Annotated in this window: 176 protein-coding genes, 3 tRNA genes and 4 pseudogenes (1 of these 183 running past the window's edge); 87 read left to right on the top strand and 96 right to left on the bottom strand. The window is 60.2% G+C overall.

Features of this window, described 5'->3' with window-relative positions:
* Both J5M57_RS19835 and J5M57_RS19830 read right to left on the bottom strand, forming a co-directional pair.
* Positions 1 to 471, bottom strand: a pseudogene (locus J5M57_RS19835) (DUF2339 domain-containing protein); the annotation flags it as partial.
* 168 nt (positions 472 to 639) lie between these two features.
* Positions 640 to 3090 (bottom strand): glycogen/starch/alpha-glucan phosphorylase, encoded by a 2451-nt coding sequence (locus J5M57_RS19830; RefSeq protein WP_064585550.1) that lies wholly within the window; start codon positions 3088 to 3090, stop codon positions 640 to 642.
* 257 nt (positions 3091 to 3347) lie between these two features.
* Here J5M57_RS19830 and J5M57_RS19825 point away from each other — a divergent pair, with 257 nt between their 5' ends.
* Entirely contained in the window at positions 3348 to 3785 is a 438-nt protein-coding gene (locus tag J5M57_RS19825; protein ID WP_007961740.1) for a YkgJ family cysteine cluster protein, read from the top strand.
* Between the two features lie 155 nt (positions 3786 to 3940).
* Here J5M57_RS19825 and typA read toward each other — a convergent pair whose 3' ends face one another.
* Both typA and thiI read right to left on the bottom strand, forming a co-directional pair.
* Entirely contained in the window at positions 3941 to 5761 is a 1821-nt protein-coding gene (gene typA, locus J5M57_RS19820) for a translational GTPase TypA (protein WP_064585549.1), read from the bottom strand.
* 139 nt (positions 5762 to 5900) lie between these two features.
* Positions 5901 to 7355 (bottom strand): tRNA uracil 4-sulfurtransferase ThiI, encoded by a 1455-nt coding sequence (thiI, locus tag J5M57_RS19815; RefSeq protein WP_064585548.1) that lies wholly within the window; start codon positions 7353 to 7355, stop codon positions 5901 to 5903.
* A 328-nt stretch (positions 7356 to 7683) separates the two neighbouring features.
* Between thiI and glnA the strand changes: the two genes are divergently transcribed.
* The 5 genes from glnA to ntrC all read left to right on the top strand — a co-directional run bounded on the left by glnA (position 7684) and on the right by ntrC (position 13197).
* Positions 7684 to 9090 carry a glutamate--ammonia ligase gene (glnA, locus tag J5M57_RS19810; RefSeq protein ID WP_003220788.1) on the top strand — a complete coding sequence of 469 codons (1407 nt, stop codon included), beginning with the start codon at positions 7684 to 7686 and terminating at the stop codon, positions 9088 to 9090.
* A 231-nt stretch (positions 9091 to 9321) separates the two neighbouring features.
* Positions 9322 to 9834 carry a DUF4124 domain-containing protein gene (locus J5M57_RS19805; protein WP_169842628.1) on the top strand — a complete coding sequence of 171 codons (513 nt, stop codon included), beginning with the start codon at positions 9322 to 9324 and terminating at the stop codon, positions 9832 to 9834.
* Complete coding sequence (locus J5M57_RS19800) at positions 9831 to 10448, top strand: DUF4124 domain-containing protein (protein WP_207849424.1); 618 nt, start codon at positions 9831 to 9833, stop codon at positions 10446 to 10448. The genes J5M57_RS19805 and J5M57_RS19800 overlap by 4 nt, the downstream gene beginning before the upstream one ends.
* A gap of 230 nt (positions 10449 to 10678) precedes the next feature.
* On the top strand, positions 10679 to 11764 hold the full coding sequence (gene glnL, locus J5M57_RS19795) for a nitrogen regulation protein NR(II) (RefSeq protein WP_007961730.1): 1086 nt from the start codon (positions 10679 to 10681) through the stop codon (positions 11762 to 11764).
* Entirely contained in the window at positions 11761 to 13197 is a 1437-nt protein-coding gene (gene ntrC, locus J5M57_RS19790; protein WP_007961729.1) for a nitrogen regulation protein NR(I), read from the top strand. Before glnL ends, ntrC begins: the two co-directional genes overlap by 4 nt.
* Positions 13198 to 13785: 588 nt before the next feature.
* Here the strand turns inward: ntrC and J5M57_RS19785 are convergent.
* Positions 13786 to 14226: a hypothetical protein gene (locus J5M57_RS19785; RefSeq protein ID WP_207849423.1), complete on the bottom strand. Its 441-nt coding sequence runs from the start codon at positions 14224 to 14226 to the stop codon at positions 13786 to 13788.
* Here J5M57_RS19785 and trmL point away from each other — a divergent pair.
* Positions 14225 to 14680: a tRNA (uridine(34)/cytosine(34)/5-carboxymethylaminomethyluridine(34)-2'-O)-methyltransferase TrmL gene (gene trmL / locus J5M57_RS19780; protein ID WP_207849422.1), complete on the top strand. Its 456-nt coding sequence runs from the start codon at positions 14225 to 14227 to the stop codon at positions 14678 to 14680. The two genes, J5M57_RS19785 and trmL, sit on opposite strands and share 2 nt — an antisense overlap.
* A gap of 120 nt (positions 14681 to 14800) precedes the next feature.
* On the opposite strand, the gene secB is transcribed toward trmL, so the two are convergent.
* Genes secB through J5M57_RS19765 form a run of 3 tightly spaced genes read right to left on the bottom strand, consistent with a single transcriptional unit; the run spans position 14801 to position 16013 of the window.
* A complete protein-coding gene (gene secB / locus J5M57_RS19775; protein ID WP_027611264.1) occupies positions 14801 to 15286 on the bottom strand; it encodes a protein-export chaperone SecB in 486 nt (161 codons plus the stop codon).
* 57 nt (positions 15287 to 15343) lie between these two features.
* Positions 15344 to 15598: a glutaredoxin 3 gene (gene grxC / locus J5M57_RS19770; protein ID WP_207849421.1), complete on the bottom strand. Its 255-nt coding sequence runs from the start codon at positions 15596 to 15598 to the stop codon at positions 15344 to 15346.
* A 1-nt stretch (position 15599) separates the two neighbouring features.
* Positions 15600 to 16013: a rhodanese-like domain-containing protein gene (locus J5M57_RS19765; protein ID WP_064585542.1), complete on the bottom strand. Its 414-nt coding sequence runs from the start codon at positions 16011 to 16013 to the stop codon at positions 15600 to 15602.
* 153 nt (positions 16014 to 16166) lie between these two features.
* On the opposite strand from J5M57_RS19765, the gene gpmI reads away from it, so the two are divergent.
* From gpmI to J5M57_RS19745, 4 genes are all read left to right on the top strand, one after another.
* Positions 16167 to 17696 (top strand): 2,3-bisphosphoglycerate-independent phosphoglycerate mutase, encoded by a 1530-nt coding sequence (gpmI, locus tag J5M57_RS19760; RefSeq protein WP_064585541.1) that lies wholly within the window; start codon positions 16167 to 16169, stop codon positions 17694 to 17696.
* Between the two features lie 253 nt (positions 17697 to 17949).
* On the top strand, positions 17950 to 19236 hold the full coding sequence (locus tag J5M57_RS19755; RefSeq protein WP_064585540.1) for a murein hydrolase activator EnvC: 1287 nt from the start codon (positions 17950 to 17952) through the stop codon (positions 19234 to 19236).
* A 31-nt stretch (positions 19237 to 19267) separates the two neighbouring features.
* Positions 19268 to 20587 (top strand): S41 family peptidase, encoded by a 1320-nt coding sequence (locus J5M57_RS19750; RefSeq protein WP_064585539.1) that lies wholly within the window; start codon positions 19268 to 19270, stop codon positions 20585 to 20587.
* Between the two features lie 2 nt (positions 20588 to 20589).
* Complete coding sequence (locus J5M57_RS19745; RefSeq protein WP_064585538.1) at positions 20590 to 21366, top strand: divergent polysaccharide deacetylase family protein; 777 nt, start codon at positions 20590 to 20592, stop codon at positions 21364 to 21366.
* A gap of 46 nt (positions 21367 to 21412) precedes the next feature.
* Here J5M57_RS19745 and J5M57_RS19740 read toward each other — a convergent pair whose 3' ends face one another.
* The 7 genes from J5M57_RS19740 to J5M57_RS19710 form a co-directional block, all read right to left on the bottom strand.
* Positions 21413 to 22168, bottom strand: coding sequence for an ABC transporter substrate-binding protein (locus J5M57_RS19740; RefSeq protein ID WP_207849420.1), 756 nt, complete (start codon positions 22166 to 22168; stop codon positions 21413 to 21415).
* 73 nt (positions 22169 to 22241) lie between these two features.
* The gene (gene hisF / locus J5M57_RS19735) at positions 22242 to 23012 is read right to left on the bottom strand and encodes an imidazole glycerol phosphate synthase subunit HisF (RefSeq protein ID WP_007909211.1); all 771 of its coding nucleotides are present in this window, start codon (positions 23010 to 23012) and stop codon (positions 22242 to 22244) included.
* Positions 23013 to 23021: 9 nt separating this feature from the next.
* The gene (gene hisA, locus J5M57_RS19730) at positions 23022 to 23759 is read right to left on the bottom strand and encodes a 1-(5-phosphoribosyl)-5-[(5-phosphoribosylamino)methylideneamino]imidazole-4-carboxamide isomerase (RefSeq protein WP_207849419.1); all 738 of its coding nucleotides are present in this window, start codon (positions 23757 to 23759) and stop codon (positions 23022 to 23024) included.
* A gap of 42 nt (positions 23760 to 23801) precedes the next feature.
* On the bottom strand, positions 23802 to 24062 hold the full coding sequence (locus tag J5M57_RS19725) for a DUF2164 domain-containing protein (RefSeq protein WP_003220751.1): 261 nt from the start codon (positions 24060 to 24062) through the stop codon (positions 23802 to 23804).
* Positions 24063 to 24701 carry an imidazole glycerol phosphate synthase subunit HisH gene (gene hisH, locus J5M57_RS19720; RefSeq protein ID WP_083367285.1) on the bottom strand — a complete coding sequence of 213 codons (639 nt, stop codon included), beginning with the start codon at positions 24699 to 24701 and terminating at the stop codon, positions 24063 to 24065.
* A complete protein-coding gene (gene hisB / locus J5M57_RS19715; RefSeq protein WP_007909204.1) occupies positions 24701 to 25294 on the bottom strand; it encodes an imidazoleglycerol-phosphate dehydratase HisB in 594 nt (197 codons plus the stop codon). Before hisB ends, hisH begins: the two co-directional genes overlap by 1 nt.
* A gap of 269 nt (positions 25295 to 25563) precedes the next feature.
* Positions 25564 to 27228: an OFA family MFS transporter gene (locus tag J5M57_RS19710; protein WP_064585533.1), complete on the bottom strand. Its 1665-nt coding sequence runs from the start codon at positions 27226 to 27228 to the stop codon at positions 25564 to 25566.
* Positions 27229 to 27545: 317 nt separating this feature from the next.
* Between J5M57_RS19710 and J5M57_RS19705 the strand changes: the two genes are divergently transcribed.
* From J5M57_RS19705 to J5M57_RS19680, 6 genes are all read left to right on the top strand, one after another.
* Complete coding sequence (locus J5M57_RS19705) at positions 27546 to 27950, top strand: acetyl-CoA sensor PanZ family protein (RefSeq protein ID WP_207849418.1); 405 nt, start codon at positions 27546 to 27548, stop codon at positions 27948 to 27950.
* Between the two features lie 78 nt (positions 27951 to 28028).
* Positions 28029 to 30254 carry an AsmA family protein gene (locus tag J5M57_RS19700; protein ID WP_064585531.1) on the top strand — a complete coding sequence of 742 codons (2226 nt, stop codon included), beginning with the start codon at positions 28029 to 28031 and terminating at the stop codon, positions 30252 to 30254.
* Entirely contained in the window at positions 30251 to 31318 is a 1068-nt protein-coding gene (gene mutY, locus J5M57_RS19695; protein ID WP_083367289.1) for an A/G-specific adenine glycosylase, read from the top strand. The genes J5M57_RS19700 and mutY overlap by 4 nt, the downstream gene beginning before the upstream one ends.
* Positions 31315 to 31587, top strand: coding sequence for an oxidative damage protection protein (locus tag J5M57_RS19690; RefSeq protein ID WP_003220737.1), 273 nt, complete (start codon positions 31315 to 31317; stop codon positions 31585 to 31587). The genes mutY and J5M57_RS19690 overlap by 4 nt, the downstream gene beginning before the upstream one ends.
* Positions 31588 to 31690: 103 nt before the next feature.
* Positions 31691 to 31766: transfer RNA gene (locus J5M57_RS19685), tRNA-Phe, on the top strand.
* A gap of 163 nt (positions 31767 to 31929) precedes the next feature.
* The gene (locus J5M57_RS19680) at positions 31930 to 32280 is read left to right on the top strand and encodes a hypothetical protein (protein ID WP_207849417.1); all 351 of its coding nucleotides are present in this window, start codon (positions 31930 to 31932) and stop codon (positions 32278 to 32280) included.
* Positions 32281 to 32293: 13 nt separating this feature from the next.
* Here J5M57_RS19680 and J5M57_RS19675 read toward each other — a convergent pair whose 3' ends face one another.
* Positions 32294 to 32509, bottom strand: coding sequence for a YceK/YidQ family lipoprotein (locus J5M57_RS19675; RefSeq protein WP_347709570.1), 216 nt, complete (start codon positions 32507 to 32509; stop codon positions 32294 to 32296).
* Between the two features lie 140 nt (positions 32510 to 32649).
* Positions 32650 to 33099, bottom strand: a complete 450-nt coding sequence (locus tag J5M57_RS19670) for a carboxypeptidase regulatory-like domain-containing protein (protein WP_207849416.1) — start codon at positions 33097 to 33099, stop codon at positions 32650 to 32652.
* A 261-nt stretch (positions 33100 to 33360) separates the two neighbouring features.
* Here J5M57_RS19670 and J5M57_RS19665 point away from each other — a divergent pair, with 261 nt between their 5' ends.
* The 4 genes from J5M57_RS19665 (at position 33361) to J5M57_RS19650 (ending at position 36363) form a co-directional block, all read left to right on the top strand.
* Positions 33361 to 34419 carry a PDDEXK nuclease domain-containing protein gene (locus J5M57_RS19665; RefSeq protein ID WP_207849415.1) on the top strand — a complete coding sequence of 353 codons (1059 nt, stop codon included), beginning with the start codon at positions 33361 to 33363 and terminating at the stop codon, positions 34417 to 34419.
* 68 nt (positions 34420 to 34487) lie between these two features.
* Positions 34488 to 35462 (top strand): alpha/beta fold hydrolase, encoded by a 975-nt coding sequence (locus tag J5M57_RS19660; protein ID WP_207849414.1) that lies wholly within the window; start codon positions 34488 to 34490, stop codon positions 35460 to 35462.
* Between the two features lie 28 nt (positions 35463 to 35490).
* On the top strand, positions 35491 to 35904 hold the full coding sequence (locus tag J5M57_RS19655) for a hypothetical protein (RefSeq protein ID WP_025110944.1): 414 nt from the start codon (positions 35491 to 35493) through the stop codon (positions 35902 to 35904).
* 6 nt (positions 35905 to 35910) lie between these two features.
* Complete coding sequence (locus tag J5M57_RS19650) at positions 35911 to 36363, top strand: hypothetical protein (protein WP_207849413.1); 453 nt, start codon at positions 35911 to 35913, stop codon at positions 36361 to 36363.
* Between the two features lie 69 nt (positions 36364 to 36432).
* On the opposite strand, the gene gabP is transcribed toward J5M57_RS19650, so the two are convergent.
* Positions 36433 to 37824 carry a GABA permease gene (gabP, locus tag J5M57_RS19645; protein ID WP_064585523.1) on the bottom strand — a complete coding sequence of 464 codons (1392 nt, stop codon included), beginning with the start codon at positions 37822 to 37824 and terminating at the stop codon, positions 36433 to 36435.
* 552 nt (positions 37825 to 38376) lie between these two features.
* On the opposite strand from gabP, the gene J5M57_RS19640 reads away from it, so the two are divergent.
* The 9 genes and pseudogenes from J5M57_RS19640 (at position 38377) to J5M57_RS19600 (ending at position 46442) form a co-directional block, all read left to right on the top strand.
* Entirely contained in the window at positions 38377 to 39150 is a 774-nt protein-coding gene (locus tag J5M57_RS19640; RefSeq protein ID WP_207849412.1) for an ABC transporter ATP-binding protein, read from the top strand.
* A gap of 13 nt (positions 39151 to 39163) precedes the next feature.
* On the top strand, positions 39164 to 39910 hold the full coding sequence (locus J5M57_RS19635) for an ABC transporter substrate-binding protein (RefSeq protein ID WP_207849411.1): 747 nt from the start codon (positions 39164 to 39166) through the stop codon (positions 39908 to 39910).
* A 75-nt stretch (positions 39911 to 39985) separates the two neighbouring features.
* Positions 39986 to 40681 (top strand): ABC transporter permease, encoded by a 696-nt coding sequence (locus J5M57_RS19630; RefSeq protein WP_207849410.1) that lies wholly within the window; start codon positions 39986 to 39988, stop codon positions 40679 to 40681.
* Positions 40678 to 41367: an ABC transporter permease gene (locus J5M57_RS19625; protein ID WP_003220713.1), complete on the top strand. Its 690-nt coding sequence runs from the start codon at positions 40678 to 40680 to the stop codon at positions 41365 to 41367. Before J5M57_RS19630 ends, J5M57_RS19625 begins: the two co-directional genes overlap by 4 nt.
* On the top strand, positions 41348 to 42583 hold the full coding sequence (locus J5M57_RS19620) for a methyltransferase (RefSeq protein WP_207849409.1): 1236 nt from the start codon (positions 41348 to 41350) through the stop codon (positions 42581 to 42583). The genes J5M57_RS19625 and J5M57_RS19620 overlap by 20 nt, the downstream gene beginning before the upstream one ends.
* Positions 42584 to 43003: 420 nt before the next feature.
* Positions 43004 to 43079, top strand: a tRNA-Thr gene (locus J5M57_RS19615).
* Positions 43080 to 43349: 270 nt separating this feature from the next.
* Entirely contained in the window at positions 43350 to 44339 is a 990-nt protein-coding gene (locus J5M57_RS19610; RefSeq protein ID WP_207849408.1) for an Abi family protein, read from the top strand.
* 869 nt (positions 44340 to 45208) lie between these two features.
* A pseudogene (locus J5M57_RS19605) lies at positions 45209 to 46170 on the top strand (integrase domain-containing protein).
* Entirely contained in the window at positions 46167 to 46442 is a 276-nt protein-coding gene (locus J5M57_RS19600) for a hypothetical protein (RefSeq protein ID WP_207849407.1), read from the top strand. The pseudogene J5M57_RS19605 and the gene J5M57_RS19600 overlap by 4 nt, the downstream one beginning before the upstream one ends.
* 150 nt (positions 46443 to 46592) lie before the next feature.
* On the opposite strand, the gene J5M57_RS19595 is transcribed toward J5M57_RS19600, so the two are convergent.
* Together J5M57_RS19595 and J5M57_RS19590 are read right to left on the bottom strand one after the other, a co-directional pair.
* A complete protein-coding gene (locus J5M57_RS19595) occupies positions 46593 to 47225 on the bottom strand; it encodes a hypothetical protein (RefSeq protein WP_207849406.1) in 633 nt (210 codons plus the stop codon).
* A gap of 197 nt (positions 47226 to 47422) precedes the next feature.
* Positions 47423 to 48025, bottom strand: a complete 603-nt coding sequence (locus J5M57_RS19590) for a hypothetical protein (protein ID WP_207849405.1) — start codon at positions 48023 to 48025, stop codon at positions 47423 to 47425.
* 242 nt (positions 48026 to 48267) lie between these two features.
* Here J5M57_RS19590 and J5M57_RS19585 point away from each other — a divergent pair, with 242 nt between their 5' ends.
* Positions 48268 to 49872: a DUF6119 family protein gene (locus J5M57_RS19585; RefSeq protein WP_207849404.1), complete on the top strand. Its 1605-nt coding sequence runs from the start codon at positions 48268 to 48270 to the stop codon at positions 49870 to 49872.
* Positions 49873 to 49910: 38 nt separating this feature from the next.
* Here the strand turns inward: J5M57_RS19585 and J5M57_RS19580 are convergent, their stop codons facing one another.
* From J5M57_RS19580 to J5M57_RS29140, 4 genes and pseudogenes are all read right to left on the bottom strand, one after another.
* Positions 49911 to 50843, bottom strand: a complete 933-nt coding sequence (locus tag J5M57_RS19580) for a retron St85 family RNA-directed DNA polymerase (protein ID WP_207849403.1) — start codon at positions 50841 to 50843, stop codon at positions 49911 to 49913.
* The gene (locus J5M57_RS19575; protein WP_207849402.1) at positions 50840 to 51778 is read right to left on the bottom strand and encodes a retron St85 family effector protein; all 939 of its coding nucleotides are present in this window, start codon (positions 51776 to 51778) and stop codon (positions 50840 to 50842) included. Before J5M57_RS19575 ends, J5M57_RS19580 begins: the two co-directional genes overlap by 4 nt.
* Positions 51779 to 52266: 488 nt before the next feature.
* Positions 52267 to 52551, bottom strand: coding sequence for a helix-turn-helix domain-containing protein (locus J5M57_RS19570; RefSeq protein ID WP_207849401.1), 285 nt, complete (start codon positions 52549 to 52551; stop codon positions 52267 to 52269).
* A pseudogene (locus tag J5M57_RS29140) lies at positions 52541 to 52643 on the bottom strand (transcriptional regulator); the annotation flags it as partial. The pseudogene J5M57_RS29140 and the gene J5M57_RS19570, both read right to left, overlap by 11 nt.
* Before the next feature lie 488 nt (positions 52644 to 53131).
* Here J5M57_RS29140 and J5M57_RS19565 point away from each other — a divergent pair.
* On the top strand, positions 53132 to 53413 hold the full coding sequence (locus J5M57_RS19565) for a DUF3077 domain-containing protein (RefSeq protein WP_207849400.1): 282 nt from the start codon (positions 53132 to 53134) through the stop codon (positions 53411 to 53413).
* A gap of 44 nt (positions 53414 to 53457) precedes the next feature.
* On the opposite strand, the gene J5M57_RS19560 is transcribed toward J5M57_RS19565, so the two are convergent.
* Both J5M57_RS19560 and J5M57_RS19555 read right to left on the bottom strand, forming a co-directional pair.
* Positions 53458 to 54138: an RES family NAD+ phosphorylase gene (locus tag J5M57_RS19560; protein ID WP_207849399.1), complete on the bottom strand. Its 681-nt coding sequence runs from the start codon at positions 54136 to 54138 to the stop codon at positions 53458 to 53460.
* Positions 54135 to 54545 carry an MbcA/ParS/Xre antitoxin family protein gene (locus J5M57_RS19555; protein WP_064585517.1) on the bottom strand — a complete coding sequence of 137 codons (411 nt, stop codon included), beginning with the start codon at positions 54543 to 54545 and terminating at the stop codon, positions 54135 to 54137. The genes J5M57_RS19560 and J5M57_RS19555 overlap by 4 nt, the downstream gene beginning before the upstream one ends.
* Positions 54546 to 54878: 333 nt before the next feature.
* Between J5M57_RS19555 and J5M57_RS19550 the strand changes: the two genes are divergently transcribed.
* Positions 54879 to 55805, top strand: coding sequence for a LysR family transcriptional regulator (locus J5M57_RS19550; RefSeq protein WP_007961685.1), 927 nt, complete (start codon positions 54879 to 54881; stop codon positions 55803 to 55805).
* Here the strand turns inward: J5M57_RS19550 and J5M57_RS19545 are convergent.
* From J5M57_RS19545 to J5M57_RS19520, 6 genes are all read right to left on the bottom strand, one after another.
* Positions 55722 to 56039, bottom strand: a complete 318-nt coding sequence (locus tag J5M57_RS19545; protein WP_003220702.1) for an AzlD domain-containing protein — start codon at positions 56037 to 56039, stop codon at positions 55722 to 55724. The two genes, J5M57_RS19550 and J5M57_RS19545, sit on opposite strands and share 84 nt — an antisense overlap.
* Positions 56018 to 56734 carry an AzlC family ABC transporter permease gene (locus J5M57_RS19540; RefSeq protein WP_003220701.1) on the bottom strand — a complete coding sequence of 239 codons (717 nt, stop codon included), beginning with the start codon at positions 56732 to 56734 and terminating at the stop codon, positions 56018 to 56020. Before J5M57_RS19540 ends, J5M57_RS19545 begins: the two co-directional genes overlap by 22 nt.
* The gene (locus J5M57_RS19535) at positions 56731 to 57108 is read right to left on the bottom strand and encodes a GNAT family N-acetyltransferase (protein WP_003220700.1); all 378 of its coding nucleotides are present in this window, start codon (positions 57106 to 57108) and stop codon (positions 56731 to 56733) included. The genes J5M57_RS19540 and J5M57_RS19535 overlap by 4 nt, the downstream gene beginning before the upstream one ends.
* A gap of 79 nt (positions 57109 to 57187) precedes the next feature.
* Complete coding sequence (locus tag J5M57_RS19530) at positions 57188 to 57934, bottom strand: 2OG-Fe dioxygenase family protein (RefSeq protein WP_064585516.1); 747 nt, start codon at positions 57932 to 57934, stop codon at positions 57188 to 57190.
* 231 nt (positions 57935 to 58165) lie between these two features.
* Complete coding sequence (locus J5M57_RS19525; protein ID WP_064585515.1) at positions 58166 to 59452, bottom strand: OprD family porin; 1287 nt, start codon at positions 59450 to 59452, stop codon at positions 58166 to 58168.
* A gap of 295 nt (positions 59453 to 59747) precedes the next feature.
* Positions 59748 to 60416, bottom strand: coding sequence for a DsbA family protein (locus J5M57_RS19520; RefSeq protein ID WP_207849398.1), 669 nt, complete (start codon positions 60414 to 60416; stop codon positions 59748 to 59750).
* 251 nt (positions 60417 to 60667) lie between these two features.
* On the opposite strand from J5M57_RS19520, the gene J5M57_RS19515 reads away from it, so the two are divergent.
* Positions 60668 to 62761 carry a TonB-dependent siderophore receptor gene (locus tag J5M57_RS19515; RefSeq protein WP_207849397.1) on the top strand — a complete coding sequence of 698 codons (2094 nt, stop codon included), beginning with the start codon at positions 60668 to 60670 and terminating at the stop codon, positions 62759 to 62761.
* Between the two features lie 175 nt (positions 62762 to 62936).
* Here the strand turns inward: J5M57_RS19515 and J5M57_RS19510 are convergent, their stop codons facing one another.
* The 3 genes from J5M57_RS19510 to J5M57_RS19500 form a co-directional block, all read right to left on the bottom strand.
* Positions 62937 to 63149 carry a hypothetical protein gene (locus J5M57_RS19510; protein ID WP_007961849.1) on the bottom strand — a complete coding sequence of 71 codons (213 nt, stop codon included), beginning with the start codon at positions 63147 to 63149 and terminating at the stop codon, positions 62937 to 62939.
* A 246-nt stretch (positions 63150 to 63395) separates the two neighbouring features.
* On the bottom strand, positions 63396 to 64502 hold the full coding sequence (gene aguA, locus J5M57_RS19505) for an agmatine deiminase (RefSeq protein ID WP_169842657.1): 1107 nt from the start codon (positions 64500 to 64502) through the stop codon (positions 63396 to 63398).
* A gap of 165 nt (positions 64503 to 64667) precedes the next feature.
* A complete protein-coding gene (locus J5M57_RS19500) occupies positions 64668 to 67580 on the bottom strand; it encodes an aminotransferase (protein ID WP_207849396.1) in 2913 nt (970 codons plus the stop codon).
* Positions 67581 to 67725: 145 nt separating this feature from the next.
* On the opposite strand from J5M57_RS19500, the gene rfbC reads away from it, so the two are divergent.
* Genes rfbC through J5M57_RS19480 form a run of 4 tightly spaced genes read left to right on the top strand, consistent with a single transcriptional unit; the run spans position 67726 to position 71956 of the window.
* Positions 67726 to 68271: a dTDP-4-dehydrorhamnose 3,5-epimerase gene (gene rfbC / locus J5M57_RS19495; RefSeq protein WP_103368291.1), complete on the top strand. Its 546-nt coding sequence runs from the start codon at positions 67726 to 67728 to the stop codon at positions 68269 to 68271.
* A 42-nt stretch (positions 68272 to 68313) separates the two neighbouring features.
* On the top strand, positions 68314 to 70122 hold the full coding sequence (locus J5M57_RS19490) for an ATP-binding protein (protein ID WP_207849395.1): 1809 nt from the start codon (positions 68314 to 68316) through the stop codon (positions 70120 to 70122).
* Positions 70119 to 71504, top strand: a complete 1386-nt coding sequence (locus J5M57_RS19485; protein WP_207849394.1) for a sigma-54 dependent transcriptional regulator — start codon at positions 70119 to 70121, stop codon at positions 71502 to 71504. The genes J5M57_RS19490 and J5M57_RS19485 overlap by 4 nt, the downstream gene beginning before the upstream one ends.
* On the top strand, positions 71501 to 71956 hold the full coding sequence (locus J5M57_RS19480; protein ID WP_207849393.1) for a thioesterase domain-containing protein: 456 nt from the start codon (positions 71501 to 71503) through the stop codon (positions 71954 to 71956). Before J5M57_RS19485 ends, J5M57_RS19480 begins: the two co-directional genes overlap by 4 nt.
* 85 nt (positions 71957 to 72041) lie before the next feature.
* Here J5M57_RS19480 and cysQ read toward each other — a convergent pair whose 3' ends face one another.
* Both cysQ and nudE read right to left on the bottom strand, forming a co-directional pair.
* The gene (gene cysQ, locus J5M57_RS19475) at positions 72042 to 72875 is read right to left on the bottom strand and encodes a 3'(2'),5'-bisphosphate nucleotidase CysQ (protein WP_207849427.1); all 834 of its coding nucleotides are present in this window, start codon (positions 72873 to 72875) and stop codon (positions 72042 to 72044) included.
* Between the two features lie 5 nt (positions 72876 to 72880).
* Entirely contained in the window at positions 72881 to 73447 is a 567-nt protein-coding gene (gene nudE, locus J5M57_RS19470) for an ADP compounds hydrolase NudE (protein ID WP_064585501.1), read from the bottom strand.
* 88 nt (positions 73448 to 73535) lie between these two features.
* Here nudE and yrfG point away from each other — a divergent pair, with 88 nt between their 5' ends.
* The gene (gene yrfG / locus J5M57_RS19465; RefSeq protein WP_064585500.1) at positions 73536 to 74198 is read left to right on the top strand and encodes a GMP/IMP nucleotidase; all 663 of its coding nucleotides are present in this window, start codon (positions 73536 to 73538) and stop codon (positions 74196 to 74198) included.
* 111 nt (positions 74199 to 74309) lie between these two features.
* Here yrfG and lysM read toward each other — a convergent pair whose 3' ends face one another.
* Positions 74310 to 74750, bottom strand: a complete 441-nt coding sequence (gene lysM / locus J5M57_RS19460; protein WP_064585499.1) for a peptidoglycan-binding protein LysM — start codon at positions 74748 to 74750, stop codon at positions 74310 to 74312.
* Between the two features lie 282 nt (positions 74751 to 75032).
* Here lysM and fdhD point away from each other — a divergent pair, with 282 nt between their 5' ends.
* The 3 genes from fdhD (at position 75033) to J5M57_RS19445 (ending at position 78976) form a co-directional block, all read left to right on the top strand.
* On the top strand, positions 75033 to 75872 hold the full coding sequence (fdhD, locus tag J5M57_RS19455) for a formate dehydrogenase accessory sulfurtransferase FdhD (RefSeq protein WP_083367315.1): 840 nt from the start codon (positions 75033 to 75035) through the stop codon (positions 75870 to 75872).
* The gene (locus tag J5M57_RS19450) at positions 75869 to 78217 is read left to right on the top strand and encodes an FdhF/YdeP family oxidoreductase (RefSeq protein WP_207849392.1); all 2349 of its coding nucleotides are present in this window, start codon (positions 75869 to 75871) and stop codon (positions 78215 to 78217) included. Before fdhD ends, J5M57_RS19450 begins: the two co-directional genes overlap by 4 nt.
* 279 nt (positions 78218 to 78496) lie before the next feature.
* Entirely contained in the window at positions 78497 to 78976 is a 480-nt protein-coding gene (locus J5M57_RS19445; protein WP_027611218.1) for a glycine zipper domain-containing protein, read from the top strand.
* A 64-nt stretch (positions 78977 to 79040) separates the two neighbouring features.
* Here J5M57_RS19445 and J5M57_RS19440 read toward each other — a convergent pair whose 3' ends face one another.
* From J5M57_RS19440 to J5M57_RS19425, 4 genes are all read right to left on the bottom strand, one after another.
* Positions 79041 to 79472 (bottom strand): thioesterase family protein, encoded by a 432-nt coding sequence (locus tag J5M57_RS19440; protein WP_207849391.1) that lies wholly within the window; start codon positions 79470 to 79472, stop codon positions 79041 to 79043.
* A 127-nt stretch (positions 79473 to 79599) separates the two neighbouring features.
* Positions 79600 to 80826, bottom strand: coding sequence for a 3-hydroxyacyl-CoA dehydrogenase (locus J5M57_RS19435; protein ID WP_207849390.1), 1227 nt, complete (start codon positions 80824 to 80826; stop codon positions 79600 to 79602).
* A gap of 123 nt (positions 80827 to 80949) precedes the next feature.
* Positions 80950 to 82884 (bottom strand): ATP-dependent DNA helicase RecQ, encoded by a 1935-nt coding sequence (locus J5M57_RS19430; RefSeq protein ID WP_207849389.1) that lies wholly within the window; start codon positions 82882 to 82884, stop codon positions 80950 to 80952.
* Between the two features lie 397 nt (positions 82885 to 83281).
* A complete protein-coding gene (locus tag J5M57_RS19425; protein ID WP_064585492.1) occupies positions 83282 to 83785 on the bottom strand; it encodes a hypothetical protein in 504 nt (167 codons plus the stop codon).
* A gap of 290 nt (positions 83786 to 84075) precedes the next feature.
* Here J5M57_RS19425 and J5M57_RS19420 point away from each other — a divergent pair, with 290 nt between their 5' ends.
* From J5M57_RS19420 to J5M57_RS19400, 5 genes are all read left to right on the top strand, one after another.
* Positions 84076 to 84363, top strand: a complete 288-nt coding sequence (locus tag J5M57_RS19420; protein ID WP_064585491.1) for a hypothetical protein — start codon at positions 84076 to 84078, stop codon at positions 84361 to 84363.
* Positions 84364 to 84458: 95 nt separating this feature from the next.
* On the top strand, positions 84459 to 85586 hold the full coding sequence (locus J5M57_RS19415; protein ID WP_169842666.1) for a hypothetical protein: 1128 nt from the start codon (positions 84459 to 84461) through the stop codon (positions 85584 to 85586).
* Between the two features lie 366 nt (positions 85587 to 85952).
* On the top strand, positions 85953 to 86252 hold the full coding sequence (locus J5M57_RS19410; RefSeq protein WP_169842667.1) for a hypothetical protein: 300 nt from the start codon (positions 85953 to 85955) through the stop codon (positions 86250 to 86252).
* A 156-nt stretch (positions 86253 to 86408) separates the two neighbouring features.
* On the top strand, positions 86409 to 86852 hold the full coding sequence (locus tag J5M57_RS19405; protein WP_064585488.1) for a hypothetical protein: 444 nt from the start codon (positions 86409 to 86411) through the stop codon (positions 86850 to 86852).
* Positions 86852 to 87124, top strand: a complete 273-nt coding sequence (locus tag J5M57_RS19400) for a type II toxin-antitoxin system RelE/ParE family toxin (protein ID WP_169842668.1) — start codon at positions 86852 to 86854, stop codon at positions 87122 to 87124. Before J5M57_RS19405 ends, J5M57_RS19400 begins: the two co-directional genes overlap by 1 nt.
* 197 nt (positions 87125 to 87321) lie before the next feature.
* Here J5M57_RS19400 and J5M57_RS19395 read toward each other — a convergent pair whose 3' ends face one another.
* Positions 87322 to 88863 carry a phosphoenolpyruvate carboxykinase gene (locus J5M57_RS19395; RefSeq protein ID WP_007964688.1) on the bottom strand — a complete coding sequence of 514 codons (1542 nt, stop codon included), beginning with the start codon at positions 88861 to 88863 and terminating at the stop codon, positions 87322 to 87324.
* A gap of 181 nt (positions 88864 to 89044) precedes the next feature.
* The gene (gene hslO / locus J5M57_RS19390; RefSeq protein WP_064585487.1) at positions 89045 to 89947 is read right to left on the bottom strand and encodes an Hsp33 family molecular chaperone HslO; all 903 of its coding nucleotides are present in this window, start codon (positions 89945 to 89947) and stop codon (positions 89045 to 89047) included.
* A gap of 104 nt (positions 89948 to 90051) precedes the next feature.
* On the opposite strand from hslO, the gene J5M57_RS19385 reads away from it, so the two are divergent.
* Positions 90052 to 90855, top strand: a complete 804-nt coding sequence (locus tag J5M57_RS19385; protein WP_064585486.1) for a phosphatase PAP2 family protein — start codon at positions 90052 to 90054, stop codon at positions 90853 to 90855.
* Positions 90856 to 91023: 168 nt separating this feature from the next.
* On the opposite strand, the gene J5M57_RS19380 is transcribed toward J5M57_RS19385, so the two are convergent.
* Positions 91024 to 91431, bottom strand: a complete 408-nt coding sequence (locus tag J5M57_RS19380; RefSeq protein WP_169842670.1) for a S4 domain-containing protein — start codon at positions 91429 to 91431, stop codon at positions 91024 to 91026.
* Between the two features lie 234 nt (positions 91432 to 91665).
* Between J5M57_RS19380 and J5M57_RS19375 the strand changes: the two genes are divergently transcribed.
* A complete protein-coding gene (locus tag J5M57_RS19375) occupies positions 91666 to 92127 on the top strand; it encodes an ATP-dependent zinc protease (protein ID WP_169842757.1) in 462 nt (153 codons plus the stop codon).
* Positions 92124 to 93029, top strand: coding sequence for a 30S ribosomal protein S6--L-glutamate ligase (gene rimK, locus J5M57_RS19370; RefSeq protein WP_007949201.1), 906 nt, complete (start codon positions 92124 to 92126; stop codon positions 93027 to 93029). The genes J5M57_RS19375 and rimK overlap by 4 nt, the downstream gene beginning before the upstream one ends.
* Before the next feature lie 86 nt (positions 93030 to 93115).
* Here the strand turns inward: rimK and J5M57_RS19365 are convergent, their stop codons facing one another.
* Positions 93116 to 94429: an ATP-binding protein gene (locus J5M57_RS19365; protein WP_027611205.1), complete on the bottom strand. Its 1314-nt coding sequence runs from the start codon at positions 94427 to 94429 to the stop codon at positions 93116 to 93118.
* 114 nt (positions 94430 to 94543) lie between these two features.
* A complete protein-coding gene (gene ompR, locus J5M57_RS19360; RefSeq protein ID WP_169842671.1) occupies positions 94544 to 95281 on the bottom strand; it encodes a two-component system response regulator OmpR in 738 nt (245 codons plus the stop codon).
* 358 nt (positions 95282 to 95639) lie between these two features.
* On the opposite strand from ompR, the gene J5M57_RS19355 reads away from it, so the two are divergent.
* The 7 genes from J5M57_RS19355 (at position 95640) to tauD (ending at position 104095) form a co-directional block, all read left to right on the top strand.
* Entirely contained in the window at positions 95640 to 97964 is a 2325-nt protein-coding gene (locus tag J5M57_RS19355) for a Tex family protein (RefSeq protein ID WP_064585483.1), read from the top strand.
* The gene (locus J5M57_RS19350) at positions 97964 to 98347 is read left to right on the top strand and encodes a PaaI family thioesterase (RefSeq protein ID WP_064585482.1); all 384 of its coding nucleotides are present in this window, start codon (positions 97964 to 97966) and stop codon (positions 98345 to 98347) included. Before J5M57_RS19355 ends, J5M57_RS19350 begins: the two co-directional genes overlap by 1 nt.
* A 213-nt stretch (positions 98348 to 98560) precedes the next feature.
* A complete protein-coding gene (gene gshA, locus J5M57_RS19345) occupies positions 98561 to 100144 on the top strand; it encodes a glutamate--cysteine ligase (protein ID WP_207849388.1) in 1584 nt (527 codons plus the stop codon).
* Between the two features lie 347 nt (positions 100145 to 100491).
* Positions 100492 to 101469: a taurine ABC transporter substrate-binding protein gene (tauA, locus tag J5M57_RS19340; RefSeq protein WP_064585480.1), complete on the top strand. Its 978-nt coding sequence runs from the start codon at positions 100492 to 100494 to the stop codon at positions 101467 to 101469.
* A 16-nt stretch (positions 101470 to 101485) separates the two neighbouring features.
* Positions 101486 to 102280: a taurine ABC transporter ATP-binding subunit gene (gene tauB, locus J5M57_RS19335; RefSeq protein WP_207849387.1), complete on the top strand. Its 795-nt coding sequence runs from the start codon at positions 101486 to 101488 to the stop codon at positions 102278 to 102280.
* Positions 102277 to 103110, top strand: coding sequence for a taurine ABC transporter permease TauC (gene tauC / locus J5M57_RS19330; RefSeq protein ID WP_083367330.1), 834 nt, complete (start codon positions 102277 to 102279; stop codon positions 103108 to 103110). Before tauB ends, tauC begins: the two co-directional genes overlap by 4 nt.
* A gap of 142 nt (positions 103111 to 103252) precedes the next feature.
* Entirely contained in the window at positions 103253 to 104095 is an 843-nt protein-coding gene (tauD, locus tag J5M57_RS19325; protein WP_207849386.1) for a taurine dioxygenase, read from the top strand.
* 209 nt (positions 104096 to 104304) lie between these two features.
* Here the strand turns inward: tauD and mgrA are convergent, their stop codons facing one another.
* From mgrA to J5M57_RS19310, 3 genes are all read right to left on the bottom strand, one after another.
* Positions 104305 to 105342 (bottom strand): L-glyceraldehyde 3-phosphate reductase, encoded by a 1038-nt coding sequence (mgrA, locus tag J5M57_RS19320; protein WP_007917913.1) that lies wholly within the window; start codon positions 105340 to 105342, stop codon positions 104305 to 104307.
* A 191-nt stretch (positions 105343 to 105533) separates the two neighbouring features.
* Positions 105534 to 106853 carry an LLM class flavin-dependent oxidoreductase gene (locus tag J5M57_RS19315; protein ID WP_207849385.1) on the bottom strand — a complete coding sequence of 440 codons (1320 nt, stop codon included), beginning with the start codon at positions 106851 to 106853 and terminating at the stop codon, positions 105534 to 105536.
* Position 106854: 1 nt separating this feature from the next.
* The gene (locus tag J5M57_RS19310; protein WP_169842677.1) at positions 106855 to 109080 is read right to left on the bottom strand and encodes a TonB-dependent receptor; all 2226 of its coding nucleotides are present in this window, start codon (positions 109078 to 109080) and stop codon (positions 106855 to 106857) included.
* 205 nt (positions 109081 to 109285) lie between these two features.
* Between J5M57_RS19310 and J5M57_RS19305 the strand changes: the two genes are divergently transcribed.
* Complete coding sequence (locus tag J5M57_RS19305; RefSeq protein WP_207849384.1) at positions 109286 to 110326, top strand: LacI family DNA-binding transcriptional regulator; 1041 nt, start codon at positions 109286 to 109288, stop codon at positions 110324 to 110326.
* 189 nt (positions 110327 to 110515) lie between these two features.
* Positions 110516 to 110776, top strand: a complete 261-nt coding sequence (locus tag J5M57_RS19300) for a hypothetical protein (protein ID WP_207849383.1) — start codon at positions 110516 to 110518, stop codon at positions 110774 to 110776.
* Between the two features lie 23 nt (positions 110777 to 110799).
* Here the strand turns inward: J5M57_RS19300 and betT are convergent, their stop codons facing one another.
* The gene (gene betT / locus J5M57_RS19295; protein WP_169842759.1) at positions 110800 to 112761 is read right to left on the bottom strand and encodes a choline transporter BetT; all 1962 of its coding nucleotides are present in this window, start codon (positions 112759 to 112761) and stop codon (positions 110800 to 110802) included.
* A gap of 406 nt (positions 112762 to 113167) precedes the next feature.
* Entirely contained in the window at positions 113168 to 114094 is a 927-nt protein-coding gene (gene epsC / locus J5M57_RS19290) for a serine O-acetyltransferase EpsC (protein WP_064585470.1), read from the bottom strand.
* A 190-nt stretch (positions 114095 to 114284) separates the two neighbouring features.
* Between epsC and J5M57_RS19285 the strand changes: the two genes are divergently transcribed.
* The 12 genes from J5M57_RS19285 (at position 114285) to J5M57_RS19230 (ending at position 126798) form a co-directional block, all read left to right on the top strand.
* The gene (locus J5M57_RS19285) at positions 114285 to 115283 is read left to right on the top strand and encodes a D-cysteine desulfhydrase (protein ID WP_083367337.1); all 999 of its coding nucleotides are present in this window, start codon (positions 114285 to 114287) and stop codon (positions 115281 to 115283) included.
* A 345-nt stretch (positions 115284 to 115628) separates the two neighbouring features.
* Positions 115629 to 116429, top strand: coding sequence for a cystine ABC transporter substrate-binding protein (gene tcyJ / locus J5M57_RS19280; RefSeq protein WP_064585468.1), 801 nt, complete (start codon positions 115629 to 115631; stop codon positions 116427 to 116429).
* Positions 116429 to 117145, top strand: a complete 717-nt coding sequence (tcyL, locus tag J5M57_RS19275) for a cystine ABC transporter permease (RefSeq protein WP_099093326.1) — start codon at positions 116429 to 116431, stop codon at positions 117143 to 117145. Before tcyJ ends, tcyL begins: the two co-directional genes overlap by 1 nt.
* Positions 117146 to 117148: 3 nt before the next feature.
* Positions 117149 to 117898, top strand: coding sequence for an L-cystine ABC transporter ATP-binding protein TcyN (gene tcyN / locus J5M57_RS19270; protein WP_064585467.1), 750 nt, complete (start codon positions 117149 to 117151; stop codon positions 117896 to 117898).
* 469 nt (positions 117899 to 118367) lie between these two features.
* Positions 118368 to 119138, top strand: coding sequence for a hypothetical protein (locus J5M57_RS19265; protein WP_064585466.1), 771 nt, complete (start codon positions 118368 to 118370; stop codon positions 119136 to 119138).
* Between the two features lie 322 nt (positions 119139 to 119460).
* A complete protein-coding gene (locus J5M57_RS19260) occupies positions 119461 to 120702 on the top strand; it encodes an SfnB family sulfur acquisition oxidoreductase (RefSeq protein WP_207849382.1) in 1242 nt (413 codons plus the stop codon).
* Between the two features lie 37 nt (positions 120703 to 120739).
* Positions 120740 to 121933 carry an SfnB family sulfur acquisition oxidoreductase gene (locus tag J5M57_RS19255; protein ID WP_207849381.1) on the top strand — a complete coding sequence of 398 codons (1194 nt, stop codon included), beginning with the start codon at positions 120740 to 120742 and terminating at the stop codon, positions 121931 to 121933.
* On the top strand, positions 121933 to 123285 hold the full coding sequence (locus tag J5M57_RS19250) for an LLM class flavin-dependent oxidoreductase (RefSeq protein ID WP_207849380.1): 1353 nt from the start codon (positions 121933 to 121935) through the stop codon (positions 123283 to 123285). Before J5M57_RS19255 ends, J5M57_RS19250 begins: the two co-directional genes overlap by 1 nt.
* A gap of 158 nt (positions 123286 to 123443) precedes the next feature.
* Positions 123444 to 124253 (top strand): MetQ/NlpA family ABC transporter substrate-binding protein, encoded by an 810-nt coding sequence (locus J5M57_RS19245; protein WP_207849379.1) that lies wholly within the window; start codon positions 123444 to 123446, stop codon positions 124251 to 124253.
* A 2-nt stretch (positions 124254 to 124255) separates the two neighbouring features.
* Positions 124256 to 125377 carry an ATP-binding cassette domain-containing protein gene (locus J5M57_RS19240; RefSeq protein ID WP_207849378.1) on the top strand — a complete coding sequence of 374 codons (1122 nt, stop codon included), beginning with the start codon at positions 124256 to 124258 and terminating at the stop codon, positions 125375 to 125377.
* On the top strand, positions 125367 to 126011 hold the full coding sequence (locus J5M57_RS19235; protein WP_207849377.1) for a methionine ABC transporter permease: 645 nt from the start codon (positions 125367 to 125369) through the stop codon (positions 126009 to 126011). The genes J5M57_RS19240 and J5M57_RS19235 overlap by 11 nt, the downstream gene beginning before the upstream one ends.
* Positions 126012 to 126168: 157 nt before the next feature.
* Positions 126169 to 126798 carry a class I SAM-dependent methyltransferase gene (locus J5M57_RS19230; protein ID WP_207849376.1) on the top strand — a complete coding sequence of 210 codons (630 nt, stop codon included), beginning with the start codon at positions 126169 to 126171 and terminating at the stop codon, positions 126796 to 126798.
* A gap of 98 nt (positions 126799 to 126896) precedes the next feature.
* Here J5M57_RS19230 and J5M57_RS19225 read toward each other — a convergent pair whose 3' ends face one another.
* From J5M57_RS19225 to J5M57_RS19215, 3 genes are read right to left on the bottom strand one after another with little or no spacing between them, the layout of a single operon-like run.
* Entirely contained in the window at positions 126897 to 129950 is a 3054-nt protein-coding gene (locus J5M57_RS19225; RefSeq protein ID WP_207849375.1) for an efflux RND transporter permease subunit, read from the bottom strand.
* On the bottom strand, positions 129947 to 131011 hold the full coding sequence (locus J5M57_RS19220) for an efflux RND transporter periplasmic adaptor subunit (protein ID WP_207849374.1): 1065 nt from the start codon (positions 131009 to 131011) through the stop codon (positions 129947 to 129949). The genes J5M57_RS19225 and J5M57_RS19220 overlap by 4 nt, the downstream gene beginning before the upstream one ends.
* A complete protein-coding gene (locus tag J5M57_RS19215) occupies positions 131008 to 132111 on the bottom strand; it encodes an efflux RND transporter periplasmic adaptor subunit (RefSeq protein ID WP_207849373.1) in 1104 nt (367 codons plus the stop codon). Before J5M57_RS19215 ends, J5M57_RS19220 begins: the two co-directional genes overlap by 4 nt.
* A gap of 261 nt (positions 132112 to 132372) precedes the next feature.
* Here J5M57_RS19215 and J5M57_RS19210 point away from each other — a divergent pair, with 261 nt between their 5' ends.
* A complete protein-coding gene (locus J5M57_RS19210; RefSeq protein ID WP_207849372.1) occupies positions 132373 to 133533 on the top strand; it encodes an AAA family ATPase in 1161 nt (386 codons plus the stop codon).
* Positions 133534 to 133653: 120 nt separating this feature from the next.
* On the opposite strand, the gene J5M57_RS19205 is transcribed toward J5M57_RS19210, so the two are convergent.
* The 12 genes from J5M57_RS19205 to J5M57_RS19150 form a co-directional block, all read right to left on the bottom strand.
* Positions 133654 to 134535, bottom strand: a complete 882-nt coding sequence (locus J5M57_RS19205) for a transporter substrate-binding domain-containing protein (RefSeq protein ID WP_207849371.1) — start codon at positions 134533 to 134535, stop codon at positions 133654 to 133656.
* Positions 134532 to 135314, bottom strand: a complete 783-nt coding sequence (locus tag J5M57_RS19200; RefSeq protein ID WP_207849370.1) for an amino acid ABC transporter ATP-binding protein — start codon at positions 135312 to 135314, stop codon at positions 134532 to 134534. Before J5M57_RS19200 ends, J5M57_RS19205 begins: the two co-directional genes overlap by 4 nt.
* Positions 135311 to 135970, bottom strand: coding sequence for an amino acid ABC transporter permease (locus J5M57_RS19195; RefSeq protein WP_207849369.1), 660 nt, complete (start codon positions 135968 to 135970; stop codon positions 135311 to 135313). The genes J5M57_RS19200 and J5M57_RS19195 overlap by 4 nt, the downstream gene beginning before the upstream one ends.
* A complete protein-coding gene (locus J5M57_RS19190) occupies positions 135951 to 136616 on the bottom strand; it encodes an amino acid ABC transporter permease (RefSeq protein WP_207849368.1) in 666 nt (221 codons plus the stop codon). Before J5M57_RS19190 ends, J5M57_RS19195 begins: the two co-directional genes overlap by 20 nt.
* Before the next feature lie 657 nt (positions 136617 to 137273).
* The gene (locus J5M57_RS19185; protein WP_064585452.1) at positions 137274 to 138071 is read right to left on the bottom strand and encodes a MetQ/NlpA family ABC transporter substrate-binding protein; all 798 of its coding nucleotides are present in this window, start codon (positions 138069 to 138071) and stop codon (positions 137274 to 137276) included.
* A gap of 167 nt (positions 138072 to 138238) precedes the next feature.
* The gene (locus J5M57_RS19180) at positions 138239 to 139171 is read right to left on the bottom strand and encodes a sigma 54-interacting transcriptional regulator (RefSeq protein ID WP_064585451.1); all 933 of its coding nucleotides are present in this window, start codon (positions 139169 to 139171) and stop codon (positions 138239 to 138241) included.
* A gap of 59 nt (positions 139172 to 139230) precedes the next feature.
* Positions 139231 to 139812: an alpha/beta hydrolase gene (locus J5M57_RS19175; RefSeq protein WP_064585450.1), complete on the bottom strand. Its 582-nt coding sequence runs from the start codon at positions 139810 to 139812 to the stop codon at positions 139231 to 139233.
* A gap of 278 nt (positions 139813 to 140090) precedes the next feature.
* Positions 140091 to 140492 (bottom strand): biopolymer transporter ExbD, encoded by a 402-nt coding sequence (locus J5M57_RS19170; RefSeq protein ID WP_003220570.1) that lies wholly within the window; start codon positions 140490 to 140492, stop codon positions 140091 to 140093.
* Position 140493: 1 nt separating this feature from the next.
* Positions 140494 to 141219, bottom strand: coding sequence for a MotA/TolQ/ExbB proton channel family protein (locus tag J5M57_RS19165; RefSeq protein ID WP_064585449.1), 726 nt, complete (start codon positions 141217 to 141219; stop codon positions 140494 to 140496).
* Between the two features lie 45 nt (positions 141220 to 141264).
* Positions 141265 to 142080, bottom strand: a complete 816-nt coding sequence (locus J5M57_RS19160) for an energy transducer TonB (protein WP_064585448.1) — start codon at positions 142078 to 142080, stop codon at positions 141265 to 141267.
* Between the two features lie 473 nt (positions 142081 to 142553).
* Positions 142554 to 143897 carry an aryl-sulfate sulfotransferase gene (locus tag J5M57_RS19155; protein ID WP_207849367.1) on the bottom strand — a complete coding sequence of 448 codons (1344 nt, stop codon included), beginning with the start codon at positions 143895 to 143897 and terminating at the stop codon, positions 142554 to 142556.
* Between the two features lie 23 nt (positions 143898 to 143920).
* Positions 143921 to 146281, bottom strand: a complete 2361-nt coding sequence (locus J5M57_RS19150; protein WP_207849366.1) for a TonB-dependent receptor — start codon at positions 146279 to 146281, stop codon at positions 143921 to 143923.
* Positions 146282 to 146446: 165 nt separating this feature from the next.
* Here J5M57_RS19150 and J5M57_RS19145 point away from each other — a divergent pair, with 165 nt between their 5' ends.
* The gene (locus J5M57_RS19145) at positions 146447 to 147391 is read left to right on the top strand and encodes a LysR family transcriptional regulator (protein WP_064585445.1); all 945 of its coding nucleotides are present in this window, start codon (positions 146447 to 146449) and stop codon (positions 147389 to 147391) included.
* Positions 147392 to 147604: 213 nt separating this feature from the next.
* Positions 147605 to 149221, top strand: a complete 1617-nt coding sequence (locus J5M57_RS19140; RefSeq protein WP_207849365.1) for an alkaline phosphatase family protein — start codon at positions 147605 to 147607, stop codon at positions 149219 to 149221.
* Positions 149222 to 149328: 107 nt separating this feature from the next.
* Here the strand turns inward: J5M57_RS19140 and J5M57_RS19135 are convergent, their stop codons facing one another.
* Entirely contained in the window at positions 149329 to 150249 is a 921-nt protein-coding gene (locus J5M57_RS19135; RefSeq protein ID WP_207849364.1) for a TauD/TfdA family dioxygenase, read from the bottom strand.
* Between the two features lie 181 nt (positions 150250 to 150430).
* Between J5M57_RS19135 and J5M57_RS19130 the strand changes: the two genes are divergently transcribed.
* Entirely contained in the window at positions 150431 to 151351 is a 921-nt protein-coding gene (locus J5M57_RS19130) for a LysR family transcriptional regulator (RefSeq protein ID WP_083367352.1), read from the top strand.
* Positions 151352 to 151446: 95 nt separating this feature from the next.
* On the opposite strand, the gene J5M57_RS19125 is transcribed toward J5M57_RS19130, so the two are convergent.
* A complete protein-coding gene (locus J5M57_RS19125; protein WP_207849363.1) occupies positions 151447 to 152460 on the bottom strand; it encodes an ABC transporter substrate-binding protein in 1014 nt (337 codons plus the stop codon).
* A gap of 397 nt (positions 152461 to 152857) precedes the next feature.
* Here J5M57_RS19125 and J5M57_RS19120 point away from each other — a divergent pair, with 397 nt between their 5' ends.
* From J5M57_RS19120 to J5M57_RS19110, 3 genes are read left to right on the top strand one after another with little or no spacing between them, the layout of a single operon-like run.
* Positions 152858 to 154456 carry an ABC transporter permease gene (locus J5M57_RS19120; RefSeq protein WP_207849362.1) on the top strand — a complete coding sequence of 533 codons (1599 nt, stop codon included), beginning with the start codon at positions 152858 to 152860 and terminating at the stop codon, positions 154454 to 154456.
* Entirely contained in the window at positions 154453 to 155268 is an 816-nt protein-coding gene (locus J5M57_RS19115; RefSeq protein ID WP_169842698.1) for an ABC transporter ATP-binding protein, read from the top strand. The genes J5M57_RS19120 and J5M57_RS19115 overlap by 4 nt, the downstream gene beginning before the upstream one ends.
* Before the next feature lie 13 nt (positions 155269 to 155281).
* A complete protein-coding gene (locus J5M57_RS19110) occupies positions 155282 to 156892 on the top strand; it encodes an arylsulfatase (protein WP_207849361.1) in 1611 nt (536 codons plus the stop codon).
* A gap of 213 nt (positions 156893 to 157105) precedes the next feature.
* Here J5M57_RS19110 and J5M57_RS19105 read toward each other — a convergent pair whose 3' ends face one another.
* On the bottom strand, positions 157106 to 158176 hold the full coding sequence (locus J5M57_RS19105) for a fatty acid desaturase (protein WP_169842700.1): 1071 nt from the start codon (positions 158174 to 158176) through the stop codon (positions 157106 to 157108).
* 100 nt (positions 158177 to 158276) lie between these two features.
* On the opposite strand from J5M57_RS19105, the gene J5M57_RS19100 reads away from it, so the two are divergent.
* The gene (locus J5M57_RS19100; RefSeq protein WP_064585436.1) at positions 158277 to 159281 is read left to right on the top strand and encodes an AraC family transcriptional regulator; all 1005 of its coding nucleotides are present in this window, start codon (positions 158277 to 158279) and stop codon (positions 159279 to 159281) included.
* A gap of 103 nt (positions 159282 to 159384) precedes the next feature.
* On the opposite strand, the gene J5M57_RS19095 is transcribed toward J5M57_RS19100, so the two are convergent.
* Positions 159385 to 160770 carry a heavy metal sensor histidine kinase gene (locus tag J5M57_RS19095; RefSeq protein ID WP_169842701.1) on the bottom strand — a complete coding sequence of 462 codons (1386 nt, stop codon included), beginning with the start codon at positions 160768 to 160770 and terminating at the stop codon, positions 159385 to 159387.
* Entirely contained in the window at positions 160760 to 161440 is a 681-nt protein-coding gene (locus J5M57_RS19090; RefSeq protein ID WP_064585434.1) for a heavy metal response regulator transcription factor, read from the bottom strand. The genes J5M57_RS19095 and J5M57_RS19090 overlap by 11 nt, the downstream gene beginning before the upstream one ends.
* A gap of 136 nt (positions 161441 to 161576) precedes the next feature.
* Here J5M57_RS19090 and J5M57_RS19085 point away from each other — a divergent pair, with 136 nt between their 5' ends.
* The 3 genes and pseudogenes from J5M57_RS19085 to J5M57_RS29135 all read left to right on the top strand — a co-directional run.
* Entirely contained in the window at positions 161577 to 162062 is a 486-nt protein-coding gene (locus J5M57_RS19085; protein ID WP_207849360.1) for a heme-binding protein, read from the top strand.
* An 11-nt stretch (positions 162063 to 162073) separates the two neighbouring features.
* The gene (uraH, locus tag J5M57_RS19080) at positions 162074 to 162484 is read left to right on the top strand and encodes a hydroxyisourate hydrolase (RefSeq protein WP_064585432.1); all 411 of its coding nucleotides are present in this window, start codon (positions 162074 to 162076) and stop codon (positions 162482 to 162484) included.
* A pseudogene (locus J5M57_RS29135) lies at positions 162481 to 162606 on the top strand (metal ABC transporter ATP-binding protein); the annotation flags it as partial. The gene uraH and the pseudogene J5M57_RS29135, both read left to right, overlap by 4 nt.
* Positions 162607 to 162611: 5 nt before the next feature.
* Here J5M57_RS29135 and J5M57_RS19075 read toward each other — a convergent pair.
* Positions 162612 to 163289: a Crp/Fnr family transcriptional regulator gene (locus J5M57_RS19075; RefSeq protein ID WP_207849359.1), complete on the bottom strand. Its 678-nt coding sequence runs from the start codon at positions 163287 to 163289 to the stop codon at positions 162612 to 162614.
* An 82-nt stretch (positions 163290 to 163371) separates the two neighbouring features.
* Between J5M57_RS19075 and J5M57_RS19070 the strand changes: the two genes are divergently transcribed.
* Complete coding sequence (locus tag J5M57_RS19070; protein ID WP_064585430.1) at positions 163372 to 163899, top strand: Mpo1-like protein; 528 nt, start codon at positions 163372 to 163374, stop codon at positions 163897 to 163899.
* 89 nt (positions 163900 to 163988) lie between these two features.
* On the opposite strand, the gene J5M57_RS19065 is transcribed toward J5M57_RS19070, so the two are convergent.
* From J5M57_RS19065 to dibA, 6 genes are all read right to left on the bottom strand, one after another.
* Positions 163989 to 164978, bottom strand: coding sequence for a sulfate ABC transporter ATP-binding protein (locus J5M57_RS19065; protein WP_207849358.1), 990 nt, complete (start codon positions 164976 to 164978; stop codon positions 163989 to 163991).
* A 3-nt stretch (positions 164979 to 164981) separates the two neighbouring features.
* Positions 164982 to 165854, bottom strand: a complete 873-nt coding sequence (cysW, locus tag J5M57_RS19060) for a sulfate ABC transporter permease subunit CysW (RefSeq protein WP_007952817.1) — start codon at positions 165852 to 165854, stop codon at positions 164982 to 164984.
* A 13-nt stretch (positions 165855 to 165867) separates the two neighbouring features.
* Positions 165868 to 166686 carry a sulfate ABC transporter permease subunit CysT gene (cysT, locus tag J5M57_RS19055; protein ID WP_007952818.1) on the bottom strand — a complete coding sequence of 273 codons (819 nt, stop codon included), beginning with the start codon at positions 166684 to 166686 and terminating at the stop codon, positions 165868 to 165870.
* A 242-nt stretch (positions 166687 to 166928) separates the two neighbouring features.
* Entirely contained in the window at positions 166929 to 167942 is a 1014-nt protein-coding gene (locus J5M57_RS19050) for a sulfate ABC transporter substrate-binding protein (RefSeq protein ID WP_064585429.1), read from the bottom strand.
* Positions 167943 to 168089: 147 nt separating this feature from the next.
* Entirely contained in the window at positions 168090 to 168272 is a 183-nt protein-coding gene (gene oscA, locus J5M57_RS19045) for a sulfur starvation response protein OscA (protein WP_034151822.1), read from the bottom strand.
* A gap of 291 nt (positions 168273 to 168563) precedes the next feature.
* A complete protein-coding gene (gene dibA / locus J5M57_RS19040) occupies positions 168564 to 170483 on the bottom strand; it encodes a phosphodiesterase DibA (protein ID WP_207849357.1) in 1920 nt (639 codons plus the stop codon).
* 147 nt (positions 170484 to 170630) lie between these two features.
* On the opposite strand from dibA, the gene desA reads away from it, so the two are divergent.
* Together desA and J5M57_RS19030 are read left to right on the top strand one after the other, a co-directional pair.
* On the top strand, positions 170631 to 171815 hold the full coding sequence (gene desA / locus J5M57_RS19035; RefSeq protein ID WP_207849356.1) for a delta-9 fatty acid desaturase DesA: 1185 nt from the start codon (positions 170631 to 170633) through the stop codon (positions 171813 to 171815).
* Positions 171816 to 172061: 246 nt separating this feature from the next.
* Positions 172062 to 173051 (top strand): sensor domain-containing diguanylate cyclase, encoded by a 990-nt coding sequence (locus J5M57_RS19030; protein ID WP_064585426.1) that lies wholly within the window; start codon positions 172062 to 172064, stop codon positions 173049 to 173051.
* A 52-nt stretch (positions 173052 to 173103) separates the two neighbouring features.
* Here the strand turns inward: J5M57_RS19030 and J5M57_RS19025 are convergent, their stop codons facing one another.
* The 3 genes from J5M57_RS19025 to gabD all read right to left on the bottom strand — a co-directional run bounded on the left by J5M57_RS19025 (position 173104) and on the right by gabD (position 177360).
* The gene (locus tag J5M57_RS19025; protein ID WP_064585425.1) at positions 173104 to 174315 is read right to left on the bottom strand and encodes a response regulator; all 1212 of its coding nucleotides are present in this window, start codon (positions 174313 to 174315) and stop codon (positions 173104 to 173106) included.
* A 139-nt stretch (positions 174316 to 174454) separates the two neighbouring features.
* Positions 174455 to 175732: a 4-aminobutyrate--2-oxoglutarate transaminase gene (gene gabT / locus J5M57_RS19020; protein WP_003220503.1), complete on the bottom strand. Its 1278-nt coding sequence runs from the start codon at positions 175730 to 175732 to the stop codon at positions 174455 to 174457.
* Between the two features lie 185 nt (positions 175733 to 175917).
* A complete protein-coding gene (gabD, locus tag J5M57_RS19015) occupies positions 175918 to 177360 on the bottom strand; it encodes an NADP-dependent succinate-semialdehyde dehydrogenase (protein WP_007963502.1) in 1443 nt (480 codons plus the stop codon).
* A 445-nt stretch (positions 177361 to 177805) separates the two neighbouring features.
* Here gabD and J5M57_RS19010 point away from each other — a divergent pair.
* A tRNA-Arg gene (locus J5M57_RS19010) sits at positions 177806 to 177882 on the top strand.
* Positions 177883 to 177958: 76 nt separating this feature from the next.
* On the opposite strand, the gene J5M57_RS19005 is transcribed toward J5M57_RS19010, so the two are convergent.
* The 5 genes from J5M57_RS19005 to J5M57_RS18985 form a co-directional block, all read right to left on the bottom strand.
* Positions 177959 to 178225 (bottom strand): hypothetical protein, encoded by a 267-nt coding sequence (locus J5M57_RS19005; protein WP_243435246.1) that lies wholly within the window; start codon positions 178223 to 178225, stop codon positions 177959 to 177961.
* A 20-nt stretch (positions 178226 to 178245) separates the two neighbouring features.
* Complete coding sequence (locus J5M57_RS19000) at positions 178246 to 178845, bottom strand: hypothetical protein (protein WP_169842711.1); 600 nt, start codon at positions 178843 to 178845, stop codon at positions 178246 to 178248.
* Positions 178842 to 179423, bottom strand: coding sequence for an RNA polymerase sigma factor (locus J5M57_RS18995; protein WP_243435245.1), 582 nt, complete (start codon positions 179421 to 179423; stop codon positions 178842 to 178844). Before J5M57_RS18995 ends, J5M57_RS19000 begins: the two co-directional genes overlap by 4 nt.
* A 29-nt stretch (positions 179424 to 179452) precedes the next feature.
* Positions 179453 to 181138: a VWA domain-containing protein gene (locus J5M57_RS18990; protein ID WP_207849354.1), complete on the bottom strand. Its 1686-nt coding sequence runs from the start codon at positions 181136 to 181138 to the stop codon at positions 179453 to 179455.
* Between the two features lie 87 nt (positions 181139 to 181225).
* Entirely contained in the window at positions 181226 to 181786 is a 561-nt protein-coding gene (locus J5M57_RS18985; RefSeq protein WP_169842714.1) for a YbhB/YbcL family Raf kinase inhibitor-like protein, read from the bottom strand.
* 139 nt (positions 181787 to 181925) lie between these two features.
* Between J5M57_RS18985 and J5M57_RS18980 the strand changes: the two genes are divergently transcribed.
* Positions 181926 to 183449, top strand: coding sequence for an FAD-dependent oxidoreductase (locus J5M57_RS18980; protein WP_207849353.1), 1524 nt, complete (start codon positions 181926 to 181928; stop codon positions 183447 to 183449).
* 103 nt (positions 183450 to 183552) lie between these two features.
* On the opposite strand, the gene pgaD is transcribed toward J5M57_RS18980, so the two are convergent.
* The 9 genes from pgaD to J5M57_RS18935 form a co-directional block, all read right to left on the bottom strand.
* Positions 183553 to 184086, bottom strand: a complete 534-nt coding sequence (pgaD, locus tag J5M57_RS18975; protein ID WP_169842716.1) for a poly-beta-1,6-N-acetyl-D-glucosamine biosynthesis protein PgaD — start codon at positions 184084 to 184086, stop codon at positions 183553 to 183555.
* Entirely contained in the window at positions 184083 to 185438 is a 1356-nt protein-coding gene (gene pgaC, locus J5M57_RS18970) for a poly-beta-1,6-N-acetyl-D-glucosamine synthase (RefSeq protein ID WP_083367373.1), read from the bottom strand. The genes pgaD and pgaC overlap by 4 nt, the downstream gene beginning before the upstream one ends.
* 1 nt (position 185439) lies before the next feature.
* A complete protein-coding gene (pgaB, locus tag J5M57_RS18965; protein ID WP_207849352.1) occupies positions 185440 to 187437 on the bottom strand; it encodes a poly-beta-1,6-N-acetyl-D-glucosamine N-deacetylase PgaB in 1998 nt (665 codons plus the stop codon).
* A 12-nt stretch (positions 187438 to 187449) separates the two neighbouring features.
* On the bottom strand, positions 187450 to 189930 hold the full coding sequence (gene pgaA / locus J5M57_RS18960; protein WP_207849351.1) for a poly-beta-1,6 N-acetyl-D-glucosamine export porin PgaA: 2481 nt from the start codon (positions 189928 to 189930) through the stop codon (positions 187450 to 187452).
* 248 nt (positions 189931 to 190178) lie between these two features.
* Complete coding sequence (locus tag J5M57_RS18955) at positions 190179 to 191684, bottom strand: YdgA family protein (protein WP_207849350.1); 1506 nt, start codon at positions 191682 to 191684, stop codon at positions 190179 to 190181.
* Between the two features lie 292 nt (positions 191685 to 191976).
* A complete protein-coding gene (locus J5M57_RS18950; RefSeq protein ID WP_025113416.1) occupies positions 191977 to 192612 on the bottom strand; it encodes a hypothetical protein in 636 nt (211 codons plus the stop codon).
* 93 nt (positions 192613 to 192705) lie between these two features.
* Positions 192706 to 194148 (bottom strand): efflux transporter outer membrane subunit, encoded by a 1443-nt coding sequence (locus J5M57_RS18945; RefSeq protein WP_207849349.1) that lies wholly within the window; start codon positions 194146 to 194148, stop codon positions 192706 to 192708.
* Entirely contained in the window at positions 194145 to 195032 is an 888-nt protein-coding gene (locus J5M57_RS18940) for an HlyD family secretion protein (RefSeq protein WP_083367379.1), read from the bottom strand. The genes J5M57_RS18945 and J5M57_RS18940 overlap by 4 nt, the downstream gene beginning before the upstream one ends.
* Positions 195029 to 195070, bottom strand: the final stretch of a protein-coding gene (locus J5M57_RS18935; RefSeq protein ID WP_207849348.1) for a DUF1656 domain-containing protein. 168 nt of this gene lie beyond the right edge of the window; 42 of the gene's 210 nt are visible here — the last part of the coding sequence; its start codon lies off the right edge, out of view; its stop codon occupies positions 195029 to 195031. Before J5M57_RS18935 ends, J5M57_RS18940 begins: the two co-directional genes overlap by 4 nt.

Raw genomic sequence — 195070 nt, 5'->3', positions numbered from 1 at the left:
GATGAGGTTGGGGACACGGGGGTCGGCGAGGGGTGCGGGGGCTGCGGGCTCGTCGCTGACGGCGTCCAGACGCCAGACATCGGCCGGTAGCGGCTGGCTGGTTTCGCTGGCGACGGCAGAGATCGGTTCGAGTTCGGGGGGCAGTTCCCAGACCAGATCAGGCGTGGGGGCGGATGCTTGTTCGGCGACGGTGACCGGCTCGACGACGGCGTCCGCAACCGGCTCAACACTCGGCGGTGTGGTGCGCCCGCCTACACCTTCAAGCAGAAACAAGCGCTGCTCGACGGCGTGCAAGGCGACCTTTGCCTGTTCAAGTTGACGCTGTTGTTCGGCGGTCTGCGTGCCAAGCCGGGCAATACGCAGCGTTTGCCCGATCGCCAGCCCGAGCAGCGCACCCAGCAACGCGGCGCTGAACGACTCGTCGAGCAACCAGCCGAGCACCAGCCCGATCAACATGAACATCCATTGCATGGTCGATATCCCTAAGCGCAAAGGCCAATCCGGGAAGATTAGCGCAGCCTGATCCAAAAAGATCGCAGCCTGCGGCAGCGCCTACAGGGTTATGTGAACACCTGAGTAGGAGCTGCCGCAGGCTGCGATCTTTTGCGGCGCGTCGATTATATCGAGCCGAGCGGAAACTTACTCCAGTGCCTTCCAGATATCAGTGGCGTACTCGCGAATGGTCCGGTCGGACGAGAACCAGCCCATCCGCGCCGTGTTGAGCACTGCCGAGCGCCACCAGTTGTTGGAATCGTGCCAGTGCGCGTCGACGCGTTTTTGCGCTTCCCAGTAGGAGTCGAAGTCGGCGCAGACCAGGAAGCGGTCGTAGTCCACCAGCGAATCGATCAGGCCGGTGTAGCGCGACGTATCATCCGGCGAGAACACACCGCTGCGGATCGCTTGCAGCACGTCGCTCAAACGATGAGACGCGGCGATGTCCGGCGCGGCGCTGAACTCGTGGTTCTGCTTGCGCGCTTCGACCTGCTGCGCACTCAGGCCGAAGATGAACATGTGCTCGGCGCCGATGCGTTCGCACATTTCCACGTTGGCGCCGTCGAGGGTGCCGATGGTCAGTGCGCCATTGAGGCCGAACTTCATGTTGCTGGTGCCCGAGGCTTCGAAACCGGCAGTGGAAATCTGCTCGGACAAGTCCGCCGCCGGAATAATGCTCTCGGCCAGACTGACGTTGTAGTTGGGCAGGAACACCACTTTCAGCAAGCCACGCACGGTCGGGTCGTTATTCACCACCCGGGCGATGTCGTTGGTCAGCTTGATGATCAGCTTGGCCTGGTGATAACTCGCTGCCGCTTTACCGGCGAAAATTTTCACCCGTGGCACCCAGTCCACTTCGGGCTCGGCACGGATCGCCTGATACAGCGCTACGGTGTGCATCAGGTTGAGCAACTGGCGCTTGTATTCGTGGATCCGTTTGACTTGCACGTCGAACATCGCCGCCGGATTGACCGCGATCCCCAACCGCTCGTGAATCAGATAGGCCAAGGCCTTTTTGCTGTGCAGGCGCTGCTCGGCGAAGGCTTTGCGGAACGCGGCTTTCTCGGCGAACGGTTCGAGATCGAGCAAACGTTCTTCAGGATTATCCAGCACCTCCGGGCCGAGGGCATCGACCAGCATCGAGGTCAGTTCGGAGTTGGCCTGGAACAACCAGCGGCGGAAGGTGATGCCGTTGGTTTTGTTGTTGATCCGCTCCGGGTAGAGCTTGTGCAGTTCGGCGAACACGGTCTTGCGCATCAACTGCGTGTGGAGTCCGGACACGCCGTTGACGCTATGCGAACCGAGGAAGGCGAGGTTGCCCATGCGCACCCGGCGACCGTTGTCTTCTTCGATCAGCGACACCGCGCGCAGCACGTCGAAATCGTGAATGCCCTTGGCCCGCAGCGAATCGATGTGCTGCGCGTTGATCAGGTAGATGATCTGCATGTGCCGCGGCAACATGCGTTCCATCAGGCCGACCGGCCAGGTTTCCAGCGCTTCGGGCAGCAGCGTGTGGTTGGTGTACGACAGGGTGTCGACGGTGACCTGCCACGCTGCGTCCCAGGCCACGTCGTAGACGTCGACCAGTTGCCGCATCAGTTCGGCGACGGCAATCGAGGGGTGGGTGTCGTTGAGCTGAATCGCCGCGTGATCGCCCAAGGTCAGCACCGAGGTGTGCATGTTGCGATGGCGACGCAGCAAGTCTTGCAGCGAAGCCGCGACGAAGAAGTATTCCTGACGCAGACGCAGCTCCTGGCCGGCTTCGGTGCTGTCGGCCGGGTAAAGCACGCGGGAAATACTTTCGGCCCGGGCGACTTCGGCGACGGCACCCAGGTGGTCACCGGCGTTGAAGCGCTCCAGGTGCAGATCTTCCATGGCTCGGGCACGCCACAGGCGCAAGGTGTTGACGCTCGCCCCGCGCCAGCCGACCACTGGCGTGTCGTAGGCAATCGCGCGCACGGTTTCTGCGGGCGACCAGACCTGTTTGGTCTTGCCGCTGGCATCAGTGACCGTTTCGACACTGCCGCCGAAGCCGATGCTGTACACCACTTCCGGCCGCTCGAACTCCCACGGGTTACCGAAATCCAGCCAGTGCTCGGTCTGTTCCTGCTGCCAGCCATCGACGATGGCCTGACGGAACAAGCCGTGCTCGTAGCGAATGCCGTAGCCATGCCCGGCGATGCCGAGGGTCGACATGCTTTCCATGAAGCACGCCGCCAGACGCCCGAGGCCGCCGTTGCCCAGCGCCGCATCCGGCTCCAGCAGGCGAATGCGCTCCAGATCGACGCCGAGTTCAGTCAGCGCCTCCCGGGCGACGTCAAGCAAGCCCAGGTTGCTCAGACTGTCGTAGAGCAAGCGGCCAATGAGAAATTCCAGCGAGAGGTAATACACCCGCTTCTGGCCTTTGCGGTAAATCTGCCGGGTGTGGTCCATCCAGTGTTCGACCATGTGGTCGCGCGCCGCCAGGGCAATGGCTTCGAACCAGTCATGGTCGAAGGCGTGATCCGGGTCTTTGCCCACTGCATAGGTGAGCTTGGTCAGGACGGCATCGCGGAATGCGGCCACCTCTGCTTCGCGAACTAGTGGTTCTTGAGTCATCGATAGGACCTCGAGCGAGCGTGGAATTGTCTGAGCCTAGACGGTCTGACCGACGGTAGAGGCGCAGGTTCTGCAGTTTTTCCGAAGACGGTGAGATAGCCCGGCATTACCTTGGCGAGTGGGCTAATGAATGCAGGGGGCGTGCCGTACTGACGGCCAATTCCACGGCATTTGGAAAAATCTGGCGAAAGGTTGTTCAAAAATCCACCAGTCCCGGTATGATCGCGCGCCCTGATGCACACGCCTGGTAATTCCCGATGATGAAGCCCAACCTGATTGCCGCCGCCGAGATCGACCGTCTCGATACGTGGGCCAAATATTCGGCCCCGATGTGCGGCTCTTGTGTCTCCAGCTGCTGCACCCTGCCGGTCGAGGTCAAGATCAAGGACCTGGTGCGCATCGGTGTGGTCGACGAGTTCGAGCTGGGCGATCCGCCGAAGAACATCGCCAAGCGCCTGCAAAAGGAAGGGCTGGTCGAGCGTTTCAACCAGAAGTCGGGGATCTTCACCCTGCAGCGCATGAGCAACAACGATTGCTACTACCTGGATCGTAAGAGCCGCCTGTGCACCATTTATGACAAGCGCCCGGACACCTGCCGCAATCACCCGAAGATCGGCCCGCGTCCGGGATACTGCGCGTACAAGCCGAAAGAAGTCGAGCGCGTGCAGAATTCACGGTCGATCGAGAAGTTCTGAAGATCAAAAGATCGCAGCCTTCGGCAGCTCCTACAGGGGAATGCGTATCCCTGTAGGAGCTGCCGAAGGCTGCGATCTTTTTTTGCCTTGAATCGCAGACAAACAAAAACGCCCCCGGTCTCGCGACCGGGGGCGTTTTTTATTCCAGGGCTAAATTACGCCTTGGCTTTCTTGGCAGCGCGGGTACGCTCGCTTTCGTCCAGGATCTTCTTGCGAAGACGGATGGACTTAGGCGTGACTTCGCACAGCTCGTCTTCCTGGATGTATTCCAGAGCCTGTTCCAGAGTGAAGCGAACAGGTGGTACCAGAGCGATGGTTTCGTCTTTACCCGAAGCACGCATGTTGTCGAGCTTCTTGCCTTTGGTTGGGTTCACACCCAGGTCGTTGTCGCGGCTGTTCTGACCAACGATTTGACCGTTGTAGATCTCCTGGCCGTGTTCTACGAACAGCTTGCCACGAGCCTGCAGGGTTTCCAGCGAGTAGGTCAGTGCCTTGCCGGTTTCAACCGAAACCAGAACGCCGTTCTGACGGCCGGACATGTGGCCCGACTTCACTGGAGCGTAACGGTCGAAGATCGAGGTCAGGATGCCAGCACCGTTGGTCAGGGTCAGGAACTGGTTACGGAAACCGATCAGACCGCGAGCAGGGATGTTGTATTCCAGACGAACACGGCCCTTGCCATCCGGCACCATGTTGCTCAGGTCGCCCTTACGCAGACCCATCTCTTCCATGACCTTGCCCTGCGATTCTTCAGGGATGTCGATGGTTACGTTTTCGAACGGTTCCTGCTTCACGCCGTCAACTTCACGGATGATCACTTCAGGACGGCCCAGGGCCAGCTCGAAGCCTTCGCGACGCATGGTTTCGATCAGTACCGAGAGGTGCAGCTCACCACGGCCGGAAACCTTGAACTTGTCAGCCGAGTCGCCTTCTTCAACGCGCAGTGCAACGTTGTACAGCAGCTCTTTGTCCAGACGATCCTTGATGTTACGGGAAGTCACGAACTTGCCTTCTTTACCGCAGAATGGCGAGTCGTTTACCTGGAAGGTCATGGAAACGGTTGGCTCGTCAACGGTCAGCGGCTTCATCGCCTCGACGGTGTTGATATCGCACAGAGTGTCGGAGATGAACAGCTCGTCGAAGCCGCTGATGCAGACGATGTCGCCTGCCGCTGCTTCTTCAACGTCAACGCGGTGCAGACCGTGGTGACCCATCAGCTTCAGGATACGACCGTTGCGGCGCTTGCCGTCGGCGCTGATAGCGACAACCGGGGTGTTCGGCTTGACGCGACCACGAGCGATACGGCCAACACCGATAACACCCAGGAAGCTGTTGTAGTCCAGAGCGGAGATCTGCATCTGGAACGGACCGTCACGGTCAACGGCCGGAGGCGGAACGTGATCGACTACCGCTTGGTACAGCGGGGTCATGTCTTCAGCCATGGCGGTGTGATCCAGACCGGCGATGCCGTTCAGGGCCGAGGCGTAAACAACCTGGAAGTCCAGTTGTTCTTCGGTCGCACCGAGGTTGTCGAACAGGTCGAAGATCTGGTCCAGAACCCAGTCCGGACGCGCGCCTGGACGGTCAACCTTGTTGATCACCACGATTGGACGCAGGCCGGCTTCGAAAGCCTTCTTGGTCACGAAACGGGTTTGCGGCATAGGGCCGTCTTGAGCGTCAACCAGCAGCAGAACGGAGTCAACCATCGACATTACGCGTTCTACTTCGCCGCCGAAGTCGGCGTGGCCCGGGGTGTCCACGATGTTGATGTGGTAGCCGTTCCAGTTGATGGCGGTGTTTTTCGCCAGAATGGTAATACCGCGCTCTTTTTCCTGGTCGTTGGAGTCCATCACGCGCTCGTCGTTGAGCTCGTTGCGCTCCAGGGTGCCGGATTGACGCAGGAGTTTGTCTACCAGGGTGGTCTTACCATGGTCAACGTGGGCAATGATGGCGATGTTACGTAGATTTTCGATCACTTGTGTATCTCGATCAGAGGATTCGGTTTGCTGACAAGTCTTGGCAGCGATTAACAGTAGTGTCCGGCATGGCCGTTACAGCTTGACGGCGGTGTCGGGGGGCCGGTGACGCAGGCCACAGGCAAACAGCCCCGGGCACTTAGCTCGGTCGATAAACGCGCACATTGGCATGCCCCTCACTGAGCAAATGGTGAGCATGCAGGCGACTCATCACGCCTTTGTCGCAATACAGCAGGTACTGGCGAGTCGGATCCAGCTCCTTGAAACGAGCGTTCACTGCGTAGAACGGCATCGTCTGTACTTCTATGCCGGCGAGTTCCAGCGGGTCATCCTCGGCCGCATCCGGATGACGGATGTCGATGACGATCTGACCGGCCAGCGCTTCGCCGACTTCTTCAATCTGCAAGTCCTGGCCCAATTCGTCGATCACCCGATCGATCGGCACCAGTTTGGCGTTTTCGAGCGCACGCTCGAGGACCGCCATGTCGAATTCTTTCTCTTCGTGCTCAACGCGGTGGCGTTTGGCGGCGGTCTTCGGATTGACCGAGATGACCCCGCAGTATTCCGGCATGTGCTTTGCGAAATCGGCGGTGCCGATCTCGTTGGCCGTGTCGATGATGTCCTGCTTGTGCGCGACGATCAGTGGACGCAGGACCAGCTTGTCAGTCACGCAGTCGATCACCGACAGGTTCGGCAAGGTCTGGCTCGACACCTGGGAGATCGCTTCACCGGTTACCAGGGCGTCGATGTGCAGGCGGTCGGCGATGGCGGAGGACGCGCGCAACATCATACGCTTCAATACGACGCCCATATGACTGTTATCGACTTTGCCGAGAATTTCACCCAACACTTCTTCGAACGGAACACTGACAAATAGCACGCGTTGCGAGCTGCCGTACTTCTTCCAGATGAAATGCGCGACTTCCATCACGCCCAATTCGTGGGCACGACCGCCCAGATTGAAGAAGCAGAAATGCGCCATCAGGCCGCGGCGCATGATCTGGTAGGCGGCAACCGTCGAATCGAAGCCGCCAGACATCAGTACCAGCGTCTGCTCCAGGGCGCCGAGCGGATAGCCGCCGATGCCGTTGTGCTGGCTGTGGATGACAAACAACCGTTGGTCGCGAACTTCGATTCGGACTTCGATTTCCGGCGCCTTGAGGTCGATTCCGGCCGCACCGCACTCGCGACGAAGCTTGCTGCCGACGTATTTCTCGACGTCCATCGAGCTGAACGGGTGCTTGCCTGCACGTTTGCAGCGCACCGAGAAAATCTTCCCGGCCAGCACATCGCCGTAGTGCTGTTTGCACTTCTCGGTGATGTCGTCGAAGTCGCCCAACGGGTACTCGGCGATCTGCAAAAAGTGCGCGACGCCAGGCGTACAGGTGAGGCGTTCGCCCATCTCTTTCAAGGCTTTGGGGTCGGTAACGCGGGTTTCCAGCTCGAGATTGTCCCACACACCGTTCACCACCACGGCCGGGTCCAGATCGCGGAGCACGGCGCGGATGTTCTTGGCCAGCTGGCGGATGAAACGCATCCGGACAGGGCGGCTTTTGATGGTGATCTCGGGGAAGACTTTTACGATTAGTTTCATGAAAACAGCGCGCGCAGGGCCAGCCGAAAAAGGGGGGCGCGGATTATAGCGGAAATTGCTCAAGGTTTAACCAGTTAATATGCAGAAGGTTTCACACGCACCAAAACGGGTCACTTTCAGATTTACACGCTACATTAAGGGGCGAGATTTTCCCCTTTATTGCGCTTTGCACCGTCGCAAGCGTGAATTTGGGGCAAAAAACCCATGGTGGGGCACTGGCATGCAATTTGCTCCCTTGTGAGGCAGGTTGCCTTGGCAGAGTATCTGCGCCGGCATCACCCATATTAAGGGCATCCACTACCAAGCCCTAAGCCACCCGGAGGACACTATGTCGAAGTCGGTTCAACTCATCAAAGATCATGACGTCAAGTGGATTGATCTGCGCTTCACGGACACCAAAGGCACTCAGCACCACGTGACCATGCCGGCTCGCGATGCGCTGGAAGACGACTTCTTCGAAGTCGGCAAGATGTTCGACGGTTCCTCCATCGCTGGCTGGAAAGGCATCGAAGCCTCCGACATGATCCTGCTGCCGGACGACGATACTGCCGTGCTCGACCCGTTCACCGAAGACGCGACCCTGATTCTGGTCTGCGACATCATCGAACCGTCGACCATGCAAGGTTACGATCGCGACCCGCGCGCCATCGCTCACCGCGCCGAGGAATACCTGAAGACCACCGGTATCGGTGACACCGTCTTCGCCGGTCCGGAACCAGAATTCTTCATCTTCGACGAAGTGAAGTTCAAGTCGGACATCTCCGGCTCGATGTTCAAGATCTACTCCGAACAAGGTTCGTGGATGTCCGACCAGGACATCGAAGGCGGCAACAAAGGCCACCGTCCTGGTATCAAAGGCGGCTACTTCCCGGTTCCGCCGTTCGACCACGACCACGAAATCCGTACTGCCATGTGCAACGCACTGGAAGAGATGGGTCAGACCGTTGAAGTTCACCACCACGAAGTGGCGACTGCCGGTCAGAACGAAATTGGTGTCAAGTTCAACACCCTGGTGAAGAAAGCTGACGAAGTTCAGACTCTGAAATACGTTGTACACAACGTTGCTGACGCTTACGGCCGCACCGCGACCTTCATGCCGAAGCCACTGTACGGCGACAACGGCTCGGGCATGCACGTCCACATGTCCATCGCCAAAGACGGCAAGAACACCTTCGCTGGCGAAGGCTATGCCGGCCTGTCCGAAACCGCCCTGTACTTCATCGGCGGTATCATCAAGCACGGTAAGGCCCTGAACGGCTTCACCAACCCGGCCACCAACTCCTACAAGCGTCTGGTGCCAGGTTTCGAAGCTCCGGTAATGCTGGCCTACTCGGCTCGCAACCGTTCCGCCTCGATCCGTATTCCTTACGTCAACAGCCCACGCGGCCGTCGTATCGAAGCACGTTTCCCGGATCCGGCTGCCAACCCGTACCTGGCGTTCGCAGCTCTGCTGATGGCCGGCCTGGACGGTATCCAGAACAAGATCCACCCAGGCGATGCCGCTGACAAAAACCTGTACGACCTGCCGCCTGAAGAGGCGAAAGAGATCCCACAAGTTTGCGGCAGCCTGAAAGAAGCCCTGGAAGAGCTGGACAAGGGCCGTGCGTTCCTGACCAAGGGCGGCGTGTTCTCCGACGACTTCATCGACGCCTACATCGCGCTGAAATCCGAAGAAGAAATCAAGGTCCGCACCTTCGTGCACCCACTGGAATATGAGCTGTACTACAGCTGCTGATCCGGTAGCGCCGCGCTACGCGGCGTGACAAAAAAGGCCTCCTTCGGGAGGCTTTTTTTATTGAAGATCAAAAGATCGCAGCCTTCGGCAGCTCCTACCAGGATCGGTGCAGGGGCTGCCGAAGGCTGCGATCTTTTGACCTGGCTTTTCAATTCCATTTGTTAACGGCTTGGGCCTGTCGCCCACCCTGACCTATGCTGCACCCCATCGCTTTCTTTCCCGGTCGCTTTCATGGGTCGCACCTTTCTCTACATCCTGCTGCTGATCGCCCTGCCCGCCGCCGCGCAGATCTACAAGTACACCGACGCCAATGGCAACACGGTCTACAGCGATCACGCGCCAGACGGCATCAAGGCGCAGCCTGTCGAGTTGCCACCGCTGAACCGCGTCGAGCCGCAGGCGCCGAGCGCACCCGCGCCCACCAGCACTGACAATCGTCCACCTGCACGCAACGCCTACGAGATACTTGAGCTGAATGGCCTGCCCAGCGAAGAAGCCCTGCGCGCCAACAACGGCACCTTCACCGTCAACGTGCTGATCAAGCCGCGTTTGCAGGCGCCGCACCAATTAAGACTGATCCTCGACGATGAACCTTACGGCCAGCCCAGCAACGTGCCGATCCTGCAGCTGGTGAATGTCGACCGTGGCGAGCATCGCCTCGCGGTGCAGGTGATCGATGGTCAGGCGATCATTCAGCAGAGCCCGTCCGTGGTGTTTACCGTGCAGCGTGTACACAAGCCATGAGAGGTGTCTGGCTGATCCTGTGCCTGCTCGCCCTGCCGATTTCGGCGGAGGTCTTCACCTACGTCGATGCGCAGGGCAATCGCGTCTACACCGATCAGCCGCGCGGCAACGCCAAGCGCGTGCCCATCGCGACCAGCAATCGCATGTCGGCCACCCCCACGGCTGCGGCGCCGATCAGCGCCGCACAAAAATCCCCGGAACCCCCTCTGTTCCATTACGACATGCTGCGCATTCTGATTCCTGAACCGGACGCGACCCTGCGCAGCAGCGCGGGCGAGGTGATCGTCAGTGTCACCAGCGAACCGGGCCTGCAACCCGGCCATCGCTATCGCCTGCTGCTGGACGGCCAGGCCACGGGCGAGCCGGGCCTGAGCCCGGTGTTCCCGCTGAGCAACATCGACCGGGGCAGCCACAACCTGTCGGTGGAAATCCTCGATGAACAGGGCCGCACCGTCGAACGCACCGCCAACCAGCCATTCCACATGCTGCGCATTTCGCTGGCGCAGAAACGCCAGGTCAAACCCTGCGTCAGCGAAGACTATGGCGTACGCCCGGAATGTCCGCTGAAAGACAAACCCGCCGAAGAAAAAAATCCCTTCCTGCGTTTCTTCTAACGCCGTTCAGATTTGCGCACTATATTGGTGCACTAGACTGCACCGTACCCACATTCCAACCCATTTTGGTTCGAAAGTACCCGCCAGCCCCGACACGACGCCACGCAAACGAGCGTCAAACGCCTGTTTCAGGGGTTGAGCGCTTCTTTTCGGAGCCTTGGTTTGGTTTTTGCATTTTCCTCGCATCAGCGCTTAGTTCTCGCGCACGCCTTGCTCCAAAAGGGGTCCAGATGACCATAAGCGACGCAATCCACCGTTTGCTGCTCGACAACCTGACCACCGCCACCATCCTGCTCGACGCCGAACTGCGCCTTGAGTACATGAACCCGGCGGCCGAGATGCTGCTGGCCATCAGCGGTCAGCGCAGCCATGGGCAGTTCATCAGCGAGCTGTTCACCGAATCCACCGAGGCGCTCAACTCGCTGCGCCAGGCGGTCGAACAGGCGCACCCGTTCACCAAGCGCGAAGCGATGCTCACCGCCCTCACCGGCCAGACCCTGACCGTGGATTACGCGGTGACGCCGATCCTAAGCAACGGCGCGACCATGCTCCTGCTGGAAGTGCACCCGCGTGACCGGCTGCTGCGGATCACCAAGGAAGAGGCGCAGCTGTCCAAGCAGGAAACCAGCAAGATGCTGGTGCGCGGTCTCGCTCACGAGATCAAGAATCCGCTGGGCGGCATCCGTGGCGCCGCGCAATTGCTGGCCCGTGAGCTGCCGGAAGACAGCCTGCGCGACTACACCAACGTGATCATCGAAGAGGCCGACCGTCTGCGTAATCTGGTCGACCGCATGCTCGGCTCGAACAAGTTGCCGTCGCTGGCCCTGTGCAACGTCCATGAAGTGCTCGAGCGCGTCTGCCAACTGGTCGAAGCGGAAAGTCAGGGCTGCATCACCTTGGTGCGCGATTACGACCCCAGCATTCCCGACGTGTTGATCGACCGCGAACAAATGATTCAAGCCGTGCTGAACATCGTGCGCAACGCGATGCAGGCAATCAGCAGCCAGAACGAGTTGCGTCTGGGCCGCATCAGCCTGCGCACCCGGACCATGCGCCAGTTCACCATCGGCCACGTCCGCCATCGCCTGGTGACCAAGATCGAGATCATCGACAACGGCCCCGGGATACCGGCGGAACTGCAGGAAACCATCTTCTTTCCCATGGTCAGCGGCCGCCCGGACGGTACCGGGCTGGGCCTGGCCATTACCCAGAACATCATCAGCCAGCACCAGGGCCTGATCGAGTGTGACAGCCATCCAGGCCACACCACGTTCTCGATCTTTCTGCCACTGGAACAAGGAGCCACATCGACATGAGCCGTAGTGAAACCGTGTGGATCGTCGATGACGACCGTTCAATCCGTTGGGTTCTGGAAAAAGCCTTGCAGCAGGAAGGCATGACCACGCAGAGCTTCGACAGCGCCGATGGTGTGATGAGTCGTCTGGCCCGTCAGCAGCCTGATGTGATCATTTCCGACATCCGCATGCCGGGTGCCAGTGGCCTCGACCTGCTGGCGCGGATTCGCGAACAGCACCCACGGTTGCCGGTCATCATCATGACCGCTCACTCCGACTTGGACAGCGCGGTGGCCTCGTATCAGGGCGGCGCGTTCGAATACCTGCCCAAGCCGTTTGACGTGGACGAGGCGGTATCGCTGGTCAAACGCGCCAATCAACATGCGCAGGAACAGCAAGGCCTGGAAGTGGTACCGGCGCTGACCCGCACCCCGGAAATCATCGGCGAAGCGCCGGCGATGCAGGAAGTGTTTCGTGCCATCGGCCGCCTGAGCCACTCCAATATCACGGTGCTGATCAACGGCGAATCCGGTACCGGTAAAGAGCTGGTGGCCCACGCCCTGCACCGCCACAGCCCGCGCGCGGCCTCGCCGTTCATTGCGCTGAACATGGCGGCGATCCCGAAAGACCTGATGGAATCCGAGCTGTTCGGCCACGAGAAAGGCGCGTTCACCGGCGCAGCCAACCTGCGTCGTGGGCGCTTCGAACAGGCGGACGGCGGCACGCTGTTCCTCGATGAAATCGGCGACATGCCGGCAGATACACAAACCCGGCTGCTGCGGGTGCTGGCCGACGGCGAGTTCTACCGCGTTGGCGGGCACGTGCCGGTCAAGGTTGACGTGCGGATCATCGCCGCCACCCACCAGAATCTGGAAACCCTGGTGCACGCCGGGAAATTCCGTGAGGACTTGTTCCACCGCCTCAACGTGATCCGCATCCACATCCCGCGCCTGTCGGATCGTCGCGAAGACATCCCGACTCTGGCCAAGCACTTCCTCAGCCGCGCGGCACAAGAACTGGCGGTGGAGCCGAAGCTGCTGAAAAGCGAGACCGAGGAATACCTGAAGAACCTGCCATGGCCGGGCAACGTGCGGCAGCTGGAGAACACCTGCCGCTGGATCACCGTGATGGCGTCCGGCCGCGAAGTGCACATCAGCGACCTGCCGCCAGAGTTGTTGAGCCTGCCGCAGGATTCGGCGCCGGTAACCAACTGGGAGCAGGCGCTGCGCCAGTGGGCCGATCAGGCCTTGGCCCGTGGCCAGTCGAGCTTGCTCGACAGCGCGGTGCCGGCGTTTGAACGGATCATGATCGAGACTGCGCTGAAGCACACAGCCGGCCGGCGTCGTGATGCCGCGGTATTGCTCGGCTGGGGTCGCAACACCCTGACGCGCAAGATCAAGGAATTGGGGATGAAAGTGGATGGTGGGGATGACGATGAGGGGGATGAGGGTTAACTCGGCACTCTAGTCGTCCGCGAAAAGATCGCAGTCTCCGGCAGCTCCTGTACAGAACGCATATCCCTGTAGGAGCTGCCGAAGGCTGCGATCTTTTTTGCGTGTGCACCACCGCAATGCACATTGACCTGCAATCGCGCACCACGTGCCAAGCGGAACTCAGCTCTAGCGCAAAAAAACTTCGACACTTCAAATAGGCGAAAGCCCCGTTTTACGGGGCTTTCGCGTTTCTGATCAACTTTTTTGTTTCAACCAATTAAAACCTGGCACGCGCCCTGCAATACCTCTTACAGGTGATTCGATTCACCACCCGTTTCGGGGACCTTGGTACAGGCAGGCCGGGGATTCCCCTCTTTAACACCGGGTTCAAACCGCATCGCGGCGAACCCACCCTTTTGGGATCCTTGGTACAGGCAGGCTGGGGGTTCCCTCTTTACACCGGACCGACGCTGCAGGCGAAGTCCACCCCGTTTTGGGGCCTCTGATACAGGCAGGTCAGGGGTTCCTTCTTTACTCCGGCTCAACCGCCTCGGCGGCGAGCCGCCCGTTTTGGGAACCTTGGTACAGGCAGGCCGGGGATTCCCGCTTTTATTGCTCCCGGAGATGGATCTCCAGCCGCCAGCGGTCATCGACCTGGCTGCCGGCCCAGTCCCCCTGCAGCGGCCGCGCCGCCAGCACCGTCAGCAACAACCCGCCATCACTCATCCGTGTTCGCCAGTTGACGTCCTTGCCGTTGAGCTTGAGCTGGCCTTTCTGCGCGCGGCCTTCGGCCTGAAACAACAGGGCCACGGTGCCATCAATGATTTCGCCATGCAGCTTCGGTTCGTTGTCGAACCAGACCACCAGGCCGTCATCCGTCACTTCAACCTGCTGCAGCACGCTCGGGTCCGGTGTGGTCAGGCGGCCGATCATCAAACCGATCATCAGACCGACAATCGCCAGCGAACCGATCACCCGCGGGAATAGTTTCGAACGCGGGTCCGCTTGCGGCGTAGAATGCGCGTCATCTTTACCTTCGGAGCCGTGCATGTTTCACGTCATCCTTTTTCAACCAGAAATTCCGCCGAATACCGGCAACGTTATCAGGCTGTGCGCCAACAGCGGCTGCCACCTGCATTTGATCGAACCGCTGGGTTTCGAGATGGACGACAAGCGCTTGCGCCGGGCCGGTCTCGACTACCACGAATATGCCACATTGCAGCGCCACGCCGACCTCGCCAGTTGCCTTGAAAGCCTGGGCAACCCACGGTTGTTCGCCTTTACCACCAAGGGTTCGCGACCGTTTCACGATGCTGCGTTCGTCACGGGCGATGCGTTCATCTTCGGCCCGGAAAGCCGTGGCCTGCCGCCAGAGGTGCTGGACGCCCTGCCGGCGGAACAGCGTCTGCGCCTGCCGATGCGCGAAGGCTGCCGCAGCCTGAACCTGTCCAACACCGTGGCGGTGGCCGTGTACGAAGCGTGGCGGCAGAACGGCTTCAAATAAACACCCAAAACAACTGTGGGAGCGAGCCTGCTCGCGATTACGGTCTGTCAGCAACATTGATGTCACTGACAAACTGCCTTCGCGAGCAGGCTCGCTCCCACAGGGGTACAGCTGAACCGCTTATTGAACGGTCGGGGTCTCGCCGGCTTCCTGCATGCGCTGCAGCTCTTGCGCGTACAGGGCGTCGAAGTTCACCGGTGCCAGCATGAGGGCCGGGAACGAACCACGGGTTACCAGGCTGTCCAGGGTTTCGCGAGCGTACGGGAACAGGATGTTCGGGCAGAAAGCACCCAGGGTGTGGCTCATCGAAGCCGCGTCCAGGTTCTTGATCAGGAAGATACCGGCCTGTTGCACTTCAGCGATGAAGGCTACTTCGTCACCGTTTTTCACGGTCACGGACAGGGTCAGCACAACTTCGTAGAAATCGCCTTCCAGCTCTTTCTGACGGGTGTTCAGATCCAGACCGACGGTCGGGTCCCACTGCTGGCGAAAGATCGCCGGGCTTTTCGGGGCTTCGAAGGACAGATCGCGTACGTAGATGCGCTGCAAGGAGAATTGCGGTGCGGTTTCTTCTTCGCTGGCTGCAGTGTTCTGTTGGTCAGTCATCTCAGATCCTTTCTGATCTTGGGTCTTTTAGGGATTGCTGTACGTGGGTGCAGCCGTTCAGGCCTTGAGCAGCGCGTCGAGCTTGCCGGCGCGCTCCAGGGCATACAAATCATCACAACCGCCGATGTGCTTGTCGCCGATCCAGATCTGCGGCACGGAGGTGCGTCCGGCCTTCTGGCTCATGGCAGCACGAATCTGCGGCTTGCCATCGACCTTGATCTCTTTGAAGGCCACACCTTTGTTCACGAGCAATTGCTTGGCTCGCACGCAATAAGGGCAGTAATCGCTGGAGTAGACGATGACTTCGCTCATATCACTTCACCAGCGGCAGGTTGTCGCCTTTCCAGCTGGAAATCCCGCCGGACAGCTTGGCGGCGGTGAAGCCCGATTTCATCAGTTCGCGGGCGTGGGTGCCAGCGGTCTGGCCCAGGGCGTCGACCAGAATGATGGTCTTGGCCTTGTGTTTTTCCAGCTCGCCGATGCGCGCAGCCAGTTTGTCCTGGGGAATGTTCACCGCGCCAACGATGTGGCCAGCAGCGAAATCCTTCGTTGGACGGATATCCACCACGACGCCCGCGTCCTTGTTGACCAGTGCGGTCAGTTCGCCGGTGCTCAGGCTTTTACCGCCGCCCTGCATCGTGTGCGCCAGCAGCAGGGCCAGCAGTACGACGAAGATACCGACAAGAATGTAGTGGTTAGTGGCAAATTCAATCAGGTGAGCAACCATCGAAGGAGGTTCCAGGGCGTTAAAATGTCGGCCAGTATACACAGCCGCTATGGAGGGCCAAACCCCGTCCGGCGGTGACGTGGATTGAACTTGGCTTTAAACTGCCACTCCCTTTTCCATCGCCCTCTTCTTTATTAGCCACGAGTGGATTCCATGACTACCACGCCTAAACCTTTGGTCCTGATGATTCTCGACGGCTTCGGTCACAGTGACAGCCACGAATCCAATGCCGTGTATGCGGCGAAGAAGCCGGTACTCGATCGCCTGTGGGCCAGCGTGCCGAACGGCTTGATCTCGGGCAGCGGCATGGACGTCGGCCTGCCGGACGGCCAGATGGGCAACTCCGAAGTCGGCCACATGAACCTCGGCGCCGGGCGCGTGGTGTATCAGGACTTCACCCGCGTGACCAAAGCGATCCGCGACGGCGAGTTCTTTGAAAACCCGACCATCTGCGCCGCTGTGGATAAAGCCGTGGCAGCCGGCAAGGCCGTGCACTTCATGGGCCTGCTGTCCGATGGCGGCGTGCACAGCCACCAGGATCACCTGGTCGCCATGGCCGAACTGGCTTTCAAGCGCGGCGCCGAGAAAATCTACCTGCACGCCTTCCTCGACGGTCGCGACACGCCGCCGAAAAGCGCCACTTCGTCGATCGAGCTGCTCGACGCGACCTTCCAGGCGCTCGGCAAGGGCCGCATCGCCAGCATCGTCGGTCGCTACTTCGCGATGGACCGTGACAACCGCTGGGACCGCGTATCCCAAGCCTACAACCTGATCGTCGACGGTAACGCCGAATTCAACGCAGCCACCGCCCAGGAAGGCCTCGACGCCGCCTACGCCCGTGGCGAGAGCGACGAATTCGTCAAGGCCACCACCATCGGCGAGCCGGTCAAGGTCGAAGACGGCGACGCCGTGGTGTTCATGAACTTCCGCGCCGACCGTGCCCGTGAGCTGACCCGCGTGTTCGTCGAAGACGATTTCAAGGAGTTCGAGCGCGCGCGCCAGCCAAAACTGGCCGGCTTCGTCATGCTGACCCAATACGCCGCCAGCATCCCTGCGCCATCGGCCTTCGCCGCCGGCAGCCTGGAAAACGTGCTCGGCGACTACCTGGCGAAGAACGGCAAAACCCAGCTGCGCATCGCCGAAACCGAGAAATACGCGCACGTGACCTTCTTCTTCTCCGGCGGCCGTGAAGAACCGTTCCCGGGCGAAGAGCGCATCCTGATCCCGTCGCCGAAAGTCGCCACCTACGACCTGCAACCGGAAATGAGCGCACCGGAAGTCACAGACCGCATCGTCGATGCCATCGAACACCAGCGTTACGACGTGATCGTGGTCAACTACGCCAACGGCGACATGGTCGGCCACAGCGGCGTGTTCGACGCTGCGGTAAAAGCTGTGGAATGCCTGGACACCTGCGTCGGGCGCATCGTCGAGGCACTGGAGAAGGTCGGCGGCGAAGCGCTGATCACCGCCGACCACGGCAACGTCGAGCAGATGTCCGACGCCTCCACCGGCCAGGCGCACACCGCGCACACCACCGAACCGGTGCCGTTCATTTACGTCGGCAAGCGTGACCTCAAGGTCCGCGAAGGCGGCGTACTGGCGGACGTGGCGCCGACCATGCTGATGCTGCTGGGCCTGGAAAAACCGGCGGAAATGACGGGGACTTCGATTCTGGTCTGACCCGAATCCATAAAACACCGCAAAACCCTGTAGGAGTGAGCCTGCTCGCGATAGCAATCTGACAGTCAACTACTCTGTTGAATGTGAGAACGCCATCGCGAGCAGGCTCACTCCTACATTTGTTTATGGTGGTTTCAAAGATTATTTTCAGCTGTATCTACAGCCAGTTATCACACAGCCCCAATTGGGCGTTTTTTTTGCAGCCTCGGGCGGGCATACTAGGCCGTCCATTACCCTGGTGCCGCCCGCCTCTATGCTCCGCGTCCTGATCGCCCTCGCTCTGACCTGCCTGCTCCAACCGGCCTTCGCTGACGAGCGCGCGCAAACCCAACAGCAGTTGGATGCCACGCGTCAGGACATTGCCGAGCTGAAAAAGCTGCTGGGCAAGCTGCAGGAAGAAAAATCCGGCGTGCAGAAAGAGCTCAAGGGCACTGAAACCGAGATGGGCAAGCTCGAGAAGCAGGTCGATGCCCTGCAAAAAGAGCTGAAGAAAAGCGAAGCCGAGCTGCAGCGGCTCGATGCGGAGAAAAAAAAACTCCAGAGCGCGCGCACTGAACAACAGCGATTGATCGCCATCCAGGCCCGCGCGGCCTATCAGAACGGCCGTCAGGAATACCTCAAGCTGCTGCTCAACCAGCAGAATCCCGAGAAATTCGCCCGCACCCTGACCTATTACGATTACCTGAGCCAGGCCCGCCTGGAGCAGCTGAAGAACTTCAACGAAACCCTGCGCCAACTGGCCAATGTCGAAAAAGACATCGCCATGCAGCAGGCGCAATTGCTGGTGCAGAAAAGCAGCCTCGACAGCCAGCGCGACGAGCTGGAAAAAGTTCGCAAGGAACGCCAGCAAGTCCTCGCCAAGCTCAACGATGACGTGAAAGCCCGCGACCAGAAACTGGCCGCCCGCGAGCAGGATCAGGCAGACCTGTCTAAAGTCCTTAAAACCATTGAAGAAACCCTGGCCCGCCAGGCCCGTGAGGCAGAAGAAGCGCGGCAGAAAGCGCTGATCGCCCAGCAGGAAGCGGAAAAAAAGCGTTTGCGTGAGGCGCAGGCTGATACCAGCGACGCCCCACGAAAACCGGTCAGATCAACGCCAGGCGCGCTGGTTTCCAGCAGCGGCGAGACCTTCGGTGGCCCTTTTGCTGCAACCCGGGGAAAACTTCCGTGGCCGGTTGATGGTCGATTGCTGGCACGCTTCGGCGAAAGCCGTGGCGACGATGCCCGCACCAAGTGGGATGGCGTGATGATCAGCGCCGCCGCCGGCAGCCAGGTGCATGCCGTGCACGGCGGGCGCGTGGTGTTCGCCGACTGGTTGCGCGGTGCCGGGCTGCTGGTGATCCTCGACCACGGCAATGGTTATCTGAGTCTTTACGGTCACAACCAGACGCTGCTCAAGTCGGCCGGTGACGTGGTAAAAGCCGGTGAGTCGATTTCCACTGTGGGTAACAGTGGCGGTCAGGACACACCCGCGCTGTATTTCGCAATTCGTCAGCAGGGTCACCCGAGTGATCCGGCGCAATGGTGTCACGCGCAAGGATAAGCGCGTCGCCTAATTCAGGAGTTCGTTCGACATGCTGCATTTGTCCCGCCTTACCTCGCTGGCCCTGACGATCGCCCTGGTGATCGGCGCGCCTCTGGCGTTCGCTGCTCAACCGGCCCCGGCCGTCGCTCCGGCAGGCACTGCCGCGACCGCCAAGGCTCCGTTGCCGCTGGAAGAGTTGCGCACCTTTGCCGAGGTGATGGATCGGATCAAGGCCGCCTATGTCGAGCCGGTGGACGACAAGACCCTGCTGGAAAACGCGATCAAGGGCATGCTCAGCAACCTCGATCCGCACTCCGCTTATCTCGGCCCTGAAGACTTCACCGAGCTGCAGGAAAGCACCAGCGGCGAATTCGGCGGCCTGGGCATCGAAGTCGGGTCCGAAGACGGCTTCATCAAGGTCGTGTCGCCAATCGACGACACTCCGGCGTCGAAGGCCGGCATTCAGGCCGGTGACTTCATCGTCAAAATCAACGGTCAGCCGACTCGCGGCCAGACCATGACCGAAGCCGTGGACAAGATGCGCGGCAAGATCGGCCAGAAAATCACCCTGACCCTGGTCCGTGACGGCGGCACGCCGTTCGACGTGACCCTGGCCCGCGCCGTGATTCAAGTGAAGAGCGTCAAGGCGCAGCTGCTGGAATCGGGCTATGGCTACATCCGCATCACCCAGTTCCAGGTCAAGACCGGCGAAGAAGTCTCCAAGGCCCTGGCCAAGCTGCGCAAGGACAACGGCAAGAAGCTCAACGGCATCATCCTCGACCTGCGCAACAACCCGGGCGGCGTGTTGCAAGCCGCCGTGGAAGTGGTCGACCACTTCATCAAGAAGGGTCTGATCGTCTACACCAAAGGCCGGATCGCCAACTCCGAGCTGCGCTTCTCCGCCACCGGCAAGGACGAAAGCGAAGCGGTGCCGATGGTCGTGCTGATCAACGGTGGCAGCGCCTCGGCCTCGGAAATCGTCGCCGGCGCCCTGCAGGATCAGAAACGCGCCGTGGTCATGGGCACCACCAGTTTCGGCAAAGGCTCGGTGCAGACCGTGCTGCCGCTGAACAACGACCGCGCACTGAAGATCACCACGGCACTGTACTTCACGCCGAACGGCCGCTCGATCCAGGCTCAGGGCATCGTCCCGGACATCGAGGTGCGCAAGGCGAAGATCACCAACGAGGCGGACGGCGACTACTTCAAGGAAGCCGACCTGCAAGGTCACCTGGGCAACGGCAACGGTGGCGCGGACAAACCGACCGGTTCCGGCGCCAAGCCGAAGGCCATGCCGCAGGATGACGATTACCAGTTGGCCCAGGCCCTGAGCCTGCTCAAAGGGCTGAGCATCACCTCCGGTCGTTGAGGATGTCGCTGCGTTTGCTCTTGGTCCTGCTGTGCTGTCTGGCGGGTGCTGCTCATGCAGAGCCCGCCACAACCACTGCGCAAAAAGCCTACCTGACGCTGATCATCGACGACCTGGGGCAAAACCTGCCCCGGGATCGCCGCGTACTGGCCCTGCCCGGCCCGGTGACCACAGCGATCATGCCCGACACCCCACATGCCGCTGAATTTGCCCGCGAAGCCCATCGCGCCGGCAAGATCGTGATCCTGCACATGCCCATGGACCCGGCCACCGGCCCGTATGCCTGGCACCCCGAGCTGCCGCTCGAAGAGCTGGAAAAGCGCCTCGACGCCGCGTTCAAAAGGGTGCCCTACACCGCCGGCATCAATAACCACATGGGCAGCCGCATGACCGCGCAACCGGTGGCGATGGCCTGGCTGATGGGTGAGCTGCAGCGCCGGCACAAGTTCTTCGTCGACAGCCGCACCAGTGCACAGACCGTGGCTGCGCAACAGGCGCAGAAGATCGATCTGGCGAGCGTCTCGCGGGATGTGTTCCTCGATGACGAGCGCACCGAAGCGGCGATCTACACTCAGTTGCAGACCGCGATCAGCCTGGCGCGCAAGCAGGGCTCGGCGGTGATGATCGGCCACCCGTATCCGCAGACACTGGCGGTGCTGGAGCGCGAATTACCGAAGCTCAAGTCCCAGGGGATTGAGTGGATCGACGTCAAGCAGATGATCAGCGTGCGCAGCAATCGCGCGACGGCTGCTCACGGCAAGGATGGCGTGTACCGCTGACCCGGCAACATCCGCTCCCACATGTGTATCAGGTGAAGCTCAGGCCTCAGAGATACCGGCCCATGATCTCGTCCACCACGCCGTCCTTGCGCATCTGGTCCAGCGCTGCCTGCAGCTTCTTCACCGTCTCGTCCGACACGTTCTTGTTCAGCGCCAGGTACAACTCGGCGCTGTTGAAGCGCAGTACGGTCTTGAGCCCGGTCACGCCGTCCTGTCTTGCCAGGTAGCGCCCGGCCGGGTCGCCGGTGACCCACAGGTCGATCTGGCCGTTGACCAGTTTTTTCGCGTTGTCCTGATCGCGCAGCACCACCAGCGGCTTCAAGCCTTGCTTGGTCAGCGTCTCGGCAATCGCGTCGCCCTTGTAGGCGCCGATCTTGTATTTGCGGGCGTCATTGAGGGTGTCGAGGATGATCTTGCTGTCGGCCTTGGCCAACATGACCCAGTCGTCCGGCCCGATGGGGCCGACCCATTTGAACAGGTTTTCGCGATCCGGCAGCCGCGCCATCACGAAGGCACCGTAACCGGGATTCTCCAGCGCCAGCTTGTAAACCCGCTCCCAAGGGAAGCGCAACGTCAGGCTGTAGCTGAGCCCCGCACGCTTGAACATCTCACGCACGATGTCGGCGGCAATGCCATTGATGTTCTCGCCTTTGGCGAAGTTCTTGCCGTCTTTCGCCATGTTGTACGGCGGGAAGTTTTCGGTAAGGAGCACCAGATCGGTGTCGGGACTGTTTTCGGCGCGGGCCGTGTTGAGCAGCAACACAGAAGCGCTGGCGAGAACAAGAAGCAGGCGTTTGATCATGTCGGGCTACCGGAATCCATGGCGTGCCCAAGAGTGCCTTGGGTACGCCATGCTGTCCACTGGCCTGTACGGTTTAGCGCATCACGATGCCGCGTTTGGCCATATACGCTTTGGCTTCCTGCACGGTGTATTCGCCGAAGTGGAAAATACTCGCCGCCAGTACCGCGCTGGCGTGGCCTTCGAGGATGCCGTCGGCCAGATGCTGCAGGTTGCCGACGCCGCCGGAAGCGATCACCGGAATGCCCAGCGCATCGCTGATGGCACGGGTCACGCCGAGGTCGAAGCCGTTTTTCATGCCGTCCTGGTCCATGCTGGTCAGCAGGATTTCACCAGCACCGAGGCCTTCCATTTTCTTCGCCCACTCGACAGCGTCGAGGCCGGTCGGCTTGCGCCCGCCGTGGGTGAAGATTTCCCAGCGCGGGGTTTCACCCGGGCCGGAGACCTTTTTCGCATCGATGGCGACGACGATGCACTGCGAACCGAAATGCTGCGCGGCTTCGCCGACAAACTCCGGGTTGAACACCGCTGCGGTGTTGATCGAGACCTTGTCCGCACCGGCATTGAGCAGGTTGCGAATATCCTGCACGGTGCGCACGCCGCCGCCCACGGTCAGCGGGATGAACACCTGGCTGGCCATGCGCTCGACGGTGTGCAGCGTGGTGTCGCGGCCATCGACGCTGGCGGTGATGTCGAGGAAGGTAATCTCATCGGCACCCTGCTCGTCATAGCGACGGGCGATTTCCACCGGGTCACCGGCGTCGCGGATGTTTTCGAACTTCACACCTTTGACGACCCGGCCGTTGTCCACGTCCAGGCAAGGGATGATGCGTTTGGCCAGCGCCATGGTCAGTCCTCAGCCTTGATACGAGTCGCAGAAAGCTTGCGCTTCGGCGACGTCGAGAGTGCCTTCGTAGATCGCCCGGCCGGTGATGGCGCCGATGATGCCTGGTGCCTTGGCGTCGAGCAGCGCCTTGATGTCACCCAGGTTGTGAATGCCGCCGGAGGCAATCACCGGGATTTTGGTGGCCGCAGCCAGCGCAGCGGTGAACGGTACGTTGCAGCCCTGCATCATGCCGTCTTTGGCGATGTCGGTATAAACGATCGAGGACACGCCGTCGGCTTCAAACTGCTTGGCCAGATCGATCACTTGCACGGTGCTGATTTCAGCCCAGCCATCGGTGGCGACGAAACCGTCCTTGGCATCCAGACCGACGATGATTTTGCCCGGGAACGCGCGGCAGGCTTCAGCGACGAACGCCGGATCTTTCACCGCTTTGGTGCCGATGATCACGTAGCTCACGCCAGCCTTGACGTAGTGCTCGATGGTTTCCAGCGAACGGATGCCACCGCCGATCTGGATCGGCAGGTCCGGGTAGCGCTTGGCGATCGCGGTGACGACTTCGCCGTTGACCGGCTGGCCTTCGAACGCGCCATTCAGATCGACCAGATGCAGACGGCGGCAGCCGCCCTCCACCCACTTGGCAGCCATGCTCACCGGGTCATCGGAGAACACTGTGGAATCTTCCATGCGGCCCTGGCGCAGACGTACGCAGGCACCGTCTTTAAGATCGATAGCGGGAATAATCAGCATCTGGCAAACCTTCAAATTTGAATGTTCAGCTTGGCTCGGAAATCAGTTTTTCTCGAGCGCCCACAGGTCGCTTTCGATGCTTTCAAACCGCTCTTTGAGGTGGGTCTGCACATCGAAAATCGCCCTGTTGTAATAGTGCGGAGCAATTTCGCGGGTAAACAGCTCAAGAATTTCCGCCGCTTCGAACGAACCCAGGTCGAGTTCGAAACGATCCTCCATGAACCGCTGGATCTTGCGGTTGGCCTCGTTCTCCTGTTCGGGAGTGAGGGTCAGGATCGGCGGCTTGGACTTCTTGGCAGCCATTTACCAGCGACCGTCCCACGCAGCGAAGTTCTGCAGCAGCTGCAGGCCATGGGTATGGCTTTTCTCCGGGTGGAACTGCACGGCGAAACGCGAGCCATCGGCCAGCGCTGCAGCGAAATCGACCCCGTAATGACCGCTGCCGACCACCTGCCGCGCGTTGGCGGCGGCGATGTAGTAGCTGTGCACGAAGTAGAAACGCGCCAGGTCCGGAATGTCGTGCCACAGCGGGTGGCTGACCTTCTGCTGCACTTCGTTCCAGCCCATGTGCGGGACTTTCAGGTGTTCGCCGTCTTCATGCAGGTCTTTGCCGAAGAACTTCACCGCGCCCGGGAACAGGCCGATGCAATCGACGCCGTCGTTCTCTTCGCTGGTGTCGAGCAAGGCTTGCATGCCGACACAGATACCGAGGAACGGACGATCCTGGCTGACTTCACGCACCAGCGAGTCGAAACCGAGGCGACGGATCTCCGCCATGCAGTCGCGAATCGCGCCAACCCCGGGAAATACCACGCGGTCGGCTTCGCGGATCACGTCCGCATCACTGGTGATCAGCACCTTGCCGGCGCCGACGTGCTCGAGGGCCTTGGCCACCGAGTGCAGGTTGCCCATGCCGTAGTCGATAACTGCAACCGTCTGCATTACAGAACGCCTTTGGTCGATGGCATTTGCCCGGCCATGCGCTCATCCAGCTCCACAGCCATGCGCAGGGCGCGGCCGAAAGCCTTGAACACGGTTTCGATCTGGTGGTGGGTGTTGGTGCCACGCAGGTTGTCGATGTGCAGGCTGACCAGTGCGTGGTTGACGAAGCCCTGGAAGAATTCCTGGAACAGGTCGACGTCGAAACCGCCCACGGTGGCGCGGGTGTACGGCACGTGCATCTGCAGGCCTGGGCGGCCGGAGAAGTCGATCACCACGCGCGACAGCGCTTCATCGAGCGGCACGTAGGCGTGGCCGTAGCGACGGATGCCTTTCTTGTCGCCGATGGCTTTGGCGAAGGCCTGGCCGAGGGTGATACCGACGTCTTCCACGGTATGGTGGTCGTCGATATGCAGATCGCCCTTGCATTCGATATCCAGGTCGATCAACCCGTGACGGGCAATCTGATCCAGCATGTGCTCAAGAAAAGGAACTCCGATATCGAATCGGGCCTTTCCGGTGCCATCAAGGTTGATCGAGGCTTTGATCTGGGTTTCCAGAGTGTCGCGCTCGACAGACGCCTTACGTTCGGCCATCACCAGCTCCGCAAAATCATTGGGCGAAAAAGGCAGCCATTATAGGCACGCGGGGCCGAAACAGAAACACGAGACGTGATATGGCTGACGGACAGAAGCCCCGGCTGTCGCGGGTAGACATGTCCATACAAGCCATTACAGGCACCCCAAAACAACTGTAGGAGTGGGCCTGCTCGCGATGTGGGCCTCACCGTCAACATTTCTGTGACTGTCAGACCGCTGTCGCGAGCAGGCTCACTCCTACAGGGGTACTGCGTTTTACAGCTTACTTAGTGAAACAGTACCGCCGTCTTTTGCAGGGTCACCCACACACCCCACGCCAACGGAATACCCACCACCAGCCACGCGGCGATCGCCAGCGGCTTGGTGCCCGGCGCGGCTTTCCACTCCAGCACGGTGCTGGCGTCAGCACCTTTGTCGTGACCCAGCGCCTGCTCGGCAGCCAGTTCAGCGTCAGTCATGAAGTATTTGTCGGCCACCGGACGCACCAGCAGGTTGCACAGGAAACCCAGCACCAGCAAGCCGGCGAGGATGTACAGGGTGATGTCGTAAGCGGCAGCGCGTTCAACGCCGATGCTCAACTGATACTCACGCAGGTAGTTGACCAGCACCGGACCGAGCACACCGGCCGCCGCCCAGGCAGTCAACAGACGACCGTGGATCGCGCCCACCATTTGCGTACCGAACAGGTCGGCCAGATACGCCGGAACGGTCGCGAAACCACCGCCGTACATCGACAGGATGATGCAGAACGCCGCCACGAACAGCGCAACGTTGCCCAAATGGCCCATGTTCGGGATCAGCGCGTACAGGGCAAAACCAAGGGCGAAAAACACGAAGTAGGTGTTTTTGCGACCCAGGTAGTCCGAGAACGAAGCCCAGAAGAAGCGGCCACCGATGTTGAACAGGCTCAGCAGACCAGTGAAACCGGCAGCGATCGCAGCGATCGAAGCCAGTTGCCCGGCGTCCAGTTGACCGAACGGCACGTCAACGCCCAGCAGCTTGCCGCCGAACACTTCCTGCAGCAGTGGCGAGGCCATGCCGAGAATGCCGATACCGGCAGACACGTTCAGGCACAGCACCAGCCACACCAGACGGAATTGCGGGGTTTTCCACGCCACATTCACGTGCACGTGACGGTGAGTGATCATCGCGTTCGAGGCTTTTTTCGCCGGAGCGGTCCAGCCTTCAGGCTTCCAGCCGGTTGGCGGCACACGGTAAGCCAGAGCGCCACCGATCATGAACACGAAGTAGATCGCCGCCATGGCCACGAAGCTCTGCCACACGCCGACACCGGTCGGCGAAGCGAAGTGACTCATCAGCGCAGTCGCCAGCGGTGCACCAACCATTGCACCACCGCCGAAGCCCATGATCGCCATGCCGGTCGCCATGCCGCGCTTGTCCGGGAACCACTTGATCAGGGTCGAGACCGGCGAGATGTAGCCCAGGCCCAGACCGATACCGCCGATCACCCCGGAGCCGATCCACATCAGCCAGATCTGGTGGGTATAAATACCCAACGCCGAGATCAGCAGACCGCCGCACCAGCACAGTGCCGATACCACACCGGCCTTGCGTGGCCCGGCGTGTTCGAGCCAGCCGCCCCAGATCGCTGCAGAGCAACCGAGGAAGATGAAGAACAGGGTGTAGATCCAGCCGAGCATCGAGATCGGCCAGTCACATTGCGACGAAAACACTTGTGCGATGAAGCTCATGTCCGGTGCGCAAGCCACCGGAGCGGTGACGCCCAGCGCCTTGGACAGCGGCAACCAGAACACCGAGAAGCCGTAAGCCATGCCGATGCACAGGTGGATGGCCAGAGCGGCCGGTGGAACCAGCCAGCGGTTGAAACCGGGCTTGGCGATGATGCGTTCCTTGGACAGGAACCCAGGCTGGTCGGCTTGCAGGCCGCCCGCCGTGATGCTTGTGCTCATTGTGTATCCCCCAATTATTAGTATGGTTCGCCAGCCACTGTTCACCCTCGGCCTTGATGCACGCAGGCATGACCGTTTTTTAGGTGAAGCTCCTTGAAGGCGCGACGTTAAGTCGCAGAAGGACGGACGAACTGGCGAAGGTTACCATTTGCACGTGACAGAAGAACCAAACTGACATCACCTTTTTCGTGTCACCTGATCTCTTCACCTGCAGGAACTGCGCAACGCTGCGATCTTTTGACCTTGTTCGAAAAAGCAAAATCAAAAGATCGCAGCCCGCGGCAGCGCCTGCACAGGGCCTTACAAACGGGAAAATCATGCCTGTCATCGTTCAAACGCTTGAAGACGCCAGTCATCAGGATCAACAGGATCTGCAGAAAATCTATCGGGACGCCCCGCAATGGCTGTTCGCACCGTATTGCGGAGACACTCAACTGATCGAAAGCAGCCTGGCTGACGGGTCTTTGATTGCAGGACGTTTCAATGATCGACTGCTCGGTGCAGCACGACTGACAAGGCACGACAGCGTTTGGTACTTGTCCCATTTGTGTGTGCGAAAAGTCACCCGACGCCGTGGCGTGGCCGAGCGGCTGGTGAACCAAGCACAAAAAATGGCGTCGCAAGCGGGTGCGCAACTGCGCTTGCTGGCACCTGCCGGACAGCTTGAAGCGCAGGCGCTCGCGGCCAAACTGCACGTGCCGCTGCAAGTCATCGCGACATGACGGCGCGCCGAATCGGGCAGATGCAGCGCTATACTCCCCGGCTAAATTACGAATTCGACTAACTACAAGGACTCGCCCATGAAAGCGTTCGGCAAAATCCTGGGTCTGGTACTTCTCGGGCTGTTGCTGATTATTGTGGCGGCGGGCTTCGCCCTGACCCACCTCTTTGATCCCAACGACTACAAAGACGAGATTCGCCAGATAGCCCGCGACAAGGCCCACATCGAGCTGACGCTCAATGGCGATATCGGCTGGAGCCTGTTCCCGTGGCTCGGTCTGGAACTGCACGAAGCCAGCGTCGCCACGCTGATCAATCCGACCGAACCGTATGCCGACCTGCAGATGCTCGGCCTGTCCGTGCGCGTGCTGCCACTGTTGCGCCGCGAAGTGCAGATGAGCGACGTGCGTGTCGAAGGCCTGAATCTGCGTCTGAAGCGTGACAAGAACGGCCACGGCAACTGGGAAGACATCGGTAAGCTGCCGCCGCCCGCCACGCCTGCCGGCAGCCCGGCGCCAACCAGCGCACCGGTTGCAGAGGCCACCGCCCAGCCGGAAAAACCGCCGCAGCCGATCCGCCTCGACATCGACAGCCTGACCGTCAACAACGCCCGCGTTGAATACAACGACGAGCAGACCGGCAAGCAATACAGCGCCGAAAGCATCCAGCTGAGCACGGGGGCAGTGCACGATTCGACCAATATTCCGCTGAAAGCCACGGCGTTCCTCAGCACCAATCAGCCGGTGCTGCGCGTGCGTACCGAACTCAATGGCGAGTTGCGCATCGAGCGCGCCCTGCAACGCTACAAGTTCGAAGACATGAAATTGTCTGGTGAGCTGACTGGCGATCCGCTGCAAGGCAAGACCATGACCTTCTCCGCTCAAGGCCAGGTCTTGCTCGACAAAGCCGCGAACGTCGCCGAATGGACCGGGATCAAGATTTCCGCCAACCAGTTGCGCGCCTTGGGTGAGCTGAAGGCCAACGACCTCGACAAGACCCCGCAGATCACTGGCGGCCTCTCGATCGCCCAGTTCGATCTGGCGAAATTCGTCGACAGCATCGGCCAGACACTGCCAGCCATGGCGCCCGGCAGCCTGAGCAAGGTCGAGCTGGTCAGCCGCGTGGCTGCAACGCCAACCAGCGTCGCCTTCGACAACATCAACCTGAAACTCGACGACAGCAGCTTCAGCGGGCGTATTGCCGTGGAAGATTTCGCCAAACAGTCGCTGCGGGCGATCCTCAAGGCTGACACTTTCGACGTCGACCGCTACCTGCCGCCGAAATCGGACAAGGCGAAAAACGCCACGCAAGTGCGTCAGGCCGAAGTCGCCAGCACCGAAGCCGATGCCATGGCCGGTGCCGGTTCCACGCCGCTGCCGGACAAACCAAGCAAAAGCGCCTGGAGTACCGAACGTTTGTTGCCGGTCGAGCGTCTGGCCAAACTCGACGTCGATGCCGACCTGAGCTTCGGCCAACTGACCCTCGACAAACTGCCGATCCAGAACGCCGCACTCAAGGCCACCGGCCAGGGCGGCCTGCTGACCCTGGAAAGTCTGCGCGGTGGCCTGTACAACGGCGACTTCGAAGCCAAGGGCACCCTCGACGTGCGCCCGAGTGCGCCGGTGCTGAACCTGCAGACCAAAATCAACCGCGTGCCGGCCGAGAAAATCCTCGAAAGCCAGGGCAAGAACCCGCCGGTCAAAGGTCTGGTCACACTGACCAGCAACCTCACCGGCAGCGGCAACAGCCAGCAGGCGCTGATCGAAACCCTCAACGGCAACGCCAGTTTCGTGATCAACAACGGCGTGCTGCTCAACGCCAACCTTGAACAGCAACTGTGCAAAGGCATCGCCACCCTTAACCGCAAAACCCTCAGTGGCGAACCACGGGGCAAGGACACGCCGTTCCAGGAACTCAAGGGCAATCTGACCTTGCGCAACGGCGTCGCCAGCAACCCGGACCTGAAAGTGCGCATCCCGGGCATGACCGTCAACGGTGACGGCGACATCGACCTGCGCGTGCTGGGCATGGATTACCGCGTCGGCATCATCGTTGAAGGTGACACCAGCGCCATGCCGGATCCGGCCTGTCAGGTCGGCGAGAAATTCGTCGGCATCGAATGGCCGCTGCGCTGCCGTGGTCCGTTGGAACTGGGGGCCAAGGCTTGCCGCGTGGACAACGAACGCCTGGGTCAGGTCGCGACCAAACTGGCCGGTGACAAGCTCAGCGAAAAGATCGATGAAAAACTCGGCGACAAGGTCAGCCCGGAACTGAAAAACGCATTGAAGGGGCTGTTCAAGCGATGAGAGCGGAGCAGTTTTCCACGGCGGTGCTGGAATGGTTCGACCGCCACGGCCGCCACGATTTGCCTTGGCAGCAAGACATCAACCCGTATCGGGTGTGGGTGTCGGAGATCATGTTGCAGCAGACCCAGGTCAGCACCGTGCTCAATTACTTCGACCGCTTCATGACCGCGCTGCCGACGGTTCAAGCGCTGGCCGAGGCGCCGGAGGACGAAGTGCTGCACCTGTGGACCGGCCTGGGTTACTACACCCGCGCGCGCAATTTGCAGAAGACGGCGAAGATCGTCGTCAGCCAGTACGGCGGCGAATTTCCGCGGGACGTCGAAAAGCTCACGGACCTGCCGGGTATCGGCCTGTCCACCGCCGGCGCCATCGCGAGTATCAGCATGGGCCTGCGCGCGCCGATCCTCGACGGCAACGTCAAACGCGTTCTGGCGCGCTTCACCGCGCAGGAGGGCTACCCGGGTGAGCCGAAGGTCGCCAAGCAGCTGTGGGCCGCCGCAGAGCGTTTCACGCCGCATGATCGAGTCAACGCCTACACCCAGGCGATGATGGATCTCGGCGCCACGCTGTGCACCCGCAGCAAACCGAGCTGCCTGCTGTGCCCACTGGAAAAGGGCTGTGAAGCGCACATGCTCGGCCTGGAGACGCGTTACCCGATCCCCAAGCCGCGCAAGGCGATCCCGCAGAAACGCACGCTGATGCCGATGCTGGCCAATGGTGAAGGTGCGATTCTGCTTTATCGCCGCCCGTCCAGCGGCCTGTGGGGTGGATTGTGGAGCCTGCCGGAGCTCGACGACCTCGACGACCTGCAACATCTGGCCGATCAGCACTCGCTGACAATGGGCGAGCAGCAGGCGCTGCCAAGCCTCGTCCACACCTTCAGCCATTTCCAGCTGTCCATCGAACCCTGGCTGGTTCAGGTGCAGGAGGCCAGCCATCACGTGGCCGAGGCCGACTGGCTCTGGTATAACCTCGCCACCCCGCCGCGCCTGGGCCTCGCCGCCCCGGTCAAAACCTTGCTCGAACGCGCGGCCGCCGTATTGAATGCAGGAGAGTCATCATGACCCGCACCATCATGTGCCGTAAGTACAAAGAAGAATTGCCCGCTCTGGAACGCGCTCCATTCCCGGGCGCCAAAGGTCAGGATATTTTTGACCACGTCTCGGCCAAAGCCTGGGCTGACTGGCAGAAGCACCAGACCCTGCTGATCAACGAAAAGCGTCTGAACATGATGAACGCTGAAGATCGCAAATATCTGCAGGGCGAAATGGACAAGTACTTCTCCGGCGAGGATTACGCCAAGGCCGAAGGCTACGTTCCGCCTGCGGAGTAAACACGCAAAATCGGGGGTCGTATCGTAAGCGACGGAATTAATTTAAGAAATTTTGAAAAAGTCGTTGACGTAAATCCGAAAAACCCTTTTAATGCGCCCCGTTGCCCAGATAGCTCAGTCGGTAGAGCAGGGGATTGAAAATCCCCGTGTCGGCGGTTCGATTCCGTCTCTGGGCACCAAATACCGAAAACCCTGAATCGCAAGATTCAGGGTTTTTTTATGCCTGCGATTTGATGACGGCTCAATCCAGCCCTTTGGCGCAGCCCAAAAGCGCGACGGGTTTCGAACCAAGGCGATCCGCGCTACTTTGACCGCACCTTATGGAAGAGGGTCATCGATTCGATGAACCAGAAAAGAACCCGCGTGCCCCTGCCCCATCCGCCGCCCTATCGCCAGAGCCGGGTTTCATTCTGGCTGATGGTGCTGGTCGGCGCACTGATCGCCTTCCTCATCGGCGCGTCGATTTACCTGATCGTCCACAGCTTGATCAGCGGCTCCATCACCACCTGGAACCGATCGGGCCCACGCCAGACCTACACCCTCGCGCTACAACCCCGGATGTACTGGTTCGAGATCGTGTCGCAGTGCGTCGGCACGGTATTCCTGATAGCCGTCGGCTGGATCGGATTATGGATTTACCGAATGGCGCACGAGCCCAGCGAAAAGCAGAAGGGCAAGCGTACGCGGGGATAAATGGAGGTCGGCCTCAGAGGGTGTTGACGTAATCGACCGGCAACAAAACCGTGTCGAGCGCAGCGTCTACCGGTAGCGATACCACGGTAATCAGCGGGCAAACGATCATCATGTAGCAGATGACCGCCGAGGGCATGCCGTCTCCCCCTCTCACGCCGAGCAAGTGCAGGTTCCCATCGACACCTTTGTAGTACGGCTCTGCAGAATCACCGTTCAGGCGTCCCATCATCGTTCCACACCCTGCCAACAGCAAAGCCAGGCTCACCGCTGAGCCGATACGCAAAATGCCTTTCAAACCATCACTTCCTGCATCACAAAACATAAGGCGCGGGATTGTACCCGCGCCTCGATTCTCCAATACACCCAACGTTATCCAGCGTCATTCCAGTGGAACACCAGATTACGTGCCGTGCCGCTGCCAACGTCTGTCACGTCACGCCGTGTTTCGCCATTGCGAGTGGCGACTACCGTGTATTTACCAGGTGGCAATTGCACGAAGACCAGCGGGCCCGTTTGGTTGAGGGTCAGCACGGTTTGCCCAGGCGACTTTTGAATCGTCACATCGACATCAGCGGTGTACTGGTCATGCGCGCCCACCGCGAACGTCATGTGCAGGTTGTAACCGGTGGTTTGTTGAATGGCTTTTGCTTCATCAACGCCAATCCCGCCGGACAGGTAGTTGATGCCGTTTTGCTGCTGCTGTTGAGCCTGCACGCCTGCGCTGTCGACGGGCTCAGGGCTGGTCGCCTGCAGCATTGCAGGAAAAGCCAATACAGCGACCGCGATGACTGGCAGCATGAGTGAAAGAATGCGCTTCATGATGACGACTCCCGGGCTCCTGCAGAGCCCAACCGTTACTCCTTATTTGATCCGGCCGGGGAAGCACGCGTTTTAGATTGATTGGAACTTGGCCTGTGTACGAAATGGACTACAGACCATCACTCACTGACATGCCTTTTATCGGCAACGTCCTGCAATACCCACCCCCTCTTCCTGCCGCCTATACAGGCTCGCCCGACATCTCCGAGCGGCGAATCTCGGCATGCTTTTGCGTCTGTTTCCACTGATGCGGAAGACTCGATGAACCAGGTAAAACCTACTGATACGCAAGACCCGAAAATCAATTCATTGCTGGGGGAGTTGAGCGAACTGATACGCCAGGCACGGCAAAAAGTACTGCGTGCGGTCGATACGATTCAGGTGCAAACCTGCTGGCAGATAGGACGGCACATCGTCGAGTTTGAGCAGCAAGGCGCCCTGCGTGCGGGGTATGGCAAGCGGTTGCTGGCTTTATTGGCGAAGGATCTGACGGCGCAGTTCGGGAAGGGGTTTGATGAAACCAATCTTCGGAAAATGCGCCTGTTTTATCAGCTGTTCCCAATTCGAGACGCACTGCGTCTCGAATTGAGCTGGACTCACTATCGCAGACTGCTGCGGGTCGAAAGCGCAAAAGCGCGTCAATGGTACGTGGAAGAAACCGCCAACCTGAACTGGTCCAGCCGCGCCCTTGATCGCCAGATTAATACGCTCTACTACGAGCGACTGCTGATGAGTCGAGACAAAGCCGATGTTATCGAAGAGGCCACCACCAACATTGCAGCCATGAAACCCCATCCTCGGGAATTCATTCGCGACCCCGTCATACTCGAATTTCTTGGGCTGCCGTCGGCCGGCAAGGTCAGGGAGAGTCGTCTTGAACAGGCCTTGATCGATCATCTGCAAGGCTTTCTCCTGGAACTGGGTAAAGGCTTTTCCTTTGTAGCTCGGCAACAACGCATCAGTACCGATGGAGACGATCTGTACATCGATCTGGTGTTCTACAACTACCTGCTCAAATGCTTCGTGATCATTGACCTCAAGCGCGGCAAGCTCAGCGCCGGCGATGTCGGACAGATGGACATGTATGTACGCATGTACGACGAGCTCAAGCGCAGTGAAGGCGACAAGCCGACAGTCGGGATCATTCTGTGTGCAGAGAGCAATGATTCGGTCGCGCGTTACTCGATGCTCAAGGGCAATGAGCAACTGTTCGCCAGCAGTTACAAGACGATACTGCCGAGCGAGGAAGAATTACGCGCAGAACTCAATCGGGAACAGGCCTTGATCGAAGAACGCATGCTCATCCAATCGACTGAATAAACCCACTGGATTGTTGCCGGGCGGCGCCGAGACTATCGTTGGCAACTTACCCGCAGAGGTAGAAAGCCATGAGCTGTCAGGACACGCCCGCAATGCAGGATATGCAGTCAAGGTTGCCAATATTGACTGCGGCGCACGGTGCCCCCTTCACGGAGGCCGCGAAGGATGGCTTTGTTCTTGGCGGCTTCACCTGGCGTCACGCCCTGCCCGATGCGCAACGCCCGGTAGTCATCATCAACGCCGCCACCTCGGTACGCTGCCGCCACTATTCGCGCTTCGCCGATTATCTATTCGCCAACGGCTTCGACGTGATCACCTACGACTACCGAGGCATTGGCGAATCGCGGCCGGCAACCCTGAAAGGCCTGGAGGCCTCATGGACCGACTGGGGCGCGCTGGATTTCGAGGCGATGCTCAAGCGCGCGCAACGGGAGTTTCCCGGCCAGCCAATCGATGTCGTCGGCCACAGTTTCGGCGGTTGTGCGGCGGGGCTTGGCGAATCCGGGCAGGTCATTCGTCGGCTGGTGACGATCGGCGCGCAGTTCGCTTACTGGCGCGACTATGCGCCTGAACACCGTTGGCGCATGTTCGGCAAATGGCATTTGCTGATGCCGCTGCTGACGCGCTTCTGTGGCTATTTCCCCGGCAAGCGCCTCGGCTGGCTGGAGGACACGCCCGCCGGCGTCGTACGCGACTGGAGCACGCCTGCCGCGCGCTACGAGCAGCGCCCGAGCGGCCGCCGACTGCTGAGCGCAACCGGTCGGCTGCCCTTTGCCAACGTCCGCGCAGAGACCTTGGCGATCAGCATCAGCGACGACCCCTACGGCACCGTTCCAGCAATCGAACGCCTGCTCGGCTACTTCAGCCATGCGCACAAAACCCACCTGCGCATCGAGCCGCAGGACATCGGCGAACAACAAGTCGGACATTTCGCCTTTTTTCGCAGCGCATACCAAGCCACACTATGGTCCATCGCTCTGACCTGGCTGCAAACCGGCGAGCTGGCCCCCGACACACCCGGGCGGACAGTGCCGCGCAGCTGAGCCCTATCAACGCACGACGGAACACACCATGGCCTCCGCCAACAAGCAGCAAAAACGCGCCGCCCGGGCCAAGACCAAGGCCAAGCAGAACCGCACCAAACGCGCCGAGGCGCCGGTCGAGCTGGACCCGAACGATGACCGCATCGATTTCGAGTCGGTGGACCTGACCGAGCTGTTCAAGAAAATGATCGACGCCGAGAAAATCAGCCAGCAAGCCCTGTGCACCGCGTTCCTCGAAGACCCGCTGCTGGAGCTGGTTTACGAGCAGGAAGGCGAAGAAGGCGCGATGGATTTCATCCTCGCCGCGCTGATCGAGTATCGCCAGTGGTCGAAAGAGACTGACGAAGCCGGCGCGCTGGCCTGGATCGAATCCCCGGCCTTCCAGGCCGACTATGTGGCGGCGTCCGACGCGATCGCCGCACAAACCCAACAGAAGAACTGAGTTCCCATGGCATCCCTGAACAAGCAACAGAAACGCGCCAAACGCGCCAAGGCCAAAGCCAAGCAGATCCGCATGGTCGGCCGTAAGCCACTGGAACAGGACGACGACCTCGGCCATCTCGCCGAGCCGATCCCGGAATACACCCTGGCGATGTTCAGCAAAATGCGCGACGCCGAAGCCGTCAGCCGCAACGAGATGCTGCTGACGCTGCTACGCGAACTGGCGTTCATCATCGTTGACCATCCAGAGCTGCTGGACATGGAAAACGCCGAGAACGAAGGCATGGCCGCCACCCACCTGGCCGCCGACATGCTGATCGACTACCGCATGTGGGCCGACGGCATGGACATCGAAACCGCCCAGGCCTGGCTGAGCGAGCCGCAGTTCATCACCGATTTCGGGGTTGCGCTGGATACTTACGGCAAGTCGGTGAATACCGAAGAAGAAAAGAGCGAATAAACCCGCTCACCAACAAAAACGGCCGCTCGTCATCACTGACAGCGGCCGTTTTGCATTACGCGCTACGGATCAGTTGAGCACCACCGCACCACGTTTTTCCAGCTTGCGACGGCGTGCTACCAGCAGGCCGGCAGCGACCACCAGCAGGCTCAGCAGGCCGGTGGCGAGGATTTCCACGCGATGGGCTTCCTGAAACAGCATGATGGTCAGGGCTGCGACGATGAAGATGATCACCGCGTAGGTCAGGCCCGGGAACAGCCACATGCTGAAGACGATTTTCTCGCCGCGGGCCATGCGTTGTTTACGCATGCGCAGTTGCGAGAACGCGATCACCAGGTACACCAGCAGCGCGATGGCGCCGGAGCTGGCCAGCAGGAACTCGAACACCGCAGCCGGCGCCACGTAGTTGGCGAAGGTGCAGAGGAACGCCGCGCCGGTGGACAACATGACTGCCCAGTAAGGCGTACCGCTTTTGTTGGTGCGGGTCGACATGGCCGGCGCGTCACCACGCTTGCCCAGGGAGAACAGCATGCGCGACGAGGTGTACAGCGCCGAGTTCAGGCAGCTGGTTACCGCGACCAGCACCACGATGTCGACGATCATTTTCGCGTTCGGAATACCCATCCGCTCAAGCACGGTCTGGTAGGAACCCAGGTTAGCCAGCGTAGGATCGTTCCACGGCACCAGGGCCACGACGATGAAGATCGACACGAGGTAGAACAAACCAATCCGCCAGATCACCGAATTGGTGGCCTTGGAGATCTGCTTGCCCGGGTTCTTCGACTCCGCGGCCGCGATGGTCACGATTTCAGTGCCCATGAACGAGAACATGGTGGTCAGGATCGCGCCCAGCACCGCGCCCATGCCGTTGGGCAGGAAGCCGCCGGAGTCGAACAGGTGCGAAACGCCGCTGACCTGGCTGTTCGGCAGGAAGCCAAAAATGGCTGCCAGACCAAGGATGATGAAGCCGATGATCGCCAGCACTTTGATCAGGGCAAACCAGAATTCGAACTCGCCGTAATTCTTCACGCTGAACAAGTTGGTGATGGTCAGCAGCATCGTGATGACCAGAGCAAAAGCCCAGATGCCTACACCCGGGAACCAGGCATGGAGGATGGTCGCGGCAGCGTTGGCTTCCAGCGGAATCACCAACACCCAGAACCACCAGTACAACCAGCCGATGGTGAAACCGGCCCAGTGCCCGATGGCACGGTCGGCGTAAGTCGAGAACGAGCCGGTGTCGGGCGAAGCAACAGCCATCTCACCGAGCATGCGCATCACCAGCACCACGAGGGTACCGGCGGCAGCGTAAGCCAGCAGCACGGCAGGGCCGGCGGCAGCGATAGCGTGGCCGGAGCCAACGAACAGACCGGCGCCGATAACACCGGCGATCGACAACATGGTCACATGACGCGGTTTGAGCCCCTGTTCGAGGCCATTGGAGCTTGGGGTACTGCTCATCGGAACTACCTTTGCGAGGAAAGCGATTGCGTCCGCCCGGTCTGGTTTTCCTTCTCGTAAAAAGAAACCAACGGGGCGTTCCAGATTCTGCACGCAATAAATGCGCCAAAATGTTTCAAACTCATCTGGGCTGCGGTTTTGCGCGCGACCGGACAGTCACCGCAAGTCCTTGGAATTAATGGCAATTCGCCAGAGCGTTACCCTGCGACTCACTTTTCAGACGATTGAGCGCACCAGAAACACACTGAAAAAGTGTGGGATGCACAATAAAAGGGCGATTCAGGAACGTTCGGCCGGATAGCGCTTCCAACACCCCGCCAAAGCTGGCAACATCGCGCCTTTTTTTACGCAACACCCACGGGTTTGCACGTTCAAACACCCGTTCGGTTGTTGATGGGGCGACAGTCTGCTGTGCCGATGCGACAACCTGCCACACGCCATCCGCTTACCGCCCGTAGCGCTGTTGGCTGCCATTGAAACGCTATGCTAGCTTGGCCGCCTCGCCAGGAAGGCCCGCCAACAGCAGGAGCGCAACATATATGAGGAACGCACATGGCTGAGGCCACGCCCGCGCTTGAAATCCGCAACTTGCACAAACGCTACGGACAGCTTGAGGTGCTCAAAGGCATCTCGCTGACCGCCCGCGACGGCGATGTGATCTCGATCCTCGGTTCCTCCGGTTCCGGCAAGTCCACGTTCCTGCGCTGCATCAACCTGTTGGAAAACCCGCACCAGGGCCAGATTCTGGTGGCCGGTGAAGAACTCAAGCTCAAGCCCGCCAAGAATGGCGAACTGGTTGCTGCCGACGGCAAGCAGATCAATCGCCTGCGTTCCGAGATTGGTTTTGTGTTTCAAAACTTTAATCTGTGGCCGCACATGAGCGTGCTCGACAACATCATCGAAGCCCCGCGCCGCGTGCTCGGCCAGAGCAAGGCCGAAGCCATCGAAGTCGCCGAAGCGCTGCTGGCCAAGGTCGGCATCGCCGACAAGCGCCACGCGTATCCGTCGCAGCTGTCCGGTGGTCAGCAGCAACGCGCGGCCATCGCTCGCACCCTGGCGATGCAGCCGAAAGTGATTCTGTTCGACGAGCCTACCTCCGCCCTTGACCCGGAAATGGTTCAGGAAGTACTTAATGTCATCCGCGCACTGGCCGAAGAAGGCCGCACCATGTTGTTGGTGACCCACGAAATGGGCTTTGCCCGTCAGGTCTCCAGCGAAGTGGTGTTCCTCCACCAGGGGCTGGTGGAAGAGCAAGGATCGCCTCAGCAGGTGTTCGACAACCCGCTTTCGGCGCGCTGCAAACAATTCATGTCCAGCAACCGCTAACGGAGCAACATGCATGCAGAATTTTAAAAAGGTCTTCCTGGCCGCCGCCGTCACCCTCGCGTTCAGCGCCGGTGCTATGGCCGAGACCCTGAAGATGGGCATCGAAGCGGCCTACCCGCCGTTCAACAATAAAGATGCCAGCGGTAACGTGGTCGGCTTCGACAAAGACATCGGCGACGCCCTGTGCGCGAAGATGAAAGTCGAATGCTCCGTGGTCACCTCCGACTGGGACGGCATCATCCCTGCGCTGAACGCCAAGAAGTTCGACTTCCTGGTCTCCTCGCTGTCGATCACCGACGAGCGCAAGGGCGCGGTGGATTTCACCGACCCGTACTACTCGAACAAGCTGCAGTTCATCGCGCCGAAAAACGTCGACTTCAAAACCGACAAGGATTCGCTCAAAGGAAAGATCATCGGTACCCAGCGCGCGACGCTGGCCGGTACCTGGCTGGAAGACAACCTGCCAGGCGTCGAAGTGAAACTCTACGACAACCAGGAAAACGCCTACCTGGACCTGACCTCCGGTCGTGTCGATGCCATCCTCGCCGACAAGTACGCCAACTATGACTGGCTGAAAAGCGACGCCGGCAAGAACTACGAGTTCAAAGGTGACCCGGTCGTGGAAAGCGACAAGATCGGCATCGCTGTGCGCAAAGGCGATCCGCTGCGTGAGAAGCTGAACGCTGCATTGAAGGAAATCGTTGCCGACGGTACCTACAAGAAGATCAACGACAAGTACTTCCCGTTCAGCATCTATTGATCTGACCTGCGGGACCGGCGCCGTGATCCGACGGCACCGGCTCCCGGCCTTGCCTGCCGATTTGAAAAGAAATCCATGATTATCGACCTCTACGGATTCGGCCCGGCCCTCGCCGCCGGCGCGCTGATGACCGTCAAACTGGCGCTGACGGCCCTGTGCCTGGGACTGGTACTCGGTCTGCTCGGCGCCTTGGCCAAGACTTCCCCGTACAAGCCGCTGCAATGGCTTGGCGGCACTTATTCGACCCTGGTGCGTGGCGTCCCGGAATTGCTCTGGGTGCTGTTGATCTACTTCGGTACGGTCAACCTGATGCGCAGCCTCGGTGAGTTTTTCGGTAACCCCGACCTGCAACTCAGCGCCTTCGCCGCCGGCGTAATTGCTCTGGGCCTGTGCTTCGGCGCCTATGCAACGGAAGTATTCCGCGGCGCGATCCTCGCCATTCCCAAGGGCCACCGTGAAGCTGGCGTGGCGCTGGGCCTGTCGAAATGGCGGATCTTCACCAAGCTGATCATGCCGCAGATGTGGCGCATCGCCCTGCCGGGCCTGGGCAACCTGTTCATGATCCTGATGAAAGACACCGCGCTGGTGTCGGTGATCGGCCTGGAAGAAATCATGCGTCACGCGCAGATCGGCGTGACCGTCTCGAAACAGCCGTTCACCTTCTATCTGGTGGCCGCGGTCATGTACCTGGGCCTCACCGTGCTGGCGATGAGCGGCATGCACTTCCTGGAAAAACGCGCCGGTCGCGGCTTTGCGAGGAGCGCTTCATGAACTGGGAAGTGATCATCAAGTGGCTGCCGAAACTGGCGCAGGGCGCGACCCTGACCCTGGAGCTGGTGGCGATTGCCGTGATTGCCGGCCTGCTGCTGGCGATTCCGCTGGGCATCGCCCGCTCTTCGAAGCTGTGGTACGTGCGCGCCTTGCCCTACGCCTACATCTTCTTTTTCCGTGGTACGCCGTTGCTGGTGCAACTGTTCCTCGTCTACTACGGCCTGGCGCAGTTTGATGCAGTGCGTAGCAGCGCCCTGTGGCCGTACCTGCGTGATCCGTTCTGGTGTACCACCGCGACCATGACCCTGCACACCGCGGCGTACATCGCCGAGATCCTGCGCGGCGCGATCCAGGCGATTCCGCCCGGGGAAATCGAAGCGGCGCGGGCGCTGGGCATGTCCAAACCCAAAGCGATGTTCTACATCATGCTGCCGCGTGCCGCGCGCATCGGCCTGCCGGCGTACAGCAACGAAGTCATCCTGATGCTCAAGGCCAGCGCGCTGGCGAGCACCGTGACCCTGCTGGAACTGACCGGCATGGCCCGCACGATCATCGCCCGCACCTACCTGCCGGTGGAAATCTTCTTCGCCGCAGGCGTGTTCTATCTGCTGATGTCCTACGTGCTGGTGCGCGGCTTCAAGCTGCTGGAGCGCTGGCTGCGCGTCGATGCCTGCCAAGGGCGTTGAAACTTCCCACGTGCTGACGGGCGAGGAACTACTCGCCCGTTTCACCGCGCTGGATGCTTTTCTGATTGAGCATCAGGCGCTGTGGAAACCTCGTCCGTTCACTCATCTTTCGCTACCGTGGGAAACCGCCTACCCCGAATTGTCTTCGTGGCTACGCGGACGATCGCTGGAAGAGGCAGAGCGTGCGCATAACCATCCTGCTGATCTCCTCGATGCGCCGGAGCCGTTCGCCCCATTGGCGGCATTGTCGGCTGAGCTGAGCGCGGTCGGTGAGTTGCCAGGACATGCGCTCGAAGCGGCAGGCCATCGCTTGAATGTCGATGTGCCGGGGCGCAAGTGGCAGCAGATCGAAGCGTTCGCCAGTCGTTTGTCTTTCACCTCGCAGCCGACGCATTGGCTGGACTGGTGTTCCGGCAAAGGGCATTTGGGCCGGCGCCTGTTGGGTGCCGGGCAACAGCTGACTTGCGTTGAATACGATCCGGCGTTGGTCGCCAGCGGTCAGGCGCTGAGTCAGCGGCATCATCTGCACGCGCTGCATATCGAACAGGATGTTCTGGCAGCAGATGCGGCAACCGTGTTGAGCGCTCAACACACCCCCGTCGCCCTGCACGCCTGCGGTGATCTGCATGTGCGCCTGATGCAACTGGCAAGCGCTGCCGGCTGTCAGCAGATGGCCATTGCCCCATGCTGTTACAACCGGATCAATCGCAGCGAGTACAAGGCATTGTCCTGCGCGGGCTTGCGATCCGCCCTACAGCTCTCGCTCGAAGATCTGGCGCTGCCCATGAGCGAAACCGTCACCGCCGGTGCTCGTGTCCGACGTCAGCGCGACACCTCCATGGCCCGACGCCTGGCCTTCGACCTGCTGCAACGGCAACTTCGCCGTGTCGACGAATACTTGCCAACCCCGTCCCTGCCCAGCGCCTGGCTGGACAAACCGTTCGCCGATTACTGCCGCGACCTGGCCGCGCTGAAAGAGTTATCCACAATCGGCACGCCAGATTGGCAGGCGCTGGAAACCGCCGGTTGGCAGCGGTTGGCCGAAGTTCGCAACCTGGAATTGCTCCGCGGATTGTTCCGACGGCCGCTGGAGCTTTGGCTGAATCTTGATCGAGCCATTTTCCTCAACGAACGGGGATACGTCGTACGACTCGGTACCTTCTGCGACACCCCGCTGACCCCGCGTAATTTCCTGCTGCTGGCCGAACGCGCTTAGAATCTTTACAGCCTGTGGATAACTCTGTTGATGGATTTCGAGTGGATCCAATATCCACGGCCGTTGCGCGACAAAAACAGCATTGGTCATTTTTTGTTCATATTGATAAAAAACCTGTAAAACAGGGCTTTGCGCACAAAATGAGAACCTGTCCACAAAATCCCCCGCAACACCGCTGTTGCGCCGATCCGTTGTGCATAAGCTTTCAATCAAAAGGACATAAACGGCGGAAATGAGTGCTTTAACGCTGCAGAATTTCCGCCATCTCTCTCGGGCTGGAGTGGCCGCCGAGTGGCCCGATTTTGCGGCTTTAAACCCAGCGACACAGCCCATGCCGCGCCTGATCCAGTGCCTGCGTAAAAATAGTCAGAATTCAGGGGTTTACAGAACCAACCCAATCGCTATAATCGTCGCCCACACGCCGGTATAGCTCAGTTGGTAGAGCAACTGACTTGTAATCAGTAGGTCCCGGGTTCGACTCCTGGTGCCGGCACCATACAAAACAAAGCCCCTGCAGAAATGCAGGGGCTTTGTTGTTTCTGGCGTTTGGAACTCCGCAGAAGTTTCCACATTGCTGCGACGAGACTAGCGACGCCTTATCTGAAACTCCGCCTCCCGTGCTTCGAGCCGTTACAATTTCACATCAGCCCAACATTGACGGGCTCTCGCACCTACCTATAATGCACCCCAACACACCCGCCAAGCCTAGGCTGACCCAGTCAGCAAGCTCAAATCGTGCGGGTTTTTTTTGCCCGGAGAAAACTACATGAGGCCATTCGACAAGCCGGCCCTCAGCGTAGAACAGCAATTGGAACTGCTAAAGCAACGAGGCCTGCAAGTCGCAAATGACGACCGCGCCATGCGTTTCCTGGAAGTGGTCACGCTGTTTCGCCTGAGCCCCTACATGCGCCCTTTTCAGGAAACGAACCCTGAACACACCTTCAAGCCTGATAGCACTCTAAAAGCAGTCGTCGACATCTATCGTTTCGACGGTTCGTTGCGACGCATCACCATGGATGCTATCGAACGTGTCGAAGTCGCCATACGAGCGACTATCAGCAATCACATGTGCCCTAAGTACGGGCCCGACTGGATAGCTGAGGCGTCAATCTTCTCCTCGTCATATTCACATTCTGATTTATTGCGGCCCCTGCGAGATCAACTGAGCAAGGAGCGCAACAAACTTGGACGTGAGATTGACCGTATAAAAAAGAGCAGCAGAGCAGATCAGGTCCAGCAGCAGCGAATTGAAAATCGCATGCGCGATAACTATTTTCGATTCTACGGATCAACCTATTCCCATCCCGAGTTGCCGCCCGCGTGGGCCGTTCTGGAAGAACTTAGCCTTGGAACGGTGTCCACCCTGTTCAATGCCATAGGCAAAAGCGTCGACAAGAAAGCGATCGCGAGCAGATTCAATCTCCCCTTCGAAGTACTGGCCTCTTGGCTCCACACTCTGACCTTCATTCGAAACTGCTGCGCCCACCACTCACGACTATGGAACCGAGAGCTCTCGATTCGGCCATCCTTACCTAAAGAATGGGTCATCCAAAATGTGCCTGGCGACCGGCCTCAGCCAAAGCAGCGGTTATATATAGTTCTGACGATGCTGGCGTATCTAACCGATTTGATCAGTCCAGATAGCCATTGGAAATTTCAATTGGCTGAAATGATGGACCAGAGAGAGCCGGGTGATTTGAAACTTATGGGATTTCCAGAGGACTGGAAACGGCAATCGCAATGGTGTTTGGAGTAAGGGAAGCCAGAAGTCTTTTTTTGCCATTGCACCCGGGGAAATGTCAGGAGCGAACGCTTGTCTAAGCCAAAATATGGTGCGTAAACCACAGAATGCTAACGGTGGATAATTTCAGACAAAACCGCAGAACTCCCAAAAAACTCGAACCCTAATCCGAATTATCCACAGGCGTAGAAAAGATCGGGCAAAGCGCTGTCGTTGACAGCAACCCAAGTAGCCAGAACCTTTAAGGCTACGCCGCACCGTGGTGGTTATCCCAAAGTGCGATTAGCGTCCAGCGGCTCGCACGGTCACAGCGATGTGATGGATGCCTACTTTTACCAGTGTGCCCACTGCGGCAACTCGTCCCCTTTCATAGCTGCCCTGCAGCAACCTATCCGCTTGGCCATTTCACTGCGCCAACCTGCGCCCGTCTCTTTCTTCCGGAAAGAGACGGGCGCTCCTACCACTGCTGCAGCCCAACTCGTACAAGGCATTGCGGCATTTCCTCTCGTGACAATCGGTGTGACAAACACCGAAGTCACCAGCAACAGCGATGCAGATGATGGTGCCGCAGCCCACGGAATGGACTGCACCTGACTGACAGTCAGGCACGCCCCGATCATCGCGTTACTGCCTTCACCCGACTCCGGATCTCGCGGCGCTGGTCTCGTCAGCCAGTGCAGCCTCCACCCGCCCACTTCTTCGGAAGTGCTCAGGAGGCCAGATCATGAGATGCCCAAGCTCCCGGTCGTAAAGAGCCGCCAGTCCCGCGTTAGTGGACAACCCTCACAGGTCGCAGGGGCCTTGATCCCTGATAACACTCAGCATTCTTGGCGGGATGACGTGGGGAAAGTTTCAAAGGTTTTGGGTTCGAGAGGAGTTTGATCATGGCATTGCTAGGTAGACGAAACGGGCGAAATTTTGGCTATGGCCGGCAACTGAGTTATGCCGGGCCACAGGCGTTGCGGGACATGTTTGGCGGCCATTACGGCACGGTCAAGGCGCACAGTGATCGCTGGCAGGCGTTTGTGCGCTGGTGTCGCTCAGATGATGGACCAAGACTCAACGATGCACGCCAGATCTGTCGGATTACGCGGCGCATCTACGTCACTTAGTCGAGCGCGGCGACCTCGCTGTAGCCACCGCACAAAACCGATTGTCCAGCGTCAACCGAACCATGGCGGCACTTCGCGGTGATCAGTATGTGAAGGTGCCGAGTCCGAGCAAGGCGTTGGAAATGCAGCGCACCACCATCCGCACGACAGTTCCACAAGGCAAAGACCGCGCACACGTGCAGCGGATCGTCGACGCACTTTACGAACACCAGAAGCCGCGCGCCGCGGCCATCGCTCAGTTAGCGCGAGCCACCGGCATGCGCTTACGTGAGGCCATTTTGGCGGACCTACCCCGTCTAAAACGTGAAGCCAAGCAATTCGGTAAGATCAACATTCAGGACGGCACCAAAGGTGGCCGCTCGGGCGCATCAGCTCCTCGTTGGATTACAGTAGATGATCATATTCGTGACGCACTGTTTGCCGATCAGGTCTCGCCCGACGGCAGCCGCAACCTGATTGCACCGAACGAAAGCTACCTCGATTTCCAAAAGCGAATCGTCCGTCCAGCCCGGGACACCCTTCATGCGCACAACCTAAAAGGCTTCCACGAACTGCGGGCAGCCTATGCGTGCGAACGCTATGAGCAAATCACCCAACATCCTGCGCCCATCAACGGTGGCAGTTGCTACCCGCTCGACCTACGCCTCAATCAGGCGGCCCGAGACCAAATCAGCTATGAACTCGGGCACGGCCGTATCGATGTAGTATCGGCGTATATCGGGGGACGAGCATGAGCAAGCCATTCGATATGGAGCTGTTCATGGCAAGCGTACTGACCGGGTCGCATGCCACACGCGAGCGTCACCTACGCCAAGCAAAGGCCATTCAAGCGGCGATGTCTAATCGCTGGCACCGTGACAATCCATGGACCTGGCAGCAAAAGCATCTCGACTGGTTTCTAAATCACCACCTGAAACAGCACGCTGAATCGACGCGCTATTACTATCTCCTGACCATCCACTTGCTAACTCTTCGTATAGGGAAATCCTGGCAGTTCAAGCGTTAGGCGAAGGTCAGCAATCGGCCAAAAGTGGCCGACTGACCAACGGTCACACCCTGACATTTCTGGCTGGAAGTTTTCAATCTGTAGAGTTGTAAAAAGACTGACATAAGTCTAAGCCAAACATTAAAACCCCTCTATAAAAATAGATATTACTCATTGCACGTGCATTAGTTGTCTGAATTCCTGTTCGACGGCCGTCCGAGTCTCATGCATTTCGTAATTCACTTTCTCGAACAACTTTTGAAGGTGAGGCGTCTCACCATGCCCCAGCGCCTCCCCTGACCGCATGGCTACTCTGGCCTGATCCAATGTCTGGGCAGCCGAAACATAGAAGTCTGAAATTCTTTCTGACGTTGCCTTAGAAAAATAAATTTTATTTTTCTCATAAACCTCAACGAAGGCATCGAATTTTGGCAATGCCGATTCATATGCCTGCGTGATTGAAGGTCGTTGTCTCCCAAAATAATCGGGTCGAATAGTTTCATATATAGCTTCGTGCAGATCAACGAGAAGCTTGTAGCTTTCGTCGATAAATACAGCTCTTTTTCCGATCAGATTTGCATGCCCCAATTGAACTAGGTGACGCTCGGTTTGCAATGCGCTTTCCAGATTCTGTGTCTGGCGAGAGTGCTCTGATTTGAGTTTTTCTATAAGAACCTCAAAAGTTGCTTTCTCTCTCAAGCTGATGCGATCCTTCCAAATACTCCCCAGCCAAGCCGAAAGACCGGTAATGACGATTGCCGCGCCACCAACTTGACCGATTAAAGAGTTAAACATCTCAAACATATCGAACTACTCCGATAAAAAACATAAAAAAATTTGTGCGCATAATTTTTAAAAAAATCAAGGCCATAGTAGGTTGCCAAAACCTTTAAAAGCTCCAATCCTTGTCATAGTATTCGCAAGAATAAACTCGCCCATCGGAAGTTTGGATGGCATCTTTGACGATGTCCGATCTTTTTTGCGGGCTCGCCTTCCCTACATTATCCATTGCGTCTGTGATCTAGCCATTCGATGCTCTTAGTGATTGGATCAACGCGAACAAATATAAGTCCACTCTGCGGATTGGCATTAGAGTCAAAACCAATTTCGTCAAGCTGCTTTATTCCTGCATGATACTCAGATAGGAAATCCAAAAAAACATTAACTATTTCATTGTAGTCGTTTTCTACTGACGATTTCTTCGGGAGAAGTAGTTTGAATTTTTTGCCATCATTTGCTTCCGCATATATGGAGAAAGCGAGGGAATATGGATTTTCCGTACTCAGCTTACCTGCTGATCCTAAGAGGACTGGCTCTATTTTAGGTTGTGACATCACCTTGCCTGCTGTTTCGGAAAGTTTTTCCTTCAGAAGCAAGTAATGGTCTTTACCCATCTCCCCAAAAAGTGCCTTAAAGTAAGGTTTTGCTATGTAAGCCGCGACAATTGGAAAAATAAACCACTCAAGACATGCTTGAGGTCCACTAGGGGGCCTAGACTCAATCGCTATACGGATATTTGGGTTGTGCAATGCCTTCTCGAAATCAAAATACACTTCACTTGGCATGCCCTCTTCATAGATTAGTGCAACGTCTGGCTTATTCATATTTTTTCCTTAATACGTAATACCGAACACTGCGGCGTGACCAACCGAAAAATCCCGCGCCATCAGACGCGAACAACTATCATTAATGAGCCAGCTCTCAACGAACATTGACATTCGCCACACTGGAAAACTCAGCCTCCCAAAAGAATTGCTAAGCTCTTTCAACTATAGCAATATCCAGAGGGGTGGAGTAGCGCTATGCCATGCACGAGATATCACCTAGGGAAGGGAGAATACCAGGAATGAAATATCGTCACTTAAATGTGTTCATGATGAAACCAGATACTGTTATCAACGGTTTCTCGGACCTACTAGTTTTGGATAAGGACGTAGTCCCATATGAACTCGATGCAGATTTTGGCTTAGAAGGAGTTTTATATGTAAAGCGAACAGTTGAAAAAAGGCCGAATTGGGGTGAATTGGTTGACACAATTACCGGAACCAACGTAATACAGATCGGAAACAAATCAAGCTCTGCGGTATTATTCATAAAAACAGATACCGACATATTCGCCATAACTTTTGGTTATGGCCGACACCTAGTAAATCCCGCAAACTTCGCCCAAGACTTCGGGCTAAAAACCGCCTTAAATACTCTTAATCACGAAAGTTTAAGAAGCGTAGATATTCATACATTAGAAGATCAACCGGTTCAAAAAAGATCACAGGCCGCACGCGACTCAGAAATAAGTGTGTTTGGCATTGATATATCTAGAGATATATTGAGAGCAGTGACTGGAACACCTAAACCAGGTATAGATTTCAAAAACATCTCTGGCGGTGACGCAATGTTTTCATTTGGTATTGAAATGGAGATCAGCGATTTACCAACCATAACTGAGAATTTAAAAACCCATTACCTAAAAGATGATTATAAAACAGACTTTCTATGGGTAGACAACGTCAGAAAAATCAAGGAAAAATCACACATAGACCAGTTAGACCAGGTTCTGCTTGAAGCAATTAAAAACCGTGATCCGAGTATAGTTATAACACTACCAGAAATAGAGAAATGGGACTCGATAACCGGCTTTAGCTTTACCCGAGCCAAAAGTGATCGATCACCAACTGTATCATCGGAAAAATATCTATCTACGATTGACAATACAAAGCTATCTATCGAGTCAGTCAAAAGAGATCATTTGTATGTTTTCGATATACATGAAAACGAATTTGATCACTCAATATACAAATGCATCTATTATGAAATAATAAACGCGAACAAAACCAACATAATATTTGGAGGAACCTGGTATGAAATTGACAACTCATTCATAGGGAGAATCAATTCTAGCTTAGCGAATATAGGTGTTTCTGAACTTCATTTTCCAGGGGTCTACGTGTGGCAAGAAGGTGAGAAGGCAAAAATAGAGGCTGAAGGCGATTACAATATTAGGGCCTCTCAGATGCACGGATATCACCTATTAGACAAGAGACTGATCAAAAGCAACAAATCGACTAGTTCAGTTGAACTTTGCGATCTTCTTTCAACTGAGAAGCAATTCATACACGTCAAACATCGCAAAGGGGGATCTGCTGGACTAAGCCATCTTTTCGCACAAGGGAGCGTCGCCGCAGAGATATTGCTCGGAGACCGAGAATTTAGAAAATCAGCCAGAAAGGTATTGGGTACTTTCAGTAACGCTGCACGCGAAATCATTCCACTCGACAACTTTCGAAGCGCAGAATATGAAGTGGTTTTTCTGATATTGGGCGACGATGCCGCAAGCGTGAAAAGCAATCTGCCCTTCTTCAGTAAAGTAAACCTTGTTAGGGCATATGATAGTCTTTCCCAGCGAGGTTACTCCGTAAAAATATCAGCCGCCGCCAAAGTAGAAAGACCATGAACTCTTTCACGGAGATTGAATAGTAATGCCCGAGGATCTCACTGACGCTTTCTCAGAAGATTCAATATGGTTTTCATCCCATATTTCTTACCTAAACGAGATAAAAACAACGGTTCTACATCAGCAGCGAAACCGAGCAATCCCTGAAGCCTAAACACGTCTTTTTGTTCAAGCAGTCCCAGACCATACTTATGGACAAGAGCGCTAATTTCTCGCTTTCTATCACGACCAAGAGAAACTTTATCATCGTTTGTGATTACTAATCCGGTAATCCTGCGGCTCCCTCGCTTAGACAAATGTATCGTCTTATCAACATTCAAGCTTAAGCGTGGGTATTTCAAACTAGACAAAAAATCTTTTATTACAGGCACGACTGACTCAGAAGCGTAAGGTAAAGCCGTGGAAAATGTTAAATCGTCAGCATAGCGAGTATAAACAAACTTGTTTTGAGATGCCCAATCAGCTACTACACTATCAAACTCATACATGATGGAGTTCGATAATATCGGTGAAGCTGGAGAGCCGATACTCAGAGCACCGCCACTCCCTCTATTAATACATGACAGTCTTGCAATATATCGAATTTCTAGCAAATCAAGAAAAGGCAAGCATTTCTGAAAGTGCGCTATCAGGTCATCAATTTTAATAGACGGGAAGAAGTCTTTAAAATCCAGCTTAACCATGTACTCGTTTGCTCTGTGTGCCTCGGCATTCTTTTTAATGCTTGCACCCTTTACATATGCCGACGCGGCCTCATGAATTGGCAATAGATGAAAAACGTTATGAATCAACCAATGTTGAACATACTTTGTTTCCCTGGCAGGTTGAGAGATTATTCGCAACCCGCCATTCTTTTTTGGAATACTATAAGTTTTATAAGAATAAGGAGCCCTCGAAACCACACGCACTAATTGCTCGCTTGACAATGACAAATCTGTCAACATTTTCTCAAGCGTTTTATGGGCGATCACTTCCCACCCCCAAAAAGCCGACGAATAACTCTAAGCCGGTGATTATCTTTTCCCGAAGTATTATAGAACTCTTTACACTCTGTAGAAATACGTAGCTTATCTATCGGCACAGAAGAGCTCGCAGAAAAATTAACCCTGTGGAACTCAGAGTTTCTAGCGACGTAAAATTGGGAATCACTATAAATCTCAAGACTAATGAGCCTGAATCGCTGAAGCAAAAAAAGCTTGCCCCTTAGTTGATCCCTGCCAGCGTTAACTCCTAGCCTGGAAAGATAATCCAATAGCTCGCTCTCTTTAACGGCAACAAATAGCTTTATAAGCTCATACAATAGAACAAAAACATGGGAGCTATTGGATACTTTAAGAAGTTGCGATTTCGGCAGTTCGTCCAACTCGCGCTGAACATCAACCACAACATCCTCTATGATCTCAGCAGTTATAGTAAGTGGAAACCCGACTTCAAATGGATAACTTTTTACTGCAGTTCGCTTGTCGTTTGATATATGTCGAAAAATACCTAACTTTATGAATGAGTCATTCTGAAAGTGACCCTCCGAGCAAACAGCAACAATTTTGTCGTTGAACTCCTTCAACTGAGAAAACGCACCAAGCTCAGCTATTGCTCCGGGACTCTCTAGTATGATGACCACCAGAGAGCACATTGCAGCCAACTCCACCTCGAGATCAATCAGATTTCTAAAGATAGCGTCAACTTGCCAATTAGTGACATCCTCAGGCTTGAAGAACTCAATTTTATTGTTGAGGTCTGTCTCAAGCGCGTGACGTAGCGACTGTACCGAAGGGGTGGGATCGTCCGGATGCCCCTTTTCAGGCGACCGGCCACCACACAGAAGAACGATGTGAGATTTACAGTACTCGACTCTTGATGACTCTATTTTTATCGATGATAGAGCAGCAAGTCGAGGATCTGTCATTTAGAAGAGGTTCTTTACCAAGAAACAGCCGCAGAGAATATCTGTGGACCGTAATGAGCCCGCGATTGGAGGGCCGCAGATATTCTCTGCGGAATAAATCCAAGCAATTTTCTAGAGTCTGGCTAATCGCCCGACTAAGCATCGGTACCGAGACCGAGCTTGTACACGTAAAGAACGGGTCGAATATCCCAAACGGCATTAACGCTGTCAATATGACATACGCGAAATTTAAGAATTTTTAGCTCATTCCTCTTTCAGATCACGAATAGTCGCTCATCTCAATAACGAACACCCTCCATTATTTGATCCACGATCAGGGTATAAATAGAGGTAGCGCCTCAAAGGCTATTACCTTAAACCATTGATTTTTAACTCAATAGTAATGCGATTCGACTCCTGGTGCCGCACCATACAAAACAAAGCCCCTGAAGAAATGCAGGGGCTTTGTTGTTTCTGTAACGGACGAAAGCCAAAGGCTTTAACCGGATTCAGGCAGGATACAAATTCCGCAACGCCTCCGAATGCTGACTTGCAACCCGCAAGAGAGTTTGCGCTGCTCCCGTCGGCTGCCGGCGACCCTGCTCCCAATCCTGCAAAGTCCGCAGACTCACACCGATCAGTTTGGCAAACGCACTTTGTGAAACGCCTACTTTGGCACGTGCTTCCGCTGCCGCAGAGAGCGGCACCTGCGTTACGCGCGCGGCCTTTCCGGCCTTCATCTGACGTACAGATTCCAGCAAGTCCTGCTGGAATTGCTCCAGTTCATCGACCATCGCTGATTTCCTCGTTCAGTTGTTTAAGGGGCTACGGGCACGTTTTCGAGCTTTGCCTTGGTGTAGACAATGAGCAACCAAATCGAGCCTTTAAAAGGCGCACCATACGGCCCCGCCGTATAAAAAACCATAAACGATCATGGGGACAGATCGACGAAAAGCATGGCGTGAAGCGTTGTGAAATCTGTTGTAACGAGAAGCCACTACTTGCCACCGTTGCTCATCTACCTGTCCCAAAGCTACCGTTCAGCTCGTCGCTGCCAATTCAGCGACCGGGCCTGAGAACCCGCGTAAGATACAGGCGCACCAGCGCCCCACCCCACGAATGCCGGCGCCTTTTTGTGCCCGCATTCACGTGTAATGGCGGCTGTGCGTGGGAGACCTTCGGGTCTGCCGGGTTCCTGTATCTCCGGTTTCTCAGCCTGCGCATAGCTGCCACCCTTTCGCCTGAGAACGAAAATGGCGGCTCTCATTTGATACAGGGAGTTCACAAATGAATGCCAATGATCCATCCGTAATCCGCCTAGCAATGGCACCGGCCACCTCACTCCACTTCCTTAACTACGGGAGGTGAAGCGAAATGACCCACTACCTCGATTTGAAAACCCCAGGCCTCACGCACTTTTCCTTCCAGGCCAATCAAGCGCTGTTCCGCACCAATCGTGGTGTGCCAGTAATCGCCGCCCTCTCGCACGCCTCACACTTGCTTCACATCTCCAAGCTACTGACTGCAGATTCCACAGTCTCTCGCGATACTGACCTTCACGCTTACGCCTCCCAGTATCTGCAGGAGTTAAGTAAGGCGTTGATCGATGATGTCGTGAAAGTGATGGATGCGCCGCCGGACAAGCCGTTGATGTAAATCACCCACATGAAGCCCTCGTTGATGCGAGGGCTTTTTGCGATTCACACCTGACTAATCTCAAACACAAACGAAATCCTGCGCTGACTCGCACTCCACACATAACGAAGATGCTTGCCCTGCTTCGGAATCGACACCGCCGGCGGCCGGAACGCGGCGACACATTCGTGGCCCGGCAGGCGGACGCTGTTGTAGAGCAGGCCCCAGGACTCAGACTCGCGCAGTTGTCGGGCGTATACCTGGGATGGTCCGTAGGCGTCTGGATCGGGTTGATGCAAATCGGGAAAGTCGTGACGCACATCGTGCAACGGTTTAACCACGCGATTGACGTAAGTACGCATGGTCAACTCAAGATCCGCTTCGTGGGTGGCCGCGAGGAAACGCTCTTGGTGATAGCAGGTTTCGGCAATAGCGGCGGCCTGGCTACTGGCGGCGTAGTACACGCCGAAGGTGCCATCGGTGAAGCGGCTGCTTTTGCCGATGTGGGTAAACGCCGCCATGACCGGGGTGGAGCCGGGGCCGGAGAGTCGGTCTTCGGGGCGCACGCGGGCCAGAACGCCGGCCTGCTCGATCAGCCGATCGTTGGTCAATGCCTCCAGCGCGTAGGCGATTTCCAGGTCTTCGGGGTCGAGCACGTCTTCGAACAGCGCAATCGGCGGGAAGCTGCTGTTGACGATCCGATAAGCCTTGGGCCATTGCGGTTCGGCCAGCGGCGGGGCCTTCACCCGCGCACCCCGTCGAGGTAACGGCGCACGTCGGCGATGTCGACCACCCTCCCCGCCAGCATGTAATCAAGTGCCGTTCGGCCATTGAATGGCGCAGCCGTGTTGGGGCTGCTGACCCATGTGTAGGCGCGCTCGCGGCTGTTGCTGAAGATAATGCTCAACGCCTTGTGAATGCCCATCAGGTAAGAGATACGCTCCAGCGTGTCGTGTGGCAGGCGAATGTTCGGCGGCAGGTGTTTGTACTTGTAGAACGTGGTATTGCCGACGCCACCCAGCAACGTGCGCTGCTGCTCGGCGTTGCAACCCCAGCGTTCCATGAGGTTGAAGAAGAACTTCAACGCAACGCGCCCGGCTTCGGGGACGTCGAGTTGTTCGCGCGGGTTGAGGGCTGGGGATGAGGTAGGCAAGGCCGTCTCCACTGCTGAGTGACATGCCTTCAAGACTAGTACAGATACGGATGTTTATTTTCTTTTAATCCGCAAATGAATCAACTCGTCCCTTTGATCAAATCCTGTAAAAAGTCACGAATTGTTATTCCAAGTCAGTATTTTTTGACCTTCATCACCCCCAAGTCATCAAAAATCCCGATCCTGTGTCAGCTTCCAGCCATCGGCGGGGACATCAATTCGCTACTAAACCCGCGACAACTATGCTCAGGTACAGGAATATAGCCAGCATATGGCGCCTGACTGGCAGTCTCGTAAACAACAATACCCAGCCCACTTCAGAGGGCATTACCCATGGATAGCAGAACCTTACGCAACCTCATGCGCATCGTGCAGACCGGCTCGTTGTCGGCCGCAGCCGAGCATTCGTGCCTGACTGTGCAGGCCTTGGCCGCCCAGCTGAACAAGGTCGAAGAGCAGTTCGGTTTCCGCTTGTTTCGTCGTTCCAACAAGGGCCTGACGCTGACGCCGCAAGGCACTGAGCTGACGCCCTACATGGACAAAGTGCTGATTGCCACGCGACAGATGGAAGAAAAGGTCGAGGCACTCAAGGTGCCCGGCCAGCGCACATTGAAGGTCGCGTTGAACAACACGTTGTCGTCTGACTTCAACCGGCGAATGATCGGACGCCTGATCGAGGTGTTTCCTGATTATCAGATGGAATTCAGCTACGCCGAGTCGATGGAAAACCTCAGCAAGCTGAAGAACGAAGACTTTGACCTCGCGGTGCTGATCGGGCCGCAGCGCCCGGGTTTGCCGAGTATCGTCCTGCCGGATGTGCAGGTGCAGGTGGTCGGTGCCCATTGCGGGCAGGAAAACGATCCACTGACGTTGCTGGGCAACAAGTTTCAGGTGCGTCCTGCGGAAGATTGTCCGTATTCCCACAGCTTCCTGCGCTTTCTCGACGCCGGATTGGGCAATCACGAGAACGGTCAGCGCATGGTCTATTCCTGCAGTGAAACCCTGACCCTGTCGCTGATCACGCAGATGGACGCAGTAGGCATGGTGTCTCGCGAGGCCGCGCAGAAGAACGGCCTGACGATTTTCCCCGGGTTCGAGGATTTCCTCGAAGTGCGTCTGGCGGTGAACAACCCGAACCTGTCGGGCCAGGCCTTGAACGACGTGGTGGATCTGCCGTTACATGAACGAGCCGAGCGCAATGTACGCAGCCGTCCCAACCGCCACACTGAGAAAGAGGTTTTTGCTGAAATACGCACATAACAACGTCGGAATCGCTGCATAAAATTCCGGGCGGTCGAGCTGTAGGTGCTGATCCTTGATCAACAAGGGTGTCAGGCTGATCGCAGCGACGATCGCCACCGGCAGGTACTCCAGCGCCCGCGCAACGAACGGCGGCCAGTGCTCGGTGTTGACTTGCAGTGGCAGCGCGCGCGGCAGGAAGGTCACGGCCATCATCAGCGCCACCACCAGGATCAGGAACGTTTGGTCAGGCATACACCCACTCCGCAGCCCACAAACGTGGCGATGAATACGTTGAACGGCGAGGTGCCGACCAGGCTCAGCGCGCCCATGCAGGCGACGGCGGCCGCGGCAGCGATGAGTTTGTTGCGGGTGTTGCACAGCGACACCAGCACGTAGAGCATCATCGCGGTCAGTGCGTAGTCGAGCTGATATTTGATCAGGTGCGACGCATATTGCGCGCAGACGGCGCCCAGCAATCCGCCCAGCACCCAGGATGTGTGGCAGAACAGGTTGAAGCCGATCAGGTAACGGATATTGACCGGCGCGCCGGTGCCCAGCTTGACGCTGTGAAACGCGAAGGATTCGTCGGTGAGGCCGCCAGCGTAGGCCCAACGCTCCATGCGGCTAAGCCCGAGGGCTCGCAAGGCCTTGGCCATGTACACCGACATCAGCATGTGTCGCGCATTGATCAGGAACGTGGTCAGCACGATGGTGGTCAGCGAAGCCCCGCTGGAGATCAGCGCCAGCGCGGCGAATTGCGAAGCGCCGGCGTAGACGAACAAACACATCGCCACCGGCAGCCACATCGGCAGCCCGGCGTTGACCGCCATCAGCCCGAACACGAACGACACCGTGAAATAACCGGCCACCACCGGGCTGGCTTCGGCAAACGTGCGCGATGGCTGATGGGCAGCCATCAGCGGCGCACTGCCGGACGTTTCATTCATAGATCCCTCTCAAATGTCCGCTCGCCGTGGGGTTCGCAAAAACCCTGGGCAGTCCAGAATCGCTTGCCCGCGAGGTTAGCATCGTCGACGAACAGAAACATCCGTAATACACCGACCCGCTTCATGTCAGACGACGCCGCTTCCACCAGCCGCTGGCCGACGCCCTGGCTGCGATAGCGCGGGCTGACCGCCAGATGGTTGATGGTGCCGCGACTGCCAAGCATGCCACCGAGCACCGCACCGACGATCTCGCCCTCGACGTCGAAGGCCAGGTAGGCCGTGGTCGTCTTCTGGATTAATACACCGCGCAGGCATTTGGCGTCCTGCCACTCGCAGAACGACACTTCGTCGAACTGACGGAAGAAGCGCTCCATGCGCTGCGCGTCCTTGGCGGTGGCGCGTCGCAGCACCACCGGCGTCGAGCACTCGACACCATCGACTGGGGTGATCTGATTAGCGAACAATGTCGAAAGCGGTCCCGGGCCGCGAGAAGGAAATCGCCAGAATCTGCCGATACGCCATGGCATGGGTGTGAGTGTTGCGCGCCGGGGTCACGTAGTGGCGCATGTCACGGTCAAGGAAGTACGTGGTATCGAGGATTTCCTGGTAGGTGGTCGACGCCAGTTGATGCTCGTGAACATCGTACAAACGGCTTTCGGCGCCCTCGACGTTGTTGCGCCCCCAGAAGTGCACGCCGCTGAACGGATAGCCGTCGCAGTGAATCCCTTCCGGGGTGATTTCCAATTGTTTTCCGGGTTTGATCTCGATACGGATCTGATGGATCTGGCATTGCCAGATTTCATCGTGCAGCTCTTCCGGCAACACGCTTTTGTACACTTCGAAGTCGGTGTCGATCAGGCTGCGCATCACCGGCGAAGTAATCACTTCATCGGAGAAGTCCTGAAAGTGCCGCACAACACCGCCCACGTAGGCGTTGTTCTCTTTCGACTGCACGTAGGCGCGATGCTCGAGTTGCTTGAGTTCGCGTGTTTTCGGGTTGTATTCAAAGTCGCTGTAACGACGGTAACGCATGCCGGCTTCGGCCTGACCGTAGTAACTGTCTGGCTCCATGTTTTCCCAACTTTTGGTCAGTCTGACGAAGTCGGCAAAATGACCGTAGAGATTGAAGTCACCACCCTGGACGTTGACATATTTGTCGCGCCGTAGCGATTCGCCTACTTCTCTGTTCAAAACGATCATTACCAAATTCTCCGCTGCGTTGAGCGGCCTAATCTATTAGGTGGAGAATTTGCGTCCATGAGAAAGAATTTCAGGCATTTAAAGCCCTGTTTGAAACGGAACTTGAAGGTGCTTGAAAACAATTTTTACGTGACAAAAACACGGGTTTTTTACGGTTTTTACGGAAAAAGCGCCGAAAAAAAACCCCGAACCAGTCGGGGTTTTCTCATGTTTCTTACACCGGATCGTTCATCAGAAGATGTTGATCGGGTAGTCCACGAATACACGCACTTCGTTGCCGCTGCTGTTGTAGTCGGCGGATTTCTGCGACACGCGCAGGATCGAGCTGCGCAGTTTCACGCTCAGGTCTTTGGCCGGGCCGCTTTGCACGACGTATTTGACCTGGTTGAAGATCTCGCGCTCAGTACCGCCGCTGCTGGTGTCGGTGGTGATGTTGTCGCCACGCACGTAAGCGAAGTTGTAGCTCAGACCCGGTACGCCGAATGCGCCGAAGTCCAGGCCGTAGCCCAACTGCCAGCTGCGCTCGTCTTCAGCGTTGAAGTCCGACCAGTAGGAGTTGGCCAGGTAGATGGTGTTGCCACCGTCGCCCTGACGACGACCATCGTTCTGATAACCGCCGTACGGATAACCCAGATTGCTGTCACCGGTGCTGCGCTGGTGCGCCACGGTGAACGAGTGCGGGCCGGTGGCGAATGTGGCCGCCAGGCTCCAGATCTTGTTGTCCTGGCCCCCGGTGTTCTTGATGTCGGCATACGACTTGTCGAGCTTGGTGCGATAGCCGTTGAAGTCCAGGGTCAGGGACTGATCCTTGTCGATCGGGAACACGTAGTTGGCGTTCACGTACTGCTTCTTCATGACATCTTCGACGTCGGAAGCGTACAGCGCCGCCTTGAATTGTTCAGTGAACTGGTAGCTACCGCCCAATACGTTGATCGACTTCAGACCACCGCTGTCACGGCCTTCAGCGCTTTTGCGCGATTCGGCGGTGAAACGTCCGGCGTCCAGTTGCAGGCCTTTGATCTCTTTGGAAGTGATCAGGGTACCGGTGTAGCTTTCCGGCAGCAGACGCGAGTTATCGTAGTTCAGCACCGGCAGGGCCGGCATCTGGTCACCGTAGGTCAGCACGGTGTTGGACACGCGGAATTTGACCGCAGCGCCACCTTTGGACAGGTCGTCAGCCGCGTTGCCGCTGGCACCCTGTTTGAAGAAGTCGATACCACCAGCGCCGCTGCGGCCCTTGCCGCCATCCAGACGCAGTGCGTACAGACCGAAAGCATCGACACCCACACCCACGGTGCCTTGGGTGAAACCGGACGAGAACGTACCGATGGCCGCTTGGCCCCACTCGGCTTTATCCGGATTGCCGTCTTTGTAATCACGATTGATGTAGGCGTTGCGCAGCAGCACTTTGAGGCTGCTGTCTTCGACAAAACCCTTGGACTCGGCCTGGCCGTCAGCCATGGCCTGTGTAGCACTCAACATCCCCAGTGCGATCAGGCTGATTCGCTTGTTCAACATTTTGTTTTCCTTATTACGGGTTGAAACGCGCTGTGTCGAACGGCTGAAACGGCGCTATTGCGCTCTTTTTTCACCCCGAAACAAAAAGACCCGCCCACGGTGAAACCGTGTCGGGCCCTTTTATTATTTTGAGTCATGGCGGTTGGCCACAGGCGTTGGGCCGAATCGTAGCCGCGCCCTCAATAATGTGTCAATTTCAAGAATCGTCTTTAAATAGGTAAAAATCGTCTAAGAATCGTAAATTTTGCGATAGCGCATTGCTCGGAAATGCGCCTGGCCAGTGAATCCAGCGCAATTACGCGCAGCCGTCGAGGCCACATTGCGCAGGGGATTGAGCGGCCTCATCAAAGACAATCGCTTGCCCCAACCAGTCAGCAAAGGCCTGCGGTTTACCCAGCCATGGGCTGATGTCGATCAAGGTGAATTGCCCGTCCTGTTCCAGCGCGAACGTCGGGAAGCCCTGCCCGCCCAACCGCGCCAGCAATGCGCGACTGGCTTTTACATGGGCCTGAGTATCAACGGATTTAAACGAAGCCACGAAAGCCTCGTGCACGTAATCCATCTGAGCTGCGATCTCGAACAGCACAGACTCATCGGCAATCCTTCGTCCGTCCACGTAATGCGCGGTTTGCAAACGCCCGAGCATCTGCAGGCCGCGGCCGTCGATGGCCTCGGCCGCCATCACCGCAGCGATGGGTGGCGTCGAGTCGAAAATTGCCGAGTGATCGCGCAGCAGGCCTTCGAAATACGCCTCGCCAAAGGGCTGTCCGGTGTATTCGGCAATGCGCCGGTCGTGGGGCATGACGTAATTGCGCAATTGCGGTGAGACCTGTTGACGATTCGGGCCGCTCATCATCCCGCCCGCATGGGCCACCACCGGCAGCACGTGCTGCGCCGCTTGCACCAGCGGTTTGGCGCCGTAGCACCAGCCACACAACGGGTCGTAAATGTAGTGAAGGATCATGAGAAAACTCCGGCAGCACAGTCAGAAAAATCGATGCCGGCAGACTATGCCTCTGTGGATCGGGGAAAAACGCCGGAATGGCTTTCAGACTGTTTCGTGAATCGGTCGAATGAACGCACGGTCACATTGTTTCGAATCGACATAAATTGAAACAAACTGACAAGGGAACTTCTCAGGAATAAATTACGGGAGCAAATGCAAAGCATTACCATTCGCGCACTTGAATTTTTCTCCCTTTTGGATGCGCTTCAATGCCTGCCCCGTTCCGCCTCACGCCTGTCACCCTTGGATTGTCTGCCGTTCTGTCCAGCGGTTTTGCTTATTCCGCCACCGAGTTGCCCGCCACGGCGATCAGCGCCGAAGAGCAAGCCGAGGATCCGCGCGTCAAGATCAGCAACACCGCCACCCGCACCTCGACACCGGTGCGCTATGTGCCGCAGGCCATCGACTCGATCAAGACGTCGAACGTCGCCAATTACGGCACCAATGACATCGGTGACGCCCTGAGCGGTATTCCCAACGTCAGCAGCAGCGCCGATACGCGCTTCGACAGCCTGCGCATCCGCGGCTTCGATGCCAGCAACGATTTCTATCTGGACGGTATTCGCGACGACAGCCAGTACAAGCGCGACCTGCACAATGTCGAGCGGGTCGAAGTGCTCAAAGGCCCGGCGGCGGTGCTCTACGGCCGTGGCAGCCAGGGCGGGATCGTCAACCGCGTGAGCAAGATGCCCGAGTTCGGCCGCCGTTCGACCATCGAAGCCCAGGCCGGCAGCGAAGACCTGCGCAGCCTGTACGCCGACCTCAGCACCGACCCGAGTGAAAACATCAGCCTGCGCCTGAACATGGGCAATATGGACGAAAACAGCTTCCGCGACGGCGTCAGTGGCAACCGCCAACTGTTCGCCCCGTCGATGAGCTGGCAGCTGACCCCGGACCTCAACTGGCTGGTGCAATACGAATACAGCCGTTACAACCGCACGCCGGATCGCGGCATTCCGGGGGTGAATGGCCGCCCGGCAGACGTTGGTCGTGACACCACCTACGGCAACGATCACGATTTCGTAGACGACAAGGCGCAGTCCCTGCGCTCGAAACTCACCTACGAGATCAACGATAACTGGCAACTGCGCCAGACCTTGGGCGTGTTCAAGCTCGACAGTGATTTCGACAACACTTACCTCACCAACTTCGACCCGAAAACCAACAAGGTCGTGCGTCAGCACTGGCAGCAGGATCTGACCACCCGCAACGTTTACAACAACATCGAGCTCGAAGGCGGTTTCGATACCTTTGGCCTGGAGCATCGCTTGTTGACCGGCGTCGAGATCGGCAGCCAGCGCCGCGATCCGAAGTTGTACAACGCCGCGACTGGCAAAACGCCGGGCGCACAATCGGTGCCATCGCTTGACCTGTTCAACCCCAACCGCGAGCTGCGCCACACGGGCAGCATGCAGGTGTTCAGCGACAGTCATACCGAAGTCGAAAGCCGTGCGGTCTACGTGCAGGACCAACTGCGCCTGAACGATCAATGGCAACTGCTGGCCGGTCTGCGCTACGACACGTTCGATATCGAGTCGACCAACCAGCTCAAGAACATTTCCGAAGACCGCGACAGCCACAGCACCAGCCCGCGCTTCGGGATTGTCTGGACGCCGCTGCAGAACCATTCGTTCTACGCCTCGTGGTCGAAGACCTTCTCGCCCGTCGGCGGTGGCCTGATCGGCATCACCCCGGGCGCCGCCGGCAACAGCAACGACTTGAGCCCGGAGCTGACCAAACAGAAAGAGATCGGGGTGAAAAGCGACTGGCTCGATGATCGCCTCAGCACCACGCTGGCGGTCTATGACCTGGAGCTTTACAACCGCCGCACCAGCGATCCGAACGATCCGACCCTGACCGTCATGACCGGCCTGCAGCGCTCGCGCGGCATCGAACTGACCGCGACCGGCAAACTGGTCGGCAACTGGTACATGCGCGGTGGCGTCGGCGTGCAAGACACCACCATCGAGAAGGACAACAACGGCCTGGAAGGCAAGCGTGTCAACAACGTGGCCAAACACAACGGCAGCCTGTTCCTGACCTGGAAACCGGAAATGGGCTGGTACGGCGAAACTGGCCTGACCCTGGTCGGCCAGCGTTATGCCGATAACGCCAACACCACGGTGTTACCGGGTTACGGCCGTTGGGATGCGCTGGTCGGCTACCGCTTCAAGGACTGGGACTTGCGCGCGGCGCTGAACAACATCACCGATCGTGAGTATTACGCCTCGGCCACCAGCCAGAATCAAATCCAGCCAGGTGCACCGCGCAGCGTGGTAATGACCGGTACCTATTCTTTCTGATTCAACCCAATACCTGTAGGAGTGAGCCTGCTCGCGATAGCGGTGTGTCAGTTGATATTTATGGCGACTGACAGATGGCAATCGCGAGCAGGCTCACTCCTACAAAGGGTTTTGTGTCGTGCATAAAAAAGCGCCGCCATCCCGGCAGCGCTTTTACCAATCCCTGTTGTTCTTCTTATCCTTCCATCACAGCCCATAACGCTTCCAGTTCGGCCTCGCTGAACAGGCCAGCGGGATAGCGCTCGATCATCATCCGGCGCGGATCAGGTTCCCTGATCTGACGCGTTCCGTTGGATTTCAAAAAGTGCGCGACAATCTGGAGCGATTCGCCGTTTACGGCCATGGGATGCAAAGTCCGCTCGCTGACTACGTTCACTTCGGCGTTCATTTCAGCGCTCTCTCCCCGTTCGTGAGCGGCTAAGTTATCCAAGGTTTATGACAGAACTGTTGAAGTTCTTCCCCCTCCCTAGTGCGCTTCGTCCGATACAAGAGCTATGCCAAAGTTTGCGATTTGTCGACCAGCGGATACAAACAAGCCCGCGGTCCAGTCGGGCCGCGGGCTTGTTTGTATCGATAGCGAGCTAATTTTTCCCTTGGCTGATTTAGTAATCAACTCAAGGTGTTACGTCTCAACTCACTCTTTGTGCGGGGCTGGCTGTTGTTGGGTAAGGCAGTGGATATTGCCACCACCCAGTAACAGTTCACGGCCCGGCACCATCACCACCTCGTGTTGCGGGAACAGCTTCTGCAGGATTTCCCGCGCAGGAGCATCCATCGGATCGTCGAAGCTTGGCGCGATGATGCCGCCGTTGACGATCAGGAAGTTCACGTAGGAGCCGGCCAGGCGCACGCTCGGGTTGCGCTCCTGAGTACCGTCCACCGGATCGACCCCGGCGCACTCTTCTTCGGTCGCGTACAGCGGCCCCGGAATCGGCATCTTGTGCACCGTGAACGGGCGTCCCTTGGCGTCGGTGCTGCTTTGCAGCACTTTCATCGCAGCCTGGCAGCGCGGGTAGTTCGGATCCTGCGGATCGTCAGTCCAGGCCAGCAACACTTCGCCTGGACGCACGTAGCAGCAGAAGTTATCCACATGGCCGTCGGTTTCGTCGTTGAACAGGCCGTCCGGCAGCCAGATGATTTTATCCACCGACAGATTGTCGCGTAGCACCGCCTCAATCTCTTCGCGACCCAGGTGCGGGTTGCGGTTGTGATTGAGCAGGCACTCTTCAGTGGTGATCAGCGTGCCTTCGCCGTCGACGTGAATCGAACCGCCTTCGAGCACAAAACCTTCGGTGCGATAACGCGGGCTGCGCTCGATCTCGAGGATCTTGCCGCCGACCTGCGAATCACGGTTCCACGGCGAGTACAGTCCGCCCTCAAAACCACCCCAAGCGTTGAAGTCCCAGTTCACACCGCGCACTTCGCCGCTGTTGTTGATCACGAACGTCGGACCGGTGTCGCGCACCCAGGCGTCATCGCTGGACATCTCGACCACGCGGATATTCGGCACGTCGAGGCGCGCACGGGCATTCTCGTACTGGCCGGCCGACACGGCGACGGTCACCGGTTCGAAACGGGCGATGGCCTTGGCGACGGCAACATGCGCCGCTTGCGCCGGCTTGCCACCGAGGCGCCAGTTGTCCGGGCGCTCGGGCCAGATCATCCAGGTCTGGGTCTGCGGCGCCCACTCGGCCGGCATGTAGAAGCCATCGTCACGCGGGGTACTTTTCAAAGTGGTCATCGGATCAGGACTCCTGGGAACCGTCAAAGGGTTGCAAAGCAATGACGACTTTATAACCGATAAATATCGTATTTTAAATGCTTAAAAATGCAGCGCGTCTAAAAAACTCCGATAAATACCGATACAAATCGAATTATCATCAATCCTGCAAAAGCTCGGTGACAGTTACAGGCCTTCCTCGAACACCCGATCCAGCATGTCGACAAAGAAGTCCACGCTACGGCGCGAGGTCACCATCGGCGGTTTGATCTTGAGAATGTTCAGATCGTCCCCGGTCGGCTGCATGAAGATCCCCAGCTCACGCAAGCGATCGCACAACAGGGTGGTTTCCTCGGTGGCCGGCTCGAGGGTCTCGCGATTGCGGATCAGCTCCAGCCCCAGGTAAAAGCCGGATCCGTGCACCGCGCCCACCAGCGGATGTTTATCGATCAGCGCTTGCAGACGCGCCTTGAAGTGACCGCCCACCACCTGCGCATTTTCCCAGAGCTTTTCTTCTTCCATGACATCCAGGACTGCCATGCCGATCTGACAGCTCACCGGGCTGCCACCGGCAGACGAGAAGAAATAGCCTTCGGCCTCCAACGCTTCGGCAATCTCCCGGCGAGTGATCACCGCGCCGAGCGGCTGACCGTTGCCCATGCCCTTGGCCATGGTGATGATGTCCGGCACCACGCCCTGCTCTTCGAAGCCCCAGAAAAAGTGGCCCATGCGTCCGTAACCGACCTGCACTTCGTCGGCGATGCACACCCCGCCCTGGGCCCGCACCAGCGCATAGACCTGTTTCAGATAATTCGGCGGCAGCGAGATACCGCCGGCATTGCCGTACACCGGTTCGCAGATGAACCCGGCCAGTTGGCGCTTCTGCGCGGCGATATGCGCCAGTTGCGCCTCGACGCTGCGCACATAGTCCGGCGCAGAATCGAGACCACGGAATTGGCCACGATAAATGTTCGGCGCGGTCACCGGGTGCACCCAGTCCGGACGGCTTTCCAGCGCTCGCGGGTTGTCGGCAATGGATGTCGATACCGCATCGGCACCGACCGTCCAGCCGTGATAGGCCTCGAGCACGCTGAGCATGTCGCGCCCGCCGCTGTAGGCCCACGCCAGACGGATCGCCAGGTCGTTGGCCTCGCTGCCGCTGTTGACCAGAAACACCCGGTCCATGCCGTCCGGCGCCAGCTTCAGCAAGCGTTCGGAAAACTCCGCCACGGCGGCATAGTTGAAGCGCGAGTTGGTGTTGAGCAGCGACCACTGCCGCGCGGCTACCTGCGCCATGCGCGGATGGCCGTGCCCCAGCACCGCGACGTTGTTGAGCATGTCGAGGTAGGAGCGGCCCTGCATGTCGATCAGGTGATTGCGCCAGCCGCGCTCGATGCGTGGCGGGTCGACGTAATAGTGCTTTTGCGTGCGAGCGAAACTGGCGTCGCGGCGTTCGAGCAAGGTTTTGCCGTCCAGCTCCGGCTCGGCATCGCAGGCCAGGCCCAGCAGCGTCGCTGGCGAGGGGCACAACGCTTGCCACGCCGCCGCCCGCGAAGGCGTGCAAAACAGCGGCGCTTCAACCTGCGAGCCGCGCACCAACTGCACCCGCAACGGACCGCTGACCGCCCCCAGCACCTGTCCTTTGACCAGCGCCGCACCACTGTGCAGCGATGGTTCAACGCCCCAAAGACGCACGTTGAGCTGCGGGCCATCGAGTTGCAGCACGCCATCAGGCGCTTGATGCAGCACGCCGGCAAACGGCGCCTCCACCGTGGTGCCGCCGGGTACACGCAATTCCACATGCAGCGCGAAGGTGTCCGGCCCCTCGGCGCTGTCCGGGCGAGTGCGCGACAAACGGTATTGCCCATATCGACTGGCCGCCAACCCATGGACCGCAGCTGCTTCGTTCAATAACCGCTGATCGATACCATCCTGTTCCCAATTGCCCGCCTCGAAATGCACGCTCAGGACACCCAGGTCGATCAGGGCAAACTCACGTCCGACCAAGCCCGGCAGCAGCGGCGCGAAACCCTCGCTGCCAATGCTCGGCAGATGCTGACCGGTGGCCGTCAGGATGGCCGCTTCCATCAACGCCAGCGGCACAGAAGTGGCGACACGGAAGATTTCCCACTCGTGGGTGAGGTTCTCGCGGCTGTAGGTGTTACCGGGATCGATGCTCACCTGCTGTTCGCCACTGAGCACCAGCACCGCCGCGCGCGCGACGATCAGTGGCCACAGCGCCAGCAGTTCTTCGTGTTGCAGCGGGTTGACCGCGTGGTACGCCTGCACCGCCGGCAGAATGACAAACGGATCGCCCGCCGCATGGTGCAGCAACGCGGCGCAGGTCACCGACAGATCGGTGATCCGCCAAGTGCGAATCAGGTCGCCAAAGTCGATCACGCCTTGCAATTGCCAATGACGCCGGGCATCCCGTTGCCAGACCACGTTGTCGTCGGTGATGTCCATGTGGATCGCCTGCACCGGCAGCTTGTCGAGCAGCGGCTGCAAGCGGCGCTCGGCCTGTTCGGCGGCGTCAGCGATCAAGGCGCGCTGTTGCGCATCCTCAATCACCGGCAACAAATGGCTGATCAGCGCACTGGCGTGGCGTGCGTCCCATTGCAGCGTGCGCTCAAGCCCGGGGTGATCGAAACCGCAGAGCGCCAGGTCCATTTCACCGCAGAGCCGGCCAAACCCTGCCACCACTTGATGGCCGAGGTGATCGAGGTGAGTCAGCGACTGGCCTTCGATGTAATCCAGCAGACGTACATGCACCGCTTCGCCATCGGCCTGCAGCGTCAACAGGTCTTCGCCATTATTGGCCGCGATCACTCGCGGCACATGAACAGTCGAATGCTCGGCAAGGTATTTGAGGCCCGCGTGCTGCGCCTGCAATTCAACCAGCGAATAATCGCCACGGCAGATTTTCAACACGAATCGCCCGCGCTCACTGTCGACCCGGAAGTTCAGATCCTGCTGACTGCCTAGCGCCTGCAACGTGCCGCTGAGCCCGTAGTGCTCGGCCAGCCATTGTTGGGCCTGCTGCGCAGAGACCTGCGGGCTGGGCAAACTGGCGCGATGAATCAACGTGGCGAGCGACATGAAACGACCCCTGAAATTTTATTAGGCGCCTATATCGCCACTGCTGCAGCGGATGCGCAACCCCCGATACGCTTATTCAAGCCCTCGCATCCGCCAGCGCTTTGCGCAAGAATGTCCGCCATTCACACCTATCTGGAAAAACCTCATGAATGTAATCACCACCGATCTGCCCGGTGTTCTGATCATCGAACCCAAGGTATTTGGTGACGAGCGCGGCTTCTTCTACGAGAGTTTCAACGCCAAGGCATTCCAGGATGCGACGGGGCTGGACACCCAATTCGTTCAGGACAACCACTCGCGCTCGCAGAAAGGCGTGCTGCGCGGCCTGCATTACCAACTGCAGAATACCCAGGGCAAACTCGTCCGGGTAACGGCCGGCGAAGTGCTCGATGTGGCCGTGGACATCCGTCGCAGCTCGCCGCACTTCGGCAAATGGGTTGCCGTACGCCTGTCGGCTGAAAACCACCGTCAACTGTGGGTCCCGGAAGGGTTTGCCCATGGTTTCGTGGTGCTGAGCGAATTTGCCGAATTCCTCTACAAGACCACCAATTACTACGATCCATCGTCCGAGCGCAGCATTCGCTGGGACGACCCGGCACTGGGCATCGACTGGCAACTGGACGAAGCGCCGAAGCTGTCGGCCAAGGATCAGGTCGGTGCGCTGCTCAAGGACGCTGACGTCTTCGCCTGAGCCTAGGCATAATGCGCCTGTTCACTCAGGCGCATCCGGCTCATGAAACCAACTCTCCCTCGCCGCCCTCGCTGGCGCAGCCTCGCGCTGCTGGCCATGTGCCTGGCACCGCTGCTGTGGCCACTGGAGCATCTGGCCGAGCGTTATTACCGCAGTGAACTCGCCGGGCAAAACCGCCAGACGCTCGATCTCTACGTCGCCAACCTGCTCGGTACCCTGCACCGCTATGAAGTGCTGCCGCAGATTCTCGGTGACCTGCCAGCCCTGCGCGCGGTGCTCGGCGCGCCGGACGACGGCGTCACCCAAGGCAACGCCAATCGCCTGCTGAAAAACATCGCGGCGCAGACCGGTGCCGAAGTCATGTACCTGATGGACACCAGCGGACAGACCCTGGCGGCGTCGAACTGGGACAAACATGACAGCTTCGTCGGACGCAATTTCGCTTTCCGTCCGTATTTCAGCGAGGCCATGGCCGGACGCCTGGGACGCTTCTTCGGCCTCGGCACCACCTCGGCCAAGCGCGGTTATTTCTTTGCGGCGGCGGTGCGTAACGGCGAAAAAATCATCGGTGTGCTGGTGATCAAGGTCGACCTCGACCACACCGAAAGCCTGTGGGGCAAGACCCCGGAACAACTGCTGGTGACCGACCACAACGGCGTGGTCATCCTCACTTCGCGCCCGGAATGGCGTTTCCGTTCGACCCGCACCTTGAGCGACACCGAGCGCTCGGCGATCACCGCCATCCTGCCCTATCCGACCCGCGAGCCGCGCCCGCTGAACCTCAGCCCCAACGCTTGGCTGACGCAGACCGTGAACATCGCCGAAACCGGCTGGAGCGTGAGCATTCTCGCCCCGCGCACGCTGATCGACCGCCCGGTGCGCACCGTTGTTGCGATCGGCGGCGCTACGCTGCTGGTGGTGATGCTGCTGCTCGGGTTGATGATGCAGCGTCGTCGGCATTATCTGGAGCGTATTGCCTTCGAAGCCAAGGCCCGTCGCGAGCTGGAAGGCCGGGTGGCCGAGCGGACCAGCGACCTGGAAGGCCTCAACCGCCGCCTCAAGCAGGAGGTGCTGGAGCGTGAACAGGCTCAGCAGGAATTGGTGCGCGCCCAGGACGATCTGGTCCAGGCCGGCAAACTGTCGGCACTGGGCACCATGTCGGCGAGCATCAGCCACGAACTCAACCAGCCGCTGGCGGCGATCCGCAGCTACGCGGAAAACGCCGAAGTGCTGCTCGATCACCAACGCACTGACGACGCTCGCGGCAACCTCAAACTGATCAGCGAGCTGACCGGGCGCATGGCCTCGATCATCGCCCACCTGCGCGCTTTTGCCCGCCGCGATCGTCACGCCCCGGAAAGCGTCGCCCTGCAACCGGCGCTGGACGATGCGCTGGCACTGCTCGCCAAACGCCGCCGCAGCATGGAGGTCGAGCTGATCCGCGACCTCCCGGCCGCCACCCTGTGGGTCGAAGCCGGGGAAACCCGTCTGCGCCAGGTGCTCGGCAACCTGCTGGCCAACGCCCTCGATGCACTGACCGAAAAAGGTCCGCCGCGCAAACTGTGGCTGAGTGCCGAATCCACCGCCGAAGGCGTCAATCTGTACATTCGCGACAACGGCCCGGGGTTCTGCATGGAAGCCCTGGGCCGCGCCAGCGAGCCCTTCTACACCACCAAGACCCGCACCCAGGGCCTTGGCCTGGGGCTGGCGATCTGTGAAACCCTGATGCGCGCCTTCGGTGGAGAACTGTCGTTCGCCAACCACAAGCAAGGTGGCGCCTTGATCACCCTGCGGCTGCGCGCCGGCGCGCCCGGGGTCAGCCTGCAACCGCCCGAGGATCGAAGCGCATGACCATCGACAATCGCATTCAGGTGGTGTTGATCGACGACGATCCGCACCTGCGTCAGGCCCTCGGCCAGACCCTGGACCTGGCCGGGCTGAAAATCCTCCCGCTATCCGAAGCCAAAGGCCTGGCCGGCCAACTGGAGCGTGACTGGCCCGGTGTGGTGGTCAGCGACATTCGCATGCCGGGCATGGACGGGCTGGAATTGTTGAGCGAACTGCACGCTCAGGATCCGGAACTGCCGGTGCTGCTGATCACCGGCCACGGTGACGTGCCGCTGGCGGTGCAGGCGATGCGCGCCGGCGCCTATGATTTCCTGGAAAAACCGTTCGCCAGTGACGCGCTGCTCGACAGCGTGCGCCGCGCCCTGGCCCTGCGCCGGCTGGTGCTGGATAACCGCAGCCTGCGTCTGGCCTTGAGCGACCGCAACGAATTGAGCGCACGACTGGTCGGCCATTCAGCGCCGATGTTGCGCCTGCGCGAACAGATCGGCGCGCTGGCGGCGACCAAGGCGGACGTGTTGATCCTCGGTGAGACCGGCGCCGGCAAAGAGGTCGTGGCCCGTGCATTGCACGACTTGTCGAGCCGACGCAACGGCCCGTTCGTGGCGATCAACGCCGGGGCACTGGCCGAATCGGTGGTGGAAAGCGAGTTGTTCGGGCATGAGCCGGGCGCCTTCACGGGTGCGCAGAAACGCCGGATCGGCAAGTTCGAATTCGCCAACGGCGGCACGCTGTTCCTCGATGAAATCGAAAGCATGAGCATGGACGTGCAGGTGAAACTGCTGCGCATGCTGCAAGAGCGTGTGGTCGAACGCCTCGGCGGCAATCAGTTGATCCCGCTGGACATCCGCGTCATCGCCGCAACCAAGGAAGACCTGCGTCAGGCGGCCGATCAGGGGCGCTTCCGCGCCGACTTGTATTACCGCCTGAACGTCGCGCCGCTGCGCATTCCGCCATTGCGCGAACGCGGCGAAGACGCGCTGGTGCTGTTCCAGCATTACGCCGATGAAGCCAGCGCCCGTCACGGCTTGCCGCCGCATGAACTGCAACCGGCGCAACGCGCCTTGCTGTTGCGCCACACCTGGCCGGGCAACGTGCGCGAGCTGCAGAACGCCGCCGAGCGTTTCGCGCTGGGTCTGGAACTGGCGCTGGATAACAGTGGCGTCGAAGGCGCCGGCACTGTCGTGGAGGTCATCAGCGGCGGCCTGAGCGAGCAAGTGGAAAACTTCGAGAAATCGTTGATCGCCGCTGAGCTGGCGCGCTCCCACAGTTCGGTGCGTAGCCTCGCCGAAGCCTTGGGCATTCCGCGCAAGACCCTGCACGACAAGCTGCGCAAGCACGGCTTGAATTTCGCCGACAGTAACGCCCATGGAGACGAAGCCGAATGAACCGCGACAGCCGCTACCTGGAATCCGTGCTGCATCACGACATTCCGCTGACCCGCGAGATGGGCCTCAAGGTTCTCGACTGGCGCGAACAACAGCTGAGCCTGCACTTGCCGCTGGAGCCGAACGTCAATCACAAGAGCACCATGTTCGGCGGCAGCCTCTACTGCGGCGCGGTGCTGGCGGGTTGGGGCTGGCTGCATTTGCGCCTGAAAGAGGAAGGCATCGAAGATGGACACATCGTGATTCAGGAAGGCCAGATCAGCTATCCGCTGCCGGTGACCGGCGACGCCACGGCGATTTGTCCAGCACCCGAGGCGGCGGTCTGGAAAAAATTTCTGGCGATGTATCAGCGTTATGGACGCGCGCGGCTGGCGCTCAACACGCGCATCGTCAATGCCGGGAGTGATGAAGAGGCGGTGACGTTCAGCGGGCAGTACGTTTTGCATCGTTAACGCAAAAGATCGCAGCCTTCGGCAGCTCCTACAGGTAAATGCGAAATCCTGTGTAGGAGCTGCCGCAGGCTGCGATCTTTTGATCTTACGAGCGTGCCAGTTCCAGCAGTCTTGAACGCCACGCCGCTTTCGCCGGCAGCGCCAAAAAGAACTCATTGAGCAACGATTCCCGCGCCGGATAACAGAACGCTTCGCCCTGCAGATCCAGCACCTCGCCGCCGGCACCTTCCAGCACGCCCTGCGCCGCTGCGGTGTCCCACTGCGAAGTCGGCGCCAGACGCGGGTAGCAATCCGCCGCCCCTTCGGCCAACAGGCAAAACTTCAGCGAGCTGCCGATGTTTGCCAGTTGCAACTCGCCAAGGCTGGCGCTCAAACCGGCAAGCAGACGCTCCTGCTCCGGGCTGGAATGGCGACGGCTGGCCACCACGGTGAACGCTTCACCGGGCGCGAGCACGTCACGCACCTGAATCGCCACCGGCGAAGCACCTTTATCCCCACGCCACGCGCCAAGCCTGGCACCCCCGACGTAGAACCGACCATTGGTCGGCATCGACACCACACCAAACACCACCCGGCCGTTTTCGATCAGGGCGATGTTGACGGTGAACTCTTCACTGCCACTGATGAACTCCTTGGTGCCATCCAGCGGATCCACCAGCCACCAGCGCTGCCACCCGGCGCGTACGCTCTGCGGGATGTTGGCGTCTTCTTCGGACAGCACCGGAATGCTCGGATCGAGCGCCTCCAGCCCGGCAACAATCACGTGGTGCGCGGCCATGTCCGCTGCGGTCACCGGTGAATCGTCGGATTTGGCAGTGACTGCTACGCCAGAGCGCCAGAACGGCAGAATGGCTTCGCCGGCCTGCAATGCCAGCTCGATCACCGGCGCCATCAATGGATGGGGAAAACTCATCGACATCTCACTCATGCTTGGAAGAACCCGCGTTGCGTCAGCAGATCACGGGCCAGGTACAGCGCCGCCAGGGCACGGCCTTCAGTAAATTGCGGATTTTGCGCCAGCGCTGCCAGTTCACGCAGGTTGACCTTGTCGACTCGCATCGGCTCAGGCTCATCGCCCTCAAGACGCTCTTCGTAGAGATCGGTAGCCAGCACCACCTGAATCTTCTGGCTCATGTAACCGGGCGACAGTGACAGTTCGGTCAGGTGCTCCAGTTGGCGCGCGCCGAAACCGGCCTCTTCCTTGAGCTCGCGCTCAGCTGCCGCTAGCACGTCCTCGCCCGGCTCGACCAGGCCTTTGGGCAGGGACAATTCGTATTCGTCAGTGCCGCCGCAATATTCCTCGACCAGCACCGCGTGCTCGCTATCGAGCATCGCCACGATCATCACCGCGCCATATCCCGCGCCTTTGCCGACCAACCGCTCGTAAGTGCGCTCCACGCCATTGGAGAAACGCAGCTTCAGTTCTTCGACGCAAAACAGGCGACTGGTGGCGACGATTTCGCGGGCGAGTACAGTGGGTTTCTGGCGCATGCAAAGCTCCTTGGCGTGAACGCGCTACTATAACGCGGCTTTCCCGATTGTTTGTGTCGGATATCTTTCTACCGCTCGAGACGTTGCCATGCCTTCTTTACCGTGGTCTGACATCGATACCGTCCTGCTGGACATGGACGGTACCCTGCTGGACCTGCACTTCGACAACCATTTCTGGCTGGAACACCTGCCGCAACGCTACGCCGAACTGCACGGGGTAAGCCGGGCCATGGCCGATATGGAGTTGCAGCCGTTGTTCGAGCGCCATGCCGGTCAGTTGCAGTGGTACTGCCTGGATTTCTGGAGCACCGAACTGAAGTTGTCAGTGCGCGAACTGAAACAGGAAACCGCCCATCTGATCGCCCTGCGCCCGGACGCCGACACCTTTCTGCAAGCGATCAAAAAGGCTGGCAAACGGGTGATCATGATCACCAACGCACACCGCGACTCGCTGTCGCTGAAACTGGAACGGATCGAACTGGCGCCGTATTTCGAACGGCTGATCAGCTCCCACGATTACGGGTTCCCCAAGGAGAATCCGCAGTTCTGGGATGCCCTGCAGGCGGATATCGGTTTTGATCCTGCACGCAGTCTGTTTATCGACGACACCTTGCCGATCCTGCGCAGTGCGCGGGAGTTCGGCGTCGCGCATTTGCTGGCGGTCAGAGAGCCGGACAGCCGCAAAGGGCCGAAGGACACCGCCGAGTTTGCGGCGGTTGAAGACTACCGCGATTTGATCCGGGGACTCTAACAACACCACTGTGGCGAGGGAGCTTGCTCCCGATGGGCCGCGTAGCGGCCCAAATGTTCACGACTGCTGCGCAGCCGAACGGGCGCAAGCTCCCTCGCCACAGCGTGGTAATTACTTCGGAATACGGAGCTTCTGGCCCGGATAGATCTTGTTTACATCCTTGAGCATCGGTTTGTTGGCATCGAAGATTTTCTGGTACTGGTTGGCATTGCCATAAACCCGCAGAGAGATCGCACTGAGCGTGTCACCTGCCTTCACCTCGACAAATTCTGCAGCCACCACGACCGGCCCTGTAACAGTAATCTGATCGTCAACACTGCCAACACCGGCAATGTTACCCACCGCCAACAGAATCTTTTCCTTCTCCTCCTGGCTCGCCACTTCACCGGTGACCGTGACCTTGTCGCCATCCACGGTCGCGTGCACATTCGGATTGCCCAGCCCGACCTTGCTGATGTGTTCCTTCAATTGTTCGCTGGCATTGGCGTTGCCCGGGGTCAGCAGGTCGATCAATTTTTCGCCGGCCTCTTTCACAAAGCTAAAAATACTCATAGCGCACACTCCTTGATTTGGGTTCCAGACGTCCAAGCCTAGACCACGCCAGACAAACCCGGTTCCAGACCGACCAATGACCCACCCACTCCCGTTGTTGCAAACCGTGCGCGGTGATTTCTGCTGCGCGGTGATACCGCTGGCCGACGCCTGTTTCGCGCTTTTTCAAAAATCATCGACAGCGCCTTGATCGATGGCGTCTATCAATAGATCGATAGTAGCGATTAGACGCGACAAGTTGCCGCGCCTAGTCTTAACGTTGATCAATCCGTCGGTGATGCCATGAACGCCAAGCGCACAGCCTGCGCGGCGCCTGCACTCGAAACGCCCGCGCCCGCCGCCAGCCAGACTTACAGCTACAGTGATCTGCCCCTCGTGGAATCGGCCAGCACCGCGCTCGCCGAGGAAGTCGCGTTGGCGATTGCCTACAACGGCATCAGCCAGGCCGTGATGCTGGTGACCCCGACCGACCTGGAAGACTTCATCGTCGGTTTCAGCCTCGGCAGCGGCATCATCGAGGACGCCAGCGACATTTATGACCTGCAACTGAGCGGTGCCGGCTCGGCGCAATACGCGCAAGTGACCATCGCCAACCGCGCCTTCTGGAACCTCAAGCAACAACGTCGGCAACTGGCCGGCACCAGTGGCTGCGGGTTGTGCGGCGTCGAAGCGGTAGAACAGGCCTTGCCCGACCTCAACGTATTGCCCGGCGCACCGCTGCCGCCCGCTGCATGGCTCGATGGCCTGCGCCAGCGCATCGGCGCGTTCCAGCCGCTCGGCCAGCACTGCGGCGCGGTCCACGCGGCGGTGTTCATGAACGCCAGCGGTGAACTGCTGCTGGGCCGCGAAGACATCGGCCGGCACAACGCTCTCGACAAGCTGATCGGCGGCCTGATCCGCCAGAAGATATCCACAGACGGCGGGCTGGCGATTGTCACCAGCCGTTGCAGTCTCGAATTGATCCAGAAAGTGTTGCGCGCCGGCATCCAGACCCTCGTCAGCCTGTCCGCACCCACAGGCCTTGCCGTGCAATGGGCCCGTCGACATAACCTCAATCTCATCCACCTGCCGCAGAAGAATGCGCCGCGGGTCTACAGCCCAGCGATGGAGAATCAAGCGTGAGCCAACATCATCAAGCCGACCAGAAACCTGTTCCCCGCTACAAGCCCTACAAAGGCCCTGCCGGTGGTTGGGGAGCCCTGATCAGCGTGGCCCAGGCCTGGTTGACCAGCGACAACGCGCTGAAAAACCTGCGCATGATGCTCAAGACCAACCAGAACGGCGGTTTCGACTGCCCGGGTTGCGCCTGGGGCGATTCGCCGGAAAGCGGCATGGTCAAGTTCTGTGAGAACGGCGCCAAAGCGGTGAACTGGGAGGCGACCAAGCGCCGGGTGGATGGCAAGTTCTTCGCCAAGCACAGCGTGACCTCGCTGCTGGAGCAGAGCGACTACTGGCTTGAATATCAAGGCCGTCTGACCGAGCCAATGGTCTACGACGCGCAGACCGACCGCTACAAGCCGATCGCCTGGGACGACGCCTTCGCCCTGATCGGCAAGCACCTGCAAGCGCTGTCGAGCCCGGATCAGGCCGAGTTCTACACTTCGGGCCGGGCCAGCAACGAAGCGGCGTATCTGTATCAGCTGTTCGTGCGGGCCTACGGCACCAACAACTTCCCCGACTGCTCGAACATGTGCCACGAGGCCAGCGGTGTGGCTCTGGCGCAGAGCGTTGGCGTCGGCAAAGGCACCGTGACTTTCGACGACTTCGAACACGCGGATGCGATTTTCGTCTGGGGCCAGAACCCTGGCACCAACCATCCGCGGATGCTCGAGCCGCTGCGCGAAGCGGTGAAGCGCGGCGCGCAAGTGGTGTGCATCAACCCACTGAAAGAGCGCGGTCTGGAACGCTTCCAGCATCCGCAACATCCGCTGGAAATGCTCACCAACGGCGACAAGCCGACCAACACCGCGTACTTCCGCCCAGCACTGGGCGGCGACATGGCGTTGCTGCGCGGCATGGCCAAGTTCCTCCTGCAGTGGGAACGCGACGCGCAGAAGGCCGGCACCCCGGCGGTGTTCGATCACGACTTCCTCAATGCCCACAGCACCAACGTGCTGGAGTATCTGGGCGTGGTCGATGACACGCCGTGGGAGCAGATCGTCGCGCAATCCGGCCTGACCCTGGTCGAGATCGAACAAGCCGCGCGCATGTACGCCAAAGGCAAAAACGTGATCATGTGCTGGGCAATGGGAATCACCCAGCATCGCCACTCGGTGCCGACCATCCAGGAAATCGCCAACCTGATGCTGCTGCGCGGCAACATCGGTAAGCCCGGTGCCGGTCTGTGCCCGGTGCGCGGCCACAGCAACGTGCAGGGCGACCGCACCATGGGCATCAATGAGCGGCCACCGGTAGCGTTCCTCGACTCGCTGGAGCGACGCTTCCAGTTCAAGGTGCCGCGTGAAAACGGTCACAACGTGGTCGAGGCGATTCACGCCATGGCCGAAGGTCGCGCCAAGGTCTTCATCGGTCTGGGCGGCAACTTCGCCCAGGCCACGCCGGACAGCCCGCGCACCTTCGCGGCGCTGAGCAATTGCGACCTCACGGTGCAGATCAGCACCAAGCTCAACCGCAGCCACCTGGCCCACGGTAAAGACGCTTTGATCCTGCCGTGCCTGGGCCGTACCGACATCGACATCCAGACCGAAGGCCCGCAAGCGGTCACCGTCGAAGACTCGTTCAGCATGGTCCACGCCTCCAACGGCCAGTTGCAGCCGCTGTCGAACCAGATGCGCTCGGAACCGGCAATCATCGCCGGCATCGCCGCCGCCACGCTGGGCAGCAAACCGGTGGACTGGAACTGGCTGGTGGCCGATTACGGGCGCATCCGTGACCTGATCGCCGACACCATCCCGAACTTCAAAGACTTCAATGAGAAAATCAAGAACCCGGGCGGTTTCTACCTTGGCAACAGTGCCGGTGCACGCAAGTGGAACACGCCGTCCGGCCGGGCCAATTTCCGCGCCAACCTGCTGCCCCAGGATCTGGTACACGAACGCACCCGCGCCACCGGGCAACTGCCGGACCTGATCCTGCAATCGATGCGCTCCCACGATCAGTACAACACCACGATCTATGGCCTCGACGACCGTTATCGCGGGGTCAAAGGCCAGCGCGACGTGCTGTTCGTCAACGAAGCCGACATCATTCGCCTGGGCTTCCGTCCGGGGCAGAAGGCCGACATCGTGTCGCTGTGGGACGATGGCCGTGAGCGTCGGGTGAAGGGGTTTACCTTGCTGGCGTTTGATATTCCGGCGGGTCAGGCCGCGGCTTATTACCCGGAAGTGAACCCGCTGGTGCCGCTGGAGAGCACCGGGGATGGCAGCCATACGCCGACATCCAAATTCATTGCGATCCGCCTGGAGGCGGCGAGTGAGACCGGGTTGATCATGGCCAAGTCGGCCTAAGATCAAAAGATCGCAGCCTGCGGCAGCTCCTACAGAGATTGGTGTAGGAGCTGCCGCAGGCTGCGATCTTTTTGCTTTTCTGACACCCACAAAAAAGGCCGCTTTTTCACAAAAGCGGCCTGTCCGAAGTAGCTAAAGACCGGCGAAAATCGCTTAAGTTCCGCATACAAAACAGTAACTTGCACAATTGTATACAAGTCGTGTTATTCGTCGGATTTCGATTGTCAGCCTTGTTACACAGCCTCAGGATCGGCGCCGTCATCCCTTTGAGGCTCCTCTATGAAGTTCTCCTCGATTCTCTTGTTGTCCCTTGGCCTGGTCAGTGGCTTCGCTTCTGCCGGAGGCACCACCGAAGCAGGTGTGGGCGGCGCATTGGGCGGGGTTCTTGGCTCGGTCGTCGGTCAGTCTTTAGGCGGCAGCACAGGTTCAACCATTGGCGCGGCCCTGGGCGGCGCGGGTGGTAGTGCGGTTGGCGCCAACAAACACAGCCGTGGCGAAGCCGCCATTGGCGGTGCGCTGGGCGCAGCCGGCGGTAACGTGGTCGGCCGCAGCATGGGCGGCACCACCGGCAGCCTGATCGGCGCCGCAGCAGGTGGCGGCGCCGGTGGCGCGCTGGGCAACTACATGGGTAACCAGAGCAATGACGAGGGTCGTCATTACGATCGCGGTCGTGACGACCGCCGCTACTACCGCGACCGTCACCCTGGCCGTGGCCACGCTTATGGCCACCGCAAGCATCACCGCTACTATCGCGACTGATGCGTTGCGTTAAGCGGGAAAACAAAAATCGCAGCCCAAGGGCTGCGATTTTTTTTGTCCTGATTCAGACCACCAGGCGCTCCAGGGCCTCACGCAATCGGCCTGGAATCGACACCGGTTGATTGCTCGCCCGATCCACGAACACATGCACAAACCTCCCCGCTGCACACGCCTCGCTTTCACCGACCTTGAACACCGCCAGTTCGTATTGCACTGAACTGTTGCCCAGTTTGCCGACCCGCAGACCGATCTCGATCAGGTCCGGAAAGGCGATCGAGGCAAAGTAGTCACAGGCCGAACTGACCACAAACCCCACCACCTCGCCGTCATGAATATCCAGCCCGCCGACCTGGATCAGGTAAGTGTTCACTGCCGTGTCGAAGAAGCTGTAATAGGTGACGTTGTTCACATGCCCGTAGGCGTCGTTGTCGTGCCAGCGCGTGGTGATGGGCTGGAAGTGCGGGTAGTCGGTGCGTTGGGGCATCGGGTTGGACATCAGCATTGATCCATGAAGTTTTGTCAGCAGTCTAAAGCCAAAACCGGGGCGGCCCCATCGCGAGCAGGCTCGCCGCCACAGTGCAATGCACATCCCGGTGGCAGCGGTTTCCCGTGCAAGACAGCGCTCAGCGCTCAGCAAACCCCTTGCCCTGCGCCGCCAGCTCACCCACCAACCGCGCCGGCTGCCACTGATCGCCTTGACGCGTCTGCAATGCCAGCAAGCGCTGATGAATGTCCGCCAGCCCTTGTTGATCCGCCCAGGCCATCGGCCCGCCCTTGTCGGCTGGAAAGCCATAGCCGTTCAAATACACCAGATCGATGTCATGGGCCGACCCGGCAATGCCTTCCTGAAGAATCTTTGCGCCCTCGTTGACCAGCGCCAGCAGGCAGCGCTCCAGAATCTCTTCCGGGCCGATCTCGCGGCGCTGGAAACCCAGCTCTTCACTGACCCGCAACACCAATGCATCGACCTCGGGATCATGCTCGGCCTGTCGACTGCCCGGCTCATAGTGGTAATAACCGTTGCCGGACTTCTGCCCGAAGCGGCCCATCTCGCACAAGCGGTTATCCACCTGAACCTCCGGCGCCTCCTGGCCCTTGCCGGCCAGTTCACGCGCGCGCCATTCCAGATCGATACCCACCACGTCGTACATGCGGAACGGCCCCATGGCGAAGCCGAACCCTTGCAGCGCCGCGTCCACCTGCTGTGGATAAGCGCCTTCCAGCAGCATCTTGCGCGCCTCCAGTACATACGGATGCAGCATGCGATTGCCGATAAAACCGTGGCAGTTGCCCGACACCACACTGACCTTGCCCATGCGCTTGCCCAAGGTCAGCGCGGCCTCCAGTACTGCCGGAGAAGTCTGCGCACCGCGGACGATTTCCAGCAATTTCATGATGTGCGCCGGGCTGAAGAAATGCAGGCCGAGCACCTGCGACGGACGTCGTGTCGCCGCGGCAATCGCGTCGATATCCAGCGCCGACGTGTTGCTCGCCAACAACGCTTCAGGTTTTAGCAGGCCATCCAGTTCGCGAAAGATTTTCTGCTTGAGCTCGAGGTTTTCGTACACCGCCTCGATCACCAGATCGACATTACGGATCGCCGGGTAATCCGCCGCCGCGCTGATTCGGGCAATACGCGCCTCCGCTTCGCCCTGATCGATCCGACCCTGGCGCACGTTGTGTGCATAAGTGTCGGCCACCGTCCCCAATGCTTGTTCGAGCATCTGTGGATTGTTATCGACCCACTGCACGGTGATGCCGGCATTGGCCAGGCACATGACAATGCCACGGCCCATGGTGCCCGCGCCGATCACGGCGGCTTGCTGAATATCGAAGGATGTCTGGCTCATGTTGTTCTCTTGTTGATGATCCGAAGACAGCCTTCACCATAGTCAGGCACCGGGCGTTTTTGAAGTTTATTACCGTGATGAGCGACATTCAGCGGATGGATGCAGCTCTTCAGGGTCAAGCGTTCATCCGGGCAAATGATTGTCAGCCCAGCTGCGGACCTCCGCGTATGGATACTCCTCCAGCGCCGCATACCCGGAAATCGTCCGCGCCTTGAGCCTGGTGAACAGCGGCACGCTGATCCCGCACAGAAACCGCGTCAGGCGCTCTGCCGTCGGCACGCGGCCGGTGTGCTGTTCGTGCCTGTGGATAAAATCACCGCACAGCGCCGCGAAATTCTTATCCACAAGCGCGGGCAATTCCGGCGGTGGCGGCAGGTGCGCTACATCCCCATGACACACCGAACAGTGCCCGCATCGCTCTGGCGCATTGTGGTCGCCGAAATACTCGGCGAGGCGATAACCCAGGCAGCGCTCAGTGGCGAACAGCTCGAGCATCGCGTGGATCCGGGCGATTTCAGTCTGCTCATGCCGGGTGAAGTACTCGTGCAACTCAGCGCTCAACACAGCGCTGTCGAAATCGCTGTGCAGCACGTTGTAGACCTCGGTCATCTGCTTGCTCTCAAGCTCGACCCAGCCCTTCTCCTGAAAGTAATCCAGCGCCTTCACCACCCGATTGCGCTCAGCCGAATACTGCGTGTACATCGCTTCGAAATTCACCGTGGCCCAGGTGCGTGCACGGCTCGAGGTCTGGACAATGGCCGCGACAAAATCCCTGCGCTCACCTTCGAAACGCTCAAGCAACGCTTCCGGTTCGAGCAAGTATTTGAAACGGTACTCCGCGTAATACGCATAGCGCGGCGCGATCAAGCCACGCAGCTCCAATTGCACCAGCAGCGTCTTCAGCGGCAGCGCGCGAATGTTGCTCTGATCGGCCAGCGGCCCGAGCAGAAACTCCCACTGCCCTTCGGGCGCGGCAGCCTGCATTTCCTCCAGCACACACCGAATCCCCTCGCGCTCAGGGGTGTCGCCGTAGACGAAGTTTTCCAGCACGTTGAGGCTGTCGCGATTGGCCAGCACCAAGCAGTCCGAGGGCTGCCCGTCGCGTCCGGCACGACCGATTTCCTGACTGTAGTTTTCGATGGATTTGGGTAGATCGAAATGCACCACGTTGCGGATGTCGCTCTTGTCGATACCCATGCCGAAGGCAATCGTCGCAACGATGCAATTGGATTGCCCGGCCATGAAGCGCTTCTGGATCGCCTCACGCTGATCGTTGGGCAAACCGGCGTGATAGGCCTCGGCCTGAATCCCGTTTCGTCCCAGATGCTCGGCGATGTGTTCGGCGGTTTTCTGCAGCGTCACGTAGACGATGCTGGGCTGGCCCGGACGCTCACTCATCCACTCCACCAGCCGCCGTCGTTTGTCCTGACCGCGTACCGGCTCGACCAGCAGATTGAGGTTGGGCCGGTAGAAACCGGTGGTCACCACATCCGCCTCGGCAATGGCGAATTTGGCCTGCATGTCGGCAATCACTTTCGGTGTGGCCGTGGCCGTCAGCAGCAGAGTTTGCGGAATGTTGAACTGGCGCTGGTAGTCCGGCAGTTTCAGGTAGTCGGGGCGGAAGTTGTGGCCCCACTCCGAGATGCAGTGCGCCTCGTCGACCACCAGCAGCGAGATCGGCACCTGCTGCAAGAAGTTGCGAAAGCGCTCGTTCTTCAAGCGCTCCACCGAGATCATCAGAATCTTCAATTCACCCGAACGGGCGCGGGCCATCACATCGTTGGCATCATCGCGGCTTTGCGCCGAATCGATGCTGCCGGCACTGATGCCATGACGTTTGAGGAACGCCAGTTGATCCTGCATCAACGCCAACAGCGGCGAGACCACCAGGGTCAGATGTGGCAACAACAGCGCCGGCACCTGGTAACACAGCGACTTGCCGGAACCGGTGGGGAAAATCGCGGCCGCCGAGCGCCCGGCCAGTACGGCGCTGATCGCCGCCTCCTGTCCGGGTCGAAACTGTGGATAACCGAAAACCTGTTCCAGGGTGTTGTGCATGCGCTGTCACTCCGTTGACCGCTGTGATGCCAACAGCCTAGCGGGCGATCGCAGCGCGTCGAGAAAAGGTCGGGGGTCAATTCGATACGGGATGATACAGCGCTGGGGCGGATGCCACCGGATCAAACAAAGGAAACAATTTGCCTCTCGCAGGCCTGGCGGCAACAACGGTAACGTGCGCCGCATCCACGTAACGAGTGTCGTGCCAGGACGGCCGACGCCCGTGGATCAACTCAAGGAATGACAATGCCCAATCGACTGAAACTGCTCCTGACCCTCACCCTCGCGTCGCTGTTGCTGGGCGGATGCATGCAAGTACCCGATGATCTCCCGCCCCTCGCCATGTGCGCCACGGCAGATCAGGGGGTCGCCACTTAAGTTTCGCCGCAACGCCGGGCTACGGACGCAGCACGGCCACCCGAAGTTGTTCATTCAGCTCCTGCTCATGCACACCCTGACTCTTGCTTGCCCACTGTGCATGGGCCGGGCTGATGTCGCCGGTGAAAGCCGCCGCCAGTTGGCGCAGATCGGCCACACTGCGCACTCGCGGACAAAACAGCTGTTCGCCACAGTCCTGACTGGCGTTGCGATAGATGCCCAGCAAACGATCCCACAGCCCTTCGCGCACTTGCCGGACTGACTTGAGCTGCACATGCGGCACACCCAGCTGCCGCTGCAGTCCGCCCTCATCCAGCGCTTCACTCGCCAATAGGGCTTTCGCGAACATCAACACTTCGGCGCGTGACGCGGTATCGATGCTCGCCTGGCTGGAAAGCGTATCGGGCCAGCCGGTCCGTTGCAGATCGACAAACATCCAGCCGTTGCCGGCGTCAGACGCCACGGCCAAACGGCAACCACTGGCCCACAGCAATAAAATCGAGGCCATTCGTAGCCACTGCATACTCAATTCCCTTTAAGCGCGTATCGGACGTTTGGAAACGCCCTACAGATTCTGGCGCGCACCATACAGAGGTTTCCCAAGAAACGCCTGCGAATAACGTGGGAAATATCTGCGCTAAGGGTTTCACCTCGAAAAACCTGCAAAACCTTGTAGGGCAAATGCCCGAGTCTCGGAAAAACCCCTACGAACTCTGTCCATCACGGCGGTCTTGTGACCACTTGCCACGCACTTCTATAGTGACCAGCGCGGCTGAAACCACTGGAGCGACTTCGTACAGGACACGTCTCGACATGAACACGCACAACCCGCTGGCCAATCGTTATCACCCCCTCAAAAGCACCCACAGCGATCACCCGGTGCTGACCATCGATACCCAGGCCAGCCATGGCGATCTGCTCGACGCTGCGCACCAACGCCTGCGTGCCGCCAGCGACTTGCTGGAGACTCTTTACTGTTTGTGTTTCAAACAGGCCGATGTCAAAGACATCCCCAACATCGTCAATGCGCTGTATTTATTGACGCAAGACGGCTGCGAACTTCTGGAAGTGGCAAAACTTCAACTGGCAAATCATCTTTAGTCGTCGCACACACAAACAACGCAACAACTAATCACTTCAAATAAATAATATTAAAAACTAGCCTATTTGCTCTTACATCAATCAAGAGCAACATCATGACTACACTGACTATTTTCTTTTGCGGCACGGGTTCCACCAAGTTCGATACAACCAACATCAACTATTGGAACGGCGAACTGGTGTCCACCCTCGCCTCGCACCACGCTGGCCGCGAGTTCGCCGAATGGATTGTCGTCGACGGCCCCGGCACCAGTAACCTGCAGGCCGATGAGCTGTTCACCAAGTCTGCCGACTACGGCCTCAGCGGTACGCTGTTCGGCAAAGGCTGGGAGGAAAACGTGCTGCACGCGATGAACATCATCAAAGGCAAGTGCGACTGGCAACGCAAGCAACTGACCGAAGCGGAATACAACCGCCTGAAAGCGGCCGGCATTCCCATTGAAGATGTAAAAGCCGAAGGTTCCTGGTTCTGGCGTAACTACAACTATGGCGAACGCAGCGTGACCCAGCAGAAGTTGCAGGAACAGATCATTAAAACGTTCCGCAAAGACGGCATTATTCCAACTAAAGTTAATCTGGTCGGGTGGAGCCGTGGCGGTATCAGTTGCCACATGTTGGCCAATGCCATGTTCAACGACAGCGCTCTGAAGAACATTCCGGTAAATATCTTCGCCATTGACCCGGTACCCGGCATCGGCAACTTCCAGGATCATCGCGTCAAACTCAATGCCAACGTCAAAGAGTATGTCGGCTTCTACGCTCGCGATGAACGCTCGAAAGGCTTCAGTTGCGTCATTCCGCAAACCGCCACCGGCACGCGAACCCACATTTTCCCGATCCCCGGCCGCCACGCCACCCTGGTCGGCAACGCTGCCGCTGACGGCAACGCCGGCCCGAAAGTACTCGCCGAACCCGGCCAGTTCGTCCGCCACTTCGCGGAAACCTGCCTCACGCGCTGGGGCACCCCACTGACCAAAACCCTGAACCTGAGCGACGCCACCCTGAAAACCTTCGGCGACGCGATGGTCAAGGACGCGGCGAAATACAAGGCCATGGAAAAGTGCTCCTACACCTGGTTCACCGAACTGGACCAAGGCGAGCGCTATGTATCGCTGGGCAGCAAAGGGGTGCCGTTCTCGTCGGTGAAGGGCGCGATCTATGCACCGAATACCGGGTTGACCACCAGCGTGCTGGATCTGGCGGCGTATCGGCCTATTCGTTGAGGAAGGTGGGTGGTGATCGGCGAAAGCGCGAAAAATCCTACGGTATTTACCTATCACAAGTTCGTCCCGTTCCTACGCGTACAGACACCTTGTCGCCTATCGCCACCCGTTAGCCCACACCTATAGTCGTGACTGCCGCTGCCAAATCAGCGGCTCGGGCTTGGTCACCTGAATGGATCGTGCGTACGCGTCCGCTGTATGCTGCCGGCACTCAATTGCCTGCAGTTTTATGGTGGCTGTGTTTGGGACGCCTTCGGGTGTGCCGGGTATGCACGATCCTCACCGGTTGACCAACCCGAACACAGTCGCCTCCTGTCGCTTGGTCACGATGTGGTGGCTTCACTTGAAGCAATTGAGGATCAACAAATGAAAACATGGAATCAACTCACCCCTGATCGCTACCGCTCACTCGAATCCAACCTCACCGACACCAAGCCCCTGATCATCGACACAGAGGCCGATCCCCAAGACATCCTCGAATGCGCCGTCCAGCGCCTGCGCGCCTCCAGCGACCTGCTCAAAACCCTCTACTGCCTCAGCTTCAAACAAGCCGACGTCGAAGACATTCCCCACATCACCCACGCCCTGTACCTGCTGACGCAGGATGGCTGTGACCTGCTGCAGGTCGCGCAGCAGCAGATGCTCGGCTGGAAAGCACCGGCCTGAAAGCAATCACAGGCAGGTGTGTTGCCGACAAGAATCGCCTGCCTCACCAACGAACATAATCTTGGACACTCGGTGTCTACTGCCAGGAGTTGAATTTTGCAAACTACTATTGATTGCGTACGATGGACGCCACTGTTCATCCAAGAGCTTGCGTCCATGACCACTGAAACCATTGATCACAGCACTCTCAGTCGCCTGATTGAAAACGGCTCTGTAAGCAGCACAAGTATCGTCGCCAAGCCTGGTGGTTGGGCGATTAAAATTCAGCATGGAAATGAAGAACATACGCTAGCCGCGCAACGGAGTGGCCAAGTGCGCCTGTTCAAACGGCTTGAAACACTGGTGACCTATTTGAGAGAAATGGGTATCAACCAGTTCGATGTTGACGCTTCCAACTATGACCCGTCGCAAATGAAAACATACGCTCGTCCTGATCGCGCCGAAGCAATGAAACAAGCACATGAAGCAGCCGCATATGACGAATGGTTCAAGCGACAGGTACAGATCAGCATTGACGATCCAAGACCTAGTATTAGCGATGAAGAAAGCCGTCGAATATTTGCCGCCAAGCGTGATGCCCTGCGTAAACGAGTGCGCTAATGAAGTTGATTTGGCGTCCGCAGACGCATGTTGACCGAGAGCGGATTATGGATCGTATTAGTCAGGACAACCCTGACGCAGCGGCTGACCTCGATGAGATATTTGAATCAAAAGGGGAGCTCGCACGACAGCGTCCAACGCTGTACAGAAAGGGCAGAGTTGAAGGAACACGGGAAATCGTCGCAACCCCCAGTTACGTCATCGTTTACACGATCAAAGATGAATGTGTGGAAGTATTGAGAGTGATGCATGCCAGGCAACAATGGCCCTGATCACCTCAGACAGTTGAGTAAATGGGGCGCTCAGTAGATCAATGACTCAAGTGAAGACAAACCCAAGAACTTCCCAATGAATACTCACTCACTGTCTGCGTTGATAAGGCGAAAGTCCTCGCGGGGCACATAGCAAGAAAAACACCCACAAAAAAGCCGCCCCTGGAGGCGGCTTTTTCATTCACCACAAACCAATCTTACAACTTCGGACCCGCCGCCTTGATCGCGTCGCTCACTTCGAACTTCTTGAAGTTCTCGATGAACAGACCGGCCAGGGCCTTGGCAGCCTCGTCGTACGCAGCCTTGTCAGCCCAGGTGTTGCGAGGGTTGAGCAGGTTGGTTTCAACGCCCGGTACGGCCAGTGGCACGTCGAGGTTGATGGTGTCCAAGTGCTCGGTGGCGGCACCGATCAGCGCGCCGCTCTGGATCGCTGCGATCACTGCACGGGTGGTCGGGATGTTGAAGCGTTTGCCGACGCCGTAGCCACCGCCGGTCCAGCCGGTGTTGACCAGGTAGACCTTGGAGCCGAAACCGCGGATGCGCTTGATCAGCAGTTCTGCGTATTCGCCAGCCGGACGCGGGAAGAACGGTGCGCCGAAGCAGGTGGAGAAGGTCGACTTGATGCCGCTGCCCGAACCCATTTCAGTCGAGCCCACCAAAGCGGTGTAGCCGGACAGGAAGTGGTAGGCCGCTTGTTCTTCGTTGAGGATCGACACTGGCGGCAGCACGCCGGTCAGGTCGCAGGTCAGGAAGATCACAGCGTTTGGCTCGCCGCCCAGGTTCTTCTCGGAACGCTTGGCAACGTGCTCCAGCGGGTAGGCCGCGCGGCTGTTCTGGGTCAGGCTGACATCGGCGTAGTCGGCGTGCTTGGCGTCGTCGATGACGACGTTTTCCAGCACGGCGCCGTGCTTGATGGCTTTCCAGATGACCGGCTCGTTCTTCTCGGACAGGTCGATGCACTTGGCATAGCAGCCGCCTTCGATGTTGAAGACAACGCCTTCGCCCCAGCCGTGTTCGTCGTCACCGATCAGGTAACGGCTCTCGTCGGCCGACAGGGTGGTTTTGCCGGTGCCCGACAGACCGAAGAACAGGGTCACGTCGCCTTCTTCGCCGATGTTGGCAGCGCAGTGCATTGGCAGCACGTCAGCGGCCGGCAGCAGGAAGTTCTGCACGGAGAACATGGCTTTCTTCATTTCACCGGCGTAACGCATGCCGGCAATCAGCACTTTCTTCTGCGCGAAGTTGATGATCACGCAACCGTCGGAGTTGGTGCCGTCACGCTCAGGCACGCACTCGAAGTTGGCCACGTTGAGCACTTGCCACTCTTCACGACCGGCCGGGTTGTACTGGGCCGGGTTGATGAACAGGCAACGACCGAACAGGTTCTGCCAGGCAGTCTGGGTGGTCATTTTCACGGCCAGGTAGTGATCTTCAGCCGCACCTACATGCACATGGGAAACAAAGTGCTCTTGCGCGTTGTTGAACGCCTCGACACGAGCCCACAGCGCGTCGAACTTGTCGGCCGGGAACTTGCGGTTGATCGGGCCCCAGGCGATAGCGGCCTGGGTGGAAGGCTCTTCAACGATGAAACGATCGACTGGCGAACGGCCGGTGCGATGACCGGTGCGGACTACCAGAGCGCCGGTATCGGCAAGCTCGCCCTCACCGCGTTGCAGGGCTTCTTTAACCAGATCATCAACACTCAGATCGGTGTACACGGCGTTATTGGCTTGCGTCATGAGGTTCCCCGTCGGCCAGTGGCCGAGTGTGCTCCAAACGTTTTGTAGTAGAAAGTCGTGCACTACTACCGCGAAAAAAGTGGGCCGGATTATGCCAGAAAAGCCCAAAAAGAGTAGGGTCCTCCCGTCGTAACGGCGAAATTCCGTCGTTACGCAGTGAATTTACCTGCGCTGAACCGTTTTAGTGCCGGGTATCTGACGGCGTGTCGACGCCTGCGCCAGCGAACAATTGAGCAATATCGGCCGCATCGAACAGATAACGCTGGTTGCAGAACTGGCAATCGATCTCGACTTCGCCACCGCGTTCGACCACCAGTGCCTGCGCATCTTCCAGACCCAGGCTGACCAGCGCATTGCCCGAGCGTTCGCGCGAGCAGCTGCAACGGAAGCGCAGGTTCTGCACGTCGAACAAACGCACCTGCTCTTCGTGATAAAGGCGATGCAGCACGGTTTCGTTGTCCAGGCTGAGCAGTTCATCGGCGGTCAGGGTGCTGGCCAGCGCAGTGATGTGCTGCCAGCTGGCGGCGCGCTCTTCTTCGTCCTTCAGACGGTCGGCCGGCAACTGTTGCAGCAGCATGCCACGGGCACGACGGCCGTCGGCGAACAGCTTGAAGCGGGTGCCGACCTGTTGCGACATGACGAAATAATTGGTGAAGCATTCCGACAGGGTTTCACCGTCCAGGTCGACGATGCCTTGGTAACGCTGGCCGATCGTCGGATCGACCGTCAGGGTCAGGTCACCGCCCGGCATCAGGTCGGCAAGGGTGGCATCGGCGGCGATCTGCTCGGCGTTGTAACGCGCCAGACCACGGATCTCCCGTTCGCTGGAGCATTCGATCATCAGCAGCGGAATCGGGCCTTCGGAGCGGGCCTGCAAAATCAGCAAACCGTCGAATTTCAGGGTGCCCACCAGCAACGAGGCAGCCGCCATCAGTTCGCCCAGCAACTGCGCGACCGGCTCCGGGTACGGGTGCTTGGCGAGAACTTCGGCGTAGCTGCGTTCCAGCGCCACCAGTTCGCCGCGAGTGTCGCTGTCATCGAAGATGAAGCGTTGGGTGTAGTCGGTATCCGGGAGATCAGTCATAGGTCTGGGTATCTGAATTGATGACAAAATGGTTACAAAAGATGAAAATCCCGCGCTTCTCCGCACCCGTTTGGTGCGAAACGTTCAGCCACGGGAGGCATTTTATGAACAATCCGGGTTTGTTCCAATCTAGGTGGAACCTCGGCCGGCTGGTTCTGTGCAACGTAGTGCCGTTGGCGCTACTGGCTTTCTGGTTATGGCCTACGGGCCAGATGCTGTGTGTGATTTTCGACGAGTGGCTGTTCCGCTCACTCAATGCACCGCTAGCCAGCAACCCCATATGGCTCCACATCTGGGCAATTGCAAGTCTGCGTCCGTTCGACATCCTCGTCGGGCTGATCCTGCTGACGCTGCTGATCAAGGGTGACTGGGTGTTCAAGGCGATTGACGTGCGTCGCGCCTTCTTCGGTTTTCTCTCGATTCTGCTGCTGATGGTTGTGATTCGCGCACTGTTTTCCAAATTCGCCGACTACATGGATTGGCAGCACAGCAGTCCATCGATGGTACTGGAAGGCGCGGTGCACCTGAGTGACTACTTCCCGCATCTGGAAAAAGCCTGGGAGCTGAAAGATCGCTCGAGCCAGAGCTTCCCCGGTGACCACGCTTCGGTGCTGCTGATCTGGGCGTTGTTCATGGGTGTGTTCAGCCGCACGCTCGGTCAGTTTCTGATCATCTGGGGGCTGGCGCTGCTGTTCATGCTGCCGCGCCTGGTGGCCGGTGCGCATTGGGGCCAGGACGACTACATCGGCGGCATGCTGCTGGCGGTGTGGGCGTTGGGCTGGGGTTACTACACACCGTTTGCCTGTCACGCGGCGAATTTCTGGCTGAAGGTGACCGCCCCGATCTTCGCGTTGCTGGGCAAGTTGCCGGTGGTGTCGCGGATGAGTGTGGTGTCTGCCGCAAACTGACGGTTATGTGCAATACCTGTGGCGAGGGAGCTTGCTTCCGCTTGGCTGCGTAGCAGTCACTGAACCAGTCGACTCGGTTGTACTTTGAAATACATGATCGACTGGATAGGGCGTCCTTCGGCCGCCAGCGGGAGCAAGCTCCCTCGCCACAATGGTTTGCCGTGCCAGTCAATCGCTGTTGCTGCTGCCACGAAACTTGAACAGATCTCGCCGCTGCTTCTTGCTCGGTTTGCCGTCGGTGCTCACGCCCAACGCGCCGGCCTTGCGCATCGCCGCAGCCGCTTCACGCTTGGCTACACTGGCCTCGGTCTCGGTATACAGCGCCTGCGCCTCGGGTGCGCCGCGCCGTACGATCGACAAGGCTTCAACCTTCACCGTGCGCACTTCAAACCCGGTGCGAATCTCGAATTCGTCGCCAATGCGTGGCTCTTTGCCAGGCTTGCAGCGCTCCCCCCGACAATGCACCTTGCCACTCTCGATGGCAGCTTTGGCCAAGGCCCGGGTTTTATAAAACCGCGCCGCCCACAGCCATTTATCGAGACGGACCTTGTCGTCCTCTTCGCTTTTTTGTGCCATGGAATTTCCTCATTCTGAAATATTGATGAACTGTACTACCGTTTCTGTCGTGTCATGAATTACGCCGTCCCGGATTACAATGCGCACCAGCCGACACCTGCTTGAGGCGTCGGCGATCCGGGCCGTAGATATCTGTCGCCTTTTAACCATTATTCTGCGTGAATACCGCGAATTCGGCCGTACGCGGCCCGAGCGGTTTCTGCCGGTTGAGTACCTTTGAAGACATTTGACCATTTGACCGTTGTCGGTCTGCGCGAGTGGGTGGCGCTCCCGGATCTGGGAGTCGCCGGCTTGCGCGCGAAAATCGACACCGGCGCCAGCACCTCCAGCCTGCACGCCACCGACATCGAGCCGTTCGAACGCGACGGCGAGAAGTGGGTGCGCTTCACCGCGCACCTGGGCACGGTGGTGCAGTTGCGTCATCGGCGCTGTGAAGCGCCGCTGGTCACGCGTAAAACCATTAAAAGCTCCAACGGTCATACCCAGGAACGCTACGTGATCAGCACGACGCTGGCCCTGGGTGATCGGGTCTGGCCGATCGAGTTCACCCTCGCCTGCCGCAAGTCCATGCGCTATCGCCTGTTGCTCGGTTCCAAAGCCTTGATCGACGGCCACCTGGTGGTCAATCCAGGCGTCAAATATGTACAAGACAAGCCGGTGTTCCCGGTATCTACCTCCTCCACAGGTGTTGCATGAAGATCGCTGTGCTGTCGCGGAATCCGCGTCTGTATTCCACCCGTCGTCTGGTCGAAGCCGGCACCGAACGCGGGCATGAAATGGTCGTGATCGACACCTTGCGCGCCTACATGAACATCGCCAGCCACAAGCCGCAGATCCACTACCGCGGCAAACCGCTGGAAGGCTTCGATGCGGTGATCCCGCGGATCGGCGCATCGGTGACGTTCTACGGCTGCGCGGTGTTGCGCCAGTTTGAAATGATGGGGGTGTTCCCGCTCAACGAATCGGTGGCCATTGCCCGTTCGCGGGACAAATTGCGTTCGCTGCAACTGCTGTCGCGTCGCGGCATCGGGCTGCCGGTGACCGGGTTCGCCCACTCGCCGGATGACATTCCCGACCTGATCGACATGGTCAACGGCGCGCCGCTGGTGATCAAGGTACTGGAAGGCACCCAGGGTATCGGCGTGGTGCTGTGCGAAACCGCGACCGCGGCAGAGTCGGTGATCGAAGCGTTCATGGGCCTCAAGCAGAACATCATGGTCCAGGAATACATCAAGGAGGCCGGCGGTGCCGATATTCGCTGCTTCGTGGTCGGCGACAAGGTGATCGCGGCGATGAAACGTCAGGCCAAACCGGGGGAATTCCGCTCCAACCTGCACCGCGGCGGCAGCGCCAGCCTGATCAAGATCACCCCGGAAGAACGCATGACTGCCTTGCGTGCAGCCAAGGTCATGGGCCTGGCCGTAGCGGGTGTGGATATCCTGCGTTCCAATCACGGGCCGCTGGTGATGGAAGTGAACTCGTCACCGGGGCTGGAGGGCATCGAGACCACCACAGGGAAGAACGTGGCGGGGATCATCATCGAGCACCTTGAGAAGAATGGCGGGCCGAACATGACTCGCACCAAGGGCAAAGGTTAAAAGCAAAAAATCGCAGCCTTCGGCAGCTCCTACAGAGTACGCAATCTCATGTAGGAGCTGCCGAAGGCTGCGATCTTTTTTTTCCTTTAAACCGCGTCCCGCGGCAGCATCAACCCCAACGGCAACCTCACTCGCGCCTCCAGCCCTCCCCCAGACCGATTGCGCAGCTCGACATTGCCGCCATGCATCGAAGCAATCCGCTTCACGATCGCCAGGCCCAACCCGGTGCCCTTGCCGCCCCGGGCACGGTCACCACGGGTGAACGGATTGAAAATCGCCTCCAGCTCCGACGGATCGATCCCCGCGCCACGGTCCATCACGCTCAGCACCACATACGGTGCGCTGGTGTCACCGGACACATAGGCCGCGACCTCGACACCGCTGCCGGCATGGTTCAAGGCGTTGCCGATCAGGTTATTGAGCAGACGCTTCATCGACACCCGGCGCAACGGGAACGGCTGGATCGGCTCCAGGCGCAAGCGCACTTTTTCTTCGCTCTGGTTGTACGGCGCGGCCACCTCACGCACCAGATCGCTCAGGTCCACTTCTTCCACCGACTCGTCGCGTCCGTCACGAATGAAGGCGAGGAACTGGTCGAGAATCGCGTCCATGTCTTCAATGTCGCGGACCATGTCGTCGGTCAGGTCGTTGCGATCGCCCATCAGCTCCAGCGACAGGCGCAAGCGGGTCAACGGCGTACGCAAGTCATGGGACACCCCCGCCAGCATCAGCTCGCGCTCGCGACCGGCCTGTTCGACGTCTTCGGCCATCTGGTTGAAGGCGCGATACACCTCGGTCATCTCGCTCGGTGTGTCGCTGATCGGCAGGCGCACGCTGCGCCCCTGGCCGAGTTGCCGCGCGGCATACACCAGACGCTTCAAGGGCTGGTTGAGCTGACTGACGAAAATCCAGGCGGACGCGGTGGACAGCAAGCCGATGGCGAGGAACCAGCCGAGTACGTTCCAGATTTTCTGGCCGCGCAGTGGATGCGGGTACAGCGGTACTTTCAGCCAGCCATCACCGAGGCTCGGCGCACGCACCCAGAGCGCCGGAGGCGAGTGCATGCGCAAGCGCACTTCGGTATCGGCACCCAGCTCCGCCTGCATCTGCCGCTGATAGATTTCACTGTACGGCCAGTGCTGTTCGCCTTCCGGCACACCGGCACCGACCACCCGGATCAGGGTCGCGGCATCGGCGATCTTCGCGCGGTTTTCTTCGTCGGCAGCCCAATAGGCGCGCAGCGTCAGGGCGACGCCGTGGCTGTATTGGCGATCCACCAGCACGTCCTCGTTCATCAACAGATAAACCAGGGTCAGCGCCTTGGAAAACAGCACGACAATGAGCACCAGCCACAGGGTGCGGGAGAAAAAACTTTGGGGGAACCAGACGGGGGTTTTCATCGATAACCGTTACACACTTGCAGGAGCGAGCCATGCTCGCATATTGCGGATTGCGAGTCTGCGGGCATGGCCATTCGACCAGCACCCAGCAGACCCGCTCCTACAAATCGCCGATCACTTGGCAGCGCCGTCCGGTACGAACACGTAGCCCACGCCCCAGACCGTCTGGATGTAACGCGGTTTCGACGGATCGGGCTCGATCATCCGGCGCAGACGGGAAATCTGCACGTCGATGGAACGCTCCAAGGCATCCCACTCACGGCCACGGGCCAGGTTCATCAGTTTGTCGCGGGTCAGCGGCTGACGCGCGTTCATCACCAGGGCCTTGAGCACCGCAAACTCACCGGTGGTGAGCATGTGCACTTCGTCGCCGCGTTTCAGTTCGCGGGTCGCCAGCGACAAGACGTAATCACCAAAAGTGACATTTTCATCCTCGCTGCCCGGCGCGCCCGGCACCGGCGCGGCCTGACGACGCAGCACCGCCTTGACCCGGGCCATCAGCTCGTCCGGGTTGAACGGCTTGGCCAGGTAGTCATCAGCGCCGAGCTCCAGGCCTTTGATGCGGCTCATCTCATCGCCCTTGGCGGTGAGCATGATGATCGGAATCTGATTGTTCGCGGCCCGCAGACGACGGCACGCGGTCAGGCCGTCTTCGCCCGGCAGCATCAGGTCGAGGACGACCAGATTGAACACTTCACGCGATAGCAGACGATCCATCTGCTCGGTGTTCGGTACGGTGCGGGCGCGGTAGCCCTTGCTGACGAAAAAACGTTCCAGCAGGCTGCTCAGACCCGGATCGTCGTCAACAATAAGAATTTTTTCGCCTTCAGCATTATTTACAGTGCTGCTCATTGGATGCTCCTTTTAGCTCGGCGCGCATTATGGCGTAGCTGCCGTTATACGCACCGTGTGCATTGTTAGCAGATTTTTCCTTCACTGCCAGAAAACCGGGGTTTATGCCTACAGACTGCAACGCCCCCGAATGACAGAACGCTGGTTATAATGCGCGGCGTTTTGTGCCAGGCAACGTCTGAATCGTTACCGCAGGTGGCCGCGATTTTTTCCGGACCTGCGCAGTAATTGTTCGATTTCACCGGTCAATGGGGAGCCTTTTGACCCAGGCAGCGGCAATTTTCTAGCCGCTCAACCAGACTCCGGGCCTTTATTTCCGTGCCTGCGAGCCTGCTTTCACACTATGTCAGGTGGTTTTATGGACAGCATCAACAGCCGCATCGCCGAGGAACTCGGCGTACGCCCGCAACAGGTCGAAGCGGCCGTCGCGCTACTCGATGAAGGCTCTACCGTTCCCTTCATCGCCCGTTACCGGAAAGAAGTCACCGGCAGCCTCGATGACACCCAGCTGCGTCATCTGGAAGAGCGTCTGCGCTACCTGCGAGAACTCGACGAACGGCGCATCAGCATCCTCGCCAGCATCCAGGAACAAGGCAAACTCACCCCGGCCCTCGAGCGCGACATCAAGCTTGCCGACACCAAGACCCGCCTCGAAGACTTGTACCTGCCGTACAAGCAGAAGCGCCGCACCAAGGGCCAGATTGCCCTGGAAGCCGGCCTCGGCGAGCTGGCCGACGGCCTGTTCAACGACCCGAACCTGACCCCGGAAGCCGAAGCCGCACGTTTCGTCGACGCGGAAAAAGGCGTGGCCGATGTGAAGGCGGCGCTCGAAGGCGCCAAGTACATCCTGATGGAACGCTTCGCCGAAGACGCCAGCCTGCTGGAAAAGCTGCGCAACTTCCTCAAGCAGGAAGCGATCCTCAGCGCCCGGGTGATTGCCGGCAAGGAAGAAGAAGGCGCCAAGTTCCGCGACTACTTCGAACACGACGAACCGCTGAAAAGCATGCCGTCGCACCGTGCACTGGCGATTTTCCGTGGCCGCAACGAAGGCATCCTCAGCTCCGCGCTGAAAGTCGGCGACGAGCTGCCGGGCACCATGCACCCGTGCGAGGGCATGATCGGCCAGCAATTCGGCATCCAGAACCAGAACCGCCCGGCCGACAAATGGCTCGGTGAAGTGGTGCGCTGGACCTGGAAGGTCAAGCTCTATACCCACCTGGAAACCGACCTGCTCGGCGAACTGCGCGACGGCGCCGAAACCGAGGCGATCAACGTCTTCGCCCACAACCTGCACGACCTGCTGCTGGCCGCGCCGGCCGGCCCGCGCGCCACCCTGGGCCTCGACCCGGGCCTGCGCACCGGCTGCAAGGTCGCGGTGGTCGACTCCACCGGCAAACTGCTCGATCACGCCACGGTTTACCCGCACGTGCCGCACAACAAGTGGGATCAGACCATCGCCATCCTGGCCGCCCTGTGCGCCAAGCATTCGGTTGACCTGATCGCCATCGGCAACGGCACCGCCAGCCGTGAAACCGACAAACTGGCCATCGAGCTGATCAAAAAATATCCAGCGATGAAGATGACCAAGGTCATGGTTTCGGAAGCCGGCGCATCGGTGTATTCGGCGTCGGAACTGGCGGCCAAGGAATTCCCGGATCTGGACGTGTCGATCCGTGGCGCGGTATCGATTGCCCGTCGCTTGCAGGACCCACTGGCCGAGCTGGTGAAGATCGATCCGAAATCCATCGGTGTCGGCCAGTACCAGCATGACGTGTCGCAGCTGAAACTGGCGCGCGGTCTGGATGCGGTGGTCGAAGACTGCGTGAACGCCGTCGGTGTCGATGTGAACACTGCCTCGGTGGCACTGCTGGCGCGGATTTCCGGCCTCAATGCGACCCTGGCGCAGAACATCGTGACGCACCGTGACGAACACGGCGCGTTCAAGACCCGTGCAGCGCTGAAGAAAGTCGCGCGTCTGGGCGAAAAAACCTTCGAACAGGCAGCCGGCTTCCTGCGCGTGATGAACGGCGACAACCCGCTGGATTCCTCGGCGGTTCACCCGGAAGCCTATCCGCTGGTGCAACGCATTGCTGCTGAAACCGACCGCGACATTCGCTCGCTGATCGGCGATGCCGCGTTCCTCAAGCGTCTGGACCCGAAGAAATTCACCGACGAGACCTTCGGTCTGCCCACCGTCACCGACATCCTGCAAGAACTGGAAAAACCGGGCCGCGACCCGCGTCCGGAGTTCAAGACCGCCGAGTTCCAGGAAGGCGTCGAAGACCTCAAAGACCTGCAACTGGGGATGATCCTCGAAGGCGTCGTCACCAACGTGACCGCGTTCGGCGCGTTCGTCGACATCGGCGTGCACCAGGACGGTCTGGTGCACATCTCGGCGCTGTCGGAGAAGTTCATCAAGGACCCACGCGAAGCGGTAAAGGCCGGTGACGTGGTGAAAGTGAAGGTCATGGAAGTCGACATCCCGCGCAAACGCGTCGGCCTGTCGATGCGCATGAGCGACACCCCGGGCGAGAAGATCGACGGTGCCCGCGGCTCGCGTCCGGGCTCGGCGCCACGTCAGTCTTCGGGCAACGCGCCGCGCAAGGAAACGCCTGCAGCGGCACCGGTGAACAACGCCATGGCCTCGCTGTTCGCCAACGCCAAGCAGTTGAAGAAACGCTGATGGACATTCCGGCCGGGCTCGTCGAGAGCGCGTTTTTCAAGCTGTTGGGCTGCCGCCTGCACAGCCTGGAAACCGGGGTGGCGCAAGTCGCCCTGGCGCTGGAGCCGGAACTGCGCAATCGCGGCGGCAAGCTACACGGCGGCGCGCTGTTCAGCCTGGTCGACATTGCCATGGGACTGGCCTGTTCCAGCACCCACGGCTTCGATCAGCAGAGTGCGACCATCGAGTGCAAGATCAACTACATCCGCGCCGTGTCTGACGGCGAGGTGCTGTGTACGGCTCGAGTGATCCACCCGGGCCGCCGCACGCTGGTGGTCGAAGCCGACGTGATGCAGGGCGACAAACTGGTCGCAAAAGCGCAAGGCACGTTCGCTGTCCTGTAGCTTGTCGTCATCAATTTGAGTTAATTTCGGCGCTGTGTCTGCGGCGTCGAACTTTTCCGCACGCGCAATAGCCAGATTCAAGGAGTGAAGTTGGCAATCGGCACGGGCCGTCACGGCTCAAAAACCAGGCGAAAACGCCAGTTTCAACTTCACCCTTGTAGACCGTCCTGCCCACCCCCATATTGGGGCGACTGACGCGTGAAGGAATCCAAATTGAGCGAACTTCTCAACCGCCGCCTGGCTCTGCTCGGCGAGCGCGCCAACCTCTCTCTGCTCGAACAGTGCCTCCACGGTATCGAACGTGAATGCCTGCGCGTGACCAGCGAAGGTCGACTGGCGCAAACGCCGCACCCGGAAGCCTTGGGTTCCGCGCTGACCAATGAACAGATCACCACCGACTATTCCGAGTCGCTGCTGGAATTCATCACGCCCGCCCTGCCCGACCCGGCAGACACTCTGGCGAGCCTGGACAAGATTCATCGCTTTGCCTACAGCAAGCTCGGCAGCGAGTACCTGTGGAGTCCATCGATGCCGTGCCCGTTGCCGGCCGAGGAAGACATCCCGATCGCCTATTACGGCACTTCCAACATCGGTCAGCTCAAGTACGTCTACCGCAAGGGCCTGGCCCTGCGTTACGGCAAGACCATGCAGTGCATCGCCGGGATTCACTACAACTTTTCCCTGCCGGAAAAGCTCTGGCCGCTGCTGCGCGAAGCCGAGGGTTTCGTCGGCACCGACCGCGATTTCCAGTCGTCGTCCTACATCGCGCTGATCCGTAACTTCCGGCGCTACAGCTGGCTGCTGATGTACCTGTTCGGCGCCTCGCCAGCACTGGACGCAGGGTTCCTGCGCGGCCGTTCGCACCAGTTGGAACAGCTGGACCCGGACACCCTGTACCTGCCGTACGCCACCAGCCTGCGCATGAGCGACCTCGGTTACCAGAGCAACGCCCAGGCCGGCCTGACGCCGTGCTACAACGATCTGGCGAGCTACACCGACAGCCTGCGCAAAGCCGTGGCCACGCCGTACCCGCCATACGTTGAAGTCGGTACGCACCAGGATGGCGAGTGGGTGCAGCTCAACACCAACATCCTGCAGATCGAAAACGAGTACTACTCCAACATCCGCCCGAAACGCGTGACCTACACCGGCGAGCGGCCAATCCAGGCGCTGATGGCCCGGGGCATCCAGTATGTCGAAGTGCGTTGCCTGGACATCAACCCGTTCCTGCCGATGGGCATCGACCTGACCGAGTCGCGCTTCCTCGACGCGTTCCTGCTGTACTGCGCGCTGAACGACAGCCCGCTGCTGACCAATACGTCGTGCGGCAACGCCACCTCGAACTTCCTCAGCGTGGTCAAGGAAGGTCGCCGTCCGGGCCTGCAATTGCAGCGTGATGGGCAGCCGGTCGAATTGAAGGCATGGGCAGCAGAGCTGCTGGAACAAATCGCCCCGCTCGCCGCGCTGCTGGACCAGAGCCATGGCGGCGATGCGCACAGCAAGGCGCTGGACGCGCAGTTGGCCAAGGTCAGCGATCCGTCCCTGACGCCTTCGGCGCAGGTGCTGGCCGCGATGGCCGAACACAAGGAAAGCTTCGCGCAGTTCTCCCTGCGTCAGAGCCAGGCGCATGCCGAGTTCTTCCGCAGAGAACCTTTGCCGGCGGATGATCAGGCCAAGTTTGAAGAACTGGCGCGTGCGTCGCTGCTGGCGCAGGCTGAGCTGGAGCAGAACGAGGTGGGCGATTTCGATGTGTTTGTCGGGTCGTATCAGGCGAGCATTCTGGCGATCAGCAACTGATCTGGAAGCACACAATCTTGTGTGTGGAAAGAATCTTGTGGCGAGGGGATTTATCCCCGCTGGGCTGCGAAGCAGCCCCAAATCCTGAACACGCGGTATGTCCGACATACCGTGCAGGATGGTTGACGACTGCTGCGCAGCCGATCGGGGATAAATCCCCTCGCCACAAAAGCACCACGTGCCCTGGATCTTGATCATTCCCACATTCTGAGTGGGAACGATCCACTCCCCTCCTTAGATTTTTCCGCTCATAAGCTAAGTCTAAAAAGTTATTTATTTTTAGTTTCTTAGATCATTTAGTCTCCTTTCACGCCGATCATCGGTTGCCTGATTTGGAGCACTCCCCCATGAAACTGAATTTCCCGCTTCGCCTGCTGGCCGTGGCCTCTCTGGCTGCTGCGAGCTTTCTGGCGCAGGCCGCCGACCTCACCGTCGCTTACCAGACCACCGTTGACCCGGCGAAAGTTGCCCAGGCCGACGGCGCTTACGAGAAAGCCACCAAGGCCGACATCAGTTGGCGCAAATTCGACAACGGCGCCGACATCATCGCCGCCATCGCCTCCGGTGACGTGCAGATCGGCTACCTCGGTTCCAGCCCGCTGACCGCAGCCATCACCCGCAAAGTCCCGGTGGAAACCTTCCTCATCGCCACCCAGATCGGCGCCGCTGAAGCCCTGGTCGCCCGTGACGGTTCCGGGATCAAGACACCGCAGGATCTGATCGGCAAGAAAATCGCCGTGCCGTTCGTGTCCACCGGACACTACAGCCTGCTCGCGGCGCTGAAACACTGGAACATCGACCCATCGAAAGTCACCGTGCTCAACCTCGCCCCGCCAGCGATCATTGCCGCGTGGAAACGTGGTGACATCGACGCCACTTACGTGTGGGACCCGGCGCTGGGCGTCGCCAAGGAAAACGGCAAAGTGCTGATCACTTCCGGCGAGCTGGCCAAGTTCGGCGCACCGACTTTCGATGCCTGGATCGTGCGCAAGGACTTCGCCGAGAAGCACCCGGAAATCGTCACTGCGTTTGCCAAAGTCACCCTCGACGCCTACGCCGACTACCGCAAGGATCCGCAAGCCTGGCTCGCCGATCAGTCCCATGTCGACAAACTGGTGAAACTGTCCGGCGCCAAGGCCAGCGACATTCCGCTGCTGCTGCAAGGCAACGTCTACCCGTTGGCCGCTGATCAAGTGATCACCCTCGGCGCGCCGACCACCAAGGCCATCACCGACACCGCCGCGTTCCTCAAGGAGCAAGGCAAGGTCGAAGCGGTGCTGCCGGATTACGCGCCGTACGTCAGCGCCAAATACATCACCAACTGATCGGGAGTTAACTGCGATGGCCTTGCTACAGCTGGAGCGCATCAGCGCACAGTATCCCGGCAGCCCTGCACCGGTGCTGGCGGACATTTCCCTGACCCTCGGGCCTCAGCAGTTGCTGGTCGCCCTCGGCCCGTCCGGCAGTGGCAAGACTTCGCTGTTGAACCTGATTGCCGGTTTCGTTGAACCGAGTGCCGGGCGCATCACCCTCGATGGCGTGCCGGTCAAAGGCCCGAGTGCCGAACGTGGCGTGGTGTTCCAGGACGATGCGCTGCTGCCTTGGCAGGATGTGTTGGCCAACGTGGCTTTCGGTCTGGAACTGGCCGGCGTAGCCAAAGACAAACGCGAAAAGATTGCCCGCGAGATGCTCGCGCTGGTTGATCTCACAGGGTTTGAAAGTCGCCGCATCTGGCAGCTCTCCGGCGGCCAGAAACAGCGCGTCGGCCTGGCCCGCGCCCTCGCCGCCGACCCGCGCGTGCTGCTGATGGACGAACCCTTCGGCGCCCTCGACGCGTTCACCCGCGAACAGATGCAGGAGCTGTTGCTGCAAGTCTGGCAGCGCACCGCCAAACCGGTGTTCCTGATTACCCACGACATCGAAGAAGCGGTGTTCCTCGCCACTGACCTGATTCTGCTCGCGCCAAATCCGGGGCAGATCGTCGAGCGCCTGCACCTGGATTTCGGGCAGCGTTACGCCGCCGGTGAGTCGGCGCGGGCGATCAAGTCCGACCCGCGTTTTATCGAAACCCGCGAGCACGTGCTGAGCAAAGTGTTCTCGCAACGCAGTGCCGTTCAGCGGCAGGAGCGCGCATGAGCAGTTACGACGTTTCCGCTGCGGCGGTGAAAAGCCCTTCGGTGGTGATCCCGGTGCGCCGCCGCCTCAGCACGCGCTGGATCAGCCTGCTGACCTTGTTCGCTTTGTTGGTGATCTGGTGGGCGGTGACCGCCACCGGTTTGATCGAACCGCTGTTTCTGCCGCCGCCGTCTGCCGTGCTGCAAAAAGGCTGGCTGCTGGCGACCAGCGGCTACATGGATTCGACGCTGTGGCAGCACTTGGGCGCGAGCCTGAGCCGCATTGGCCTGGGCCTCGGTTTCGCGATTCTGACCGCCGTGCCGGTGGGCATCGCCATCGGCGCCAACCGCATCGCCCGTGGTGTGCTTGATCCGCTGATCGAGTTCTACCGGCCTATCCCACCGCTCGCCTACCTGCCGCTGATCGTGATCTGGTGCGGCATCGGCGAGTTGTCGAAAGTGCTGCTGATCTACCTGGCGATTTTCGCCCCGATCGCGATTGCCACCGCGACCGGCGTGCGCACCGTTGACCCGGCGAAATTGCGCGCGGCGCAATCGCTCGGCGCGACCCGCGCACAACTGATTCGCCATGTGATTCTGCCGAGCGCCTTGCCGGACATTCTCACCGGTGTGCGCATTGGTCTGGGGGTTGGCTGGTCGACGCTGGTCGCCGCCGAACTGATCGCCGCCACCAGTGGCTTGGGCTTCATGGTGCAGTCGGCCGCGCAATTTCTGGTCACCGATGTGGTGGTGCTGGGGATTCTGGTAATCGCGCTGATTGCCTTCGCCATGGAAATGGGCCTGCGCGCCCTGCAGCGCAAACTGGTGCCGTGGCACGGCCAGGCGCACTGACATATTTGATGTGAATCCCCTGTAGGAGTGAGCCTGCTCGCGATTGCGGTGTGTCATTCACCACAGCATTGACTGCAAGCCTGCAATCGCGAGCAGGCTCACTCCTACAAAAGCTCTATCCCCGAATTCGAAGAGAAAGACCATGAGCAGCCTGACCATCACCCCATTAAGCTCGGCCCTCGGCGCACAGATCAGCGGCGTCGATGTCAGCCAGCCGTTGAACCTGGAACAACGCGACGCCATCGAGCAGGCCTTGCTCAAGTATCAAGTGCTGTTCTTCCGCAACCAGCCAATCGAGCCGCCACAACAGGCGCGTTTCGCCGCGTACTTCGGCGACCTGCACATTCACCCGATCTACCCGAACGTGCCGGAACAACCGGAAGTACTGATCCTCGACACCGCCGTCACCGACGTGCGCGACAACGCGATCTGGCACACCGACGTGACATTCCTGCCGACCCCGGCGATGGGCGCGGTTCTCAGCGCCAAGCTGTTGCCAGAGTTCGGTGGCGACACCTTGTGGGCCAGCGGGATTGCTGCGTATGAAGCGCTGTCGGCGCCGATGAAAACCCTGCTCGAAGGGCTGACCGCGACTCACGATTTCACCCGCTCGTTTCCGCTGGAGCGCTACGGCAACACGCCAGAAGCCCTGGCACAGTGGGAAGAGGCACGGCGCAAGAATCCGCCGTTGTCACACCCGGTGATCCGTACCCACCCAGTGAGCGGACGCCGCTCGCTGTTCGTCAACGAAGGCTTCACGTCGAAGATCAACGAACTGTCGGAAACCGAAAGCGAGGCGATTCTGAAATTCCTGTTCGCCCACGCAACGCGACCGGAATTCACCATTCGCTGGCGCTGGCAGCAGGACGACATCGCGTTCTGGGATAACCGCGTGACGCAGCATTACGCGGTGGATGATTACCGCCCGGCACGGCGGGTGATGCAGCGGGCGACGGTGTTGGGGGATGTGCCTTTCTTCCGCTAGCCCTTTTAAAAGCAAAAGCCCCTCACCCTAACCCTCTCCCAGAGGGAGAGGGGACTGACCGAGGTGTTTGTACCAACTACATCGACCTGAAATATCTGGTTGAACTTAAGTTTTGAAAAGCGTGAAGATCGGCTCCCTTTCCCCTCGCCCCCTTGGGGGAGAGGGCTGGGGTGAGGGGGTTGGATCTTGCTGACCCAACCCAATCTTCATCACTCCGCCGTCGAAGGCTTCTCCCAAAGATTGATCCCGCCCTCCTGGGCAAACCGGTCGATCTCCGCCAGTTCCTCAGCACTGAAGCTCAAATTCTTCAACGCCCCGACGTTCTCGATGATCTGTTCCGGCCGGCTCGCGCCGATCAGTGCCGAGGTCACCCGAGGATCACGCAGGGTCCAGGCCAGCGCCAGTTGCGCCAGGCTCTGGCCGCGACGCTTGGCGATCTCGTTCAACGCGCGCACATGCGCGATGTTCGCTTCGGACAAGTGCGAAGCCTGCAGCGAACCACCGCCCGGACGATTGACCCGCGCATCCGCCGGCACGCCGTTGAGGTATTTGTCGGTCAGCAGACCTTGCGCCAGCGGGGTGAAAGCGATGACCCCGGTGCCGAGTTCGTCGGTGGTGTCGAGCAGGTCTTTTTCCACCCAGCGATTGAGCAGGTTGTACGCCGGCTGATGAATCAGCAGCGGCACTTTCCACTCTTTGAGCAGGGCGGCGATCTCACGGGTTTTCACCCCGGAGTACGACGAGATGCCGATGTACAAGGCCTTGCCCTGTTGCACGGCGGTGGCGAGGGCGCTGGCGGTTTCTTCCAGCGGGGTGTCCGGGTCGAAGCGGTGCGAATAGAAGATATCCACATAGTCCAGACCGAGGCGCTGCAGGCTCTGGTCGAGGCTGGCGAGCACGTATTTACGCGAGCCGCCGCCCTGGCCATAAGGACCGGGCCACATGTCCCAACCGGCCTTGCTGGAGATGATCAACTCGTCGCGGTACTGCTTGAAGTCTTCGCGCAGCAAGCGTCCGAAATTGATCTCGGCGCTGCCGTACGGCGGGCCGTAGTTGTTGGCCAGGTCAAAGTGGTTGATCCCCAGGTCGAACGCGGTGCGCAGCAAGGCGCGCTGGGTGTCGATCGGCGTGCTGTCGCCGAAGTTGTGCCACAGGCCCAGCGACAGCGCCGGCAGCACCAGACCGCTGCGGCCGACGCGGCGGTAAGGGATGGAGTCGTAGCGGTTTTCGGCAGCGGTGTAAGTCATCGAATCCTCTCTTGTTTGATTGACAGCAAATTGAGGGTGAATCCCAACCCTGTGGCGAGGGAGCTTGCTCCCGCTCGGTTGCGCAGCAACCGCAAACCCATCCAGCGCGCCATGCCTGTCTGAATGCGATGGCAGGTTTTGGGTCTGCTTCGCAGACCTGCGGGAGCAAGCTCCCTCGCCACAAAAGCGATCTACACAAATTTGTTTATGGGCCGGGCCAGGCCCAGGTTCTCGCGCAATGTCCGGCCCTCATACTCGGTTCTGAACAGCCCACGCCGCTGCAGTTCCGGAACCACGCCATGGGCAAAGTCTTCCAGCCCGCCCGGCAGGTGCGGCACCAGCACGTTGAAGCCATCCGCCGCGCCCTGCTCGAACCATTCCTGCAAGCGGTCAGCAATCTGCGCCGCCGTGCCGACCAGGCTGTAATGCCCTCGCCCACCGGCGATCTTGCGGCCCAGTTCGGCCAGCGTCAGATGCTCGCGGCCGGCCAGTTCGGTCAGCAGTTTTTGTCGACTCTGCTGGCCGCTGTCGGTCAGCGGCAACTCGGGCAGTGGCCCGTCCAGCGGGTACTTCGACAAGTCGAAGTTGCCCAGCATACGCCCAAGCAAGGCGACGCCAACCTCCGGTTCGACCAATTGCTGAAACGTTTCACATTTTTCCTGCGCTTCAGCTTCCGTTTGCCCGACGACGACAAAGACCCCCGGCATGATTTTCAGCGAATCGGCACTGCGCCCGTACTTCGCCAGGCGGCCCTTGAGGTCGGCGTAAAACGCCTGCGCGCCGGCCAGCGAAGGTTGCGCGGTGAACACCACTTCGGCCGACTGCGCCGCCAGCTCCCGCCCGGTTTCGGACGAGCCGGCCTGCACGATCACCGGTTGCCCCTGCGGCGAACGCGCCACGTTCAGCGGGCCTTTGACCCGGAAGTGCTCGCCGACATGATCCAGCACGTGCAGCTTCGAAGGGTCGTAATACGCGCCGCTGGCCTTGTCGCGCACAAAGGCATCGTCCTCCCAACTGTCCCAAAGCCCGGTGACCACCTGATGAAACTCGCGGGCGCGGCTGTAGCGTTCGGCGTGGCCGATGTGTTCGTCACGACCGAAATTCAGCGCTTCGGCGGCGTTGTCCGAGGTCACCAGGTTCCACCCCGCGCGCCCACCCGACAGGTGATCAAGCGAGGCGAATTTACGCGCTACGTGATACGGCTCGTTATAGCTGGTGGTAGCGGTGGCGATCAGGCCGATGTGTTCGGTCACCGCGCTCAATGCCGAAAGCAAGGTCAGCGGTTCGAAGTGATCGGAGCGCGCCATGCGGCTGGCAATCTCCTGGGTTGGCGCGGCGACGCTGTCGGCCACGAACAACGTGTCGAATCTGGCCGCCTCGGCAATCTGCGCCAGCCGCTTGTAATGCGCGAAATCCAGACCGGCGTTGGCCGGCACATCCGGGTGCCGCCACGCGGCGACGTGGTGCCCGGTGGCCATGAGAAACGCGCCGAGTTTCAGCTGTCTGCTCATCTCAGAAATCCTTGCGCAGTTGCACGCCGAAGTAGCGCTCGTCATCCCGTGGCACGGCGCGGTAGATGTAGTTGCCGCCGCTGGCGAGCAGAGGCGAGTAGGACTTGTCGGCGAGGTTCTTGCCCAGCAACGCCACGCGCCAGCCATTGGTGTAATCAGCCAGCGCGACGCTGGCGTTCCAGATGCCGTAGGCGCCCTGCTTGGTGTCGGCGTTCTGGCTGATGTCGTACTGCACTTCGCTCTGCCAGCTGTAGTCGGTGCCGAGTTCGATATCCAGACCGTTTTCCAGAGGGATGGTGTAGTCGGCGCGCACGTAGCTTTTCCAGTCCGGGCTGAACGGCAGCGGTTTGCCATTGACGTTGCACGAGGCTGCAGCGCCCGCCGGACAACTGAATTGATCGATGCGTGCGCGGGTGTAGGCCAGTGCCCCGGAAAACTTCAGTTGCTGGGTCGCCTGCAAGGCGTAATCGAGTTCGACGCCTTCGGTGCTGACGCTGCCAGCGTTGATCAGACGCGTCACCACTTGCCCGGCGACGGTGTCGAAAAAGTTCGCCTGATAGTTATCGTAATCGCTGTGGAACACCGCGAGGTTGGTGGTCAGCCGGTTGTTCCAGCTCGTGGCTTTGATCCCCGCCTCCCAGGTGTTCGAGGTTTCCGGTTTCAGCGCTTCGGTGTCACGCGGCTGCATATTGAAGAACACGTTGTAGGCCGGACCTTTGTAGCCGCGCGAGTAGGTCAGATACGTAGTGACCGCATCGCTCAGGTCGTACTGCACGCCGAGGCGACCGGACCAGCCGTCCTCGTCCACCGAACCGGAGCTGCTGGTCGCCGGTTGAATGCCGCTGACCGTGGTTGCCGAGGTGGAGACGCGGCGGTGATCGTATTCCAGATCATCGTGGGTGTAGCGCAGCCCGGCGATGCCGCGGAAATCGGAAGTGAAGTTCAGCGTGGCCTCGCCGAATGCGGCGTAGCTGTCGCTGGTGGTGCTGTAGTCGGCAACGCCTCGGTCGGTGCGCGTGGTGGTGGTCAGTGTGCGCTGATAGGTCTCGTCATCCTTGCCATGCATGTAGAACAGGCCGCCGACGTATTCGAGGAATTCGCCCTTCGGCGAGGCCAGACGCAGCTCCTGCGAGTATTGATCGAAGGCCAGATCGCCCTTGTCGGCGGTGCCGGGGAACGCGGCGGTGATCGTGCTCAGGCGATCGCCGTCCTGATACTGGGTGTTGTCCCAGCCGCGCCACGCAGTGATCGACGTCAGGGTGTAATCGCCCAATTGCCAGTCGAGCTGGCCGGAAAGGCCCTTGTTGGTGTCTTCGACATGGCTTCGGGTATCGGTGTTGATGTCGCGGTTGTGGCTGCTGGCAGAGACGGGACTCAGCGCGTTGGCAAAGGCCGGGGTCAGCGACTTGCTGACCACGCCGTTAGGGCCGTCGTCGTGGGACTGCATGTAGTCGGCGATCAGGGTGAACGTGACGTCGTCATTCGGGGTGAATTCGAGTTTGCCGCGCACGCCGCGATGGTTGTAGCCGTTGACCTCCTGCCCGTTGTATTGGTTATCGACATTGCCGTCGTAACTGCCGAACAGGGTGCTGATCGAGCCCTTGAGTGTGTCCGGGATCAGGCTGCCGCCAATGCCGAAGCGGGTGCGGCTTTCGTTGCCGCTGTAGTACGACTGGTCGATGTAGCCGTGGGTCTCGTTGGTTGGCGCCTTGCTGGTGATGTTGAGCACACCGGCCGAGGCGTTCTTGCCGAACAAGGTGCCCTGCGGGCCACGCAGCACTTCGACGCGCTCCAGATCCAGCAGGTCGAGGGTGGATTGGCCGGGACGCGCATAGACCACGCCGTCGATCACCGTGGCCACCGTTGGCTCGACGCCGGGTGAGGTGGAAATCGTACCGACACCCCGCACGAACAACGAGGTGTCCTTGTTCGAAGCGCCGGTGCGGAAATTCAGCGACGGCACTTGCTGGACGATGCTCGCCACGCCGTTGCGGTTGTCGCGCTCCAGCTGTTCGCCGTCGATCACCGAGACTGCCACCGGGACCTTTTGTAGCGACTCTTCGCGGCGGGTAGCGGTGACCGTGACGGACTTGAGTGTCGGCTCTTGTTCGCTGCTGTCAGCGGCAAAAGCATTGGGCAGCGGCAACGCCGCCAGCCCGGTAAAAATCCAGCCAGCAGCGCGAATCGATTGCGCCAGTTTGTGTGTCGCCCCAGGAATGTTGTGCATGTTTGCCCGCTCGAAATTGGCCCTGAACCGCTGTCGTTCTGCGACGACAGCGCCTGAATCGGTGTCTTGGGCATTCGCTCGAGCGAGTAGCAGACAACGCGCCTTGTTAGCGCTAACATCGCCAGTATTGGCAAGCCGCACATAGAGCGTCCAATACTGAAAAATTACTTTTATATGCGTTTTGGTTTTTAAGAAGGATCGACACTTGAGCCAGGAAAAGCCCCGCAAGCGCCGTGGCGCCGGACGCGTGACCCTGAATGCGGTGGCTCGCCAGGCCGGCGTGTCGGCGATCACCGTGTCGCGCTACTTCAATCAACCGGAGTCGGTCTCCCCCGAGCGCCGCGAGCGGATTGCGGCGGTAGTCGCCGAGTTGGGTTATGTGCCAAACCTGGTGGCCGGCGGATTGGCTTCGGCGCGAGGCAAAATCGTCGGCATGGTGATCCCGAACATCTCCGGGCCGATCTTTGCCAACACCATTCAGGGCTTCAGTGACACCCTCAGCCGCCACGGTTATCAGTTGTTGCTGGCGTCGAGTTACTTCAGCACTGAACAGGAAGAAAACGCCGTGCGGGCGTTCCTCGGCTGGTCGCCGGCAGCGCTGGTGCTGACCAGCCACTTCCACAGCGCCGGCACGGAAAAGATGATCGCCGAAGCGGATATTCCGGTGATCGAAACCTGGGATTACCAGCCGGATCGCGAGCCGATGCAGATCGGTTTTTCGCATTACGAGGTCGGCGTGACCGCTGCACGATATCTGCATGCCAAAGGCTATCGCCGCATCGCTTTCGTGCAGAACAGCGCCCCCGGCGACCTCAGTGCACTGGAACGCCGCGATGGTTACGCCGCCACCGTGCGCGAGTTCGGGCTAAAGCCGTGGGTGTTCGCCCCCGACGCCGACCGCGCGCCGTTCGAGGCCGGCAAGCAAGCGATGGAAGCGCTGATGAACGCCTCACCGCGCCCCGACGCCATCGTCTTCGCCAACGACAACCTCGCCGCCGGCGGCCTGCTGGCCGGGCAACGCGCCGGCCTCAAGATCCCCGAAGACTGCGCCGTGCTCGGCTTCGGCGATTACCCGTTCGCCGAGATGCTATTGCCGAGCCTGAGCACGATCAAACCGCCGGCACTGGAGATTGGCGTGCTGGCGGCAACGCGGGTATTGGAAAACCTTGGGGTGCTGCCCATCGAAGAGGATGTGCAACGGCTGAATCTGCTGCAGTGCCAAGTGATCGAGCGCGAAAGCACCTGAGGGATACGGGGTTGGCGGGTTTGGCTATGCTCTAAAGGACACCGAGCTGGCCCTATCGCGAGCAGGCTCACCCCTACAAGAAATGAGGTTGACCATGGGATGTGTGGGCAACCGCGATCCACTGTAGGAGTGAGCCTGCTCGCGATTGCGGTCTTGCAGGCAATACATAACCACCAGGCAGAACCCGCCATGCACACCGCCATCATCATCTTCTTCGGCCTGGTCTTGCTCGCCCTGATGCTCTACATCGGGGAGCGCATCGGCTTCAGCCGACAGACCATGGCCTACAGCTTCACCGTGCTGTGGCTGGCGTTGACGGTGATCAATGGCGCGGTGGGGGTGGTGCATGCCGGGCAGCCGCTGGGGTCGGAAATTGCGGTGGGCAGTGCGGTGTTCGGGGTGCCGATGGCTGCGATGGTGTTGTTCATGGTGCTGAGCGCCGAGTCGTAAACGTCTCGACGCCCAGCCGCCGGTCAACGCACCAGATGCAGGAACTGCATGTGGCGTTCGTACTGGTCGAGGATGTCGTTGATGATCTGCTCTTTGGTATAGCCGACCAGATCGTAGTCCTGACTGCCCTCGCTCAAGTGCACTTCAGCGCGGTAGTAGCGACGGTTGTTGAGTTGCTTGGAACCCATGCCGCCACGGGCAAACGACGGCGTGAAGTAGCCGCGCATCTGCACCTGGTAGATGAACGGATGCTGCTCGCCGTGACCGATTTCCAGGCTGATGTTGTCGTGCGCCGGATCCGGCTGCGTGACCACGTTCAAGCCCTTCTCGACGAACACTGCCGTCACCTCTTCGATCGCCGGGCGCACCGTGGTGTCCATGAAGCGGTACACCTCGTCGCGCGACGGGAAGTGCACCGCCTGACTCAGGCGCTGACGCCAGCCACCCGTGCCGCGGCGTGAGCCGGAGACCGGCGCCAGCGAATGCAGTTGCGCGATCTGTTTCTGCGACTCCAGATAGAACGCCTTGTGCAGGCCCCACATCATCAGCAACAGGATCAGCGAGAACGGCAGCGAGGTCAGCACGACTGCCGACTTCAGCGCATCGATACTGCCGGAGAACAGCAGCGCACTGGTCACCAGCGCAGTCATCGCGCCCCAGAACACTCGCAGCCACTTCGGCCCGTCTTCGTCCGGGTTGCCGCCCTTGGCCGAGAGGGTCGAGAGCACCACGGTGCCGGAGTCGGCCGAGGTGACGAAGAACACGAAGCTGATGAACACCGTCACGGCGATGACGGTCTTGCTCCAGGGGTAGGTTTCCAGCAGCAGATAAAGGCTCATCGACGGATTGTCGAGGGCCGACATGCCCAGTGCCGACATGCCGTGATTGAGCACCTGATCGATGGCGCTGTTGCCGAAGATCGACATCCACGCCAGGGTGAAACCGAGCGGAATCAGCAACACGCCGAAGACGAATTCACGGATGGTGCGGCCACGGGAAATCCGTGCGATGAACAGGCCCACGAACGGCGACCATGCAATCCACCAGGCCCAGTAGAACACGGTCCAGCCGCCGAGCCAGTCGCTTGGCTTGTCGTAGGCGTAGAGGTCGAAACTCTTCATCGGCAAGGCGCCGAGGTAGTCGCCGAGGTTCTGGATCAGGGTGTTGAGCAGGTGCTGGGTCGGGCCGGCGAACAACACGAACAGCAGCAGCGCACAGGCCAGCAGCATGTTGATGTCGGACATCACCCGCACGCCCTTGTCCACCCCCGACACGGCGACGATGATCGCCGCGCCCATCATCAGTGTGATCAGGCCGACCTGAATCCACTGGGTATGGGCGATGCCGAACAGGTAGTCCAGACCGGAGTTGAGGTGCAGCACACCGAAGCCCATGTCGGCGCCGAGACCGAACACCGTGGCGATGATGCCGAAGCCGTCCACCGCATAACCGATGGGGCCGTTGATGCGTTTGCCGATCAGCGGGTACAGCGCCGAGCGCAACGCCAACGGCAGGTTATGCCGATAGGCGAAATACGCGAGCGCCATGCCAACGAAGGCAAACACGCCCCAGCCGTGCAGGCCCCAGTGCAGAAACAGGATCTGCATCGCCTGGCGCGCCGCATCAGCGGTGCCGGCCTCGCCTTGCGGCGGTTGCAGCATGTGGGTCAGCGGTTCGGACACGCAGAAGAAAAACAGCGTGATGCTGATCCCGGCGGCGAACAGCATGCCGGCCCAGGACAGGTAACTGAATTCGGGTTCGTCGTGGTCGGCACCGAGTTTTATCTTGCCGTAGCCCGATAACGCGGTGACCACCACGAAGACCAGATACAGCGTCATCGCAAGCATGTAGTACCAGCCGACCGTATTGGCCGCCCAGTTTTGTGCAGCCAGCAACCAGGCTCCTGCCTGCTCCGGCATGGCAATGACAACCAGACCAAACAGCAGAATGACCGTCGCGGCGAAGTAGAACACCGGCGGATTCATGCGAACCAGGCCGCTGGCGGGGGTAGAAGATGCACTCATGAAGCATGCACCTCGAGGGGTTGAAACGTGGCTGAAATGATCGGACTCAGCAAAGGCAAGCCTCCTGTTGTGAGCGGGCAGCGAACCACCGGTTTAACTTGAATGAACGTTCAAGTTAAACATGGATAGGGCGCCAAGGACTAATCGCACGGCCAAGCGGTAGCTTGTGGCGAGGGGATTTATCCCCGATGGAGCGCGCAGCAGCCCTCCCTGTTCCAGCCTGAAATGGCCCGCTTTACGCTAGTTCAAGGAAGGCTATGACGTGAGCGTTGAGCGATTCGTTCACTGGAGAATTGGCTGAAGGCCATCAAGCTGATTCGATGGGCAAATTGTGGCGAGGGAGCTGCGACGCCACGAACGGGAAATCCTATTTCTGCGTCCCGTCATCATGCTGCAGATTGGCCTGGGTCAGGTTGCTTCCCGCCGGCACACTGCGGGTCAGCCACACATTACCGCCGATGGTCGAACCCTGGCCGATGGTGATCCGCCCGAGAATCGTCGCCCCGGCATAGATCACCACGTCGTCCTCGACAATCGGATGGCGTGGATGGCCCTTCTGCAACTGCCCGTCTTCATCCGCCGGGAAGCGTTTGGCGCCCAGGGTTACCGCCTGGTAGATCCGCACGCGCTCACCGATGATCGCGGTCTCGCCGATCACCACACCCGTGCCGTGGTCGATGAAGAAACTGCGGCCGATCTGCGCGCCCGGGTGAATATCGATACCCGTCGCCGAATGCGCGATCTCCGCGCTGATCCGCGCCAGCAACGGCAACCCGGCGCGATACAGATGGTGCGCCAGACGATGGTGAATCACCGCCAGAATCCCCGGATAGCACAGCAGCACTTCGTCGACGCTGCGCGCCGCCGGGTCGCCGTGATAGGCGGCCAGCACGTCGGTATCGAGCAGGCTGCGCAGGCCCGGCAAGGCCAGGGCGAAGTCCTGAATGATGCGGATCGCCTGCTTCTCGACGTCGCTGTCGTCCTGGGCGCTGTGCCGGGCGACGTAGCGCAGCTCAAGCCTGGCCTGCGCCAACAAGGCATTCAGCGCCGTGTCGAGGGTGTGACCGACATAGAAGTCTTCACTCTCCTCACGCAGATCCACCGGCCCCAGGCGCATCGGGAACAACGCGCCACACAGCGCCTCGAGAATTTCCGCCATTGCCGCGCGGGACGGCAACTCGCGGCCACCCTGCTCGCCGGTGGCCCGGCCGTTTTGGGCCCGCCACTGATCCCGCGCACTGCGCAGTTGGCTGACGATGGTCTGCAGTTGCCAATGGCTGGAACGCTCGCTCACGGTAAAGACTCCTCACGGGCGGCCGGACGATCTGGCCGCGTTAACGGCGACTACTTTACGGCATGCCCGCGAGAGCGAATTAAGAACCGATAGTGCTGGACTAAGCACATTTGGCTATAAGCGATTGACGGTTGCCCCGGTAAAACCGCGTGCCTATAGTCCTTTCATCTTTCTCCGCCAGTACGGGCTCATGATCAAACAACAGCTGGAACGCTTTAACCGTCTCGACCTGCTCGGACACCCCACGCCACTGGAAAAACTCGAACGTCTGTCCACCTGGCTCGGGCGCGATGTGTACATCAAGCGCGATGACCTGACACCGCTGGCCATGGGCGGCAACAAGCTGCGCAAACTCGAATACCTCGCCGCCGATGCCCTCGCCCAGGGCGCCGATACGCTGATCACCGCAGGCGCCCTGCAATCGAACCACGTGCGCCAGACCGCCGCGCTGGCCGCCAAACTTGGCCTGGGGTGCGTGGCCCTGCTGGAAAATCCGCTGGGCACCGATGACCGCGATTACACCGGCAACGGCAATCGCCTGCTGCTCGATCTGTTCGACACCAAGGTCGAACTGGTCGACAACCTCGATAACGCCGACGAACAACTCGCCGCCCTCGCCGTGCGCCTGCGCAGCAACGGCAAGAAGCCGTATCTGGTGCCGATCGGTGGCTCCAATGCCCTCGGTGCTTTGGGCTATGTGCGTGCCGGTCTGGAGCTGGCCGAGCAGATCAAGGACACCGGCCTCGATTTCGCCGCCGTGGTGCTGGCCTCGGGCAGCGCGGGAACTCACAGTGGTCTGGCGCTGGCCTTGAGCGAAGCCTTGCCGCAACTGCCGGTGATCGGCGTGACCGTCTCGCGCAGCGAAGAAGATCAGCGCCCGAAAGTGCAAGGGCTGGCCGAACGCACGGCGGACCTGTTGGGCGTGAAATTGCCGGTGAACTTCAAGGTCCAATTGTGGGACGAATACTTCGGCCCGCGTTATGGCGAGCCGAATGCCGGGACCCTGGCGGCAGTGAAGCTGTTGGCCAGTCAGGACGCGGTGCTGCTCGATCCGGTGTACACCGGCAAGGCCATGGCCGGCTTGCTCGACGGCATCGGCCGCCAGCGCTTTGATGAGGGGCCGATCATCTTCCTGCACACGGGTGGGGCGCCGGCGTTGTTTGCCTACAAAGACTCTTTGAGCGGTTGAAGCACGTTTGTGGCGAGGGAGCTTGCTCACGCCGGGGTGCGCAGCGCCTCCAAAACCTGCTTCCGCGTTTTTTCAGTTGAACCACGGCGCCAGGTATTGCGGCTGCTACGCAGTCGGGCGGGAGCAAGCTCCCTCGCCACAGGTGAAAACCACATATTCCATATATGAATATCAAATTAGATATTAAGTATTTTCAAGTCTAAAGCAGACACCTTATAGTCTCGCCGCAGGCGAATTTCGGGCAAGACGCATAAGCTGCTTTAGGGCACGATAACGCAGTCGTTCAAATCCCGGATTCGCCAACTTTCCTTAAGCGTCTTCCATAAGAAAACACAGGGGCTTGTCATGAATTTTTCCGCACTACGTCGCAATCTGCTGGTAGGTTCGCTGGGCCTTGCACTGAGCGCCGGCCTGATCAGCCAGGCGACTGCCGGTGAGCAGCTGCAGCAGATCAAGGACAAAGGCGTTATCAACGTCGGCCTGGAAGGCACCTACCCACCGTTCAGCTTCGTTGATGCCGACGGCAAGCTGTCCGGTTTCGAAGTCGAACTCTCCGAAGCCCTGGCGCAGAAGCTGGGCGTCAAAGCCAAGATTCAACCGACCAAGTGGGACGGTATTCTCGCCGCGCTGGAATCCAAGCGTCTGGACGTCGTGGTCAACCAGGTGACCATCTCCGACGAGCGCAAGAAGAAGTATGACTTCTCCGAGCCGTACACCGTTTCCGGGATTCAGGCGCTGGTGCTGAAGAGCAAGGAAGCCGCGCTGAATATCAAAACCGCCGCTGACCTGTCCGGCAAGAAAGTCGGCGTCGGCCTGGGCACCAACTACGAACAGTGGGTCCGCGCCAACGTGCCGGGCGCTGACGTACGCACCTACGACGATGATCCGACCAAGTTCGCCGACCTGAACAACGGCCGTACCGATGCCATCCTGATCGACCGTCTGGCCGCGCTGGAATACGCCAAGAAAGCCCCGAAAACCGTGGCTGCCGGTGAAGCCTTCTCCCGTCAGGAATCCGGTATTGCCCTGCGCAAAGGCGAGCCTGAGTTGCTGGCGGCAGTGAACAAGGCCCTCGACGAGCTGCGTGCCGATGGCACCCTTGAGAAGCTGTCGAAGAAATACTTCAACGCTGACGTCACTAAATAATGGAAGCAGGTTTTCAGTTCGGACTGGACTTCCCGCAGTTGAGCCAGCAAATCGCCGAAACCACACAGCTGTTGGTGGACTCCGCGCCCTTCCTGTTCAAGGGCGCGTATTTCACGGTCATCCTCAGCCTCGGCGGGATGTTCTTCGGGCTGCTGCTGGGCTTCGGCCTTGCCCTGATGCGCTTGTCGCGCTTCAAATCGGTCAACTGGCTGGCCCGCGTCTACGTGTCGTTCTTCCGCGGCACGCCGTTACTGGTGCAGCTGTTTGTGATCTATTACGGCTTCCCGCAACTGGGGGTGGAACTCGATCCACTGCCAGCGGCCCTGATCGGCTTTTCGCTGAACATGGCCGCCTACGCCTGTGAAATCCTGCGCGCCGCGATCGGTTCGATCGAGCGCGGCCAGTGGGAAGCCGCTGCGAGCATCGGCATGACCCGCGCGCAGACCCTGCGCCGGGCCATCCTGCCGCAGGCGATGCGCACGGCGTTGCCGCCGCTGGGCAACAGCTTCATTTCGCTGGTCAAGGACACGGCACTGGCCGCCACCATTCAGGTGCCGGAACTGTTCCGTCAGGCGCAGCTGATTACCGCCCGGACTTTCGAAGTCTTCACCATGTATCTTGCCGCCGCGCTGATCTACTGGATTCTGGCCACGGTGCTTTCGCACTTCCAGAACAAGCTGGAAGAGCGGGTCAATCGGCACGACCAGGAGTCCTGACCCATGATTGTCGTGGAAAAACTGACCAAGCAGTTCAAGGGTCAAGAGGTGCTCAAGGGCATCGATCTTGAGGTGAAAGAAGGCGAGGTCGTGGCAATCATCGGCCCCAGCGGCTCGGGTAAAACCACCTTCCTGCGTTGCCTGAATTTCCTTGAAGAACCCACCAGCGGCCGGATCAAGGTCGGCGATATCGAAATCGATACCCGCCGCCCGCTGAACCAGCAGCAAAGTCTGGTGCGCAACCTGCGCCAGCACGTGGGCTTCGTGTTCCAGAACTTCAACCTGTTCCCCCACCGCACCGCACTGGAAAACGTCATCGAAGGGCCGATCGTGGTCAAGAAGATGCCGCGCGAGCAAGCCATTGCCCTGGGCATGAAGCTGCTGGCCAAGGTTGGTCTGGCCGGCAAGGAAGATGCGTATCCGCGTCGTCTGTCCGGCGGTCAGCAACAGCGCGTGGCGATTGCCCGGGCGCTGGCGATGGAGCCGGAAGTGATCCTGTTCGACGAGCCGACTTCGGCCCTCGACCCGGAGCTGGTCGGCGAAGTGCTGGCGACCATTCGCGGCCTGGCTGAAGAAAAACGCACCATGGTCATCGTCACTCACGAAATGGGTTTTGCCCGCGACGTGGCCAACCGCGTGGTGTTTTTCGACAAGGGTGTAATCGTCGAGCAAGGTGAAGCCAAGGCGTTGTTCGCCAACCCGAAAGAAGAACGCACCCAACAGTTTCTCAGCAAGTTCCTGAATCACGCCTGAGAAACTTGATGCACGAACATTAACTTCCACGGACGGAAGTTACACTCCCCCCTCCCGCCAAAACATTAAAACCGCCCCGCTTCAAATCTTTCCAAAACTACATATATATGTTCTGCAACAGATACGCTCAGTTCAGACACATCCGTTCATCGGCAGAATGGGTTAAACAGGCTGACCCGAAAATCGCTAAAAATCCGCAGAAACCGTAGTTCCATTCCCCAATGCAGCTAGGCAGTCTGCCTCATCAGCGTAGGAAGCTTCTGATTAATTCGTAATTCACGGATTAACTAAGCGCGGCCATTGACACTCTTTCCCGCACACTCTTATCTAGTCGCCAACCGGCACTAATTAGTTGAATCGATCCGTACTCAGCCTGAACAAAAGTTCACGGTTGTATTACCGATTCACTACCCCTTTTTGTTTTTTTCAAGAAACGGAATTCGCCGCAAGACTTCAAGGAGAGAACCCGATGACCCGAACTTCGCCTACCCCCGAACTGGCAGCGCCGAACCTGGCCTGTGCGCAAAAGAACGCCATCAATCTGGCCGCGGCGGCTCACCTGCTGATCGATGTCCTACCCTACCCGGGCATGGACACCGGCGATCTGATCGAACTGTTCTGGAACAACTGCTACGTCGCCTCCCGGGTGCTGACCAGCGAAGACCTCGGCGCCTCGGTCAGCCTGCGGGTTCCGGAAAGCTTCATCGCCAGCGGCACGGCACGCATTCACTACCGGGTCATGCAGGTCGGTCAGGGCCCGGCGCTGTCGGCAGCAACCCGCGTGCAGGTGAAGCTCGACTGCCCCGGCGGTCAGCCGTCAGCGTTATGCGGTGACGAAAATCAGCAACTGGCGCCCGTCACGCTGCCCGAGGCCATCCGCCGTCAGGGGGTCAATCCCAACCAGATCAAACGCGGCGTGCCGCTGACCATCGAGCCCTACCTGAACATGGCCGAGGACGACGAAATCACCTTGCGCTGGGGCGATGTGCGCATGGACCTGCCCAGGATCACCGCAGCGGATGTCGGCAAGCCAATCCATGTCTGGGTGCCGCCGGCGATCATCGTCGAGGGCGGTGAGGACCTGCGTCTGGATGTGACCTATTGCGTCCTCGACTGGGTCGGCAACAACTCTCGCTGGGCACCGCCACGGACACTGAAGATTGGCTGCGTGAATCCTTATCTGAAGGTGCCGCTGCGGCCGGAGCTAAAGGCCGCTGAATCGCGCAAGCAAGAACTCTGACCCTCTGTGGCGAGGGAGCTTGCTCCCGCTGGGGTGCGAAGCACCCTCAAAAACTGCAGCACGTATTCTTTCAGTTGATAGGTGGGGTCAGGTTTTGCGGTTAACCAACCCGACCATCACCCCTTCTATGCATATTCCTAAAAGTTAGTTTATTTAATATTTATACACGCTTAGGGTATATGAACCGGACCACCGGACATTCTTTCGTTCGCCGCACTTTTGCGGCGTTTTTCATGAGATGTGAGGTAGGTAGTATGGTCCGGAACACAATCACCCCAGTGCAGATCGCCAGGGCATTGCGTGCAGCCAAGGAGTGGCACTGATGTCCAGTCTGGCAGACGCAAACGTCCAGTCGGATCTGGACATCGCCCCGTTATTGTTGCCTGCGCAGGTCTTGCGCAACGACGCCCAAGCCATCAAGGCCGCCCATGATCTGGCGCAAGTCGCCCGCGTGCAGGCTGCCAAGCGTGACCGCCAGCGCAAGCTGCCGTGGTCGGAAATCGAACAGTTCACCCGCAGCGGTTTAGGCAGCATCGCCATCCCCCGCGAGTACGGTGGCCCGCAGGTTTCATTCGTCACCCTGGCCGAGGTGTTCGCGATCATTTCTGCCGCCGACCCGGCGCTGGGACAGATCCCGCAGAACCAGTTCGGCATCATCAATCTGGTGCTCGGCAGCGCCACCGAAGCGCAGAAAAAACAGCTGTTCCAGAGCGTTCTGGAAGGCTGGCGCATCGGCAATGCCGGGCCGGAGCGCGGCACCAAAAACACCCTGGAACTGAAAGCGCGAATCACCGCCGACGGTGACGACTACGTGATCAACGGCCAGAAGTTCTACTCCACCGGCGCGCTGTTCGCGCACTGGGTCGCGGTCAAGGCGCTCAACGATGACGGCAAGCAAGTGCTGGCCTTCGTCCGCCGGGGTACGCCGGGGCTGCGCATTGTTGATGACTGGTCGGGCTTCGGTCAGCGCACCACCGCCAGCGGCACGATTCTGTTGAACAACGTGCGCGTCGAATCGAGCCAGGTGGTCGACAACTGGAAGATCAACGAGAAGCCCAATACCCAAGGCGCGGTGTCGCAACTGATTCAGGCCGCCATCGATGCCGGCATCGCCCGTGGCGCCATCGACGATGCCATCGAATTCGTCAAAACCCGTGCCCGACCGTGGATCGACGCCAAGGTCGAACGCGCCAGCGATGACCTCTACGTGATCGCCGACATCGGCAAGCTGAAAATCGAACTGCACGCCGCCGAAGCGCTGCTACGCAAGGCCGGGCAAGTGCTCGATCAGGTGCATGCCGCGCCGCTCACCGCCGAGTCCGCCGCCCGCGCCTCGATTGCCGTGGCCGAAGCCAAAGTGCTGACCACCGAGATCTCGCTGCTGGCCAGCGAGAAACTCTTCGAGCTGGCCGGCAGCCGCGCGACCCTCGCCGAATTCAACCTCGACCGCCACTGGCGCAACGCCCGCGTGCACACCCTGCACGACCCGGTGCGCTGGAAGTATCACGCGGTCGGCGCCTATCGCCTGAACGGCACTTTGCCGGCTCGCCATTCCTGGATTTAACGACCGCACACTTTTGACCAGATCTCTGGAGAAACACATGACTTATTCTCATCACGTCGCGGTCATCACCAGCGATGAGCAAGCCCTGATCGTCGCCAGCGACCTGGCCGAAGATTTCAAACGCGACAGCGCCGTGCGCGACCGTGAACGGCGTCAGCCGCTACCGGAACTCGACGTGTTTTCCCGCTCCGGCCTGTGGGGCATCAGCGTGCCGAAAGAATACGGCGGCGCCGGCGTATCCAACGTGACCCTGGCCAAAGTCATCGCCCTGATCGCTCAGGCCGACGGCTCCTTGGGACAGATTCCGCAGAACCATTTCTATGCCCTCGAAGTGCTGCGCGTGAACGGCAGCCACGAGCAGAAACAACGCCTGTACGCCGAGGTGCTGGCCGGCCAGCGCTTCGGCAACGCACTGGCGGAACTGGGCACCAAAACCGCCCACGACCGTGTCACCAGCCTCAAGCGTGACGGCGATGGCTATCGCATCAACGGTCGCAAGTTTTATGCAACCGGGGCGATCTACGCCCAGCGCATCCCGACCTCGGTGGTCGATGAAAACGGTGTGCAGCAACTGGCGTTCGTTCCGCGCGACAGCAAAGGCCTGACCGTGATCGACGACTGGAGCGGCTTCGGCCAGCGCACCACGGGCAGCGGTTCGGTGGTCTTTGAAGATGTCTACGTCGTCGCCGAAGACGTGATCCCGTTCCAGAGTGCTTTCGAGCGCCCGACCACGGTCGGCCCGCTGGCGCAGATCCTTCACGCCGCCATCGACACCGGCATCGCCCGCGCCGCCTATGAAGACGCCCTGCATTTCGTGCGCAGCAAGACTCGCCCGTGGATCGACTCCGGCAACGACAAGGCCACCGAAGATCCGCTGACCCTGAAAAGCTTCGGCCATCTGAGCATCCGCCTGCACGCCACCGAAGCGCTGCTGGAGCGCTCTGGCGAATACCTCGACAAAGCCCAGGCCGAGACCAACGCCGACACCGTCGCCGCCGCGTCGATTGCCGTCGCCGAAGCGCGGGCGATCAGCACTGAAATTTCCCTGGCCGCCGGCAGCACGCTGTTCGAACTGGCCGGCAGCCAGGCGACGCTGATCGAGCATGGCCTCGACCGTCACTGGCGCAACGCCCGGGTGCACACCCTGCACGATCCGGTGCGCTGGAAGTATCACGCGGTGGGTAATTACTACCTCAACGATGAAAAGCCGCCACTGCGGGGCACTATCTGATGAGCAAGAAAAAGATCCTGCTCAACGCGTTCAACATGAACTGCATCGGCCATATCAACCACGGCTTGTGGACGCATCCGCGCGATACCTCGACGCGCTACAACACCCTTGAATACTGGACCGAACTGGCGCAGTTGCTGGAGCGCGGGCTGTTCGACGGCCTGTTCATCGCCGACATCGTCGGCGTGTACGACGTCTACCAGAACTCGGTGGACGTCACCCTGAAAGAGTCGATCCAGTTGCCGGTCAACGATCCGCTGCTGCTGGTCTCGGCAATGGCGGCGGTGACGAAAAACCTCGGTTTCGGCCTCACCGCCAACCTCACTTACGAACCGCCGTATCTGTTCGCCCGGCGCATGTCGACGCTCGATCATTTGAGCCGTGGACGCGTGGGCTGGAACATCGTCACCGGTTACCTCGACAGCGCCGCCAAGGCCATGGGCCTGAGTGAGCAGGTCGAGCACGACCGTCGTTACGACCAGGCCGATGAATACCTGGAGGTGCTCTATAAACTCTGGGAAGGCAGTTGGGAAAACGGTGCGGTGCTCAATGACCGTGAGCAGCGGATCTACGCGCAACCGGAGAAAGTGCACAAGGTCGAGCACAAGGGCGAGTTCTATCAGGTCGAGGGTTATCACCTCTGCGAACCGTCGCCGCAACGCACGCCGGTGCTGTTTCAGGCAGGCAGTTCTGATCGCGGTTTGCTGTTCGCCGGACGTCACGCCGAGTGCGTGTTCATCAGCGGCCAGAACAAACCGTCGACCAAGGTGCAAGTGGACAAGGTGCGCGCCAGCGCTGTCGAGGCCGGGCGCAATCCCGAGGACATCAAGGTGTTCATGGGCCTCAACGTGATCGTCGGCGAGACCGAAGAAGCCGCGTGGGCCAAGCACGCCGAGTACCTGAGCTACGCCAGTGCCGAGGCCGGCGTGGCGCATTTTTCGGCGTCCACCGGCATCGACTTTTCCCAATACGAAATCGACGAACCGATCCAGTACGTGAAAAGCAACGCCATCCAGTCCGCGACCAAGAACCTGCAGAACAACGACTGGACCCGGCGCAAATTGCTCGACCAGCACGCCCTCGGTGGCCGCTACATCACCGTGGTCGGTTCGCCCGAGCAAGTGGCCGACGAGCTGGAATCGTGGATCGCTGAAACCGGCCTCGACGGCTTCAACCTGACCCGCATCGTCACCCCGGAAAGCTATGTCGATTTCATCGAACTGGTGATTCCGGAGTTGCAGCGGCGGGGGTCGTACAAGACCGCGTATGACAGCGGCAGCTTGCGCGAGAAGTTGTTTCACGGCGAAGCGCAGTTGCCGGAGCAACACACCGGCGCCTCGTTCCGCCACTGATCCCTGTGGCGAGGGAGCTTGCTCCCGCTCGACTGCACAGCAGTCGCAAACCGACATCACTCACTGGAGGTTATGGGGCTGCTTCGCAGCCCAGCGGGAGCAAGCTCCCTCGCCACAAAACACGTGCAGACCTTCAATACTTGACTGGAAAAACCACCATGACCCAGAAATTCCTGACCCACCCAGTCAAAGCACTGGCCCTGGCCTTCGGCCTGTTCAGCTCGGCGGTGTTCGCTGCCGACGCTCCACTGAAAATCGGTACCACCGCCGCCTTCGCCATCCCACTAGAAGCCGCTGTCGAAGAGGCTTCCAAACAGGGCCTGAAAGTCGAGCTGGTGGAGTTCACCGACTGGATCGCGCCGAACGTCAGCCTCGCCGCCGGTGACATCGACGTGAACTACTTCCAGCACATCCCGTTCCTCGAAAACGCCAAGGCCGCGTCCGGTTTTGACCTGGTGCCGTTCGCCCCGGGGATCATCAACAACGTCGGTCTCTACTCAAAGAAATACAAAAGCTTCGAAGAGTTGTCTGAAGGCGCCAGCGTCGCCATCGCCAACGACCCGATCAACAGCGGTCGCGGCCTGCAACTGCTGGCCAAGGCCGGGCTGATCACGTTGAAGCCGGGCGTCGGCTACAAGGCCACCGAAGACGACATCGTCGCCAACCCGAAGAAAATCAAAATCCTCCAGGTCGAAGCCGTGCAACTGGTGCGCGCCTATGACGACGCCGATCTGGTCCAGGGCTACCCGGCCTACATCCGTCTGGCGAAGACCTTCGATGCCGGCTCCGCGTTGCTGTTCGACGGCCTCGATCACAAGGAATACGTGATTCAGTTCGTGATCCAGCCGAAGAGCAAGGACGACCCGCGCCTGATCAAGTTCGTCGACATTTACCAGCACTCGCCGGCCGTTCGCGCCGCGCTGGATAAAGCCCACGGCAAGCTCTACCAGGCCGGTTGGGAAAGCTGAGGATGACGGCCGCGATCCAACGGCGACTGGAGACTCCAGAGCCAAAAAATGCTGAACAAACCGAACTGCACCCCGAGCTGAATCGCGCCCACATACGCTTCATCGGCCTGGGTAAAACCTACGACGGCCGGCAAGGACCGGTCGCCGCCCTGCAAGGCATCGATCTGGCGATTCAGCGCGGTGAAGTGTTCGGCATCATCGGCCGCAGCGGTGCCGGCAAGTCGTCGCTGATCCGCACCATCAATCGCCTGGAGCAACCGACTTCGGGCCGGGTGCTGATCGATCAGGTCGACATCGGCGGGTTCGATGAGGATCGTCTTGTTGCGCTGCGCAGACGGATCGGCATGATCTTCCAGCACTTCAACCTGATGTCGGCCAAGACCGTGTGGCAGAACGTCGAGCTGCCGCTGAAAGTCGCTGGCGTGCCGAAGGAACAACGGGAAAAAAAGGTCCGTGAACTGCTGGAGCTGGTCGGCCTGCAAGCCAAGCACAAGGCTTATCCGGCGCAGCTGTCCGGCGGGCAGAAACAGCGTGTCGGCATCGCCCGCGCATTGGTGCATGACCCGGACATTCTGCTCTGCGACGAAGCCACTTCGGCGCTTGATCCTGAGACCACTCAGTCGATCCTCGGCCTGCTGCGCGAGATCAACCAGCGCCTGGGCCTGACCATCGTGTTGATCACCCACGAGATGGCAGTGATCCGCGAAATCTGCGACCGCGTGGTGGTGCTGGAGCACGGGCGGATCGTCGAGCAAGGCCCGGTCTGGGAAGTGTTCGGCAATCCGCAGCACGAGGTCAGCCAGACCTTGCTCGCGCCGCTGCAACACGCCTTGCCGCAAGAGCTGCAAAGCCGCCTGCACAGCTTACCGCCCTCCTCCGAGGCGGCGGTGGTGCTGCGTTTGCAATTCACCGGCAGCGCCAGCGACGAGCCGGATCTGGCGGCATTGTTCGCCGCTCTCGGTGGTCGGGTGCAGTTGCTGCAGGGCGGTGTCGAACGGATTCAGGGCCATGCGCTGGGGCAACTGCTGCTGGCCGTGAGCGGGTCGGCGGCGAGCGCCGAGCAATTGCGCGAGCGTGCCGGGCAATGGGCGCAACGGGTGGAGGTGCTGGGTTATGTGGTTTGATCGTTTGCTACAGGGTTTCATCGACACCTTTCTGATGGTCGGCGTGTCGTCGTTGATCGCGCTGTTGGTGGGGATTCCGATGGCGGTGATTCTGGTCACCAGCGACAAGGGCGGGATCTACGAAGCCCCCCTGCTCAACAAAGCGTTGGGCGCATTCGTGAACCTGTTTCGCTCGATCCCGTTTCTGATTCTGATGGTCGCGCTGATTCCGTTCACCCGGCTGATTGTCGGCACCACCTATGGCGTGTGGGCGGCCGTAGTGCCGCTGACGATTGCGGCGACGCCGTTCTTTGCACGGATCGCCGAAGTGAGCCTGCGTGAGGTTGACCACGGCCTGATCGAAGCGGCGCAAGCCATGGGCTGCCGGCGCTGGCACATCGTCTGGCATGTGCTGTTGCCTGAAGCACTGCCGGGGATTGTCGGGGGTTTCACCATTACCCTGGTGACGATGATCAACTCCTCGGCCATGGCCGGGGCGATTGGGGCCGGCGGCTTGGGCGATATCGCTTACCGCTACGGTTATCAGCGCTTTGACAGCCAGATCATGCTGACCGTGATTGTGTTGCTGGTGGCGCTGGTGGCGGTGATTCAGTTGGGTGGCGATCGTCTGGCGCGGGGGCTGAACAAGCGTTAAGTCATGCCGCACCTCTGAAACCGCTATCGCGAGCAGGCTCACGCCTACAGGGAACGCATTTCAAATGCAGGAGTGAGCCTGCTCGCGATGGGCTGCGCAGCGGCCCCGCTGGTTGGCGTATATTCGGCAAATCCCAACTGCCGCGCAGCCCTCGACCATGAAGCAAACCCCCATCGATCTGGAACAGATCACCGCCACCACCCTCGGCCACTACAACTCGGTGGCCGAAGACTTCCGCGAAGGCACCCGCGACCACGATGTCAGCCAGAACATCGACGCGCTGCTGCGGCACCTCCACGGCACGGCGCCGTTCACGATTCTCGATTTCGGCTGTGGCCCGGGGCGGGATTTGCAGACATTCACTCGCCTGGGCCACATCGCGGTCGGCCTCGATGGAGCGGAAAACTTCGCGCAGATGGCGCGGGCAGACAGTGGCTGCGAAGTGTGGTGTCAGGACTTTCTGAAACTCGATCTGCCGGCCGAGCGCTTCGACGGGATTTTCGCCAACGCGGTGCTGTTTCATGTACCGCTGCAGGAGTTGCCGCGGGTGCTCAAACAGCTGCACGGCACGCTGAAACCGGGTGGGGTGTTGTTCAGCTCCAATCCGCGCGGGGATAACCGTGAGGGATGGAACGGGCCACGGTATGGCTCGTATCACGATCTTGAGGCGTGGCGCGGGTTGCTGACGGCAGCGGAATTCGTCGAGCTTGAGCATTACTACCGCCCGCCGGGGCTGCCACGAGAGCAGCAGCCTTGGCTGGCCAGCGTTTGGCGTAAAGTTGCGTAGACCGTTCTGACGCCATCGCGAGCAGGCTCACTCCTACCGTTGGAATGCGCTCCCCTGTAGGAGTGAGCCTGCTCGCGATGAGTGCGCAGCACTCGCTTTTAGCGGGTCTCTTTCTTCGGCTCGCGAATCTTGTACCAAGCCACATACAGCGCAGGCAGAAACAGCAGCGTCAGCAGCGTCGCCACCACGATCCCGCCAATCATCGCGTACGCCATCGGCCCCCAGAACACTTCCCGGGCAATCGGGATCATGCCCATGCTCGCCGCCGCCGCGGTCAACAGAATCGGCCGGCGCCGGTGCTCGGTCGCCTCCACCACTGCGTCCCACGGCGCGGAGCCGTTGCGCTCGAATTCATCGATCTGCGTCACCAGAATCACCGAGTTGCGGATGATGATGCCGATCAGCGCCAGAATCCCCAGGATCGCCACGAAGCCCATCGGCGTGCCGGTCGGCACCAGCGCCAGCACCACGCCGATCAGCCCCAGCGGCGCGACACTCGCCACCAGGAACATCTTCTGCACGCTGTGCAACTGGATCATCAGGAAGGTCGCCATCAAAAACAGCATCAACGGCAGCACCTTGGCAATTGGCCCCTGGGCCTTGCCGCTTTCTTCCACCGTACCGCCGGTGGCGACTTTGTAGCCCACCGGCAGTTTCTCGGCGAAGGCATCGATCGACGGTTTGAGGAGTTTCACCAGATCGGTGGGCTGAATTTCGTCGCGCACCGACGCTTTGATGGTGATGGTCGGCAAGCGATCGCGACGCCACACCAGCGGCTGCTCCAGTTCATAACGCACGGTAGCGAACGCCAACAGTGGAATCGACGTGCCGCCCGGCGTGACGATTTGCAGGTTCTGCAGGGTTTCCGGCGTACCGCGCTCGGAATCAACCGCGCGACCGACGACGTTGATCAGGTAGATATCGTCATCGACCTGAGTCAACGGCGAGCCACTGACGATGCTGTTCATCAGGTTCGCCACATCTTCGGATGACAACCCGAGTTGGCGCGCCTTGTCCTGGGCGATGTCGATGCGCAGGACTTTGCCCGGTTCGTTCCAGTCGTAAATGATCTCGCCGATGTGCGAGTTCTTGTCCAGCTCGGTGGCCAGTTCGATCGCATGCTTGCGCACCTGATCGATGTCTTTGCCACTGATTCGGTACTGGATCGGCCGCCCCACCGGCGGGCCCATTTCCAGCGCCTGCACGTAACTGCCGATGCCGACGAAGTCTTTACGCAGTCGCTCGCGCAGGCGTTCGCTCAGGGCCTCGCGGGATTCGAAGTTTTTGCTGACGATCACCAGTTGCGCGTAGTACGGGTTTTGCAATTGCTGGTCCAGTGGCAGGTAGAAACGGATCGCACCCTGGCCGATGTAGGTGCTCCAGCGCACGATGTCCGGATCGCCCTTGAGGGTTTCTTCCAGCTTGTCCACGGCTTTGCGGGTTTCGTTGATCGACGCGTTTTGCGGCAGGTTCAAGTCGACCAGAATCTCCGGGCGGTCCGAGGACGGGAAGAACTGGTTCTGTACAAAGCGCATGCAAAACACCGCCAGCACGAAGCACACGACCGTAATGCCGATCGCCCACCAGCGGTTGCGCATCGACCACAACAAGCCATGGTTGAACGCGCGTCCGACGCGCCCGGGCTCGGCCGCATGGGGTTTTACATTGGCGCTCAGGATGTGCACGCCGATCACCGGCGCGAAGAACACCGCCACCACCCACGACACCAGCATCGCCACCGCGATCACCGCGAACAGGGTGAAGGTGTACTCACCGGCGGAGCTGGCGTTGAGGCCGATCGGCACGAAACCGGCGACCGTCACCAGCGTACCGGTGAGCATCGGGAACGCCGTGGAGGTGTAAGCGAACGTGGCCGCCTGCTCCTTGGTCTCGCCCATTTCCAGGCGCGTGACCATCATCTCCACGGTGATCATCGCGTCATCCACCAACAGGCCGAGGGCGATGATCAGCGCACCGAGGGAAATCCGCTGCATCGTGATGCCGCTGTATTCCATGAACACGAACACCATCGCCAGTACCAGCGGGATCGAGCACGCCACCACCAGCCCGGCGCGCACGCCGAGGCTGATGAAGCTGACCACCAGCACGATCACCACCGCTTCGAACAGCGCGCTGGTGAACCCGCCTACCGCCTCTTCCACCACCACCGCCTGATCGGACACCGTGTGCACGCCGACGCCCACCGGCAGGTCAGCGGTGACCTGATCGATACGCGCATGCAATGCCTTGCCGAATTCCTGGACGTTGCCGCCCTTCTGCATGGCAATCGCCAGGCCGATCGCCGGCTTGCCGTTGAAACGGAATTCCGGAGTGGCAGGGTCGACGTAACCGCGGCTGATGTCGGCGATGTCCGCCAAGCGGTAAAAACGGTCGTTGAGCTTGAGATTGACTTCGGCGAGGTCTTTTTCCGAAGCGAACTGCCCCGAGGTGCGCACCGAAATGCGCTCCGGCCCGGCCTCGATCACCCCGGCAGGCGTCACCGCATTTTGCGATTGCAGGCTCTGCACCACCTGGCGCTGGTCGATGCCCAGCGCCGCCAGTTTGCGCGTGGAGAAGTTCAGGTAAATCACTTCATCCTGCTGGCCGACCATCTCGATCTTGCCCAGCCCCGGCACATTGCGGATTTCGGCGCGGGCCTGTTCCACGTAGTCGCGCAACTGGCGCATGGTCAGGCCGTCAGCGGTAAACGCATAGACCGAGCCGTACACATCGCCGAACTCATCGTTGAACCCCGGGCCTTGAATGCCTTGGGGAAACTGGCCGCGAATGTCGTCGATCTTCTTGCGCACCTGGTACCAGATCTGCGGGATGTCCTTGGCGCTGGTGGTGTCGCGCAGGTACACGTACACCGTCGATTCGCCGGGGCGCGTGTAGCTTTTCACGTAGTCGAGGGAGTCCAGTTCTTCGAGTTTTTTCTCGATACGGTCGGTGACCTGCTTGAGGGTTTCCTCCTGCGTCGCGCCCGGCCATTTGCTCTGGATCACCATGGTCTTGATGGTGAACGAGGGGTCTTCTTCACGCCCCAGATTGAAGTACGAAAAAACCCCCATCAGCAGTGCAACGAACATCAGGTACCAGACGAAAGACTGATGCTTGAGGGCCCATTCGGAGAGGTTGAAAGAGCCTTTCATTGACTGTCCTCGTCAAGTTTCACGGATTGTCCGGGTTTGAGGCTGTTGACGCCGGCGCTGACCACCTGCTCACCATTCTTCACGCCGCCGGCCAGCACCACCGTGCCGTCGGTACGGCTGATCACGCTGACGTCGCGTGGGTTGACGGTTTTGCTTTGGGTGTCGATCACCCAGATCCGCGTTTTGCCGTCGACTTCTTGTAGCGCTGTCGCAGGCAATTCGATCCGTGGCTTGATCGCCGAACTGAGGGTGACGCTGATTGCCGTACCGAGGCGGAACCCCGGCGGGGTTTCAGCCAGGGTCAACCGCGCGCGCCGAGTGCGCGTCGCGCTTTGCGCCTGCGGTTCGATTTCGCGGATGGTTGCGGTGGTGTTGATGCTCGGGTCGAGTTGCCCGGCGACCAGAAACACCACGTCACTGGGGATCTGATCAACCAGAGTGTCCGGCAGATCGATCACCGCTTCCTTGATGTCCGGTTGCGCCAGTGTCACCACTTGCTGGCCGGCGGTGACCACTTGCCCGGCTTCGGCGTTCCACGCGGTGACCACGGCTTTGTGGTCGGAGCGCAGTTCGGTGTAGCCGAGTTGATCCTTGCTCTGATTGACCGCCGCCTGCGCCTGTTCCAGTGAAGCCTGGGTGGTTTTCAGATCAGTATTGGCGATGTCCAGTTGCGCTTGCGCACCGACCCCGCGATCAAACAACGCTTGCTGACGCCGGGCATTGGCCTGAGCGTTGATCAGTTGCGCCCGGACCTTGGCCAGATCGCCTTGGGCTGAGCGCAACTGGTTCTGTTGGTCGGAGGGGTCGAGAGTGGCGAGCAGCGTACCTTTTCCGACCTCGGCGCCAACATCGACATTACGGCTGGCGATGCGCCCGCCGACACGGAAACCGGTGTTGCTCTCGTAGCGCGCCTGAATGCTGCCGGCGAAACGCCCGAGAGTCTCTTCGTTCAGCGCCTGAACCTTGATCGACAGCACCGGCCGCACCGGTTCCGGCGGCGGCTCGCTTTTCGAGCAGGCAGCCAACAACACCGCCATGGACAGCAGCCCCAGACGCTTCATGGCTGCGCTCCCGGTTGCAGATCTTTATAGGTGTTTTCGGCGATCTCGACTTTGATGCCCGGGTGCAACAGCTGCCCACCGGCAACGATGACTTTCTCGCCGCCCTTGAGGCCTTCGCTGATGATGACCTTGCCGGTCAGATAACGACCGACCGTGACCGTGTGCAATTGCGCTTCACCATTGTCGTCGACCATCCAGACCGCCGGGTCGCTGACGTTTTTGGTCAGCGCCGACCATGGCAACTCGACCGCCGATTTGCCACTGCCTTTGGCCGTGGCGCTGACCACCGAACCGAGCTGCATGCCCGGCGGCAGTTTGTCGAGGGTGACTTTGACTTGCACGGTGCCGGACTGCGCGGACACCGCCGGGGTGATTTCGCGCACGGTACCGGTGGTTTTGATGTTGGGGTTGTCGAGCAGGCTGACCACAATCGAGCGATCCGACGGCCGCTCGGCGAGCAGCGATTCGTACACGTTGAACACCGCGTCACGATCGCCATCGCGGGCCAGCTTGAACATCGGCGCCGTGGCCTGCACCACCTGGCCGACCTCGGCCTGACGCTCGGTGATGATTCCGGGGGCGTCGGCAATCAGCGAGGTGTAACTGAGTTGATCCTTGGCGTTGGCCAGTTGCGCTTGCGCCGCGCTCAACGCGCTTTGGCTGCTGCGCAATGCCGCCTGCGCGGAATCGTATTCACTCTGGCTGGTGTAACCCTTGGGCAACAGTTTTTGCTGGCGCACGAACGCCGCAGCCGTCTGCTTGACCCGCGCCTGTTCGGCGACCACTTGGGCCTGAGCCGAGTCGACGTTGGTCTGCAAATCCTTGGGATCGAGTTTGGCCAGCACCTGTTTGGCGCTGACCCGGTCGCCGACATCGACCATGCGCTGGATAATCTTGCCACCGACCCGGAACGACAGTTCGGTCTGCACGCGCGCCTGCACATCACCGGTGAGGGTCACGGCAGCCGCGTAGTCCGCGGGTTTGACAACTTGCACAAAGACCCGCGGCGAGAATTCCTCCGGGGCTTTTTTGTCGCCACAGGCGGCAAGCAACGCGAGCAGGCTCAGCACGACAACTGTTTTCAATCCGGGACTCGCCATGCAGACTCCTTCCTGTGTACGAACGTGCAAGTGACGATACGACTGTGAGCTTAGAACAGGGTTCAACGTTCGCTCGCGGGAATAAGGCATTTTTCGACAATGATTTCTGTGGCGAGGGAGCTTGCTCCCGCTCGACTGCGAAGCAGGCGCAAACCTCTCGAATCGGGGGTTGGGGCCGCTTCGCAGCGCAGCGGGAGCAAGCTCCCTCGCCACAGGGGTACAGGCGCGGCACACTATCGGTTCCGGCAGAAGGAAACGCCCATGCTCAAGACCCTGGCGGTGGCCAATTACCGCTCGATCAACAAACTGGTGATTCCGCTGGGCCGGCTGAATCTGATCACCGGCCCCAATGGCAGCGGCAAATCCAATCTCTACCGCGCCTTGCGCCTGTTGGCGGAGACCGCTCAGGGTGGGGTGGTGAATGCCCTGGCCCGCGAAGGCGGCCTGGATTCGACGTTCTGGGCCGGCCCGGAAACCATCAGCCGCCGCATGCGCAGCGGCGAAGTGGCGGTCGAGCCGACGGTGCGTCACGGCGTCAAACGGCTGCGCCTGGGTTTTGCCGGGGAAGATTTCAGCTACGCGATCGCCCTCGGTTTGCCGGAACCAAGCCGTTCGTTCTTCTCCCTCGACCCGGAGATCAAGAAAGAATGCATCTGGGCCGGCGCGCTCTATCGCCCGGCCAGCCTGCTGGTGGATCGCCACGGCCCGATGATCCGCGCCCGCGAAGGGCGCAGCTGGGACGTGCTGGCGCAGCACACTCCGAACTTCGACAGCCTGTTCGATCAGGTCGGCAGTCTGCGCAGTTCGCCGGAAGTGTTTCAGATGCTCGAGTTCATCCGCCGCTGGCGCTTCTACGATCACTTTCGCAGCGACGCCGACGCCCCGGTGCGCCAACCGCAGCTGGGCACCCGCACACCCGTGTTGCACCACGACGGTCGCGACCTGGCGGCAGCGTTGCAGACCATCATCGAAATCGGTGATCCCGAGGCGTTGCAAGCCGCGATCAGCGATGCGTTTCCCGGCGCACGGCTGAACATCGAGCCGCTGCCCGGTGGACGCTTTGCCATCGAGTTTTATCAGGAGGGGTTGCTGCGACCGCTGTCAGCGGCGGAGCTGTCGGACGGGACGTTGCGCTATCTGCTGCTGGTCGCGGCCCTGCTGACACCGAGGCCACCGACGCTGATGGTGCTGAACGAACCGGAAACCAGTCTGCATCCGGATCTGTTACCGGCACTGGCGCGGTTGATCATTCGTGCATCAGAAGAATGTCAGGTGTGGGTGGTGTCCCATGCGCGGCGGTTGATTTCGGCGTTGCAGGAAGATCCCGAATGCAATTGCATCGTGCTGGAAAAAACGCTGGGGCAGACCGCAATTGTCGGGCAGCGGGTGCTGGATGAGCCAGCGTGGAACTGGCCGGATTGAGCGGCACCTGAGCGAGCGCTTTCGCGAGCAGGCTCGCTTCCACAGTTGGAATGCATCCCCCTGTGGGAGCGAGCCTGCTCGCGAAGAGGACCTTCAGGTCACCGCAGATTTAACGGCTGATCACCCCTGCCACTTGCCACCTTCAACAATCACACTCTCAGGCCGGGTGTCATCGCTCAGTTCTTTACGAACATACTGGTCGTACAGCTTGAGCAGATACTTTTCCTCCCCCAGCTTCGCCAGCTCGGTATTCACCCAGTCTCGCAACTCGATGTTGCCCTTCTTCACTGCCGGGGCAATCGGTGCTTCGGCGCCAAGCTTGTCGTCCAGCACGCGGTAACCCGGGTTCTGCTTGGCCCAGCTGAACAGCACCAGGTTGTCCTGCGCGTAGGCATCACCACGACCGTTGGCCAGCGCTTGCAACGACTCGGAATTTTTCTCGAACTTCAGCAATTTCCAGTCCGGATGATTCTTGGTCAGCCAGATGTCTGCAGTCGTGCCGGTAGTGACGATGGTGGTGCGGGTCGCCAGGTCATCGAGTTTTTTCACCGAGCTGCCTTGCGGTACCAGTGCCTGCACCGCGACCTTGAGGTTCGGGTTGGTGAATTCCACCGCTTCCTTGCGTTCCGGGGTCACGGTCATGTTGGCGAGGATCAGGTCGACCTTGTCGCTTTGCAGGAACGGAATGCGGCTCGCCGGTTCCACGGCAACGAACTCGATCTTGTTTTCATCGCCAAGCAGATCCTTGGCGAAACGCCGACCGATGTCGGTGTCGAAACCGACGTAGCGCCCGGCCTCATTGACGAAACCGAATGGCGGCTTGTCGGTGAACACGCCGACGATCAGTTTGTCGCGGGCTTTGATCTTGTCCAGGTAACCGGCCGGCGCGGCGCTTTCGCTGGCGACTTTCGGCTGGGTCGGTTCTTCGGATTTGTTGCAGCCGGCAAGCAACGCCAGGCCAAGCAGTGGCAATAAAAACAGGGATGATTTGGCAGTTTTCATAGCGGTTCCAGTTCCTTTGTCGGGTGCGTTTTTGGCAGTGTTGCAACGAAGGAGAACTTCTCCAGGAACTGCTGCGCGCGTGCGGTTTGCGGGTTCGTAAAGAAAATCTCGGGCGGGTTCTGTTCAAGGATGCGCCCGGCATCCATGAACACGATGCGGTCGGCCACCGCGCGGGCGAAAGCCATTTCGTGGGTGACGATCAGCAGGGTCATGCCTTCGCGGGCCAGGCCCTGAATCACTTGCAGCACTTCCTTGACCATTTCCGGGTCGAGGGCGGCGGTGACCTCGTCGAACAGCATGACCCGCGGGTTCATGCACAACGAACGGACGATGGCGATGCGTTGCTGCTGGCCGCCGGAGAGCTGGCGTGGAAACGCATCGCGCTTGTCCGCCAGGCCCACGCGGTCGAGCAAGGCTTCGGCTTGCTGCTGTGCTTCGCGGCGCTGACGCTTCTGCACCTTGAGCGGGCCGAGCAACAGATTGTCGAGCACGCTCATGTGCGGGAACAGGTGATAGCTCTGAAAGACCATGCCGATCTGCTGGCGCACCTCGCGCCAGTCGGTGGCCTTGTCCAGCAGCTCGCGTCCGGCGAATTTCAGGCTGCCGCTGTGTGCGCTTTCCAGGCCGTTGAGGCAACGCAGCAGTGTGCTTTTGCCGCAACCGCTGGGGCCAAGAATGACGATCACTTCGCCGCTGCGCACTTGCAGGTCGATGCCCTTGAGCACCTGCTGCTCGCCGTAGAATTTGTTGAAACCCTGAAACTCGATCAATGCGCTCATGCTTGCGTCCAGCGCCGCTCCAGCACACGCGAGGCGGCCGACAGCGGGTAGCAGATAAAGAAGAAAAACAGGAACAGTGCGCCGTAGATCAACACTGATTCGTAGGTGCGCTCGATGATCTGCTGGCCGACCTTGATCACATCGACCACGCCAATCAGCACCGCCAGCGAACTGGTCTTGATGATCCGCGTGTAGACGTTGATGGTCGGTGGCGTCATGCGTTTCAGCGCTTGCGGCAGCAGCACGTAGCCGTAGAGCTGCGCAGCGTTCAGGCCGATCGACAGCCCCGCCTCACGCTGCCCGCGCGGCAACGAATGCAATGCACCGCGCGCCACTTCGCCGACCTCGCTGGCGCCCCACAGCGACAGCACCAGCACCGCACACCAGAAACTGGGCAGGCTCAGGCCGAAGAAAATCGGTAAGCCGAAAAACAGCAGGTACAACCAGACCAGCACCGGGATGGCCCGGAACAACTCCAGATAGACCCGCAGGATCGCGTTCAGCCACGTCACGTTGAGGGTACGCAGCACGCCGTACAGCACACCGCCGGTGGTGCTGATGGCGATGCTCAGGAACGAGATCGACAGGGTTTGCCCGGCGCCTTTTGCCAATTGCGGCAACGACACCCAAAGCAGTTCAAGACCCGAACTGGCCATGCTGGAGCCTCCTTTCCAGACGGCTGAGCAACAGCGACAGCGGCAAGAACAGCAACACACAGATCAGCGTCAGCACGGCGAGCATTTCGTAGGTTTTGTAGTAGAGCGCGATGTAGCTCTTGGTGGTGTAGAGGATTTCCGGCACCGCCACCGCCGAGACCACGGTGGTTTCCTTGAGCAGGAAAATGAAATTGGCGAACAGCGACGGCAGGCTGAGGATCCCCGCTTGCGGCAGGATCACGTAGCGCAGCAACTGGCCATGCGACAGGCCGATGGAACGCCCCGATTCCAGTTGCGCCTGCGGCACGGCATCGACGCCGGCACGCAGCACCTCGGTGAGGTAGGCGCCACCCAGAAAAGTCATGGTGATGATCGCAGCGGTGAAACCGGACACCTTGATGCCGATGGCCGGCAACGCGAAGTAGACGAAGAACAGCTGGATCAGCAGCGGCGTGTTGCGCGCCAGCTCCACATAGAGGCCGACAGCGCGCTGCAGATAAGGGGTGCGAAACACCAGGATCGTCGCATTGAGCAGCGCGACCAGCAGCGAGGTGCCGATGGCGATGAAACCGACCTGCAGCGTCACACCCACGGCTTTGAGAAACGCCGGCAGCGTGCTGAGGATAAACGTGTAATCGAAAGTCATGAGCATCCTGGACGTCGCTCGGTAAGCGACGGTCATGCAGTCCATGGGCAGTGGGTAACTGTCCGGCAGGCAGTGACTTTATAGGTATAAAAACAAGATTTTAAATACCGTTAAAGCATATTGATATCACCCAAAAAACTATCTTGTGGGTTTGCCGGGAAGGAATAAGAAGGCTATTTTCCCTTGCGCTGTAGGAAGGGTCTTTTTTGCATGAAGGCCCTCCAAGGACGAACAGCTTTTGGCCAGACTCCCCCGGCCGAACCATTACAAGGAAAGACCACATGGACGTAAAAGTGCCTCAGCGACTGGATCCGCAGGACATTGTGAAATTGTTGGTGGCGTTGCGCCGGGCGCTGAAGGCTCAGGTGGCCTGAGGTCAAGATCAACAGCACCCTCACCCCAGCCCTCTCCCGGAGGGAGAGGGGGCCGACCGAGGTGTCTGGCGTTTTACATCGACCTGAAAGATCGAGTCGATTATGGATTCAGCAGAAATCTTTCACGTCGGCGTACTTCTACAGCATCCCCCGATCAGTCCCCTCTCCCTCTGGGAGAGGGTTAGGGTGAGGGGCTTTTCCAACGCACACACAAAAACGCCGATGACTATCGCTAGCCATCGGCGTTTTCACACCTTGAAGGGGGGTGCGTTACAGCGTCGGATCAGAACGCCGGCAGTACCGCGCCGTTGTACTTCTTCTCGATGAACGCTTTGACTTCCGGGCTGGTCAGGGCAGCGGCCAGTTTCTTGATGGCGTCGCTGTTCTTGTTGTCCTCACGGGCAACCAGGAAGTTCACGTAAGGCGAATCGGCACCTTCGATCACCAGCGCATCCTTGGTCGGGTTCAGCTTGGCTTCCAGCGCGTAGTTGGTGTTGATCATGTCCAGATCCACTTCCTTCAGCACGCGCGGCAGCAGGGCCGATTCCAGCTCCTTGAACTTGAAGTTGTGCGGGTTCTTGGCGATGTCTTTCGGGGTCGCCAGGGCGTTTTTCGGATCTTTCAGCTCGATCAGACCCGCCTTCTGCAGCAGGATCAGAGCACGGCCGCTGTTGCTGCCTTCGTTCGGGATGGCGATGGTGGCGCCGTCCGGCAGTTCAGCCAGGGTCTTGTACTTGCTCGAGTAGCCACCGAACGGTTCAACGTGCACGCCTTGCACAGTCACCAGGTACTTGGACTTGTCGTCCTTATATTTGCCAGCGTTGAAGCTGTCCAGGTAAGGCTTGGTCTGGAAGTAGTTGGCGTCCAGGCGCTTCTCGCCCACTTGCACGTTTGGCTGCACGTAGTCGGTGAAGACTTTGATTTCCAGATCCACGCCTTCTTTGGCCAGGGTCGGTTTGATCAGCTCAAGAATTTCAGCGTGCGGCACCGGGGTCGCTGCCACGACCAGTTTCTCGCCGGCCTGGGCCAGCGAAGCAGTCAGAGCAGCCGCCAATGCGGTAAACAACAGAACCTTTTTCATGCAGTGTCCTTATCGAGAATCACGGTCGCGAATGGCGACGGCTATTAATACGTGTGCCAGTGAAGTGCTATCTCTGGCGTGAAGCGGACAATACCGGGATTTTTTATTCCCGGACAATAACGTTTATTCACTTTGATATTCCATTTTGTTCATGCAGAACAAAACGGTCACAGCCGCTGACTCAAACCAATCAGCAAATCTTTCAAGGCCTTACGCTCGTCAACGCTGCCGCCGATGTTGATCTGCGCCACCAGCCGTTCGATCTGCAGGTGCGGGCCAGACACTTCGGGCAGGTTCAGGTGTTCCGGGAGGATTTCATCGCCGGTGCTGACCAACAGCGCAAAGTGAATGACGTTTTCCAGCTCGCGGGTGTTGCCCGGCCAGCTGTGCCGCTCCAACAGGTGTTGCGCCGCTTCGCTGATCAACGGCACCGGCAGGTCGAGGCGCTGGCTGTAAATGCCAAGGAAATACTCGGCCAGTGACAGGATGTCGCCGATCCGCTCGCGTAGCGCCGGCAATTCCAGCTGCCCTTCGCTGAGGTAGTGATAGAGCCGTTCGTGGAATTTCCCCGCGTCCACCGCTTGCGCCAGGTCGATGCTGGTCGCCGCGACCAAACGCACGTCCACCGGGCTCGGCTGATGGGCCCCGACACGGGTGACTTCGTGGTTTTCCAGAGCGGCGAGCAGTTTGACCTGGATCGGCAGCGGCAAGTCGCCAATCTCATCCAGGTACAAGGTGCCGCCGTTGGCCGAACCGAACCAGCCGGCGCGACTGCTGGCCGAGCCTGCGTAACTGCCGGCGGCATAGCCGAACAGCTCGGCATCGGCGTAGGTCGGACTGATCGCGCCGCAATTGACCGAGACGAACAGACCGCTGCGATCACTGGCACGATGAATGTGGCGGGCGAGCAACTCTTTACCGGTACCGGTCTCGCCACGGATCAACACTGAGATGGCACGCGGCGCCAAGTGCTCCAGCTCTTCGCGCAATTGGCGCGAACGCGGATCGACGAAGACCAGCGCCTTGGCGCGGATGCTCAGCGGGCTTTTTTCCGCATCGGGAAAGGTCAGCAACGGCTGACCGAACGTTTCAAAACTCATGGCAGACTCCCGCCCAGAACCGCCGGGAGACGGGGGCGATCAAAAAGAAAAAAGACCACTCAAGCGCGACGCCGGGCGTGGTGTTCCAGGCGGTTTTGCAGGCGATAGAGGTAGGCGAAACCCTGCTCCCAGCGCTGATGCCCGGACTTGACGTTGATGTGCCCGGCTCCAGCGAGAATCCCCGCCTCGGCGCCCCAGTTACGTGCCAGCTCAAGCGCGCGCGGCGCGCTGACGGCGGCATCGTTGTCGGAGGCCACGACCTGGCTCGGAAACGGTAAGAGATCGGTCGGGATCGGTGCGAAATTGCGCAGCGCCGGCGCGCAGGCAGGACGCTCGACATCCGCTGGCGCGACCAGTAACGCACCCTGTACCTGACGCAGGTATTGCAGCGGCGCGGTGGCGGCCCAATGGGCGACGGTGACGCAGCCGAGGCTGTGAGCGATCAGGATCACTGGCGTGCTGTCGGCGGCAATCGCTTCGGCCAGCGCTGCGACCCAGTCTTCACGACGCGGCGTCAGCCAGTCGGCCTGCTCCACCCGGGCGCTGTTGGGCAAGCTGTTTTGCCAGTGGGTTTGCCAATGATCTTCTGGCGATCCTTGCCAGCCCGGCACAATCAGATAGCGGATTGATTCGTTGCGCATGGGGGAGCTCTCCTGCGTCGTGTCTGTTCCTGATCGATTATAGAGACGGGATTTATATTCGTTAAGGAATAAGAAGCTATTTATTAAGACCAAAAAAGCATATTTGTGTTTTGTGCAGGCGCTGCCGAAGGCTGCGATCTTTTGATCTGGATCTTTAAAACAGAATCAAGAGATCGCAGCCTTCGGCAGCTCCTACAGTGGGAGCGGAGGAAAAAATCGGGGATAAAAAAAGGGCCGCACCCTGCCAAGGAGACGGCCCCGGAAAAACGAAAATCCTGTTACCGCGCGGTGATCACCGACAACTTGGTAATCCCCGCCCGCTCGATCGAGGCCATGGCCCGCGCCACTTCGCCGTAATTCACTCCATCGTCGGCCTGCAGTTGCACGCGCACTTCCGGGTCCTTGGCTTTGGCCGACTTGAGGTTGAATTCCAGCAAGTCAGGTTGAATCTCATCCTTGTTGATAAACAGTTTGCCAGCGCCGTCGATGCTCACCACCAGCGGGTCTTTCTGCTCGACCGGTGCCACCGCTTCGGTCTTCGGCAGGTTGATCGGGATCGCGTTGGTCAGCAGCGGCGCGGTGACGATGAACACCACCAGCAGCACCAGCATCACGTCCACCAGCGGCGTCACGTTGATCTCGCTCAGCACCTCGTCGCTGTCTTGCGTGGAGAAGGCCATATCAGGACGCCTCCTTCACTTTCGTTGCGTTGCCCTGGGCCGCGACCTTGTTCGCAGTCGGGTGGATCAGCACGCGGAACGAGCTCTTCTGCGCCAGGCTGTAGAAGTCATGGGCGAAGTCATCCAGATCTGCCGCCGTCAGCTTCAGACGCCGCAAAAAGTAGTTGTAAACCAGCACCGCCGGCACCGCGACCGCGATCCCCACACCGGTGGCGACCAGTGCAGCGCCGATCGGACCGGCCACGGTTTCCAGGCTCGCCGAACCGGCTGCGCTGATGCCTTTCAACGCTTCCATGATTCCCCACACCGTGCCGAACAGGCCAATGAACGGCGAGGTACTGCCGATACTCGCGACCACTGCCAGACCGGTTTCCAGCGAACGGCGTTCACGGACGATCTGCTGACGCAAGGCACGCTCCAGTCGATCCTGATGGTTGATCGCCTGGCTCAAGTCATTGGCCTGCGGCGCCTCGCCCACCTGAATCGCCGCGTAACCGGCCTGCGCCACCCGGGCGGCCGCGCCGGGCTGGGTCTCGCTCAACTCGGCGGCGGAATCCAGACTCGACGCCGCCCAGAAGCGTTTATGAAACTTGCGATCCTGCGCCTTCAGACGACCGAACTGCACAGCCTTGAGCAGGGCCAGCCCCCAGGTGGCGACGGAAAAAACCACCAGCAGCCAGATCACCGCGCTTTCGATGGATTCCAGTGGAGATGCCAGTAACGTCATGATGTGTTCCCTCGTGTAAACGTTTAGCGCGAAATAGGTTTCGGTTTAATGAATCTTGAAATCGATGGGCACGCTGACCCAGCCGTCCTGGGCGACATCACCCTGCTTGGCCGGAACGAAGCTCCACTGCTTGACGGCACTGAGTGCCGCATCGTCGAGCTGCTGCCGGCCACTGCTTTTCTGAATCTGGATCTCCCCCGGTTTGCCGTTGGCCAACACGTGCACCCTTAACATCACCGTGCCTTCCCAACCGCGACGCTGGGCCAGCGACGGGTATTCCGGCGCCGGGTTCTTCAAATACGCGGCGTTGGCCGAGGCCGGTGTCACGGGCGCCGGAGCCGGTGGTGCAGGTGGCGCTGGCGCAGCGACCGGGGCTGCCGGTTGCGGCGGCGCAGGTGGTTGCTCAACGGCCTTCGGTGCTGGCTTCGGAACCGGTTTGGCAACCGGTTTCGGCTTGGGCTTGGGAATCGGTTTGGGCGGTGGCGGCTTCACGGCCAACTCGTCTTCAACCGGTGGCGGAGGCTCGACCACCGGTGCCGGTGGCGGCGGTTCGACCACGGGCGGTGCTGGCGGCGCCGGGCGCGAAAACTCGATGGTCATCGGCGGAATTTCCGGCGGCACGATCGGCAGCGCCGGTGTCGGATGCTGATTGATCCAGTAGATCACCGCACCGTGCACCACCAGCGCCAGCACGCCGAGCAGGATCGCTTCGCGTCGGCTCAGAATGCCCTTGGGCGCGCGCTGCAAACGCAGCTGCCCCAACGGCACACGATGTGGCCGGCCAAGATCGACCAATTCGCCACTCGGCGTCTGACGCCACAGCAATTCCTGTGCGCTGGCGGCGGTCTGGACATTGCCCATTGATTCACTCCCTGCGGTCTTTTTGCGTTCTCTACAAAAACTGCCGATCCGCCGTTTGTTGAATCCCCCACGGCAGATCGATGGGCTAATCATTGGGTTTGACGCTTATCTCTGAAAGTAATCTTTAACGTTATGCATAGGCTTTTATGGAATATAAGAATTGATCAATTCCGCCAAAGCCGCGCTTCACAAGGGCTGTAGCGAGGGGCTGAAAAACACATGCTTTTCAGGCATTAAAAGTATTCACGCAACGCATTGATTTGGCCTGATCGGGATTACCGGGCCACTGCCACGAAGCCGATATTTGCCTGCGTTACCGTCAACAATAAAAAAGCCGATGCACTTTCATGCACCGGCTTGTTTACCTGCTCGACTGATATTTTTTGCGGTTTGACGCGCAGATATTGCCTTGCAATTAACGACGAGATTGCAATAAGCCCTCATTCAAATCTCGAGCATTGATTCCATGTCTGCTAACGACTGGCGCTGGTCTGTTGCACGCCAGTGGCCGGGGCAATCACGGCGGTCTCGGAACGTGGCGTGCCGGCCGGTACCCAGTCATAACTCACAGGCAACGCCCGATAGACCCAGTTGCTGATTGCGTCGCTGCCCGGCGCCTTGCCCAGATACGGGCTGACGTATTCCCAGACGTTTTCACCGCTGGCCGTGACCTGGAAAAACCGCCCGTTCATGCCTTCGTCGATCAGCGTATTGCCGTTGGGTAAACGTCGCGCGCTGCTGATGAACGAGCTGTAGAACGCCCAACCCGGCTGCTTCGAATTGGCCGCGCTGTACTGCCAGACAATTTCACTTTTCAGCGGATCGATTTCCAGCACCCGCGAGCCGGAAATCAGCCCGAGGGTGACGTTCGGATACCCCGCCGAACCCTGGTTGTCGAACACCAACAGGTTACCGGCACCCGGCAGTCCGGCCGGGATGATGTGCGCGTCATGCTGGCCGACAAACTGGTCTACCGGTCGCGGCAGTTTTTGCGCGGTTTTCGGGTCGATCAGTGGCAGGTTCGGGCCGAGGCGCCAGACCACTTTGCCGCTGTGTTTATCGATGATCGCGATGAAGTTGGCATTGCGTGAATCGAGCAGCAGGTTGTCCGGATTGAAGCGCTTGTCACCGGCATCGAACCACTTGTTCGGGCCGACCACACTGAGGTTGTTGATGTGCAGGTAATCCGGATTGTCGCTGGCGCGCACCAGCTTCAATTGCTCTGGGGTGAAGCCAAATTCGTTCAGGTGTTCCGAGGCCAGCCACTGCCACTTCACCGTGCCGTCAGGGCCGACTTCATAGATGGCATCGTCGATCACCTCGGGCACTTTGAAGCCTTTGACCGGGTGCACCTTGTTTGCCAGCACCACAGTGTTGCCGTTGCTCAGGCGACGTTGATCATGATGCTGCTGCGCCGCGCCTCCGGGCGCCTTGTCGCCCCACTGCCAGAGGACTTTGCCGTTCCAGTCCAGTTCGCCGACGCTCTGGTTGCCCAGACCGTTGCCGGCCGAACCGAGCTTGCCCGGATCCTTGTCACTCAGTTGCAGCAGCACATGCCCGCGCTCACCGCCGACCAGTTGCGGATCGATGATCGCCGAGGGAAAACCCGCTTGCGGCCAGGTCTTCACTTCGTTGCCATTCATGTCGATCAGGTGCGTTTGCTTGTCGGCACCACTGAAGATCACGTACTGATTGAACGCCTTGTTCGGGTCGTAACGGGTGACGCCGGTCGGGTACACGCTGGGCGCGGCGAGCGCCCCGGTGCTTGACACTGCACCGGATAACAACAGCGCTAAAGCGGTTTTGCCTGGCAACATGATGCAGCTCCTTGAATAACAGATCAGAAGTCGTAGCGACCGGTAACGCCGAGGGTGCGCGGCGTACCGAGCAGGCCTTCATAGCCGCCGTTGCCGCCGGTCCACAGCGTCGTGTAATAGGTTTTGTCGAAGGCGTTTTTCAGCCACAGCGAGACGTCCCACTGCCCTTGGTTGAAGTCGCCGCGCAGACCGGTGGAGAAGTTGACCACGGCGTAGCTCGGGATCTGCCCGTAGTCGGAATCCTCGACCGTTCCCACCGCTTTCGAGCGGAACGCATAGCTGGCGGTGACGTAGGGTTCAAAGCCGTTGGCCAGATTCCATTTGTATTCGCCGTTGGCGTTGCCGATCCATTTCGATGCGCCGACCACCTGGTGGCCGCTGAGGTCGCAAGAGGCCGGTGCGCCCGGTGCCTGGCTGACTTCCGGCGGGCACGGCGCATCTTTGTACGAGAGGTAGCTGACGTCGTTGTACGAGCCGTTGAAGTTCAGGGTCAGGCCGCGCAGCGGGATCACCGTGCTTTCAAACTCGACGCCGCGTGAGCGCACAGAGCCGGCGTTGGTCAGGTATTGCACGCGGTTGACGTCGTCGTAGGCGTTGGTCTGGTAGGCGTTGACCTGGGTCCAGAACAGGTTGGCATTGAGTTGCAGACGGCGGTCCCACAGGGTGCTCTTGAAGCCGAGCTCGGCGTTGTTGGCGCGTTCGGTGCCGATCAGCAGCGAGTCGGCGCCGGCGGTGGGTGCAGACCCCACCGCGAGGTTCACCCCACCGGATTTTTCGCCGTGGGACAGCGTGGCGTAACCGAGCAGGTCATCGGTGATGCGATAGCTTAAGTTGAGCAGCCCGGAAGGGCTGGAGCTGTACTGATTGAGATCACCGGAATCGTAGGCACCGGCCCGTCCGCGCCGCGCGGTGGCGGCGGCGCCGGTCACCGTTGCACCACCAACGGGCGCATCGCGGGTGACCCAGGCGTTTTTCTCTTCATAGGTGCCGCGCACCCCGGCGGTGAAGTCCAGCCGTTCGCTGAGGTGCCAGGTGCCTTGGGCGAACAGCGCGAAGCTGTCGGTCTTGATGTGGCCGTTGCCGACACTGCCAACATTCGCCAGGGCGCCACGCGGGGTGCCATTCCAGATGTCGGCCTGCGGGCCGTAATAGGCGAAGGATTTGTTGTCCAGGTCCGAGCCGAAGTAATACGCACCCACCACGTAATCGAAGAATTCGCCCTTGGGCGAGGCGAGGCGAAATTCCTGCGAGTACTGTTTGTCCTCGACCGAAACGCCGGCGTTGTAGGTCGCCGCCACGTTGAGGCCGTCGTCGTTGGCCGGGGTGAAATTCCAGAAGCGGTAGGAGCTGATCGAGGTCAGGGTGAAATCGCTCGGCAACCTCCAGTTGGCTTCCACCGACGTGCCGCCCTGATGCACGGTGACGTGCTGGTCGTTGTCCAGATTGACCTTGCGGTGCGAACCGTTGACCAGCGTTGCGCCGGCGGCATTGGCCCGCGATTGGTACAGGTTGACGCCGTTGATGGTCGGCCCGGCGCTGTACAGCACGCGGGTACCGGCGCTGGAATCCTCTTCGTTGTAGTCGCCGATCCAGCGCAGATTGAAATCTTCGTTGGGCTTGAACAGCAACTGCGCGCGGAAGCCATCGCGGGAGCCGCCATTCAGATCGTGCCCGTTGTATTCGTTTTTGATGTCGCCGTCGCTGCGGGTGCGATAGGCCGAAAAGCGTCCGGCCAGCTCATCGTTGAGCGGCCCGGAAATGGTGCCCTTGGTCTGGAAGTAACCGTCCTCGCCGACCGAGGTTTCGATGCTGCGCTCGGGTGTGAACGTCGGCGCGCGGGTGCTGATATTGATCACCCCGGCGGTGGTGTTCTTGCCGAACAGCGTGCCCTGCGGCCCGCGCAGGACTTCGAGCTGTTCGATGTCCATCAGGTCGAACACTGCCATCCCCGGACGGCCCAGGTACACGTTGTCGATGTACAGACCGACGCTGCCTTCCAGACCGTCGCTGGCCGGGTTATTGCCCAGGCCGCGAATCGACACGCTGGACTGGCGCGCATGCATGTAGGCGACGTTGACGCTGGGCACCAGTTGCTGCAGGTCCTGAATGCGGTAGACCCGCTGCGTCTCCAGGGTCTGGCCGCTGACCACGCTCATCGGTGTCGGCACGTCTTGCGAGCTTTCTTCGCGACGGCGGGTGGTGACGGTCACGGTTTCCAGTTGCGAATTGTTGGCCGCCGCCTTGCCGGCCGGGGTCGGCGGCGGGGTTTCAGCCTCGGCGGCGTAGCTGTGGGTCCAGCTGGCACTCCCCGCCAGCAACAGGGCCAGAGGCAGGCGTTTGAGCCGTCGTGGCGTTAAGGGTGACGCAAGGTTCAACGGACTCATGGCGCGGCTCCTGGTCAAAAAACACACAGACATCTTCAGCGCTGCATATTCTTTTAAGTTATTTATTTATGGATTTACAAATATTTACTGCATAAGAGATTGCCTTTATAAGGAGTCGACCTAATGCATATCCAATGCATTTCCCGGATATTTTTTATGTGAAAAATGCATATCGACTTGCGCCAGTTACGTCACTTCATCGCCCTTGCCGAACAACGCAGCTTCGTCGCCGGCGCGCAGGCGGTGAACCTGTCGCAATCGGCGTTCAGCCGCAGCATTCAGGCGCTGGAGCACAGCGTTGGCTGCCAATTGGTCGATCGCGGGCGCAAGGATCTGCCGCCGACCAAACAGGGTCAGGTGCTGCTTGAACATGCGCGGCGACTGGTCAGCGGCGCGCAGCAGATGGCCAACGAGATCAGCCAGTTCAATGGCCTGGAAGCGGGCGAGTTGCGCTTCGGTTGTGGCCCGGCGCCGGCAGCCGGATTGATCCCGCGCGCGATCGGCGCATTCATCGGGCGCTACCCGAAAGCGCGGGTGCAGTTTCAGGTCGATGACTGGCAGAGCCTGAGCAAACGCCTGCTCAGCGAGGAGTTCGAATTCTTCGTCGCCGACACCCGGCACTTCGAGGCCGATCCGGATTACCTCACCTATCGGTTACGCCCGCGCAAGTGGCATTTCTGCTGCCGTGCCGGGCATCCGCTGGCCGCTCTTGAACGGGTCACGGCCGAGCAATTGATGAGCTATCCACTGGCGGTGAGCATTCGTCCGCCGAACCTGCGCAAGGTCATCGTCGACCTCAGCGGCCGCCCGGATTTCACGCCCAATGTGGAATGCGAAAACAGCTCCAGCCTGCTCAGCGTGGTGCTGCGTTCGGAGGCGATCGGGATTGTCGGGGCGTATTCCGATGCACTGCATCAGGCCAAGGGTGAGCTGGTGTGTTTGCGGATCGAGGGTCTGGCGGATGATCTGGAGGAGCTGTACACCCGCTACGGGATTGTCAGTCGGGCGGGGTATCGGTTGTCGCCGCTGGCTGAGGCGATGATTGAGCAGATCAAGGCGGTTGATGCGGTGGATGATGAAGTCTGTTCACTGGAGAATTTTGCTGTCTGAGATGACGCTTTCGCGAGCAGGCTCGCTCCCACAATGGATTGTGGTGAATGCAGAATTTGATCGCCAGGAACCCTGTGGGAGCGAGCCTGCTCGCGAAGAGGTCGGCGCAGGCACCGATGCATCCACTGCATAAAACCCATTCCCCAAATGCACTTGCCGAACACCCCCACCGGAAGCGACAACCCTCGTCTGTCTCTCTGACCGGTGAACCCCATGTCCAACCCGCAAAACCCCGTGCGCAACGTGCTGTACATCATGTGCGATCAACTGCGCCGCGATTACCTGTCCTGCTACGGCCACCCGCATCTGCACACGCCGAACATTGATCGTCTGGCCGCCGCCGGCGTGCGCTTCAGCCGCGCTTACACCCAGGGCACGATCTGCGGGCCGTCGCGAATGTCGGCCTACACCGGGCGCTACGTCAGCAGCCATCAGGTCGCGTGGAACGCCGTGCCGTTGCCGCTGGAAGAACTGACGATCGGTGATTACCTGCGCCCCCACGGCATTCGCACTGCGCTGGTCGGCAAGACCCACGCCACGGCCAACGTCGATGCCTTGCAGCGCCTGGCGATCAACCCGGACAGCGCGCAGGCCGAGGTGCTCAACGAGGTCGGTTTCGAACCGTACTTTCGCCACGACGGGATCTTCCCCGACGACCCGCTGTTCGACGACAAGCGCGAATCCGCGCCCTACACCCATTACCTGCGCGAGCAAGGCTTCGGCGGCCGCAACCCTTGGCACGACTGGGCCAATGCCGCCGAAGGCGAGAACGGCGAAATCCTCAGCGGCTGGCAGATGCGTCATGCGCATTTGCCAGCGCGAATTCCCGAGCAATTCTCAGAGACTGTCTACACTACAGATCGAGCCATCGACTTCATCGGTGAGCAAGGTGACAAATCCTGGTGTTTGCACCTGTCGTACATCAAACCGCACTGGCCCTACATCGTACCGGCGCCATACCACAGCTTGTACAGTACGAAATCGATTCTAGAACCGGTCCGCGCGACGCCCTCCGAAGCCAGCAAACACCCCGTATACACAGCGTTTCGCCAGCACGAGGAAAGCCTCAACTTCTCTCGCGACTCAGTACGATTGAATGTAATCCCTACCTACATGGGCCTGATCAAGCAGGTGGATGATCAACTCGGGCGGCTGTTCGATTTTCTGCAGAGCAACGGACGTTGGGATGACACGCTGATCGTGTTCACCAGCGATCACGGCGACTTTTTGGGCGACCATTGGCTGGGCGAGAAGGAATTCTTGCTGGAGCAAGCGGTGGGCGTGCCGCTGATCGTGCGCGACCCGCGCGCGGCGGCAGACATCACGCGAGGCACGGTGGATCAGCGCCTGGCGGAAACCATCGACGCGTTGCCGACGTTTCTGCAGGCATTGGGTTTGCCGGGGGCCGAGCATCGGCTGGAAGGACGCTCGCTGATCCCGCTGTTGCACGGTGAAAACCCCGACTGGCGCGGCTACGCAATCAGCGAATACGACTACGCCTTCCAGGCCCCTGCACGCGAGCGCCTCGGCCAGCCGATCGACCGTTGCCGCATGACCATGGTGCGCAGCGAGCGCTGGAAATACCTGGCGTACGACGGCTTCCGGCCGCAGTTGTTTGACCTGTTGAATGATCCGCAGGAGCTGCGCGATCTGGGTGAGGATCCGGCGTACGCGGCGGTGCGCGAGGAGCATGCGGGGTATCTGTTCGAGTGGGTGCGCGGGTTGAAGCGGCGGACGACCATCAGCCATCAGGAGATCGATTTGCGCGGGCAGCGTTTTCGGTATGGCGAGCCTGAGACCGAGAAGCTGGTGCAGATCGGCGTCTGGTGATTAAAAGCATCGCTGGCAAGCCAGCTCCCACAGGTCTCGTGTCGTTCACATCCATTGTGTTTAACACAATTCCCTGTGGGAGCTGGCTTGCCAGCGAAGAGGCCGGGTCAGACGCCGACGATCTCAGCACCCTTGATCGTCTGACTACGCTGCCCCGAGACCCCAACCGGCACTTCACCCTTGAGCGTCACCCGGCGCACGATACGGTCCTGGGTGCCGTAATCATCAATCGCATAATGCTGCGTCGAACGGTTATCCCAGATCGCCACGTCACCCGCCTTCCAGCGCCAGCGCACGGTGTTTTCCTGACGAATCACATGGCTCTGCAACAAGCCGAACAGGTGCGCCGAATCAGCCTGCGAATAACCTTTGATGCGCTTGACGAAATGCCCCAGCAACAAGCTCTTCTCGCCACTGATCGGGTGTACGCGCACCACCGGGTGCTCGGTCTCGTAAACGGTCGAAGTGAAGATCTTGCGATAGCGCTCGAGCTTCTCCGCCGAGACGTCCGGCTTGGCCCCGGCGTAGTCATATTCGTTGCTGTGCACGGCGACCAGTTTGTCCGCCAGCTCACGCAGCTCCGGCGGCAGTTCGTTGTACGCCGTCGCAGTGTTGGCCCACAGGGTGTCGCCACCGAAGGCCGGGGCCACCACCGAGCGCAGGATCGAGGCTTTCGGGTAGGCGTCGACGAAGGTCACGTCGGTGTGCCAGGAGTTGGCGCGCTGCCCCTCGGCACCGTCCAGTTCCAGCAGATAACGCGTGCCCTCACGCACCGGCACGGTCGGATGCGCCACCGGTTCGCCGAGCAGGTGGGCAAAGGCTTCCTGACGCTGATCGTCGAGCTGGGTCTGCTCGCGGAAGAACACGACCTTGTACTGGATCAGCGCCTGCTGGATGGCTTCGACCGTGGCGGCATCCAGTTCACCGGACAGGTGCACGCCACGAATCTCGGCGCCGATACGACCGGCCACCGGATGGATTTCCAGCGCGTGGACAGCGGGTTTTACAGCGAGTGCGGCATTGCTCATGGGTAGACCCTCATCGACTGCTTGCGGTTGGGCGGCAGCGAAACATCGCTCTATCTATATTCCATTTACATCTAATAGATATCGACATGCTTCGTTGACGGAATAAGAGCTTGCATTTAAAACCTCAAACAACCCTCGTCGCAAATGCCTTCGAGCTATTTTTAGGATGCCGGAAAAGCATATGGATCTTCGCCAGTTGCGTTACTTCATCGCCCTCAATGAACACCGCAGTTTTGTTCGTGCGGCGGACGCCATGGGCATCACCCAACCGGCATTCAGCCGCAGCATTCAAGGGCTGGAGCAGGAGTTCGGCTGCGTGCTGGTGGATCGCGGCAACAAGGATCTGCGCCCGACGCCCGAAGGCCAGGTGGTGCTGCAACACGCCCTGACCCTGGTGCAGGGTGCGGCGCTGCTCAGCGCCGAGGTGACGCAGATGACCAAGCTCGACGCCGGTGAATTGCACTTCGGTTGCGGCCCGGCACCGGCGGTGAAACTGGTGCCGGATGCGGTAGCGCAATTCATCAACGCGCACCCGAAAGTGCGCACCTGTTTTCAGGTGGATAACTGGGAAAAACTCAGCCGTGCGCTGAGTCGCGAAGAGATCGAGTTCTTCATTGCCGACATCCGTCATTTTGAATCGGACCCGAACTTCCAGACCCAGCCGCTGACACCCAAGCGCGGGGTGTTTTTCTGCCGCCCGGGGCACCCGTTGCTGGCCAAGGAAAGCCTGTCGACCAACGACATGTTCGATTACCCGCTGGCGACCACATTGATCCCGCCGGGCATTCGCAAACTGCTGGCGAACCTCAGCGGCCGCATCGATTTTTCGCCGACCATCGAGACCGAGCATTTCCCGGCGCTGGTGAAAGTGGTGCTGCAATCCAATGCCATCGGCATCGGTACGGAAGAGGCGTTTTACGAGGACATTGCCCAGGGTTCGCTGGCGCTGCTGCACTGGCGCAACCTGCCGCAGAATCTGGAGAGCATGAATGCGCGCTGCGGGATTGTCAGTCGCACCGGGTTTCGCTTGTCTCCGGCAGCAAGGGCGATGATCGAGACGCTGGTGGCGGTGGATAAGCAAGAGATCAGCGTTGCCGTTTAGAGCGCTATCGCGAGCAGGCTCACTCCTACAAGGGAACGGATTCCAAATGTAGGAGTGAGCCTGCTCGCGATGGCGTCGGACCCAGCGCTACAGATTCAGAGCTTGGCCGCTGCCAGCTCCGGTGCCACCCAATCGTTGACCTTGAACGGCTTGCGAATCAGCTTCTGCTGCGCCGCCAGATCCACCGAGTCCTGCAACTTGCCGAGGAACACCGGATCCAGCGTCGACGGGAACACTTCACTGAGTTTCTGATCCTGCAGGTCCTGCGACAGGATCACCGGTGGATAACTCGCCAGTCCCGACACCAGTTGCACGTAGGCGTCCTTGTTGCTGTCCTGGGTTAACCACTCCACGGCCTGTTGCTGCGCCTTGAGCAATTTCGCCACAGCCTCCGGATGCCCGTCGACAAACTTGCCGGCGCCTACCAGCACCGATTGCACGCTGCCGGCGCCGCCCAGATCCTTGGTGTTGAGCGGCAATTCCGCCAGCCCCTTGGTCTGCAAGGCGGCCAGACCGGAGCTGCCCCACGACGCATCAATCTGCTTGGCGGCCAGCGCGGCGGTGGCCCCGCTGAAATCGAGGTTGATCACCTTCAAGTCCTTCTCGCTCAAGCCCTGGCTAGCCAGCGCCGCGTCAAACGACAGCTGGGTGGCGGTGCCGCGGAAGATCGCCACGCGTTTGCCCTTGAGGTCCTGCAAGGTCTTGATCCCCGAACCCGGCACCACGCCGAGATACTGCTTCACCCCGCGCGCACTGGCACTGAGCAGACGTGTGTCGAGGCCATTGGACTTGCCGATGATCGCCGCCAGATCGCCCAGATACGCCAGATCGACCTGACCGTTGGCGAACGCCTCGTTGATCACCGGCCCGGCGCCCTTGAAGAAGCTCCATTGAATCTTGATGCCCTGATCGGCGAAGGCTTTTTCGAAGATCTGCTGATCGCGCAACACATCCACCACTCCACCCCCGCTGTGCTGGGTGCCGGCGCTCAGGTCGGGCACGGCGATCCTGATTTCCTTGAGTTCGTCGGCGTGCGCAGTCAAGGCCAGCAGCCCCGCCAGCGCCGGGATGGTCAACAGACTGAAGACACGTTTGAAGGGAAGGTTCATGGGTGCGACTCCTTGATCACGACGGGCGTTGAGAAGCCGAAAGTAGGCTGAAGCATGACCTTCGCTTAAATACTATAAATGCACATTTTTATAGCTTTTAACGCTAAGCAGGCAACGACGCGGGCTGCAGCGGCGTATGCATTAACAGCATCGAAAATATTCTTCGAATGCATTGGATGCGCATCTGGCTGGAGGCCTTAAATGGCGCTGCTTATCTCCAAAAACAACTTATTAAAGATTACTTATAACCATTAGCTCTTAGTTAATACCGCAAGCGATCGCAGCCTTCGGCAGCTCCTACAGGGGTCAATTCAAGGACGCATTCCCCCGTGGGAGCTGCCGAAGGCTGCGATCTTTTGATCTTGATCTTGAGCCAACCCGACAACGGAGGTCACCCATGGCCCGTCAATCCCTGCTCAGTCTGCCGCTGCCGGCGCCGCCACTGAAAAGCCGGCGCACCTGGCCCAGCCTGAACCAACGCCTGTTGCCGTGGCTGCTGCCGCTCAGTCTGTTCGCGCTGTGGTGGCTGGCCGCACGCAATCAATGGATGAGCGAGCAGATTCTGCCGGCGCCGTCGCTGGTCTGGAACAGCGCCATCGAGCTGTCTCAGGGCGAATTGTGGAGTCACCTGTGGATCAGCCTGCAACGCCTGCTCTGGGGGTTGCTGGCAGGGATCTTTGCTGGCGCAGTGCTGGGTGCCGCACTGGGTTTCAGCCGGCGTCTGGAACGCTTGGTCTTTCCAACATTTGCCGGTCTGGCGCAGGTGCCAACGCTGGCGTGGATTCCGCTGTTCATGGTGTTTTTCGGCATCGGCGAAGTGCTGAAACTGGTGGTGCTGATCAAGGCCATCGTGGTTCCGGTGACCCTGCACACGCTGGTCGGTGTGCGTGATGCGCAACCGAAACTGCGCGAAGCCGCCGCCGTATTGCGCCTGCCGCCGTACCTGCTGATCCGCCGCCTGGTGCTGCCGGCCGCGCTGCCGGCGTTCATGGCCGGCGTGCGTCTGGCCCTGGCCGCCGGTTGGACCTCGTTGCTGGCGGTGGAGTTGCTGGCCTCCAGCGAAGGTATCGGTTACTTGATGGTCTGGGCGCGGCAGCTGTTCATGCTCGACATCGTGTTTGTGTGCATCGTGGTTATCGGTGTGCTCGGTGTAGCAATGGATCGCGGCATCGGTTGGCTCGACCGCAAGCTGGTGCACTGGCCGCATCCGGCCACCGCAGAAATCCGCCGAGGCCCGCGCTACGAAGGCTGGCAACGCCTGCAACCGTGGCTGTTGCCGCTGGGCCTGCTCGGCGTGTGGCAAGTGGCGAGCGATCAGCAGTGGGTCGACGCGAACATTCTGGTCAGCCCGCTCGCGGTGCTGGAAACGACCAAGAACGGTCTGCTCGACGGCACGCTGATCAGCGGCATGGCCTTGAGCCTCGGCCGCACCGTCGGTGGTTTGTTGCTGGGCGGCGGACTGGGTTTCGCCCTCGGCCTGCTGCTGGGCCTGTCGCGCACCAGCGAACGGCTGCTCGGCCCGACCCTCGCCGCCCTGCGGCAGATCGCGATTTTCGCCTGGGTGCCGCTACTCACCGCCTGGTTCGGCCTGGGTGAGTTGGCGAAGTGGGTATTCGTCGCCCTTGCCGCGTTTTTCCCCTTGTTCATCGCCACCCAACGCAGCGTCGCCAACCTCTCGCCACACCTCAACGAAGCCGCGCAGGTGCTGCGCCTGAGCCTCGGCCAGCGCCTGCGCCGTCTGGTGTTGCCGGGTGCCGCGCCGGGGATTTTCGCCGGGCTGCGCCTGAGCCTGATCTACGCCTGGCTCGGCACCATCGGCGCCGAATATTTCATGCCGTCCAACGGCGGCATCGGCAGCCAGATGATCGGCGCCCAACAGCTGTTGCGCATGGACCTGATCATGGCCGGAATGCTCCTGGTCGGCCTCACCGGCGCCCTGCTCAACCTCATCGGCCAACGCCTGGAAATTCGCGCCACTCGCTGGAGACACGCATGAACGCTCCGATTGTCAGCTTCACCCACGTAGGCAAATCCTTCGACGTCGACGGTTTCGAACTGGAGGCGATTCGCGAATTCAACCTGGACATCGCCGAGGGCGAATTCGTCGCCATCGTCGGCTCCAGCGGTTGCGGCAAATCGACCTTGCTGCGCTTGCTGGTCGGCCTCGACACGCAATTTCGCGGACAGATTACCGTGGATGGCAAAGCCGTCAGCGGCATCGGTGGCGAGCGCGGCATCGTGTTTCAAGAGCACCGTTTGTTCCCGTGGCTGACGGTGGCCGACAACATCGGCCTGGGCCTGGTCAACGAGCCACTGAGCGCCGCCGAAAAGCAGCAACGCATCAACGATTTCATCGATCTGGTCGGCCTGCGCGACTTTACCCGCGCCTATCCGCACCAGTTGTCCGGCGGCATGGCCCAGCGCGTGGCGATTGCTCGCGGACTGGTCGCCAGCCCACGGATTCTGCTGCTCGACGAACCCTTCGGTGCGCTCGACGCACTGACCCGCCAGCAGATGCAGGACGAGCTGCTGGCGATCCGCGACCGGGCAAAAATCACCACCATCCTCGTCACCCACGACGTCGAGGAAGCGATCTTTCTCGCCGACCGTGTGGTGGTGATGGAGCCGCGTCCGGGGCGGATCAAGCAGGTGGTCGACATCGCCCTGCCGCACCCGCGCCAGCGCAGCAGTTTCGACTTCCATCAATTGCGCGAAGAGCTGCTGCACGAACTGACCAGTGACGATCATTACCAACCGAGCGCACCGGTGCAGATCCGCGATCTGCCGCTGTCGTTCATTGCCTGCTGAGAGGAATTTTTCGATGCCGCAACGCCCCAACTTTCTGGTGATTCTGGCCGACGATCTCGGCTTCTCCGACCTCGGCGCGTTCGGTGGCGAAATCGCCACGCCGAACCTCGATGCCCTGGCCAACAACGGCCTGCGCCTGACCGATTTCCACACCGCGCCGACCTGCTCGCCAACCCGTTCGATGTTGCTGACCGGCACCGACCACCACATCGCCGGCATCGGTACCATGGCCGAAGCGCTGACCCCGGAATTGATCGGCAAACCGGGTTACGAAGGCTATCTCAACGACCGCGTGGTTGCCCTGCCCGAGCTGCTGCGCGAGGCCGGTTATCAAACCTTGATGAGCGGCAAATGGCACCTCGGCCTGACCGCTGACCTGGCACCGCAGGCCCGCGGTTTCGAGCGTTCGTTTTCGCTGCTGCCGGGGGCGGCCAACCATTACGGTTTCGAGCCGACTTACGATGAGCACACCCCGGGTCTGCTGAAGTCGACCCCGGCGCTGTACATCGAAGACGACACATTCCTCGACGAATTGCCCAAGGATTTTTACTCGTCTGATGCCTTCGGCGACAAGCTGCTGCAGTACCTCAAGGAGCGCGATCAGAGCCGGCCGTTCTTCGCCTATCTGCCCTTCTCCGCACCACACTGGCCGTTGCAGGCGCCGGCTGACATCGTCGAAAAATACCGTGACCGCTACGACGCCGGCCCCGAGTTGCTGCGTCTGCAACGCCTGGAAAAACTCAAGGCGCTGGGGCTGATCGAACCGGACGTCGAACCGCACCCGCTGATCCAGCTGAGCGCGCAATGGGAAGCGCTGAGCGACGAGCAGAAGCAGATTTCCGCGCGGGCGATGGAGGTCTACGCGGCGATGGTCGAGCGCATGGACTGGAACATCGGTCGGGTGGTCGATTACCTGCGCCAGCAGGGGCAACTCGACAATACGTTCATTCTGTTCATGTCCGACAACGGTGCCGAAGGGGCGCTGCTGGAAGCTTTCCCCAAGTTCGGCCCGGAGTTGCTGACTTATCTGAACCAGCACTACGACAACAGCCTCGACAATATCGGCCGGGCCAATTCCTACGTCTGGTACGGGCCGAACTGGGCGCAGGTAGCGACCGCGCCGTCACGGCTGTTCAAGGCCTTCACCACTGAGGGCGGGATTCGCGTGCCGGCGCTGCTGCACTATCCACAACTGCCGATCAAAGGGCAGATCAGTCATGGCTTCGGCACCGTGATGGACATCACCCCGACTATTCTCGATCTGGCCGGCGTGCGCCATCCGGGCAAGCAATGGCACGGCAAACCGGTGGCGCCGCTGCGGGGTAAATCGTGGCTGGGCTTCTTGTCCGGCGAGACGGCGCAGGTGCACGACGAGCACACCGTCACCGGTTGGGAATTGTTTGGCCGCCGGGCGATTCGCCAGGGGTCGTGGAAAGCGGTGTGGATCCCCGGACCGGTCGGGCCGGCGACCTGGCAGCTTTATGATCTGGCGAGTGATCCGGGGGAGATTCATGATCTGGCGTCGAGTCAGCCGGACAAGCTCAGCGCGTTGATCGGGCATTGGCAGCAGTATGTGGAGGAGACCGGGGTGATCTTGAGTGCTTCGCCGTTTCAGCCGGATTGAGGGGAAGATCAAAACCCCCTCATCGGAACGCCGCCCGCCCAGCCCTCTCCCAGAGGGAGAGGGAGCTGACCGAGGTGTCTTACGTTAAATATCGACCTGTGAAAATGGGTCGATTATGGATTCAACGAAGCACTTTCACGTCGGCGTAACTCTTCGATATCCCCCAATCGATCCCCTCTCCCTCTGGGAGAGGGTTAGGGTGAGGGCAGCTTGTCAGGCCTCCACCGCCTCCCCAGACACCGCGATTTCATCTTGACGAACAAACCGGTTCGCCCGCCCGAACGTGCCGAAATCATTGAACCGCACGCCCATCTCACGCATCACCTTGTGCGCCACCGGCACGGTCATCTGGCGAATGTAAAACGGTTCCTTCACCACAAAATGGTGAATCCCGTGGCTGCTGCCGAAGTTGAAGCAGAACGCCTGCAGCGGCCACAACCACCACGGGTTCAGCACCTGGCACTGCTGCAGCACATTGCCTGGCTCGACGTCCCCGTAGTAATGCATGTTCGAACTGATGAAGTGCAGGCAAAACGTGCGCAACACGTTCGGGCCGATGATCACCACGGCGGCGATATCGATTACCTGCATCACCGATAACGTCGTTGCTGACCATTCGATCGGCGAACCCAGCAGATAGGCGATGCCATTGGCCGCGTGAAAGCCGAGAAACACGTACCACGCACCCCAATGCACCAGCGCCAGCGGCGCGTAGACTTTCAGCGTGCGTTTGATGATGCTGATTTTGTGCGCCCAGGTCTTGGCCCGCAGCATGCGGATGAACGCCGACATCACGTTGTCGCCGACCATCAGCAACCGCGCAAAACCCCACGGTTCACCGTTGGTGATCGCCCGTTCTTCCATGTCGGTTTCGGTGCCGGACACCTTGTGATGGTTGAGGTGCAGATGCCGGCGGATCCACGGGTTGATGGTGCTCGGCCGCGCCAGCCAGACCAGGCCCATCATCAGGTTGTGCGGCACGCGCTGCTTGCGGAAATACATGCTGTGGATCAGGTCGTGTTCCAGCTCATGGGTCAACGAGGCGAAAAACGCGTTGAGCAGCAGGCACACCCACCACGCCATATGGCCGCTTATGTACAGCGCTGCCGAGCCGATCATCCCGGCCAGGGCGAAGGCCAGAATGCCCGCACCGAGGGCATCCTGATGCTGGAGAATCGGGTAGCGCTCACGCAATTCGACGCCCTTGGCCAGTACCACTTCGCGAATATGCGCTGATCGCTGGGCGGCATTGTGTCGCTGGGGACTTGCAGAAGTACGGTCCATGCTTCCATCCTCTGGTTATCGATGTTCGCATCCTGCCCTGGGCAATTGCAGAACACGCTAGCCGAGAACGCCAACCTGTTGACCGGAAGCGCCAATCAGCATGAAGGAACCGACCTCCCTCGCCAGTTGGACCCGTGCCTTGCGCAAGCAACTCGATGCGCTGGGGCTGGACAGTATCGGCCTGTGCCAACAGGCTGGCCTCGACCCGCAGCTGATGGACGACCCGAACGCGCGTTATCCGTTGTCCGGCACCACGCGCCTGTGGCAACTGGCGGTGCAGTTCAGCGGCGATCCGGCCATCGGCCTGCGGGTATCGCGGTTCGTCAGCCCGACCACGTTCCATGCGCTCGGTTACGCGCTGGTGGCCAGCGGCAGCCTGCGCGAGGTGTTCGAACGCATCGTGCGTTACCACCCGGTGGTCAGCGATGCGCTGGAACTGGAGTTGAGCCGCAGCGATGACCGCTATCTGTTCCGTCTGAACATTCCGTCAGGCAATCCGGCACCGGCCTTCGAAGCCATCGACGCGTTTGCCGCGATCTACGTGCGCACCTGCCGCAATCGCCTCGGTCGCGACTACGCGCCGCTGGCGGTGTACCTGCGCCGCCCGGAACCGCAAGACCCGCATCCATGGCACAAGGTGTTCCGCGCGCCGGTGCATTTTTGCGCCGCCGAGGATCGCCTGGAGTTCGCCCTCGCCGACTTCGACAGCCACCTCGACGACGCCAACCCGGAACTGGCCGAACACAACGAAGCCGTGCTCAAGCGCACCCTCGCCCAGCTCAAACCGCTGACATGGGAGCGCAAGGTGCGCGACGCCATCGAAGAACAACTGCCGGAAGGCGAACCCAGCGCCGAACGCATCGCCCAAGCGCTGCACCTGAGCCTGCGCAGCCTGCAACGGCACCTGGCGGACGAAGGTTGTCGCTTTGACACGTTGCTCAACGAGAGCCGTGAGAATCTGGCGCTGCTGCATCTGCGCGATCCGCAGTGTTCGTTGAGTGAGGTGAGTTATCTGTTGGGATTTGCCGATACCAGCAGCTTCAGCCGCGCGTTCAAGCGCTGGACGGGGATGACGCCGGGGCAGTTTCGCGACGGGTTGCGCTGATCCAGAATCAGGTTGTCTGATCTGACGCCATCGCGAGCAGGCTCACTCCTACAGGGGGAACGCATTCCAATTGTAGGAGTGAGCCTGCTCGCGATAGCGCCCTTTAATTTAACGCAAAACCCAGCTCAAAAACGCTGCCGTCAGCATCACTGCTGACCCGCACCTGCCCGCCATGCAGCTGCATGATCGACTGCACGATCGCCAGCCCCAGCCCACCCGAATCCCCAGGCTGCGCCCGTGCAGGATCGACGCGATAGAAACGGTCAAACAGTTTGCCCAGATGTTCTGGCGCAATGGCCGGGCCGTGGTTGTGCACCTGCAACCAGCACACCCCCGGCTCATCGCGGCGGCGCAGGCTGATCTGCGTGCCTTCATCGGCGTGGCGCACCGCATTGGCCAGCAGATTACCCAAGGCACGTTGCAGCAGTTGCTGGTCGGCCAACAGTTCGCCGTGCAACGCGTTTTCCAGACGAATATCGCGGTCGTCCGCCAGGGCTTCGAAGTAATCGCACAGTTCACTACCGACCTCGTGCAACTCCAGCGTGCGCAAGTCGAGCGCCCGCTCAGCCGCTTCGGCGCGGGCGAGGAACATCAGGTTCTCGGCCATGCGCTTGAGGCGTTCGAACTCTTCCATGTTCGAGGCCAGCAACTCCTGATATTCCGCCGTACTGCGCGGATGGTTCAGTGCCTGGCCATTGCTGGCGAGCAAGGTGTGCAACGGGGTGCGGATCTCGTGGGCCAGATCGGCAGAAAACTGCGACAGCCGCTGCACGCTATCGTCCAGGCGGGCGAGCATGCCATTGAGCGCCTGCACCGGCTCGAGCAATTCGGCGGGGGTGCCGGTGGCGGGCAGTCGCTGATCAAGACTGCGCAGATCAATGCCGCGCACCGCCGCGCTTAACTGGCGCAACGGTTGCAGGCCACGGCGCAGCAATACCAGTCCCAGCGCGAACGCCAGCAGCGCGCCAAGCCCGACGGCCAGATACAGGCGCAAGCGATAACTGGCGAGCATCTGCTCACGCTCAGTGAGCACCTTGCCGGCGATCACAATCAGCGGTTCGCCGTTCGGCCCACGGGCCTCACCGGACAACAACGCCAGCTCGGCGCCGTCCGGCGCTTGCCAGGTCAGCACATCGCGACGCTGCGGCGTTTGCTCGCGCGCGATGGCGTTCAATGTCGGCAGCTCGCGCGGGCGCGGGTTGATCGCAATCACGCTCGAACCGTCAGCGCGCCGCACCAGCAACAGGCTGTCGAGGTTACCGAGCATGTTCTGGTACAACCGTGGACGCGCCTGCAAGGCGTCGAGACTGTCGCTGTCGGCGAGCAGGGCGCGCACCTGTTCCAGGCGGCCGAGCAACGCCAGATCATCCCGATAGGCGATCTCCGAGGCGAGTGAGCGGTAGAGGAACACGCCAATCGCGCTCAATACCAACGCGCAGACCACAGCGAACGCCAGCGCCAGACGCCAGGCGATCGACCTAGCGCGCATCGTCGGGCGCTTCCAGCTGATAGCCGACGCCGCGCACGGTGTGGATCAGTTTCGGCATGTACGGGTCATCGACCTTGGCCCGCAAGCGGCGCACCGCGACCTCGACCATGTTGGTGTCGCTGTCGAAATTCAGGTTCCACACCTGCGAGGCGATCAGGGTGCGCGACAACACTTCGCCCTGACGGCTGGCGAGCAGTTGCAACAGGGCAAATTCCTTGTTGGTCAGGGCAATGCGCTGGCCGCCGCGGCTGACCCGACGCCGCAGCACATCAATCTCGAGGTCGGCGATGCTGTAGGACTCGGCCTCGCGCAGCGGCCCGCGGCGTAGCAGCGTGCGCACCCGCGCGAGCAATTCGGCGAACGCGAAGGGCTTGAGCAAGTAATCATCGGCGCCCAGTTCGAGGCCGCGCACGCGGTCTTCGATGGCATCCTTGGCGGTCAGGAACAACACCGGCGTGGCGCCGCGCTGGCGGATCAGTTGCAGCAACTGCCAGCCATTGAGGCCCGGCAGCATCACGTCGAGGATGATCAGGTCGTATTCCTGCTGCTCGATGAAATAGCGCCCGTCGAGGCCATTGAGGGCCACGTCCACGGCGAATCCCGATTCGCCCAGGCCTTTGGCAAGGAAATTCGCGGTTTTGGCTTCATCTTCTACGACCAGCAAACGCATGGCACACCTCGATTGATCAGGCACACAGGCTAGGCGTCTTCGGCCCGATTGCCCATTACAAACTTGTAATCCGCCTGACGAGGTTCTGACGAGGACCGGCGGCTAAGGTGATGTCCTTCGCTTTCGGAGCCTGTTCATGACCTTCAAATACCTCGTTGCGAGCCTCGCCATCGGCCTGAACACCAGCGCTTTCGCCAGCCCTGACCTGCCGCGGCACGCCGACCTCGATCTGAAAACCGCGCGCCTGCTGGCCGACTCGGCGCTGAACAACTGCAGCGGCACAGTCTCGGTGCTCGACCGTGGCGGCAACCTGCTGGTGACCCTGCGCGGCGATGGCATCGGCCCGCACAACACCGCCGCCAGCCAGCGCAAAGCGTACACCGCGCTGTCGACGAAAACCCCGACCCGGCTGTTCGCCGAACGCGCCCGCAGCAACCCGGACACCGCCAACCTCAACACCCTCGATGAGCTGCTGTTGCTTGGCGGCGGCATCCCGTTGTTCGCCGGCACTGAGCTGGTCGGCGCCATGGGCGTGGCCGGCTCCGGCGGCGGTGAACAAGACGAAAGCTGTGCCATCAAGGCCGCCGAAAAGGCCGGCCTGACCCTCACCCGTTCCCAATAAGGAGACTGACCATGACCACCCTGCGCATGACCTTCGCCGCACTCGGCCTGAGCGCCATTTCAAGCCTGGCGCTGGCCGCCGGCAACCCACTGAGCGTGCATGTGCTCAATCTGGAAAACGGCCTGCCGTCGCCCGGAATCAACGTCACCCTGGAAAAACACGTCGGCCAGAACTGGCAGCCGCTGGCTCAGGGCACCACCAACGAACAGGGGCGCATCGCCGAACTGTTCCCGGCCAAACAGCCGTTCGAGGCGGGCGAATACCGGGTGGTGTTCAAGACCGGCGAGTATTTCGAGAAGGCCAAGCGTGAGACGTTTTTCCCGGAGATTCCGGTGATTTTCCAGGTGAAGCAGACTGACCAGCACTACCACATCCCGCTGCTGCTCAGCCCTTATGGTTTCTCGACCTATCGCGGTTCCTGAATCAACACAGACCAAAAAATGTGGGAGCGAGCCTGCTCGCGAAGGCGTCGGTTCAGTCGACATCACCGTTGAATGACCCACCGCTTTCGCGAGCAGGCTCGCTCCCACAGGGGGTCTCAGGTGCCCGTCAAATTGTGGCCAGCGCCCGCAATCGAACGGCATCAAGAATTTCGATCTCGCCGTACCCCAACCCGATAATCCCCTGCCCCTGCAAATCCTTGAGGATCTGATTGGTGGTCTGGCGCGACAGCGACAGCATCGACGCCAGCTGTTCCTGTGGCAATTGCAGCACCCGCCGCGGCGGGTCGAGTTCGCCGTAGCCCTCGGCGATCATCAGCAAGCGATGCGCCAGGCGCGCCGGGGCCGGCAGCAGGCTCAACTGTTCGAGGTTGATGAACGTCAGGCGCAGTTTGTGGCTCATCAGCAATGCCAGATGGCGCCAGTACACCGGTTGTTCATCGAGAATTTTCAGCAACGTGGCCTGCGGAATATTCAGCAAGGTGCACGGCCCGACCGCATAAGCGTCATGGGTGCGCGGCTGGCCGTCGAACAGGCAGATTTCGCCGAACCAGTGCGGCGCTTCCACCAGGCTCAGCAACGCCTCCTTGCCCTGCTCGCTCACCGCGCCGATACGGATCGCGCCGTCGAGCACTGCGTACAAACCGCACGGTGCATCGCCGCGTTGAAACAGCCGCTGCCCCGCCGTCAGCCGCCGCTCCCGGGCCGCCGCCAGCAGACTATCCTGAAAGGATGCCGGCAGATGACTGAACCATTGCCCGGTCATCAGCCGTGAACGCTTATCCATGAACACTCCCAATTGTCGCCTGCCTGACAGAGCGAACGCCGAACCCGGGGCATGCTGCTCTCACCCTACAGGAGGAACAACAATGAAAAGCCTCGTCGATCACTTGAGTCAATACGCCGCCTACCACCGCGACCCGCGCAACATCGCCAGCCACTTTATCGGCATTCCGCTGATCGTGGTGGCCGTGGCAGTGTTGTTGTCGCGGCCGCAATGGGCGCTGGGCGGGTTGTGGCTATCGCCGGCGGTGCTGCTGGCGCTGGCCTCGGCGTGGTTTTACCTGCGCCTGGAACTGAAGCTGGGTGTTCTGATGACACTGCTGATGGGCCTGTCGGTCTGGGCCGGGCATGCGCTGGCGCAGCAGAGCACCATGGTCTGGCTCAGCAGCGGGCTGGCGATGTTCGTGATCGGCTGGGTGATCCAGTTTGTCGGGCACCACTATGAAGGGCGCAAACCGGCGTTTGTCGATGACGTGAGCGGGTTGATTGTCGGGCCGTTGTTTGTCGTGGCCGAGTTGGCGTTCCTGCTCGGGATGCGCCATGAGTTGAAAGAGCAGATCGAGGCGCGGGCGGGGGTGGTGCGGGTCAATCCGAATGGCAAAGCGGCGGCTTAGGCCGCTTTAAAAGATCGCAGCCTGCGGCAGCTCCTACAGGGGAAACGCATTCCAATGCAGGAGCTGCCGCAGGCTGCGATCTTTTGATTTTAGAGGCTGGCGACTTTCTGCCAGACCTTCGGTTTGAAGAACAGCGTTTCACCCTTGGCCAGACCGATCAGGCTGTCGTGGTCTTTCACCACTTCGGCCTCGATCAGATCCGTTTGCCCCTCCACCTTCAACGTCACTCGCGTGGTCGCGCCCAACGGGCGGATATCGCGCACTTCAGCGGCGTGGTGATCTTCCAGTTCATGTTTGGACAACGACACTTCGTGCGGGCGGAACAGCACGTGGTTGTCGTCGCTGAGCAGCAAGCGGTTCGAGTCGCCGAGGAAGTGATAAACGAAATCGCTGGCCGGGTTTTCGTAGACGTCGCCCGGGGAGCCGATCTGCTCGATCACGCCCTTGTTCATCACCACGATGCGGTCGGCGACTTCCATCGCTTCTTCCTGGTCGTGGGTCACGAACACCGAGGTCAGGTTGATGTCTTCGTGCAGGCGCGCCAGCCAGCGGCGCAGTTCTTTACGCACTTTGGCGTCGAGGGCGCCGAACGGCTCATCGAGCAGCAGCACCTTCGGCTCCACCGCCAACGCGCGGGCCAGGGCGATACGCTGACGCTGGCCGCCGGACAACTGCTCCGGGTAGCGATCCGACAGCCAGTCCAGTTGCACCATGTTCAGCAGTTCGTGGACCTTGGTCGCGATCTGGCTTTCGCTCGGGCGCTGGTTTTTCGGTTTCATGCGCAGGCCGAACGCGACGTTGTCGAACACCGTCATGTGGCGGAACAGCGCGTAGTGCTGGAACACGAAACCGACGTTGCGATCACGCACGTCGTGGCCGGAGACGTCTTCGCCGTGGAATACGATGCTGCCCTGATCCGGGGTTTCCAGGCCGGCGATAATCCGCAGCAACGTGGTCTTGCCGCAGCCGGACGGGCCGAGCAACGCCACCAGCTCACCGCTGTGGATATCCAGGCTGATGTTGTCCAGCGCCTTGAACGCATTGAAATTCTTGCTGACGTTACGCACTTCGATCGACATGAATTATTCCTCCGCGGCGCTGGCGCGCAGGCGGTTGATACGGTTTTCGCTCCACTGCTTGAGCAGCAGGATGAAGAGCGCCAGGATCAGCAACAGACTCGCCACGGCGAACGCGGCCACGTGGTTGTATTCGTTGTAGAGGATCTCGACGTGCAGCGGCAAGGTGTTGGTCACCCCGCGAATGTGCCCGGAGACCACCGACACCGCACCGAACTCACCCATGGCCCGCGCGGTACACAACACCACGCCATAGATCAGGCCCCACTTGATGTTGGGGACGGTGACGTGCCAGAACATCTGCCAGCCATTGGCGCCAAGCAGCCGCGCGGCTTCCTCTTCCTGGGTGCCTTGTTCCTGCATCAGCGGGATCAGCTCACGGGCCACGAACGGCACGGTGACGAAAATCGTCGCCAGCACGATGCCCGGCAGGGCGAAGACGATCTGGATGTCGTGATCCTGCAGCCACGGTCCGAACAGGCCCTGGGCGCCGAACATCAACACGTAGACCAGACCTGCGATCACCGGCGATACCGAGAACGGCAGGTCGATCAGCGTCACCAGCATGCTCTTGCCACGGAACGAATATTTGCTCACGCACCACGCGGCGCTGACCCCGAACACCAGGTTCAGCGGCACCGAAATCAGCACCGCGATCACCGTCAGTTTCAGCGCCGACAGCGCATCCGGTTCAAAGATCGCGGTGAAGAATGCGCCGAGACCGTTCTTCAGGCCCTGAGACACCACGATGAACAGCGGCAACACCAGAAACAGGAAAAAGATCAGCCAGCCAAGACCGATCAGAATGCGCCGCGATGTGGCACTGCCACGGCGCGCAGCGTTGGCCGAGGACGCGGCCGCAATAGACGATTGGGACATGGTTCGCGCCTCCTTATGGGGTTTCGATGCGCCGCTGCAGCAAGTTGATCAGCAGCAACAGGACGAAGGAAACCACCAGCATCAGCACGCCGATGGAGGTGGCGCCGGTGTAATCGTATTGGTCGAGCTTGACCATGATCAGCAGTGGCAGGATCTCGGTTTTCATCGGCATGTTGCCGGCAATGAAAATCACCGAACCGTACTCGCCGACGCCCCGGGCGAAGGCCAGGGCAAAACCGGTCAGCCAGGCAGGCAACAATGCCGGCAGCAGGATATGGCGGAACACCTGCAAAGGTTTCGCACCGAGGCAGGCGGCCGCTTCTTCGACTTCACGCGGGATATCGGCCAGCACCGGTTGCACCGTGCGCACCACGAACGGCAGGGTCACGAAGGTCAGCGCGAGGGTGATGCCCAACGGCGTGTAGGCAATCTTGAAACCGAGGTCGGCGGCGAACTGTCCGACCAGGCCGGTCGGGGTGTACAGCGCAGTCAGGGCGATACCGGCAACGGCTGTCGGCAGGGCAAATGGCAGATCGATCATCGCGTCGATCACCTTGCGCCCGGGGAAGGTGTAGCGCACCAGCACCCACGCCAGCAGCGTACCGATGATGCCGTTGATGATCGCGGCACACAGTGCGGTGCCGAAGCTCAGCTTCAGAGCGGCCAGCACGCGGGGGGCGGAGATGATCGTCCAGAACTGATCCCAGGTGAGTTGGGCGGCGTGGACGAACATCGCCGCCAGCGGGATAAGCACAATCAGGCTGAGGTACACCAAGGTGTAACCCAGCGTCAGCCCGAAGCCGGGTATGACGGGGGAGATACGACGCGACATAAAAGTCCTTGGTTAAAAAGCATTCCGCTGAACGCATCAATGTGGGAGCAAGCCCTGTGGTGAGGGGATTTATCCCCGACCGACTGCGAAGCAGTCGCAAAACCAGAGTTCGCGGTAGATTTGATTCACCGCAAAAGTCGGCATTGGGGCTGCTGCGCAACCCATCGGGGATGAATCCCCTCACCACAAAAGCTCACTCCCACATCTCAAGTGCCTGAACTTCAGGCTCATTGTGATTCAGATTACTGCGCCTGATAGATCTGGTCGAACACGCCACCGTCATTGAAGAATTTCGGCTGCGCGGATTTCCAGCCGCCGAAGTCCTTGTCGATGGTCACCAGTTCCAGTTTCGGGAACTGCTGGGCGTACTTCGCCGCCACGTCCTTGTCACGCGGGCGGTAGAAGTTCTTCGCGGCGATCTCCTGACCGGCCGGGCTGTACAGGTGCTTCAGATAGGCTTCGGCGATCTGCTCGTTGCCCTTCTTCTCGGCGTTCTTGTCGACCACGGCCACCGGTGGCTCGGCGAGGATCGACAGCGACGGCACGACGATTTCGAACTTGTCGGCGCCGCCATCTTCTTTCAGCGCCAGGAATGCTTCGTTTTCCCAGGCCAGCAACACGTCACCCTGACCGTTGTTGACGAAGGTGATGGTCGAACCACGGGCGCCGGTGTCCAGCACGGGCACATGCTTGAACAGGGTCTGTACGTATTCTTTGGCTTTTTCTTCGCTGCCGCCGTTGGCTTTCAGGCCATAGGCCCACGCGGCGAGGAAGTTCCAGCGCGCACCGCCGGAGGTTTTCGGATTCGGGGTGATGACCGAGACGTCGTTCTTGACCAGGTCGCCCCAGTCCTTGATGCCTTTCGGGTTGCCCTTGCGCACCAGGAACACGATGGTCGAGGTGTACGGGGTGCTGGCGTCCGGCAGACGCTTCTGCCAGTCGGCTGGCAGGGTCTTGCCGAGCTTGGCGATTTCGTCGATGTCACCGGCCAGCGCCAGGGTCACGACGTCGGCACGCAGACCATCGATCACCGCGCGGCCCTGCTTGCCCGATCCGCCGTGGGACTGCTGGATTTTCACGCTGTCGCCGGCGTGGTCCTTCTGCCAGAACTTGATGAATTCAGCGTTGTAGTCCTGATACAGCTCGCGCGTCGGGTCGTACGATACGTTGAGCAGTTCGTAATCCTTGGCAACCGCGGAACCGGCAAACACAGCGCTGGCCAGGGCGGCCAAAGCGTAACGGCGAATCGACGACATGGTGAAAGCTCCTGGAATTCTGGGTGGTGGCTTTTTCTTATGTGTGGCAGGAATCGGGTTGCTCATTCAAAGATCGCCGCCTTCGGCAGCTCCTACACACAGCCCCCTGTAGGAGCTGCCGCAGGCTGCGATCTTTTGATCTTCAACTCAGCCCGGTTGCTTACCCGGCTGCTGCAAACGGAATTTCTCTTTGCGTTCGATCTGCACGACCTGAGCGTTGTGCACAGTGATCTCCACCGCGCCAAATCGCAGATCGCGCAGAGCGCTCTGGATTTCACGCAAAATGGTGGTTTCGTCCTGACCGTCAACGCTGCGAAGGGATGCGCTCATGGTGCTGCTCCTTTGAATGGGATATGCCTGGCAGTGGGCGACACTGCGTTCGGCGTGGGAGCAATATAAGAGAGGCACAGATATTCTTAAAAAGACTATTTAAGAATTTTTATATAACTGGAAAACATTATCTGACGGGGCAAGGGTTTGCGCGGTGTTCCCGCTACGAAAGAACACCGCCCCCCCTGTGGCGAGGGAGATTGCTCCCGCTCAAGTGCGAAGCACTCGCCGTTTTTTTTGGGCCTGCTAAGCAGTCCAGCGGGAGCAAGCTCCCTCGCCACAGGATCGGATTCAGCCGATAAACGGCGCCCGCGCCCAATCAATCTCCCCCGCCGGCACCGGCCGCCCAAACCAGTAACCCTGGCCCAGATCACATGCCTGCTCCAGCAGAAACGCCGCCTGCTCGGCCTGCTCGATGCCCTCGGCGTGGACCTGCATGCCCATGCTGCGGGCCAGCGCGATGATCACTCGAACGATCGCCACATCGTCCTCGTCCAAGGGGAGCCCGGCGACAAAGCCTTGATCGATCTTGAGCTTCTGCACCGGCAGGCGCTTGAGCCGCAGCAGTGACGAATAGCCGGTGCCGAAATCGTCGATGGCCAGGCGAATGCCCAGTTCGCGCAAACGATGCATCTGCTCCAGTGCCACTTCCGGGTCGTCCATCACCGCGCTTTCGGTGACTTCCAGTTCCAGATAGGCCGGGTTCAGCCCGGTTTCGTGCAGCACCTGCGCCACCTGCTGGTACAGCTCGCGCCGGGCGAACAGCCGCGACGATACGTTCACCGCGACGAACGACAGCCCAATCCCGGCCTGCTGCCATTGGCACATCTGCGAACACGCCTGGCGCATCACCCAGGCGTCGATTTCGGCAATCAGCCCGGTACGCTCGGCAATCGGAATGAATTCCGCCGGCGACACCAGCCCCCGCTGCGGATGCTGCCAGCGCACCAGCGCTTCGACACCGATCAGGCGACGGGTTTTGAGGTCGTGCACCGCTTGATAGAAAACCCGCAGCTCCTGCTGCTCCAGGGCGCGGCGCAGTTCGAAAGCGATCTCGACCCGTCGCTGCGCATGGGCGGTCAGTTCTTCGGTGTACAACGCATAACCGTTGCGCCCGCTGCTCTTGGCCTTGAACAGCGCGGCGTCGGCATTGCGCAGCAGTTGATCGGCACTCAATGCATCACTGGGGAACAGGCTGATGCCGATACTGGCGTTGATGAACAGCTCATGCTGGTCGATGCGGACCGGGTCCTTCAGCGCATCGAGAATGCGCTGCGCCAGCGCCGCCGCCTGGACCGGTTGTGGACAACTTTCCGCCAGCACCGCGAACTCATCACCGCCAAGCCGCGCCAGGGTAATCCCGGGGCCGAACAGGTCCTGCAGGCGCGCCGCCACCGCCTTGAGCAAGCGATCGCCGACGTTGTGGCCGAGGCTGTCGTTGATCATTTTGAAGTGATCCAGGTCGATCATCAGCAAGGCGCAGCCGCGTTTGTGCAACTGCGCCGACGCCAGCGCCTGCTCGGCGCGGTCGCTGAACAACAGGCGATTGGGCAGATCGGTCAGCGGGTCGTGGTGGGCGAGGTGCTTGAGTTCGTGTTCGGAGTCCTTGATTGCACTGATGTCGGAAAACACCGCCACGTAGTGACTGAGCCGCCCCTGATCATCGTGAATCACGCGGATGGTTTGCCACTGTGGATAAATCTCACCGCTCTTGCGCCGGTTCCAGATTTCCCCGCTCCACTCGCCGTGGGCCTGCAGCGTGGCGAACATCGCCTGATAGAAGCCCGGCGGATGGTGGCCGGACTTGAACAGACTCGGCTGATGGCCGAGGACTTCTTCGTACTGGTAGCCGGTGATCTCCATGAACGCGCGGTTGACGTGCACGATCAGGCCTTCACGGTTGGTGACCAGCACCCCTTCGCGTGTACAGTCGAAAACCGCGGCAGCCTGGCGCAGGCGCTCACGGTCAGCCTGACGCTCGCGCAACCGCGCACCGATGCCGAGAAACTCACACAAACGCAGGCGCGCCAGAAAGATCAGCCCGGTACTCAGCGCCGCCCAGACGTAACCGTTGATCAGTTGCCATCGCTGCAGATCGACAGACTGATCAAAGAAACTGTTCAATAAGTAACCAGTGCCCTGCAGCCAGACGACAGCAAGCACCAGGTAAAGCAGCGCTGCACGCAAGGCATCGCGGTAAGTGGCAGGCATTCGGCTGTCCATGTCCCTACAAAAAAGGTTGGAATTATAGGTCAAGAAACATCCAGCGACTCTTATCTGAAAGGGCGACTGGTTTTATCTGTGTGCTTGGTGATAATGCAACGGCTGTTTTTTTCTTTTTCGAGGGCCCTATAGCCTATGTGGTACGAAGGTTTTCTTGGCTTGTCGGCCTGGTCACTGGTCGCAGTCACCCTGCTGATGACCCACGTGACAATTGTCGCCGTCACCGTCTATCTGCACCGTTACTCGGCCCATCGCTCGCTTGAGCTGAATGCCGGCCTGAAACACTTTTTCCGCTTCTGGCTGTGGCTGACCACGGCACAGAACACCCGCGAGTGGACGGCCATCCACCGTAAACATCACGCCAAATGCGAAACCGAAGATGACCCGCACAGCCCGGTCGTCAAGGGCTTGTCCACCGTACTGCGCAAAGGCGCCGAGCTGTACCGCGCCGAAGCCGAGAACCCGGAGACCCTGCGCATCTACGGCAAGAACTGCCCCGAAGACTGGATCGAGCGCAATCTCTACAGCCGCTATCCGTTGCTGGGCGTGGCGATCATGGGCGTCATCGACCTGCTGCTGTTCGGCACCATCGGCATCACCATCTGGGCGATCCAGATGATGTGGATCCCGGTCTGGGCTGCCGGCGTGGTCAACGGTCTGGGCCATGCCATCGGCTACCGCAACTTCGAATGCCGCGACGCGGCGACCAATCTGGTGCCGTGGGGCATCCTGATCGGCGGCGAAGAACTGCACAACAACCATCACACCTACCCCAACTCGGCCAAGCTGTCGGTGAAGAAGTGGGAGTTCGACCTGGGCTGGGCGTGGATCAAGGTCTTCAGCTTTCTCGGTCTTGCCAAGGTGCAGCGGGTGGCGCCGATCGCCCATCGCGTCGAAGGCAAGGGCCATCTGGACATGGACACCGCCATGGCGATCCTCAACAACCGCTTCCAGATCATGGCACAGTACCGAAAATTGGTGATCGCCCCGCTGGTCAAGCAGGAGCTGGACAAGGTCGATCATTCGGTACGCCATCAATTCCATCGGGCCAAACGCCTGCTATCGCGGGAAACCAGCCTGCTGGAAGACCGTCATCACTTGCGCATCCAGAACATGCTCGAGCACAGCCAGGCGCTGAAGGTAATTTACGAAAAACGTCTGGCCCTGCAGCAGATCTGGGTCAAGACCAGCGCAAATGGTCACGACATGCTCGCCGCCATCAAGGAATGGGTGCACGAGGCCGAGGCCAGCGGCATCCAGTCCCTGCGTGAATTCGCCGACCAGTTGAAAACCTACTCGTTGCGTCCTGCCGCAGCCTGACGGGCAGCAAGGAATCCCCTGTGGCGAGGGGATTCATCCCCGATCGGTAGCGAAGCTGGCGCACATTTGACGACGCGTTCTCATTGCTGAAACGCGTCACCCCTACCGCCCGGCGGGAGCAAGCTCCCCTGCCACAAATGCGCGGAACTTAGCACCGAAAGCCCTATCTCAAAGACACTTCGCCACCCCGGCGGGCTGTACTGTGGCCGTTGTCGAAATCGCGGCACACCCTTGAGATATGTGCCGATGGTCAACAACAATCAAAAAGACTCATCCCTTGCGCAGTGGCCCGAGGCCGCGCAAACGCTGATGGCGCTGATGCACGCCCAAGGCGAAGTCGCCCGGCTGAGCGAGCGCGAACAGCTGTTCAGCTCACTGCTGGTGAGCGTTAACGCCGTGCTATGGGCGTTCAACTGGGAAACCCGTCAGGTGCTGTACGTCAGCCCCGCTTACGAACGGATTTTCGGGCGCTCCGCAGGACTCTTGCTCGCCGACCACCACCAGTGGCGCGACAGCATCTACCCCGACGACCTGGATTACGCCGAGCGCAGCCTTGCCGAAGTGCTGCACAAGGGCGCGGTGGAAGACCGTGAATATCGGATCATCGCCGCCGACGGCCAGGTGCGCTGGCTCAGCGACAAATGCTTCATCAACCGTCAGGACGAGCCCGGGCAACCGGTGATCATTGTCGGCATCGCCGAGGACATCACCGACAAGAAACAGATGGAAACCGAGCTGCATCGCCTGGCGACCACCGATGTTCTGACCCAGAGCAGCAACCGTCGGCACTTCTTCGAATGCGCCCATCGCGAGTTCGAAGAGGCGCGCCTGCAAGGTGCGCCACTGGCCTTCCTGCTGCTGGACATTGATGACTTCAAGCTGATCAACGACAGCTACGGTCATCAGGAGGGCGACAACGTATTGCAGCGGATCGCCGACTGCGGACGCAGTTCGTTACGCCGGGGCGATTTGTTCGGACGTATTGGCGGAGAAGAGTTCGCCGCGGTGTTCCCCGGTTGCGCACCGGACATGGCGATGCAAGTGGCCGAGCGGCTGCAACAGGAGATTCAGCGCCTGAGGTTCAGCCATGACGGGCAGACGTTCGGCATCACCGTGAGCCAGGGCCTGACCAGCCTCACGGATGGCGACGACAGCCTCGACAGCCTGTTCGCCCGGGCGGATGCGGCGATGTATGAGGCCAAGCGGCAGGGCAAGAACCGGATCATTTCTGCCTGAACTGTATCTCAGCGACACAGAGATCCATTGTAGGAGGTTTGCGCAAGTCAGGTTACTTGCGCATCCGCATCAACTCCGGCAGCCCGATCTTCAGCAGCCGCGCCGTGCGACTCTTGGCCAACTCCTCAATGCCCTCATGCTCGGTCAGGCGGGCCATCTGCGCCGCCATGTTCATCACCAGCGCTTCACGGGAGTAAACCCCACCCCCGAGCTGGTAGACCGCAGCAATCAACTCGCGCAACTCCAGTGGCAAGCGCCAGCGGGTGCGCAACGCCGAACCGTAGGCCGCGCCAAACTCGGCCAGCGCATCGCCCACCTCCTCCCATTCATCCAGTTCGCCGCCAGCCTGTTTCCATTCCTGCAAACAGCGCAGCAACGCCAGATCGCCGAGGCGATGCAACATGCCGGCGCAATAGCAGCGTTCCTGATCCAGATCGAGCAGGCGCGCCAGGGTGCGGGCGTATTCGGCGGTGTGCAGCGACAACCCCCAGTAGCGCTCGGCGTAGTCCGCCAGGCACGGGTCGCTGAGTCTGGCACTGCGCTTGAGTGCCAGGCCGAGGATCAGGTTCATGCTCTGCCCGGTGCCGAGCCGCTGCAGGGCCTGGCCCAGGGTCTGCACCGCCGCGCCATGATGCTGCGCCGCGCTGTTGGCTGCCGCGATCAGCACGGCGGTGATCTGTGGATCGGTGCGGATTTCTTCTTCCAGCAGCTTCAGATCAAGGCCGTGCGGGTTCAGGCTGCGTTTCACCGCCACCTGCACATCTGTCATCAACGGTGCACCGTCGGCCTGCTCGCGGCGGCGCTCAAGAAACACCGACAAGGTCATGCCCGGCGCCAGGGCCGGCACTTCGCAAAACACCTCTTCGCCCGCATTGAGCAGCAAGCCCTGCAAACGCTCGGTCAGGCTTTCCATGTTCAATGGTTTGGTCAGGTAGGCCGTGGGGGCCAGCGGCAGCGCTTCACGCACGCTGGCGCTGTCGTTGCGGCTGCTCATCAGGATGAACGGCAGCGGCGGATTACGTTTGCGCTGCCGCACGTTGCGCAGCACGCTCAAGCCATCGATGCCGGGCAACTCCCAATCGACGATCGCCAGGTCATACGGTACTTCGCTGAGCAGCGACAGGGCTTGCTGACCATCGGCACACAGGTCCACACGAGCATCGCAACGCACGTTCAGCAACACTTGTTTGAGCAGGTCCCGGGACCACGGATCGGCCTCGGCAATCAGCACTCGGGGTACGGCGGGTAAATCAACGGCAGTCATGCGCGCTCTCCCTTGCAATGCCTGAACCTTAGCCAATGCTGGCCATTCGATACAGCGCAAAAGCGTTTGACGTGTCTCAGGGCCGTAAAAAAACCCGCCGAAGCGGGTTTTTGTCTAGCCGATCACACAGCGCCGGGGCTTACAGCTCCGAGAAGCACTCTTCGATGATCGCCAGACCTTTGTCCAGTTGCTCGTCCGGCGAGGTCAGCGGTACGAGTACGCGCAGAACGTTGCCGTAGGTGCCGCAGGACAGCAGGATCAGGCCCTTGTCACGCGCCTTGGCCACGACAGCCGCAACGGCGGTCGGGTTTGGCTTGTGGCTGTCGCCGTTTTCGAACAGCTCGACCGCGATCATCGCGCCCAGGGCACGCACTTCACCGATTACCGGGTACTTGGCCTGGATAGCCTTCAGACCGGTTACCAGACGCTCGCCGACGGCCTTGCAGCGGTCCAGCAATTGCTCTTCTTCGAACACTTCCATCACGGCCAGGGCCGCAGCGCAAGCGATCGGGCTGCCGGCGTAGGTGCCGCCGAGGCCGCCTGGGGCAATGGCGTCCATGTATTCGGCCTTGCCGCAGACACCGGCCAGCGGGAAGCCGCCCGCGATGGATTTGGCGAAGGTGGTCAGGTCGGCAGCAACGCCCATCTGCTCCATGGCGAAGAAGGTGCCGGTACGGCCAGCGCCGGTTTGTACTTCGTCAGCGATCAGCAGGATGCCGTGCTGGTCGCACAGGGCGCGCAGACGCTTCATGAATTCTTTCGGCGCGACGTAGAAACCACCTTCGCCCTGCACAGGCTCGATGATGATCGCAGCGATGTCTTTCGGCTCGGCGTCGTTCTTGAAGATGCGTTCGATGGAAGCGATCGAGTCGTCGATGCTCACGCCGTGCAGTTCGTTAGGGTACAGCGCGCGGAAGATGCCGCCTGGCATCAGGCCCATGCCGGCCGAGTAAGGCACGACCTTACCGGTCAGACCCAGGGTCATCATGGTGCGACCGTGGTACGCGCCGGTGAAGGCGATCACGCCGGCACGGCCAGTGGCGGCACGGGCGATTTTCACGGCGTTTTCCACGGCTTCGGAACCGGTGGTGACCAGCAGGGTTTTCTTGGCGAAATCACCTGGCACCTTGGCGTTGATCTTTTCGCACAGCTCAACGTACGGCTCGTAGGCCAGCACCTGGAAGCAGGTGTGGGTCAGCTTGTTCAGCTGTTCGGTCACGGCCGCGATGATTTTCGGGTGCACGTGGCCGGTGTTCAGCACAGCGATACCGCCGGCGAAGTCGATGAACTCGCGACCTTCAACGTCAGTCACGGTAGCGTTCTTCGCCGATTCGGCGAAGATCGGGTGAATCTGGCCAACACCACGTGGTACAGCAGCGGTACGGCGGGCCATCAGTTCAGCGTTAGTCTTGCTCATTACAGTCCTCATTCACCGCTCATCGGGCGGCGTGGTTCAAGGATTACGCGGGAGGAATCGGCGGTGGCAGCATGCGATGATCGACTGCCACGGCGTTCCCGGCCGCAGAGAAAATTCCGTTTTGAAACGACGCAAAGGGACAGCGCTCTCGTGCCCTTTGCGTTTGCAGCGTTCTCTTGCCGGGCTTAGATGCCCAGGCAGAGGTATTTGATTTCCAGGTAATCTTCGATGCCGTACTTGGAGCCTTCACGGCCCAGGCCCGACGCCTTGATGCCGCCGAACGGCGCGACTTCGTTGGAGATCAGCCCGGTGTTGACGCCAACCATGCCGTATTCCAAGGCTTCAGCCACACGGAACACACGGCCCAGGTCACGAGCGTAGAAGTAGGAGGCCAGACCGAACTCGGTGTCGTTGGACATCGCGATCACTTCGGCTTCGTCTTTGAAGCGGAACAGTGGGGCCAGCGGGCCGAAGGTTTCTTCCTTGGCGACAGCCGCGTCTTTCGGCACGTTGGTCAGGATGGTCGGCTCGAAGAAGTTGCCTTCCATCGGCTTGCCACCGGCCAGCACGGTAGCGCCTTTGGCCACGGCGTCAGCGATGTGTTCCTGGACCTTGGCCACGGCTTTTTCGTCGATCAGCGGGCCAGTGGTGGTGCCTTCTTCCAGACCGTTGCCGATCTTCAGCTTGGCCACCGCGACTTTCAGCTTCTCGGCGAACGCGTCGTAGACCGAATCCTGAATGTACAGGCGGTTGGCGCAGACGCAGGTCTGACCGTTGTTGCGGTATTTGGAGATGATCGCGCCTTCGACGGCCTTATCCAGGTCCGCGTCGTCGAACACGATGAACGGCGCGTTGCCGCCCAGTTCCAGCGAGACTTTCTTGATGTCCTTGGCGCATTCCGACATCAGTTGACGACCGATTTCGGTCGAACCGGTGAAGGACAGTTTGCGCACGATCGGGTTGCTGGTCAGCTCGCTGCCGATGTCGCCGGCGCTGCCGGAGACCACGCTGAACACGCCTTTCGGGATGCCGGCACGCTGGGCCAGTTCAGCCAGGGCAAACGCGGAAAATGGGGTTTGCGACGCCGGCTTGAGCACCATGGTGCAACCGGCGGCCAGCGCAGGGCCGGCTTTACGGGTGATCATTGCTGCCGGGAAGTTCCACGGGGTGATCGCTGCGGTCACGCCGATCGGCTGCTTGATCACGATCAGGCGCTTGTCTGGCTGGTGGCCCGGAATAACGTCACCGTAGATGCGCTTGGCTTCTTCGGCGAACCATTCGATGAACGAAGCGGCGTAAACGATTTCGCCCTTGGCTTCGGCCAGCGGCTTGCCCTGCTCGAGGGTCATCAGGCGCGCGAGGTCGTCCTGGTTCTCGATCATCAGTTCGAACCAGCGACGCAGCTTGCCTGCACGCTCCTTGGCGGTCAGTGCACGCCAGGCCGGCAGCGCTTTGTCAGCGGCTTCGATCGCGCGTCGGGTTTCGGCAGCGCCCATTTTCGGCACGGTGCCGAGGATTTCGCCGGTGGCCGGGTTGTTGACCTTGATCGTCTGACCGTTGTCCGCATCGACCCAAGCGCCATCAATGAAGGCTTGCTGGCGGAACAACTGGGTGTCTTTAAGCTGCATGTCGGCTTTCCTTAACAGCACCGCGGCCTGCGCGGAGCAAAATTATGATTCTAGAAAGGCGCCTCGCAAGGCTGCCGTCAGGGAAATCAGAGACCGGATGAGGCGCATCAATCGTGCACGATTCGAAACACGTGCGGCTCAGCACCCGATCAAAGAGCGTTTGAAATCTCAAACGGATCGTAGGAGCAAAGGGGTTAAAGGACAATAGGTCGTTCGAAAAAAAGAACAAAAACCCTGTGTTTGCTGGATTTTTCAGATCAACGAGCAAAAAATCCCCGGCCGCAGCGAAACCATAGATCAGCCCGGCAAAAGCGCCAAGCGAGGGTTTTGCAGAACGTTACCGCTTTAAGGAATACAGCGTTCCAGCACCGACACGCGCCCTGACAAAACCCGCCAAAACCCAGCATGGACGCCCCGAGCCGACCTAGGTATGATGTCGCCCGCTGCACCAGTAGCTCAGCTGGATAGAGTACTGCCCTCCGAAGGCAGGGGTCGTGGGTTCGAATCCCGCCTGGTGCACCACTGATTTAAACGAGAAAGCCCCGGACTGTCATGGTCCGGGGCTTTTTTGTGGGCGCTTCCCGCCCCGCGGCGAGCGTCACTCCGTCGTCCAGTCAAACTCGTCGTAATCGTCGTCATCCTCTTCGTCCCCAACCTCCTCAAAAACCTCGTCTTCTTCCACGACGTCTTCTTCCGACTGGTTCAGCAGAAACTCCTTGCGAGCTTCGGTAATCGCGCGCCGTATCTCCCCACCCTTTTCCGGGCAGTTGAGGAGTTGGGCGATGCGGTCGATTTTTGGTGCCACGGGTGTTCTCCAGCGTTCAGCCATGGCCCGATAGTGCGCGTTTTTGCCGGGCAATGCCAAATGGCTGGGCGAACAGGCGGTCAATTTTGGCGGATTTGTTCCAGTCGCCGGTCGAGGTCCACGCCGGGGTAGCGTTTGTGCAGGTTGTTGTAGAGCGCATCCGCGGCTTGCGACTGGCCGGACTCGCGCAGGCGCAGCACTTCACGCAGTTGCGTATCGAGGCCATTGGCCGGGGCGGCGGCGCGTTTGCTGACTTTGGCTTGGTCGGCGCTGATCGCGTCGCTTTGCATCGGTGCCGCCATTTCCATCATCGGGGCCGGCGCCGGCATGGCGTCAGCGGGGGCCGCCAGCGACTGCGCTTCGGCGGCTTGTTTGCGCGCCAGTGGTGCGGCGGGTTTGGCGGCCGGGGCGAAGTCGAATCGAGGTTGCGGCTCCTCCGGTGCACGTTGTACCAGCGACAGCATCAGGGCCACGCCGACCAGGCTGGCGAATGCGACCTGCCAACGCGGTTTCTGGCAGGCCTGCCACCAGCGTTGCCACAGGCTTGGCTTGGGTGCCGGGGCTGCGCGGCGGGCAGTGGTGAGAATCAGCGCATCGACGTGCTCGGGCGGTTCGCCGGTGTGTAGCTCGCGGTAATGCTTGAGCAGTTGTTCTTCGGGTGTCTGGCGGGCGTCAGTCATGTCAGTACCTCCTCGGCCAGCAGCCGACGCAGTTTTTGCTGGGCGTAGCGCAAGCGGCTCTTGACGGTTTCCAGCGGTGTTTCGGTGAGGCTGGCGATTTGCGCCAGGTCGAGGTCGCCGTGGGCGCGCAGCAGGAACACTTCGCGTTGATCGGCAGGCAGGGTTTGCAGGGCGCTTTCCAGGCGCTGACTGTCGCGGCTGAGGCTCAGCAGTTGTTCGGGATCGTTGGTCTCGTCGCCAACCGCATGCAGCTGTTCGTCGTAGCTGTCGTGCAGCGGCTGATGAGCACCGTGTTTGCGCCAGTGATCGATCAGACGATTGCGCGCAATCTGGAACAGCCACGTACGAAACGTCGCTCGCCCCTGTAGCTGACTGGCGCTACGGATCAGGCTCAGCCAAGTGTCCTGGAACACCTCGTCAGCCAGTTCCGGCTTGCCGCTCAATCCCAGCAGAAAGCGATACAAACCCTGCCGATGGCGCGCGTACAGAATCTCGAACGCCGCGCTGTCGCCCTCGCGATAACGGGCCAGCAGCGATTCGTCGCTGCTGGCCTCAAGGCTGTCGGCGGAGGCAAACAGCTGTGTGATGAAGCCTTTGAGGCGGCTCACTATTCAATCCGTCGCTCAGTGGGCATCGCATTCGATGCGGTTGAGGTGCGCAGGCTCTGCGCCAGTTCCACCAGTTGCACGAACTCGCTGCGCAAGCCGAAACGGTCCTCGCCGCGCGCACCACGGGCCAGCGCTTCGGTGTCTTTCAGGCTGAAATCGCCGGTGTAGCGAGCGTCCTTGAGCTGCTGGGAAAACGCCGCGACCGCTGCGGCAAAACGCAGATCTTCGCTGGCCGGTACAACCTGACTGGTAATCGGCCGCTCGATCAGCCGACTTTTCCCACCTTCAGGCTGTTGATAACGCACACGCAGCATCGCCATTTCCCCGTCCTTCGCCGACACCGGCGCTTGCGATTTACCGTAGCGCAGCGGTTCCAGCCAGCCCTTCTCGCCTGCCGGAACAATTTCATACAGCGCGGTCACCGTGTGTCCTGCGCCGACTTCACCGGCATCGACTTTGTCATTGCTGAAATCCTCACGCTTCAAGGCGCGGTTTTCGTAGCCGAGCAGGCGATATTCACTGACCTGCGCCGGGTTGAATTCCACCTGCAATTTGACGTTTTTCGCCACCACCGCCAAGGTCGAACCGAGTTGATCCACCAGCACTTTGCGCGCCTCGCGCAGGTTGTCGATATAGGCGTAGTTGCCGTCACCGGCGTCGGCCAGTTGCTCCATCAGGTGTTCATTGTAGTTATCCACACCGAAACCCAGGGTGGTCAGGGAAATCCCGGTCTTGCGTTTATCCACAGCCATTTGCTTGAGGCTGTCGAAGTCGCTGACGCCGACGTTGAAGTCACCGTCAGTGGCCAGCAGGATGCGGTTGATGCCGTTGGGGATGAACGCTTGCTGCGCCATTTGATAGGCCAGTTCGATGCCCGACGCGCCAGCCGTTGAACCGCCGGCGGTCAATTGCTCGATGGCGCTGCGAATCCTGGCCTTTTCCCGGCCGGACGTTGGCTCCAGCACGACGCGGGATTCACCGGCATACACCACCAGCGACACCCGGTCCTGCTCGCGCAACTGATCGACCAATAGTTTCAGCGTGCTTTTGACCAGCGGCAGCCCTTCGCGGCGGTCCATCGAACCGGACACATCCACCAGAAACACCAGATTCGCCGGAGCCAGTTCCGCCACGCTACGGTCGGAGGCCTTGATGCCGATGCGCAGCAGGCGCGTGTGCGGATTCCACGGGGTGGCGGCCAATTCGGTGGTTACGCCGAACGGTGAACCATCGCTGGGCAGCGTGTAGTGGTAGGGAAAGTAATTGACCATTTCCTCCAGACGCACCGCGCCTTCCGGCGGCAGACGCCCCTGATTGAGCAGGCGTCGGACGTTGGCGTAGGCGCCGGTGTCGACGTCGGCGCTGAAGGTCGAGACCGGGGCTTCAGCGACGCTGTGGATCGGGTTGTCGGCCAGTGCCTGATACTGCTCGCGCTGTTCGTCGCGGTAGCCCTGTGGATAACTGTCCGGGGCCGGCATTGCGGCGAAACTGGCGATCGGCGCTGCACGCGCGCTGCGCTTGGCCATGGTGTCATCGGCCCTGAGCGCTTCATGCTGAATCGAAGCTTGCGGCTGGGCGGGCGCCGGGACGGCAGCCGACTCCGGATCGGAAGACACGCCGCAACCGGCGACGGCCAACAACACACCGACCGCAACAGGTCGCAGGAAAGGCAGAGAACGGGACATGGGGGCTGACCTCGGGATGAAAGTGATCCATTCATCCTCTGAGACGGGCAGCCCCTTCAGTTCGGGTTAAACGCCGCCGAATTATTTTCAGCGGTGATAACGCCGCACCACGCTGCTGTTACGCAGTACGTGGCCTTTGATCTTGTCCATCAGTTCGGCGCGGGTGAGGCCGGCGGGCAAGGCGTCCGGGGCCAGGTCGAGGGCGTAGATCTGGATGATGTAGTGGTGGGCGCTGTCGCCAACCGGTGGGCATGGCCCGATGTAATGTGTGGTGCCCTTGCTGTTGGTGCCGCCCACGCCTTCGAGGTTGGATTTGGCGCCGACACCGGCCGGAATCTGCCGGGTGGTGGCCTTGATGCCGTAGTGAATCCAGTGATCAACACCCGCGCCTTTCTGGCCGTCCGGGTCGTGCATGACGATCGCGTAGCTCTGCGTGGCGCTGGGGCCAGCGTTCCAGGCCAGGGCCGGCGACTGGTTCTTGCCACCGCAACCGGCTGCATCACTCGCTGCGGCCGAGGTGAACAGGCGGTTGTCCGAGACACCGGGGATGTCGAGGGTAAAGCGCTCGGCCGCCTGCGCCGGAAACTGCACGCAAAGGGCGACGGCAACGGCCGCCAGCCAAGGGTTGAGAGAGGTCAATCGGGTCATTCCGGGAGTACCTTGTGCAGTTGGGCCTTCGTCGGCCTGCAAACTATAGCTGTACCGTTCGTGCCATGGCAGTGGCAATTGGCTGAACCTCGCATTGCTGCACAAACTCGTAAGAGAAATACCCGCGAGGAAGTCGAACATGTCCCTGCACCGTGTCGCCCGTTTCGCCGATGTCCCTGAAGACCGTGGCCTGCAGGTCGAAATCGGCGACTGCAAGATTGTCCTGCTGCGCACAAACGGCCAGCTACGGGCCTTCCAGGGCGAATGCCCACACGCCGGCGCGCCGCTGGCGGACGGCGCGCTGTGTCACGGACGCCTGATCTGCCCGTGGCACAAGGCTGCGTTTCGCGCCGAGGACGGCGCGCTGTGCGAACCGCCGGCCCTCGACAGCCTCAAGCGTTATCCACTGGAGTTACGGGGCGATGAGGTGTGGGTTGATGATCAGCCGTTGCCGGATGCGCACACGCCGCCAGCAGATGATCCGCGCACGTTCGTGATTGTCGGCGCAGGTGCAGCCGGCACGGCGTGTGCGGCGGCACTGCGGGAGAAAGGTTTTGGTGGCCGCATCGTGATGATCGACCGTGAAGCGGATGCCGGTTACGACCGTACGGTACTGAGCAAATTTGTCCTCGCCGGCGAAATGACCGCGCAGGAAACCCCGCCGCTGCGCGATGAAGATTTTTATAAAGAGCAGCGTATCGAACGCCAACAAGGCGAAATCACCGCCCTCGACGCTTCGGCAAAAACCCTGCATTTGCACGACGGCCAATCCCTGCGCTACGACGCGGCAGTGCTCGCCACCGGCGGCGAGCCCAACCCGCTGCAACTGCCCGGCGCCGATCTGCCGCAAGTGTTTGTCCTGCGCTCGAAAGCCCAGGCCGAACAGATCATGCGCGCGGCCAGCCCCGAGCAACGTGCGGTCATCATAGGCGACAGCTTCATCGCCCTCGAATGTGCCTCGGCGCTGCGCCAGTTCGGCCTCGACGTCACGGTCATCGCCCGCCACGCCATCCCGTTCGCCGCGCAATTCGGCGAAGCCGTGGGCAAGGTGATCCGTGCGCTGCATGAACAACACGGAGTGAAATTCATCACCGACCACGAAGCCCGGGAAATCACCGGCGACGGCAACGTAGAGGCGGTGTTGCTGGACAATGGTTTGCGCCTGTCGGCAGACCTGGTGCTGGCGGGGGTCGGGGTACACCCGGCCACCGAGGCTTTCGCGTCGCTGCCCCGGGAGAAAGACCAGTCGCTGCGTGTCGACGCCAGTCTGCGCGTCGCTGATGGCCTGTGGGCGATTGGCGATATCGCCACGTTCATCCTCAACGGCCAGCCGCAACGCATCGAACACTGGCGCCTGGCCCAACAGCATGCGCGCATCGCCGCCGCCAACATGCTGGGCGCGGACGAGCATTATCTGGATGTGCCGTTTTTCTGGACTTGGCATTTCGGCAGGAACTACGACTATCTCGGCCATGCCGAGCATTGGGATCAAATCGAGTTCATCGGCGAGCCTGAACATCCGCCTTTCCTTGGGCTGTTTGGCAGGAACGGCAGGGTTGTAGCGGCGGTGGCGTGTGAGAGGGAGCGGGAGATGGCAATGCTCGCCGAACGGATGAAACAGCCGCTGGCGATGGAAGAAGCGTGGAAGCTGATTCGCGATTAGTCATCGACTCGTGTAGGAGCTGCCGCAGGCTGCGATCTTTTGATTTTGATTTTAAAGATCAAAAGATCGCAGCCTTCGGCAGCTCCTACAGAGGAATCGTCGTTCAGGTGGGACGATTCACCGGATCACGATTGTCGTCATCCTCGGCGTGCAGAAAGATCACCCGCGGGTGCTCCAGCGGCGCCAGCGGTGGCGGCAATTCCGCCGGCTGCAGCGGTCGGAAGTTCAGCACCACATGGCTGATGTCACCTTCCTGATCGTTGTGGATGGTCATCACCCCCGGGGTGCGCAGTTTCTGCAAGCGGTCATCGCAAAGCCGGAAACTCTTGCTCAGCCCTTCGTCATCGACCACCGGCGCCGGCAATCGACGCTGGGCGAAGCTTCTGCTCTTGCGCTGCTGATAGCGCGCCCAGCCGATGAGGATCACAGCGTTGACCAGCGCCACCCACAGGTAGATCTGCAACGTTCCAAGAGCTTCGAACGCCGAGTTGTCGATTCGCGGGCCTCCGGCGTGAGTCTCGATCAACGGCCACAGCCCACGTATCAGCAGAAACAGCAGGCCGACCCAGGCCACTACGGTGAGGATCACATCGACCACCACCAGGAAGGGTCGCTGGCGGGTCCGGATGATTTTCATTTGATGACCTCCTCTTCGTCGTCCCCGACCGGCTTGATGCCGCGATCAGGACTGACCCAGCGCGCACGCTTCTGATGTTGACCAAACAACACTTTGGGAAAACTGACCAATGTGGTGAGCAGACTGACCAGCCAGAAGGCGATCGGGTACCAGACCACCCAGAACATGGTTCTGCCCAGGCCCGGCTCGTAGCGTCGGTCGATAATGATGCTGACAGCGAACTGCACCAGGCAGACGAAGGCCAGCAGCAATCCGGTGAACGCCGGCGGCATCAGGTGATGCACGGCAATCGATTCCGGCATGACCACGAACTTGCCCACCGCCCAGAAAATCACCGACAGCAGGAAGGTGAAGGCCCAACCGGTCGACAGGCAGTATTCGAACAGCAGCGGCCACAGGTAACGATGGCGGTATTGCCAGATCCCGCGAATGTTCTTGAACAGCACCTCGGCACCGCCCTGGGCCCAGCGCAGGCGCTGCTTCCACAGGCCACGCAGGGTTTCCGGCATGAGGATCCAGCACAGCGCCCGCGGCTCGTAGAAGATGCTCCAGTGATCGAGCTGCAGCTTCCAGCTGATGTCGATGTCTTCGGTGATCATGTCCGGGCTCCAGTAGCCGACCCGGTTCAACGCGGTACGGCGGAACGCGACGATGACGCCGGAGACGGTAAAGATCCGTCCGAACACCCGTTGCGTGCGCTTGATCAACCCGATGATCGACGAGAACTCACCGACCTGCACCCGCCCGACCAGGGTCGAACGCGTGCGAATCCGTGGGTTGCCGGTCACGGCGCCAAGCCGCGCGTTATCGAGCATCGGCGCCACCAGATAGGCCGCGGTGTTCGGCGCCAGCAGCGCGTCACCGTCGATGCACACCAGATATTCACTGCGCGCAGCAATCGCGCCCATGCGCAGGGCCACGGCCTTGCCCTGGTTTTCCGCCAGATGCAGGACTCGCAACCGTGGGTCTTCCTGGGCGAGCCGGTCGAGCACTTCGGCGGTGTTGTCCTTGGAGCCGTCGTTGATCGCGATGACCTCGATGTTCGGGTAGTGCTGGGCCAGCGCCGCGTGAATGGTGTCAGCGGCGTTTTCGCCTTCGTTGTAGCAAGGAATCAGAATCGAGATCAGCGGCTCGCCTTCCAGTGGCGGCGGCAGGGTGTCGTCCTGCCACGGCCAATGGCGTTCCCAGTGCAGCCAGAAATACAGGCCGCCGGCAATCCACAGGCCGGACATGAACAACGGGTAGAAGAACACGAAGTCCATCAGGAACTGCCCGGTGACCAGGAAGATCAACCCCAGCGGCACGCCGAGGACGAGCGCCAGAACAAGCAGGGCTAACAGTCTATCCAGCATGTCATGGGTTCCATTTGTTGGAGAGCGCAGGCCTTACGGTTTTCAGGTCCGGCAGGTTGTCGAGGAAGTTGTCCGGGTAGTAGCCGAAGCTGGTCGCGCCCTGACGCTTGAGCCGGCCCATCCAGTCGGCCAGTTGGGCGCCGTCGATGTCGGCCTGGTCTTTTTTCGTCCAGTCGCGGGCCTGCAGTTCGAACACCGTGCGATCCAGTGCACCGGGGCGCTGCTTGATCTTCGCCACCAGTGCTTCGAGCCACGGGCCGGATTGCGCCTGGGTCTGTTTCTCCATCAACGGCATGGCCATCGGCGCCGTCCAGTCGTAGGTCACGAGGAAGTCGTCGAGGTTCTGCGCAAACCAGGCTTCGCTGTCCGGATTGAGGATCGGTTCGGCGAAGATGTTGCGTGCGGTCAGCACCTGCGGGCCACGGATCGCCCGGACCTTGGCGGTCAGTTCATTGGTGAAGTCGATCAGGTATTGGCTCTTGAAGCGCGTCCAGCGCTGCAGAGCGGCCGGATCCTCGCGCAAAGCGGCAATCGATCCCGGCAAACCCTGTGCGGCGTAGGCTTTCAAGGCCTGCGGACTGGCGTCTTCGAAGTCCGAGAGCACCGCGTCGTCGTGATAAAGAATGCCGTCAACCGAGGTCAGGCGCGCCACGTCTTCGTAGATCTCGCCAATGATCCGCCGTACTTGCGGATCGAACGGCGACAGGCGCTGATACTGATCCGGATCGACCGACGTGGTACCGGTCTTCGGATCCCAGCGGGTCACGCGCGGCAGCTTCGAGTCGAGGCCGAAACTGAGCACCGGCATCCAGGCGAACACCTTCACATGGGCGCGGGTGCGCAGTTGCCAGGCCACACGGTCGAAGATGTCGGCGCGCACCGGCAGGTGACGGTTGGGGAAGTACAACGAGTGCACCAGCCCGTCCCCCTTCGGATCAGCAAAGGCTTGCAGGAACACCGTGTTGGCGCCCATGTCGGCCATGCGCTGGATCAGCTTGCCGAGGTTGATTTCCTGCTGCGCCGGATCCGGGTCATAGACGTTGTCGAGATCGACGTGGACCACGCGCATGGTGAAGTCCGACTGCACCCCGACGACGCTGTTGGCGAAATGCTCGCCGTCAGGATCGGAGGCCACCAGGAAGCGCGGGCTGCTCATCAGGTTGTCGAGGGCGTCGAGACCATCGTCCAGGGTCAGGGCCATTTCGTAGCCCTGCTCGCCGACCACGGTCAGCGAAGTGCCGTCCGCCGTGCCGTACGGCCAGACCCAGATGCGCGGCTTCTTGCCGGTGACCTTGCGGATCTTTTCCGAGATGGTCGCGACGTCGTTGCGGATCCGTGCGCGGAAATCCTCTTCGGACTCATAGCGCTTGGTGACCGGATCGTAGCGACGAGTCGCCGCCGCTGGCTGCATGTTGCCCTGCGGGTTGGCAAGGATGCCTTTGTGACTGGCGTCGGTGTGCGCGGCGATTTCCACCAGCCCCGATTGCGAGATCTCGCGCACCTGGTCCCAGGTCAGGAAGTCCGAGCGCGCTCGCGGCGCACCGGCGAAATCCACGGGTTGATTCAGAGGGGTATCGATCCAGGTGCCCACCGGCGCCAGCAAGGCGTGCCAGTTATAGGCGCGCAGCACCGGCAGCACGCGGGTGTAGAAGCTCGAATAACCGTCGTCGAAGCTGAGCAGGATCGCTTTGGGCGGCAGTTCCGGGCCGCCCTTGCGTGCGGCCATGATCTGATCGACGGTGACCGGCTTATAGCCGTTCTCGCGCAGCCACGCGAGCTGCTCGATCATGCGCTCGGTGCGCACGGCCACCACGGCCTGATCGGGGTCGCGGTCTTCGACATCGTGATAGGCGATGCCCAGCACATGGTTTTTCGGCCATGGTTTTTCATTGGCCGCCACCGGACGTTGCGACGGCGGCGCGAAGGCCGGGGCTTGCTGGGCGCAGGCGCTGATCAGCAGCACTCCCAGCAGAAGGATGAAACGCGTCATCAAAGGCATCTTCAAACTCTTCTAGAAGCGGAAAGTGAGGTCGACGAGCAGACGCAGATCGGTCTCCCGATCACCGTCGTAGGGCCGGTTGATCACACTGAACAAACCGCCCACCTCGAACACGTCGTTCCAGGCATAACGCTGGCCATAACCGAGCATCGCCATGCCGCCAGTGCCGTAATCACGCTGGCTGTAAGTGCCCGCGCCGGCCTGGAATTGCTGGCTCCACGAGGTTTCGTAACGGTGGTAGAGCACATGGTTGACGTTGACCGTCGGCATGACGCTGAAGTCCGACTTCGGGTTGAAGTACGGCACGTCCTCGGACAGGGAGTTGTGGCTGGTGCCGACTTCCAGACCGGCATCGACCTGCACGTTCGGCGCGCTATAAACGCCCTCACGTCCAGTGAGCAAGGCTTCGACCCGGTTGTTGCCGTCGCTGAAGTGCGATGGGCTGACGGAGAATTTCCACTCGCGGCTCTCGTTGGCGCGCCAGCGAATGAATGCGTTACCGCCGTTGGCCTTGATGTCGCTGTTGAGCGCACGCAACGGCGTCTCGGCCGACAGATAGGCGAAACTGCCGCCGTACTGCCAGTGATCGTTGATGTCGCGGGCAATCGCGATGCGCGCGCCCTGTTTGGCGCCGTAACCGTAGTCGTGGTTGGAGACTTCGGCTTCCAGGCTCATGTCGCGGGTACGCCGTTCCAGGCCAACGCGCTGGAAGCGGTCGGTGCCGGTGCCTTCGGCAAAGTCACCGGTGGCATAACCGGCACCCACGAACACGCGCCAGTCTTCATCGATTGGCGGGCTGTAGAGGGTGCTCTGGATACCGAAATCACGGCTGCCGCTGACCGCACCGGCACCGCTGTTGCCGCCGCCATTGGCCTTGCCGCCGTAGGCTTCGACGCGCAGTTCGGACATGTCGTGGACTTCGCGCTCACGGGCCGCGCGCTGCACCTGACGGTTGTCCGGGAAACGCTCGACCACGTCATCGGTCAGCGCATCCATCTGCCGCCATTCCTGCAGGGTCATCGCGGTGCGCGCCTGGGCCACTTCAAGGCCCATATCGCGGGGCACCATGCTCTCGGTTTCCTTGAGCTGGGTTTCAGCGCGGCGTGGCCACTGCCGGGCCAGATACAGGTCGGCCTGGGCCAGACGCAGGCCGACGTTGCCCGGTGCCTGATCGACCAGTGTTTGCAGGCGCTCCTCGCCGTGGGGCAAGTCGGAGCCGTAGGTGCCGGCCTGCGCCGCGAGTTGCTGGGCGTCCATCCATTCGTCGTTGGGGTTGCCGATAGGCAGGCCCTTGAGTTCGACCCGCGGTTTCTGGCTCCTGGCCAGATCCTCGGCGACTTTGCGCGCCTCTTCGGCGCGGTCGCTTTCCAGCAGCGAGTAATACAGCGCCGTGCTGTCTTCGAGGCGATCGCCGGCATCGGCGTCCGGCGCCGACAGCACCTGACGATACAGATCGGTGGCGATTTCCGGCTGGCGCTGATCCAGGTACGACGCCGCCACCCAACGCAGGGCGTAGGTCGGAATCTTCACGCCTTCGGCCTGCAGCTTCTGATACTCGCTGATGACATCCGCGGTGCGCGCGCGGGCCTTGAGCGCGCCCATGCGGTCGATGCGCCAGCGGGTCACGTCTTCGTGGGCACTGGCATCCGGGGTCCAGGTGGCAAGCAACTTGTCGTAATCGGCAAGCGCGCGGTCGGCAATCACGTAGCGTTCTTTTTCGCTGCGCGAGGCGAATTCCGCCAGACGCACGCGCTCGGCGGCCAGATCGCCTTCGAGGCGGCGCAGGGTCACCGGGTCGATCAGCCCGGGACGTTGATTGGCCAGACGCAGCGCCGGTTCCGGCAGACGCGCCTTTTGCAGGGCGACCACGTATTCACGGGCGACGTCCGGCTTGCTGCCGGCGCGGATGAACGCTTGATCGTATTCAAACAGGGCGTCGTACTGCTTGCCGGCGCGGGTCAGGGCGTAGCCCAGCGCGAGACGACGGGAGGCATCATCCGGTTTGGCGGCAACCATCGCCTTGGCACGGGCTACGGCTTCGTCGGGTTTGCCAGAGTCCGCCTGCGTCAGGGCCTGCCCCAATTGCAGGTCGGCGTTGTCCGGTTCCAGGGCCAGGGCCTTGTTGTAGACCTGGATCGCCTGGTCCCAACGCTTGAGGTTGCGGTATGCACGGGCGGTGGCGGTCAGGGCCTGCACCGGCAGCGCCCGGTCACGGCCCTGGGTTTCATAGACCTGCACCACTTCGGCATCCAGGCCTGCCCAACTGGCGATCTGCAGGTGATCGCTGATCTGGCCGGTGGTCGCCTGGCCGGACGGCACCTGACGCAGTACGTTCAGCGCAGGCGTGGTCTGCCCGGCACGGGCGTCGCGCACCATCTGATCATAGGGCGTATCGGCAAACGCCAGTGCCGGCCAGAGCAACTGGCTGCACAGCGCGACGCGAAACAACGGGCGTAAACCACGATGTAGAACAGGCACATCAATACGCGGCATTCGTCAGCATCCTTACATGGCCAGCCGGGTCGCAATGCCCCCCTTGCCCATTAGTAACGGCGGCCGAGTCGAGAGCACTCGGCCAAGCTTAGTCAGGCAGTCTTGCATGCAAGCGTAGTCGAATATTCGGAACACAATAATTGTTCAGAATCGAGGTGCCGGCTCAGCCGAAAAGCCGAATGCCAGACAGCAAAACGCCCGGCGTCTGCGGGATACAGAGGCCGGGCGTTGCTATTTAGAACGCAGTATTACTGCACTTGCGTGACGCCAGCGAACTTGCTCATCAGGAAGCCGACGAACTGCTCAACGGTCATTTTCTGGCCGTTGAATTCCACCTGATTGGCGGCGTAATGCAGTTTGGTCACGACGTTGGTGCCGTCGATGGTCGCCAGCTGCGAACCGACCGCCATGCCGGAGAACATATCGGCTGCGCCGCTGGCCCCATCGACGATGGCTTTGGCATCAGTCTGACCATCGAGCTGCGCCTGCACACTGAGCAGATCGACCAGCATTGGCTTGGACACCTGGATATTCAGGTCCAGCAGCGCGATCAACTGCTTGCCCAGTTGATCCGGCGGCAGGTCCATCGACTGCGGTTTGGCCAGGTCGATCACCAGACTGGCGCGGCTTTCACCGTTGGCGGTCTTCAGCGACAGGTTTTCCAGGGCGATCTGAGGGCTGGCGCCCAGCAGTTTCTGCAGGTCAGCCTTGACCTGTGCCGACTCGGCTTCGGTCAGGTTCAGTTCCGGGGCTGGCAGGCCGGCTTCGGCAGCGGCCGCCGCTTCCTTCTCGTACGGTTGCAATTTGGTCTGGTAGACCTGCATCAGCGACATCGCCGACGGGATGTCGAGGTTCTTCAGGCTCATGGCCATGCTGGCCGAACCGATTTTCTTGTCGTTGAGAGTGACTTCGCCGACCTGGTAGTCGGCGCGGCCGGAGGCGTTGGTGCCGTTCTCTTCGGTGAGGTTCTTCATTTCGAAGCTCTTCACGCCGAGTACCGACTGCTTGGGCCCGAAGGTGGTTTTGCTGTTGGTCAGCTCGAGGGTGTTTTCCCCGGTGTAGTAGCCGTAGCTGCTCTTGGCGAGGTTGCTGGCCAGGGTCAGACCGTTGAGTTCGACCTGCACAGGCGCCTGGTCTTGCGCCACAGTGACCAGTTTCAGGCTGTCCATGTAACCGTCAGCCTTGACCTTCTGCGCCTGGGCACTGGCGGAGATGTTCATGGTCAGGCCGGAGAATTTAAGGCTCGACTGCTCATCCAGCGCTGTTTCGAACGGCAGCAGATCGAGGGTACTGGTGGTGGATTCGTCGTAGCCGATGCTGGTCACGCCTTTGAGCGGCGCGGCGCCTTTGGTGGCGGCAAACCATTTTTCGGTGGCCGGGCTCTTTTCCAGCTCGTAGTTGCTGGTGGCCATGACCGGCAGCCACTTCAGCGATACCAGACGCGAGAACGGCAGCGGGCCGTGCTCGATGTGGTCGACGAACAGCAGCTCGACCGGCTTGTCACCGAACATCTCGCCTTCGCCCTTGAGGCGGTAGTGCGCGGTGCTGGTGAAGGTGTGACGCTCCAGCGACACCAGTTCCAGCGACGCGGTGCCATTGGAGCCGGCCATCGCGGTCTGCAGCTCTTTGTTGGCGTTGGTGACGGCGTTGTTCAGCACGCCTTCGATCTTGGTCCCGGTATACCAGGCCCCGCCAGCGCTGATGGCACCGATGGCAACAACAATCCCGAGAAGCACGCCTGCTGATTTATTCATGAATGACCTGATCAATGTCCGTGGCTGAAAATGTGGTCGTCTTCCCTGAACCCGTGACCGGGTCGCGGCTCGACTCCGCTGAAATTAGCGGTGGAGATTAGCACTGGCAGCGCGAGGCGGCCCAATGTTTAAAGGTTAAAGAGTGTCTATGGGGAGAGTGGACAGCTGACAGGCAGGGAGAGTTGCAGTGTTTTTGAGGACGCTATCGCGAGCAGGCTCACTCCTACAATTGGAATGCGTTCCCCTGTAGGAGTGAGCCTGCTCGCGATAGGGCCACTGGATTCGCAAAAGATCAGGAATACTGCACCTCGATCTCGTCGAGTTGATGATCAAAACTCTTCAGCCGTGCGGTCCAGGTGTACACCAGCACTTCAAAGTCGCGATCGATCACCGCCCCGCCCGGCCCGTCGGCCCGGGGGTCGCAGAAATCCAGTTGATAGCGTTCACGGGCCATGGCCGTGGCGACATCCGACAGTTCGCGGGCATTGTTGAGCCAGTGCCAGCCTTCATCGGCAATTTGCTTGTCGAGTTCCAGGCACTGCTTTTTCAGGGCTTCGAGGCTTTTTTCCAGCGGCGTGCCGGTGAGTTCGCCCATGACTTCGGCGAAGGTGCGCCCCGGTTGCCAGTAGCTGCCCCAGAAGTAGCGGTCGAACACGGTTTCGACCCGGCGCAGGGCGACTTTGGTGTCCCAGATCAGCACCAGGGTCTTGCCTTGTTCAAGCTGTCTTTTCTTGACCCGCTGCACCTGGATCGACGCCCAGGCCACCACCACGATGGCCATCACCGCGATCAACGCGGTGGCGCTGTCGAGGAACACCATGGCCTTGTCGATCTGGTGGGCCAGCATGATGCCGTAGAAATAGGTGGCCGACAGCAGCACCAGCGCTACCAGGGCGCACCAGAAGCCGAGAGCGTAAGGGTTTTTCATTATTGGTTTCCCCTAGACCAGCGCTAGCAATGTGCGCTGGAAGGGCGCCGTGCTCGGGGCGCCCTTCCAACACTTCAAAGCATAGCAACGGCTTCAGGGTTTGCTGGCGCTTGAAGCTTGCGTTCGTCCGCTTTCCCAACCGCCGCCCAGCGCGAGGAACAAATCGATCTGGCTCATGGCGACCTGGGTGTTGGCGGCGGCCAGTTGCGCGGTGACGTCGGTGTAGGTGCGGGTCGCTTGCAGGTCGGCGAGGAACGACTCACGCCCGGCCTGGAAGAAGCGGTGGGTCTGGTCCGCCGCCAGTTTTGCCGATTGCTCGGCATCGGCCAGCGCATCGCGGCGTTGCAGCAGCGCGCTGTACTGGGCCAGGCCGGTCTGGGTTTCGCGAATGGCGTTGAGCACCACACCGTCGAAATGCGCCAGCGCGCCCTGGGTATTGGCTTCGGCTTCACGGATGCGTGCGCGAGCACCGTTGGTCGGCACCTTCCAGCTCAGCGACGGACCAAAGCCCCAGCGGTTGGTCGACGGATCGCCAAGGTCGGAAACGATGCCGACGGTTCCGATGGTCGCGCCGATGCTGATGTCCGGGTACAGCTCACCCGTGGCGATGCCGATGCCGGCTGTCGCGGCCGCCAGCCGACGTTCGGCCTGACGCACATCCGGCCGGCGCTTGAGCAGCGCCGCACCGTCACCCACCGGCACCAGTTGGGCGATTTTCGGCAATTCGGCGCAGGTGGCGGTGCCGGCCGGCAATTGATCGACCGGTTTCGCCAGGAGCATCGACAGGCGGAACAGACCGGCCTGACGCGCCGCTTCATAACGCGGCATGTCGGCGCGCAAGGATTTGAATTGGGTTTGCGAACGGGTGACCTGGGTTTCATCACCACGCCCGGCATCGCGCAGGCGCTGAATCAGCGTGGTGCCTTGCGATTGCAGGTCGAGGGAGTGCTGGGCGATTTCCCGTTCTTCGTTGGCGGCACACACCTGGGTGTAGGCACGCACCACGTCCGCCACCAGGGTGATGCGCGCGGTGTCGGCCGCCGCTTGCGTGGCATCGGCATTGGCCTTCGCCGCTTCGATGCCGCGTTGCAGCGTGCCCCACAGGTCGAACTGATAAGAGGCGCTGATGCCGATGTCAGCGACATTGGCCACCGGCACTTTTTCCGGCAGCAGGAACGCCTGACCGGATTCCTGCAAGCGCTGCGCGCCCATCTTCACCCCGGCGCTCCAGCCACCGGCCGCTTCGGCTTCATCGACCTGTGCACGGGCCCGCGACAGGTTCGCCGCCGCCACGCGCAAGTCGGTGTTGGAGGCCATGGCCTGCTGCACCAATTGGTCCAGACGCGGGTCGCGATACAACCGCCACCAGTCGGCGGGCACCGGCGCTGACACCACCGGTTTGCCCTCCACCGCCAGATCGCCCTGAAAGTCCTTGCGCTGCACCGCCGCGTCAGCAGGCAGTTGATAGTCCGGCCCGACCATCTGACAGGCCGAGAGCATCACGCCCAACCCGGCGATCATCAGGGCCCTGTTCATTGCGCGGGCTCCTGCTTTTGCTCGTCGATGATCGACACGGTGGCGGTACGTCCGGCGATCATGCGGAAGTCTTCCGGCACCTCGTCAAAGGCAATGCGCACCGGAATCCGCTGGGCCAGACGCACCCAGCTGAACGCCGGGTTGACGTTGGGCAGCAGATTATTGCCGCTGGTGCGGTCGCGGTCTTCGATGCCGGCGACGATGCTTTCGACATGCCCGCGCAGCCTGGCCTTGTCGCCGATCACGCGGATATCCACAGACTGGCCGATACGAATGCCGTCGAGTTTGGTTTCTTCGAAATAGCCGTCGATGTGGAAGGAATTGCTGTCGACCACCGACAACACCGGACGCCCGGCCGTGACGAATTCCTGCACACGTGGCGCACGGTCGTTGACGTAGCCGTCCACCGGGCTGCGGATCACCGAGCGGTCGAGGTTGAGCTGGGCGCTGTCCACCGCCACCAGCGCTTCGGCGAGCGCCGATTGCGCCCGGGCGACTTTCGACTGGCTTTCTTCCAGCTGTTCGGCCGGCACCAGATTGCCCAGGCCACGGTTACGCTTGGCTTCACGCTGCGCCTGGGCGAGGGTTTCTTCGCGATCGGCAACCGCCGCCCTGGCCTGACGCAGGGCCAGTTTGAAACGGTCCTGGTCGATGCTGAACAGCACTTGGCCGCGTTTGATCAACTGGTTGTCCTTGACCTCCACCTGCTGGATCAGCCCGGACACGTCCGGGGCGATCTGGATGATGTCGGCGCGAATGTGCCCGTCGCGGGTCCACGGCGCAAACATGTAATACATCACCATGCGCCAGACGAGGACGACGGCGAAAGTCACGATCAGCAGGGTCAGTACCACGCGACCGATAGTCAGAAACGGTTTTTTCATGTCATCAGGTATCGACTGAGTGAGTCCACGCCGTACAA

Source organism: Pseudomonas sp. 86_A (genome assembly GCF_017491705.1).
GTDB classification, from domain to species: domain Bacteria; phylum Pseudomonadota; class Gammaproteobacteria; order Pseudomonadales; family Pseudomonadaceae; genus Aquipseudomonas; species Aquipseudomonas koreensis.
The sequence above is the reverse complement of the archived record's forward strand: the minus strand, read 5'-3'. Positions and strand labels throughout refer to the sequence as shown.

What these genes read in the sequence shown, in the direction of transcription:
- J5M57_RS19135 (WP_207849364.1), bottom strand. Translation starts at nt 150,249, where the DNA reads ATGAGCAATGCCGCACTCGCTGTAAAACCCGCTGTCCACGCGCTGGAA.
- J5M57_RS19705 (WP_207849418.1), top strand. Translation starts at nt 27,546, where the DNA reads ATGCCTGTCATCGTTCAAACGCTTGAAGACGCCAGTCATCAGGATCAA.
- J5M57_RS19380 (WP_169842670.1), bottom strand. Translation starts at nt 91,431, where the DNA reads ATGGCACAAAAAAGCGAAGAGGACGACAAGGTCCGTCTCGATAAATGG.
- J5M57_RS19690 (WP_003220737.1), top strand. Translation starts at nt 31,315, where the DNA reads ATGACCCGCACCATCATGTGCCGTAAGTACAAAGAAGAATTGCCCGCT.
- J5M57_RS19355 (WP_064585483.1), top strand. Translation starts at nt 95,640, where the DNA reads ATGGACAGCATCAACAGCCGCATCGCCGAGGAACTCGGCGTACGCCCG.
- J5M57_RS19500 (WP_207849396.1), bottom strand. Translation starts at nt 67,580, where the DNA reads ATGTCGCTCGCCACGTTGATTCATCGCGCCAGTTTGCCCAGCCCGCAG.
- J5M57_RS19030 (WP_064585426.1), top strand. Translation starts at nt 172,062, where the DNA reads ATGGTCAACAACAATCAAAAAGACTCATCCCTTGCGCAGTGGCCCGAG.
- J5M57_RS19740 (WP_207849420.1), bottom strand. Translation starts at nt 22,168, where the DNA reads ATGATCAAACGCCTGCTTCTTGTTCTCGCCAGCGCTTCTGTGTTGCTG.
- thiI (WP_064585548.1), bottom strand. Translation starts at nt 7,355, where the DNA reads ATGAAACTAATCGTAAAAGTCTTCCCCGAGATCACCATCAAAAGCCGC.
- J5M57_RS19520 (WP_207849398.1), bottom strand. Translation starts at nt 60,416, where the DNA reads ATGATCCTTCACTACATTTACGACCCGTTGTGTGGCTGGTGCTACGGC.
- J5M57_RS19640 (WP_207849412.1), top strand. Translation starts at nt 38,377, where the DNA reads ATGGCTGAGGCCACGCCCGCGCTTGAAATCCGCAACTTGCACAAACGC.
- J5M57_RS19185 (WP_064585452.1), bottom strand. Translation starts at nt 138,071, where the DNA reads ATGAAAAAGGTTCTGTTGTTTACCGCATTGGCGGCTGCTCTGACTGCT.
- cysT (WP_007952818.1), bottom strand. Translation starts at nt 166,686, where the DNA reads ATGTCGCGTCGTATCTCCCCCGTCATACCCGGCTTCGGGCTGACGCTG.
- J5M57_RS19395 (WP_007964688.1), bottom strand. Translation starts at nt 88,863, where the DNA reads ATGACGCAAGCCAATAACGCCGTGTACACCGATCTGAGTGTTGATGAT.
- tauB (WP_207849387.1), top strand. Translation starts at nt 101,486, where the DNA reads ATGGCCTTGCTACAGCTGGAGCGCATCAGCGCACAGTATCCCGGCAGC.
- J5M57_RS18940 (WP_083367379.1), bottom strand. Translation starts at nt 195,032, where the DNA reads ATGAAAAAACCGTTTCTGACTATCGGTCGCGTGGTACTGACCCTGCTG.
- J5M57_RS19260 (WP_207849382.1), top strand. Translation starts at nt 119,461, where the DNA reads ATGTCCAGTCTGGCAGACGCAAACGTCCAGTCGGATCTGGACATCGCC.
- J5M57_RS19620 (WP_207849409.1), top strand. Translation starts at nt 41,348, where the DNA reads ATGCCTGCCAAGGGCGTTGAAACTTCCCACGTGCTGACGGGCGAGGAA.
- J5M57_RS19490 (WP_207849395.1), top strand. Translation starts at nt 68,314, where the DNA reads ATGAAACCAACTCTCCCTCGCCGCCCTCGCTGGCGCAGCCTCGCGCTG.
- J5M57_RS18985 (WP_169842714.1), bottom strand. Translation starts at nt 181,786, where the DNA reads ATGACCCGATTGACCTCTCTCAACCCTTGGCTGGCGGCCGTTGCCGTC.
- J5M57_RS19065 (WP_207849358.1), bottom strand. Translation starts at nt 164,978, where the DNA reads ATGTCGATCGAAGTGCGTAACGTCAGCAAGAATTTCAATGCGTTCAAG.
- tcyJ (WP_064585468.1), top strand. Translation starts at nt 115,629, where the DNA reads ATGAATTTTTCCGCACTACGTCGCAATCTGCTGGTAGGTTCGCTGGGC.
- J5M57_RS19530 (WP_064585516.1), bottom strand. Translation starts at nt 57,934, where the DNA reads ATGATCGTTTTGAACAGAGAAGTAGGCGAATCGCTACGGCGCGACAAA.
- J5M57_RS19250 (WP_207849380.1), top strand. Translation starts at nt 121,933, where the DNA reads ATGAGCAAGAAAAAGATCCTGCTCAACGCGTTCAACATGAACTGCATC.
- J5M57_RS19510 (WP_007961849.1), bottom strand. Translation starts at nt 63,149, where the DNA reads ATGAACGCCGAAGTGAACGTAGTCAGCGAGCGGACTTTGCATCCCATG.
- J5M57_RS19150 (WP_207849366.1), bottom strand. Translation starts at nt 146,281, where the DNA reads ATGAGTCCGTTGAACCTTGCGTCACCCTTAACGCCACGACGGCTCAAA.
- hisH (WP_083367285.1), bottom strand. Translation starts at nt 24,701, where the DNA reads ATGCAGACGGTTGCAGTTATCGACTACGGCATGGGCAACCTGCACTCG.
- J5M57_RS19550 (WP_007961685.1), top strand. Translation starts at nt 54,879, where the DNA reads ATGGATAGCAGAACCTTACGCAACCTCATGCGCATCGTGCAGACCGGC.
- J5M57_RS19650 (WP_207849413.1), top strand. Translation starts at nt 35,911, where the DNA reads ATGGCATCCCTGAACAAGCAACAGAAACGCGCCAAACGCGCCAAGGCC.
- J5M57_RS19385 (WP_064585486.1), top strand. Translation starts at nt 90,052, where the DNA reads ATGAACAATCCGGGTTTGTTCCAATCTAGGTGGAACCTCGGCCGGCTG.
- desA (WP_207849356.1), top strand. Translation starts at nt 170,631, where the DNA reads ATGTGGTACGAAGGTTTTCTTGGCTTGTCGGCCTGGTCACTGGTCGCA.
- J5M57_RS19680 (WP_207849417.1), top strand. Translation starts at nt 31,930, where the DNA reads ATGAACCAGAAAAGAACCCGCGTGCCCCTGCCCCATCCGCCGCCCTAT.
- J5M57_RS19235 (WP_207849377.1), top strand. Translation starts at nt 125,367, where the DNA reads ATGTGGTTTGATCGTTTGCTACAGGGTTTCATCGACACCTTTCTGATG.
- J5M57_RS19655 (WP_025110944.1), top strand. Translation starts at nt 35,491, where the DNA reads ATGGCCTCCGCCAACAAGCAGCAAAAACGCGCCGCCCGGGCCAAGACC.
- J5M57_RS19575 (WP_207849402.1), bottom strand. Translation starts at nt 51,778, where the DNA reads ATGACAGATCCTCGACTTGCTGCTCTATCATCGATAAAAATAGAGTCA.
- J5M57_RS19170 (WP_003220570.1), bottom strand. Translation starts at nt 140,492, where the DNA reads ATGGCCTTCTCCACGCAAGACAGCGACGAGGTGCTGAGCGAGATCAAC.
- J5M57_RS19215 (WP_207849373.1), bottom strand. Translation starts at nt 132,111, where the DNA reads ATGGCGAGTCCCGGATTGAAAACAGTTGTCGTGCTGAGCCTGCTCGCG.
- J5M57_RS19230 (WP_207849376.1), top strand. Translation starts at nt 126,169, where the DNA reads ATGAAGCAAACCCCCATCGATCTGGAACAGATCACCGCCACCACCCTC.
- J5M57_RS19830 (WP_064585550.1), bottom strand. Translation starts at nt 3,090, where the DNA reads ATGACTCAAGAACCACTAGTTCGCGAAGCAGAGGTGGCCGCATTCCGC.
- J5M57_RS19155 (WP_207849367.1), bottom strand. Translation starts at nt 143,897, where the DNA reads ATGTTGCCAGGCAAAACCGCTTTAGCGCTGTTGTTATCCGGTGCAGTG.
- J5M57_RS19825 (WP_007961740.1), top strand. Translation starts at nt 3,348, where the DNA reads ATGATGAAGCCCAACCTGATTGCCGCCGCCGAGATCGACCGTCTCGAT.
- aguA (WP_169842657.1), bottom strand. Translation starts at nt 64,502, where the DNA reads ATGACCACTTTGAAAAGTACCCCGCGTGACGATGGCTTCTACATGCCG.
- J5M57_RS18980 (WP_207849353.1), top strand. Translation starts at nt 181,926, where the DNA reads ATGTCCCTGCACCGTGTCGCCCGTTTCGCCGATGTCCCTGAAGACCGT.
- cysQ (WP_207849427.1), bottom strand. Translation starts at nt 72,875, where the DNA reads ATGTCGATGAGTTTTCCCCATCCATTGATGGCGCCGGTGATCGAGCTG.
- J5M57_RS19000 (WP_169842711.1), bottom strand. Translation starts at nt 178,845, where the DNA reads ATGACTGACGCCCGCCAGACACCCGAAGAACAACTGCTCAAGCATTAC.
- J5M57_RS18950 (WP_025113416.1), bottom strand. Translation starts at nt 192,612, where the DNA reads ATGAAAAACCCTTACGCTCTCGGCTTCTGGTGCGCCCTGGTAGCGCTG.
- J5M57_RS19265 (WP_064585466.1), top strand. Translation starts at nt 118,368, where the DNA reads ATGACCCGAACTTCGCCTACCCCCGAACTGGCAGCGCCGAACCTGGCC.
- hisB (WP_007909204.1), bottom strand. Translation starts at nt 25,294, where the DNA reads ATGGCCGAACGTAAGGCGTCTGTCGAGCGCGACACTCTGGAAACCCAG.
- J5M57_RS19435 (WP_207849390.1), bottom strand. Translation starts at nt 80,826, where the DNA reads ATGAGCCAGACATCCTTCGATATTCAGCAAGCCGCCGTGATCGGCGCG.
- J5M57_RS19100 (WP_064585436.1), top strand. Translation starts at nt 158,277, where the DNA reads ATGAAGGAACCGACCTCCCTCGCCAGTTGGACCCGTGCCTTGCGCAAG.
- J5M57_RS19785 (WP_207849423.1), bottom strand. Translation starts at nt 14,226, where the DNA reads ATGCACGGCTCCGAAGGTAAAGATGACGCGCATTCTACGCCGCAAGCG.
- uraH (WP_064585432.1), top strand. Translation starts at nt 162,074, where the DNA reads ATGACCACCCTGCGCATGACCTTCGCCGCACTCGGCCTGAGCGCCATT.
- J5M57_RS19085 (WP_207849360.1), top strand. Translation starts at nt 161,577, where the DNA reads ATGACCTTCAAATACCTCGTTGCGAGCCTCGCCATCGGCCTGAACACC.
- mgrA (WP_007917913.1), bottom strand. Translation starts at nt 105,342, where the DNA reads ATGACTTACACCGCTGCCGAAAACCGCTACGACTCCATCCCTTACCGC.
- gabD (WP_007963502.1), bottom strand. Translation starts at nt 177,360, where the DNA reads ATGCAGCTTAAAGACACCCAGTTGTTCCGCCAGCAAGCCTTCATTGAT.
- oscA (WP_034151822.1), bottom strand. Translation starts at nt 168,272, where the DNA reads ATGAGCGCATCCCTTCGCAGCGTTGACGGTCAGGACGAAACCACCATT.
- yrfG (WP_064585500.1), top strand. Translation starts at nt 73,536, where the DNA reads ATGCCTTCTTTACCGTGGTCTGACATCGATACCGTCCTGCTGGACATG.
- J5M57_RS19315 (WP_207849385.1), bottom strand. Translation starts at nt 106,853, where the DNA reads ATGAGCAGACAGCTGAAACTCGGCGCGTTTCTCATGGCCACCGGGCAC.
- dibA (WP_207849357.1), bottom strand. Translation starts at nt 170,483, where the DNA reads ATGCCTGCCACTTACCGCGATGCCTTGCGTGCAGCGCTGCTTTACCTG.
- J5M57_RS19070 (WP_064585430.1), top strand. Translation starts at nt 163,372, where the DNA reads ATGAAAAGCCTCGTCGATCACTTGAGTCAATACGCCGCCTACCACCGC.
- pgaB (WP_207849352.1), bottom strand. Translation starts at nt 187,437, where the DNA reads ATGCCTTTGATGACGCGTTTCATCCTTCTGCTGGGAGTGCTGCTGATC.
- J5M57_RS19485 (WP_207849394.1), top strand. Translation starts at nt 70,119, where the DNA reads ATGACCATCGACAATCGCATTCAGGTGGTGTTGATCGACGACGATCCG.
- J5M57_RS19670 (WP_207849416.1), bottom strand. Translation starts at nt 33,099, where the DNA reads ATGAAGCGCATTCTTTCACTCATGCTGCCAGTCATCGCGGTCGCTGTA.
- ompR (WP_169842671.1), bottom strand. Translation starts at nt 95,281, where the DNA reads ATGAGCAGCACTGTAAATAATGCTGAAGGCGAAAAAATTCTTATTGTT.
- J5M57_RS19160 (WP_064585448.1), bottom strand. Translation starts at nt 142,080, where the DNA reads ATGGGCAATGTCCAGACCGCCGCCAGCGCACAGGAATTGCTGTGGCGT.
- J5M57_RS19220 (WP_207849374.1), bottom strand. Translation starts at nt 131,011, where the DNA reads ATGAAGCGTCTGGGGCTGCTGTCCATGGCGGTGTTGTTGGCTGCCTGC.
- J5M57_RS19700 (WP_064585531.1), top strand. Translation starts at nt 28,029, where the DNA reads ATGAAAGCGTTCGGCAAAATCCTGGGTCTGGTACTTCTCGGGCTGTTG.
- J5M57_RS19405 (WP_064585488.1), top strand. Translation starts at nt 86,409, where the DNA reads ATGACCACTGAAACCATTGATCACAGCACTCTCAGTCGCCTGATTGAA.
- J5M57_RS18990 (WP_207849354.1), bottom strand. Translation starts at nt 181,138, where the DNA reads ATGTCCCGTTCTCTGCCTTTCCTGCGACCTGTTGCGGTCGGTGTGTTG.
- J5M57_RS19145 (WP_064585445.1), top strand. Translation starts at nt 146,447, where the DNA reads ATGCATATCGACTTGCGCCAGTTACGTCACTTCATCGCCCTTGCCGAA.
- J5M57_RS19625 (WP_003220713.1), top strand. Translation starts at nt 40,678, where the DNA reads ATGAACTGGGAAGTGATCATCAAGTGGCTGCCGAAACTGGCGCAGGGC.
- J5M57_RS18955 (WP_207849350.1), bottom strand. Translation starts at nt 191,684, where the DNA reads ATGAATAAATCAGCAGGCGTGCTTCTCGGGATTGTTGTTGCCATCGGT.
- J5M57_RS19285 (WP_083367337.1), top strand. Translation starts at nt 114,285, where the DNA reads ATGATCAAACAACAGCTGGAACGCTTTAACCGTCTCGACCTGCTCGGA.
- hslO (WP_064585487.1), bottom strand. Translation starts at nt 89,947, where the DNA reads ATGACTGATCTCCCGGATACCGACTACACCCAACGCTTCATCTTCGAT.
- J5M57_RS19610 (WP_207849408.1), top strand. Translation starts at nt 43,350, where the DNA reads ATGAGGCCATTCGACAAGCCGGCCCTCAGCGTAGAACAGCAATTGGAA.
- J5M57_RS19105 (WP_169842700.1), bottom strand. Translation starts at nt 158,176, where the DNA reads ATGGACCGTACTTCTGCAAGTCCCCAGCGACACAATGCCGCCCAGCGA.
- J5M57_RS19535 (WP_003220700.1), bottom strand. Translation starts at nt 57,108, where the DNA reads ATGGAGCGCTTCTTCCGTCAGTTCGACGAAGTGTCGTTCTGCGAGTGG.
- J5M57_RS19110 (WP_207849361.1), top strand. Translation starts at nt 155,282, where the DNA reads ATGCCGCAACGCCCCAACTTTCTGGTGATTCTGGCCGACGATCTCGGC.
- grxC (WP_207849421.1), bottom strand. Translation starts at nt 15,598, where the DNA reads ATGAGCGAAGTCATCGTCTACTCCAGCGATTACTGCCCTTATTGCGTG.
- secB (WP_027611264.1), bottom strand. Translation starts at nt 15,286, where the DNA reads ATGACTGACCAACAGAACACTGCAGCCAGCGAAGAAGAAACCGCACCG.
- J5M57_RS19095 (WP_169842701.1), bottom strand. Translation starts at nt 160,770, where the DNA reads ATGCGCGCTAGGTCGATCGCCTGGCGTCTGGCGCTGGCGTTCGCTGTG.
- pgaC (WP_083367373.1), bottom strand. Translation starts at nt 185,438, where the DNA reads ATGCTGGATAGACTGTTAGCCCTGCTTGTTCTGGCGCTCGTCCTCGGC.
- cysW (WP_007952817.1), bottom strand. Translation starts at nt 165,854, where the DNA reads ATGTCCCAATCGTCTATTGCGGCCGCGTCCTCGGCCAACGCTGCGCGC.
- pgaD (WP_169842716.1), bottom strand. Translation starts at nt 184,086, where the DNA reads ATGAAAATCATCCGGACCCGCCAGCGACCCTTCCTGGTGGTGGTCGAT.
- J5M57_RS19205 (WP_207849371.1), bottom strand. Translation starts at nt 134,535, where the DNA reads ATGAAAACTGCCAAATCATCCCTGTTTTTATTGCCACTGCTTGGCCTG.
- J5M57_RS19115 (WP_169842698.1), top strand. Translation starts at nt 154,453, where the DNA reads ATGAACGCTCCGATTGTCAGCTTCACCCACGTAGGCAAATCCTTCGAC.
- J5M57_RS19480 (WP_207849393.1), top strand. Translation starts at nt 71,501, where the DNA reads ATGAACCGCGACAGCCGCTACCTGGAATCCGTGCTGCATCACGACATT.
- J5M57_RS19120 (WP_207849362.1), top strand. Translation starts at nt 152,858, where the DNA reads ATGGCCCGTCAATCCCTGCTCAGTCTGCCGCTGCCGGCGCCGCCACTG.
- J5M57_RS19750 (WP_064585539.1), top strand. Translation starts at nt 19,268, where the DNA reads ATGCTGCATTTGTCCCGCCTTACCTCGCTGGCCCTGACGATCGCCCTG.
- J5M57_RS19765 (WP_064585542.1), bottom strand. Translation starts at nt 16,013, where the DNA reads ATGGTTGCTCACCTGATTGAATTTGCCACTAACCACTACATTCTTGTC.
- J5M57_RS19565 (WP_207849400.1), top strand. Translation starts at nt 53,132, where the DNA reads ATGACCCACTACCTCGATTTGAAAACCCCAGGCCTCACGCACTTTTCC.
- mutY (WP_083367289.1), top strand. Translation starts at nt 30,251, where the DNA reads ATGAGAGCGGAGCAGTTTTCCACGGCGGTGCTGGAATGGTTCGACCGC.
- J5M57_RS19430 (WP_207849389.1), bottom strand. Translation starts at nt 82,884, where the DNA reads ATGCACAACACCCTGGAACAGGTTTTCGGTTATCCACAGTTTCGACCC.
- J5M57_RS19540 (WP_003220701.1), bottom strand. Translation starts at nt 56,734, where the DNA reads ATGAATGAAACGTCCGGCAGTGCGCCGCTGATGGCTGCCCATCAGCCA.
- J5M57_RS19130 (WP_083367352.1), top strand. Translation starts at nt 150,431, where the DNA reads ATGGATCTTCGCCAGTTGCGTTACTTCATCGCCCTCAATGAACACCGC.
- J5M57_RS19200 (WP_207849370.1), bottom strand. Translation starts at nt 135,314, where the DNA reads ATGAGCGCATTGATCGAGTTTCAGGGTTTCAACAAATTCTACGGCGAG.
- J5M57_RS19410 (WP_169842667.1), top strand. Translation starts at nt 85,953, where the DNA reads ATGAAAACATGGAATCAACTCACCCCTGATCGCTACCGCTCACTCGAA.
- J5M57_RS19805 (WP_169842628.1), top strand. Translation starts at nt 9,322, where the DNA reads ATGGGTCGCACCTTTCTCTACATCCTGCTGCTGATCGCCCTGCCCGCC.
- rfbC (WP_103368291.1), top strand. Translation starts at nt 67,726, where the DNA reads ATGAATGTAATCACCACCGATCTGCCCGGTGTTCTGATCATCGAACCC.
- J5M57_RS19445 (WP_027611218.1), top strand. Translation starts at nt 78,497, where the DNA reads ATGAAGTTCTCCTCGATTCTCTTGTTGTCCCTTGGCCTGGTCAGTGGC.
- J5M57_RS19140 (WP_207849365.1), top strand. Translation starts at nt 147,605, where the DNA reads ATGTCCAACCCGCAAAACCCCGTGCGCAACGTGCTGTACATCATGTGC.
- J5M57_RS19440 (WP_207849391.1), bottom strand. Translation starts at nt 79,472, where the DNA reads ATGTCCAACCCGATGCCCCAACGCACCGACTACCCGCACTTCCAGCCC.
- rimK (WP_007949201.1), top strand. Translation starts at nt 92,124, where the DNA reads ATGAAGATCGCTGTGCTGTCGCGGAATCCGCGTCTGTATTCCACCCGT.
- ntrC (WP_007961729.1), top strand. Translation starts at nt 11,761, where the DNA reads ATGAGCCGTAGTGAAACCGTGTGGATCGTCGATGACGACCGTTCAATC.
- tcyL (WP_099093326.1), top strand. Translation starts at nt 116,429, where the DNA reads ATGGAAGCAGGTTTTCAGTTCGGACTGGACTTCCCGCAGTTGAGCCAG.
- J5M57_RS19600 (WP_207849407.1), top strand. Translation starts at nt 46,167, where the DNA reads ATGAGCAAGCCATTCGATATGGAGCTGTTCATGGCAAGCGTACTGACC.
- J5M57_RS18945 (WP_207849349.1), bottom strand. Translation starts at nt 194,148, where the DNA reads ATGAACAGGGCCCTGATGATCGCCGGGTTGGGCGTGATGCTCTCGGCC.
- J5M57_RS19400 (WP_169842668.1), top strand. Translation starts at nt 86,852, where the DNA reads ATGAAGTTGATTTGGCGTCCGCAGACGCATGTTGACCGAGAGCGGATT.
- tauA (WP_064585480.1), top strand. Translation starts at nt 100,492, where the DNA reads ATGAAACTGAATTTCCCGCTTCGCCTGCTGGCCGTGGCCTCTCTGGCT.
- gabP (WP_064585523.1), bottom strand. Translation starts at nt 37,824, where the DNA reads ATGAGCAGTACCCCAAGCTCCAATGGCCTCGAACAGGGGCTCAAACCG.
- pgaA (WP_207849351.1), bottom strand. Translation starts at nt 189,930, where the DNA reads ATGCCGCGTATTGATGTGCCTGTTCTACATCGTGGTTTACGCCCGTTG.
- glnL (WP_007961730.1), top strand. Translation starts at nt 10,679, where the DNA reads ATGACCATAAGCGACGCAATCCACCGTTTGCTGCTCGACAACCTGACC.
- J5M57_RS19425 (WP_064585492.1), bottom strand. Translation starts at nt 83,785, where the DNA reads ATGCAGTGGCTACGAATGGCCTCGATTTTATTGCTGTGGGCCAGTGGT.
- J5M57_RS19300 (WP_207849383.1), top strand. Translation starts at nt 110,516, where the DNA reads ATGCACACCGCCATCATCATCTTCTTCGGCCTGGTCTTGCTCGCCCTG.
- J5M57_RS19660 (WP_207849414.1), top strand. Translation starts at nt 34,488, where the DNA reads ATGAGCTGTCAGGACACGCCCGCAATGCAGGATATGCAGTCAAGGTTG.
- J5M57_RS19590 (WP_207849405.1), bottom strand. Translation starts at nt 48,025, where the DNA reads ATGAATAAGCCAGACGTTGCACTAATCTATGAAGAGGGCATGCCAAGT.
- glnA (WP_003220788.1), top strand. Translation starts at nt 7,684, where the DNA reads ATGTCGAAGTCGGTTCAACTCATCAAAGATCATGACGTCAAGTGGATT.
- J5M57_RS19190 (WP_207849368.1), bottom strand. Translation starts at nt 136,616, where the DNA reads ATGACTTTCGATTACACGTTTATCCTCAGCACGCTGCCGGCGTTTCTC.
- J5M57_RS19630 (WP_207849410.1), top strand. Translation starts at nt 39,986, where the DNA reads ATGATTATCGACCTCTACGGATTCGGCCCGGCCCTCGCCGCCGGCGCG.
- J5M57_RS19225 (WP_207849375.1), bottom strand. Translation starts at nt 129,950, where the DNA reads ATGAAAGGCTCTTTCAACCTCTCCGAATGGGCCCTCAAGCATCAGTCT.
- J5M57_RS19635 (WP_207849411.1), top strand. Translation starts at nt 39,164, where the DNA reads ATGCAGAATTTTAAAAAGGTCTTCCTGGCCGCCGCCGTCACCCTCGCG.
- trmL (WP_207849422.1), top strand. Translation starts at nt 14,225, where the DNA reads ATGTTTCACGTCATCCTTTTTCAACCAGAAATTCCGCCGAATACCGGC.
- J5M57_RS19125 (WP_207849363.1), bottom strand. Translation starts at nt 152,460, where the DNA reads ATGAACCTTCCCTTCAAACGTGTCTTCAGTCTGTTGACCATCCCGGCG.
- lysM (WP_064585499.1), bottom strand. Translation starts at nt 74,750, where the DNA reads ATGAGTATTTTTAGCTTTGTGAAAGAGGCCGGCGAAAAATTGATCGAC.
- nudE (WP_064585501.1), bottom strand. Translation starts at nt 73,447, where the DNA reads ATGCGCCAGAAACCCACTGTACTCGCCCGCGAAATCGTCGCCACCAGT.
- J5M57_RS19800 (WP_207849424.1), top strand. Translation starts at nt 9,831, where the DNA reads ATGAGAGGTGTCTGGCTGATCCTGTGCCTGCTCGCCCTGCCGATTTCG.
- gabT (WP_003220503.1), bottom strand. Translation starts at nt 175,732, where the DNA reads ATGAGCAAGACTAACGCTGAACTGATGGCCCGCCGTACCGCTGCTGTA.
- J5M57_RS19245 (WP_207849379.1), top strand. Translation starts at nt 123,444, where the DNA reads ATGACCCAGAAATTCCTGACCCACCCAGTCAAAGCACTGGCCCTGGCC.
- J5M57_RS19175 (WP_064585450.1), bottom strand. Translation starts at nt 139,812, where the DNA reads ATGCGCAACGAATCAATCCGCTATCTGATTGTGCCGGGCTGGCAAGGA.
- J5M57_RS19310 (WP_169842677.1), bottom strand. Translation starts at nt 109,080, where the DNA reads ATGCACAACATTCCTGGGGCGACACACAAACTGGCGCAATCGATTCGC.
- J5M57_RS19050 (WP_064585429.1), bottom strand. Translation starts at nt 167,942, where the DNA reads ATGTCGTCGATTCGCCGTTACGCTTTGGCCGCCCTGGCCAGCGCTGTG.
- J5M57_RS19210 (WP_207849372.1), top strand. Translation starts at nt 132,373, where the DNA reads ATGCTCAAGACCCTGGCGGTGGCCAATTACCGCTCGATCAACAAACTG.
- J5M57_RS19420 (WP_064585491.1), top strand. Translation starts at nt 84,076, where the DNA reads ATGAACACGCACAACCCGCTGGCCAATCGTTATCACCCCCTCAAAAGC.
- J5M57_RS19755 (WP_064585540.1), top strand. Translation starts at nt 17,950, where the DNA reads ATGCTCCGCGTCCTGATCGCCCTCGCTCTGACCTGCCTGCTCCAACCG.
- J5M57_RS19545 (WP_003220702.1), bottom strand. Translation starts at nt 56,039, where the DNA reads ATGCCTGACCAAACGTTCCTGATCCTGGTGGTGGCGCTGATGATGGCC.
- J5M57_RS19075 (WP_207849359.1), bottom strand. Translation starts at nt 163,289, where the DNA reads ATGGATAAGCGTTCACGGCTGATGACCGGGCAATGGTTCAGTCATCTG.
- J5M57_RS19365 (WP_027611205.1), bottom strand. Translation starts at nt 94,429, where the DNA reads ATGAAAACCCCCGTCTGGTTCCCCCAAAGTTTTTTCTCCCGCACCCTG.
- J5M57_RS19195 (WP_207849369.1), bottom strand. Translation starts at nt 135,970, where the DNA reads ATGGCCAGTTCGGGTCTTGAACTGCTTTGGGTGTCGTTGCCGCAATTG.
- J5M57_RS19025 (WP_064585425.1), bottom strand. Translation starts at nt 174,315, where the DNA reads ATGACTGCCGTTGATTTACCCGCCGTACCCCGAGTGCTGATTGCCGAG.
- J5M57_RS19180 (WP_064585451.1), bottom strand. Translation starts at nt 139,171, where the DNA reads ATGAGTTTTGAAACGTTCGGTCAGCCGTTGCTGACCTTTCCCGATGCG.
- J5M57_RS19675 (WP_347709570.1), bottom strand. Translation starts at nt 32,509, where the DNA reads ATGATGGGACGCCTGAACGGTGATTCTGCAGAGCCGTACTACAAAGGT.
- gpmI (WP_064585541.1), top strand. Translation starts at nt 16,167, where the DNA reads ATGACTACCACGCCTAAACCTTTGGTCCTGATGATTCTCGACGGCTTC.
- tcyN (WP_064585467.1), top strand. Translation starts at nt 117,149, where the DNA reads ATGATTGTCGTGGAAAAACTGACCAAGCAGTTCAAGGGTCAAGAGGTG.
- J5M57_RS19415 (WP_169842666.1), top strand. Translation starts at nt 84,459, where the DNA reads ATGACTACACTGACTATTTTCTTTTGCGGCACGGGTTCCACCAAGTTC.
- J5M57_RS19570 (WP_207849401.1), bottom strand. Translation starts at nt 52,551, where the DNA reads ATGGTCGATGAACTGGAGCAATTCCAGCAGGACTTGCTGGAATCTGTA.
- J5M57_RS19745 (WP_064585538.1), top strand. Translation starts at nt 20,590, where the DNA reads ATGTCGCTGCGTTTGCTCTTGGTCCTGCTGTGCTGTCTGGCGGGTGCT.
- J5M57_RS19255 (WP_207849381.1), top strand. Translation starts at nt 120,740, where the DNA reads ATGACTTATTCTCATCACGTCGCGGTCATCACCAGCGATGAGCAAGCC.
- fdhD (WP_083367315.1), top strand. Translation starts at nt 75,033, where the DNA reads ATGAACGCCAAGCGCACAGCCTGCGCGGCGCCTGCACTCGAAACGCCC.
- hisA (WP_207849419.1), bottom strand. Translation starts at nt 23,759, where the DNA reads ATGCTGATTATTCCCGCTATCGATCTTAAAGACGGTGCCTGCGTACGT.
- J5M57_RS19350 (WP_064585482.1), top strand. Translation starts at nt 97,964, where the DNA reads ATGGACATTCCGGCCGGGCTCGTCGAGAGCGCGTTTTTCAAGCTGTTG.
- tauC (WP_083367330.1), top strand. Translation starts at nt 102,277, where the DNA reads ATGAGCAGTTACGACGTTTCCGCTGCGGCGGTGAAAAGCCCTTCGGTG.
- tauD (WP_207849386.1), top strand. Translation starts at nt 103,253, where the DNA reads ATGAGCAGCCTGACCATCACCCCATTAAGCTCGGCCCTCGGCGCACAG.
- J5M57_RS19515 (WP_207849397.1), top strand. Translation starts at nt 60,668, where the DNA reads ATGCCTGCCCCGTTCCGCCTCACGCCTGTCACCCTTGGATTGTCTGCC.
- J5M57_RS19710 (WP_064585533.1), bottom strand. Translation starts at nt 27,228, where the DNA reads ATGAGCACAAGCATCACGGCGGGCGGCCTGCAAGCCGACCAGCCTGGG.
- J5M57_RS19165 (WP_064585449.1), bottom strand. Translation starts at nt 141,219, where the DNA reads ATGACGTTACTGGCATCTCCACTGGAATCCATCGAAAGCGCGGTGATC.
- J5M57_RS19240 (WP_207849378.1), top strand. Translation starts at nt 124,256, where the DNA reads ATGACGGCCGCGATCCAACGGCGACTGGAGACTCCAGAGCCAAAAAAT.
- J5M57_RS19665 (WP_207849415.1), top strand. Translation starts at nt 33,361, where the DNA reads ATGAACCAGGTAAAACCTACTGATACGCAAGACCCGAAAATCAATTCA.
- hisF (WP_007909211.1), bottom strand. Translation starts at nt 23,012, where the DNA reads ATGGCGCTGGCCAAACGCATCATCCCTTGCCTGGACGTGGACAACGGC.
- J5M57_RS19595 (WP_207849406.1), bottom strand. Translation starts at nt 47,225, where the DNA reads ATGTTTGAGATGTTTAACTCTTTAATCGGTCAAGTTGGTGGCGCGGCA.
- J5M57_RS19090 (WP_064585434.1), bottom strand. Translation starts at nt 161,440, where the DNA reads ATGCGTTTGCTGGTCGTAGAAGATGAAGCCAAAACCGCGAATTTCCTT.
- J5M57_RS19585 (WP_207849404.1), top strand. Translation starts at nt 48,268, where the DNA reads ATGAAATATCGTCACTTAAATGTGTTCATGATGAAACCAGATACTGTT.
- betT (WP_169842759.1), bottom strand. Translation starts at nt 112,761, where the DNA reads ATGAATCCGCCGGTGTTCTACTTCGCCGCGACGGTCATTCTGCTGTTT.
- J5M57_RS19525 (WP_064585515.1), bottom strand. Translation starts at nt 59,452, where the DNA reads ATGTTGAACAAGCGAATCAGCCTGATCGCACTGGGGATGTTGAGTGCT.
- J5M57_RS19725 (WP_003220751.1), bottom strand. Translation starts at nt 24,062, where the DNA reads ATGGCTGCCAAGAAGTCCAAGCCGCCGATCCTGACCCTCACTCCCGAA.